The organism is Pseudomonas sp. RW409 (assembly GCF_003184125.1).
In the GTDB taxonomy this organism is placed as follows: Bacteria; Pseudomonadota; Gammaproteobacteria; order Pseudomonadales; family Pseudomonadaceae; genus Aquipseudomonas; species Aquipseudomonas chlororaphis_I.
Window position 1 is genome coordinate 257048 of sequence record NZ_QHHP01000033.1, and the last position, 174009, is coordinate 431056.

At 63.5% G+C, this 174009-nt stretch carries 164 protein-coding genes (1 of these 164 running past the window's edge); 93 read left to right on the forward strand and 71 right to left on the reverse strand.

Annotated elements, in window-relative coordinates; all coding sequences use genetic code 11:
- The 5 genes from DK261_RS14375 to DK261_RS14395 form a co-directional block, all read left to right on the forward strand.
- On the forward strand, positions 1 to 231 hold the 3' portion of the coding sequence (locus DK261_RS14375; protein WP_023969326.1) for a phosphatidylglycerophosphatase A. Its footprint begins 273 nt before the window's first position; 231 of the gene's 504 nt are visible here — the last part of the coding sequence; its start codon lies beyond the left edge, outside the window; it ends in the stop codon at positions 229 to 231.
- Positions 232 to 241: 10 nt separating this feature from the next.
- Positions 242 to 1000 carry an ABC transporter substrate-binding protein gene (locus DK261_RS14380; protein WP_110175879.1) on the forward strand — a complete coding sequence of 253 codons (759 nt, stop codon included), beginning with the start codon at positions 242 to 244 and terminating at the stop codon, positions 998 to 1000.
- 112 nt (positions 1001 to 1112) lie between these two features.
- Complete coding sequence (ribA, locus tag DK261_RS14385) at positions 1113 to 1730, forward strand: GTP cyclohydrolase II (RefSeq protein WP_007924108.1); 618 nt, start codon at positions 1113 to 1115, stop codon at positions 1728 to 1730.
- Positions 1727 to 2146, forward strand: a complete 420-nt coding sequence (locus DK261_RS14390) for a hypothetical protein (RefSeq protein ID WP_038575442.1) — start codon at positions 1727 to 1729, stop codon at positions 2144 to 2146. The genes ribA and DK261_RS14390 overlap by 4 nt, the downstream gene beginning before the upstream one ends.
- Complete coding sequence (locus tag DK261_RS14395; RefSeq protein ID WP_028683464.1) at positions 2146 to 2940, forward strand: cobalamin-binding protein; 795 nt, start codon at positions 2146 to 2148, stop codon at positions 2938 to 2940. The genes DK261_RS14390 and DK261_RS14395 overlap by 1 nt, the downstream gene beginning before the upstream one ends.
- An 84-nt stretch (positions 2941 to 3024) precedes the next feature.
- Here the strand turns inward: DK261_RS14395 and DK261_RS14400 are convergent, their stop codons facing one another.
- The 4 genes from DK261_RS14400 to DK261_RS14415 form a co-directional block, all read right to left on the reverse strand.
- Positions 3025 to 4908, reverse strand: a complete 1884-nt coding sequence (locus tag DK261_RS14400; RefSeq protein ID WP_110175880.1) for a TonB-dependent receptor domain-containing protein — start codon at positions 4906 to 4908, stop codon at positions 3025 to 3027.
- 103 nt (positions 4909 to 5011) lie between these two features.
- Positions 5012 to 6910 (reverse strand): 1-deoxy-D-xylulose-5-phosphate synthase, encoded by a 1899-nt coding sequence (dxs, locus tag DK261_RS14405; protein WP_110175881.1) that lies wholly within the window; start codon positions 6908 to 6910, stop codon positions 5012 to 5014.
- 111 nt (positions 6911 to 7021) lie between these two features.
- Positions 7022 to 7909, reverse strand: a complete 888-nt coding sequence (gene ispA, locus DK261_RS14410) for a (2E,6E)-farnesyl diphosphate synthase (RefSeq protein ID WP_038575447.1) — start codon at positions 7907 to 7909, stop codon at positions 7022 to 7024.
- Positions 7906 to 8148 (reverse strand): exodeoxyribonuclease VII small subunit, encoded by a 243-nt coding sequence (locus tag DK261_RS14415; RefSeq protein WP_007924102.1) that lies wholly within the window; start codon positions 8146 to 8148, stop codon positions 7906 to 7908. The genes ispA and DK261_RS14415 overlap by 4 nt, the downstream gene beginning before the upstream one ends.
- Before the next feature lie 225 nt (positions 8149 to 8373).
- On the opposite strand from DK261_RS14415, the gene nirK reads away from it, so the two are divergent.
- From nirK to DK261_RS14430, 3 genes are all read left to right on the forward strand, one after another.
- Entirely contained in the window at positions 8374 to 9465 is a 1092-nt protein-coding gene (gene nirK, locus DK261_RS14420; RefSeq protein WP_009051081.1) for a copper-containing nitrite reductase, read from the forward strand.
- A gap of 63 nt (positions 9466 to 9528) precedes the next feature.
- A complete protein-coding gene (locus tag DK261_RS14425) occupies positions 9529 to 9828 on the forward strand; it encodes a helix-turn-helix transcriptional regulator (RefSeq protein WP_009051080.1) in 300 nt (99 codons plus the stop codon).
- 63 nt (positions 9829 to 9891) lie between these two features.
- A complete protein-coding gene (locus DK261_RS14430) occupies positions 9892 to 10896 on the forward strand; it encodes an NAD(P)-dependent alcohol dehydrogenase (protein WP_028683467.1) in 1005 nt (334 codons plus the stop codon).
- A gap of 24 nt (positions 10897 to 10920) precedes the next feature.
- On the opposite strand, the gene DK261_RS14435 is transcribed toward DK261_RS14430, so the two are convergent.
- Complete coding sequence (locus tag DK261_RS14435; protein ID WP_009051078.1) at positions 10921 to 11370, reverse strand: DUF3828 domain-containing protein; 450 nt, start codon at positions 11368 to 11370, stop codon at positions 10921 to 10923.
- A gap of 170 nt (positions 11371 to 11540) precedes the next feature.
- On the opposite strand from DK261_RS14435, the gene DK261_RS14440 reads away from it, so the two are divergent.
- The gene (locus tag DK261_RS14440; protein ID WP_028683468.1) at positions 11541 to 11840 is read left to right on the forward strand and encodes a type II toxin-antitoxin system RelE/ParE family toxin; all 300 of its coding nucleotides are present in this window, start codon (positions 11541 to 11543) and stop codon (positions 11838 to 11840) included.
- On the forward strand, positions 11837 to 12130 hold the full coding sequence (locus DK261_RS14445) for an addiction module antidote protein (RefSeq protein WP_007924096.1): 294 nt from the start codon (positions 11837 to 11839) through the stop codon (positions 12128 to 12130). Before DK261_RS14440 ends, DK261_RS14445 begins: the two co-directional genes overlap by 4 nt.
- 132 nt (positions 12131 to 12262) lie before the next feature.
- On the opposite strand, the gene DK261_RS14450 is transcribed toward DK261_RS14445, so the two are convergent.
- Positions 12263 to 12655 carry a DUF6124 family protein gene (locus tag DK261_RS14450; protein ID WP_028683470.1) on the reverse strand — a complete coding sequence of 131 codons (393 nt, stop codon included), beginning with the start codon at positions 12653 to 12655 and terminating at the stop codon, positions 12263 to 12265.
- A 371-nt stretch (positions 12656 to 13026) separates the two neighbouring features.
- Positions 13027 to 13914 carry a LysR family transcriptional regulator gene (locus DK261_RS14455; protein ID WP_028683471.1) on the reverse strand — a complete coding sequence of 296 codons (888 nt, stop codon included), beginning with the start codon at positions 13912 to 13914 and terminating at the stop codon, positions 13027 to 13029.
- 126 nt (positions 13915 to 14040) lie between these two features.
- On the opposite strand from DK261_RS14455, the gene DK261_RS14460 reads away from it, so the two are divergent.
- The 16 genes from DK261_RS14460 (at position 14041) to DK261_RS14535 (ending at position 32669) form a co-directional block, all read left to right on the forward strand.
- Positions 14041 to 15231 carry a serine hydrolase gene (locus DK261_RS14460; RefSeq protein ID WP_028683472.1) on the forward strand — a complete coding sequence of 397 codons (1191 nt, stop codon included), beginning with the start codon at positions 14041 to 14043 and terminating at the stop codon, positions 15229 to 15231.
- Between the two features lie 194 nt (positions 15232 to 15425).
- Entirely contained in the window at positions 15426 to 16589 is a 1164-nt protein-coding gene (locus tag DK261_RS14465) for an acyltransferase (RefSeq protein ID WP_110175882.1), read from the forward strand.
- Positions 16590 to 16630: 41 nt separating this feature from the next.
- A complete protein-coding gene (locus DK261_RS14470) occupies positions 16631 to 17809 on the forward strand; it encodes an efflux RND transporter periplasmic adaptor subunit (RefSeq protein ID WP_028683474.1) in 1179 nt (392 codons plus the stop codon).
- A complete protein-coding gene (locus DK261_RS14475) occupies positions 17806 to 20991 on the forward strand; it encodes an efflux RND transporter permease subunit (protein WP_110175883.1) in 3186 nt (1061 codons plus the stop codon). Before DK261_RS14470 ends, DK261_RS14475 begins: the two co-directional genes overlap by 4 nt.
- Before the next feature lie 79 nt (positions 20992 to 21070).
- Positions 21071 to 22072, forward strand: a complete 1002-nt coding sequence (locus DK261_RS14480; protein WP_028683476.1) for a zinc-dependent alcohol dehydrogenase family protein — start codon at positions 21071 to 21073, stop codon at positions 22070 to 22072.
- Positions 22069 to 23253 carry an MFS transporter gene (locus DK261_RS14485; protein WP_009051068.1) on the forward strand — a complete coding sequence of 395 codons (1185 nt, stop codon included), beginning with the start codon at positions 22069 to 22071 and terminating at the stop codon, positions 23251 to 23253. The genes DK261_RS14480 and DK261_RS14485 overlap by 4 nt, the downstream gene beginning before the upstream one ends.
- A 153-nt stretch (positions 23254 to 23406) precedes the next feature.
- The gene (locus DK261_RS14490; protein WP_016702681.1) at positions 23407 to 24336 is read left to right on the forward strand and encodes a LysR family transcriptional regulator; all 930 of its coding nucleotides are present in this window, start codon (positions 23407 to 23409) and stop codon (positions 24334 to 24336) included.
- 470 nt (positions 24337 to 24806) lie between these two features.
- Positions 24807 to 25835, forward strand: a complete 1029-nt coding sequence (locus DK261_RS14495) for a nucleoid-structuring protein H-NS (protein ID WP_110175884.1) — start codon at positions 24807 to 24809, stop codon at positions 25833 to 25835.
- Positions 25835 to 27040: an isocitrate/isopropylmalate dehydrogenase family protein gene (locus tag DK261_RS14500; RefSeq protein WP_110175885.1), complete on the forward strand. Its 1206-nt coding sequence runs from the start codon at positions 25835 to 25837 to the stop codon at positions 27038 to 27040. The genes DK261_RS14495 and DK261_RS14500 overlap by 1 nt, the downstream gene beginning before the upstream one ends.
- On the forward strand, positions 27037 to 27744 hold the full coding sequence (locus tag DK261_RS14505; protein WP_009051064.1) for an RraA family protein: 708 nt from the start codon (positions 27037 to 27039) through the stop codon (positions 27742 to 27744). Before DK261_RS14500 ends, DK261_RS14505 begins: the two co-directional genes overlap by 4 nt.
- 73 nt (positions 27745 to 27817) lie before the next feature.
- Positions 27818 to 28993 (forward strand): LLM class flavin-dependent oxidoreductase, encoded by a 1176-nt coding sequence (locus DK261_RS14510; RefSeq protein ID WP_009051063.1) that lies wholly within the window; start codon positions 27818 to 27820, stop codon positions 28991 to 28993.
- Positions 28990 to 29520, forward strand: a complete 531-nt coding sequence (locus tag DK261_RS14515) for a flavin reductase family protein (protein WP_110175886.1) — start codon at positions 28990 to 28992, stop codon at positions 29518 to 29520. The genes DK261_RS14510 and DK261_RS14515 overlap by 4 nt, the downstream gene beginning before the upstream one ends.
- 37 nt (positions 29521 to 29557) lie before the next feature.
- On the forward strand, positions 29558 to 29929 hold the full coding sequence (locus tag DK261_RS14520) for an antibiotic biosynthesis monooxygenase (RefSeq protein WP_028683478.1): 372 nt from the start codon (positions 29558 to 29560) through the stop codon (positions 29927 to 29929).
- An 80-nt stretch (positions 29930 to 30009) separates the two neighbouring features.
- Positions 30010 to 30984 (forward strand): nitronate monooxygenase family protein, encoded by a 975-nt coding sequence (locus DK261_RS14525; RefSeq protein ID WP_009051060.1) that lies wholly within the window; start codon positions 30010 to 30012, stop codon positions 30982 to 30984.
- Positions 30985 to 31020: 36 nt separating this feature from the next.
- Positions 31021 to 31797, forward strand: coding sequence for an alpha/beta hydrolase (locus DK261_RS14530; protein ID WP_016702685.1), 777 nt, complete (start codon positions 31021 to 31023; stop codon positions 31795 to 31797).
- Positions 31794 to 32669: a DUF6282 family protein gene (locus DK261_RS14535; protein WP_110175887.1), complete on the forward strand. Its 876-nt coding sequence runs from the start codon at positions 31794 to 31796 to the stop codon at positions 32667 to 32669. The genes DK261_RS14530 and DK261_RS14535 overlap by 4 nt, the downstream gene beginning before the upstream one ends.
- Before the next feature lie 423 nt (positions 32670 to 33092).
- Here DK261_RS14535 and ppa read toward each other — a convergent pair whose 3' ends face one another.
- The 8 genes from ppa to DK261_RS14575 all read right to left on the reverse strand — a co-directional run bounded on the left by ppa (position 33093) and on the right by DK261_RS14575 (position 41592).
- On the reverse strand, positions 33093 to 33620 hold the full coding sequence (gene ppa / locus DK261_RS14540; RefSeq protein WP_007933577.1) for an inorganic diphosphatase: 528 nt from the start codon (positions 33618 to 33620) through the stop codon (positions 33093 to 33095).
- Between the two features lie 262 nt (positions 33621 to 33882).
- Positions 33883 to 34692 (reverse strand): zinc-dependent peptidase, encoded by an 810-nt coding sequence (locus DK261_RS14545; RefSeq protein WP_110175888.1) that lies wholly within the window; start codon positions 34690 to 34692, stop codon positions 33883 to 33885.
- Between the two features lie 5 nt (positions 34693 to 34697).
- Positions 34698 to 35354 (reverse strand): DedA family protein, encoded by a 657-nt coding sequence (locus tag DK261_RS14550; protein WP_007924093.1) that lies wholly within the window; start codon positions 35352 to 35354, stop codon positions 34698 to 34700.
- Between the two features lie 252 nt (positions 35355 to 35606).
- Positions 35607 to 36065 carry an N-acetyltransferase gene (locus tag DK261_RS14555; protein ID WP_009051056.1) on the reverse strand — a complete coding sequence of 153 codons (459 nt, stop codon included), beginning with the start codon at positions 36063 to 36065 and terminating at the stop codon, positions 35607 to 35609.
- Positions 36066 to 36172: 107 nt separating this feature from the next.
- Entirely contained in the window at positions 36173 to 36997 is an 825-nt protein-coding gene (gene eutC / locus DK261_RS14560; RefSeq protein WP_038635520.1) for an ethanolamine ammonia-lyase subunit EutC, read from the reverse strand.
- Positions 36998 to 37007: 10 nt separating this feature from the next.
- Positions 37008 to 38402, reverse strand: a complete 1395-nt coding sequence (locus tag DK261_RS14565) for an ethanolamine ammonia-lyase subunit EutB (RefSeq protein WP_009051054.1) — start codon at positions 38400 to 38402, stop codon at positions 37008 to 37010.
- A gap of 54 nt (positions 38403 to 38456) precedes the next feature.
- Positions 38457 to 39905: an ethanolamine permease gene (gene eat / locus DK261_RS14570; RefSeq protein WP_009051053.1), complete on the reverse strand. Its 1449-nt coding sequence runs from the start codon at positions 39903 to 39905 to the stop codon at positions 38457 to 38459.
- 166 nt (positions 39906 to 40071) lie between these two features.
- Complete coding sequence (locus tag DK261_RS14575) at positions 40072 to 41592, reverse strand: aldehyde dehydrogenase family protein (RefSeq protein WP_007924088.1); 1521 nt, start codon at positions 41590 to 41592, stop codon at positions 40072 to 40074.
- Positions 41593 to 42026: 434 nt separating this feature from the next.
- Here DK261_RS14575 and DK261_RS14580 point away from each other — a divergent pair, with 434 nt between their 5' ends.
- The 4 genes from DK261_RS14580 to DK261_RS14595 all read left to right on the forward strand — a co-directional run bounded on the left by DK261_RS14580 (position 42027) and on the right by DK261_RS14595 (position 46495).
- Positions 42027 to 43943, forward strand: coding sequence for a sigma-54-dependent Fis family transcriptional regulator (locus DK261_RS14580; RefSeq protein WP_110175889.1), 1917 nt, complete (start codon positions 42027 to 42029; stop codon positions 43941 to 43943).
- Between the two features lie 293 nt (positions 43944 to 44236).
- Positions 44237 to 45586 carry a UDP-N-acetylmuramate:L-alanyl-gamma-D-glutamyl-meso-diaminopimelate ligase gene (gene mpl, locus DK261_RS14585; RefSeq protein ID WP_101283683.1) on the forward strand — a complete coding sequence of 450 codons (1350 nt, stop codon included), beginning with the start codon at positions 44237 to 44239 and terminating at the stop codon, positions 45584 to 45586.
- Positions 45583 to 46215: a flavin prenyltransferase UbiX gene (ubiX, locus tag DK261_RS14590; protein WP_007927126.1), complete on the forward strand. Its 633-nt coding sequence runs from the start codon at positions 45583 to 45585 to the stop codon at positions 46213 to 46215. Before mpl ends, ubiX begins: the two co-directional genes overlap by 4 nt.
- The gene (locus DK261_RS14595) at positions 46208 to 46495 is read left to right on the forward strand and encodes a YceK/YidQ family lipoprotein (RefSeq protein WP_009051050.1); all 288 of its coding nucleotides are present in this window, start codon (positions 46208 to 46210) and stop codon (positions 46493 to 46495) included. Before ubiX ends, DK261_RS14595 begins: the two co-directional genes overlap by 8 nt.
- A 99-nt stretch (positions 46496 to 46594) precedes the next feature.
- On the opposite strand, the gene DK261_RS14600 is transcribed toward DK261_RS14595, so the two are convergent.
- The 3 genes from DK261_RS14600 to DK261_RS14610 all read right to left on the reverse strand — a co-directional run bounded on the left by DK261_RS14600 (position 46595) and on the right by DK261_RS14610 (position 49542).
- A complete protein-coding gene (locus DK261_RS14600) occupies positions 46595 to 47236 on the reverse strand; it encodes an oxidoreductase (RefSeq protein WP_101283681.1) in 642 nt (213 codons plus the stop codon).
- A 28-nt stretch (positions 47237 to 47264) separates the two neighbouring features.
- Positions 47265 to 48983, reverse strand: coding sequence for a C13 family peptidase (locus tag DK261_RS14605; RefSeq protein WP_038635515.1), 1719 nt, complete (start codon positions 48981 to 48983; stop codon positions 47265 to 47267).
- A gap of 103 nt (positions 48984 to 49086) precedes the next feature.
- Positions 49087 to 49542 (reverse strand): MaoC family dehydratase, encoded by a 456-nt coding sequence (locus tag DK261_RS14610; protein ID WP_009051047.1) that lies wholly within the window; start codon positions 49540 to 49542, stop codon positions 49087 to 49089.
- 183 nt (positions 49543 to 49725) lie between these two features.
- Between DK261_RS14610 and DK261_RS14615 the strand changes: the two genes are divergently transcribed.
- Genes DK261_RS14615 through DK261_RS14625 form a run of 3 tightly spaced genes read left to right on the forward strand, consistent with a single transcriptional unit; the run spans position 49726 to position 51402 of the window.
- A complete protein-coding gene (locus tag DK261_RS14615) occupies positions 49726 to 50088 on the forward strand; it encodes a CidA/LrgA family protein (RefSeq protein ID WP_053269999.1) in 363 nt (120 codons plus the stop codon).
- Complete coding sequence (locus DK261_RS14620; protein ID WP_009051045.1) at positions 50085 to 50801, forward strand: LrgB family protein; 717 nt, start codon at positions 50085 to 50087, stop codon at positions 50799 to 50801. The genes DK261_RS14615 and DK261_RS14620 overlap by 4 nt, the downstream gene beginning before the upstream one ends.
- 10 nt (positions 50802 to 50811) lie before the next feature.
- Positions 50812 to 51402, forward strand: coding sequence for an LON peptidase substrate-binding domain-containing protein (locus DK261_RS14625; protein ID WP_009051044.1), 591 nt, complete (start codon positions 50812 to 50814; stop codon positions 51400 to 51402).
- 19 nt (positions 51403 to 51421) lie between these two features.
- On the opposite strand, the gene DK261_RS14630 is transcribed toward DK261_RS14625, so the two are convergent.
- Both DK261_RS14630 and DK261_RS14635 read right to left on the reverse strand, forming a co-directional pair.
- A complete protein-coding gene (locus tag DK261_RS14630) occupies positions 51422 to 52738 on the reverse strand; it encodes a bifunctional DedA family/phosphatase PAP2 family protein (RefSeq protein ID WP_009051043.1) in 1317 nt (438 codons plus the stop codon).
- A gap of 95 nt (positions 52739 to 52833) precedes the next feature.
- On the reverse strand, positions 52834 to 53520 hold the full coding sequence (locus DK261_RS14635; protein WP_009051042.1) for a DNA-3-methyladenine glycosylase: 687 nt from the start codon (positions 53518 to 53520) through the stop codon (positions 52834 to 52836).
- Positions 53521 to 53696: 176 nt separating this feature from the next.
- Here DK261_RS14635 and DK261_RS14640 point away from each other — a divergent pair, with 176 nt between their 5' ends.
- The 13 genes from DK261_RS14640 to DK261_RS14700 all read left to right on the forward strand — a co-directional run bounded on the left by DK261_RS14640 (position 53697) and on the right by DK261_RS14700 (position 66125).
- The gene (locus DK261_RS14640; protein WP_009051041.1) at positions 53697 to 54962 is read left to right on the forward strand and encodes a glutamate-5-semialdehyde dehydrogenase; all 1266 of its coding nucleotides are present in this window, start codon (positions 53697 to 53699) and stop codon (positions 54960 to 54962) included.
- Positions 54962 to 55606, forward strand: a complete 645-nt coding sequence (gene nadD / locus DK261_RS14645) for a nicotinate-nucleotide adenylyltransferase (RefSeq protein ID WP_009051040.1) — start codon at positions 54962 to 54964, stop codon at positions 55604 to 55606. Before DK261_RS14640 ends, nadD begins: the two co-directional genes overlap by 1 nt.
- Before the next feature lie 60 nt (positions 55607 to 55666).
- Positions 55667 to 56089 (forward strand): ribosome silencing factor, encoded by a 423-nt coding sequence (gene rsfS, locus DK261_RS14650; RefSeq protein ID WP_009051039.1) that lies wholly within the window; start codon positions 55667 to 55669, stop codon positions 56087 to 56089.
- Between the two features lie 9 nt (positions 56090 to 56098).
- Positions 56099 to 56566, forward strand: a complete 468-nt coding sequence (gene rlmH / locus DK261_RS14655) for a 23S rRNA (pseudouridine(1915)-N(3))-methyltransferase RlmH (protein ID WP_023969283.1) — start codon at positions 56099 to 56101, stop codon at positions 56564 to 56566.
- 12 nt (positions 56567 to 56578) lie between these two features.
- Positions 56579 to 58474 carry a penicillin-binding protein 2 gene (gene mrdA / locus DK261_RS14660; RefSeq protein ID WP_023969282.1) on the forward strand — a complete coding sequence of 632 codons (1896 nt, stop codon included), beginning with the start codon at positions 56579 to 56581 and terminating at the stop codon, positions 58472 to 58474.
- Between the two features lie 31 nt (positions 58475 to 58505).
- The gene (rodA, locus tag DK261_RS14665; RefSeq protein WP_041987538.1) at positions 58506 to 59609 is read left to right on the forward strand and encodes a rod shape-determining protein RodA; all 1104 of its coding nucleotides are present in this window, start codon (positions 58506 to 58508) and stop codon (positions 59607 to 59609) included.
- A gap of 17 nt (positions 59610 to 59626) precedes the next feature.
- Complete coding sequence (gene mltB, locus DK261_RS14670; RefSeq protein WP_025807698.1) at positions 59627 to 60640, forward strand: lytic murein transglycosylase B; 1014 nt, start codon at positions 59627 to 59629, stop codon at positions 60638 to 60640.
- The gene (locus DK261_RS14675) at positions 60640 to 61641 is read left to right on the forward strand and encodes a septal ring lytic transglycosylase RlpA family protein (RefSeq protein WP_110175890.1); all 1002 of its coding nucleotides are present in this window, start codon (positions 60640 to 60642) and stop codon (positions 61639 to 61641) included. The genes mltB and DK261_RS14675 overlap by 1 nt, the downstream gene beginning before the upstream one ends.
- Before the next feature lie 184 nt (positions 61642 to 61825).
- Positions 61826 to 62983, forward strand: coding sequence for a D-alanyl-D-alanine carboxypeptidase family protein (locus DK261_RS14680; RefSeq protein WP_009051033.1), 1158 nt, complete (start codon positions 61826 to 61828; stop codon positions 62981 to 62983).
- Between the two features lie 80 nt (positions 62984 to 63063).
- On the forward strand, positions 63064 to 63339 hold the full coding sequence (locus DK261_RS14685) for a DUF493 domain-containing protein (protein ID WP_008152827.1): 276 nt from the start codon (positions 63064 to 63066) through the stop codon (positions 63337 to 63339).
- Positions 63339 to 63986, forward strand: a complete 648-nt coding sequence (gene lipB, locus DK261_RS14690; protein ID WP_096375544.1) for a lipoyl(octanoyl) transferase LipB — start codon at positions 63339 to 63341, stop codon at positions 63984 to 63986. The genes DK261_RS14685 and lipB overlap by 1 nt, the downstream gene beginning before the upstream one ends.
- A gap of 1 nt (position 63987) precedes the next feature.
- Positions 63988 to 65010: a lipoyl synthase gene (gene lipA, locus DK261_RS14695; RefSeq protein WP_007927101.1), complete on the forward strand. Its 1023-nt coding sequence runs from the start codon at positions 63988 to 63990 to the stop codon at positions 65008 to 65010.
- A gap of 167 nt (positions 65011 to 65177) precedes the next feature.
- Positions 65178 to 66125: an LD-carboxypeptidase gene (locus DK261_RS14700; protein WP_101283679.1), complete on the forward strand. Its 948-nt coding sequence runs from the start codon at positions 65178 to 65180 to the stop codon at positions 66123 to 66125.
- Positions 66126 to 66201: 76 nt separating this feature from the next.
- Here DK261_RS14700 and DK261_RS14705 read toward each other — a convergent pair whose 3' ends face one another.
- From DK261_RS14705 to leuS, 5 genes are all read right to left on the reverse strand, one after another.
- The gene (locus DK261_RS14705; protein ID WP_009051030.1) at positions 66202 to 67524 is read right to left on the reverse strand and encodes a lytic murein transglycosylase; all 1323 of its coding nucleotides are present in this window, start codon (positions 67522 to 67524) and stop codon (positions 66202 to 66204) included.
- A 61-nt stretch (positions 67525 to 67585) separates the two neighbouring features.
- Positions 67586 to 67747 carry an alternative ribosome rescue factor ArfA gene (gene arfA, locus DK261_RS14710; protein ID WP_007927093.1) on the reverse strand — a complete coding sequence of 54 codons (162 nt, stop codon included), beginning with the start codon at positions 67745 to 67747 and terminating at the stop codon, positions 67586 to 67588.
- Between the two features lie 211 nt (positions 67748 to 67958).
- A complete protein-coding gene (holA, locus tag DK261_RS14715) occupies positions 67959 to 68996 on the reverse strand; it encodes a DNA polymerase III subunit delta (RefSeq protein ID WP_028683493.1) in 1038 nt (345 codons plus the stop codon).
- Positions 68997 to 69035: 39 nt separating this feature from the next.
- Complete coding sequence (gene lptE, locus DK261_RS14720; protein WP_009051028.1) at positions 69036 to 69641, reverse strand: LPS assembly lipoprotein LptE; 606 nt, start codon at positions 69639 to 69641, stop codon at positions 69036 to 69038.
- 88 nt (positions 69642 to 69729) lie between these two features.
- Positions 69730 to 72336: a leucine--tRNA ligase gene (gene leuS / locus DK261_RS14725; RefSeq protein ID WP_110175891.1), complete on the reverse strand. Its 2607-nt coding sequence runs from the start codon at positions 72334 to 72336 to the stop codon at positions 69730 to 69732.
- A gap of 259 nt (positions 72337 to 72595) precedes the next feature.
- On the opposite strand from leuS, the gene DK261_RS14730 reads away from it, so the two are divergent.
- Positions 72596 to 72916, forward strand: a complete 321-nt coding sequence (locus tag DK261_RS14730) for a hypothetical protein (RefSeq protein WP_023969272.1) — start codon at positions 72596 to 72598, stop codon at positions 72914 to 72916.
- 127 nt (positions 72917 to 73043) lie between these two features.
- Positions 73044 to 73814 (forward strand): YdcF family protein, encoded by a 771-nt coding sequence (locus tag DK261_RS14735; RefSeq protein WP_110175892.1) that lies wholly within the window; start codon positions 73044 to 73046, stop codon positions 73812 to 73814.
- 72 nt (positions 73815 to 73886) lie between these two features.
- Here DK261_RS14735 and lnt read toward each other — a convergent pair whose 3' ends face one another.
- From lnt to miaB, 5 genes are all read right to left on the reverse strand, one after another.
- Positions 73887 to 75410 (reverse strand): apolipoprotein N-acyltransferase, encoded by a 1524-nt coding sequence (gene lnt / locus DK261_RS14740; RefSeq protein ID WP_009051024.1) that lies wholly within the window; start codon positions 75408 to 75410, stop codon positions 73887 to 73889.
- 8 nt (positions 75411 to 75418) lie between these two features.
- Entirely contained in the window at positions 75419 to 76258 is an 840-nt protein-coding gene (locus tag DK261_RS14745; protein WP_007927086.1) for an HlyC/CorC family transporter, read from the reverse strand.
- A gap of 5 nt (positions 76259 to 76263) precedes the next feature.
- Entirely contained in the window at positions 76264 to 76758 is a 495-nt protein-coding gene (ybeY, locus tag DK261_RS14750) for an rRNA maturation RNase YbeY (RefSeq protein ID WP_007927084.1), read from the reverse strand.
- Positions 76751 to 77770, reverse strand: a complete 1020-nt coding sequence (locus tag DK261_RS14755; protein ID WP_023969268.1) for a PhoH family protein — start codon at positions 77768 to 77770, stop codon at positions 76751 to 76753. The genes ybeY and DK261_RS14755 overlap by 8 nt, the downstream gene beginning before the upstream one ends.
- 178 nt (positions 77771 to 77948) lie before the next feature.
- Positions 77949 to 79277, reverse strand: coding sequence for a tRNA (N6-isopentenyl adenosine(37)-C2)-methylthiotransferase MiaB (gene miaB, locus DK261_RS14760; RefSeq protein ID WP_023969267.1), 1329 nt, complete (start codon positions 79275 to 79277; stop codon positions 77949 to 77951).
- Between the two features lie 134 nt (positions 79278 to 79411).
- Between miaB and DK261_RS14765 the strand changes: the two genes are divergently transcribed.
- Positions 79412 to 79738: a DUF1820 family protein gene (locus DK261_RS14765; RefSeq protein ID WP_007927079.1), complete on the forward strand. Its 327-nt coding sequence runs from the start codon at positions 79412 to 79414 to the stop codon at positions 79736 to 79738.
- 47 nt (positions 79739 to 79785) lie between these two features.
- Here the strand turns inward: DK261_RS14765 and DK261_RS14770 are convergent, their stop codons facing one another.
- The 4 genes from DK261_RS14770 to DK261_RS14785 form a co-directional block, all read right to left on the reverse strand.
- On the reverse strand, positions 79786 to 80340 hold the full coding sequence (locus DK261_RS14770) for a tetratricopeptide repeat protein (RefSeq protein ID WP_007927077.1): 555 nt from the start codon (positions 80338 to 80340) through the stop codon (positions 79786 to 79788).
- A 216-nt stretch (positions 80341 to 80556) separates the two neighbouring features.
- Positions 80557 to 81840 carry a glutamate-1-semialdehyde 2,1-aminomutase gene (hemL, locus tag DK261_RS14775; protein WP_009045779.1) on the reverse strand — a complete coding sequence of 428 codons (1284 nt, stop codon included), beginning with the start codon at positions 81838 to 81840 and terminating at the stop codon, positions 80557 to 80559.
- 24 nt (positions 81841 to 81864) lie between these two features.
- Positions 81865 to 82482, reverse strand: coding sequence for a thiamine phosphate synthase (gene thiE, locus DK261_RS14780; RefSeq protein ID WP_028683497.1), 618 nt, complete (start codon positions 82480 to 82482; stop codon positions 81865 to 81867).
- A gap of 17 nt (positions 82483 to 82499) precedes the next feature.
- Positions 82500 to 83297 carry a hydroxymethylpyrimidine/phosphomethylpyrimidine kinase gene (locus DK261_RS14785; protein ID WP_029526837.1) on the reverse strand — a complete coding sequence of 266 codons (798 nt, stop codon included), beginning with the start codon at positions 83295 to 83297 and terminating at the stop codon, positions 82500 to 82502.
- 292 nt (positions 83298 to 83589) lie between these two features.
- Here DK261_RS14785 and DK261_RS14790 point away from each other — a divergent pair, with 292 nt between their 5' ends.
- The 4 genes from DK261_RS14790 to DK261_RS14805 all read left to right on the forward strand — a co-directional run bounded on the left by DK261_RS14790 (position 83590) and on the right by DK261_RS14805 (position 90023).
- The gene (locus DK261_RS14790) at positions 83590 to 85971 is read left to right on the forward strand and encodes a hybrid sensor histidine kinase/response regulator (protein WP_110175893.1); all 2382 of its coding nucleotides are present in this window, start codon (positions 83590 to 83592) and stop codon (positions 85969 to 85971) included.
- A 76-nt stretch (positions 85972 to 86047) separates the two neighbouring features.
- The gene (locus DK261_RS14795) at positions 86048 to 87697 is read left to right on the forward strand and encodes an acyl-CoA dehydrogenase family protein (protein ID WP_110175894.1); all 1650 of its coding nucleotides are present in this window, start codon (positions 86048 to 86050) and stop codon (positions 87695 to 87697) included.
- A gap of 141 nt (positions 87698 to 87838) precedes the next feature.
- Positions 87839 to 89311, forward strand: coding sequence for an AMP nucleosidase (gene amn, locus DK261_RS14800; RefSeq protein ID WP_162098616.1), 1473 nt, complete (start codon positions 87839 to 87841; stop codon positions 89309 to 89311).
- 70 nt (positions 89312 to 89381) lie between these two features.
- On the forward strand, positions 89382 to 90023 hold the full coding sequence (locus tag DK261_RS14805; protein WP_009051015.1) for a pseudouridine synthase: 642 nt from the start codon (positions 89382 to 89384) through the stop codon (positions 90021 to 90023).
- On the opposite strand, the gene DK261_RS14810 is transcribed toward DK261_RS14805, so the two are convergent.
- Both DK261_RS14810 and DK261_RS14815 read right to left on the reverse strand, forming a co-directional pair.
- A complete protein-coding gene (locus DK261_RS14810; RefSeq protein WP_007927060.1) occupies positions 90018 to 90227 on the reverse strand; it encodes a DUF2788 domain-containing protein in 210 nt (69 codons plus the stop codon). The two genes, DK261_RS14805 and DK261_RS14810, sit on opposite strands and share 6 nt — an antisense overlap.
- Before the next feature lie 221 nt (positions 90228 to 90448).
- Positions 90449 to 90928: an Lrp/AsnC family transcriptional regulator gene (locus DK261_RS14815; RefSeq protein WP_009045772.1), complete on the reverse strand. Its 480-nt coding sequence runs from the start codon at positions 90926 to 90928 to the stop codon at positions 90449 to 90451.
- Positions 90929 to 91372: 444 nt separating this feature from the next.
- Between DK261_RS14815 and DK261_RS14820 the strand changes: the two genes are divergently transcribed.
- The gene (locus DK261_RS14820) at positions 91373 to 92371 is read left to right on the forward strand and encodes a DUF6515 family protein (protein ID WP_041987387.1); all 999 of its coding nucleotides are present in this window, start codon (positions 91373 to 91375) and stop codon (positions 92369 to 92371) included.
- On the opposite strand, the gene DK261_RS14825 is transcribed toward DK261_RS14820, so the two are convergent.
- Both DK261_RS14825 and DK261_RS14830 read right to left on the reverse strand, forming a co-directional pair.
- Positions 92365 to 93261, reverse strand: coding sequence for a cation diffusion facilitator family transporter (locus tag DK261_RS14825; RefSeq protein WP_110175895.1), 897 nt, complete (start codon positions 93259 to 93261; stop codon positions 92365 to 92367). The genes DK261_RS14820 and DK261_RS14825 overlap by 7 nt on opposite strands.
- A 31-nt stretch (positions 93262 to 93292) precedes the next feature.
- Positions 93293 to 93712 (reverse strand): hypothetical protein, encoded by a 420-nt coding sequence (locus DK261_RS14830; RefSeq protein WP_038635502.1) that lies wholly within the window; start codon positions 93710 to 93712, stop codon positions 93293 to 93295.
- Positions 93713 to 93829: 117 nt separating this feature from the next.
- Here DK261_RS14830 and hrpB point away from each other — a divergent pair, with 117 nt between their 5' ends.
- On the forward strand, positions 93830 to 96361 hold the full coding sequence (hrpB, locus tag DK261_RS14835) for an ATP-dependent helicase HrpB (RefSeq protein ID WP_110175896.1): 2532 nt from the start codon (positions 93830 to 93832) through the stop codon (positions 96359 to 96361).
- Between the two features lie 124 nt (positions 96362 to 96485).
- On the opposite strand, the gene DK261_RS14840 is transcribed toward hrpB, so the two are convergent.
- Together DK261_RS14840 and DK261_RS14845 are read right to left on the reverse strand one after the other, a co-directional pair.
- On the reverse strand, positions 96486 to 97565 hold the full coding sequence (locus DK261_RS14840; protein WP_110175897.1) for an endonuclease/exonuclease/phosphatase family protein: 1080 nt from the start codon (positions 97563 to 97565) through the stop codon (positions 96486 to 96488).
- Between the two features lie 89 nt (positions 97566 to 97654).
- Positions 97655 to 98314 carry a membrane protein gene (locus DK261_RS14845; RefSeq protein ID WP_009051010.1) on the reverse strand — a complete coding sequence of 220 codons (660 nt, stop codon included), beginning with the start codon at positions 98312 to 98314 and terminating at the stop codon, positions 97655 to 97657.
- A gap of 180 nt (positions 98315 to 98494) precedes the next feature.
- Here DK261_RS14845 and DK261_RS14850 point away from each other — a divergent pair, with 180 nt between their 5' ends.
- The 3 genes from DK261_RS14850 to DK261_RS14860 all read left to right on the forward strand — a co-directional run bounded on the left by DK261_RS14850 (position 98495) and on the right by DK261_RS14860 (position 100559).
- A complete protein-coding gene (locus DK261_RS14850; protein ID WP_009051009.1) occupies positions 98495 to 99298 on the forward strand; it encodes a DUF2076 domain-containing protein in 804 nt (267 codons plus the stop codon).
- Positions 99299 to 99435: 137 nt separating this feature from the next.
- A complete protein-coding gene (locus tag DK261_RS14855; protein WP_009051008.1) occupies positions 99436 to 99915 on the forward strand; it encodes an NYN domain-containing protein in 480 nt (159 codons plus the stop codon).
- A gap of 32 nt (positions 99916 to 99947) precedes the next feature.
- Positions 99948 to 100559, forward strand: coding sequence for a PolC-type DNA polymerase III (locus tag DK261_RS14860; protein ID WP_009051007.1), 612 nt, complete (start codon positions 99948 to 99950; stop codon positions 100557 to 100559).
- Positions 100560 to 100725: 166 nt separating this feature from the next.
- Here the strand turns inward: DK261_RS14860 and DK261_RS14865 are convergent, their stop codons facing one another.
- Complete coding sequence (locus DK261_RS14865) at positions 100726 to 101178, reverse strand: Lrp/AsnC family transcriptional regulator (RefSeq protein ID WP_009051006.1); 453 nt, start codon at positions 101176 to 101178, stop codon at positions 100726 to 100728.
- A 161-nt stretch (positions 101179 to 101339) separates the two neighbouring features.
- Here DK261_RS14865 and yedA point away from each other — a divergent pair, with 161 nt between their 5' ends.
- Entirely contained in the window at positions 101340 to 102254 is a 915-nt protein-coding gene (yedA, locus tag DK261_RS14870; protein ID WP_041987370.1) for a drug/metabolite exporter YedA, read from the forward strand.
- Between the two features lie 68 nt (positions 102255 to 102322).
- Here the strand turns inward: yedA and DK261_RS14875 are convergent, their stop codons facing one another.
- Positions 102323 to 102781: a hypothetical protein gene (locus DK261_RS14875; protein ID WP_110175898.1), complete on the reverse strand. Its 459-nt coding sequence runs from the start codon at positions 102779 to 102781 to the stop codon at positions 102323 to 102325.
- A gap of 222 nt (positions 102782 to 103003) precedes the next feature.
- On the opposite strand from DK261_RS14875, the gene DK261_RS14880 reads away from it, so the two are divergent.
- Positions 103004 to 104338, forward strand: a complete 1335-nt coding sequence (locus DK261_RS14880) for a DEAD/DEAH box helicase (protein WP_016703731.1) — start codon at positions 103004 to 103006, stop codon at positions 104336 to 104338.
- Positions 104339 to 104523: 185 nt separating this feature from the next.
- On the opposite strand, the gene DK261_RS14885 is transcribed toward DK261_RS14880, so the two are convergent.
- The gene (locus DK261_RS14885) at positions 104524 to 105765 is read right to left on the reverse strand and encodes a TIGR03862 family flavoprotein (RefSeq protein WP_029526833.1); all 1242 of its coding nucleotides are present in this window, start codon (positions 105763 to 105765) and stop codon (positions 104524 to 104526) included.
- A gap of 1148 nt (positions 105766 to 106913) precedes the next feature.
- Positions 106914 to 107834 (reverse strand): histone deacetylase, encoded by a 921-nt coding sequence (locus DK261_RS14890; RefSeq protein ID WP_016703729.1) that lies wholly within the window; start codon positions 107832 to 107834, stop codon positions 106914 to 106916.
- Positions 107835 to 107908: 74 nt separating this feature from the next.
- On the opposite strand from DK261_RS14890, the gene DK261_RS14895 reads away from it, so the two are divergent.
- From DK261_RS14895 to DK261_RS14905, 3 genes are all read left to right on the forward strand, one after another.
- The gene (locus DK261_RS14895) at positions 107909 to 108478 is read left to right on the forward strand and encodes a GNAT family N-acetyltransferase (protein WP_007928906.1); all 570 of its coding nucleotides are present in this window, start codon (positions 107909 to 107911) and stop codon (positions 108476 to 108478) included.
- Positions 108479 to 108579: 101 nt separating this feature from the next.
- Positions 108580 to 109449: an acyl-CoA thioesterase II gene (gene tesB / locus DK261_RS14900; protein ID WP_110175899.1), complete on the forward strand. Its 870-nt coding sequence runs from the start codon at positions 108580 to 108582 to the stop codon at positions 109447 to 109449.
- The gene (locus DK261_RS14905; protein WP_110175900.1) at positions 109446 to 110039 is read left to right on the forward strand and encodes an HAD family hydrolase; all 594 of its coding nucleotides are present in this window, start codon (positions 109446 to 109448) and stop codon (positions 110037 to 110039) included. The genes tesB and DK261_RS14905 overlap by 4 nt, the downstream gene beginning before the upstream one ends.
- A gap of 120 nt (positions 110040 to 110159) precedes the next feature.
- Here the strand turns inward: DK261_RS14905 and DK261_RS14910 are convergent, their stop codons facing one another.
- Together DK261_RS14910 and DK261_RS14915 are read right to left on the reverse strand one after the other, a co-directional pair.
- The gene (locus tag DK261_RS14910; RefSeq protein ID WP_110175901.1) at positions 110160 to 111137 is read right to left on the reverse strand and encodes an alpha/beta hydrolase; all 978 of its coding nucleotides are present in this window, start codon (positions 111135 to 111137) and stop codon (positions 110160 to 110162) included.
- Positions 111137 to 112033 (reverse strand): neutral zinc metallopeptidase, encoded by an 897-nt coding sequence (locus DK261_RS14915; RefSeq protein WP_016703726.1) that lies wholly within the window; start codon positions 112031 to 112033, stop codon positions 111137 to 111139. The genes DK261_RS14910 and DK261_RS14915 overlap by 1 nt, the downstream gene beginning before the upstream one ends.
- A gap of 139 nt (positions 112034 to 112172) precedes the next feature.
- Here DK261_RS14915 and pcaQ point away from each other — a divergent pair, with 139 nt between their 5' ends.
- The 3 genes from pcaQ to pcaG all read left to right on the forward strand — a co-directional run bounded on the left by pcaQ (position 112173) and on the right by pcaG (position 114541).
- Positions 112173 to 113102, forward strand: coding sequence for a pca operon transcription factor PcaQ (gene pcaQ, locus DK261_RS14920; protein ID WP_009045756.1), 930 nt, complete (start codon positions 112173 to 112175; stop codon positions 113100 to 113102).
- Between the two features lie 103 nt (positions 113103 to 113205).
- A complete protein-coding gene (gene pcaH / locus DK261_RS14925) occupies positions 113206 to 113925 on the forward strand; it encodes a protocatechuate 3,4-dioxygenase subunit beta (RefSeq protein ID WP_009050995.1) in 720 nt (239 codons plus the stop codon).
- Between the two features lie 10 nt (positions 113926 to 113935).
- A complete protein-coding gene (gene pcaG, locus DK261_RS14930; protein WP_041987357.1) occupies positions 113936 to 114541 on the forward strand; it encodes a protocatechuate 3,4-dioxygenase subunit alpha in 606 nt (201 codons plus the stop codon).
- 210 nt (positions 114542 to 114751) lie between these two features.
- On the opposite strand, the gene DK261_RS14935 is transcribed toward pcaG, so the two are convergent.
- Positions 114752 to 116479, reverse strand: a complete 1728-nt coding sequence (locus DK261_RS14935) for an FAD-dependent oxidoreductase (protein ID WP_110175902.1) — start codon at positions 116477 to 116479, stop codon at positions 114752 to 114754.
- A gap of 209 nt (positions 116480 to 116688) precedes the next feature.
- On the opposite strand from DK261_RS14935, the gene DK261_RS14940 reads away from it, so the two are divergent.
- The 4 genes from DK261_RS14940 (at position 116689) to DK261_RS14955 (ending at position 120692) form a co-directional block, all read left to right on the forward strand.
- Positions 116689 to 117465 carry an IclR family transcriptional regulator gene (locus tag DK261_RS14940; RefSeq protein ID WP_110175903.1) on the forward strand — a complete coding sequence of 259 codons (777 nt, stop codon included), beginning with the start codon at positions 116689 to 116691 and terminating at the stop codon, positions 117463 to 117465.
- Positions 117466 to 117803: 338 nt separating this feature from the next.
- Entirely contained in the window at positions 117804 to 118859 is a 1056-nt protein-coding gene (locus DK261_RS14945; RefSeq protein ID WP_103330748.1) for a Gfo/Idh/MocA family protein, read from the forward strand.
- A gap of 2 nt (positions 118860 to 118861) precedes the next feature.
- Complete coding sequence (locus DK261_RS14950; protein ID WP_029526816.1) at positions 118862 to 119677, forward strand: sugar phosphate isomerase/epimerase; 816 nt, start codon at positions 118862 to 118864, stop codon at positions 119675 to 119677.
- A 136-nt stretch (positions 119678 to 119813) separates the two neighbouring features.
- Positions 119814 to 120692 carry a DMT family transporter gene (locus DK261_RS14955; protein ID WP_016703719.1) on the forward strand — a complete coding sequence of 293 codons (879 nt, stop codon included), beginning with the start codon at positions 119814 to 119816 and terminating at the stop codon, positions 120690 to 120692.
- A gap of 110 nt (positions 120693 to 120802) precedes the next feature.
- Here DK261_RS14955 and DK261_RS14960 read toward each other — a convergent pair whose 3' ends face one another.
- Positions 120803 to 122140, reverse strand: coding sequence for an MFS transporter (locus DK261_RS14960; RefSeq protein ID WP_009050988.1), 1338 nt, complete (start codon positions 122138 to 122140; stop codon positions 120803 to 120805).
- A gap of 649 nt (positions 122141 to 122789) precedes the next feature.
- On the opposite strand from DK261_RS14960, the gene quiC reads away from it, so the two are divergent.
- Positions 122790 to 124697, forward strand: coding sequence for a 3-dehydroshikimate dehydratase QuiC (gene quiC, locus DK261_RS14965; protein WP_009050987.1), 1908 nt, complete (start codon positions 122790 to 122792; stop codon positions 124695 to 124697).
- A 104-nt stretch (positions 124698 to 124801) separates the two neighbouring features.
- On the forward strand, positions 124802 to 125479 hold the full coding sequence (locus tag DK261_RS14970; protein ID WP_009050986.1) for a TetR/AcrR family transcriptional regulator: 678 nt from the start codon (positions 124802 to 124804) through the stop codon (positions 125477 to 125479).
- Positions 125480 to 125483: 4 nt separating this feature from the next.
- Here the strand turns inward: DK261_RS14970 and DK261_RS14975 are convergent, their stop codons facing one another.
- The gene (locus DK261_RS14975; RefSeq protein WP_110175904.1) at positions 125484 to 126971 is read right to left on the reverse strand and encodes a PLP-dependent aminotransferase family protein; all 1488 of its coding nucleotides are present in this window, start codon (positions 126969 to 126971) and stop codon (positions 125484 to 125486) included.
- Positions 126972 to 127108: 137 nt separating this feature from the next.
- On the opposite strand from DK261_RS14975, the gene DK261_RS14980 reads away from it, so the two are divergent.
- Positions 127109 to 128308 (forward strand): benzoate/H(+) symporter BenE family transporter, encoded by a 1200-nt coding sequence (locus tag DK261_RS14980; protein ID WP_081359685.1) that lies wholly within the window; start codon positions 127109 to 127111, stop codon positions 128306 to 128308.
- Positions 128309 to 128406: 98 nt separating this feature from the next.
- Here DK261_RS14980 and DK261_RS14985 read toward each other — a convergent pair whose 3' ends face one another.
- The 4 genes from DK261_RS14985 to DK261_RS15000 all read right to left on the reverse strand — a co-directional run bounded on the left by DK261_RS14985 (position 128407) and on the right by DK261_RS15000 (position 132422).
- Positions 128407 to 129261 carry a shikimate dehydrogenase gene (locus DK261_RS14985; RefSeq protein WP_053269979.1) on the reverse strand — a complete coding sequence of 285 codons (855 nt, stop codon included), beginning with the start codon at positions 129259 to 129261 and terminating at the stop codon, positions 128407 to 128409.
- On the reverse strand, positions 129258 to 129707 hold the full coding sequence (aroQ, locus tag DK261_RS14990; RefSeq protein WP_007928871.1) for a type II 3-dehydroquinate dehydratase: 450 nt from the start codon (positions 129705 to 129707) through the stop codon (positions 129258 to 129260). The genes DK261_RS14985 and aroQ overlap by 4 nt, the downstream gene beginning before the upstream one ends.
- A gap of 343 nt (positions 129708 to 130050) precedes the next feature.
- Positions 130051 to 131130, reverse strand: a complete 1080-nt coding sequence (trmA, locus tag DK261_RS14995; protein WP_103330743.1) for a tRNA (uridine(54)-C5)-methyltransferase TrmA — start codon at positions 131128 to 131130, stop codon at positions 130051 to 130053.
- The gene (locus DK261_RS15000; RefSeq protein WP_009050980.1) at positions 131127 to 132422 is read right to left on the reverse strand and encodes an NCS2 family permease; all 1296 of its coding nucleotides are present in this window, start codon (positions 132420 to 132422) and stop codon (positions 131127 to 131129) included. The genes trmA and DK261_RS15000 overlap by 4 nt, the downstream gene beginning before the upstream one ends.
- Positions 132423 to 132627: 205 nt before the next feature.
- Here DK261_RS15000 and DK261_RS15005 point away from each other — a divergent pair, with 205 nt between their 5' ends.
- Positions 132628 to 133077 carry a DUF4879 domain-containing protein gene (locus DK261_RS15005; RefSeq protein WP_009050979.1) on the forward strand — a complete coding sequence of 150 codons (450 nt, stop codon included), beginning with the start codon at positions 132628 to 132630 and terminating at the stop codon, positions 133075 to 133077.
- A gap of 69 nt (positions 133078 to 133146) precedes the next feature.
- The gene (locus tag DK261_RS15010; RefSeq protein WP_009050978.1) at positions 133147 to 133698 is read left to right on the forward strand and encodes a DJ-1 family glyoxalase III; all 552 of its coding nucleotides are present in this window, start codon (positions 133147 to 133149) and stop codon (positions 133696 to 133698) included.
- A 3-nt stretch (positions 133699 to 133701) separates the two neighbouring features.
- Here the strand turns inward: DK261_RS15010 and DK261_RS15015 are convergent, their stop codons facing one another.
- The 3 genes from DK261_RS15015 to DK261_RS15025 form a co-directional block, all read right to left on the reverse strand.
- On the reverse strand, positions 133702 to 133992 hold the full coding sequence (locus tag DK261_RS15015; RefSeq protein ID WP_009050977.1) for a HigA family addiction module antitoxin: 291 nt from the start codon (positions 133990 to 133992) through the stop codon (positions 133702 to 133704).
- A gap of 15 nt (positions 133993 to 134007) precedes the next feature.
- A complete protein-coding gene (locus DK261_RS15020) occupies positions 134008 to 134286 on the reverse strand; it encodes a type II toxin-antitoxin system RelE/ParE family toxin (protein ID WP_009050976.1) in 279 nt (92 codons plus the stop codon).
- Positions 134287 to 134394: 108 nt separating this feature from the next.
- Positions 134395 to 135636: an MFS transporter gene (locus DK261_RS15025; RefSeq protein ID WP_053269977.1), complete on the reverse strand. Its 1242-nt coding sequence runs from the start codon at positions 135634 to 135636 to the stop codon at positions 134395 to 134397.
- 501 nt (positions 135637 to 136137) lie between these two features.
- Between DK261_RS15025 and DK261_RS15030 the strand changes: the two genes are divergently transcribed.
- The 3 genes from DK261_RS15030 to DK261_RS15040 all read left to right on the forward strand — a co-directional run bounded on the left by DK261_RS15030 (position 136138) and on the right by DK261_RS15040 (position 138843).
- On the forward strand, positions 136138 to 137574 hold the full coding sequence (locus DK261_RS15030) for a cytochrome ubiquinol oxidase subunit I (protein ID WP_009050974.1): 1437 nt from the start codon (positions 136138 to 136140) through the stop codon (positions 137572 to 137574).
- A 3-nt stretch (positions 137575 to 137577) separates the two neighbouring features.
- The gene (gene cydB / locus DK261_RS15035; protein WP_009050973.1) at positions 137578 to 138585 is read left to right on the forward strand and encodes a cytochrome d ubiquinol oxidase subunit II; all 1008 of its coding nucleotides are present in this window, start codon (positions 137578 to 137580) and stop codon (positions 138583 to 138585) included.
- A gap of 90 nt (positions 138586 to 138675) precedes the next feature.
- Positions 138676 to 138843, forward strand: coding sequence for a DUF2474 domain-containing protein (locus DK261_RS15040; RefSeq protein WP_023969448.1), 168 nt, complete (start codon positions 138676 to 138678; stop codon positions 138841 to 138843).
- Between the two features lie 149 nt (positions 138844 to 138992).
- Here the strand turns inward: DK261_RS15040 and DK261_RS15045 are convergent, their stop codons facing one another.
- Entirely contained in the window at positions 138993 to 140117 is a 1125-nt protein-coding gene (locus DK261_RS15045) for a methyltransferase (protein ID WP_110175905.1), read from the reverse strand.
- A gap of 228 nt (positions 140118 to 140345) precedes the next feature.
- Between DK261_RS15045 and DK261_RS15050 the strand changes: the two genes are divergently transcribed.
- The gene (locus DK261_RS15050; RefSeq protein ID WP_110175906.1) at positions 140346 to 141122 is read left to right on the forward strand and encodes a ferredoxin--NADP reductase; all 777 of its coding nucleotides are present in this window, start codon (positions 140346 to 140348) and stop codon (positions 141120 to 141122) included.
- 52 nt (positions 141123 to 141174) lie between these two features.
- Here DK261_RS15050 and mscL read toward each other — a convergent pair whose 3' ends face one another.
- Positions 141175 to 141579, reverse strand: a complete 405-nt coding sequence (gene mscL / locus DK261_RS15055) for a large-conductance mechanosensitive channel protein MscL (protein ID WP_016703708.1) — start codon at positions 141577 to 141579, stop codon at positions 141175 to 141177.
- Positions 141580 to 141865: 286 nt separating this feature from the next.
- Between mscL and katB the strand changes: the two genes are divergently transcribed.
- The 4 genes from katB to DK261_RS15075 all read left to right on the forward strand — a co-directional run bounded on the left by katB (position 141866) and on the right by DK261_RS15075 (position 146314).
- Positions 141866 to 143407, forward strand: coding sequence for a catalase KatB (gene katB, locus DK261_RS15060; protein ID WP_016703707.1), 1542 nt, complete (start codon positions 141866 to 141868; stop codon positions 143405 to 143407).
- Positions 143408 to 143594: 187 nt separating this feature from the next.
- A complete protein-coding gene (locus DK261_RS15065; RefSeq protein ID WP_101283637.1) occupies positions 143595 to 144143 on the forward strand; it encodes an ankyrin repeat domain-containing protein in 549 nt (182 codons plus the stop codon).
- A gap of 45 nt (positions 144144 to 144188) precedes the next feature.
- Positions 144189 to 145556, forward strand: coding sequence for a DNA repair protein RadA (gene radA, locus DK261_RS15070; protein WP_009050968.1), 1368 nt, complete (start codon positions 144189 to 144191; stop codon positions 145554 to 145556).
- Between the two features lie 29 nt (positions 145557 to 145585).
- Positions 145586 to 146314, forward strand: coding sequence for a hypothetical protein (locus tag DK261_RS15075; RefSeq protein ID WP_110175907.1), 729 nt, complete (start codon positions 145586 to 145588; stop codon positions 146312 to 146314).
- 25 nt (positions 146315 to 146339) lie between these two features.
- On the opposite strand, the gene DK261_RS15080 is transcribed toward DK261_RS15075, so the two are convergent.
- A complete protein-coding gene (locus DK261_RS15080; protein ID WP_028683432.1) occupies positions 146340 to 146708 on the reverse strand; it encodes a PilZ domain-containing protein in 369 nt (122 codons plus the stop codon).
- A gap of 58 nt (positions 146709 to 146766) precedes the next feature.
- Positions 146767 to 147228, reverse strand: coding sequence for an isoprenylcysteine carboxylmethyltransferase family protein (locus tag DK261_RS15085; RefSeq protein WP_009050965.1), 462 nt, complete (start codon positions 147226 to 147228; stop codon positions 146767 to 146769).
- Between the two features lie 210 nt (positions 147229 to 147438).
- On the opposite strand from DK261_RS15085, the gene DK261_RS15090 reads away from it, so the two are divergent.
- The 3 genes from DK261_RS15090 (at position 147439) to yjiA (ending at position 150842) form a co-directional block, all read left to right on the forward strand.
- A complete protein-coding gene (locus tag DK261_RS15090) occupies positions 147439 to 149505 on the forward strand; it encodes a carbon starvation CstA family protein (protein WP_009045728.1) in 2067 nt (688 codons plus the stop codon).
- A gap of 15 nt (positions 149506 to 149520) precedes the next feature.
- The gene (locus DK261_RS15095) at positions 149521 to 149718 is read left to right on the forward strand and encodes a YbdD/YjiX family protein (protein WP_007930039.1); all 198 of its coding nucleotides are present in this window, start codon (positions 149521 to 149523) and stop codon (positions 149716 to 149718) included.
- A 152-nt stretch (positions 149719 to 149870) separates the two neighbouring features.
- Positions 149871 to 150842, forward strand: a complete 972-nt coding sequence (gene yjiA / locus DK261_RS15100) for a GTPase (protein WP_009050964.1) — start codon at positions 149871 to 149873, stop codon at positions 150840 to 150842.
- Positions 150843 to 150930: 88 nt separating this feature from the next.
- On the opposite strand, the gene DK261_RS15105 is transcribed toward yjiA, so the two are convergent.
- The 5 genes from DK261_RS15105 to DK261_RS15130 all read right to left on the reverse strand — a co-directional run bounded on the left by DK261_RS15105 (position 150931) and on the right by DK261_RS15130 (position 159423).
- A complete protein-coding gene (locus DK261_RS15105) occupies positions 150931 to 151641 on the reverse strand; it encodes a GntR family transcriptional regulator (protein WP_110175908.1) in 711 nt (236 codons plus the stop codon).
- Between the two features lie 45 nt (positions 151642 to 151686).
- The gene (locus tag DK261_RS15110; RefSeq protein WP_038635250.1) at positions 151687 to 152391 is read right to left on the reverse strand and encodes a FadR/GntR family transcriptional regulator; all 705 of its coding nucleotides are present in this window, start codon (positions 152389 to 152391) and stop codon (positions 151687 to 151689) included.
- 83 nt (positions 152392 to 152474) lie between these two features.
- Positions 152475 to 153788 (reverse strand): C4-dicarboxylate transporter DctA, encoded by a 1314-nt coding sequence (locus DK261_RS15115; protein ID WP_096375509.1) that lies wholly within the window; start codon positions 153786 to 153788, stop codon positions 152475 to 152477.
- A 354-nt stretch (positions 153789 to 154142) separates the two neighbouring features.
- On the reverse strand, positions 154143 to 155396 hold the full coding sequence (gene glyA / locus DK261_RS15125) for a serine hydroxymethyltransferase (protein ID WP_009050960.1): 1254 nt from the start codon (positions 155394 to 155396) through the stop codon (positions 154143 to 154145).
- Positions 155397 to 155583: 187 nt separating this feature from the next.
- Positions 155584 to 159423: a bifunctional diguanylate cyclase/phosphodiesterase gene (locus DK261_RS15130; RefSeq protein WP_110175909.1), complete on the reverse strand. Its 3840-nt coding sequence runs from the start codon at positions 159421 to 159423 to the stop codon at positions 155584 to 155586.
- 285 nt (positions 159424 to 159708) lie between these two features.
- Here DK261_RS15130 and ettA point away from each other — a divergent pair, with 285 nt between their 5' ends.
- Together ettA and gdhA are read left to right on the forward strand one after the other, a co-directional pair.
- Positions 159709 to 161373 (forward strand): energy-dependent translational throttle protein EttA, encoded by a 1665-nt coding sequence (ettA, locus tag DK261_RS15135; RefSeq protein WP_009050958.1) that lies wholly within the window; start codon positions 159709 to 159711, stop codon positions 161371 to 161373.
- 372 nt (positions 161374 to 161745) lie between these two features.
- Positions 161746 to 163083, forward strand: coding sequence for an NADP-specific glutamate dehydrogenase (gdhA, locus tag DK261_RS15140; RefSeq protein ID WP_053269973.1), 1338 nt, complete (start codon positions 161746 to 161748; stop codon positions 163081 to 163083).
- Here gdhA and DK261_RS15145 read toward each other — a convergent pair.
- From DK261_RS15145 to DK261_RS15160, 4 genes are all read right to left on the reverse strand, one after another.
- A complete protein-coding gene (locus tag DK261_RS15145) occupies positions 163080 to 163574 on the reverse strand; it encodes a GreA/GreB family elongation factor (RefSeq protein WP_009050956.1) in 495 nt (164 codons plus the stop codon). The genes gdhA and DK261_RS15145 overlap by 4 nt on opposite strands.
- A gap of 72 nt (positions 163575 to 163646) precedes the next feature.
- Positions 163647 to 164000, reverse strand: a complete 354-nt coding sequence (locus DK261_RS15150; RefSeq protein WP_009050955.1) for a hypothetical protein — start codon at positions 163998 to 164000, stop codon at positions 163647 to 163649.
- A 94-nt stretch (positions 164001 to 164094) separates the two neighbouring features.
- The gene (locus DK261_RS15155) at positions 164095 to 165948 is read right to left on the reverse strand and encodes a DUF4105 domain-containing protein (RefSeq protein ID WP_110175910.1); all 1854 of its coding nucleotides are present in this window, start codon (positions 165946 to 165948) and stop codon (positions 164095 to 164097) included.
- 93 nt (positions 165949 to 166041) lie between these two features.
- Positions 166042 to 166530, reverse strand: a complete 489-nt coding sequence (locus tag DK261_RS15160) for a DUF3015 domain-containing protein (RefSeq protein WP_007924760.1) — start codon at positions 166528 to 166530, stop codon at positions 166042 to 166044.
- A gap of 273 nt (positions 166531 to 166803) precedes the next feature.
- Between DK261_RS15160 and DK261_RS15165 the strand changes: the two genes are divergently transcribed.
- Positions 166804 to 169242 (forward strand): Lon protease family protein, encoded by a 2439-nt coding sequence (locus DK261_RS15165; RefSeq protein WP_009050953.1) that lies wholly within the window; start codon positions 166804 to 166806, stop codon positions 169240 to 169242.
- A 210-nt stretch (positions 169243 to 169452) separates the two neighbouring features.
- Positions 169453 to 169764: a hypothetical protein gene (locus DK261_RS15170; protein WP_007924756.1), complete on the forward strand. Its 312-nt coding sequence runs from the start codon at positions 169453 to 169455 to the stop codon at positions 169762 to 169764.
- Between the two features lie 32 nt (positions 169765 to 169796).
- On the opposite strand, the gene DK261_RS15175 is transcribed toward DK261_RS15170, so the two are convergent.
- The gene (locus DK261_RS15175; protein ID WP_110175911.1) at positions 169797 to 171629 is read right to left on the reverse strand and encodes a hypothetical protein; all 1833 of its coding nucleotides are present in this window, start codon (positions 171627 to 171629) and stop codon (positions 169797 to 169799) included.
- Between the two features lie 160 nt (positions 171630 to 171789).
- Here DK261_RS15175 and DK261_RS15180 point away from each other — a divergent pair, with 160 nt between their 5' ends.
- From DK261_RS15180 to DK261_RS15190, 3 genes are all read left to right on the forward strand, one after another.
- Positions 171790 to 172278: a TIGR00645 family protein gene (locus DK261_RS15180; RefSeq protein ID WP_007924753.1), complete on the forward strand. Its 489-nt coding sequence runs from the start codon at positions 171790 to 171792 to the stop codon at positions 172276 to 172278.
- Positions 172279 to 172413: 135 nt separating this feature from the next.
- Complete coding sequence (locus DK261_RS15185) at positions 172414 to 172716, forward strand: DUF6482 family protein (protein ID WP_009050951.1); 303 nt, start codon at positions 172414 to 172416, stop codon at positions 172714 to 172716.
- A 129-nt stretch (positions 172717 to 172845) separates the two neighbouring features.
- Positions 172846 to 173463, forward strand: coding sequence for an FKBP-type peptidyl-prolyl cis-trans isomerase (locus DK261_RS15190; RefSeq protein WP_007924751.1), 618 nt, complete (start codon positions 172846 to 172848; stop codon positions 173461 to 173463).
- A gap of 98 nt (positions 173464 to 173561) precedes the next feature.
- Here the strand turns inward: DK261_RS15190 and DK261_RS15195 are convergent, their stop codons facing one another.
- A complete protein-coding gene (locus DK261_RS15195) occupies positions 173562 to 173834 on the reverse strand; it encodes a hypothetical protein (protein WP_009045712.1) in 273 nt (90 codons plus the stop codon).
- Positions 173835 to 174009: the final 175 nt, after the last annotated feature.

Consider the following 174009-nt stretch of genomic DNA (forward strand, 5'->3'; position numbering starts at 1 on the left):
GTCTGGGACGAAATGGTCGGCATGTGGATCACCCTGTGGCTGGTGCCGGAAGGCTGGCAGTGGTTGCTGGCGGGCTTCCTGATGTTCCGCTTCTTCGACATTCTCAAGCCCTGGCCGATTCGCTGGATCGACCGGCATGTGCACGGCGGTATCGGAATCATGCTCGACGACGTGCTGGCCGGGGTCTTCGCCTGGTTGGCGATGCAGGGACTGGTGTGGTGCTTTACCTGAGGAGTCAGCCATGCCGGTCGCTCGCGCTCTGCTGGTAACGCTCTGTGTCTTGACCGCCAGTCTGGTCCGGGCCGCCGAGCCGGCGGCGCTGCCCGGGGAAATCCGGGTGGCCAGCGAGGAGTGGGACAGTTACACCCAGGCCGATGGCCAGGGCATGGCCTGGGATATCCTGCGCGAGGTCTTCGAGACCCAGGGCGTGAAGCTCGACATGCGCAGCGTGCCCTACACCCGCTCGGTCGGGCTGGTGCAGCGGCGTGAAGTCGACGCCCTGGTCGGCTCCTATCGGGACGAAACCGATGGCGCCCTGTATCCGCGCTGGAATTACGACACCGACCATATCTACAGCCTGGGCCTGGCGACGAATCCGCCGCCGACCCTGGCCACGCTCGGCAACTACCGCCTGGTCTGGGTGCGCGGCTACCGCTACCAGGACTACTTGCCCAATATTCAGCGTTTCAATGAAATCCGCCGGCGGGTCGGTATCTTGCCGATGCTCCAGCAAGGTCGCGCCGACTTCTATATCGATGCCCTGACCGAGGTCGATTTTGTCCTGTCCCAGGCCGAGGACCGCTCACAGTTCCGACGCACCCATCTGGCCGAACTGCCGCTGTTCCTGGGCTTTGCCGACAATGAACGGGGCCGGGTGCTGCGCGCGCTGTTCGATCGGCGGATGGAGGAGTTGGTGAAAAACGGCCGTTTGCGTCCGATTTTCCAGCGCTGGCAGCAGCCCTATCCGTTCGATACCGGGCGTCCGCCTGAAGACCGTTGATCTAACTTCTCGATCTTTATGTCCGATAATTCAGCCTAAGCGTCTGTCGGAAGCTGCTGTTACAATGCCGCCTCTGCGAATCTCCAGTCCCATACAGATCAGGAGCACAACGGTGCCCGTCGTTTTTGTTGCCGCTTCCAAGCTGCCCACCCCTTTTGCGCAATTCACCATGCATGGTTTTCTCGATGAAGCCACCGGCCGCGAGCACGTCGTGCTCAGCCTGGGTGATATTGCCGATGGCGCTCCGGTGCTCGGCCGGTTGCACTCCGAATGCCTGACCGGCGATGCCCTGTTCAGCCAGCGCTGCGACTGCGGTTCGCAACTGGAAGCCGCCCTGCAGGCAATCGCCCGCGAAGGCCGTGGCGTGCTCCTGTACCTGCGTCAGGAAGGCCGCGGCATCGGCTTGCTGAACAAGATCCGCGCCTATGAGTTGCAGGACGGCGGCGCCGACACCGTGGAAGCCAACGAGCGCCTCGGTTTTGCCGCCGACCAGCGTGACTACGCCATGTGCCTGCCGATGCTCGAGCACCTGGGGGTGAAATCCCTGCGCCTGATGACCAACAACCCACGCAAGGTCAAAGCCCTGACCGAGATGGGCATAGTCGTCGCCGAGCGCGTGCCGCTGCATACCGGCCACAACCCGCACAACAAACTCTACCTGGCCACCAAGGCCAGCAAGCTCGACCACATGATGGGCAACGAGCACCAGGGCGAGGTAGACCGGGCGTGACCCGCGGTCAGGTCCGGCGGCGCCTGGCCGTCAGCTGGTGGCAATACCTGGCGCTGGCGCTGCTGCCGCTGTTCGTGCTCAACCTGGTGTTTGGCCAGGGCGAGCCGCTGCTGCCGATCCTGGCGATGCCGTTTTTCATCGCTGGCGTGGCCTCGATGTTTGTCAGCCTGCGTTTTTTTGGCGGCTACAAGCGCGCGTTGATCGCCACCCATAAAGCCCTCGATACCCCTGAAGAGCCGGCCGCCTGGATCGAGCTGGCGGCCCGCCGTCGTGCGGCGTTCCTGGCCGCGGCGCTGCCGGCCTGGATCGGCGCCCTGGCGGTGTTCGTCGGCCTGGAAGCGGTGCCGCTGATCCTGCTGGCGCTGTCCACCGCCGTGCTGTTCTACCTCTACCGCATTCCGCGTCAGCTCGGTTGATGTCTCGCTGGCTGGCAGTCCTGCTGCTGGCCCTCGGCGGCCCGGCGCTGGCCGTGGAGCGCGTGGTCAGCCTGGCGCCTTCACTGTCGGAAATCGTCGTCGAACTGGATTCCGCCGATCTGCTGGTCGGCGTGCTGGATGCTGGCGAGCGTCCCCCTCAATTGCACAACCTGCCGTCGGTGGGCCGCTACGGCCAGCTGGACATGGAGCGGCTGCTCAGCCTCAAGCCGGATCTGCTCCTGCTCTGGCCCGGCAGCGTCGGCCCGGCCCAGCGGGAACAGCTCAGCCGCCTGGGTATCCCGACCCTGGTGGCCGAACCCCACAGCCTCGACCAGCTCATTACCCAGATCGAAACCATCGCCGCCCGGCTAGGGCGCCCACAACGCGGCCTGGAACGTGCCCATACGTTACGGCAGCAGTTGGCCAACCTGCGTCAGCGCTATGCCCGCAGCGCGCCTCTGGCGGTGTTTTATCAGGTCTGGGACCAGCCGCTGTACACCGTGGGCGGCGGGCAAATCATCAGTGATGCCTTGAGTGTGTGCGGCGCGCGCAACGTGTTTGCCGACCTGCCGCTGCCGGCGCCCCAGGTCAGCGTCGAGGCGGTGTTGCAGCGCAACCCTGAAGTGATCCTGGCCAGCACCCAGGCCCAGCTGGACGCCTGGAAGGTCTGGCCGCAACTGAAGGCCGTGGCCCAAGGCCGGTTGTTGCTGATCAGCGATAAAGGCCTGGAGCGGCCGAGCGGGCAGATGATCGCCGCGACGGCCAAGCTCTGCCAATTGCTTGATCCTGAGTAGCCGCGGCTAGCGCATCGCGGGCAAGCCTCGTTGAGTCTGTAGGAGCGAGGCTTGCCCGCGAGCGCCCTCACTGGCGCCGCATGACTAAAGCTCCGGCGTCCAGGTCACCCCGAACATCCAGGCCCGGCCTGGCTCCCGATACCCGTATTGCGCGCCGTCATGGCTGTACAGCACCCGGCTGTAGGACTTATCCAGCAGATTGTCGACCTTCAATTCCAGCCGGACCTCGCGATTCAGCGCCCAGCTGCCGCGCAAGCCCAGCAGGGCATAACCGCCGAGGCGTTGCTGGTTGGCCAGGTCGTCATAGCTGCTGCTCACCGCCTGCCAGCTGGCTCCGAGGCCCAGGCGGTCGAACTGCCGGTCCAGGTCCAGGCTCAGGGTGCGCCGGGCGCGGCGGGCCAGGGTGTGGCCGGTGTCGCGGTCGCGGGGATCGATGATTGCCAGCCCCAGATTGCTCTGCCAGCCAAACAGCTCCTGGCGCAGCGCCGCCTCGAAGCCGTTGATGCGTGCCGAGGCGACGTTCTGCGGGCGCGAGTTGCTGCCGAAGATAATCGCGTCTTCCAGGTCGGTGCGGTACAGCGAGGTTTCCAGGCGCGTGCTTTCGCTCAACTGGCTGCGCCATTGCAGCTCGTAGCTTTTCGAGGTCTCGGGCTTGAGGTCGGGGTTGCTGAAGTCGGGGTAATACAGGTCGTTGAAGGTCGGGGCGCGGAAGCCTTCGCTGTAGGTCAGCAGGACATCATTGTCGGCATTCAGCGGCAAGGTGAGGGTGCCGCTCCAGCTGTTCTGGCCGCCGAACTGCTGGTTCTGGTCGCGACGCAGGCCCAGCTCGGTAGAGAAACTGTCGGCCTTGAAGCGATGCTGGACAAAGGCCGCGCGGTTCCAGCGGCTGTCCTCGGCGAAGGCGGTGCTGCTGTTGACCCGGTCTTGATACCAGTCGCCGCCGACGATCAGGCTGTTGCGTTCGTCGAGGCTCAGGTCGTTCTGCCAGTTGACCGAGTCGCGATAGGTGTTGAACACCGTGCGTTCGTCGCTGAGCTTGTCGAAGGTCTTCTCGCGGTTCTCGCTGTGGCCCAGTTCCAGGCGCGACTTCCAGGCTTCGTTGATACGGCCGTCGATATAGCTGCTGAAGCTGCTGACCGCGAATTCGCTGTAAGGCTTCTGGGGGAGACTCTCGAAGGTGCGGCTGTCGAAGCGCCCGAAAGGGTTGTCGAACTCGCTTTTGCCGCGGTTATCCAGCAGGTTCAGGCCGGCTTCCCAGTCGTCGTTGAAGGCGTGGCTCAGGCTCAGGCTGAGGGCCTGGTTGCGGTAGGCGTCATCATCGCGATCGCTGGCATAGGACTCATGGGTGCGATTGCTCCCGGCAGTGTCGTCGAGGCTGGCGCCCAGGTTTAAGCGGGTCTGCTGGTCGCCGCCGGACAGGCCGATGCTGCGTTCCCAGCTCTGGTGGCTGCCCACCCCCAGGTGCAGGCGCGGTTGCAGGCCCTGCTCGGCGCTGCGCCGGGTGAAGATCTGGATCACCCCGCCAATGGCATCGCTGCCGTAAATCACCGAACGCGAACCGCGCAGCACTTCTACCCGTTCGATCTGCTGGATATTCAGGTGCTGCAGGTTGCTGTCGCCGGAGCTCGAACTGCCGATGCGCTGGCCGTCCACCAGCACCAGGGTCTGGGCCGACGAAGTGCCGCGGATATAGATCCCCGGCACGCTGCCCCGGCCGCCGCTCTGCGCCACCTGCACGCCAGGCACCCGTTGCAGCAGGTCGGTGACGCTGGAGGGTTGCAGGCGGTCGATATCGTCGCGGGTGAACACGGTGTTGGCGGCGCTGCTGTCGTTGCGCGCCTCTACCTGGCGGTTGGCGCTGATCAGGGTGTCGGGCAGCTTGAGGGCCTGTTCGCGATCGAGGTTGTCGGCCAGCAGTTGGCCGGTGGGCAGCAAGGCAAGGGGCAGGGCGAGGAGGGCGGGTTTCATCGACAATCCGTGGCGCTTGGCGAGCGAGGCAGGGGCCGGGGATAACTCCTGTAGCCGCTGCCGAAGGCTGCGATCGGCCCCGAAGGGCCGTCGCTTTTGAGGCTTACAGGCCGAGCAGGCGCAGGCGTTCCCGCACGGCGGCTTCGATGCCGGCTTCGTCCAGGCCGCATTCGGCCAGCATCTGCGCCGGCTTGGCGTGCTCGACATAGAGGTCCGGCAAGCCCAGGTGCAGGATCGGCTTGAGGATCGCCTCGCGCGCCAGGAACTCGCTGACCGCGCCGCCGGCGCCGCCCATGATGGCGTTCTCTTCGACGGTCACCAGCAGTTCGTGGCTGGCAGCGATCTCGCGCACCAGGGCTTCATCCAGCGGCTTGACGAAACGCATGTCGACCACGGTGGCGTCCAGCTTGTCGGCGACTTTCAGCGCCTCGGCCAGTTGCACGCCGAACACCAGCAGGGCGACTTTGCTGCCCTGGCGGCGCACCACGCCCTTGCCGATCTCGATCGGCTGCAGGTCTTTCTCGATGGTGGCGTTCGGGCCGGTACCGCGCGGGTAACGCACGGCGGCCGGGCCGTTGTACAGGTGGCCGGTGTTGAGCATCTTGCGCAGTTCGTTCTCGTCGCTCGGGGTCATCACCACCATGCCGGGGATGCAGCGCAGGAACGACAGGTCGAAGCTGCCGGCGTGGGTCGGGCCGTCTTCGCCCACCAGGCCGGCGCGGTCGATGGCGAACAGCACGTCGAGGTTCTGCACCGCTACGTCATGCACAAGCTGGTCGTAACCGCGCTGCAGGAAGGTCGAATAGATCGCCACCACCGGCTTGGCGCCTTCGCAGGCCATGCCGGCCGCCAGGGTCACGGCGTGCTGCTCGGCAATCGCCACGTCGAAGTAGCGCAGCGGGAAACGCTCGCTGAAGGCCACCAGGTCCGAGCCTTCCTTCATTGCCGGGGTAATGCCCACCAGGCGCGGGTCGGCGGCGGCCATGTCGCACAGCCATTCGCCGAACACGCCGGAGTACTTCGGCCCACCGGCCTTTTTCGGCGCGGCGGCGGGGCTGTCCAGGGGATCGAGCTTGGTGATGGCGTGGTAGCCGATCGGGTCGACTTCCGCCGGGGCGAAACCCTTGCCCTTTTTGGTCACCACGTGCAGGAACTGCGGGCCCTTGAGGTCGCGCATGTTACGCAGGGTGGCGATCAGGGTTGGCAGGTCGTGGCCATCGATCGGGCCGATGTAGTTCCAGCCCAGTTCTTCGAACAGGGTGCCGGGAACCAGCATGCCCTTTGCGTATTCTTCGGTGCGACGGGCGATTTCCCAGGCGCCGGGCAGGCGCGACAGCACCTTCTTGCTGCCTTCGCGCATGCTGGCGTAGGTGCGGCTGGAGAGGATCTTGGCCAGGTAGTTGGACAGGCCGCCGACGTTACGCGAGATCGACATGTCGTTGTCGTTGAGGATCACCAGCATGTTGGCGTCCACTTCCGGCGCGTGGTTCAGCGCCTCGAAGGCCATGCCCGCGGTCAGGGCGCCGTCGCCGATCACCGCGATCGCCTTGCGCTCGCTGTTCTGCAGGCGGGCGGCAATGGCCATGCCCAGCGCCGCACTGATCGAGGTGCTGGAATGGCCGACGCCAAAGGTGTCGTACTCGCTCTCGGAACGCCGTGGGAAGGCGGCCAGGCCGTCCTTCTGGCGCAGGCTGGCCATGCGCTCGCGGCGACCGGTGAGGATCTTGTGCGGATAAGCCTGATGACCCACGTCCCACACCAGACGGTCGTCCGGCGTGTCGAAGACGTAATGCAGCGCGATGGTCAGCTCGATGACGCCCAGGCCGGCACCGAAATGCCCACCGGTCTGGCCGACCGTATAGAGCAACTCCAGGCGCAACTCATCGGCCAGGGTTTCCAGCTCGGCTTCGCCTAACCGGCGCAGGCCGTCCGGCGTGTTGGCACGGTCGAGCAGGGGCGTGGTCGGGCGCTTGCGGGGAATCTCATGAAACGTCGTGGGCATCAGGCGAATCGTTATAGGTATAAAAGAGGCGGCAGTTTACCTTATGCATCGCAAGCTGCCCACGCAGAGCGCGGAACTTGGCCGATATGCGGTCTGCCGCGCCGGGGTCGATCAACTGCGTCGTTCGACGATATAACGCGCCAGCTCCCGCAGGGGCTCGGCGCCCGCGTCAAAGGGTCGCAGTGCGTGCAGGGCCTGATCGCGCAGCTCCAGGGCATAGGCCTTGGCCGCTTCCAGGCCGAGCAGGGCCGGGTAGGTCGGTTTGTCCCGCGCGATGTCGGCACCCTGGCGTTTGCCGAGGGTCGCGGTATCGCTTTCCACGTCGAGAATGTCGTCCTGCACCTGGAACGCCAGGCCGATGGCCTGGGCATAGGTCTGCAGGGACTTGAGTTCGTCTTTCTCTGCCCGGCCGCTGGCCAGGGCGCCGAGCTTGACGCTGGCCTCGATCAGCGCACCGGTCTTGTGCCGGTGCATGTATTCCAGGGCTTTCTGGTCGAGCTTGAGGCCCACCGAACCGAGGTCGATGGCCTGGCCGCCGACCATGCCCGCCGGGCCCGCCGCCAGCGCCAGGGCGCTGACCATCTGCAGGCGGATCTCGGCGCTCGAATCGCTCAGGCGCGGGTCGAGCAGGGCGCTGAAGGCCAGGCTCTGCAAACCGTCGCCGGCGAGAATCGCGCAGGCTTCATCGAAGGCTTTGTGGGTGGTCGGCTGGCCGCGACGCAGATCGTCGTCGTCCATCGCCGGCAAATCATCGTGCACCAGGGAATAGGCGTGGATCAGCTCCACCGCGCAGGCGGCGCCGTTGGCTTGCTCCGGCCGGGCGCCGAGGGCTTCGCAGGCGGCGTAGGCCAGCAGCGGGCGTACGCGCTTGCCGCCGTTCATCACGCTGTAGCGCATGGCCTCGTAAAGACGGGCCAGCTCCGGGCTTGGCGCGTGGAACAGGGTTTCCAGTGCAGCATTGACCCGGGCCTGACTGCTGGCCTGATAGGCCGCGATCATTCTGGCTGTTCCGCGTCGAAGGGTTCTTCGGCCAGCTCGCCATCGCGTTCCAGCAGGATCTGCACCTTCTGCTCGGCCTGGGCCAGCGCCGCCTGGCAATCGCGGGTCAGGCCGATGCCTTGCTCGAAGGCGGTCAACGAGTCTTCCAGCGACAGCTCGCCGTTCTCCAGACGCTCGACCAGCGTTTGCAGGTCGGCGAGGGATTGTTCGAAATCTAAGGCAGCTTTTTTGCGGGCCATGGCGGCTATCCCGGTTGACGTTAAACCGGCGCGACACTAGCAGACATGGGGGTTTGGGGCAAATGAGCGGCGCCTGCCGAACGGGTCGAGAGGGCGATTTTCTGCCCTGGGTCAGGGGACGGTGCGCGGGTTGACCTTCTGTCGCCATTTCTTGCTTTACGACAAGGAAAGTTGCGCGCACTTGCCTTGCAATGCCCCATCGTTGATTGGCAAGGAGAAGCTGCAATGAGTGTTTTTCGAAGTGTATTGGGGGCCTGTGTGCTGCTTGGCAGCTGTGCCAGCAGCCTGGCGCTGGCCGGTGGGGCCGAGGGTTTGCAGCGGGTGAAGGTCGACCTGGTCGCGCCGCCGCTGGTGCATCCCCATGAGCAGGTGGTCAGCGGGCCGCCCAAGGTGGTGCAGTTCCGCATGAGTATCGAAGAGAAAAAAATGGTCATCGACGACCAGGGCACCACGCTCCAGGCCATGACCTTCAATGGCTCCATGCCCGGCCCGACCCTGGTGGTGCACGAGGGTGACTATATAGAGCTGACGCTGGTCAATCCGGCGACCAACAGCATGCCCCACAATGTCGACTTTCACGCGGCCACCGGCGCCCTGGGCGGGGCGGGCCTGACCCAGGTGGTGCCAGGGCAGGAAGTGGTCCTGCGCTTCAAGGCCGACCGCAGCGGCACCTTTGTCTATCACTGCGCGCCGCAAGGCATGGTGCCGTGGCACGTGGTGTCGGGCATGAACGGCGCGCTGATGGTGCTGCCCCGTGACGGCCTGCGCGACCCGCAGGGCAAACCCCTGCATTACGACCGCGTCTACACCATCGGCGAGTCCGACCTGTATATCCCCAAGGACAAGGACGGCCACTACAAGGACTACCCGGACCTGGCGTCCAGTTACCAGGACACCCGCGCGGTCATGCGCACCCTGACCCCGAGCCACGTGGTGTTCAACGGCCGTGTCGGCGCCCTGACCGGGGCCAACGCGCTGACCTCCAAGGTCGGGGAGAGCGTGCTGTTCATCCACTCCCAGGCCAACCGCGACAGCCGTCCGCACCTGATTGGCGGCCACGGCGACTGGGTCTGGACCACCGGCAAGTTCGCCAACCCGCCGCAACGCAACATGGAAACCTGGTTTATCCCCGGCGGCTCCGCGGTCGCAGCGCTCTATACCTTCAAGCAGCCGGGGACCTACGTGTACCTCAGCCACAACCTGATCGAGGCCATGGAGCTGGGGGCCCTGGCCCAGATCAAGGTGGAGGGGCAGTGGGACGACGACCTGATGACCCAGGTGAAAGCGCCGGGGCCGATCGTCGAGCCCAAGCAGTAGTAAGAGGGGCGGGGATATTGCTCAGGTCTTGATCATTTCGTAAAAGTCCGTAATATCCCCGCCATGCTCATCGATCAAATCAAAGCGCTGGCCAGCGACATCCGTATGCAGATGCTTGAATGGCTGAAGGACCCGGAAGGCAACTTTCCGCCCCAGGGGCATGACGCACCGAAAGAAATCGGCATCTGCATGACTCACCTGCAGCACAAGGCCGCGCTTTCGGCGTCCAGCACCTCCAGCCATTTGGCGATCCTGCAGCAGGCGGGTCTGGTCGAGGCCACGCGCATTGGCAAGTGGACTTACTTTCGCCGTAACGAAGCCGCCATTGCGGCCTTTACCGAGCAACTGAAGCGCGAGCTCTGAGTTTTTTTACTTGAACATTTCGTTATTTTTCGAAATGAAAAGGCAACCCAGGAGGATCTGTTCATGAAAGCAATCTACGTACAACCCGGTGGTGGCTACGACAACGTGGTGGTCGGCGAGGCTCCGGCCGCGGCGCCACAAGCGGGCGAAATTACCGTGCGCCTGCGCGCCAGTTCCCTCAACTACCACGATTTCGCGGTGGTCAGCGGCATGTGGGGGCCGACCGAGTCGCGCATCCCGATGGCCGATGGCGCCGGTGAAGTGATCGCCGTGGGCGAGGGGGTCAGTGAATTCGCCGTTGGCGACTCGGTGGTCAGCACCTTTTTCCCCGAATGGCTGGATGGCAGGCCTAATGTCGTCGGCTTTGCCACGGTGCCGGGCGACGGCCTGGATGGTTACGCCCGTGAAGTCGTTACCGCTCGCGCCACCGCCTTCACCCGTGCGCCCAAGGGCTGGAGCCACGCCGAAGCCGCGACCCTGACCACTGCCGGTCTCACTGCCTGGCGTGCGCTGGTGGACGACGGCCGGGTGACTGCTGGCGACACCGTGCTGGTGCAAGGCACCGGCGGCGTGTCGATCTTCGCCCTGCAATTCGCCAAGATGCTCGGCGCCACCGTGATCGCCACCTCGTCCAGCGATGCCAAGCTGGAACGGCTGAAAGCCCTCGGTGCCGATCACCTGATCAACTACCGCGAGGACCCTACCTGGGGCGAAACCGTGCAGAAACTCACTGCCGGCCGTGGCGTCGACCACGTGATCGAAGTGGGCGGCCCGGCCACCCTGGAACAGTCGATGATCGCCGCCCGGGCCGGTGGCCATATCTCGGTGATCGGCATCCTGACCGGCGTGGCGGGTGAGTTCCCGATCGTCACCGCGCTGGTCAAGCAACTGCGCCTGCAAGGCGTGCTGGTCGGTAACCGCCGGCAGCAGCAGGACATGGTCCGCGCCATCGATGCCAACGGCATGCATCCGATCCTCGACAAGCATTTCGCCCTGGAGGCGATAGTCGATGCCTTCCGCTACCAGGAAAGCAACCAGCACTTCGGCAAGATCATTCTCGATATCTGACCCTGCCTGGCCGGCCGCCGCGGATCACTCGCTCTGATCCGTGGTGGCCAGCACCTCGTTGATCTTCCAGCAGCCTTTGTCCTTGACCAGCAGCAGGTCGACGATCTGCGTGGTGTCCGGCGTATTGCCCAGGGTCACCGACTCGCGCGCCGAGGCGCCTTGCACCTGCGGTTCGCTGACCTTGATCTGGGTCAGCCACTCATCCATGTAGTCCTGGGTCTTGAGGAAGTAGTCCTCTTCCAGCCCTTCGGGGCTGCTCATCTGCTTCTTGATCCGTTCGATCAGCGTTTGGGTGACGTACTGCTGCAGGTGCGGCAGGTCATCGGTGATCGGGTCTTTTTCGTTGCTGAAACTTTCCAGGTACCAGTTGTAGAAGGCCTCGGCCACCGGCTTGGGCGAGCTGGCGCAGTCGGCGAGGGCGAGGGGTTGATGGAAAGCCGCGGCGAGGAGCAGCAGGGGGAACAGCTTTCTCATGGGGACGTCCTTACAGGAGTTAAGACATTGAGCCGTTGAGACATCAGGTTGTGGCCGAGTGCTCGATTTCAACACGCTGTGGCCCGGATCGCTATCGGCCTGTGCGCTGGCAGTGCTTTGCAATACAAATACGCTTTCAAATGCTGTAGTCTTGAAACTACAGTCGCGGCATGATCGAGATCAAACAGACCGCGACCTTTATGGAGTGGGAAAACAGGCTCAAGGATTCCAGAGCCAGGGCGTTGATCGCTGCGCGGATTTTTCGCCTGGCCAACGGCCTTGCCGGGGACGTGTCCCCGGTGGGCGAAGGCGTCAGCGAGTTGCGCATCCATTACGGGCCGGGCTACCGAGTTTATTTCCAGCAGCTTGGTTCGCAACTTGTCATTTTGTTATGCGGCGGCGACAAGAGTCGCCAGAGCCGCGATATCGAACTGGCCAAATACCTGGCCCGTCGTTGGAGCCGATCATGAACGAACCGCTATTCGACTATGACCCCGCCACGGCCTTGCGCGACCCGCAGGCCATCGCCCTGTTCATGGCGGACGCCTTCGAGACCGGCGATGCCGGCTACATCGCCAAAGCCCTGGGCGTGGTGGCGCGGGCCAAGGGCATGACCGAACTGGCCCATGAAACCGGGCTGTCCCGCGAGCAGCTGTACCGCTCGTTCAGTGACAAGGGCAACCCGACCCTGAAGACCCTGCTGGCGGTGATGCGCGCCCTGGGGCTGGATATGACGGCGCGGGTGCATGGGGCGTCTTGATGAGGGTGGCGGTCGCATCCAGCCCCATAAAGGTTTTACTTCAGGCTTGCAGAGGGCCGATCAATAAGAGCGCCTCTATAAAGAGGGGCGAATGAATATTCGCCCCGTTCCTGCCTTCGGCTACTTGAGCCTTTAACGCAAGGCCGTGGCCTCGGTCGGCCGATTGGCATCGAGCAGTGCGTTCACTACGGCATTGGCCATTTCCACCGAGTGGATCATCGACCAGATCAGCCCGCGTTCCACACCGCTGGCGCGTTCGCTGATTTCATCGCTGACCTGTACCGCGCAATCGAGCAGCAGCGACACATGGACCAAGGCTTCTTCGGCGCTGATGCCGGGGCGGACATTGAACAGAGAGTCACGGCCCACGGCGGTGGAGGCGGTGTCTCTCAGGCTATTGAGAATCGAAGGCTCATGATTGTTCGAGACCAGGGCCAGGCGGATGCGCTGGGTGGCGAGGTCGTGTTCGGGGGTTCTGAATTGCCCGGGCAGGGGCATGGGTGGATCGGGGACCAGCTTTTTCATGGTGCATCTCCAGTGTAAGTGGAGCTGCCAGTTGTCGCTGCTAAACGAGTGGGTGGCAGCTGTACGCAGGTTAGCAGACCGGACACTAGAAACCGGCGCACCCTAGGGTGCCCTGCGCACAGCCACCATGACGTGCTGACTCGGTCAGACGGTAGGTGATGCTATGCGCCTAGTGTGAAGCTCCGAGCTGCTAAACCCGGTCACTGAATGGGCAGTGACAGGTCGAGCCTAGAGAGCAGGTTTTATAGGCGCAAGCAGGTGGGAGTTTCTAGGAAAAGTCGCTCAATAGAAAGCGAAGAACCTTACGTCGAGCGGGCTGAATGGCGCAGGTAGGGCTGCCTCATTGTTCTGAACCGCACGCTGGCCAACCCTCACCCCCGCCCCCCGCCGTCACAGATAAAGTCAATGAACGCCCGCAGTTTCGGTGTGAGGTGGCGGCTCGATGGCCATACCACCTGGATGTTCAGGGTGCGCTGCACCCGATCGGGCAGGATCGATTCCAGTTCGCCGGCATCCAGTGCCTCGCACACCGCGAATTCGGGGACGCAGGCGATGCCCAGGCCTTGCCTGGCCATGTGGATCAGCATGTCCAGGTTATTGCAGACCATGGTCGCCGGCACTTTCAGCTCGGCGCCTTCGGCGAGGCCCGTCAGCGGCCATTTTTCCAGCTTGCCTGTCGACGGCAGTTTGTAATGCAGGCAGTGGTGTTCCTGCAGCTGCTCGACCGTGGCCGGGTAGCCGTGGCTGGCAAAGTAGCTGGGGGCGCCCACCAGGTAGAAGCCGAAGCTGTCGAGTTTCCTGGCCATCAAGCGGGAGTCGTGCAACTGGCCGGTGCGCAGCACGGCGTCGAAGCCTTCCTCGACCACGTCCACCAGCCGGTCGGTGAAGTCCAGCTCCAGCTGGATGTCCGGATAACGCTGCATGAAGCGCGACAGGTGCATGAACAAAACGTTGCCCAGCAGCGGCAGGCTGATGCGCAGCTTGCCGCGTGGCGTCTCGCTGGAGCTGGAGAGTTCCTGCTCTGCGGCTTCCAGCTCGTTGAGCACCCGGCGGCAGCGTTCCAGGAACAGCGAGCCCTCGCTGGTCAGGTTGATGCTGCGGGTATTGCGGTGGAATAGCCGGGTGCCGAGTTTCTCTTCCATGCGGGCGATGCTCTTGCCCACGGCCGAGGCGGAGATCCCGAGCAAGCGGCCCGCCGCAACGAAACTGCGGCTTTCGGCGACCTGGACGAACACGGTGATGCCATTGAGCTTATCCAACACTCACTCCTTTGATTGCGGACAAAAATGTCCGTGGACCCCGGAATTGTAACCTCTGTTTCCCTACCGTGGCCGGTTCTACCATCGCTGCATCCAGTTCAACCATTCAGCAATTTGGGGTCAGCTATGTCAGTCAACGAACCGCTTCGCCCGCTACAGTCTCTTCGCTCGTTCGAGTCCACCCAGGTGGCCTCACGGATCGATGCCGTGCTCGAGCAGACCCTGCACGACCAGCGCCTGGTGGGCGCCGTGGTGCTGGTGGCTCATCGCGGCGAGCTCATCTATCGCCGCGCGGCGGGCCTGGCCGACCGGGAAGCGCAAGTGCCGATGCGTGAAGATGCCTTGTTCCGGCTGTCTTCGGTCTCCAAGCCGATCGCTTCGGTGGCGGCGCTGGTGCTGGTCGCCCAGGGCAAGATCCAGCTGGACGATGACATCAGCCGCTGGTTGCCGTATTTCAAGCCAACCCTGAACGACGGCCAGCCCGCGACCATTACCCTGCGCCAGCTGCTGAGCCATACCGCCGGTCTTTCCTATGGCTTCCTGGAAAGCGCCGAGGGCGGCCCTTATCACGCCGCCGGGGTGTCCGACGGGCTGGAGCGCAGCGAGCTTTCGCTGGAAGAGAACCTGCGCCGCCTGGGCCAGATTCCATTGCAGTACAAACCCGGCAGCAACTGGGGCTACTCGATCGCCACCGACGTCCTGGGCGGGCTGATCGCCGCTGTGCATGGCACGACCCTCGCCGTGGCGATCGATCAATTGGTGGTCCAGCCACTGCAGTTGCACGACACCAGTTTCAAGGTTTCAGACGTCAGCCGCCTGACCGCGGCGTACCTGAACGATCAGCCACGGCCGCATCGTATCGAGGCGCTGGAAGTGGTCCCGGTCTTCGAGGGCACCGCGGGCATCAAGCTGGACCCGGCCCGGGCCCTGGACCCGCATGCCTATGACTCCGGTGGCTCGGGCCTGATCGGTAGCGCCGGTGAGTTCCTGACGCTGCTCGAAACCCTGCGCAAGGGTGGCGCGCCGCTGCTGCCTCAAGCCCTGGTCGATGAAATGACCAGCAACCAGACCGCCGATCTGGAGCTGGAAAACTGGCCCGGACGCGGCTTTGGCCTGGGCTTCACGGTGCTCAAGGACCCGGCGGCGGCGCAGACCGCCGAGTCGGCCGGCAGCTGGCGGCTGGGCGGCGCCTATGGGCATTCGTGGTTCGTCGACCCGGCCGAGCAATTGACGGTGGTCGCCTTCACCAACACCGCCTTCGAAGGCATGTTCGGGCAGTTCACTGTCGACCTGTGCAACGCCGTCTACGGCCAGTGAACAGGTGCCGGCCCCTGCCAGCTGGGGGCCGGCACGCAAACATCGAATAAAGACGGTTCGCTCAGCGATCTGCATTGCCGTACCCCTCGCAACATTGCCTGCAAGTTCGCAACGCCATTGATGGTTTTTATCGGGAGCACGCTCGGCACGCGCACGCGTCGTCGGGCGCGCCGTGACTCTATGGGGATCGGATAATGAAAAAAGCAGAGTTCTACCATTCGCATGTGCACAGCAAACTCGATTCGCTCACGGGAATACGCTTTTTCGCCGCGGCTATGGTGTTCATGTTCCACGCGTCGCTGACCCGGATCATCGGTTTCAACCCCTACGCCGACAGCGATGTGATCGATGCCTTCCAGCGCATCTTCAGCGGTGGCGGCTGGCTCGGCGTGTCGTTCTTTTTCGTGCTCAGTGGCTTTGTCATCACCTGGTCGGCGCGCAAGGGCGACAGCCTGACCGGCTTCTGGAAGCGCCGCTTACTGAAGATCTACCCCAACCACATTGCCACCTGGCTGCTGGCGATGCTGCTGTTCAGCGTGCCGGCGGCCAGCGTGGCGATCTGGCTGCCCAATCTGTTGCTGGTGCATTCCTGGATTCCACGGATGGACACCTTCCTCAGCGTCAACGGCCCGTCCTGGTCGCTGTGCTGCGAGATGTTCTTCTATCTGCTGTTTCCCCTGGCGCTCAAGCTGGTCTGGAACATTGCCGAGCAGCGGCTGTGGCGCTGGGCCTGGGCGATGGTCGCGGGCCTGGCCCTGACGCAAGTCGCCATACGCCTGCTGGCCCCGGCCACGCCACTGATCAATGAGTACCCGATTTCCCTGAGCCAGTGGTGGTGGGCCTACTACTTCCCGCCCGCGCGGCTGTTCGAGTTCGTGCTGGGCATGCTCATGGCGCGGATCCTCATGGCCGGCCGCTGGATCGACCTGAGCGTGCCCTGGGCCTTCGCGCTGCTGGTCGGCAGCTACGTGGCGGCCATGTATGTGCCTTTCCAGTACAGCCTCAACCTGGTGACGCTGGTGCCGGTCGCGGCGCTGATCACCGCGATCGCCGCCAGCGACCTGAAGGATCGCAGAGGGCTGCTCAACACGCGCTGGATGGTCTGGCTGGGGGAGATCTCGTTCGGCTTCTACATGATCCACCTGCTGATCATGACCCTGGCGACCCAGCTGCTCGGCGGCCGCCTGTTCGATAACGGCAGCGCCACGCTGATCGTCGCGCTCACCTTCGCGCTCTCCATCTTCGGCGGCTGGCTGCTGTTCAACTTTGTCGAGCGCCCCGTCATGCAGCGTTGGGGCCGGACCGGCAAGGCCAGGGTGCTGGGCGGCAGCCTGGCCCAGCCCGAAGCCACGTCCTGACCCTCTCTCAACCGATGGCCTCATAACAGGGAAGTTGTTTTATGGACTCGATACGATCCGGGCGCTCGGGCAGCGCTCTCATGATTCGCGCCACGCTGGCCTGCGCCGTGGTGGTCGCGCTGGTAGTCGTGCTGCGCGGCGAACCGTCCACCACGGCGAAGGCCAGCGTGGCGCCGCCGGCCGCCGAAGTCGACGTGGCCATGGTGCTGTCCAGGCCCGTGACGGACTGGCAGAACTACTCCGGGCGGCTGGAGGCGGTCGAAAAGGTCGTCATCCGCCCCCTGGTATCGGGGACGATCGTCGCCGTGCATTTCAAGGACGGGGCGATCGTCAAGGAGGGCGACCTGTTGTTTGAAATCGACGCCAGGCCCTATGCCGCCCGGGTCGAGGAAGCCCAGGCGAGCCTGGCCGCGGCCAAGTCGCGAAGCCAGTACACCGCCACCGACCTGGGCCGGGCCCAGCGGCTGATCAACTCCAATGCCATCGCCATGCGCGACCTGGACGAAAAGCAGAACGCCGCCAGCGAAGCCCAGGCCAATGTCAGGCAGGCCCAGGCGATACTCGACAGCGCTCGGCTGGACCTGGCCCACACCCGGATTACCGCCCCGGTCAGCGGGCGCATGTCCAATGCCCTGGTGACGACAGGCAATATCGTCAGCGCCGGGGAAAATGCCGCGCCGCTGAGCACCCTGGTATCGCTGTCGCCGATCTACGCCGCGTTCGATGTCGACGAGCAGACGTTCCTGCGTTACCTCAACCAAAGCAGTGCCCGGCCGGATGCGGTGCCGGTCATGCTCGGGCTGTCCAACGAAACGGATTTCCCACGGGAGGGCAAGCTGGCCTCGCTGGACAATCAGCTCGACCTGCAGTCGGCCACGTTGCGCGTGCGCGCCAGTTTCGACAACGCCGACGGCTTGCTCAGGCCCGGCATGCTGGCCCGGATCAAGCTCGGCGGCGGTCCTGAGCGCCAGGCAGTGTTGATCGATGACAGTGCGATAGGCACCGATCAAGACAAGAAGTTCGTGCTGGTGGTGACCGCCAATGATCAGGTGGAGTACCGCCGCATCAGCCCCGGCAACCTGGTCGGCAATCTGCGCATCATCGATTCCGGCCTGCAGCCCGGCGAGCGGGTGGTGATCAACGGCCTGCACCGGGCACGGCCTGGGGATACCGTCAGGCCGCTGCTGGCCCAGCGCGCGGACGCGAGCACCCAGCCATGAACTTCTCCCGTTTCTTCATCGACCGGCCGATCTTCGCCGGCGCCCTGTCGACCCTGATCCTGCTGGCCGGGATCATCTCGCTGTTCCGCCTGCCGGTCTCGGAGTATCCCGATGTGGTGCCGCCGCTGATCGTGGTCAACGCCCAGTACCCGGGCGCCAACCCGGCGGTGGTGGCGCAGACGGTCGCGGCGCCGCTCGAGGAGCAGATCAACGGTGTCGAGGACATGCTGTACATGCAGTCGCAGGCCAACAGCGACGGCAACCTCACACTCAGCGTCACGTTCAAGGTCGGTACCGATCCGGACAAGGCCCAGCAACTGGTGCAGAACCGGGTCTCGCAAGCGCTGCCGCGGCTGCCCGAGGACGTGCGCCGGCTGGGGGTGGTGACGATGAAGTCGTCGTCGACCCAGACGCTGGCCATCCACCTGGTTTCCCCCGATGACCAGTACAACGCTACCTACCTGCGCAACTACGGCATTCTCAACATCAAGAACCAGCTGGAGCGTATCCCGGGCGTCGGCGAGGTGCGCATCTGGGGCGGTGGCGACTACGCGATGCGCATCTGGCTGGACCCGCAGAAAGTCGCCCAGCGCGGCTTGAGCGCCAACGATGTGGTCGCGGCGATCCGCGAACAGAACGTCCAGGTGGCCGCCGGGGTCATCGGCGGCCAGCCGATGCGCACGGACGTCGCGCAACAACTGTCGGTCAATACCCAGGGGCGCCTGAAATCGGAAAAGGAATTCGGCGACATCATCCTCAAGAGCTCTGCCGGCGGCGCGGTGACGTTCCTGCGCGATGTGGCCCGGGTCGAACTGGCGGCTTCGGACTACGGCTTGCGCTCACTGGTCGACGGCAAGCCGGCGGTGGGTTTCGGGGTGTTCCAGATGGCCGGCGGCAATGCCCTGGCGATCTCCGCGCAGGCGCGCGAAATCATGCGCCAGGCCAAGGAAGACATGCCCGCCGGGGTCGACTACAAGATCGTGTTCGACCCCACCCAGTTCGTTCGCTCCAGCATTCTGGCGGTGATCCAGACCCTGCTCGAATCGACGCTGCTGGTGGTGCTGGTGGTCATCCTGTTCCTGCAGACCTGGCGCGCCTCGATCATCCCGCTGCTGGCCATGCCCGTGTCGATTATCGGCACGCTCTCGCTGATGCTGGCCTGCGGTTTTTCGATCAACGCGCTGTCGCTGTTCGGGATGGTGCTGGTCATCGGCATCGTGGTCGACGATGCGATCGTGGTGGTCGAGAACGTCGAGCGCAACATTGCCCTGGGCCTTACGCCCAAGGCCGCCTCCTATAAGGCGATGGACGAAGTCAGCAAGCCGATCATCGCGATCACCCTGACCCTGGTGAGTGTGTTCGTGCCGCTGGCGTTCATGCCTGGGTTGACCGGGCAGTTCTATCAGCAGTTTGCGTTGACCATCGCCATCTCGACCCTGATCTCGGCGTTCAACTCCCTGACCTTGTCGCCCGCCCTGTGTGCGCTGCTGCTCAAGGGCCATGACCAGCCGCGGGATCGGCTCAGCCGCGGGATCGACCGGCTGCTGGGCCCCTTGTTCAGCCGCTTCAACCGACTGTCGGCGCGAGGCGAGCAGTCCTACGGCAATAGCCTGGGCCGGGTCATCCAGCGCAAAAGCAGGACCCTGGGCCTGTACGCCGTGTTGCTCGGCCTGACGGCCTGGCTCGGCCATTCGTTGCCCGGCGGTTTCGTCCCGGCCCAGGACAAGGAGTTCCTGGTCGGCCTGGCCCAGCTGCCCAACGGCTCCTCGCTCGAACGCACCGAGCAGGTGATCCAGCGGATGAACGAAATCGCCCTGAAACAACCGGGCGTGGCCCACACCCTGGAATTTCCCGGCATGTCGGTCAATGGCCTGATGAACTCGTCAAGCGCGGGCATCATCTTCGTCATCCTCGAACCGTTCGCCGACCGGCATGGTTCGCAAACCAGCGCCACGGCCATCGCGGCGGCGTTGAACCAGCAATTCTCCGCCATCAAGGAGGCGTTCACCGGGGTCTTTCCGCCGCCTCCGGTGTTGGGGCTGGGGACCCTGGGCGGGTTCAAGCTGCAACTGGAAGACCGTGGCGCGCTGGGCTTCGAAAAACTCGATGCAGCGGTACGCGCCTTCCTCAAGCAAGCCGCGCAGGCACCCGAGCTGGGGCCGAGCTTTTCCAGCTACCAGATCGACGTTCCGCAATTGAAGGTCGATCTGGACCGGATCAAGGCCAAGCAATCGAATGTCGCGATGACCGATGTGTTCGACACCTTGCAGGTCTATCTGGGCTCGCTGTACGTCAACGATTTCAACCTGCTGGGACGGGTCTACCAGGTGCGGGTGCAGGCCGATGCGCCGTTCCGGGCCCATGCCGACGACATCGGCCAGCTGAAGGCGCGCAACGCCGACGGCAACATGGTGCCGCTGGGCAGCCTGGTGGAGGTCCATCCCACGTACGGGCCGGAAATGGTGGTGCGCTACAACGGCTACACCGCCGCCGACCTGAACGGTGGCCCGGCCCCCGGTTATTCGTCCGGCCAGGCCCAGGCCGCGGTGGAACGGATTGCCGCCGAGACGCTGCCCAAGGGCATCAAGTTCGAATGGACCGAGCTGACCTACCAACAGATCATTTCCGGCGACTCCACCGTGTGGATCCTGCTGATCTGCATGCTGCTGGTGTACCTGGTGCTGGCGGCGCTGTACGAAAGCCTGCTGCTGCCGGTGGCCATCCTGCTGATCGTGCCCATGGGCATCATGTCGGCGCTGCTGGGTGTCTGGCTGACCCAGGGCGACAACAACATCTTTACCCAGATCGGCCTGATGGTCCTGGTGGGGCTGGCCAGCAAGAACGCCATCCTGATCGTCGAGTTCGCCCGGGAACTCGAACTACAGGGGCAGGGCATCGTCCGCGCCGCCGTCCAGGCCAGCCAGCTGCGCCTGCGCCCGATCCTGATGACCTCCATCGCTTTCATCATGGGCGTCGTGCCCCTGGTGCTCTCCACCGGCGCCGGCGCCGAGATGCGCCACGCCATGGGCGTCGCGGTGTTCTTCGGCATGCTCGGGGTAACCCTGTTCGGGCTGTTGTTCACCCCGGTGTTCTATGTCGCGCTGCGGCTGCTCGCCACCCGCCGGACCCCTGCGGTCCAGGCCGCGCCCGAGCCGCCCATTGCGGAGCTGACGGTCCGTTGAGAACGGAACGGGAGGCGGTTTTTCAGGATTCGCAAGCACTCTACAGTCATCTGCAATCAATGAAACAAGGGGACAGTCAATGACACGCGTCGTGCGTTTTAGCCAATACGGTGGTCCTGAAGTACTCAGGATCGATGACATCGAGGTTCCCGCTCCGGGGCCCGATGAGGTACGGATCAGCGTCAAGGCGATCGGCCTGAACCGGGCGGAGTCGATGTTCCGTTCCGGCCAGTACCTGGAACAGGCCGAGTTTCCTTCCCGACTGGGGTATGAGGCGGCGGGCATCGTCGAGGCCGTCGGGGCCCGGGCCGGCGAGTTCGCGGTGGGCGATATCGTCAGCCTTGTGCCGCCGATCTCGATCGCGCAGTGGGGCACCTATGCCGAACTCGCGGTGCTGCCGGCCGCCATGCTGGTCAAGCATCCCGCCAGCCTGTCGTTCGCCGAGGCTTCGGCGGTCTGGATGCAGTACGTCACGGCCTGGGGCGCGTTGATCCAGGTTGCCGCCCTGCAGCCGGGGGAATTCGTGCTGATCACGGCCGCTTCGAGCAGTGTCGGCCTGGCGGCGATCCAGATTGCCAACCAGGTCGGGGCGATCCCGATCGCCGTCAGCCGCACCGCGGCCAAGCACGAACAGTTGCTGGCGGCCGGCGCGGCGCATGTGCTGACCAGCGAGCAGGCGGACTTCAATCGACAGGTCGAGCGGATTACCTCGGGCCAGGGCGCCCGAGTGATCTTCGATCCGGTGGGCGGGCCGTTCCTGGAGCAACTGGTCGATGCCGCGGCCCGCGGCGGGATCATCCTGGTGTATGGCGCCTTGAGCAGCGAGCCGTCGCCTTTCCCGCTGTTCAAGGTCCTGAGCAAGAGCCTGACGCTGCGCGGCTACCTGCTGCACGAGATCACCTCCCGGCCTGAGTTGCTCGAGGCCGGCAAGGCCTATGTGATCGCCGGCCTGGAGGCGGGGACGCTGCGCCCGGTGATTGCCCGGACCTTCGCCTTCGAGCAGATCGTCGATGCCCACCGCTACCTGGAGGCCGGCGATCAGTTCGGCAAGGTGGTGGTCACGCTGGAGTCCGTGTCATGAAAATGCTCCATCCGATCTACTTCCTGGCCCTGGGCCTGTTCGGCGTCTACACCATCGAGTTCGGCGTGGTCGGGATCCTGCCGGTGATCATCGAGCGCTTCGCCATCAGTGCCTCGCAGGCGGGGCTGCTGGTGGGGCTGTTCGCGCTGATCATCGCGGCCTGCGGCCCGATCATGGTGTTGCTGCTGTCGCGCTTCAACCGCAAGAAGGTCCTGACCCTCGCGCTGTTCGTCTTTGCCGGCACCAGCGTGTTGTCGGCCTATGCACCGAACTTCGAATCGCTGATGGTGCTGCGCATCATCCCGGCGCTGTTTCACCCGGTGTATTTTTCCCTGGCCTTTGTCGCGGCCACCTCGCTCTATCCGCCTGGAGAGTCGACCCGTGCCGCGGCCAAGGCGTTCGTCGGCACCAGCATGGGCATGGTGCTGGGGGTGCCGCTGACGACGCTGGTCGCCGCGCAATTCTCCTACGAGGCGTCGTTCCTGTTCTGCGCCCTGGTCAACTGCATCGCCGGCCTGGGGATCATCGCCAGGCTGCCGGACGCGCCCGGCAATCGGGCCGTGTCCTATGGCGACCAACTGGCCATCCTGCGCAAGTTCCCGCTGTGGCTGAACATTACCGCCTCGACGCTGATCTTTGCCGCGATGTTCTCCGTGTACAGCTATTCGGCCGAGTACCTGGCCCGGGAAGCCGGGATGAGCGCCCAATTGATCAGCATCCTGCTGGTGGTCTTCGGTATCGGCGGCGTTGCCGGCAACCTGTATGCCGGCAAGCTGATCGGCCAGAACATGGTCCGCACGACGATCCTGCACCCGATCCTGCTGGCGGGCGCCTACGGCTTGCTGTACCTGTTTGCCGGCCCGTCGCTGCTGACCATGCTGGTGATCGTGGTGATCTGGGGCGCGACCCATACCAGCGGGCTGATCGTCACGCAGATCTGGCTGACCTCCGAAGCGCCGGAGGCCCCGGAGTTCGCCACCGGCATCTACATCTCGTTCATCAATCTGGGTGTGACCATAGGGTCGACAACTGGCGGCTGGTTCCTGGCGCGCCTGGGCTTGCAGGGCACTCTCTACAGTGGTTTGCTGTTCGCCGCGCTGGCCTTGATGGTCATCGTGGTCAAAGTCCTGTTTTTCAGTGCCGCACCGCGCAAGGGAGGTGCGCCCGTCGCGGCAGACTGAGTTCTACGATGCAGGGTGGCCCGCACGGATGAGGGTTTTTTCATCCGTGCGCGGCTGGCATCGGCTTTACGTTCCCAACCAAGGATCTCCAGGATGGAAGCCTTTGGGTCGACCGCCTGGGTTGTTTTTCCATTGAGAATCGATCGAGGCCTCATGAATCCCTTGACTGTGTCCAACCCCTCCTGCAACTGGCCCACGGGGCTGGAGTCGCGCGACAGCAGCATGTTCGACTGGGAAAACCTTCGCCATTACGTCACCTTCGCCCGCACCCAGTCGCTCAGCAGCGCGGCACGCGAGCTGGGCGTCGAGCATGCCACGGTGGCGCGACGGATAGCGGCGCTGGAATCGTCGCTGAACCTCAAGCTGGTCGACCGGCGCAAACGCAACTACGAGATCACGCCGTTCGGCCACCGCATCGCGGAAATCGCCGGGCGGATGCAGAAGGACGCCAAGGCGATTTCCAAGGTGGCGCTCTCCGTGCAGACCGAGATGGTCGCCGATCTCGCGGTCAGCGCGCCGCCGTTGCTGACCTCGGAATTCATCGCCCCGCACCTGGGGCGCCTGCGCCGTGAACACCCGTCGATCAACGTCAGCCTGTTGATGCAGGACGATATCGGCACGCTGTGCAATCCCGAGCCGGACCTGATGATCCGCCTGTGCCGGCCGACCCAGATGGACCTGGTGGCGCGCAAGATAGGGACAGTGTCTTTCGGCCTGTACGGCAGCCAGGGCTACCTGGCGGAGCACACCAGCGAGCAGTACGAATACATCGTCTATGACGACAGCATGGAGCATTCCCGGCAACAGATGTGGTTGCGCGAGGTCGCCGGGGAGCGTCCGGTGGTGCTGCGCGCCAGAAGTCTCGAAGTCCAGGCTTCGGCGGCCCGCGCCGGCATCGGCATTGCCTTGCTGCCCAACTTCTATGGCCTGAAAGACCCCGAATTGGCAAAGGCGCAGTTTCATTATGCGGACTTGATGATCGATATCTGGCTAGTGGTTCATGAGGATTTGCGCAAAGAGGCACCCATTCGTTCGTTAATGGACTTCCTGGTCAGCTGCTTTCCAACTGAGCAATTCTTTTAAGAGCGTTTTTACAGGGGGGGCGTAGTTCAGTCTGGTGTTAACACAAGGTGAATTTTTTAACCCCCCAGGGTAAATACGGGGAGTTTACAAACAAGCGGGCAGATTTCAGTATCAGCCCTATAACAAGAAACATGCTTGCTCCCCCGACGGTTGAAAACCCATGCCAGGGTTTTCAATAGTCCCCCACCCGGATACGGCACACGCTTCTCCGGTTGCGGTCTGAAACCATAATAAAAAAAACAGCGAAGAATTCGATTGTCCAACGATATTGATTCGCTGGCCGTCGAAGCTCTGATGTTGAAAAACATTTATCAAGTTCTGCTCTTGGCCTCTCTGGCCCTCGACTCATGCCTGTAAAAAGTGTTTGGGAATAATCCTGCATTACGGTCACGTTACTACTAACGAAACCCGGGACGTACTTGCGTGCGCTTCCAGAGTTTTATAGCGAGCTCACAGAAGGAATTGGGATCATGAATAACGTAAAGATTATTGATGTAACGCTCCGTGATGGTGGTTATCGTAACAACTTCGAGTTCACTACCGATTATGCCGCCAATGCCGTCGGGCACCTTGTCGACGTGGGGGTTGGGCATGCCGAGATCGGTTATTGCAATGGTTCTTTCATACGCAAGAAAGAACACGGACTGAGCAGTTCGGTCAGCCCTGAATATATTGAATCGCTGCGTCGTGCCGCACGCGGTCAACTAGGGCTGTGTGTCATGGTGCATCCGCGTAATGTGACGGGCGAAGACTTTGAAATGCTCGCCGAACATGGCGTCGGAATGATCCGGGTGTGTTTGCGTGCCGAGCAACTTGAACAAGGCGTGGCAACTATCGAGTTGGCCAAGTCGTTCAACTTTCAGGCCAGCGCCAATATCACCCATATCACCACGCAAACACCGGGAACCGTGACGGATATGGCATTGCGCGCGGAAGGCGCCGGGGCCGATGTCATTTATTTTGCCGACTCTAATGGCAATATGATTCCGGATGATGTCGAACGGCTAGTCAGTCGGATATCCAGAAGAGTCCATGTGCCCCTGGGGTTCCACGCACACAATAATCTTTCCCTGGCGCTTTCCAACTCCATCGCGGCCGTCGAGGCCGGTGCCGAATATATCGACACTTCGATTTGCGGCATGGGCAAGGGCGCGGGCAACTTGCACCTGGGCATGTTTATCGCCTATCTGGAGCGGGTCGGAAGTGCCAATGGCTACGACCTGGTCAAGGCCCTGCAGTTGTCCGAATACACCGCGCAGAGCGTTCCACTGAGCAGCCTGCCGACCCCGCTCATGGATGTGATGCTGGGTGCCTACAACTTGCCTTTCGATGTTCAGCAGCGGCTGGAGGACACCATGTCCCGGCTGCAGATCAGCTCGACATTCCAGGCGCTCCGGGCGATGCACGAGCAGGACCTGATCCAGCGGCACGCGGTACGACCGCTGGTGATTTCCCGGCCCAGCTTCCCGGCTCATCTGTCCGCCGAAGGAAAAATGTGATGAGCGCACTCCAGCAATCGGCGCAGTCGGGCAAACCGACGCGTCATCGAGTCTGCGTGCTGCCCGGGGACGGCATCGGCAGTGAAGTCGTCGAGGCCATACTGCCGATCTTCGATGCCTTGGAGCTGCCCATCGACCTGGACTTCGGCCAGATCGGCTGGGAGTGCTGGCGCACCGGCGGCGATCCGGTCCCGGCCGAGACCTGGGCGAAGATCGCCGCGGCCGACGCCACGCTGCTCGGCGCCATCACCAGCAAGGCCCTGCAGGAAGCCGAGAAGGAATTGCCCGAGGCCCTGCGCAACACCTCGCGGGTGTACGTCTCGCCGGTGATCCAGCTACGCCAGCGCCTGAGCCTGTATGCCAACGTGCGGCCGGTCACCGATGTACTCGGTGAGGGGCGGTTCCGTTTCACGGTGATCCGCGAGAACACCGAGGGGCTTTATGCCGGTCTCGACTTTGCCTCGATCCCCGCCGAGTTCGAGCCGTTGCTCAAGGCACGGGAGCTGGCCGGGGCGCCGTGGAGCCGCGATAGCGCCGAGGACGCGACCATGACGGTGCGGCTGCAGACTCGGGCCGGCCTGACCCGGCTGTTCCACTTCGCCTTCGAATACGCCCGCCAGCATGACTACAAGCGCGTGACCCTGGCGGACAAGCCCAATGTGCTGCGCTACAGCGGTGCGTTCGCCAGGGGGATCCTCGAGGAGGTGGCCGCGCACTACCCGGATATCGCCTACAACATCGACAACGTCGACGCCGTGGCGCTGTGGATGATCCGTCGTCCGGAGCGCTTTGGAGTGATCGTCGCGGAGAACATGTTCGGCGACATCCTTTCCGACCTCGGGGCCGGGGTCATGGGCGGGCTGGGGTTCGCGCCCAGCGCGAACATCGGCGACGCCGGGGCCTACTTCGAGCCGGTGCATGGCAGCGCCCCGGCCCATGTCGGCCAGGACAAGGCCAACCCCAGCGCGATGTTCCTGTCCCTGGCCCTGCTGCTCGAACACCTGGGTTACCACGCCCAGGCCCAGGCCATCGAGCAGGCGGTGACGCAGGTGGTCAGGCACGACTGCCAGACCTACGACAGCGGCGGCCAAGCGACCACCGGGCAATGCGCCGCGGCCATCATCCGGCGGAGCGTGACCAACCTTCGCCAACTCATCCCGAATACCGAAAACGCTCGGGCTTTGCCCGCAAGGAGTCATGCATGAGCACCTCTTCACTCTCGGAGCAACAACGCGCCTCCCTGCTGGAACAATGCGCCGCGCTGGATACCGCCTCGCTGAGCGATGCCCTCGACAGCCTCGGCATCGACGCCGGGTTGCTGGGCATCATCCAGCAAGTGCCCGGCACCCGGTGCAGCGGCTTCGCCTTTACCGTGCTCTACGAGCCGGTCAACCAGAACGACGGCTTCAAGAACGCCGCCAACTACATCGATGAGGTGCCGCCTGGCTCGGTGGTGGTTTCCAGCAACGCCGGGCGGCTGGACGCCACGGTCTGGGGCGACATCCTGACCCACGTGGCAGTGCAGCGGAACGTGCGCGGCACCTTGATCGACGGGGTCGCGCGGGATATCGACACCGTGACCCGCCTCAATTACCCGCTGTTCAGCCGCGGGCGGTTCATGCAGTCGGGCAAGAACCGCGTGCAGCTCAAGGCGACCCAGGTGGCGGTCGAGGTCAGCGGCGTGACCATCCATCCCGGCGATCTGATCGTCGGCGATGCCAGCGGTTGCCTGGTGATCCCCATCGACAAGGCCGAAGAGGTCATCAAGCGCGCCATTGCCGTGGAAAAGACCGAGCGCGACATCATCGCGTCGGTCAGCCAGGGCCTGTCGCTGGCGGAGGCGCGCCGCCTGCACCGCTATGACCAGCCATGGCTCGCGGCCGAGGCGAAAACCCCGAGTGCCGCCTGAGCGGCAACCTGCGTGCGATGCACAGGCGTGATGCGAAACGACGCGTCACGTTCCTCGATCAAGGAGAGCAGTAATGACTTCGAATCATCCGGCAAAGATCAAGACCAACCCGATGCGCAGCAGCACCAACAAAATCAAGCTGGGGGTCTTCGCCCTCAATATCGAGGGTGGCTGCACCCTGACCACGGTCCCGGAGCGCCTGGACGCCTCTGACTGGAGCGGCAACCTGGAAGTCGCCAGGAAAGCCGACAAGGCCGGCCTGGAACTGCTGCTGCCGGTGGGCCGCTGGCGCGGCTGGGGCGGTGCCAGCGATCCGATGGGGGTGTCGTTCGAAACCTATACCTGGGCGGCGGGGCTGGCGTCGGTGACCGAACAGATCGCGCTGTTCACCACCTCGCACCTGTCGACCGTGCATCCGCTGTTCGCTGCCAAGCAGGCCGCGACCATCGACCATATCAGCGGCGGTCGCTTCGGCCTGAACATGATCTGCGGCTGGTACGGCAAGGAGATGGGCATGTTCAACGGCGGGGTGCAGCTGGAGCATGACCGGCGCTACGACCACGCCGACGAGTGGCTGAAAATCGCCCGGCTGGCCTGGAACGAACCGGGCAACTTCGACCACAAGGGCGACTTCTTCAATATCGCCCAGGGCTTTGCCCAGCCCAAGCCGCTGAACCAGCCGTTCCTGATGAATGCCGGGGGTTCCGAGCGCGGCCGCAGGTTCTGCGCCGAGCATTGCGACGCGGCGTTCCTGATCCTCAAGCACGAGGATGACGACGACACCATTCGCGCGCAGATCAAGGCCTACCGCGACCTGGCTCGCCTGGAATTCGGCCGCGAGATCCAGATCTGGGTCTACTCCTACGTGGTGCAGAAGGACACCCTGGAAGAAGCCGAGAAGTACCTCGACTACTACGTCAATCAGCACGGCGATGAAGTCGCCCTGGATAACGTCACCTCGGAGATCGGCATCCAGAGTGGCATGTTCGCCAACACCGAGGACGCCGAGCGCTTCCGCTTCCACTTCAAGGCCGGGTTCGCCGGGGTGCCCCTGGTCGGGACCGCGGAAATGATCACCGAGCAGTTCCAGCGCTACAGCGACCTGGGCATCGATGGCATCTGCCTGACCTGGCTCGACTACAAGAGCGGCCTCGACGAGTTTCTCCAGGACGTCCTGCCGCGCATGGAAGAGGCCGGCCTGCGCCAGCCCCATAACAGCTCCAGGGTCATCATCGGAGCGGTCGCATGAGTGCCCGCAGCGCTTTGGCGCTGGCTGTCGAACCTTCCGAGCAGGCGCTGGCCGAGGACTTCAAGCGCGCCATGCGGCGCCTGACCAGCACGGTTTCCATCATCGCCACCGGCGTCGATGGCACGCGCAGCGGCATGGTCGCCACGGCGGTCAGCTCGCTGTGCACCGAACCGCCGTCGCTGCTGATCTGCATCAACCGCACGGCCAGCCTGTACCAGCCGCTGCTGGCCAACCAGCGTTTCAGCGTGAACCTGCTCGATGCCACGCAAAGCCGGCTGGTCGGCATCTTCGCCGGCCAACTCAAGGGCAGTGCGCGCTTCGAACATGGCCAATGGGATTCTGCCGACGACTTGCCGTATCTGTCGGATGCCCAGGCGACGCTGTTCTGCAGCGTCGATGCGCGGCTGTCCTACGCCACCCACGAGGTGATTGTCGGACGGGTCGAGAAGTCGCGCGTCAACGAGCGCATTTCGCCCCTGCTCTGGCAGGACGGCAAGCCGGCCCAGTCCTGCGAGCTGATTCACTGATCTGGCCCCGACCATTCTGTTTTTTCCTGGAGGCAACATGAGCAACCTGACTGCATTCGATGCACCTAGCGCCGATGAGAGCGATGCGATTTTCCTGGTCAACGTCGTACATGTATTCGAGGGGCAGCAGGACGCCGCCCTCGATGTACTGCGCTCGGCCGTGGGTTATGTGGCGCAGAACTATCCGTCGTTCCAGTGGAGCCGCCTGTTCAAGAGTATCGACGGCAAGACCGTGATCAATCAGGCGCAATGGAGCAGCAAGGAGGAGTTTGACTCTCTGTTCTCCGATGAGCAGTTCATGTCGCGTTATTCCCGGCTGAAGGAAACCGGCACCTGGGAGTTCCACCTCTACAAGGTCAACGACTACATTCCGGCCGCCACTGCCCCGGTGGCCGCGGCGCTCGCCTGAGGGGAAGGCGGGCCCGCCCATGCTGGGTGTCGCGGGCCCGTCGTTCAGCGACTTTTATCGGTACATCAAGGAGATACACCGTGAGCAATTTTGATTCCGCGCTGACCCGACTGTTGAACATCAGCCATCCGGTGGTGCTGGCGCCCATGGGCGGTGCTGCTGGCGGGCGACTCGCCGCCGCGGTTTCCCGGGCCGGCGGGCTTGGCCTGGTCGGGGCCAGCTATGGCGATCCGGACTGGATGAAAACCGAGCTGGCGCTGATGAGCGACGTCGAGGAACCCTGGGGCGTCGGCCTGGTGATGTTCACCGTGGCCAAGCGCTTCGAACTGCTGGACCTGGCCCTGTCCTATGGGCCCGACGTGGTCGCCTTGTCGTTTGGCGATGCCCGGCCCTTTATTGCCCCGATCAAGGACAGCGGTGCGCTGGCCATCGTTCAGGTGCATGACGTCGATCAGGCGCTGGCCGCGCTGGATGCCGGGGCCGATGCCTTGATCGTGCAGGGTGCCGAAGCCGGCGGGCATAGCTTGCGGCGAGCCTCCTTGCCTTTGCTGCCGGCCGTGCGCGATGCGGTGGGCGAGGATGCGGTACTGATCGCCGCCGGCGGCATCGCCGATGGCCGGGGGCTGGCGGCGGCACTTTTGCTGGGGGCCGACGGGGCCATGCTGGGCACGCGTTTCCTGGCCAGCGACGAAGCGCTGCCGTCCGCCAAGGTCAAGCAGCGCCTGCTCCAGGCCACCGCTGGCGACCTGGTGCGCACCCGTGCGTTCGATCTGGTGCGCGGTATCGAATGGCCCGAGCAGTACAGCGGTCGGGCCCTGGCCAACGACTTCACCGCACGCTGGGTGGGGTTCGAACAGGAACTGGTGCGGGCGCCGGCCAGCGTGGCCGAGGACTACGCGCAAGCGCTGCGCGAAGACAACACCGACGTGCGCGCCATCTGGACCGGTGAAGTCGCCGACCTGATCAACGATGTCCTGCCCGCCGCCACCATCGTCGAGCAGACCGTGCGGGGCGCGGAGCAGGCGCTGCGTGTTGCCGGCCGACGGTTCGCCTGAGTCGCACGTCCTGTGTTCTTGCCCAAAGGAATCGATATGAACAGCAATGCTCCCGTACATGTGCAGTTTGGCCTGGGCCCGGAACTGGTGGTGGTGATGTCGCCGGTCATGCCCACCTGGGACGAAGGCCAGTTTTTTGCCCCCCTGACCCAGTCGCTGGTCGATAAAGGCTATCGGGTGGTCATCTTCGACACGCTCTCGCTGCTGACCGACGACGATGAGCCGTTCACCGACTTCACCCAGCGCTGGGCCGGGGTGCTCGAACCGCTGGGGCCGATCGCCCTGATCGCCGGGTCCGCCCTGGGCGGTGCGGTGGTCCAGGGGCTGCTGGCGACCGCTGTGGGCCGACAGGCGGCGCAGGCGCTACTGATTTCCTCGCCGACCCGGGCCGACAAGATCCTCGACCGGCGCCTGGGGGCGATGGCCGACCTGGCCAGCGCCGGGGATGTCGATACCGCCCTGATGCTGCTCGATCAATGGGTGTTGCCGGCCCGGGCGAAACCGGCGGCGCGCCAGCCGGCGTCAGCGGCGACGGCCGACGAGCAGGCCGGGCGGCGCCTGAACCAGGGGTTCCGCCTGTTGAACGAACTCAATGTGGAGCCGCAGGTCTCGGCCTGGCCGGGGCGCTTGTTGAGCATCTTCGGCGAGAGTTCGCAGCTGGTCAGGGCGACCAATGTCAGTTTCCAGGCGTCCGCGCAGCATCTGGCGGTGGGCGTTCCCGGTGCGGGCATGCGTCCGCTGCTGGATGACCTGGCGCGGGTGCGCGCCAGCGTGCGCAGCCATCTGGGGATCGACCTGGAGGCCCATGCATGAGCGCGTCGACAGCGGTAACCGAGCCCGCCCGGGCACGCTTCATCGATGTCCATTACCATGCCGGCCCTGATGCTTATCTGCGGCGTCACAGCGCGCTGCGGGCCGGTAGCGAGTATCAGGCGCAGGACGGCTGGGTGGTGCTCAAGAACCACCTGGGCTGTACCGCGGCCCAGGCCTGGGAGGCCCGCCAGCAAGGGCTGCCGGTGTCCGGTTCGATCGTGCTCAACGAGATTGCCGGCGGTATCGACTGGCGGGTGGTCGAACGCTCGCTGTGCCAGCATGGCGCCGCCGACCTGCGTTTTATCGTGCATTTGCCCACCGTGACGGGGCGCTCGCATACCAGCCGGCTGGCTAGGGAGTTGAGCCACCCGATCCTTGGCCAGCGCCCCGTGAAGCCGCTGACCGTCAGCGATGACCGCCAGCGATTGAACCGCGCCACCCTGGAGGTGTTGCGGATGAGCCGGGATTACCCGGTGGTGATCTCCACCGGCCATGCCAATCGCGAGGAGGTGCTTTTGCTGGTAGCGGCGGCGGATCGGCTGCAGGTGCCGCGGTTGATGCTCAACCAGCCGGCCAATCCGCTGACCGGGCTGAGTGCGGCCGACCTTCTTGAGCTCAAGAGCCTGCCTTCGCTCTACATCGAGCAGACCGCGCTGACCTACTTGCTGGGCTACCAGAGCAAGGAGGATTTCGGCGAGGTATTGCGCGAGTTGCCACGGGTGGTCTACAGCTCGGACCTGGGCCAGACCAGCCAGCCGGACATTCGCCCATGGCTGGACCTGAGCCGCCAATGGTTCAAGGAGTTCGGGCTTGGCGCGCAGCGCATAGAGTCGATTACCCGCAGCGCCCCGTTGCAGATGCTCAGCCATTGACGGCCTAACGGCGCGCAGCGGCTGCCGCTCCGGGCGCTGAGGGCCGTTCGCGCAGGGGAGGGCAAATTCCAGGCATTAAAAAGCCGGCTTGTGGCCGGCTTCTCGGGGACTGGCTTGGTTCATTTTTGGTAAACCGCACCAGCCTGCAAAACGTACACCCAGCTCTTGCGGCTGGCTGTGGGACTTGGCGAGAAAATCATCTGCCGCGTCGGGCGGATCTGACCGGTTGAACAGGTCGATGCGCAAAGGTGGGGCGCAGCATACTGATATTCGAGGAGAATTCCCAGCGCGAAGAGCTGTTGGCGGGTAGAAAACCCAGGTGTTTGGCGTCTGGGGGAGGGGCAATATTCGGCAGGCATAAAAAAGCCCCGGATGACCGGGGCTTTTTCTTGAGGCTTGTCGCTGGATGCGTGCAGCTGCTTTTTAGCCTTTGTAGGCGGCAACCGACTTCGTGATCGCGGCGCGGGCGGCGTCTGCGCCGTCCCAGCCTTCGATCTTCACCCACTTGCCTTTTTCGAGATCCTTGTAGTTCGCGAAGAAGTGCTCGATCTGCTGAATCAGCAGTGCTGGCAGGTCGGTGTATTCCTTCACGTCGACATACAGCTGGGACAGCTTGTCGTGAGGAACAGCGATGACTTTGGCATCGCCGCCGCCGTCGTCGGTCATGTTCAGGATGCCGACCGGACGGGCGCGGATCACCGAGCCTGGAGCCACTGGGTAAGGGGTCACGACCAGCACGTCGAGGGGGTCACCGTCGTCGGCCAGGGTGTTCGGGATGTAGCCGTAGTTGGCCGGGTAGAACATCGGGGTGGCCATGAAACGGTCAACGAACAGGCAATCGCTGTCTTTGTCGATTTCGTATTTGATCGGCGCGTGGTTGGCCGGAATCTCGATTGCGACGTAGATGTCGTTCGGCAGGTCTTTGCCAGCCGGAATCTTGCTGTAGCTCATTGGGCGATGCCCCCGTTAGTTGACCAAAATGTCTTGGCCGGATTGACCAAAAAGTGGCGGCGATTATAGGCATATTCCAAGGGCTATGCCACGTACCGAAGGACGTATGGACGCCTTGGGCCAAACGCCGAAAACCCTGCGCAGGAGCGGCTCGCGACGCTCGATTGCTTGCGAAAAGAAGAGTCGCTGCGACGCGTTTAGTTCAGAGGCACTCGTCAGGGCCGGCGATTATTTCGCCAGCAGACTGGCTCTGGTGGACACCTCAGTGTTGTTGGTAGTGCGGGTCGCTGGCCTGCAGTTGCTGGAGCCGGGCCAGGGGATTCTGCCGGTAAAACAGCTGCAGTTGCTCGTAGACCTTCGGATAGGCCTCGTGGAGCAGGTCCGGGGCACTGAAGAAGTATTCGCTGGTGACGGCGAAGAACTCCGCGGGGTTTTCCGCGGCGTAAGGATCGATGTCGGTTTCGGCGTCCGGGTTGTGGTCGAGCTGGCGATTGAGGTCGTCGTAGGCCGCCTGCATTACCTGGGCCCAGTCGCTGATGCGCATGTCGCTGTGCAGCGGCGGCAGGCCGTTGGCATCGCCGTTGAGCATGTCCAGCTTGTGCGCCAGCTCGTGGATCACCAGGTTGTAGGCTTCCCAGCCGCCGCTGGCGAGCACGCCGGGCCAGGCCAGGATGATCGGCCCCTGTTGCCAGGCTTCGCCGCTGTGTTCGCCGTCCCATTCATGTTCGACACCGCTGGCATCGCGATGGCGCTGGGGGCTGAGGAAGTCGTCGGGGTAGAGGACGATTTCGTGAAAGCCCTGGTACCAGTTCAAATCCCCCAGGTGCAGCAGCGGCAACTGGGCCTGGGCGGCCAGCAGCAGGCGCTCGAACTGGTGCAGCTCGACCCCGGGCAGGGCGCTCAGGTGCTTGTCGGCGAGAAACAGGACACTGGTTTCCCGCAGCCATTGGTCCTCGGCAGCGCTCAGGCCATCGAGAAAGGGCAGGTGCTGGCGCACCCGTTGCCACATTTCATCGGCAATCGGGTGCTTGGCCAGCCGACGCCGGCGGCGCCAGGTGCTGAGGGGCCACATACCGATCAGTGGCTTTCGGCCTTTGCTGCCGAGCGGCCCAGGCGGCTGCGCACCACGCCGATGATCATCGGCACCAGCGACAGCAGGATGATGCCCACCACCAGCAGCGACAGGTTTTTCTTGATGAACGGTACGTTGCCGAAGAAGTAGCCGAGGGTCACCAGGCCGCCGACCCAGAGGATGGTGCCGGCCACGCTGAAGGCGAAGAAGCGCGGGTAAGGCATCTTGGCCACGCCGGCGACGAACGGGGCGAAGGTGCGGATGATCGGCAGGAAACGCGCCAGGGTCACGGTTTTGCCGCCGTGGCGGTCGTAGAAATCGTGGGTCTTTTGCAGGTAGTCGCGGCGGAAGATCTTCGAGTTCGGGTTGCTGAACAAACGCTCGCCGACCGTTCGGCCGATGATGTAGTTGGTGCTGTCGCCGAGGATCGCCGCCAGCATCAGCAGGCCGCCGAGCAGCACCGGGTCCATGGCGCCACCGGCGGCGACCGCGCCGGCGATGAACAGCAGGGAGTCGCCAGGCAGGAACGGCGTCACCACCAGGCCGGTTTCACAGAAAATCACCAGGAACAGGATGGCGTAGATCCATGGCCCGTAGTTGGTCACCAACATGTCGAGGTAAACGTCGAGATGGAGGATGAGGTCGATCGGGTTGAAATCCATTGAGGCACCTGTGGTGACGGCCCGACTCGGCGGGTCTGTGCAATGACTGGGGCAAAAACTTACAGCTGGCGCAGATTCATCTTACGCCCCGAAAAGGTCGGCATTATAAGACCTGATAGGTGAAATGGGCGTTGAGTTTGTAGCGGGGAGTGTCTTGGCGGCGCTGACTGGCCAGAGGCGAAAGAGCATGGCCTTCGACAGCGTCTTGGCAGGCGCTGTCGAAGGGGGGATGGGGGTGTTCCAGATGGGGGCTTAGTCGTCGCTGATCGGCAATATGTAGTTCTTGAACTCGGTATCTTCGCGAAAACCGATGGATTCATAGGTTTTCTGCGCCACTTCGTTATCACTGCTGGTGGAAACACGCATGCGCACGGCATGGGTGTCCTTGGCCATTTTCTTCGCGGTGCGGATCAGGTTGTCGGCCACCAGCTGGCGGCGAGCGTCTTCGGCGACATAGATGTCGTTGAGGATCCATACGCGCTTGAGGGACAGGGAGGAGAAGCTGGGGTAGAGCTGGCAGAAACCGAGGAGTTTCTTGTCGTCATCGTCGGGCAGGGCCAGGTAGATCACCGACTCCTTGCGGCGCAGACGCTTTTCCAGGAAGGCCCGGGACGAGTCCGGAAAAGGCAGGGCGCCATAGAACTCGCGGTATTTGACGAACAGGGGGGTCAACAGATCCAGGTGTTCGAGGGTCGCTTGAGTAATCCGCATGAGTTGTCCTCAACTTCGAATGGATACGACGGCAAACGGTTCATTACTCGGGCAGCCGTGTTTCGATGCTGCCTAAAGCGTGGAAAAAGCGCAATCGTCTCGAAAAGTCACGGCTTTGCAGGCCCCAGCAGGAAATTGCCCTTGAGGGTGTCGGGCGCGTCGCTGTCCAGGGTGTTCACCTGGGCCTCGTCTTTCAGGTTGACCCCCGAGAGCTGCCGCCTGCAGGCCTCGCGCATCAGGTACAGCAAACGGTGGGCCGCCATGCCGTAGCCCAGGCCTTCCAGGCGCACGTTGGAGATGCAGTTGCGATAGGCATCGGTGAGCCCGACCTTCGGGTTGTAGGTGAAATACAGCCCCAGGCTGTCCGGTGAGCTGAGCCCCGGGCGTTCGCCGATCAGGATCACGGTCATTTTCGCGCCGAGCAGCTCGCCGATTTCGTCGGCCACCGCCACCCGGCCCTGTTCCACCAGAATGACCGGCGACAGCGACCAGCCTTCGGCCTCGGTCTGCTCTTCAAAACGGGCGAGAAACGGCAGGGTATGGCGATGCACTGCCAGTGCCGACAGACCGTCTGCTACCACCACCGCCAGATCCACCCCGCCCGGGTTGGCGCAGGCGTGCTCGCGCAGGGCCTGGGCCGACGCGTCGCTGAGCTTGCGCCCCAGGTCCGGGCGTTGCAGGTAGCTGTGGCGATCGCTGGCGGCGCTGTGCAGCAGCAGGCTGTCGCGACCGCGTTCGGCCAGTTGGCTGCTCAACCCGGCATGGTCGAAGGGCAGGTGCACCGCATCGCGGGCCTGGGCGTGGGCGAACTGGAAGTCCAGCTGGGCGCCGGTGGGCAGGCTGGTGCCGGTGCGGCCCAGGGCGATGCGCGCCGGGGTCAGGCGGCGCAGCTCCAGCCAGGGGTTCTGGCTGTCGGTCGGGTGTTTGTCCATAAGCCTGTCCTTACTGAAGCTGCGCCAGTGCCTGGCGGAAGGCCGGCGGCAGGTTGTGGCCGAACTGCACCTTGCCGTCGGGCTGGGTGAAGATGCCGGTTTTCGCCAGCCACTGCTCGAACTCCGGCGCCGGTTTCAGGCCCAGGGTCTGGCGGGCGTAGAGCGCGTCGTGAAAGGAGGTGGTCTGGTAGTTGAGCATGATGTCGTCGGAGCCGGGGATGCCCATGATGAAGTTGATCCCGGCCACGCCCAGCAGGGTCAGCAGGGTGTCCATGTCGTCCTGGTCGGCTTCGGCGTGGTTGGTGTAGCAGATGTCGCAACCCATGGGCACGCCCAGCAGCTTGCCGCAGAAGTGGTCTTCCAGGCCGGCGCGGATGATCTGCTTGCCGTTGTACAGGTACTCCGGGCCGATGAAGCCGACCACGGTGTTCACCAGGAACGGCTTGAAGTGCCGGGCCACCGCATAGGCGCGGGTTTCGCAGGTCTGCTGGTCGACGCCGAAGTGCGCGTTGGCCGACAGTGCGCTGCCCTGGCCGGTTTCGAAATACATCAGGTTCTGCCCCAGGGTGCCGCGCTTGAGGCTCAGGCCTGCCTCGTAGCCTTCCTGCAAGACATTGAGGTTGATGCCGAAACTGGCGTTGGCCGCCTCGGTGCCGGCGATCGACTGGAACACCAGGTCCAGCGGCACGCCACGGTTGATCGCCTCGATGGAGGTGGTGACGTGGGTCAGCACGCAGGCCTGGGTGGGGATTTCATAACGCTGGATGATCGCGTCGAGCATTTCCAGCAGGGCGCAGATCGAGGCGATGCTGTCGGTGGCCGGGTTGATGCCGATCATGGCGTCGCCGTTGCCGTAGAGCAGGCCGTCGAGAATGCTCGCGGCGATGCCGGCCGGTTCGTCGGTCGGGTGGTTGGGTTGCAGGCGCGTCGATAGGCGTCCGCGCAGGCCCAGGGTGCCGCGGAACCGGGTGACCACGCGGATCTTCTGCGCCACCAGCACCAGGTCCTGGACACGCATGATCTTCGACACGGCGGCGGCCATTTCCGGGGTCAGCCCGGGGGCCAGGGCACGCAGGCTCTGTTCGTCGGCGGCGTCGCTGAGCAGCCAGTCGCGGAAACCGCCGACCGTGAGGTGGCTGACGGTGGCGAAGGCGGCCTTGTCGTGGGTGTCGATGATCAACCGGGTGACTTCATCGGTTTCGTAGGGAATCAGTGCTTCTTCGAGGAAATGCTTGAGCGGAATGTCCGCCAGGGTCATTTGCGCGGCGACCCGCTCGCCGTCGTTGAGGGCGGCGACGCCGGCCAGGAAGTCCCCGGAGCGTGCCGGGCTGGCCTTGGCCATGACGTCCTTGAGGCTGTCGAAGCGGTAGGTCTGGGCGCCGACGGTGTGGGCGAAACTTGCCATACAGGTTCTCCGTGACGACGCAGGGAACCAACCCTGCGTCGAGGTTTTCGGCGGTTAGTGCAAGGCTTCTTCAGCTTTCTGAATGGCCGCGAATTCTTCTTCGGGCGTGCCTGCTACCAAGTGATGCCGACTGTAGAAAGCAAAGTAAGCAATTAATACTCCATAGATGATCGCGGCGCCAATGACCACCCGCGGATCCACCAGGAAGCCCGCCACCACGGCGATGCAGGCCAGTACCAGGGCCACGCCGGAGGTGAAGATACCGCCCGGGGTGCGGTACGGACGATCCATTTTGGGGCGACGGATGCGCAGGGTGATGTGCGCGGCCATCATCAGCACGTAGGAGATGGTCGCGCCGAACACCGCCACCAGGATCAGCAGGTCGCCCTGGCCGGTCAGCGACAGGCCGAAACCGATGATCCCGGGGATCACCAGCGCCAGGACCGGCGCCTTGCTCTTGTTGGTTTCCGACAGCTTGCGCGGCAGGTAGCCGGCGCGGGACAGGGCGAAAATCTGCCGGGAGTAGGCGTAGATGATCGAGAAGAAGCTGGCGATCAAGCCGGCCAGGCCCACCAGGTTGACGAAGCTGCCCATCCAGGTCGAACCGCCGTAGGCCTTGGCCAGGGCTTCCACCAGCGGGTTACCCGAGGTCAGCAAGGCGTTGGCCCCCGCGCCGCCCGGGCCGATCACCAGGATCAGCAGGGCGAAGCTCAGCAGCACCAGCATGGCGCCGATCAGGCCGCGGGGCAGGTCGCGTTTGGGGTTCTTGGTTTCTTCCGCGGCCAGCGGCACGCCTTCGACCGCCAGGAAGAACCAGATGGCGTAGGGAATCGCCGCCCACACGCCGACATAACCGAACGGCAGGAAGCTGCTGGCGCCCACGGCCTCGGTGACCGGGATATCCAGCAGGTTGGCGACGGAGAAGTGCGGCACCATCGCCACCAGGAACACGCCCAGGGCCAGGGCGGCGACGGCGGTGATGATGAACATCAGCTTCAGCGCCTCGCCGACCCCGAAGATGTGGATGGCGATGAACACGATGTAGAACGCCAGGTAGATCATCCAGCCGCCGATGCCGAACAGCGACTGGCAATAGGCGCCGATAAACACCGCGATCGCCGCCGGGGCAATGGCGTATTCGATGAGGATCGCGGTCCCGGTGAGGAAGCCACCCCAGGGACCGAAGGCGCTGCGGGCAAAACCGTAGCCGCCGCCGGCGGTAGGGATCATCGAGGACAGTTCGGCCAGGGAAAAGCACATGCACAGGTACATGGTGGCCATCAGCAAGGTGGCGAGGAACATGCCGCCCCAGCCACCCTGGGCCAGGCCGAAGTTCCAGCCGGCATAGTCGCCGGAGATGACGTAGGCCACACCCAGGCCCACCAGCAGGACCCAGCCTGCCGCGCCTTTTTTCAGTTCGCGTTGTTGGAAATAGTCGGAACCGACTTTTTCAAAGTCGACGGAAGAGCCAGCCGGCTGCACGCCGGTATGTTCGCTAGGCATAAGGGTTCACCTGTTCTTATTGTTGTGCCCGGTCGGCAGACCGGATCGGTGTTGCAAGGCGATGGTGTGTTTTGCCTTGAGGCCGTCATCGCAAGCGTGTTCGCGACCGGCCCCCAAGGGTGAAGCCGCACTGGCGGCTCCACCCTTGTCCCTGGCTTGATTGGCTTTAGAAGAAGCCCAGCGGATTGATGTCGTAGCTCACCAGCAGGTTTTTGGTCTGCTGGTAGTGGTCGAGCATCATCTTGTGGGTTTCACGGCCGACGCCGGACTTCTTGTAACCGCCGAACGCCGCGTGGGCGGGGTACAGGTGGTAGCAGTTGGTCCACACACGGCCGGCCTTGATCGCCCGGCCCATGCGGTAGGCGCGGTTGATGTCGCGGGTCCAGAGGCCGGCGCCGAGGCCGAACTCGGTGTCGTTGGCGATGGCCAGGGCTTCGGCTTCGTCCTTGAAGGTGGTGATGCTCACCACCGGGCCGAAGATTTCTTCCTGGAACACGCGCATCTTGTTGTTGCCCTTGAGCAGGGTCGGCTGGATGTAATAACCACTGGCCAGGTTGCCCTCGAGTTTTTCCACCTTGCCGCCGGTCAGCAGCTGCGCGCCTTCGCCCTTGGCGATTTCCAGGTACGAGAGGATCTTGTCGAACTGCTGCTCGGATGCCTGGGCACCGACCATGGTGTCGGTATCCAGCGGGTCGCCGCGCTTGATCTGTTCGACCTTTTTCATCACCACTTGCATGAACTCGTCGTAGATCGACTCTTCCACCAGGGCGCGGGACGGGCAGGTGCAGACTTCGCCCTGGTTGAAGAACGCCAGCACCAGGCCTTCGGCGGCCTTTTCGATGAAGCTCGGCTCGGCCTGCATGATGTCGGCGAAGAAGATGTTCGGCGACTTGCCGCCCAGTTCCACGGTGGACGGGATGATGTTCTCGGCGGCGCATTTCATGATGTGCGAGCCCACCGGGGTTGAGCCGGTGAAGGCGATCTTGGCGATGCGTTTGCTGGTCGCCAGGGCTTCGCCCGCTTCCTTGCCGAAACCTTGCACTACGTTGAGCACGCCCGGCGGCAGCAGGTCGCCGATCAGCTCCATCAGCACGCAGATGCCCAGCGGGGTCTGCTCGGCCGGCTTGAGTACCACGCAGTTACCGGCGGCCAGGGCGGGCGCGAGTTTCCAGGCGGCCATCAGCAGCGGGAAGTTCCACGGGATGATCTGCCCGACCACGCCCAGCGGTTCGTGAATGTGATAGGCCACGGTGTTGCCGTCGATTTCCGCGGCGCTGCCTTCCTGGGCCCGCAGGCAGCCAGCGAAGTAACGGAAGTGGTCGGCGGCCAGGGGGATGTCGGCGTTGAGGGTTTCGCGCACGGCCTTGCCGTTGTCCCAGGTTTCGGTGATGGCCAGCAGTTCGAGGTTCTGCTCGATGCGGTCGGCGATTTTCAGCAGGATCAGCGAGCGGGCCTGTGCCGAGGTGGCACCCCAGGCATCGGCGGCGGCATGGGCGGCGTCCAGGGCTTTCTCGATGTCTTCGGCGGTGGAGCGCGGGAATTCGGCGATCGGTTGGCCGTTTACTGGCGAGGTATTGGTGAAGTACTGACCTTTGACAGGCGCGACGAATTCGCCGCCGATGTAGTTACCGTATTTGCTCTTGAACGAAACGATAGCGCCTTCAGTACCGGGGTGTGCATAACGCATGGTGGGTATCTCCTGGCTTTTGTGCTTATAGGGGAGGACGCGCTGTTGCGCTTGTAAAAGCGTAGAGCAAAGCCCGGGCCACTGCGTTGCAGGCCAGGTAAATCAAGGGTTTGCGAATGTTTCAGCGGCCCTGCGCCGAGTGTCTGTGGCAGTTGTGGCACAGGGCGGGTGACACTTTGTACCCTTTATGGCACAGCCCGTGACTCATTGGTCGAAGCGGCATTGCAATGCGTCCATGGCTGGAGGATGCTGGGCTTCGCCTTGATCTGAAGGGGTCGATGTAGCCGCTGCCGAAGGCTGCGATCGACCGCAAAGCGGGCGTCGTTCTGGCAACCGCTAAAGGCCCTGCGGACCTTATCGCAGCCTTCGGCAGCGGCTACAGGGTTCGCTTGACGAGCGATCCGGGTCTTACCTCTCGGGGAGAACAATAAGAAATGCACAGCAATCACCTCACCCGGCACGCCCAGCAAGTGCTGACCGTGACCCAAGGCAAGGCCCATCTGCAGGGGCCTGGCAGCGATCCTTCCATCGCCCGTTCCTGGCTGCGTTGCCTGGAGGACTATCACCTCGACCCGGCGCTGAGCATGGCGCCTACCGTGCTCGAACATGGCCGCCTGCTGGAAAGCCGCGAACGCCTGCAGCAGGTGCTGCAGATCGCTGGCAACGAGATGACCAGCCTGCACCAGCAATTATCCGGCGCTGGCCATGCGGTGCTGCTGACCGACGCCCGCGGGGTGATCCTCAACTGCGTCACCGCGCCCACCGAGCGCAAGATTTTCGAACGCGCCGGGCTCTGGCTCGGCGCCGACTGGAGCGAGGCTTGCGAGGGCACCAATGGCATCGGCACCTGCCTGGTGGAGCGCCAGTCCCTGACCATCCATCAGGACGAGCATTTCCGTGGCCGTCACACCGGCCTGACCTGCTCGGCCAGCCCGGTGTTCGACCCCCACGGCGAACTGCTGGCGGTGCTCGACGTTTCCTCGGCGCGCCCGGATGTGTCGCGGCAGAGCCAGTTCCACACCATGGCCCTGGTCAATCTCTCGGCGAAGATGATCGAGAGCTGCTATTTCCTGCGCTATTTCGACAATCAATGGTTGCTGCGTTTTCACCTGCAGGCCGAGTCCGTCGGCTTGTTCAGCGAAGGCCTGCTGGCGTTCGACGGGGAAGGGCGGATCAGCGCGGTGAACCAGAGCGCCTTGAACCTGCTGGGGCATATTCGCGGTGGCTTGCTGGGCAAACCGGTGGAAGCCTTTTTCGACTGCTCGCTGGACGAGTTGCTGGGCCGCGCCAGTATCAATGCCAGCGCCAGCTGGCCGCTGCGTACCCGCGATGGCCGGCATCTGTTCGCGGTGTTGCGCGGCCAGCCGCGCAGCGTGCCGAAACCGTTGCCGCCGAGGGCGCTGGTGGAAGAGCGGCCGCGCCTGTCCGGGATCTGCCTGGGCGATGCGGCCCTGCAAGAAGACTTCCGCAAATCCTTGCGCGTGTTCGAGCGCGATGTGCCGCTGCTGATCAACGGCGAGACCGGCTCCGGCAAGGAGGCGTTCGCCAAGGCGGTGCACCAGGCCAGCCAGCGGGCGGAGAAAGCCTTCGTTGCCTTGAACTGCGCGGCGATTCCCGAAAGCCTGATCGAAAGCGAGCTGTTCGGTTATCGCGGCGGCAGCTTCACCGGGGCGCGCAAGGAAGGCATGCGCGGCAAGTTGCAGCAGGCCGATGGCGGCACGCTGTTCCTCGATGAAATCGGCGATATGCCGCTGGCCTTGCAGACCCGTCTGCTGCGGGTGCTGGAAGATCGCATGGTGGTGCCTATCGGCGGCGAGCCGCAGGCGGTCAACGTGCGCATCATCAGCGCCACCCACCGAGACCTGCTGGAGCGGGTACGGGATGGCAGCTTCCGCGAGGATCTGTACTACCGGCTCAATGGCCTGGAAATCGCCTTGCCGGCACTGCGCGAGCGCAGCGACAAATCCCAGCTGCTGGACTTTCTCCTGGCGGAGGAAGCCGGCGATCAGCAGGTGTCGCTCGACGGCCCGGCGCGCCAGGCCCTGCTGGACTTCCATTGGCCAGGCAATGTGCGGCAACTGCGCAACGTGTTGCGCACCCTGGCGGCGCTCTGCGACCACGGGCGAATCGGCCTGGAGGATATACCGGCGATGATTCGCCAGGGCCGCCCGGCGCCGGTGCCGGCAGCTGTCGAGGAGGCGGGCGAATACCCGCTGGACGATGCCGAACGCCTGGCCTTGCTCAACGCCCTGGAACAACAGCGCTGGCATATGACCCACACCGCCGAGCAGTTGGGGGTGAGCCGCAACACCCTCTATAGAAAGCTGCGCAAGCATGGGATCGCTCGCTAGGCCTGGCACCGTGTCATCGTTCATCGCGGGCAAGCCTCGCTCCTACAGAGCAATACGCATCTTCTGTAGGAGCAGCCGGTCGACGCTCGATTGCTCGCGACAGGCGGCGCAGCCGCCGATACACCGGTAACCGCGGTCCAAGCCCCCAACCGCGTTCGGGCGATTCCCCGGTAAAAGCCCCACAGAACTCGTCATAGCCTCCGGCAGTGACAACCGCGTGTTCCCCCATCAGCTAAAGAGTGCGATTTGCAGCCCTCTACGCTAACCTGCCTCGATGTTTTACGAGGCCTTCTATGCACATTCATATTCTCGGTATTTGCGGCACCTTCATGGGCTCGATGGCGGTTCTGGCCAAAGAGCTGGGCCATCATGTCACCGGCTCCGATGCCAACGTCTACCCGCCGATGAGCACCCAGCTCGAAGCCCAGGGCATCGAGTTGACCCAGGGCTACGACCCGGCCCAGCTTGACCCGGCGCCGGACCTGGTGGTGATCGGCAACGCCATGTCCCGCGGCAACCCGGCGGTGGAGTATGTGCTGAACAAGGGCCTGCCCTATGTTTCCGGCCCGCAATGGCTGGCCGACCATGTGCTGCAAGGCCGCTGGGTCCTGGCGGTCGCCGGCACCCACGGCAAGACCACCACCAGCAGCATGCTGGCCTGGGTGCTGGAGCATGCGGGCATGAGCCCTGGCTTCCTGATCGGCGGCGTGCCGCAGAACTTCTCGGTGTCGGCCCGCCTGGGTGGCACACCGTTCTTCGTGATCGAGGCCGATGAATACGACAGCGCCTTCTTCGACAAGCGCTCGAAGTTCGTGCACTACCGTCCGCGCACGGCGATCCTGAACAACCTCGAGTTCGATCACGCAGACATCTTCCCCGATCTGCCGGCTATCGAACGGCAGTTCCACCACCTGGTGCGGACCATCCCGAGCGAAGGCCTGGTCATCCACCCGACCACCGAACCGGCCTTGTTGCGGGTGATCGACATGGGCTGCTGGACCCCGGTGCAAACCACCGGCGCGGGCGGCCAATGGCAGGTCAAGCTGCTCAGCGAAGACGGCTCGAAGTTCGAAGTGATGTTCGAGGGCGAGGCCCAAGGCGTGGTCGAGTGGGACCTGACCGGCCAGCACAACGTTGCCAACGCCCTGGCCACCCTGGCCGCGGCGCGCCATGTCGGTGTGGTGCCGGCCATGGGCATCGCTGCGCTGAGCGCATTCAAGAGCGTCAAGCGGCGGATGGAGAAGGTCGCTGAAGTCCATGGCATCACCATCTATGACGACTTCGCTCACCACCCGACCGCCATCGCCACTACTCTGGACGGCCTGCGCAAGCGCATCGGCGATGCGCCGTTGATTGCGATCATCGAGCCGCGCTCCAACTCCATGAAGCTCGGCGCTCACCGTGACGGGCTGCCGGAAAGCGTCAACCAGGCCGATCAAGTGGTCTGGTATTCGCCGGCCAACCTTGGCTGGGACCTGGGTGCCACCGCCGCGCAGTGCACCGTGCCATCGATTGTCAGCGATTCCCTGGAAGGCATCATCGAGCGGGTGAAGAGCCAGGCCAAGCCGGGCACTCACGTGGTGATCATGAGCAATGGCGGCTTCGGTGGCCTGCACGGCAAACTGGCCGAGGCACTGCGATGAACAACGGCCCGGAACGCATCACCCTGGCGATGACCGGCGCCTCGGGCGCCCAGTATGGCCTGCGCCTGCTGGATTGCCTGGTGCGCGAAGACCGTGAAGTGCACTTCCTGATCTCCAAGGCCGCGCAGTTGGTGATGGCGACCGAGACCGACGTGACCCTGCCGTCCAAGCCGCAGACCATGCAGGCCTTCCTCACCGAGTACACCGGTGCCGCTGCCGGGCAGATCCGCGTGTATGGCAAGGAAGACTGGATGTCGCCGGTGGCCTCGGGCTCCGGCTCGCCGGCGGCGATGGTGGTGGTGCCTTGCTCCACCGGCACCTTGTCGGCCATCGCCACGGGCGCCTGCAACAACCTGATCGAGCGGGCGGCGGACGTCACCCTGAAGGAGCGCCGCCAGTTGATCCTGGTGCCGCGCGAAGCGCCTTACTCGAGTATCCATCTGGAGAACATGCTCAAGCTGTCGAACATGGGCGTGACCATTCTGCCGGCCTCTCCGGGTTTCTATCACCAGCCGCAGACCATTGACGACCTGGTGGATTTTGTCGTGGCGCGGATTCTCAATCTGCTGAACATCCCGCAGGACATGTTGCCGCGGTGGGGCGAGCATCATCTGAGCAGCGATGAGTAAGTCGCTGCTGATCCTGCTGGTCGCCCTGCAGCTGGGCGGTTGCGCCACGGCGCGTACGCTGAACGCGGCCAAACCGGGGGCGCCGGTGGTGTATTCCGGGACGCGCCTGGATCTGTATGTGATGCAGGGCGGCTGTTGCCCGATGGATCGTTTCGGGGCTGAAGCGCCGAGCTATCCGGGTGTCGACCTGCCGGCCAGCGCCTTGCTCGACACGCTGCTGTTGCCGCTGTCGGTGCTGACGGTATTGGGGGTTGGGTTTCAGGCTACGGGCGGGTTGTAGTTCCTTCGCGGGCAAGTCGGATCGCCGCCCGCTCGCTCCTGCAGAAAAGCACATGCTTGTGTAGGAGCGGAGCTTGCCCGCGATGCTTTCTGATGCCCGTTATTTACCCAGCTTGCGCAACTCGTCGGACTCGACGATCCGCACGCCATCCTGTTCTTCCAGTGCTAGGCGCCACATGGCCCGGGCCAGATGGCAGGCTTCGATGCCGTGGTATTTGCCGGGAATCAGTTTGGACAGCGGCCCGGCCAGCTGTTCGGCGAGACGCGGCTCGAGGCGTTCGCCCAGCAGCAGCGATGGCCGGCAAATGGTCAGTTGCGGCCAGTCCTGGGCCTTCAGCGCCTGTTCCATTTCACCTTTGACCCGGTTGTAGAAGATCGAGGATTTCGCGTCCGCGCCCAGGGCGCTGATTACGACCAGGTGCCGCGCACCCATCTCCCGCGCGCGCTTGCCGAAGGCCGCCACCAGCTCCAGGTCGACGGCGCGGAACGCCTGTTCGGAGCCGGCTTTCTTGAGGGTGGTGCCCAGGCAGCAGAACGCCAGGTCCACCCGGCCGCTGAGTTGCGGCAGGAGTACCGCCGGGTCGCCGACCGGGTTTTGCAGGCGTGGGTGTTCGCTCAAGGGACGCCGGCTGGGCGCCAGTACGCGGGTTACCGTGGGTTCGTTGAGCAGGCGGTCGAGCAAGTGCTCGCCAGTCAGGCCGGTCGCGCCGGCGAGCAAGATATGCTGAGGCGTCAAGTACATAGTGTTTCCCCCTTGATACTGTTTCAGCTTAGTTGCTCTTTGCTTCCTTGCTGTCGTTGGCGGCGCTTTGCAGCGCCTTTCGTGCTTGCTGCTTGCGCAGATGCTGCCAGTGCGCCAAGACCCCCTTGGGCGCCCAGATCTGCGGTTCGGAGGCTTCGAAGTTATCCGCCAGTTCGCGTTCGGCCACGGTCGCCCGGGCCAGCTTGAAGGCCTGTTCCAGGTCGTCGGTCTGGTTCAGCGCCTGGGCGAACAGGGCATCGCCGAAGTAGGTGAAGTCGGCCTCTTCCGAGCAGCCGAACGATACGCGGTCGGCCTGCGAAGCGGTCATGATCAGGGTCCGCTCATCCTTGAGCGCGGGAATGAACCCGCCGGAATAACAGGCCGAGATCACGATGATCTTGTCGCGGTTTTTCAGGGGCGCCAGCACCGCGGCCAATTCGTCGGCCGGCAGGTCGGCCAGCTCCAGGCGTGGCTGGTCGAGCACCAGTTCGTGTTCGCTGGTGCCATGGCTGGTCAGGTAGATGAACAGCAGGTCTTCCGGGCCGCTGCGTTCGGCCAGGACCTGTACCGCGCGCCGCAGGTTTTCCCGGGTGGCCATAGGGCGGCTGTCGAGACGGTCGCGGTGGTTGACCAGGCGGATCTGCCCATAGGCGCCGAAGCGGGTGGCGAGCATGTTGCTGACATAGTCGGCCTCGCGCAGAAATACGCTTTGCTTGCCATCGCCGGCCAGCGTCAGGCTGTAGAGCTCGATGGCGGGCGTCGACGCCGGCACCGCGCCGAGGGCGTCGTCGAGCAGGCGGCCCTGGGCTAAGAGGCCGGTCTCCAACGGGTCGGGCAACAGTCGGCCGTCGGCATCGCGAACCCGCAGGCCGTTGATCCAGTCGCCGCTTTGCACGGTGCCATCGCGCAGTACCAGCACGCCGTGGCCCTGGTAGTTGTCGCCTTCGAAGCCACCGATATAGAAGCTGCCGTCGCTGAGGTTCAGGCGGCCCTGGCCGCTGAAGCGCCAGTCGCTGAAACGGCCAATGTAATGGCTGCCGTCGACGCCGATCAGTTCACCCTTGCCACTGAGGGCGCCTTCCTTGAACTGGCCGATCCAGACATCGCCGTCGGCGTTTTCGTAGCGACCCTTACCGCTGAGCTGGTTCTGTTTGAAGCCGCCAACGTAGAGATCGCCCTCGGCGCTGCTGAAAGTGCCGTTGCCTTCCAGCTGGCCGTCGACGAACTGGCCGCTGAACTGGTTGCCGCTGGCATCGCTGCGCTGGCCCTGGCCGTTGGGCTTGCCGCGGGAGAACTGGCCCTGGTACTGGCTGCCGTCTTCCAGCTCGAGGCGGCCGAGCCCGGAATACAGGTCGGACTTGAATTCGCCGCGGTAGGTCATGCCGCGTTCCTTGAGGGTGCCTTCACCGTCGCGCCGGCCCAGTTTGAAACCACCGGTGTAGCTGCTGTCCTTGGTGGTCAGGCTGCCCTGGCCGTGGAACAGGCCCTGCTGGAATTGTCCGCGGTAGACCTCGCCGTCACTGCCGTGCCATTCGCCCTGGCCATGCCACTGGCCGCTGTCGAACTGGCCGGCATACCAACTGCCGTTGGGGTAGTCGATGCGGCCTTGTCCCTGCAACAACCCGTTGACCACATCGCCGCGGTAGCGACCACCGTCCGGCAGACGGGCATCGGGAGGCAGCAGCGATTCGCCGTCTCCACATGCGGTGAGCAACAGGGTCAGAGCCAGGGGTACAAGTGGGCGCATAGCGGGATCCGGATAATTAGGGGACCGAGTATGCCGCAGCAACGAGGCTTATATATAGAGAGGCTGCGCGAAACAGCATGAGCTGTTTCGCATCAGGAAGGTTTCAGACAAAGCAGAGGGACAATGGCTCGGCGATGTAGGCTGGTTTTTCCTGGCCTTCGATTTCCAGTGTGGCGGTGGCCTTGAGCAGCCATTGGCCGGGTTTCTTCTCGGTGACGTCCACCAGGTCGACCTTGAGGCGGACCCTGGAATCGACCTTGACCGGCTGGATGAAGCGCACGCTGTCCAGGCCGTAGTTGACCACCATCTTCAGACCCTCGGGCAGGATCAGGATGTCTTCCATCAGTTTCGGGATCAGCGACAGCGACAGGAAACCGTGGGCAATGGTGCCGCCGAACGGTGTCTGGGCGGCTTTTACCGGGTCTACGTGGATGAACTGGAAGTCACCCGTGGCTTCAGCGAACAGGTTGATACGCTGCTGATCGATGGTGAGCCATTCGGAACGTCCTAGTTCCTTTCCGACATAATCTTTGAGCTCTGCAACAGGAACATACGGCATTGAGACTCTCCTTGGGTTCATCGGTTTTATCGTTCTAAAGGGGCGGGGGCGTACCCCCTGACAACCCACTGTAGATCATCATGGGGGTTTGCTCCGGTCAACCTTCCATGCTTTTGGCGAATGCCGGTGCATAGCGTTCGCGTGCTTATAATGCCCGGCGTTTTTTCGGGGGGGGGATGAGAGATGTTGTTACGCGGTCTGACATGGCTGGTGCTGTTTCAATTGCTCGGCACGGCGATCAATCATCTGTTGTTGCCGATCCTGCCGGGGCCGATTGTTGGTCTGCTGTTGCTGCTGATTTTCCTGGTGGCGCGCGGCGAGGTGGGCGAGCCGCTGAACCTGGCCGCCTCCAGCCTCCTGCGTTACCTGCCGCTGTTGCTGGTGCCGCCCGCGGTGGGGGTGATGGTGTACGCGGCGGATATCGCCGCGGATTTCTGGGCGATAGTCGGCGCCCTGGTGTTGTCGCTGGTGATCTCCATGGCTTTCGTCGGCGTGTTGATGCAGCGACTGGTCAAGCGCCACGGACATCGGGAGGGCGGCCAATGATGTTCGACTGGCAGGGCGCCTGGGCGTCGGTGATCCACCATCCCTTGTTCGGCATCGGCATTACCCTGGGCGCCTATCAACTGGTGCTCGCGGCCTTCGAGAAAACCCGCTGGATCTTTCTGCAACCGGTGCTGGTCTCCATGTTGCTGGTGATCGGTGTGCTGCTGGGCTGTGGCTTGAGCTATGCCGAGTACCGCAAGAGCACGGAGATCCTCAGTATTCTCCTGGGCCCGGCCACAGTGGCGCTGGCCGTACCGCTGTACCTCAACCTGCGGCGGATTCGGCAGTTGTTCTGGCCGATATTTACTACGCTGGTGATTGGAGGGGTGGTCGCCACCGGCCTGGGCGTACTGCTGGGGTGGTGGTTCGGTGCCGAGAACATGATCCTGATGACCATGGCGCCGAAATCGGTGACCTCGCCGATCGCCATGCTGGTGGCCGAACAGATTGGCGGTGTCGCAGCGCTGGCCGCGGTGTTCGTGTTGATCACCGGGGTGATCGGGGCGATTTTCGGTCCGGCCATTCTCAACCGCCTGCAGGTGCATAGCCCGGAAGCCCGAGGCATGGCGCTGGGCATGACGGCTCACGCGGTGGGCACTTCGGTGGCCTTGCAGGAAAGTGACGAGTGCGGTGCTTTCGCGGCGCTGGCGATGAGTCTGATGGGTGTGGCCACGGCGGTCTTCCTGCCGTTGGCGGTGTCGTTGGTGGTTTAAGGAAACCTGTATGAGCCTGGCGCTTTTCCCGCTGAACACGGTGCTGTTCCCCGACTGCATTCTCGATTTGCAGATTTTCGAGGCGCGCTACCTGGACATGATCGGTCGCTGCATGAAACAGGGCAGTGGCTTCGGCGTGGTGTGCATCCTTGAGGGCGAAGAGGTGGGCATCGCCCCGGAAGGTTTCGCGCGGGTGGGCTGCGAAGCGCTGATCACCGACTTCCATCAGCAGGACAACGGCCTGCTGGGGATCCGGGTCAAGGGCGGGCGGCGTTTTCGGGTGCTGAGCAGCGAAGTGCAGCGCGATCAGTTGCGGGTGGCTGAAGTCGAGTGGCTGGGCGAGGCGCCGGAGCGGCCGCTGCAGGAGGAAGACGGGGACCTGATCGCCTTGCTCAAGGCGCTGGCCGAGCACCCGATGGTCGAAGCCCTGAACATGGGTACCGAAGCCACTGGCCAGCAGTCGCTGGCCAACCAGTTGGCTTATCTGTTGCCATTCTCCGAACTGGACAAGATCGACCTGTTGCAACTGGACGATCCGCAACAACGCCTGGATGCGATCCAGGCCTTGCTGGACGAATTGCAGGGCGAGCTGTTCGCCTGATCCTCGCGGCTACAACACCTCAATACGCATAACGCAGCATGGCGTGCGGTAGATGCCTGACTGCCTCGAAACCGAACAACGCGATCAGCGCTGGCAATACCAGCCACCAGATCTTGGCCGGCATGGGTTCCAGCGGGGTCTGGCGCTGGGCAACCCACAGGCTGGCGGCGCACACGCAGGCGGCAAGCATGGCGCCGGCGAGGATGTCGGAGGGCCAATGCGCACCCAGGTAAATCCGCGACACGGCAATCGCGGCCGCCGGCAGACAGCCCAGCAGCAGCCAGGTCAGGCGCATGCGTGGCGGTTGGCCGCGACCGGCGAGCACCGCCAGGGTCAGGAACAGGGCGAACGAGCCGGAACTGTGGCCGCTGGGCATGCTGTAGCTGGTCAGTGGGTCGGTCAGGACTTCCGGGCGCACGCGGGCGAAGAACAGCTTGGTGCCGGTGTTGGCCAGCGCAGTGCACAGCAGCGTGGCGCCCGCAAAAATCGCCTGCCGCCATTGCCGGGCAACCAGCAACAGCAGGGTGACCAGGGCGCTGGCGAGCAGCATGGTGCGGAATTCGCCGAACTGGGTGAGCACCACCATCACCTCGTCCATTGCCGGGCTGCGGTGCTCCTGGACCAGCGCCATCAGGCCCTGGTCGAAATGGTTCAGGTAGGGGTAACCGATGAACAGCCCAGCCAGGATCGCCAGGCTGAGGCCGGCCACCAACGGGCTGGCCTTGCGATGGCGGCGCACGGTGCTGTTGATGCTCAGGCCCAGCAGCACGGCGATGCTGGCGGCGACTATTCCCGCTTGCGGCCAGAAACCTTCAGGCAAGGGCAGGCGGATCGCCGCGCCCGTGGCCCAGCCCGGCAGCAGGTAGGCGACTGTCCAGCCGGCCGCGGCCAGCAGGCTGACGGCGAAAAAACGCGGGAACGACATGTCGAACATGCCGGCGACCATCGGCAGCATGGGGCGCAAGGGACCGATAAAGCGTCCGACCAACAGGCTGGCGATACCGTAACGCTGGAAATAGGCTTCGGCACCGTTGATCCATTCCGGATGATGGCGCAGGCCCGGCAGGCGGCGGATGTTCTGGTGAAAACGCCGCCCCAACAGGTAGGACACCACATCCCCGAGCAAGCCGCCGAAGAACCCCAGCGCCAGGGTTTCACCCAGGGACAGCGCGCCGCTGCCGGCCATCACGGCAATGGCGAACAGCAGCACGGTGCCAGGCACGATCAGGCCGGCAATCGCCAGGCATTCGACGCAGGCGACGATGAACACGGCTGCCGCCAGCCATTGGGGATTCATCGTCAGCCAGCCGGTTATTCCGTCGAGCCATTGGCCCATAGGTTTTCAACTCCGATTATTCGGTGGGTTAACTGTAGAAGCGGACTTGCTCGCGATAAAACCATCCGCGGGCACGCCGGTTCCTGCGAAAGGGATCAATCGAGCAGCAAATAGTCGCGACCTTCGACCTGCCCGCGACGTAGCGGGTTCCGGGTGCAGTAGGGGGCGTAGGCAGCGTCGACAAAGCGGTACATCAAGTGCTCATCGCGGCCGTGAGGGATGCCCAGGCGGGTGGTCTGGATGACGCTGGCGACGGGCGTACCGACATCCTCGACGAACAGCACCTCATGGTCGAAGCGCTTGGCATCCCACACCGGAACTTTCAGGCCCAGTGCCTTGCACAGCAGGGTCTGGCCGGCGCAGAGCTTCTGCGAGGGGCGCGGCCGGCCGCTGGCGTCGGGATTGTTCAGGAGCATCTGCGCCAGGCTGGCGGGGCCCGAGATTTCGTCGACCCAGGGGTAGGCCGACTTGATCAGCACCGCGTTGCCCGGCCCCTGGGCGCTGAAGTTCAGCGAGTCGCCGCCGCGGGCGTAGTACATATAGATGTGGCCACCGTCCAGAAACAAAGCCTTACGCTTTTCTGTGTAGCCGAGGGAGGCATGGCTGCCTTTTTCCTCGCAGTAATAGGCTTCTGTTTCGATAATGCGCGCCGACAGCCACAGGTCGCCGACCCGATGGCGGATGATTTTACCGAGCAGTTCACGGGCCAGGACCTGGGCGTCTCGATCGAAAAAGCTGTCGGGCAGGGCCTTGGGCAGCGTCGGAGTGGACAGAATGGACATGGTGGCCAGGAGCGATGACGGGAATTGGGTCGGAATAATATCAATTCCAGGCTTAATTCAGGCTGAACGAGAGGTATTTGCCGTCCATTTCGACCATCCGCCCGTGACCGCTGTCCGTGGACCGGCGCGACAGCTATAATCAGCCGCTTTCCTCTTTGCCAAGACCACAGCAGACCATGACTGAGTCCGTTCTTGACTACATGACCCGTTTGGGTCGCGCTGCCCGCGAAGCCTCGCGGGTAATCGCCCGTGCCACCACTGCGCAGAAAAACCGCGCATTGCTGGCGGCTGCCGATGCATTGGACGCTGCTCGCCCCGAGCTGAGCGCGGCCAATGAGCAGGACCTGGCCAACGGCCGGGCCAATGGTCTGGAACCGGCATTGCTCGATCGTCTGGCGCTGACCCCGGTGCGTATCGACGAAATGATCGAAGGCCTGCGTCAGGTGGCCAAGCTGCCTGACCCCATCGGTGAAATCCGCGATATGCGCTACCTGCCTTCGGGCATCCAGGTCGGCAAGATGCGCGTGCCCCTGGGCGTGATCGGCATCATCTACGAGTCGCGTCCCAACGTGACCATCGATGCTGCCAGCCTGTGCCTGAAGTCCGGCAACGCGACCATCCTGCGTGGCGGCTCCGAGGCGATCAATTCCAACCGCGCCATTGCCACCTGCATCCAGCAAGGGCTGGCGGTGGCCGGCCTGCCGGCGCAAGTGGTGCAGGTGGTGGAAACCACCGATCGCGCGGCCGTTGGCGCGCTGATCACCATGCCCGAGTTCGTCGACGTGATCGTGCCGCGTGGCGGCAAGAGCCTGATCGAGCGGGTCAGCCGCGATGCCAAGGTGCCGGTGATCAAGCACCTGGACGGCGTCTGCCATGTGTTCATCGACGTGGCGGCCGACCTGGACAAGGCGATTCGCATCGCCGATAACGCCAAGACCCAGCGTTACGCGCCCTGCAACACCATGGAGACCCTGCTGGTCCACGCCGGTATTGCCGAGCGCGTATTGCCGCCGCTGGCGGCGATCTATCGCGACAAGAAGGTCGAGCTGCGCGGTTGCCCGCGTACCCGTGCCTTGCTGGGCGACGATGTGATCGAGGCCACCGAAGAAGACTGGCGCACCGAATACACCGCGCCAATCCTGTCGATCCTGGTGGTCGACAGCCTGGACGCGGCCATCGAACACATCAACACCTACGGTTCGCAGCACACCGACGCCATCGTCACCGAGAACTTCACCGACGCCCGGCGTTTCCTCAACGAGGTGGATTCCAGCTCGGTGATGGTCAATGCCTCGACCCGGTTTGCCGACGGTTTCGAATATGGCCTGGGCGCGGAGATCGGTATTTCCACCGATAAGCTGCACGCCCGTGGTCCGGTCGGCCTGGAAGGGCTGACCAGCGAGAAATATGTCGTCTTCGGCGACGGCCATGTGCGCACTTGATGAGCAAACGTATCGGTCTGCTGGGCGGTACCTTCGACCCCGTGCACATCGGTCACCTGCGCAGCGCGCTGGAGGTGGCCGATTCGCTGGGGCTCGATGAGCTGCGGCTGACGCCCAGCGCGCGGCCACCGCATCGCGATACGCCGCAGGTGTCGGCCCTGGACCGTCTGGCGATGGTCGAGTGCGCGGTGGCGGGCGTTTCACCCCTGGTGGTGGACGACCGTGAGCTGAAACGGGACAAGCCGTCCTACACCATAGACACCCTGGAACAGATGCGGGCCGAGATGGCCGCGGATGACCAGTTGTTCCTGTTGCTGGGCTGGGACGCTTTTTGCGGCCTGCCTACCTGGCATCGCTGGGAAGAGTTGCTCCAGCATTGCCACATCCTGGTGCTGCAACGCCCGGATGCCGACAGCGAGCCGCCGGATGCGTTGCGCAACCTGCTGGCGGCGCGCTCGGTGAGCGATCCCCTGGCCCTGCAAGGGCCTGGAGGACACATTGCATTCGTCTGGCAGACACCGCTCGCGGTGTCCGCCACCCAGATCCGTCAACTGCTGGCCAGCGGTAAGTCGGTACGTTTCCTGGTGCCTGATGCGGTCCTGGCCTATATCGATGCACACGGTCTTTACCGTGGGCCGAACTGAAGGCGCGCTGCCGGCCGATGCCGTGCAACGCGCCAAACATACGAGCTGAACGAGTTTTATATGACTAACCAAGTAATGAAAGGCGAAGATCTGGTCAAGGTGGCAGTCGCCGCGCTGGAAGACGTCAAGGCCCAGGACGTCCTGGTGATCGATGTTCGCGACAAGCAGAGCATCACCGACTACATGATCATCGCCACCGGTACTTCCAACCGCCAGATCGGCGCGATGCTGGAAAAGGTCCGCGAGATGGTCAAGGCCCAGGGCGTCAAGCCGCTGGGTGAAGAAGGCAAGGGCGACAGCGACTGGGTGCTGCTGGACCTGGACGACGTGATCGTGCACATGATGACCGCCTCCGCACGCCAGTTCTACGACCTGGAACGCCTGTGGCAGGGCGCCGAGCAGAGCCGTGCGGCTGATGGCAAGCACCACAGCCCGGAACACACCCATGAGCACTTCACCAAGCTCAACAAAGACCAGCAATAAGGGACGGCTGTGCGCCTGCGTCTGATCGCTGTCGGTTCACGCATGCCCAAGTGGGTGGAAGAGGGTTGGCACGAGTATGCCAAGCGTCTGCCATCCGAACTGGCGCTGGAACTGGTGGAAATACCGCTCAATACCCGTGGCAAGAACGCCGATGTGGCCCGTTTCATCCGTCAGGAAGGCGAAGCCATGCTGGCCAAGGTCGGCCAGAGCGAGCGGATCGTCACCCTCGAGGTCCACGGCAAGCCCTGGAGCACCGAGCAGCTGGCGGTGGAACTGGATCGCTGGCGCCTCGACTCGCGCACCGTGAACTTCATGGTCGGCGGCCCCGAGGGGCTGGCGCCGGAAGTCTGCGCGCGGGCGGACCAGCGCTGGTCGCTGTCGCCTTTGACCTTGCCGCACCCGCTGGTACGGATCCTGATCGGTGAACAGCTGTATCGCGCCTGGACGGTCCTGTCCGGGCACCCTTATCACAAATAGCCCGCGCCCCTAATGTCCCAGCCGATCCGTATCAAGGACCACGAAAAAGACGCCCGTCTGGTGCGTGGCCGGGTCGTGTTCGGGGCTATTGCCGTGGTCTGCCTGATCGGGGTGCTGATCGCGCGCCTGTATTACCTGCAGGTGATCCAGTACGACTATCACTCGACCCTGTCGGAAAACAACCGGGTCCACGTCCAGCCGATTCCGCCGACCCGCGGCCTGATCTTCGACCGTAATGGTGTAGTGGTGGCCGATAACCGGCCGAGCTTCAGCCTGAGCATGACCCGCGAGCGTTCCGGCGATTGGCGCCAGGTGCTCGACGTCATTGTCGAAGTGCTGGAGCTGACGCCGGAAGACCGGGTGCTGTTCGAGAAACGCATGAAGCAGGGACGCCGGCCGTTCGAGCCAGTGCCGATCCTATTCGAGCTCAACGAAGAGCAGATCGCCCGGATCGCGGTCAACCAGTTCCGCCTGCCCGGGGTGGAAGTGGTGGCGCAGTTGGTTCGCCATTACCCCCAGGGCGCGCACTTCGCGCACTCGGTGGGCTACATGGGGCGGATCAACGAGAAAGAGCTGAAGACCCTGGACCCGGTGAACTACAGCGGCACCCACCACATCGGCAAGACCGGCATCGAGCGCTTCTACGAGCCCGAACTGCACGGCCAGGTGGGGTACGAAGAGGTCGAAACCAACGCTCGCGGCCGCGTGTTGCGGGTGCTCAAGCGGACCGACCCGATTCCCGGCAAGGACATTGTCCTGAGCCTGGACATCAAGCTGCAGGAAGCCGCCGAGGCTGCCTTGGGCGGGCGGCGTGGCGCGGTGGTAGCGCTGGACCCGAACACCGGGGAAGTGCTGGCCATGGTCAGCCAGCCGAGCTTCGACCCGAACCTGTTCGTGACCGGCATCAGCTTCAAGGCCTATGCCGAGCTGCGCGACTCCATCGACCGTCCGCTGTTCAACCGGGTGCTGCGCGGCCTGTACCCGCCGGGTTCGACCATCAAGCCGGCGGTGGCGATCGCCGGCCTCGATTCCGGAGTGGTGACGGCCTCCACGCGGGTCTATGACCCGGGCTACTACCAACTGCCCAACTACGACCACAAGTACCGTAACTGGAACCGCAGCGGTGACGGTTACGTCGACCTCGACACCGCGATCATGCGATCCAACGACACCTACTTCTATGACCTGGCCCACAAGCTGGGGATCGATCGGTTGTCGGCCTACATGAACAAGTTCGGGATCGGCCAGAAGGTCTCGCTGGACATGTTCGAGGAATCGCCGGGCCTGATGCCGTCGCGGGAATGGAAGCGCGCCACCCGCCGCCAGGCCTGGTTCCCGGGTGAGACGCTGATTCTCGGGATCGGCCAGGGTTACATGCAGTCCACCCCGTTGCAGTTGGCCCAGGCCACGGCGCTGGTGGCGAACAAGGGCAAATGGAACCGTCCGCACCTGGCCAAGACCATCGAGGGCGAAAAGCCGGTGGATGAAAACCCGATGCCGGACATTGTCCTGCGCGATCCGTCGGACTGGACGAAGGTCAACCACGGCATGCAGCAGGTGATGCACGGTGCCCGTGGTACGGCGCGCAAGGCGGCCATCGGCTCGCAATACCGGATCGCCGGCAAGAGTGGTACGGCCCAGGTGGTCGCGATCAAGCAGGGCGAGAAGTACGACCGCTCCAAGGTCCAGGAGCGCCATCGCGACCACGCCCTGTTCGTCGGCTTCGCGCCGGCGGAAAACCCGAAAATCGTGGTCTCGGTCATGGTCGAGAACGGCGAGTCCGGCTCCGGCGTGGCGGCCCCGGTGGTGCGCCAGGTGATGGACGCCTGGCTCCTCGGCCCGGATGGCCTGCTCAAGCCTGAGTTTGCCGGCCCTATCAGTGCGGAGGCTACGGCCCGTGAAGAGTAATTTCGATCGCATCCTGTCCAGCGAGGATGTGATGCGTCGCCGTGCGACGCTGTTGCAGCGCATGCACATCGACGGCCCATTGCTGATCCTGCTGCTGACCCTGGCGGCCGGCAGCCTGTTCGTCCTGTATTCAGCGAGCGGCAAGAGCTGGGACCTGCTGGGCAAGCAGGCGACGTCATTCGGCATCGGCCTGGTGTCGATGATCATCATCGCCCAGCTCGAGCCCCGGTTCATGGCGCGTTGGGTGCCACTGGCCTATGTATTCGGCGTGGTGCTGCTGGTGGTGGTGGATGTCATGGGACACAACGCCATGGGCGCCACCCGCTGGATCAATATCCCCGGGGTGATCCGCTTCCAGCCCTCGGAGTTCATGAAGATCATCATGCCGGCGACCATCGCCTGGTACCTGGCCAAGCGCAGCTTGCCGCCGCAGCTCAAGCATGTGGGCATCAGCCTGATCCTGATCGGAATCCCGTTCATTCTGATCGTGCGCCAGCCGGACCTCGGCACCTCGCTGCTGATCCTTGCCGGTGGCGCCTTCGTGCTGTTCATGGGCGGCCTGCGCTGGCGCTGGATCCTCAGCGTGCTGGCTGCCGCGGTGCCGGTGGCGATCGCCATGTGGTTCTTCATCATGCACGACTACCAGAAGCAGCGGATCCTGACCTTCCTCGATCCGGAAAGCGATCCGCTGGGCACCGGCTGGAACATCATTCAGTCCAAGGCGGCCATCGGTTCCGGTGGCGTCTTCGGCAAGGGCTGGTTGCTGGGCACTCAGTCCCACCTGGACTTTTTGCCCGAGAGCCACACCGACTTTATTATCGCGGTCATGGGCGAAGAGTTCGGCCTGGTGGGCATTTGCGCCCTGCTGCTGATCTATCTGCTGCTGATCGGTCGTGGGCTGGTGATCACCGCCCAGGCGCAGACGCTGTTCGGCAAATTGCTTGCTGGCGCCCTGACCATGACGTTTTTTGTTTACGTTTTCGTCAACATCGGTATGGTCAGTGGCCTGTTGCCGGTCGTGGGGGTGCCGTTGCCGTTCATTAGCTACGGAGGAACTTCGCTGGTGACGCTGCTGTCAGCGTTTGGGGTTTTGATGTCGATCCATACCCATCGCAAGTGGATCGCGCAGGTTTGAATAAGGTGAAGAATTCAATGCAAGCAATGCGTGGCTGGACCGCTCGGTATGCGCCGTGGGTCGGTCTGGTAGGCATCCTTGGTGCAGCGCAGGAAGCGCTGGCCGGCGGCGAATACGAAGGTTCGCCCCAAGTGGCCGAGTTCGTGGGCGAAATGACTCGCGACTATGGCTTCGCGGGCGAACAGCTGATGGGGGTGTTTCGCGAGGCCGAGCGCAAGCAGTCGATCCTCGACGCCATTTCCCGGCCCGCCGAGCGGGTCAAACAGTGGAAAGAATACCGGCCGATGTTCATTACCGACGCGCGTATCGCCCGCGGTGTGGACTTCTGGCGCCAGCACGAGGCGGTATTGGCCCGTGCCGAGCAGGAATACGGGGTGCCGGCCCAGGTGATCGTGTCGATCATCGGTGTCGAAACCTTCTTCGGGCGCAACACCGGTAACTATCGGGTGATCGATGCGCTGTCGACCCTGGGCTTCGATTACCCGCCACGTGCCGAGTTCTTCCGCAAGGAATTGCGCGAATTCCTGCTGCTGGCGCGCGAGGAACAGGTCGATCCACTGACCCTCAAAGGCTCTTACGCCGGCGCCATGGGCTTGCCGCAGTTCATGCCGAGCAGTTTTCGCGCCTATGCTGTGGACTTCGACGGCGACGGCCACATCAATATCTGGACCAATCCGGACGATGCCATCGGCAGTGTTGCCAGCTATTTCAAGCGTCACGGCTGGGAGGCCGGGCAGCCGGTGGTCAGTCGGGCCGAAGTGCGTGGCGATCAGGTCGACGAGGGCCTGACCACCGGTATCGAACCGACGAAAACCGTTGGGGAGTTGCGGGCGCTGGGCTGGTCGAGTCATGATGCGCTGCGCGATGATATGCCGGTCACGGCTTTTCGCCTGGAAGGTGACAATGGCCCCGAATACTGGATGGGCCTGAAGAATTTCTACGCGATCACGCGTTATAACCGCAGCGTGATGTACGCCATGGCCGTACATCAGCTCTCTGAACAGCTGGTCCAAGCACGGGGCGTCAAGTAATGCTGGCATCGCCAATCCGCAAACCCCTGAAGCTGGTGGCTCTTGCCGCGTTGTCCTTGCTGGTGGTCAGTTGTTCGTCAACCCAGGCGCCGAAACAGAAAGGCCCGGCGACGGCCGCACGTTCGAAACCGGTCCTGGACATCAACCGCGCCCACAAAGACGGCGCGCCCTGGTGGGACGTCGATGTATCGCGTATCCCTGACGCCACGCCGACCCTGCACACCGGCCCGTACAAGGCCAACCCTTATACGGTGCTGGGCAAGACCTATTTCCCGATGGCCGAATCCAAGCGTTATGTCGCTTCGGGCACGGCTTCCTGGTACGGCACCAAGTTCCACGGGCAGAACACCGCCAATGGCGAGGTGTATGACCTGTACGGCATGAGTGCCGCGCACAAGACCCTGCCCTTGCCGAGTTATGTCCGAGTGACCAACCTGGACAACCACAAGAGCGTGATCCTGCGGGTCAACGACCGTGGGCCGTTCTATTCGGACCGGATCATCGATTTGTCCTATGCCGCGGCCAAGAAGCTCGGTTATGCCGAGATCGGCACTGCCCGGGTCAAGGTCGAGGGCATCGACCCGCAGGAATGGTGGGCCCAGCGCGGCCGGCCGGCGCCCTTGATGCTCAACGAGCCGAAAGCCGCGCCAGTGATGACGGCGTCCACGGGGACCGTCGAGCAATGGACTCCACCTGCGCAGCAGCACGCCGCGGCCGTCGTGCCGGTGCAGCTGGATGCAAAAAAAAACGCTTCTGTGCAAGCCTCTGGCCAGTATCTGCAGGTGGGCGCCTTCGCCAACCCGGACGCTGCCGAGCTCCTGCGCTCGAAGCTGAGCGGGATGGTGAGCGCTCCGGTGTTCATCAGCTCGATCGTGCGCAATCAACAGACCCTGCACCGGGTACGCCTGGGGCCGATCGGCTCGCAGGGTGAGATCCAGCAAGTGCAGAACAGTGTCCGGCTGGCCAATCTGGGGCAGCCGAGCCTGGTAACCGCCGAGTAATCGGATTCTGATTCATGGTTCACCCGCGGTATTTGGGGGGTGAACCCAGGTTGTTGGCTCGTCGTACAACAAAAGCCCGGCAAGGGTCGTGAGTGAACAACTGAACACGCGACAGCCCTTTAGAAGGCTGTCTGAATAGTTTTGTCCGCGAGGACAAGTTTCCATTAGCAATTTCGAGAGACGGATGAACATCACCACCTTTGCCAAACGCCTGTGTCTGCTTGTCCCGCTGATCATCACGCCTGCCGCCTGGGCGGTAGAAGTGATGCCGTCGCCACCGCAGCTGGCCGCCAAGTCCTATGTGCTCATGGAGGCCAGCAGCGGTAACGTGCTGGTGGAGAACAACGGTGACCAGCGTCTGCCGCCAGCCAGCCTGACCAAGCTGATGACGGCCTACATCGCGACCCTGGAAATCCGTCGCGGCCAGATCGGTGAGAACGACCCGGTGACCGTCAGCGAGAACGCCTGGCGTACCGGCGGTTCGCGGATGTTCATCAAGGTCGGTTCGCAGGTCACTGTCAGCGACCTGCTGCACGGTATCATCATTCAGTCGGGTAACGACGCCAGCGTCGCGGTTGCCGAGCACATCGCCGGCAGCGAAGACGCCTTTGCCGACATGATGAACAAGACCGCCGGCGACCTGGGCATGACCAATAGCCACTTCATGAACCCGACCGGCCTGCCGAACCCCGAGCACTACTCCTCGGCGCACGACATGGCGGTCCTGGCTCGCGCCATCATTCACGAAGACCCGGCTCACTACGCGATCTACTCGCAGAAAGAGTTCTTCTGGAACGGCATCAAGCAACCTAACCGCAACCTGCTGCTGTGGCGTGACAAGACCGTCGATGGCCTGAAAACCGGCCACACCGACGAAGCCGGCTACTGCATGGTGTCCTCGGCCGTGCGTGACGGCATGCGCCTGATCGCCGTGGTGTTCGGTACCAACAGCGAGCAGGCTCGTGCAGCCGAAACCCAGAAGCTGCTGACCTATGGTTTCCGCTTCTTCGAAACCCAGACCTTCTACCAGAAGGGCACCGAGCTGGCTCAGGCGCCTGTCTGGAAAGGCACTGCCTCCCAGGTCAAGGCCGGTCTGGCCCAGGACCTGAGCATGACCATGCCAAAAGGCCAGCTGAAGAAGCTCGCGGCCAGCATGACCATGAATCCACAATTGATCGCGCCTATCGCCAAGGGCGACGTGATTGGTAAAGTCGAAGTGAAACTGGACGACAAGGTGGTGCACAGTGCCGACCTGATCGCTCTGGACGCGGTCGACGAAGGTGGTATCTTCCGCCGCATGTGGGATAGCATCCGCCTATTCTTCTACGGCTTGTTCAACTGATATTGTCGACCCGCGTGGCCCTCGCTCTGAAGTAGAGCGGGGGCCGCGTCCGTCGCCACGGCTTACGAGGCCGTTACGCCATGACAGACACCGAAGTAAAGGCGCCAAAGATCGAATTCCCCTGCGCGGATTACCCGATTAAGGTGATCGGCGACACCGGCGTGGGTTTCAAGGACAAGATCATCGCGATCCTTGAAAAACACGCGACCGTTGACCACAAGACCCTGGCCGAGCGTCAGAGCACCAACGGCAAGTACACGACCATCCAGCTGCACATCATCGCCACCGGTCAAGAACAGCTGTACGACATCAACAGCGAGTTGCGGGCCACCGGTTTCGTGCACATGGTGCTGTGATGCCACAAACGCTGGGCTTTCGCGAGCTCGGCCAGATGGCCTACGAGCCGGTCTGGCAGGCCATGCAACGCTTTACCAACGAACGCGGCACCGACGCTCCCGATGAAATCTGGCTGGTGCAGCATCCGCCGGTCTTTACCCAGGGCCAGGCGGGCAAGGCCGAACACCTGTTGCTCCCCGGGGATATCCCGGTGGTGCAGGTCGACCGGGGTGGCCAGGTGACCTATCACGGTCCTGGCCAACTGGTGGCTTATCTGCTGCTGGACGTGCGCCGTTTGGGTTTTGGCGTGCGCGACCTGGTCAGCCGTATGGAGCAGTGCCTGATCGAGCTGCTGGCCAGCTACGGCGTGACCGCGGCGGCCAAGCCGGATGCCCCCGGCGTTTACGTCGATGGCGCGAAAATCGCCTCCCTGGGCCTGCGGATCCGCCATGGTTGTTCCTTTCATGGCCTGGCCTTGAACGTGGACATGGATCTGCAGCCGTTTCGACGGATTAACCCCTGTGGCTATGCCGGGCTGGCAATGACCCAGCTGAGCGACCACACAGGACCGATTGAATTTGCCGAGGTAAGTGCCCGGCTGCGTGCGCAGCTCGTCAAACACCTCGACTATGCTGAGCAGACGACCCTAACGGGCGGAATCGACTGATATGACTACTGCGCAAGACGCTGTGCAAACCCTGATCCCGACGCTGGATGTTTCCGAGCGCCCGGCCCGTGCGAAAGTTGAAACCGGCGTTAAATTGCGCGGTGCCGAGAAAGTCGCACGTATCCCGGTGAAGATCATCCCGACCACCGAACTGCCGAAGAAACCGGACTGGATTCGCGTGCGAATTCCGGTGTCCCCGGAAGTCGATCGGATCAAGCAATTGCTGCGCAAGCACAAATTGCACAGCGTCTGCGAAGAAGCATCCTGCCCGAACCTGGGCGAATGCTTCTCCGGCGGTACCGCCACCTTCATGATCATGGGCGACATCTGCACCCGTCGCTGCCCATTCTGCGACGTCGGTCACGGCCGTCCGAAGCCTCTGGACGTCGATGAGCCGATGAACCTGGCGGTGGCTATCGCCGACCTGCGCCTGAAGTACGTGGTGATTACTTCGGTCGACCGCGACGACCTGCGCGACGGCGGTGCCCAGCACTTTGCCGACTGCATCCGCGAAATCCGCAAGCTGTCGCCGAACGTGCAGCTGGAAACCCTGGTCCCGGACTACCGTGGCCGCATGGACGTCGCGTTGGAAATCACCGCCGCCGAGCCGCCGGATGTGTTCAACCACAACCTGGAAACCGTGCCGCGCCTGTACAAGGCCGCGCGTCCGGGTTCGGACTATCAGTGGTCGCTGACCCTGCTGCAGAAGTTCAAGCAGCTGGTGCCGCACGTACCGACCAAATCCGGCCTGATGCTGGGCCTGGGCGAGACCGACGACGAAGTCATCGAAGTCATGAAGCGCATGCGCGAGCACGACATCGACATGCTGACCCTCGGCCAGTACCTGCAACCGTCCCGCAGCCACTTGCCGGTGCAGCGTTTCGTGCACCCGGACACTTTCGCCTGGTTCGCCGAGGAAGGTTACAAGATGGGCTTCAAGAACGTCGCCTCGGGCCCGCTGGTACGCTCCTCCTACCACGCCGACGAGCAGGCGAAGCTGGCCAAAGAAGGCCTGGTCTCCTGATGTAATGCGCCCGCAAGGTCTTTCCTTGCGGGCGTCATCTTCCGTTACGCCCGCGTCTCCCTCCCTTCATAGACTTTTCCTGCAAGCGCCGTGGCGTTTCGGCACTTCTGTTTGCCCGCTTTCATGGCTACTGTGCACTAGAGAATCCACACAGGGAGAACCATTGGATGACCCTCCAACCGACTGACGTCCTTTGTGCGCAACGGCCGGTGCCGACGCTGCCTTCGCAAGGGCTGATCGGCTTGATTGCACCTGCCGGGCCCGCGGCCCTGGATACCGAGCAAGCCGCCCGCTGGATGCGCGCTCGAGGTTATTCGCTGCGGATCTACCCCGGAGTCCAGCAGAAGGACGGCTATCTGGCCGGTAGCGACGAGGTCCGCCTGAACGACCTGCACGCCGCTTTCGCCGATGACGATGTCGATGCGATCCTGTGCCTGCGGGGGGGCTACGGCAGCCCACGCTTGCTCGACCGGATTGATTACGACCTGTTGCGCCGCCACGCCAAGCCGTTTGTCGGCTACAGCGACATCACTGCGCTGCACCTGGCCATCAATCGTCATGCCGGTTTCGTGACCTTTCACGGGCCGATGCTCAATGCCGACCTGCTGGGCGACAAGCAGCCACCGACCGAGTCCTCGCTGTTCAGCCTGCTCAGGGGGCAACTGAAGGCTGGCAGCCTGCTGGCGCATCCGGCGGCTTATCCCTTGACCACCATCGAACCTGGCATCGCCTGCGGCCAGTTGCTGGGGGGCAATCTGTCGTTGATCGCCGCGACCATGGGCACGCCGTATGAGATCAATGCTGACGGCATCATTCTGTTTATCGAAGACATCAACGAGCCGCTGTACCGGATCGACCGTCTGCTGACGCACCTGCGCCTGGCCGGCACGCTCGACAGGCTTCGTGGTGTGCTGGTGGGAGATGTGGCGGGCGTGGAGCCCCAGGCGCTTGCCGGGCTGCTCAAGCAGACCTTCGAACCCCTACGCATTCCTGTGCTGGCTGGATGGCGCAGTGGCCACTGCGATCCGAACCTGACCCTGCCGTTGGGAGCGATGGTCAGGCTGGATGCGGGGGAGAAGCAGTTGATCCTGGAACAGGACGTGGTGTTCGGCTGATCAGCCCGTGCCCGCTCCCCTTGTGGGAGCGAGCGTGTCCAAGACGATGACCCTGGTGATTGGCGCGCAGGCCGGCTCAACGCGAGCGCAGGCTCTCCAGCAGCTTGTGGGTCGGATAGCCATCGGCAGGCCAGCCCAGCGATTGCTGCGCGCTGCGAATCGCCTTGCGGGTATTGGCGCCGATAATGCCGTCCGGGTTGCCAGCATCGTAATTGTTGGCGCTGAGCAGGCTCTGCAACTCGATGCGCTCGGAGCGGCTGAGGGGCATGTCGTCTTTCGGCCAGACGCCGTTGATCAAGCCCGAACCGTTGAAGCGTTGCGACAGCAGGTTCACCGCCAGGGCATAGGACGAAGAGTTGTTGTACTTCAGAACGGCGCGGAAGTTGTCGAGGATCAGGAACGCCGGTCCGCGATAACCCGCCGGCAGCAGCAAGGCCGCCGAAAGCTGCTCGGAGCCTGGCGGAACGCTGGCGCCGTTGGGCAGCTTCATGCCCAGGCGCAGCCACTCGGATACCGGTTTACGGATCGCACCGTCCGCCAGCGCATAGTCGAAGCCGCTCGCCAACTCCACTTCGAAACCCCATGGCTGGCCTTTCTGCCAGCCGGAGCTTTGCAGATAGTGCGCAGTCGAGGCCAGGGCGTCGGCCGGGCTGTTCCAGATGTCGCGGCGGCCATCGCCGTCGAAGTCCACGGCGTGGGTGTTGTAGGTGGTTGGGATGAACTGGGTCTGCCCCATTGCGCCGGCCCAGGAGCCGAGCATCTTCTCGGGTTGAATATCGCCGTGCTGGAGAATCTGCAGGGCGGCCAGCAGTTGGCTGTTGGCAAAGGCCGGGCGACGGCCTTCGTAGGCCAGGGTCGCGAGGGAGCGGATGACTGATTTGTTGCCCTGGAACTCACCGAAATTGCTTTCCATGCCCCAGACCGCTACCAGCGCCTGGCGATCGACGCCATAACGCTGTTCGATCTGCTGCAGGATGTCGGCGTACTGATTGATCAGCGCCTGGCCTTTACGCACACGCAGCGGCGACAGGGCGCCGTCGAGGTACTCCCACACCGGCCGGGTGAATTCCGGCTGGCTGCGGTCGGCCTTGATCACGCCCATGTCCGGGGTGATACCGGCGAACGCCCGGTCGAAAAGATCGGCGCGGATCCCCGCGTTCAGGGCTTCGACACGGAAACCTGCCTGCCATTGGGCAAAGGTCTGGGTTGGCTGGATGTCCAGGTTGTCGACGGCCAGCGGAGCGACGGTTGCAGGCGCGGCGAGAGGGGCGGCTTGAATGCTTTGGAGTGGCTGGGCATCGGCGGCGGTGGGTTTTTCCGCGCAGGCGACGAGCAGGGCAAGGCTGGAGGCAGCGATCAGTTGGCGCAGGTGCCAACGACGGGAAAGACAGAAGGGCATGCACAGGTCCAGAGAATACGAATCAGATACAGACCTTATCACGCCGGCGGGGTTCTCTGCTTTATGCAGCCAGAAAGTAAGAAGCCTCCCAGCTTTTAGACTGGAAGGCTTCGCGGCGGTAGCTGCCTTTGCCCTTGGCGGGTCGTTCCTGACGACTGCGGAACAGGGGCTGGGCGATGATGGATTTGGCCTTGTTGGGGCCATGCTTGGATGGCTTGCTCATTTTGGGTTCTCGCTTGAGGTGGGTTTGCGCGGCAGATGATCGGCCAGCTTTACCCCGCTGTCCAGCCCTGTGATGTGTAGGACTTTTCAGTGTCTTTCGTTGGATCTCCCGAACCTGTAGGAGCGAGCCTGCTCGTGATAGCGATCGGCCAGGAAACCGCGGTACCGGCTGGCGCTGATCGCGAGCAAGCTCGCTCCTACAAAGTGTCAGGTTATTCGGCGGGGAGAGGCAAGCGTTGTCCGGCCATCAGCAGCGACAGGCGGCTCAGGCTGCTCCAGGGCGAGCCAGCAGCCTGCCCCTTGATCTGCGCATCGATGCGCTGGGCATCGAGCAGCAATTGCGCCCAGCGTGGCGCGGAATAGCGCTGCAGGGCCTTGCTCATCAGCGGCTTGCGTTTGTCCCAGACGGGCGGGCGGGCCTGGCTGAACACTTTATCCAGCGGAGTGCCCTGGCTGTACTGCAGCGACATATTGGCCAGCGACCGCAGTTCCCGGGACAGTGCCCAGAGAATCACCGGAGGCTCGACACCTTCGCCGCGCAGGCCTTCGAGCATGCGCAGGGCATGCGCGGCCTCACCGTTGAGGATCGCGTCCACCAGCCCGAAAACGTCGAAGCGCGCACTGTCGGCGACTGCCGCTTGCACGGTTTCCACCGTGATCTGGCCACCCTCGGCCATCAGCTTGAGCTTTTCGATTTCCTGGGCCGCGGCCAGCAGGTTGCCTTCTACCCTGGCCGCGATGAGTTCCACGGCGTCCTGGCTGGCGGAAAGCCCGGCCTGGGACAGGCGTTGGCGAATCCACTGCGGCAACTGGCTGGCATCCACCGGCCAGATCTGGATGAACTGGGTCTGCTCGCCATCGATCAGGGCCTTGCCCCACTTGGTCTTTTGCGCGCTGCCATCGAGCTTGGGCAGGCTGATCAGCAGCAGGGTGTCTTCGGCCGGCCGTGAACAGTATTCGATGAAGGCCGCTGCGCCTTTGTCGCCGGGCTTGCCCGAAGGCAGGCGCAGTTCCAGCAGGCGTTTTTCGGCGAACAGCGACATGCTCGCACCGGCTTGCAGCAGGGTGCCCCAATCGAAATTGGCGTCGGCGCTGAATACCTGGCGTTCATCGAAGCCCTGCTGGCGGGCGGCGCTGCGAATGGCATCGGCGGCTTCCTGGCACAGCAACGGATCATCGCCACTGATGACGTAGACCGGTGCGAGCGTGCCTTGCAGGTGTTTGCCGAGTTGAGCGGGGGCGAGTTTCATAAGGAAGGGCAAGCGGGGCGCTTGCGCGCCCCACGAGACTTACTGGTTCGGCAACTGCATGGGCGACTGTTGCGGGGTTTCCGCCTCAGCCTTCTGCGCGGCTTCCAGCGCCTCGGCCTCGGCCTTGGCACGAGCATCCGCGGTCTGCTGCAGTTGATCCAGCTGGGTCGGGGTCAGCAGTTGCAGGCGCAGCATCATGTTCTGCACCAGGTCGCGACGCATTTCCTTGCGCACTTCCAGCGACTCCTGGTCGGAACCCACCAGGTTGTTGCCGTCGTGGATGTAGACCTTCTGCACTTGCAGTTTGTCGCTGAGCAGGGACAGGTTGTTCTGGCCCTGGATTTCGTAGTTCAGCACGGTGGTCATTTCATACTCGGCCGAACGACCGGCACCGGCGTAGCTGAGGCTGCGCTGGGATTCCTGTTCGCGGGTCAGCACCAGCTTGTAAGGCGCGCCGGCATAGACCTTGACGCCACTGCTCTGCAGGACCTGGCGCAGTTGGGTCACGGTTTCGCCGTAAGCGTTGCGGGCGCTCAGGTCGAGTTCCTTGATCGCCAGTTCGGTGGTGCCGGTACCGCGCAGCTGAAAGCCGCAGGCGCTCAGCAGTACGGCCAGGCCGATCACCAGGAGGTTGCGTTTGATCATCTTGTTGCTCCCCTTGAAACCATGTGGGCCGACAGGGCGGCCCTGGAGGTTTTATTCGGCGTCAGCCTTGGGCTGACGCCTGATCCAATTAGCTAGCGACGATATTGACCAGCTTGCCAGGCACGACGATCACTTTACGAATCGTCAGGCCTTCGGTGAAGCGCAGCACGTTCTCGTTGCTCCGAGCGGCGGCTTCGATCTCTTCACGGCTGGCGCTGGCTGGCATTTCGATCTGGCCACGCAGTTTGCCATTCACTTGAATGACCAGTTGCAGGCTGTCCTGAACCAGCGCGTTCTCATCCAGCACCGGCCAGCCGGCGTCGATGATGGCGCCGCTGCGACCCAGCTGGCTCCACAGCTCGTGGCTGATGTGCGGGGTGATCGGCGCCAGCAGCAGGGCCACGGTTTCCAGGCCTTCCTGCAACAGGGCACGGTCCTGCGGGGTGGCTTGCGGTGCTTTTTCCAGCACGTTCATCAGCGTCATGACCTGAGCGATGGCGGTGTTGAATTTGTGGTTCTGGCCGACGTCCTGGCTGGCTTGCTTGATCGCCAGGTGGATGGCGCGACGAATGACTTTCTGTTCGTCGTTCAGCGCACCCAGTTCCAGTGCGCCCGGCAGGCCCTGGGCTACGTGAGACTGGGCCAGGCGCCAGACGCGCTTGAGGAAGCGATGGGCACCCTCGACGCCGGAGTCGGACCATTCCAGGCTCATGTCAGGTGGCGAAGCGAACATCATGAACAGGCGGCAGGTGTCCGCGCCGTACTGCTCGATCATCGACTGAGGGTCGACGCCGTTGTTCTTCGACTTGGCCATTTTCTCGGTACCGCCGATTTCCACCGGCAGGCCGTCGCTGATCAGTTTGGCGCCGACGATCTTGGCCTTGCTGTCACGCTCCAGCTCGACATCGGCCGGGTTGTACCAGGTGTAGGCACCGTTGGCTTCGCGGCGATAGTAGGTCTCGGCGACCACCATGCCTTGGGTCAGCAGGTTCTTGAACGGCTCGTTGGAGCTGACCAGGCCCTCGTCGCGCATCAGCTTGTGGAAGAAGCGGGCGTAGAGCAGGTGCAGGATCGCGTGTTCGATACCTCCGATGTACTGGTCCACCGGCAGCCAGTGGTTGGCCGCGGCCGGGTCGACCAGGCCACCCTCGTATTTTGGCGAGGCGTAGCGGGCGTAGTACCACGAGGACTCGACGAAGGTGTCCATGGTGTCGGTTTCACGCTTGGCAGGCTTGCCGCATTTCGGGCAGCTGCACTCGTAGAACTCGGGCATGCGCGCCAGTGGCGAACCGGCGCCGTCCGGCACCACGTCTTCCGGCAGTACTACCGGCAGCTGGTCTTCCGGTACCGGTACATCGCCACAGCTGGCGCAGTGGATGATCGGGATCGGGCAGCCCCAGTAGCGCTGACGGCTGATGCCCCAGTCGCGCAGGCGGAACTGGGTACGGGATTGGCCAAGGTTTTTCTTCAGCAGGGCCACTTCGATGGCGTCGAAGGCACCGGCAAAATCCAGGCCGTTGAACTCGCCGGAATTGATCAGTTCGCCGTGCTCGCCGTAGGCGTCCTGCCAAGGCGCAGGCGTTTCGTCGCCAGCGCTGGTGCGCACCACGTTCTTGATCGGCAGGTTGTACTTGGTGGCGAATTCGTAGTCGCGCTCATCGTGCGCCGGAACAGCCATCACCGCGCCATCGCCGTAATGCATCAGTACGTAGTTGGCGACCCATACCGGGAGTTTTTCACCGGTCAGCGGGTGTTCGACGAACAGCGAAGTCGGCAGGCCTTTCTTCTCTTGAGTGGCGATATCGGCTTCGGCGACGCTGCCGCCCTTGCACTCGGCGATAAAGGCTTGCAGCGCCGGATCGTTCTGCGCCGCCAGGGTGGCCAGCGGGTGCTCGGCGGCCACGGCAACGTAGGTCGCGCCCATCAGGGTGTCAGGGCGGGTGGTGAAGACTTTCAGTGCGCCCGCTTCGCCGATGGAGGCCTGGTCGTAGGGGAATTGCACTTCCATGCCACGGGATTTGCCGATCCAGTTGCGTTGCATGGTCTTGACCTGCTCGGGCCAGCCCGGCAGCTCGTCGAGACTCTCCAGCAGCTCATCCGCGTAGGCGGTGATCTTGAAGTAGTACATCGGGATTTCGCGTTTTTCGATCAGCGCGCCGGAGCGCCAGCCGCGACCGTCGATCACCTGTTCGTTGGCCAGGACGGTCTGGTCGATCGGGTCCCAGTTCACAGTGCCGTTCTTGCGGTAGATCACGCCTTTTTCGAACAGGCGGGTGAACAACCACTGTTCCCAGCGGTAGTAGTCCGGCTTGCAGGTAGTGACTTCGCGGGACCAGTCCACCGCCAGGCCCAGGCTGCGCAGCTGGGACTTCATGTAGGCGATGTTTTCGTAGGTCCACTTGGCCGGTGCGACGTTGTTCTTCATCGCGGCGTTTTCCGCCGGCATGCCGAAGGCGTCCCAACCCATGGGTTGCAGCACGTTCTTGCCTTGCATGCGCTGGTAGCGGGAGATCACGTCGCCGATGGTGTAGTTACGCACATGCCCCATGTGTAGCTTGCCGCTGGGGTAAGGGAACATCGACAGGCAGTAGTAAGTCTCCTTGCCTGGCTGTTCACTGACTTCAAAGGACTTTTGCTCATCCCAGAACGACTGGGCGGCGGCTTCGATTTCACGGGGCTGATAGTGTTCGTGCATGGCTACTTTTGAACTGAATAGGGGTGGCCTAATCCTCTTCAATGCAACGTTGGGCGGTGATGACGCCAAATGTGGCGTTTTCGCTACCCAGTCGAGCTGGAAGTGGAGTTACAGGAAGCGCCGTAGCATACATGACCGCGCTCTACCGAGGGAAACCCTGATTACGCGCCGTGGGCCGTTGGTCGCGGCACCCGGCCGGTTTCGGCAGTGCGGCTAAGCTCAAAAAGGGGAGTGAGTCTTACTTTCATGAGGTGAGTGGATGGTTGAGTCGCAGCGGAAAGTTACAAAACCCGAGTTGTACGAACGATTGATAGATCGTCTGGCTTTGGCCCTGGATACAGCGAGAACAGCAGGAAGCTTGCGTAATGAGCGTCCTGTGGAGTTGGAGTTGCGTGGCCTGAGTCATGCCGAGCTCGAGGTGATCAAAGCCTATCTGGATCGTAGCGAGCGTGAGACGCAATTGAGCGTGCTCGAATGCCTGAGGCACGAAGTGACTCCACATTCGGCCAAGGTCATCTGGTTGAAAGACAAGATGCCCGCCCGGGATGCGGTAAAGGTCCGATCCCTGCACTTCAAGTGAGTCTGCGCAGCCCATTCGGGCATCTGCGCAGCGTCAACGCCGCGTACCTTGTGCGCAAAATCTGTTTCGTATCTGTTGTTGCTTTGCTTTTACCCACTTAGGCTTCGAGCATCTTTGGAGATGCTCGATGCCTTTTCGTTATTTCGTCAAACAACTACTCCTGCCGCCCGGCCTTCTGTTGCTGTTGCTTCTGTTCGCCTGGTGGTTTCGCCGCTCGAGGCCGCGATTGGCCGGTGCGTGTTTTGCCCTCGGCCTGGGCGGGTTCTGGTTGATGAGTCTGCCTGTGATGGTGGAGTGGGGCGCGGGTGTCCTGGAGAGTGAGCCAGCACTGACGCAAAGCCAGTGGTCGACCCTGGCCGAACAGGCCGATGCGATCGTGGTGCTGGGCTCGGGGCGGGAGCGTGGCGATCCGGCCTGGGGATCCGACCAGCCGACCGGGGTCGGGCTCGAGCGTCAGCGTTACGCGGCGCGCCTGGCCAAGGCTTCCGGGTTGCCGATCCTGACCAGCGGAGGCCTGCACTACGGCACGCCGCCTACGGAAGCGGCGCTGATGGCCGAGTCGTTGCTGAACGATTTCGACGTGAAGGTGCGCTGGCAGGAAGGGCGTAGCCGCACGACCTGGGAAAACGCCCAATTCACCGCACAAGTGCTGGAGCCGCAAGGTGTCAAACGCATAGTGCTGGTCACCCAGGCCTGGCATATGCAGCGGGCTGTCTGGAGTTTCGAGCAGGCAGGATTCACCGTGGTGCCGGCCCCCGTGGGATTCCTTGGGGTGGATAACGCCAGGCCGCTGGGCGGCTGGATGCCGGAGTTCAAGTCGATCTGGCAGAGCGGCCAGTTACTGAACGAGGCGGTGGGGCTGGTGGGCTACAAGCTGTTTTATCGTGGAGAGGACTAGGTTCATCTCGAGCCAGTCCGCCCCCACGGGAATCGCAAATCCCCGGCAGGAGCGAGCAGGCTCGCGATGAGGTCAGACGGTCTTGGCGATCCGGCTGGCCAGCAGGGCCCAGCCGAATAGCAGGACGCTCAGGATGATCAGTGGCCAGGAGCGCCACTGCAGGTAAGGCGTCAGGTTGTGCATCGGCACCACTTCGCCGTACAGGATCCCGCGTTCGAACTGCGGAATCTGCACGGTGATCTTGCCGAACGGATCGATCAGGCCGGTCACCCCGTTGTTGGTAGCACGGATCATCCAGCGGCCGGCTTCCAGGGCGCGCATCTGGGCCATCTGCAAGTGTTGCAGTGGGCCGATCGAAGTGCCGAACCAGGTGTCGTTGCTGATGGTCAGCAGCAGGTCGCTGCGGGCTGACAGGCCGGCGGCGAATTCCGGATACACCACCTCATAGCAGATGAACGGCGCGATCTGGTAGCCCTTGGCTTGCAGCAAAGGCTGGTCGGCAGGGCCGCGGGCGAAGTCCGACATGGGCAGGTCGAAGAACGCGATCAGGCCGCGCAGCAGGTCTTGCAGGGGCACATACTCACCGAAGGGCACGAGCTTCTGCTTGAGGTATTCGCCATCGCCTTCGCCGACCACGGTAATGCCGTTGAAGTAGCGTTTCTGGTGGTGCACTTCCTGGCGGATCGGTACGCCGGTGATCAGCGCCGAATGCCGGTCGGCGGCGAAGTTGCCCATCATGTTCAGATAACCTTCGGCCGACTCCTTGAGCACCGGCACCGCGGTTTCCGGCCACACCAGCAGATCCACGCGCTTGGAGCCGAAGCTCATGTCGCGGTACAGCGCCAGTTGGGAGTTGAGCTGTGCGGGGTCCCACTTCAGGCTCTGTTCGATATTGCCCTGGATCGCCGCCACGGTCAGCGGCTCGCCCGACGGGCTGGTCCAGGCGTGTCCCTTGAGCGCGATGCCGATCACCCAGGGGGCGACCAGCAGCACTAGGCCGGCGGCGATAAACCCCTTGCGTCCGGCGCGGATCAGGCCCGGCAGGTTGTAGAGCAGGGCGGCGGTCAGCGCCAGGGTAAAGGAGATCAGCCACATGCCACCCAGCGGGGCCAGGCCGGCCAGAGGGCCGTCGAGCTGGCTGTAGCCGGAGTAGAGCCAGGGGAAGCCCGTCAGGAACCAGCCGCGGAAGGCTTCCTGGCCCACCCAGAGGGCGGCGAAGGCCAGGGCGTCGGCGAGGGGGGCCTCATTGCGCCGCAGCCAGCGCGCCCAGATCCAGGCCGGCAGGGCGAAAAAGAAGGCGATGGCGGCAATGAAGGCCAGCATCAGCAAACTGGCCAGCAGCACCGAGGCACCACCGTAGGTATGGATGCTGACGTAGATCCAGCTCGTGCCGGCGGCAAACAGGCCGAAGCCGAAACACCAGCCGCGCCACAGCGCCTGACGCGGGCTCAGCTCGCGCAGGCCGGCATAAAAGAAGCCGACCGCCAGCAGTGCCAGCGGCCAGATGTCGTATGGCGCCAGGGCCAGGGTGGTGATTGCGCCAGCCGCCATGGCCAGCAGGTTACCGGGCCAGCCGGGGCGGGTTAAGCGCAGCATGTCGATCCTTAACGGGGGATAGGCGTTAGTCGCAGCAGATGAATCCGACGGCTGTCGGCATTCAGGATACGGAAGCGATAGGCACCGATTTCGGTGATTTCGTTGCGTTTAGGCAGGTGCCCGAACGCGCTCATCACCAAGCCGCCGACGGTGTCGAACTCGTCGTCGGAGAACTCGCTGTCGAAGAACTCGTTGAAGTTCTCGATCGGCGTCAGCGCCTTGATCAGGAAATCGCCGCTCGGCAGGGGCTTGATGTAGCTGTCTTCCTCGACGTCGTGCTCGTCTTCGATGTCGCCGACGATCTGTTCCAGCACGTCCTCGATGGTCACCAGCCCCGCCACGCCGCCGTATTCGTCGATGACGATGGCCATGTGGTTGTGGTTGGCGCGGAACTCGCGCAGCAGCACGTTCAGGCGCTTGGACTCGGGCACGAAGGTCGCTGGACGCAGCAGGTCCTTGATGTTGAAGCTGTCGCCGTTCTCCTTGAGGATCAGCGGCAGCAGGTCCTTGGCCAGCAGAACGCCCATGACGTCGTCATGGCTTTCGCCGATCACCGGATACCGCGAGTGCGCGGAATCGAGGACGGACGGCAGGAATTCGCGGGGAGTCTGGGTTGCCTTGATGCTGATCATCTGCGAGCGCGGAACCATGATGTCCCGTACCTGCAGGTCAGCGACCTGGATGGCGCCTTCGACGATGGCCAGCGCTTCGCTGTCCAGCAACTTGTTCTGATGGGCTTCGCGCAGCAGCTCCAGCAGCTCCTGGCGGTTTTTCGGCTCATGGGCAAAAGCCTGGGTCAGTTTTCCCAGCCACGACTTTTGCCCGCTGCTCGATCGGTCTTCGCTCATAGCGATTACTCTAAATCCTTGGTTGTTACAGATGGATGTTCTTCGGTTTCGTCGTCCGCATAAGGGTCGGGATGACCCAGTTCTGCAAGCAACGTTCGTTCCAGTGCTTCCATTTCTTCGGCTTCGTCGTCATCTATGTGGTCGTAACCCAATAGATGCAAGCAGCCGTGAATCACCAGATGGGCCCAGTGGGCCTGGAGGTCCTTGCCTTGTTCGGCGGCTTCGCGCTCGACCACTTCGACGCAGATCACCAGGTCGCCGAGCAATGGAATGTCCAGCAGCTCGTCCGGCACATCGGCGGGGAACGACAGGACGTTGGTGGCATAGTCCTTCTGCCGCCAGGTGCGGTTCAGTTCGCGGCCTTCAGGCTCGTCCACCAGACGGATGGTCAGTTCCGAGTCGGCGGTGCGCTGGCGCAGGGCCAGCTCACACCATTGGCGGAACAGGGCTTCGCTGGGAGCAGGCTTGTCGCTTGCCAGTTGCAGATCAAGCTCAAGCATCGTGGCGATTGCCTTTTTCCGCGGCGGGCTGGGCGGACTCGTCGGCCACGCGCTGCTCGAAGCGCTCGTAGGCTTCGACGATGCGTTGCACCAGCGGATGGCGCACCACGTCCTTGGGCATGAAGTGAGTGAAGCTGATGCCCGGCACATCCTTGAGGACGTTGATCACATGGGCCAGGCCGGACTTGGTGCCCTTGGGCAGGTCGACCTGGGTGATGTCGCCCGTGATCACCGCGGTGGAACCGAAGCCGATCCGGGTCAGGAACATCTTCATCTGCTCGACGGTGGTGTTCTGGCTTTCGTCGAGGATGATGAAGCTGTTGTTCAGCGTACGGCCGCGCATGTAGGCCAGCGGCGCAATCTCGATGACCTGGCGCTCGATCAGCTTGGCGACATGTTCGAAGCCGAGCATTTCATACAGGGCGTCATACAACGGGCGCAGGTACGGGTCGATCTTCTGGGCCAGGTCGCCAGGCAGGAAGCCGAGTTTCTCGCCGGCCTCGACCGCCGGGCGCACCAGCAGGATGCGCCGTACCTGCTCGCGCTCCAGTGCGTCTACCGCACAGGCCACGGCCAGGTAGGTCTTGCCGGTACCGGCCGGGCCGATGCCGAAGTTGATGTCGTTGCCGAGGATTTCCTTGACGTAGCGCTGCTGATTCAAGCCGCGTGGGCGAATCATGCCTTTTTTGGTGCGCAGGGCCACGGCCGCTTCGGCGACAGGGTGATTGTTCAGCTCTTCGACGGCGGATTCCTGGAGGAACAGGTGCACCATGTCCGGCGACAGCTCGGTACCCTTGGTTTCCCGGTACAGACGGCGCAGGAGGTTTTCCGCGGAGGTGGTGTGCTTGGGTTCGCCGATCAATTCGAACTGATTGCCGCGGTTGCGGATCTCGATGGTCAGGCGCTGCTCGATCAAGCGCAAATGCTCGTCGAATTGCCCGCACAGATTGGCGAAGCGGCGAGCCTCAAAGGGCTCGAGGATAAAACGATGTGGTTCTATGGGTGCGTTCAAGGTCGTTTTTTAGCCGCCCAACGGCAATAAAGGATGAAATCAAGGATAACGCCAGAGGCCTGGGTGCGAAAGCTCTTATACGAAGCAATGTCTTTCGCCACATTTTCCTTGGAGGCCGGCTTCCCGGCGATGACGTGCCCGAGGCCGCTACCGCTGGTCAGCCAGCATCGGCAGGAGGTTATTGCAGCAGCGATCCGCGCAGCGAGTGAGGCTGGGCGGAGTCGATATGCACGTCGGCAAACTGGCCGATCAGGGTTGGATTGTCGCAGCGGAAGTTGACGATACGGTTGTTCTCGGTCCGCCCCTGCAGTTCGCCCGGATCTTTCTTCGAGTAATCGGTAACCAGGATGCGCTGGATCGAGCCGACCATCTGTCGGCTGATTTCGAATCCTTGCTGGTTCAGCCGGTGTTGCAGCGCGTTCAGGCGTTCCTTTTTCAACTCTTCCGGGGTGTCGTCCGCCAGATCTGCCGCCGGGGTGCCCGGGCGCTGGCTGTAGACGAACGAGTAGGAGAAGTCGAAGCCGACGTCTTCGATCAGCTTCATGGTTTGTTCGAAGTCTTTTTCGGTCTCACCGGGGAAACCGACGATGAAGTCCGAGCTGATGCAGATACCCGGCACGGCGGCGCGCAGTTTGCGCAGCTTGGACTTGTATTCCAGCGCCGTATGGTTGCGCTTCATGGCTGCGAGAATCCGGTCGGAGCCCGACTGCACCGGCAAGTGCAGGTGTTTCACCAGTTCCGGAACCTCGGCGTGGGCCTGGATCAGGCTGTCGGAGAACTCCAGCGGATGGGAGGTGGTGTAGCGGATGCGCTCGATGCCATCGACCGCCGCGACCACGCGGATCAGTTCGGCGAGGTCGGCCAGGCGGCCGTCATGGGTCTGGCCCCTGTAGCCGTTGACGTTCTGCCCCAGCAGGGTGACTTCGCGCACGCCGTTTTCCGCCAGGTGGATGATTTCGGAGATCACGTCGTCGAACGGCCGGCTGACTTCCTCGCCACGGGTGTAGGGCACCACGCAGAAGGTGCAGTACTTGCTGCAGCCTTCCATCACCGAGACATAGGCACTCGGGCCGTCGATGCGCGGCTCTGGCAGGTGGTCGAATTTTTCGATTTCCGGGAACGAGACGTCGACCTGCGGCAGCTTGCTGCTGCGGGCTGCATCGATCATTTCCGGCAAGCGGTGCAGGGTCTGCGGGCCGAAGACCACGTCGACGTACGGTGCCCGGTCACGGATCGCCGCGCCTTCCTGGCTGGCCACGCAACCGCCGACGGCGATGACCATGTCCGGGTTGGCCAGCTTCAGCTCGCGCCAGCGACCCAGTTGGGAATACACCCGGTCCTGGGCCCGCTCGCGGATCGAGCAGGTGTTGAGCAGGATGACGTCCGCGTCTTCGGCGCGGGCGGTGACTTCCAGGGCCTGGTGTTCACCCAGCAGATCGACCATGCGCGAGCTGTCGTACTCGTTCATCTGGCAACCGTGGGTTTCTATGTAAAGCTTCTTGGCCATGGAAGGGGTCATCACGTGATTCAAAGAACCGCGCATTATAGGGAACATGGCCTTAGGTTCCTACCGCTGCGCGTCCGGTGGCTATGCTATAGTTCGCGCCCTCTTTTATATCCCCGATGTGTTACCCGCCCACCATGACCAAACGTGAAGCTCCAATCTACAAGGTGATTTTCCTCAACCAGGGACAGGTGTTCGAAATGTACGCCAAGCAGATCTATCAAAGTGATCTGTGGGGTTTCCTGGAGGTGGAAGAGTTCGTCTTTGGCGAGCGCACGCAAGTGGTCGTCGATCCGAGCGAAGAGAAGCTCAAGGCCCAGTTCGAAGGTGTGGTGCGCAGCTTTGTGCCGATGCATTCGATCGTGCGTATCGACGAGGTCGAGCGCCTGGGCACGCCGAAGATCAGCGAGGCGCGTGGCGTGAGCAACGTCATGCCGTTTCCGATGCCGATGCCTGAGAAGTAAGGGCTGTATCGAGTGTGTTATCGCGAGCAAGCTTGCTCGCGATGTCATCAAGGCAGGGGGGAGAAGGGCGAACGCCCGTCGGCGCTCTGCAGTTCCATCAGGTATTTGCGGAAAATCTGCCCCAGCACCTGGGTGGCGACTTCCAGCTCATCGCGCTGCATGTGCTCGGCCACTTCGTCGGCCGTGTCCAGTGCCTCTTCGGCGCCATTGACCGCCGCCATCTTCAGCACGATATAAGCCTGAACGTTGTTGGCCGGTACGCCTTCGCCACGGAAGAACATGGTGCCGAGCTTGAATTGCGCCTGGGCGTGGCCTTGCAGCGAGGCCTTTTCAAAGTAGCTCAGGGCCTGATTGAGATCGCGCGGGGTATTTTTACCTTCGTAGTAGAACTCGCCCAACTCGTATTGCGCTTGCGCATCCCCTTCGTCAGCCGCCTTCTGGCAGACCGCCAGGGCCTCGGACAGATCCTGTGACTGAGTATTGAGGGTGCAGCGACCCATCGCTGGGATCAACAACGAGTTGCCGCCTGCTTGTGCGTGCGCGAGCAGGGGCTGAAGGAGCAACAGGCAGCCCAGTGCAAGGGCGCGGCCGGTGCGGTTCATGGGAATCGACTTACCTCTGAAGGGCGCGCGGACCCATCGAGGGATCCAATAAGCGCGCATTATGAAATAAGCAGGGCCAACCTTACAAAGTCTTTACTCGTTTTTCTGCTGCGCGGGCGCGATATCCGCCGCTTTCGGGGCTGTTTCGGGAGTTGGGGCGCGAATGCCGCGTAAAACCGGCGCCAGGAAGTGCTGGAGCCGGTTTTACGGGGAGGGTTACTTCAGGGCGGCGAAAGCGCGTTCGGCCGCATCCAGGGTCAGTTTCAGCTCGGCGTCGCCGTGGGCGATCGAGGTGAAGCCGGCTTCGAAGGCACTCGGGGCCAGGTAGACACCGCCTTCGAGCATCAGGTGGAAAAAGCGTTTGAACAGGTTGGCATCGCTGGCCATCACGTCGTCGAAAGTGACGATGTCGTCGGCGCCGCTGAAGTACAGGCCGAACATGCCGCCCGCCTGGGTGGTCACGAACGGGATACCGGCGGCGTCAGCGCGTTGCTGCAGGCCGTCGAGCAGGCGGCTGGTGTAGTCGCTCAGCTCGGCATGGAAGCCCGGGCGGCTGATCAGACGCAGGGTGGTCAGGCCGGCGGCCATGGCCAGCGGGTTGCCCGACAGGGTGCCGGCCTGGTAGACCGGGCCCAGCGGCGCAATGTGTTCCATGATCTTGCGCTTGCCGCCGAAGCAGCCCACTGGCATGCCGCCGCCGATGATCTTGCCGAAGGTCGACAGGTCCGGGGTAACGCCGTAGTGCGCCTGGGCGCCGCCGAGGGCGACGCGGAAACCGGTCATCACTTCGTCGAAGATCAGCACCACGCCGTGCTTGTCGCACAGGCTGCGCAGGCCTTCGAGGAAACCCGGCGCCGGTGGCACGCAGTTCATGTTGCCGGCCACGGGCTCGACGATGATGCAGGCTACTTCCTGGCCGACTTCGGCGAGCATCTTCTCGACCGCGTCGATGTCGTTGAACGGCAAGGTCAAGGTGTGTTTGGCGAAGGCCGCCGGTACGCCGGCCGAGCTAGGCACGCCCTGGGTCAGCGCGCCGGAGCCGGCCTTGACCAGCAGGCTGTCGGAGTGGCCGTGGTAGCAGCCTTCGAACTTGATGATGCTGTCGCGGCCGGTGAAACCACGGGCCAGGCGGATCGCGCTCATGGTCGCTTCGGTGCCGGAGCTGACCATGCGCACCATTTCCATGGACGGCACGATGGAGCAGACTAGATCGGCCATTTCGGTTTCCATGGCGGTCGGGGCGCCGTAGGACAGACCGTGTTCCAGCTGTTTGCGCACCGCGTCCAGCACGTCCGGATGGCTGTGGCCGAGGATCATCGGGCCCCAGGAACCGACGTAGTCCACATAGCGCTTGTCGTCTTCGTCGGTGACGTAGGCGCCTTCGGCGTGCTTGAAGAACAACGGCGTGCCACCCACGCTCTTGAACGCACGCACGGGCGAGTTCACGCCACCGGGGATGTGTTTCTGGGCATTGGCAAACAGGGTTTCGGAACGAGACATGATCGGGCTCTCGGAAATCAGCGGTTAGAAGAGGGCGTTGAAGGCGCGGGCACGGCGGGTCACTTCCTGGGCGCTATCGGCGCCGAACAGGCCATGGACCACGGCCAGCAGGTCGACACCATGGGCGACCAGCGGCGCGGCGTTCTCCAGGGTGACGCCGCCGATCGCGCAGATCGGCAGGTGCAGCCGGGGGCGGGCCTGGTCCAGCAGCTCCAGGTTGGCCGCCGGTGCGCCGGGCTTGGTGTTGGAATTGAAGAAGCGACCGAAAGCGACATAGCTGGCGCCTTCTTTGGCGGCTTGCTCGGCCAGTTCCAGTTGGGCGTGGCAGGTCGAGCCGATGATCGCCTGGCGGCCGAGCAGGGCGCGGGCCGGAGTCAGCGGGCCATCGGTCTGGCCCAGGTGCACGCCGACGCCGATGCGCGCAGCCAGTTCGGCATCGTCGTTGATGATCAGTTGGGTCTTGTAGCGCTCGCACAAGCTGTGCAGGGCTTCGGCTTCGCGCAGGCGGCGGGCTTCGTCGCTGCTCTTGTCGCGGTATTGCAGGAGGGTCACGCCACCGTCGAGCGCCGCCTCCACGTACTGCAGGAATTTGCCGGCCAACAATTGGCTGTCGGTAATGGCATACAGACCACGTAGTTTCATCGAGCGGGCCTCATGGCTTACGAACAGAAGTCCAGCGGCAGGCGGCGCGGTACGAACTGGCCTTGGCCCAGTTGCTCGGCGTCGCGCAGGGTGCGCCAGGTGTAATCGAGGGCCGACTTCACGGCGCTGGCCAGGCTTTCGCCCTGGGCCAAGCGTCCGGCCAGGGCGCTGGCCAGGGTGCAACCGGAACCGTGATAGCTGCCCGGCAGCCGCTGGCAGGTGTAGGTGTGACGACTGCCATCGCGGCTGTACAGGCGATTATGCACTTCATGCTCGTCACCATGACCGCCGGTGATCAGCAGGTGCTTGACGAACGGCAGGAGCTTTTCCGCGCACTGATCCGCGCTGCCTTCGGGCAACTCGGCGAGGATTCGCGCTTCCGGAAGATTCGGGGTGGCGATGGTCGCCAGTGGCAGCAGGCGTTCACGCATGGCGTAGCCGACCTCGTCCTTGCCCAGGCGACCACCGCCGCCAGCGCGCAACACCGGGTCGCAGACCATCGGCAGATGCGGGTGCGCCTGCAACAGCTCGACCACGGTGTCGACCATTTCCAGTGAGCCAAGCATGCCCAACTTGACCGCGGCGACCACGGAGTCGTTGAGCACGGCGTTGGCCTGGGCTAACACCCACTCGCGATCCAGTACACGGAAGTCGCTGACGTTGACCGTATCCTGCACGGTCAGCGCGGTCACAGCGGGAGCTGCATGGCAACCCTGGGCGAGCAGGGCTTCGATATCTGCCTGCAGGCCGGCGCCACCACTGGGGTCGTGGCCGGAGAGACAGAGGACAACGGGACGAGAGCTGTAGATATTCATGGTGCGCGAGCTTACCACCAAACGTCTTTTTTGCACGGCTCCTCGCGTGTCGGCCGGGGCTGGATTTTCCACCTTGCCGACAAGTTGACCGAGGCAACAGCTCTAGATCAACGGATAGCGCTGAAACGCCCGTTCTAGAGCCTTTAAACTAAAATTTTTCATGGTGTTCTTTGGCCACCAACGGCTATGCTAGAGTGGATCCAAACCAATAACAGGTCATGCCGGTTTCACGTCTACTCAAAGGGAAATGGGGGGCTTCCTGACACCACCGGACAGGCCACGCTGGGGCTTTATGCGCTATTTGCTGATGTTGCTGTTGAGCTTGCCGATGCTGGCTGGCGCGGTCGAGTTCGACGAGTTCACCCAGAGCCTGCCCTTGGGTCGGGTGATGCAAGTGTTTGAAGACGCGAGTGGTCAGGCAACGATCGCGGATGTCAGTTCACCGGCCATGGCCGGCAGTTTCAAAGCCCATGACAAGCCCACCCTCAACGCCGGTTACTCCCGCTCGGCATTCTGGCTGAAAATCGACCTCGGCTACCGTCCCGCCAACCCCTCCATACGACACACCTGGCTGCTGGAACTGGCCTATCCGCCGCTCGATCATCTGGAGCTGTATCTGCCCGATGAGGCCGGTGGCTACCGCCTGGCCCAGCGTACCGGCGATGCCTTGCCGTTCGACAGCCGGCAGATCCGCCAGAACAATTACCTGTTCGACCTGAGTTTTGCGCCCTACGAGCAAAAGATCCTGTTCCTGCGCCTGCAGAGCCAGGGCTCGGTCCAGGCGCCGGTGACGCTCTGGTCCAGCACGGCGTACCTGGAAGCGCAGCCGGTGCGCCTGTATGTGCTCGGCCTGATCTACGGCGTGCTGCTGGGGATGCTGGTCTACAACCTGTTCATTTACCTGAGCGTGCGCGACACCAGTTACCTCTATTACATCCTCTACATCGCCTCGTTCGGGCTGTACCAGGTGTCGGTGAACGGCGCCGCGGTGGAGTACTTCTGGCCGGACAACCCGTGGTGGGCCAACGCGGCGACGCCATTCTTCATTGGCGCGGCGGCCCTGTTCGGTAGCCTGTTCGCCCGCAGCTTCCTGCAGACCGCCCGCCACAGCCGCTGGGTCGATCGCCTGCTGCTGGTGCTGATCCTGTGCAGCGCCGTGGTGGTTGCCCTGTCGCTGATGACCAGCTACGCCCTGGCGTTGCGCCTGGCCACGGCCCTGGCGCTGATCTTTACCGTGGTGATCTTCGTCTCCGGCATCGTCGCCTGGTGCCGCGGCATGCGCGTGGCGCGCTACTTCATCATCGCCTGGTCGGCGTTCCTGGTGGGCGGGATCATCAATACTCTGATGGTGCTGGGCTATCTGCCGAATATGTTCCTGACCATGTATTCCAGCCAGATCGGTTCGGCCATCGAAGTGGCGCTGTTGTCACTGGCCCTGGCCGACCGCATCAATTCGATGCGCGAACAGCAGGCCCAGACCCTGTTCGATGCCGGGCAGAAGCTCGAAGTGCTCAACCAGCAGCTGGCCCACAGCAACCGGCTCAAGGATGAATTCCTCGCCACCCTGACCCACGAACTGCGCACGCCGATGAATGGCGTGATCGGTTCCCTGGAGCTGATGCAGACCGTCGATCTCGACCCGGAGCTGGAGCAGTACCAGCAGACCGCCGCCGGTTCGGCCCGGGACATGATGCGCATGGTCAACGGCATCCTGACCCTGACCGAGCTGCAGGCCGGCAAGCTCAGCGCCCAGCGTGAGACCTTCAGCCTGCGTTCGCTGCTCGATGCCTTGCGGGGCCAGTTTTGCGCCAATGCCTCGGCCAAGGGATTGGGCTTCGATGTCGACCTGGCCGCCGGGCTGCCTGACCGGCTTTTAGGCGATCGCGGCAAGTTGAGCCAGTGCCTGGAGTGCCTGTTGGACAATGCCATCAAGTTCACCCGGGTGGGCGGCCTGGTCCTGCGAGTGACCGGCAAGCCGACGGCGCCGGGACGGCTGGCGATGACCTTCGCGGTGATCGACACCGGCATCGGTTTCGTCAATCTCGATGAGGCTTCGCTGTATCAGCGTTTCTTCCAGCTCGATGGTTCGATGACCCGCGAATATGGCGGGCTGGGCGTGGGGCTGGCGATCTGTCGGCAACTGGTGGATCTGTTGGGTGGCCATCTGACCCATGAATCGGAGCCGGGGCGCGGCAGCTGTTTCCGCCTGGAGGTGACCTTTGATCTGGACGGCGAACAGCCGATGGCGTCCCAGCCGGCCTTGCGGGTCCGCTCCGTCCGGCGCCTGCCGCAGGATTGCAGCGTGCTGCTGGTGGACGACAACAGCATCAATCAGCTGGTGATCCGCGGCATGCTGCTCAAGCTGGGGTATCAGGTGCGCACGGCGGAGAATGCTCGCGGGGCGTTGGCGTTGCTGCGCCGAGAGTCGGTGGATGCGGTGCTGCTCGATTGCCAGATCGAGCAGGCCGAGGCGCTCAAACTGTGCGACCAGGTGCATGGCATGCCGGGTTGCGCCGGGTTGCCGGTGCTGCTGGTGTCGGCCTCGGCACATGGCCTGGAGGCTGAGCGCTGCCTGCTCGATTACCTCTCCTGGCCGGTGAAATTCGAAGAGTTGCAAAGCGTTCTGGCGCGTCGTGTGCTGGCTCCGGAACAGGGCGAAAGCGCCGGTATTTAGGCGGGTATGCCACTTTGTTCGTCGGGGAGGGGGTGCTTAACTGAGGTTCTGGCACACCCCTCAAGGAGCCCCCGAGATGAACCTGCACCAGTTCGCCGAGACCCACGAAGTCACCAACCAGCCACCTTCCCTGGACGGTACCAACCTCTATCGAATCGATCTGCCGTTGCAGGAGTGGGCACGGCGTTTTGGCGCCGGCTGGGCCGAATCGCGGATTGACGCCTATGGTGCCCTGGCCGGTGGGCCGCTGATGGAAGCGGGGTTCCTGGCCAACCAGAACAAACCGGTGTTCACCAGCCATGACCGGTATGGGCATCGCCTCGACCTGGTGGAGTTTCACCCGGCGTATCACGAGCTGATGCGTACCGCCATCGAGCACGGCCTGACGTCCTTGCCCTGGACTCATCCGCAGTCTGGGGCGCATGTCGCCCGCGCCGCCATGTCCTATCTGCACAGTCAGGCCGAAGCCGGCAGCGGTTGTCCGCTGACCATGACCTTCGCCTGTGTGCCGGCGCTGAAGCTGCAGCCGGACCTCGCCGAGCAATGGCTGCCGAAAGTGCTCGCCACCGAATATGACCCGCGCAATATCGGCATGGCCCACAAGGCCGGCGTCACCATCGGCATGGCGATGACCGAGAAACAGGGCGGCACCGATGTGCGCGCCAACACCACCAAGGCATATCCGGTGGGCGCTACGGGGCCGGGGCAGGCCTATGAACTGGTGGGCCACAAGTGGTTCTGCTCGGCGCCGATGTGCGACGCCTTCCTGACCCTGGCCCAGACCGAAAAAGGCCTGACCTGCTTCCTGTTGCCTCGCCACCGTCCGGACGACAGCCGCAACCAGTTCTATATCCAGCGCCTGAAAAACAAGCTCGGCAACTGCTCCAATGCCTCCAGCGAAGTGGAGTTCCGCGGGGCTCTGGCGTGGATGGTCGGGGAAGAGGGGCGCGGTGTGCCGACCATCATCGAGATGGTGGCCATGACTCGCTTCGATTGCATGGTCGGTTCCAGCTCGCTGATGCGCCAGGCCCTGACCCAGGCCAGCCATCACTGCGCCCATCGGCTGGTGGGCGGGCGGGTGCTCAGCGAGCAGCCCTTGATGCAGAACGTGCTGGCCGACCTGGCGCTGGAAAGCGAGGCGGCGTTGGCCTTGAGCCTGCGTATGGGTCGCGCGCTGGACAATCTGGATGACCCGCAAGAAGCAATGTTCTCGCGACTGGTGACCGCGGTGGGCAAATACTGGATCTGCAAGCGGGCCCCGGCAATGATCAACGAGGCCGCCGAGTGCATGGGCGGCGCCGGTTATGTCGAGGAGAGCATCCTGCCGCGGCTGTACCGCGAAGCGCCGGTCAACTCGACCTGGGAAGGCTCCGGCAACGTGCAGTGCCTGGACGTGCTGCGCGCCTTGTCCAAGGAGCCGGGTGTGCTCGATGCCTTGTTCGCCGAGCTGGGCGACGGCCATGGCGACAGGCGCCTGGCCGCGCATATCGCCAACCTGAAAGGCGCCTTCCAGGACACCGACGACATTCAGTACCGCGCCCGCCAACTGACCGAGGACATCGCCCTGGGCCTGCAGGCCAAGCTGTTGCTGGAAGCCGGCAACGCGGTGGTCAGCGATGCCTTTATTGCCAGTCGCCTGGGTTCGGGAGGAAGGGTCTACGGCACCTTGCCGCGGGGGCTGGATGTCGAGGCGATAGTCGCGCGCTCGACCCCGACAGGCCTCTAATCGATCTGTAGGCGAGAGGGCGCCCCCGGTTCTTGTTCGCGCCGAGGGTCGCGAGCAAGAACCTGACGGCCCGGGCGATTCCACTGTTCCCGTGAGACGGCGTTGCAGGCAAGATGAAGGCCTGCAAGATCAGAACACAGGATGCTTACCGTGACCGAAGCTTTTATTGTCGTTCAAACCGCCGAGCAAGCCGTGGACCGGCTTGCCGCTTTGCATGAGCGGGCCACCACGTCGCTGAGCCAGGCGCTCAAGCGTTACCTCAAGGACCGCGTCGAACCCGACGCCGAACAGCGCGCCCTGTTTCGTTACCCGCAATTGCGCCTGACCTATCACTGCCAGGGCGAAGTCCCGCAGACCACCCGGGCCTACGCCAAGGTCCAGTTGCCGGGCACCTACAGCGTCACGGTCACCCATCCCGCCGCCTTCCGTAAGTACCTGCTGGAGCAGTTGGTGCCACTGATGCACGACTTCACCGTGACCGTGGAAGTGGGCGTCAGCGAGCAGAACATCCCGTATCCGTACGTGGTCGAGCAGGGCGATGAACTGGCTGGTTCCGGCGTTACTGCCGCGGTGCTGGCGCGGGTGTTCCCCAGCACCGACCTGTCCGCCGCCACCGATGGCATCGCCGACGGGCTGTACGATTGGGAAAACACCAATCCGCTGCCCCTGGCGCTGTTCGATGCCGCACGGGTGGATTTCTCCCTGCGCCGCCTGGTGCACTACACCGGCAGCGACTGGCGCCATGTGCAGCCATGGATCCTGCTGACCAACTACCACCGTTATGTCGACCAGTTCATCACCCACGGTCTTGAACAGCTGCGCAGCGATCCGCGGTTCGTGCGCATGGTCCTGCCGGGCAATGTGATCATCGAGAAGGGCATGGACCACGGCGAGGCCTCATCGATCGCCGCCGGGGTGGTCTGGCACCGCTACCAGATGCCGGCTTATCACCTGCTGGCCAGCGACGGCCACGGCGTGACCCTGGTGAACATCGGCGTCGGCCCGTCCAATGCCAAGAACATCACCGACCACCTGGCGGTATTGCGTCCGCATTGCTGGCTGATGATCGGCCACTGCGGCGGCCTGCGGCAGTCGCAGACCATCGGCGACTACGTGCTGGCCCACGCCTACATGCGTCGCGACGGCATTCTCGATCGCGTGGTGCCGCCGAATATCCCGATTCCGGCCCTGGCCGAAGTGCAGCTGGCCTTGCAGCAGGCCGCCGCCAACGTCACCGGCGAGAAGGGCGACGACCTGAAAAAACGCCTGCGTACCGGTACCGTGCTGACCTACGACGACCGCAACTGGGAGTTGCGCTGGGCCCAGGAGCGTCCGCTGATCAACCTGTCCCGCGCCGTGGCGGTGGACATGGAAAGCGGCACCATCGCCGCCCAGGGTTATCGCCTGCGGGTGCCGTACGGCACGTTGCTCTGCGTCTCGGACAAGCCGCTGCACAGCGAAATCAAGCTGCCGGGTTCGGCCAACGCCTTTTATGAGCGCGCGGTCAGCCAGCACCTGAAGATCGGTATCGCCGCGGTGGACCTGCTGCGTACCGAGCTCAATTCGCTGCACTCGCGCAAGCTGCGCAGCTTCGACGAGCCGCCGTTCCGCTGATCGCGGGATGGTCATTTAACGGTCGGGCCACTAGCATGGTCGGCCCTGACCGTTAGATGTTCTGTCCGCCATGTCTCGTCCTCCGCGTCCCGCTTCCCGCCGCCCTGGCGTGAAGAGTCCTTCGTCTTCCTCCGCGCCACGCCGTGTTGCCAAAGCGCCACCGGCCGAGCCGAAGCTGATCCTGTTCAACAAACCCTTCGATGTGCTGACCCAGTTCAGCGACGGCGAAGGGCGGGCGACCCTCAAGGACTTCATCGCGATACCCGGCATCTACCCGGCCGGCCGCCTGGACCGCGACAGCGAAGGCTTGCTGCTGCTGACCAACGACGGCCAGTTGCAGGCGCGCATCGCCGATCCCAAGCACAAGCTGGCCAAGACCTATTGGGTGCAGGTGGAAGGCGAGCCCACGGCCGAGCAATTGCAGCGTCTGCGCGATGGCGTGGAATTGAATGACGGCATGACCCTGCCGGCCGAAGCCCGGCAGCTGGAGGAACCGCAGCTGTGGCCGCGCAACCCGCCGGTACGCTTTCGCAAGAGCGTGCCCACCAGCTGGCTGGAGTTGATCATTCGTGAAGGGCGCAATCGCCAAGTGCGGCGCATGACGGCTGCCGTGGGTTTGCCGACATTGCGCCTGGTGCGGGTCAGGATCGGCGACTGGACGATCGAGGGGCTCGATCAGGGCCAGTGGAAGGAGGTTCCGGCGCGTTTATAAGGCGCCGGATTCGATCAGGCCGATCACCACGCTCTTGATGATGAACGCGGCCACGCCCAGGCCCAGGACGAAGAACAGGATGAACGAGCCGAAGCGTCCGGCCTTGGACTTCTTCGCCAGATCCCAGACGATGAAGGCCATGAAAATGATCAGGATGGTTACCAGGCCGGTCATCATCCATTCTTCGAATACTGCAGGATCCATCGAATATCTCCAGCACAGGCAAGGCTAAAAGGCGCGGGCGAGTATACGCCAAGGGGCCGCGGCCGGGCATTGATCCAGGTGCGCTTCGTCGTCACACCGTGGGGGCTTTTGTAGGAGCGAAGCTTGCTCGCGATAGCGATCTCTGGGTTCAGGTGATGTGTAGCCAGGAACATTTATCGCGAGCAAGAACTGGGCATCCCCCTTGCTCCTACAGATACAGATCAGTTGCGCAGGTGGGTCAGCGGCAATTCGGTGCTGTTGAGCACCTGGTTGAGCACGAAGCTGGAGCGCACGCTGGTCACGCCTTCGATGCGGGTCAGATGGCCCAGCAGCAGTTTCTGGTAGTGGTCCATGTCCGGCACCACCACCTTGAGCTGGTAGTCAGCGTCCATCCCGGTCACCAGGCTGCACTCGAGGACCTGCGGCAGGCTGCGGATCGCCGCCTCGAAGTTCTCGAAACGCTCGGGGGTGTGGCGGTCCATGCCGATCAGCACGTAGGCGGTCAGGCTCAGGCCGAGCATCTTGCGGTCCAGCAGGGCGACCTGGCGGGAAATGTAGCCGTCGTCTTCCAGTTGCTTGACCCGACGCGAACACGGCGAAGGCGACAGGCCGATACGTTCGGCCAGTTCCTGATTGGAGATGCGGGCGTCGCGCTGCAATTCCGCCAAAATGCTGAGGTCGTATCGGTCGAGTTTGCTCATGGATCAGGCCTTTGTCATAACTATTGCGCAATATTATCTATCCTGAGTTAAAAATTGCGCAAGTCATGTTTATTAGAGCAATCTTCGCAATCCTCTGCCGGCGCGCCAGGCCTATTCTTATCACCAGAATCACTGCCCGGACATAGAGTCCACTGCGGCCCGCCGAATCAGGCCTGCCGCGGCCGCCAATCCCACAGGGTTGAGCCGGCCCCCGGGCTACACACTGTCCAGAAGACGGCGTGAGGTGAGCCGGCGTCATAAGCGCCGAGCACGGACGAAATTCTCAAAGGGGGGCCGACGGGTCCCTCTTTTTTATTGCCTGCGCGCCAGGAAATATCCCGTGGCGCCCTCAATAAATAAGTGTTGCGACTGATAACCTGTGGCAGAACCGGCCTGGGCTTTTCCAGTCTTATCTACAGGCCCCTATCCGTAGTGAGGAATAGCATGAAATCGCGCATCTGGCGTTTGGCAGGTGTTGGTTTGCTCTGTGTGGGCGTCAGTGCGCAGGGGCTTGCCGATGACCGCAATGACGGCCGTGGCTGGTCCAATGGCGGCCAGCGCAGCAACGACGGCTATCCGGGCAACGGCCAGGGGCGAGGCGAAAGCCATCAGTCGCGCCAGCAGACTGAAATCATTCGCGGCGACAACAGCCAGCAGTTCGAGCGCAACGTCGAGAACGGGCGCTGGCAGAACCACGGGCCGAATGATCAAGGGCGGGGACGACTGGCACAGCCATCCGCCAACCTGCCGATCCAGGGCCGCCCCGATACCGTCCGCCAGACCCAGGAACCGCGCCAGGGTTATTACCAGGACATCCCGCGCCGTAACGACTACAACCCGCATTGGCAGACCGGCGGACCGGGCTCGCGTCCTTACGACTATCGCTGGCCGGGCCGTCCGGAGGGGCGTGGCAATGGCTGGGGGCCAGGTCCGCAATATCGGCCGGGTTATGTGATCGATCGCTTCCCGGACCGGCATTACCGCGTTCCTTATCGCGGCCGGGACTATTACTTCTCCGGTGGCTATTGGTACCGCCCGCAAGGCCCACGGTATGTGGTGGTGCACCCACCCTACGGGATCCGTGTGGCCTACCTGCCGGACTACGCGCGGGAAGTGTGGATCGGCAGCGCGCTGTTCTTCCTGGCCGCGGGTGCCTACTACAGCTACGAGGCCAGTACCCAGCAGTACGTGGTGGTCGAGCCGCCTGCGGCCAGCCCGCCACCGCAGGCCGGCAATGATTACAACGTGCTGGCCTACCCGGTCAGGGGGCAGAGCCCGCAGCAGATCAATCAGGATCGCTACGACTGTTATCGCTGGGCGGTGCAGCAGAGTGGCTTCGATCCGGCGGCGATGACCTATCCTCCGGCGCCGGAAGTGGTCCAGACCTACCGCCAGGCCCAGGGTGGTTGCCTGAGCTCGCGCGGCTATCAGGTGACTTACTGAGCCCGGGCGGCCTGCACCACTTCCTGCGGGTCGGCGTGCACCAGCACCTCGGCCCGCGGATAGGCCGCATGGATCGCCTCGGCGGCCTGATCGCTGATGCCGTGGGCCACCGACAGGGTCAGCTCCCCGGGTAATTCCAGGTGTAGTTGCACGAACCAGTGGTTGCCGGAAATCCGCGTGCGCAGATCATGGACGCCGAGTACCCCGGGCACCGCGCACACCAGTTCCAGCATGTGCTGGCTGACCTCGGGCGGCAGCTCCTCGTCCATCAGCACCGCTACGCTTTCGCGGGCGATCTGGATCGCGCTCCACAGGATGTAGACGGCAATCGCCAGGCCGAACCAGGCGTCCAGTTGCTGCCAGCCGAAACTGGCCAGCACCAGCGCCAGCAGGATGCTGCCGTTGAGCAGCAGGTCGGAGCGATAGTGCAGCGAATCGGCACGCACCGCCGTGGAGCCGGTTTCGCGGATCACCCGGTGTTGCACCATCAGCAATGCAACGGTCAGCGCCAGGGACAGCAGCATCACGCCGATACCGACCCACGGAGCGCCCAGCGGTTCCGGGTTCTGCAGGCGCTCGACGGCCTGTACCCCGATCAGCACCGCGCTCACCGCGATGAACAGCGCCTGGGCCATGCCCGACAAGGACTCGGCCTTGCCATGGCCGTAGCGGTGATCGGCGTCGGCCGGGCGCAGGGCGTAATGCACGGCCAGCAGGTTGAGGAACGACGCGGCGCCATCGAGCAGCGAGTCGGTGAGGCCTGCCAGCAGGCTGACCGAGCCGCTCAGCCACCAGGCGATGGCCTTGGCCACGATCAGGATACTGGCCACCGCCAGCGAGGCGCGGGTCGCCAGGCGCAACAGGCGCGCGTGTTCCGGGTTACTGCTCATACAAGGCTTGTTCCTTCAAGAAACGCGAGGGTCAGGCTGCCGGTTGCAGACCGTACAGGGCCAGCTGCTGCGCGCTGCCCTTGTGCTGGATCAGGCGTGGATCGTCCAGCGGGAAGCTGCGGCCCAGCTCGCTTTCGAGGATAGCCTGCAACTTGTGGTTATCGACCTGGCCGTCGGCGCCTATGGCTTGCTGCAGCTTGTGCGGGTCGATCTGCGCGGTCTTGCCCGGTTCCAGGTAGATGGCGCCGGTGGCGAAGTCGACGCCAAAGGCGATCAGCCCCGGGATCACATAAAACAGTAGGCCCACGGCGTCGAGCACGGCTACCAGCGGGTCGATCTTGCCGTCGATCTGGCCGCGCCGGTCGGGGAAGAAGATCGAGCCGCAGGCGGTGAGCTGAGTCAGCAGGGTGGCAACCAGGACGCCGCCGATGATGCGGAAAGGAATACGCATGTAAATCTCCTGAACAGACACGAAAGAGCAAGGCTGAAGCGTTGCCGGTATGAATTCAGACCGTGATTAACGCCAGGCAGTTCGCCGTTATACTCGCGCCTCTGTTTGGGAGCCAGTATGAATTCTTTGCCAATTGATGAAGTTTTACCTGCCCTGCGTGAAGCCCTGGCGACACGCCACGAGGCCGTGCTCGAAGCACCGCCCGGCGCCGGTAAGACCACCCGCGTGCCTTTGGCCCTGTTGAACGAACCCTGGCTGGCCGGACAACGCATTCTCATGCTCGAACCACGGCGCCTGGCGGCGCGGGCGGCGGCCGAACGGCTGGCCAGCGAACTGGGGGAAAAGGTCGGTGAAACCGTGGGCTACCGCATTCGCCTCGACAGCAAGGTCGGTCCGAACACCCGCATCGAGGTGGTCACCGAGGGGATCCTGACTCGCCGCCTGCAGGACGATCCGGCGCTGGAAGGCGTCGGCCTGCTGATCTTCGACGAATTCCACGAGCGCAGCCTCGACGCCGACCTGGCCCTGGCCTTGAGCCTCAATGGCCGTGATCTGTTCCGTGACGAGCAGCCGCTGAAAATCCTCCTGATGTCGGCGACCCTGGAAGGCGAGCGCCTGGCCGGGCTGCTGGACGACGCGCCGATCCTGCGCAGCGAAGGCCGCATGTTCCCGGTCGATGTGCGCTGGGGGCGGCCTTTCCAGCCGGGCGAGTTCATCGAGCCGCGGCTGGTGCAGACCATCCTTGAAGCGTTGAACGATGAAAGCGGCAGCGTCCTGGTGTTCCTGCCGGGGCAGGCCGAGATCCGCCGGGTGCATCAGCAGTTGGCCGATGCCGTGGGCGAGCGCCCGGAGATCCTGCTCTGTCCGCTGCACGGCGAGCTGGACCTGGCGGCGCAGCGCGCGGCCATCGAACCGGCTCCGCCCGGCAAGCGCAAAGTGGTGCTGGCGACCAATATCGCCGAGACCAGCCTGACCATCGACGGCGTGCGCGTGGTGGTCGATGCCGGGCTGGCGCGGGTGCCGCGTTTCGACCCGGGCAGTGGCATGACCCGTCTCGACACCCAGCGTATTTCCCGGGCCAGCGCCACCCAGCGCGCCGGTCGGGCCGGGCGTCTGGAACCGGGCGTGTGTTATCGCCTGTGGTCCCAGGACCAGCACGAACAGCTGGCGGCCTATGGCAGTGCGGAAATCCTCCAGGCGGACCTGGCGGGCCTGGCCCTGCAATTGGCGCGCTGGGGGGTGACGCCAGCGCAACTGGTGTGGCTGGATGTGCCGCCCGGCGCGGCTTATGCCCAGGCCCAGGATCTGCTCGAGCGCCTCGGCGCCCTGACCGCCAAAGCCGGCGAGGACTGGAAGCTGACAGCCCATGGCCAGGCGATGGCCGAGTTGCCGGCCCATCCGCGTATTGCCCATCTGCTGTTGCGCGGCCAGGCCCTGGGGCTGGCGAACATGGCCTGCGACGTCGCCGCCTTGCTCGGCGAGCGCGACATCCTGCGCGGCGGCGGTGCCGACCTGCATAGCCGTCTGGTGCTGCTGTCCGGCGAAGAGCGCGCGGCCCGCGGCGCCCAGGGCGGCGTACAGCGGGCTCGGCAACTGGCCCGGCAGTACCGCGGTTATCTGCGTGGGCAGCCGAGCCAGGCGGTGGCGGACCCGGACCATCCGCGCTGGCTGGGCGCCTTGCTGGCGCTGGCCTATCCGGATCGGGTCGCCCAGCAACGCCGTCCTGGCGGTGCCGAGTACCGGCTGGCCAACGGCCGCGCGGCATTGTTCAGCGAAACCGACAGCCTGATGAAGCAACCCTGGCTGGTGATCGCCGACCTGGGCAGTCGCCAGGGGCAGCGGGAAGAGCGCATCTACCTGGCGGCGGATTTCGATCCGACGCTGTTCGACTCGGTCCTGGCCGAGCAGGTGCGCAGCGTCGACCAGCTTGATTGGGACGAGCGCGAAGGCGTGTTGCGTGCCGAGCGCCAGCGCAAGGTCGGCGAACTGGTGCTCAGCCGTGAGCCGCTGACCGGGCTGGACGAGGCGGCGCGGTGCCAGGCCCTGGTCAATCTGGTGCGGCGCAAGGGCCTGGAACTGTTGCCCTGGACCCCGGAGCTGCGCCAGTGGCAGGCGCGGGTGGCCTTGTTGCGCCAGCTCGATCTAGAGGCCAAGGGCGAAAGCCAGTGGCCGGACGTCAGCGACGCGGCCTTGCTCAAGAGCCTGGAGAGCTGGCTGTTGCCGTACCTGGGCAAGGTTTCGCGCCTCAGCCACTTCGCCAACCTGGAGCTGGCCAGCATTGTCCACAACCTGCTGCCATGGCCATTGCCACAGCGCCTGGACGAGCTGGCGCCGCACCACCTGACGGTGCCGTCCGGCTCGTCGATCCGCCTCGACTACAGCGAGCAGCCACCGATTCTCGCGGTGCGTTTGCAGGAGCTGTTCGGCCTGGCGGAAACACCACGGATCGCCGGTGGCCGGCAGGTGGTCAAGCTGCACCTGCTGTCCCCGGCGCGGCGGCCGGTGCAGGTCACCCAGGACCTGGCGAACTTCTGGCGCAGCACCTACGCCGAGGTGAAGAAGGACCTCAAGGGCCGCTACCCGAAACACTACTGGCCGGATGACCCGCTGGTGGCCGAGGCCACGGCCCGCGCCAAACCGCGTAAGTAACCTACCGTGTAGCCGCTGCCGCAGGCTGCGATAAGGCCGAAGGCCTTCAGCGGTCTCAAGATCCTGCACCCGCGTTGTCGGAATGCCGCCCAGGTCGATCGCAGCCTACGGCAGCGGCTACAGGTTACTGCGCGGCGGGCAGCAGGAAGCGGGCGATCAGCGGCAGGTGGTCGGAGATGCGCAGGGTGTCGTCCTGCCGTACCTGGGCCTCGACCCGTTTGATCCGTGGGCTGTGGAACAGGTAGTCGACGGTGCGATCCGGGCCGCTCAGGGCTGGGTCGTTGGGGTAGTGGGTCAGCCACAGGGCGCGGTCGATGCCGCTGGCTTCGTTGTTGGTGGGGATCATCGGGTACTTGTCCCAGAGGCTGTGCAACGCGCTGTCGGCGGAGTAGGGCGTGCGTTGCTCGGGGGCGAGCCGCTGGTACTGGCCCAGGGGCAGCAGATTGAAGTCGCCGCCGATCAGCCAGGGCGTGCCGCGGGCTTCGAAGCGGTCGAGGATCCTGGTTACCGCGTTCACCTGGGCTTGCAGGGTGTCGTCGGGCTTCGTCGCGCGGTCCAGGTGGGTGTTGAGCACCGCCATCTGTCCGCCGTCGCTTAACGGCAGGTAGCTGACCAGCACGGCATTTTTTGGCTGGAACTGGCGGCTGATGAAATTGGCCTCGGGCACCGGCAATTGCAGGCGTTCGGCGTGTTCGATGTTGTAGCGGCTCAAGGTCGCCAGTTGCCGGCCGACGCTGCCGAAGATGTGCGGGGAGGGTACGAAATCGGCCTTCCAGTCGAAGGCCCGGGTACTGCAGGGATACAGGTCGGTCAGGCGTTCCTGCAGCAGCTTGAGCTGGTCCTGGTAGTCGCTGGCCTTGGCGCCGTCGTCCAGTTCCTGCACCAGCACGATGTCCGGCTGCTCGTCGCGAATCACCCGGGCCACCTCGTCCAGGCTGAAGGCCATGTCCTCCGGGGTCGGGCGCTCGTCCGGCCCCCGGGCCTGGTCGTTCCAGAACACATAGCGCTTGCCCGCCAGGTACTGCACGTTCCAGGTCATCACCTTCAGCGCCTGGCCCGGCACCAGGCTGGGCACCTTGCCCGTGCAGGCGACTGGCAGCGGCTCCTTGGCGTCGGGGCGCCAGGTCAGGCTGTAGACCAGGGCTGACAACAGGCCTGCGCTGATCAGCAGGCCCAGGAGGATGAGGCGAAGTGGACGGGGCATCGGCTCGGCTTATGGCGTTGCAAGATTGAGCCCGAGCATAACCGAGAGCGGGGCCGCGGCCCAAGGGGTAGAGCGGCCGGACCTTGGCGTCACGCCTGTTCGGGCGAGTCACCGATCAGCATGAACAGCCGGAACACCACCACGCTGGTGAACAATTGCAGGAAGCTGTGGGCGCTTTCGATCAGCAGCGACAGCATCGGACCCGGCTCGGGATACGCCGCCAGGCTGGCCCCCTTGAGCACCCACAGCGGGGCCATCACGGCCAGGATGCAGACCAGGATCCGCAGGAAGTGCCCGCGGGTCAGGCGGAAGCTTTCCTTGATCGCGGCCAGTGGTTGCAGGCCCTTGAGCACCAGCAGGTATTCGGCGAAGGCCAGGGTCACCATCAGCCACAGCCCGGGCAGGAAATACAGTGACAGGCCCAGCAGGATCAGCAGGGTGTTGATGGCGGTCAGCAGGGCAAAACGCGGCCACAGGCTGACAGTCGCGGCGAGCAGGTCGCGGGCCAGTGGCGATTCGCCACGGCTGCGGGCATCGAGGAACAGGATCAGCACCCCGGTGTACAGCGGGTAGATCAGCAGGCCGACGACCACGCTATAGCCGGGAAAGGCCTCGGGGCCCAGCGAGCTGTCCACCGCCTGTTGCAGCAGCGCTTCGAGGACCACCAGCGGCAGGCACAGCTGGACGATGCGCCCCAGGTTGCGCTGGCAGAAGTACAGGGAGTCGCGCAGAACGGTTAACGGATTCATCAGTGGTTATCGCAGATCACAAAAAGCGGTTGGACACTTTAACCGATGCAACCCCCAGGCGAGCAAACGTAAACCTTAGGTAAAGGCTATTGAAAGCCCGCTGGGCAGCCCCATTACTGGTTGCACCTTGTGCATGACAGGCAAGGCCCAGTTTTTTACCGGCAATCTAAAGAGGTCGCCATGAACAGCGAAGAGCAAACCCTGATCGATGGACTGTTTTCCCGGTTGCAGCAAGCCGAGAAGGATTCAGCCCCGCGCGACGCCCAGGCCGAGACGCGGATCAAGGAGCATCTGGCCCGGCAGCCTGCCGCCGGGTATTTCATGACCCAGGCGATTCTGGTGCAAGAGGCGGCAATCAAGAGCCTCGACGAGCAGAACAAGCAACTCACCCAGCAGGTCCAGCAACTGCAGGCCGAGCTGCAACAGGCCAGGTCCCAGGCCGCGGCACCGGCGCCCAGCAGCGGTGGCGGGTTCCTTTCGAGCATCTTCGGTGGTGGTTCCCGCGATCCGCAGCCGGCGCCGACGCCAAGCGCTCCGGCCTCGTCCGGCGGTGGCTGGCGCGAGCCGGCGCGGCCGGCGTTCAACCCGCAGCCGCAACAGAACTTCGGCGCGCCGCAGCAGAACTACCCGCAACAGAGCTATCCCCAGCAAAACTATGCAGCGCCCCCCCAGCAGGCTCCGGCCGCGGCTGGCAGCAGCTTCCTCGGTGGCGCGCTGAAGACCGCCGCCGGCGTGGCGGGTGGTGTGATGCTGGCGCAAGGTCTCAGCAGTCTGTTCCATGGCAACCAGCAGCCACAGGAAATCGTCGAAGTGATCAAGGAAGAACCGGCACCCGCCAGCGACAACGCGGGTGGCTGGGGCAATGACGAGCAGCGCATGGCCAACAACGACTCCTGGGGCAACAACGACCAGGGCGGCTTCAGCGATGCCGACTACGGCAACGACGACAGCTCGTTCTTTTCCGACGACGATTCCTTCGTCTGATCCGCCATCGGTCCGGAACGCCACTGCGTCCCGGACCGATTATTCGCGGAACCTTCCTTCTGGCTGGCATACTGGGCGACTTTTCAGGGTTTGAGTCCCGGCCCAGTTCGCGCGCGTGAGCGCCATGAGGATAAGCGGTGAAAAAAATCGCTGTGTTCGCCGATGTCCAGAATCTCTATTACACCGTGCGCCAAGCCTATGGCTGCCACTTCAACTATGCCGCCCTGTGGGCCGACATCAGCCAACGCGGGCAGATAGTCGAGGCCTATGCCTATGCGATCGACCGGGGCGACAGCAAGCAGCAGCAATTCCAGCAGATCCTGCGCAACCTGGGCTTCACGGTAAAACTCAAACCCTATATCCAGCGCAGCGACGGCTCGGCCAAGGGCGACTGGGACGTGGGCATCACCATCGACATCATGGACGCCGCCGCCCATGTCGACGAAGTGGTGCTGGCCTCCGGTGATGGCGATTTCGACCTGTTGCTGGAGCGCATCATCAGCAAGCACGGCGTCGAAGCGGTTGCCTATGGCGTACCGGGACTCACCGCCAATTCGCTGATTCGCGCGGCCACGCGCTACGTGCCGATCGAAGGCGCGCTACTGCTCAAAAGCTGAGCTGACTATTTTTTGGATGGAGCTGGACAGGTTTGGAACGCATCGCAGTCATCGACTTTGAAACCACCGGGATCTCCCCGAGCAGCAGTTGCCGGGCCACGGAAATCGCCGTGGTGATCCTTGAGCAGGGGCGCATCGTCGAGCGTTACCAGAGCCTGATGAATGCCGGCGTGCGGGTGCCGGCCTTCATCGAACAGCTGACCGGCATCAGCAACGCCATGCTGCGCAGCGCGCCGCCGGCCGAGCAGGTGATGAACGAGGTCAACGAGTTCGTCGGCACCACGCCGCTGCTGGCGCACAACGCCGCGTTCGACCAGAAGTTCTGGGACTACGAGCTGGGCCGGATCAAGCGCACCCGCTTGCAGAACTTTGCCTGTTCCCTGTTGCTGGCCCGGCGCCTGATGCCAGCGGCGCCCAACCACAAGCTCGGCACCCTCACCACGTTCGCCTGCCTGCCCCATACCGGCCAGGCTCACCGGGCCATGGCCGACGCGGAAATGGCCGCCAACCTCACCGCCCACCTGGCGCTGGAGCTGCGGCAGAAACACGGGCTGCGCGAGCTGTCCCACGACTTCCTGTGCAAATTGCAGAAAGTGCCGGCCGCCAAGATCGGCGAACACCTCAAGCGTCATCGCGGCGCCTGATCCGCAACCCCTGTAGCGCCTGTAGCCGCTGCCGAGCCTTGGCGAGGCTGCGATAAGGCTCGAAGAGCCTTCCAAGGCCCTCAAGAGCGCGTCTCCTGCGGAGCCGATCGCAGCCTCGCTGGGGCTCGGCAGCGGCTACAGGCGGCTACAGGCGGCGTGGATTGGCTTATTTGCCGTTGCTTTCCAGATGCCCCAGCGGCACGCGCTGTTCGATGGCGCTGGAGAGCACGATCGAGGTCTTGCTGAAACCGAACTGGGCAACGCGGTTGATCAGCTCTTCCAGCTCCGGCATCGAGCCGACGGCGGCGCGCATGATCACGCACGGATCGCCCGTGACCCGCTGGCATTCGGTGAGTTGCGGGATCCGGCTCAGTTCGTCGTAGGCCTTCTGATTGCCGTGCTGGGCCATGCGCAGTTCGATCACGCACTGGATCGGCAGCCCGAGCTTGGCCAGGTCGACCTTGGCCTGGTAGCCGGTGATCACTCCGCTGGCTTCGAGTTTGGCCACCCGCTCGGCCACGGCCGGAGCGGAGAGGTTCACCTTGCGCGCCAGCTCGGCGTAGCTCGCCCGGCCATTTTCCAGCAGGGCGGCGAGGAGCATGCGGTCATATTTGTCCATGATAAGGCTTCCAAATACAGCGACTTTCGAAAGCATGGGTTATAGCCACAATCTCCGTGTTTTGAAAAGTGTACTGGCGCTTTAAACAGGTTTTGTAACTTAAGTTCCGCCGGCCGGCTTTCTAGAATAAGCCCTCTCCCTTGCCTGTCTTCGAGCTTCCCATGCCTGGTCTACGCCGTTTTCCCTTGCCTTTGATTGCCGCTTTTTTTGCGCTGTACGTGATCTGGGGGTCGACCTACCTGGTGATCCGTATCGGTGTCGAATACTGGCCGCCGCTGATGCTCGCGGGCATCCGTTTCGTCATCGCCGGCAGCCTGATGTACGGCTTCCTGCGCTGGCGCGGGGCACCGGCGCCGACCTGGGCGCAATGGCGGGCGGCAGGGGTGATCGGCATCCTGCTGCTGAGCTGCGGCAATGGCGCGGTCACCGTCGCCGAACACATGGGCGTGGCGTCCGGAGTGGCAGCCCTGGCGGTGGCCACGGTGCCGCTGTTCACCCTGCTGTGCGGTTACTTCTGGGGCGCGCGCAACACCCGCCTGGAATGGGCCGGGATCGTCCTCGGGCTGATCGGCATCGCCATGCTCAACCTCGGTTCCAACCTGCAGTCGAGCCCGACCGGCGCGGCCTTGCTGGTGTTCGCGGCGGCGGCCTGGGCCTTCGGTTCGGTGTGGAGCAAGCACCTGCCGTTGCCGCAAGGGGCGATGGCCAGTGCCGTCGAGATGCTGGTGGGTGGCGCGGTGCTGTTGATCGGCAGCTGGTTGAGCGGCGAACAACTGGCCGCCGTTCCGCCAATCGAAGGCTGGGCGGCCCTGGCGTACCTGACCGGCTTCGGCTCGATCATCGCCTTCAACGCCTACATGTACCTGCTCAAGCACGTGCGCCCGGCGGCGGCCACCAGCTATGCCTACGTCAACCCGGCGGTGGCGGTGCTGCTGGGGATCGTGTTTGTCGGCGAGACCATCGGCCTGGAGGAGGCGCTGGCGATGGTGGTGATCATCAGTGCCGTGGTGTTGATCGGCCTGCCGCAGTGGCGCAAGCCAAAAGCCGCCGCGATACAGGAAGAAGCCACCGCTTGAAGTGGCCGGTTGGCGCACGATCGAAAACGCCGGGCATTGCCCGGCGTTTTTGTTCCAGCCTGTCGTACTCAGGCCGGGTTGAACAGCATCACCAGCGGTATCAGCGCCACGACGAAGGCCAGCATGAACAGCAGGCTGATCCCGGCGACGCGCCACAAGGAGAAGAAAGGCCCCTTGCTGAGTTTGTGTTCGATGACGACCGGACCGAAGAGCTGGCGCGCGTAGGTGTTCATCGCAAAAAGCGGTGGCAGTACGAAGGCCACGGCTGGAACGCTTTCCGGCAACACCGCGCTCAACACCATCATCAGGACGAGCAGGCCGATACCGACATACCAGGCCTTCTTCACTTCGCTTTCGCGGCCGAGCGCCTTGAGGTTGGCGGCGATGATGTAGGACCCCGCCAGGGAAGTGCCGAGGAAGGTGGCAAGGCCGACGGCGTTGATGCTGTACAGGCGCAATGGCGCGGTCGATGCAGCCGGGGTCTGCAACTCGGCGGCCGGTGTCTGGAAGGGGTTGGGGGTGTCCATACGGGTCAGGCTCCTGGATCTTCGACGGGGCGATGGGGATAAAAGAACTGAATCCTCTCCCGGCAGCTCCAGGCGCGTCTACAAAGATTATTGCTGCTCACCGCCCGGGGCCCCGTAACGGCGGGAGGCAGGGCAACTCGTCAGCCCGAAAGAAACCCGCCTGAATTAGGGTAAACTGCCGCCCATTGCACACCTGCGCTGACTTTTCCCTACGGTATCCCCATGACATTCGCCACTCTTGGCCTGATCGAACCCTTGCTGCGCGCCCTCGAAACGCTTGGCTACCAGACCCCGACACCGGTGCAGGCGCAAGCCATTCCGGCGGTGCTGGGCGGTCGCGACCTGATGGCCGCGGCCCAGACCGGCACCGGCAAGACCGCCGGCTTCGCCTTGCCGCTCCTGCAATCGCTGACCCTTGAAGGGCCGAAAGTGGCCAGCAACTCGGTGCGCGCGCTGATCCTGGTGCCGACCCGCGAGCTGGCCGAACAGGTGCACGAGAGCGTGCGCCAGTACGCCGAGCACCTGCCGCTGAGCACCTACGCGGTGTACGGCGGCGTCAGCATCAACCCGCAGATGATGAAGCTGCGCAAAGGCATCGACCTGCTGGTGGCGACCCCGGGGCGCCTGCTCGACCTGTACCGGCAGAACGCGGTGAAGTTCAGCCAGTTGCAGACCCTGGTGCTGGACGAAGCCGACCGCATGCTCGACCTGGGTTTCTCCGAAGAGCTGAAGGACATCTACGCGGCATTGCCGAAAAAGCGCCAGACCCTGCTGTTCTCCGCGACCTTCTCCGACGCCATCCGCCTGTTGGCCGGGCAGATGCTCAACGATCCGCTGAGCATTGAAGTCAGCCCGCGCAACGTTGCCGCCAACACCGTCAAGCAATGGGTGGTGACGGTGGACAAGAAGCGCAAGCCGGAGCTGTTCAGCCACCTGCTGCGCAAGAACCGCTGGAAGCAGGTGCTGGTATTCGCCAAGACCCGCAACGGCGTGGACGCGCTGGTGGAAAGGCTGCAGGGCCAGGGCGTGAATGCCGACGGCATCCATGGCGACAAACCCCAGGCCACCCGCCAGCGTGCGCTGGACCGCTTCAAGGCCAGCGAGATCCAGATCCTGGTGGCCACCGATGTGGCGGCCCGTGGCCTGGACATCGAGGACCTGCCGCTGGTGGTCAACTTCGACCTGCCGATCGTCGCCGAGGATTACATCCACCGCATCGGCCGTACCGGCCGCGCCGGCTCCACCGGTGAGGCGATCTCGCTGGTGTGCGCCGATGAAGTGAACCTGCTGTCGGCCATCGAGATGCTGACCCGCCAGACCCTCAAGCGCCATGACGAGCCGGACTTCATTCCGGATCACCGGGTGCCGGAAACCGACGCCAGCGGCCAGGTGATCAAGAAGCCGAAAAAGCCGAAGAAGCCCAAGGCTTCCGGCGGTGGCGGCAAGCGCAACCTGGGCAAGTGGGTGGACAGCGGCGAAGTGGCCGAAGCCCCGGCGGTGAAACCGGTGCGCAAGGTGCCGGCGTTCAACACCGGGCCGCGCAAGCGCAAGCCGTAAGCCTGGCGAGCGTTCAACACCGCTCGCTTCTGTAGCCGCTGGCGTAGCCTGCGATCGAGGACGAAGTCCTCGCAAAAACGAACGCCCCGGTTTTCCTGGAAAACCGGGGCGTTTGGTTTTACGCCGTTACGTCGCAATGCCACCCAGACCGATCGCAGGCTGCGCCAACGGCTACACGAAAGGCCTCAGGCCTTTTCCCGCAACCACTCGATCATCCCCAATCCCGCTGCCCGCCCGCTGGCGAAACACGCGGTGAGCAGGTAGCCGCCGGTGGGCGCCTCCCAGTCGAGCATCTCCCCGGCGCAGAACACGCCGGGCAATTGCTTGAGCATCAAGCGCTGGTCCATGGCCTCGAACGTCACGCCGCCGGCGCTGCTGATGGCTTCGTCCAGCGGCCGGGTCCTCACCAGGGTCAACGGCAGGGCCTTGATCGCCTTGGCCAGCAGCGCCGGGTCGGCGAAGCAATCGGCAGTGGTCAGTTCGCGCAAGAGTGCGGCCTTTACCCCGTCGATGCCCAGCTGGCTGTGCAGGTGCTTGGCCATGGAGCGCGAGCCCCGTGGCTTGCTCAGCGCGGCCTGGATCCGGTCATGGGGTTTGCCCGGCAGCAGGTCGATATGCACGGTGGCCGAGCCGTGGCGGTTGATCGCGTCCCGAATCGGCGCCGACAGCGCATAGATCAGGCTGCCCTCGACCCCGGTGGTGGTGATCACGCATTCGCCGAGGCGGGGGATATCGTCGTTCAGGCCAATGGCCACATTCTTCAGCGGGGCGCCGGCGAACTTGCTGCGCAGCAGATCGCTCCAGTCCTGCACTTCGAACCCGCAGTTGCTCGGTTGCAGGGGCGCCAGTTGCACGCCGTGCTGTTCCAGCGGCAGCATCCAGGCCCCATCCGAACCCAGGCGTGCCCAGCTACCGCCGCCCAGCGCCAGCAGCAGGGCGTCGGCCTGGACCGACTTTTCACCTTCCGGACTGTGGATGCGCAGGCTGCCATCGACATTCCAGCCGAGCCAGCGATGGCGGGTGTGGATAACCACGCCGGCATCGCGCAGGCGCTTGAGCCAGGCGCGCAGCAGCGGCGCGGCTTTCATATCGGTGGGGAACACCCGACCCGAGCTGCCGACAAAAGTCTCGATGCCCAGGCCGTGAATCCATTGGCACAGCGCCTCGTTGCCGAACTCGCGCAACAGCGGGGCCATCTGCGGAGCCCGTTCGGCATAACGCGAGAGAAAGACCGGGTAGGCCTCGGAATGCGTGATGTTCATGCCGCCGACCCCGGCCAGCAAAAACTTGCGGCCCACTGACGGCATGCCGTCATAGAGATCGACGCGGATGCCTGCCAGGCTCAGCACCTCGGCCGCCATCAAGCCGGCGGGGCCGCCACCGATAATGGCGACGTGATGGGGCAGGGTGGTGCTGGATAAAGTCATGGCGGGCGGCGGCGTGGCGGAATAAGCCAGGCATTCTACCCGAGGCAGGCCCGCCGCCAATGCTCCATGCGCCCCGCAGTGGCTTATACAAGGGGTGATCAAAAAATGTTCAGTGCTCTGCAGGGCTTGTACGGCATGGCCTGCAGCCCCTTGCACTCAGGTTATCCACAAGCGGCTCCACAGAGATTGGGGGTAAGGCATCCACACTTTCATGACCACCTGATGAAGCTTTTGTAGCCGCTGCCGCAGGCTGCGAAAGGTCCGCAGGACCTCCAGCGGCATCACTATTTATGCTCCCGCTTCGCAGTATTCAGCGGTGCTTACCAGACCTGATCAAAAAATGATCGCCTGTCTGTAGGGCACGGCCAGCCTGACCTGCAGCCCCTTGCACTCAGGTTATCCACAAGCGGCTCCACAGAGATTGGGGGTAAGGCACCCACACTTTCATGACCACCTGATGAAGCTTTTGTAGCCGCTGCCGCAGGCTGCGAAAGGTCCGCAGGACCTCCAGCGGCATTACTATTTATGCTCCCGTTTTGCCGCGCTCAGTGGTGCTTATCGAGTCTGATCAAAAAATGATCGCCTGTCTGTAGAGCACAGCCAACATGGACTGCAGCCGCTTGCACTCAGGTTATCCACAAGCAGCTCCACAGAGATTGGGGGTAAGGCGCCCACACTTTCATGACCGCCTGATGAAGCTTTTGTAGCCGCTGCCGCAGGCTGCGAAAGGTCCGCAGGACCTCCAGTGGCATCACTATTGGTGCTCCCGTTTCGCCGCGCTCAGCCGTGCTTATCGAGTCTGATCAAAAAACGATCACCTGTCTGTAGAGCACAGCCAACATGGTCTGCAGCCGCTTGCACTCAGGTTATCCACAAGCGGTTCCACAGAGATTGGGGGTAAGGCATCCACACTTTCATGACCACCTGATGAAGCTTTTGTAGCCGCTGCCGCAGGCTGCGAAAGGTCCGCAGGACCTCCAGCGGCATCACTATCAACGCTCCCGCTTCGCAGTAGTCAGCGGTGCTTATCGGGCCTGATCAGAAAATGATCACCTGTCTGTAAGGCACAGCCAGCATGGTCTGTAGACGCTTGCACTCAGGTTATCCACAAGCGGCTCCACAGTCATTGTGGGTAAGGCGCCCAGCGTTCAGTGACAACCTGATGACGTCCACACCCGTTGCGCACTGTGGTGGAGGATGCCGTGGCGGCGGGCCAGGGCCTGGCGGTCCTTGCTGTAGCCACCGCCGATCACCCCGAGTACCGGGATGTCGCGGCCCAGGCAATGGCGCATCACCTGTTCGTCGCGGGCGGCGACGCCCTGGTCGGTCAGCTTCAGGTAACCCAGGGCATCGTCCTTGTGCACATCCACCCCGGCGTCGTACAGCACCAGGTCCGGCTGGTACAGCGGCAGCAGGTAATTGAGGGCATCGTCGACCACTTTCAGGTAATCGGCGTCGCCCATGCCCATCGGCAGGGGGATGTCCCAGTCGCTGGTGGCCTTGCGCGCCGGAAAGTTTTTTTCGCAGTGCAGCGAGACGGTCACGGCGTCCGGGGTATGTTCGAGAATCCGCGCGGTGCCGTCGCCCTGATGCACGTCACAGTCGAAGATCAGCACCCGGCCGACCCGACCGGCTTCGAGCAGGTAATGGCTGATCACCGCCAGGTCGTTGAAGATGCAGAAGCCCGCCGGGTGGTCGTAGTGGGCGTGATGGGTGCCGCCGGCCAGGTGACAGGCCAGGCCATGCTCCAGGGCCTGTTCGGCGGCCAGCAGCGAGCCGCCGACAGCACGCACGGTGCGCCGGGCCAGGGCTTCGTTCCAGGGCAGGCCAAGGCGCCGCTGGTCTTCCCGCGACAACTCGCCGGCCATATAACGTTCGATATACCCAGGGTCGTGGGCCAGGGCGAGAATCTCCTTCGGGCACAGTTCCGGGCGCAGCAGGTCGGCATCGCGGGTCAGGCCGCTGTCCACCAGGTGGTCGCGCAGCAGGCGAAACTTGTCCATGGGGAAGCGGTGCTCCGCCGGGAACTCGGGGCTGTAGTCGTCGTGATAGATCAGCGGCAGTGGCATGGCAATTTCATGTAGGAATCCGAAAAGGATCCTACCAGCGATGTAGACTGGCACGCATGGAAATGGAGGGGACGATGGAGCCGATACTGCAACTCGAAAGTGCTCGACTGCTGTTGCGCCAGTGGCGCGACGAGGATTTGCCGGCGTTTGCGGCGATGTGTGCCGACCCGCAAGTGATGCGTTACTTTCCGGCCCCCTTGAGCCGCCTTGAAAGCGCCGCGTTGATCGGGCGGATCCGTGGGCATTTCGCCGAGCACGGTTTTGGCACCTGGGCGCTGGAGCGCAAGGATACCGGGGCCTTTATCGGGTTTACCGGGCTGGGCGTGGTGGGCTTCGAAGCGCCATTCACCCCGGCGGTGGAAATCGGCTGGCGCCTGGCGCGCGAGCACTGGGGCCTGGGCTATGCCAGCGAAGCGGCCTGGACCGCGCTGCGCTGTGGCTTCGATCGCCTGGCCCTGAAGGAGATCGTTGCCTTCACCACCACCAGCAACCTGCCGTCGCAGAAAGTCATGCAGGCCATCGGCATGCAACACGCTGCGCACGACGATTTCGATCACCCAAAGCTCGGCAGCGAGCATCCGCTGCGTCATCATGTGCTGTATCGCATCAACCGCGAACAATGGTTGGAAACCTTGCATGGATAGCAGGTCGGGGGCATCTGGAGTGTGCCCATGTGTGTGAACCCGATTGAATCGACCGCGACAGCCAAGACTGCGCGGCATTGCTCTGTGTGAGGAGAGTCTGAATGAGCCACGTGTTGGATGATCTGGTCGAACTGTTGACCCTGGAACCGATCGAGGAAAACCTGTTTCGCGGTCGTAGCCAGGACCTGGGCTTCCGCCAGTTGTTCGGCGGCCAGGTGTTGGGTCAGTCCCTGTCCGCGGCCAGCCAGACTGTCGAAGAGGCCCGCCATGTGCATTCGCTGCACGGTTATTTCCTGCGTCCTGGCGATGCGGCGTTGCCGGTGGTGTACCAGGTCGATCGGGTGCGCGATGGTGGCAGCTTCAGCACCCGCCGGGTGACGGCGATCCAGAAGGGCAACCCGATCTTCACCTGCAGCGCCTCGTTCCAGTACGACGAGGAAGGCTTCGAGCACCAGGACACGATGCCCCAGGTGGTCGGCCCGGAAAACCTGCCGTCGGAGCTGGAGATCACCCAGCAGCGCGCACACCTGATCCCTGAGCACATGCGCGAAAAACTGCTGTGCCCCAAACCCATCGAAGTGCGCCCGGTGACCGAAAAAGACCCCTACAACCCGCAGCCGGCGGATCCGATCAAATACGTCTGGTTCCGTGCCGACGGCGAGCTGCCGGACATTCCCGCGCTGCATAAATACCTGCTGGCCTACGCCTCGGACTTCGGCCTGCTGACCACCTCAATGCTGCCCCACGGCAAGTCGGTGTGGCAGAAGGATATGCAGGTCGCCAGCCTCGACCACGCGCTGTGGTTCCATGCCGACCTGCGTGCCGACGACTGGCTGCTGTATGCCATGGACAGCCCATGGGCCGGCAATTCCCGTGGTTTTTCCCGCGGCAGCGTGTTCAACCGCGCCGGCCAGCTGGTGGCGTCGGTGACCCAGGAAGGCCTGATCCGCCACCGCAAGGACTGGGCATGAGCCTGGCCGGGGTGCGTCATTGGGTGTTCGACATGGATGGCACCCTGACGGTGGCCGTGCATGATTTCGCGGCCATCCGCGAAGCGCTGGGGATCCCGCCGGAGCACGACATCCTGACCCATCTCGCGGCCTTGCCCGCCGCCGAAGCCGCGGCGAAACACGCCTGGCTGCTGGAACACGAGCGCGACCTGGCCCTGGGTTCGCGCCCGGCGCCGGGGGCGGTGGAGCTGGTGCGGGAACTGGCGGCGCGGGGCTATCGCCTGGGCATCCTGACCCGCAATGCGCGGGAGCTGGCCCATGTCACCCTGGAGGCTATCGGCCTGGCCGACTGCTTTGCCGTCGAGGATGTGCTGGGGCGCGACGAAGCACCGCCCAAACCTCACCCCGGCGGCTTGCTGAAACTGGCCGCGGCCTGGGAGGTGGCGCCGGCCGAGATGGTGATGGTCGGCGACTACCGCTTCGATCTCGACTGCGGTCGCGCGGCGGGCACCCACACGGTGCTGGTGAACCTGTCGGATAACCCGTGGCCGGAGCTGGCCGACTGGCATGCCGAGGATTGCAGCGTTCTACGGCGGATGGTGTTGGCTTAAAAAGCATCGCGGGCAAGCCTCGCTCCTACGGATCTGCGGTGTAGCCCTCTGCCGGGTACGACAACGAACCTGTAGGAGCGAGGCTTGCCCGCGATAGCGTCCTTCCTGACACCACTACATCTACTGGCCGAACAAAGCCTTCTGCCCCTCGGGCGAGGTGAACATCTTGTCGCCGTCATGCCCGACCCCGGGCACTTCGAGCAACTGCTGTTGCAATCCCTGCGGATGGCGCTGTTTCAGGTAGTCGAAATAGTTGTGCCCGCGAATCAAGCGGTAGGCGCCCTGGGCCTCGGCGGCGCAACTGGTGTCCAGCGCGGGGTGGTGCGGGTCGGTGTCCTGTTTGCCCAGCAGGTAGGTGATATCGCGTTTGACGTAGCGCTGTTCCAGTTGCTGTGCGGTCTGGCCGGCGGCGTAGGCCGGCAGCTTGAGCAGGCCGTACTTCCAGTGGTTGAAACCGGGGCACGCATTGGCGTCGACCTTCACCGGGCGCTGCTCGTCGAAGTAGGCATAGGACGACGGGTTGGCGATGACGTAACGCAGCTTGATGCCGTCATCCACCAGGCCCGGATGATACTGGCCGAGCAGGGCAAAACGCTGCACCACTTGGGCGCCACCGGAGTGGCCGGCGATGACGATCTCGGTCAGGGACGGAAACCGCTGGCGATCGCTCAGCCGCGTGATGATCGCGTCCAGCACCGCATAAGAGCTTTGTGGCTTGGGCCCGCTGGATGGCTCGCCGGCCATCCAGTCATTGCCCTGCCAGCGCAGCAGCGAACCGGGCAGCTGGTGACGCTCGATATCGCTCTGATTGAGAAACTGCGGCGCGATCACCAGGGTGGTCGCGCTTTGCCCGGCCTGGCTGGTGGCCTGTTCGGCGCTGTGCAGGTAGGTCTGGGCGTTGCGCAGGCGCCCATGGACGATGATCAGTGCCCGCTGGATCTCAGGCAGCGGCTGTTGCCAGTCCTGGCTCAGGCCGACGGCCAGTTCGCCGCCTTCCAGGTTCAACCGCGCGGGGCTGATCGTCTTGACGCCACTTTCCGCTGCCTGCGCGCCGGCGCAGATCATCCATAACGTGAGCAGCACCAGTCCCCGGCGCATTACAGACTCTTCGCCGCGAAGGTGTCGCATTGGCCGATCTGGCCCTGAGTGAAACCGGCCTTGAACCAGCGTACCCGTTGCGCCGAGCTGCCGTGGGTGAAGGAGTCCGGTACCACGCGGCCCTGGCCTTGCTGTTGCAGGCGGTCGTCGCCGATGGCGTTGGCGGCGTTCAGGGCTTCTTCGATATCCCCCGGCTCCAGCCAGTTCAGGCGCTTCTGCGCATGGTTGGCCCAGACGCCCGCCAGGCAGTCGGCTTGCAATTCCTGGCGCACCAGCAGGCCGCCGTCGCCTTCCATCTGCCGGCCCTGTTGGCGGGCCGCCTGGATCTTCGCCGAGACGCCGAGCAGGGTCTGTACGTGGTGGCCGATTTCGTGGGCGATCACGTAGGCCTGGGCGAAGTCGCCGGCGGCCGAGAAGCGCTGGTCCATCTCGCGGAAGAAGTCCATGTCCAGGTACACCTGCTGGTCGGCCGGGCAATAGAACGGGCCGGTGGCGGAAGTCGCCGAGCCGCAGGCGGAATTCACCCGGCCGCGAAACAGGATGAGCTTGGGTTGCTGGTAGGCGCGTCCGGCCTGCTGGAAGATCTGGCCCCAGGTGTCTTCGGTGTCGCCGAGGATGGAACGGACGAATTCCGCCTGCTCGTCATTGGCTGGCGGCGCCTGGCGGGTCTGCTGGGTGGTGGCGGGCGCCGAGGACTGATCCATCTGCCCGACGAGTTGTCCGAGGATCTGCAACGGGTCCTGGCCGGTGACCCAGCCGATGCCGACGATCAGGATGATGGCGGTCAGGCTCAGGCCCTTGCCGCCGCCAAAGCGCAGACCGCCGCCGCCACCGCCGCCACTGTCATCGCGAGCATCCACCACGTTGTCGCTGCGCCGTCCTTTCTTCCAAAGCATGGGTGAATCCTCGTTTTAATGTGCTGATCAGTGTTGCTGGTGAGCAGGGCCGACGCCAGTCCGATCGTCAGCCTTTTGCATGCACGCTACCATTGCCCGCAGCCGCATCGATTCTGTCGCGACACAGCCGGGGCCTCCTTTGAACATCGATACCCGCATCAAATTCCGTCACCTCGTATGTTTTCTTGAAATGTCTCGCCAGGGCAGCCTGGCGCGGGCGGCGGATGTGCTCGCGGTGAGCCAGCCGGCGATGTCGAAAACCCTCAAGGAACTGGAGGAACTGCTCGACACCCGGCTGTTCGCCCGAAGCAAGGCGGGGCTCAGCCTGACGGAGGCCGGCATGGCTTTTCTGCGTTACGCCGGGCCCTCGGTGCAGGCCCTGCGCGAGGGGGTCAACACTTTGCGCGGCGGTGAATATGCCGCCGGGGTGGTGCGCCTGGGTGTGCTCTCGACCGCCGAAAGCCTGCTGCTGCCGGAAGTGGTGCGGCGCCTGCACGAACGGCATTCGGCGCTGGTGGTGAGCGTGGTCACCGGCCCCAGCGCCTACCTGCTGTCGCAGTTGCGGGTCGGCGATGTCGACCTGGTGGTCGGGCGCATGACGGACAGCCCGCAGATCCAGGGCCTGAGCTTCGAGCATCTGTACAGCGAGTCCATGACCCTGGTGGCGCGCCCCGATCATCCGTTGCTGCACGGACCGCTGGATCGGCATGCGCTGGAGCAGTACCCGCTGGTGTTGCCGCTGGCCGGCACCACCATCCGCAAGTTCGCCGACAGCCTGTTCGTGCAGTGCGGCATCAGCCAGTCGCGGCAGCGCCTGGAAACCCTCTCGGTGGCCTTGAGCCGGCGCTATGCGCTGTCCAGCGATGCGCTGTGGATCGCCCCGCTGGACGCGGTGCGCCTGGACCTGGCCAACGGCGAGCTGCGCGAGATCGACCTGGGGCAGCGCGAGCCGGGCGGCTCGGTGGGCATCTCCAGCAATGCCAGCCTGCCGCTGTCGCTGGCGGCGCAGTGGTGCGTCGAGGTGCTGCGGGAAGTCGGGCAGGCCTATCGCGAGGGGCGTTATCCATAACCTTTTGGTTATGTTCTTGAAGGGCCTTTTCAATAGTCGTCGGGTTGCCGTTGTTTGAAACTGCGCGGGCTGCGCTCCATAAATCAAACAACAGGAGACCGACATGTCTGATGCAGACAGCAGTCGTTTCGTTATCCGTGACCGTAATTGGCATCCCAAGGCCCTGACTCCCGACTACAAGACCTCCGTGGCCCGTTCGCCGCGCCAGGCGCTGGTGAGCATCCCGCAATCGCTGAGCGAAACCAGCGGCCCCGATTTCTCCCATCTGAAGACCGGACGTTTCGATAACGACCTGCTGCTCAACTTCAATAACGGCGGCTTGCCGGTGGGCGAGCGAATCATCGTCGCCGGCCGGGTTTGCGATCAGTACGGCCAGCCGATTCCCCACACCCTGGTGGAGATGTGGCAGGCCAACGCCGGTGGCCGCTACCGGCACAAGAACGACCGCTACCTGGCGCCCCTGGACCCGAACTTCGGCGGCGTCGGCCGGGCCTTGACCGACCGTGACGGCTACTACAGTTTCCGCACCATCAAGCCCGGCCCTTACCCGTGGCGCAACGGCCCGAACGACTGGCGCCCGGCGCATATCCACTTCTCCATCAGCGGGCCGTCGATCGCCACGCGGTTGATCACCCAGCTGTATTTCGAGGGCGATCCGCTGATCCCGCTGTGCCCGATCGTCAAGTCGATCGCCAACCCGGAAGCGGTGCAGAGCCTGATCGCGCGCCTGGACATGAGCAGCGCCAACCCGATGGACTGCCTGGCCTATCGCTTCGACATTGTGTTGCGCGGCCAGCGCAAGACCCACTTCGAAAATTGCTGAGGAGCCTGCCATGCCTATCCAATTGCTGCCTGAAACCCCCTCGCAAACGGCCGGCCCTTATGTGCACATCGGCCTGGCGCTGGCCGCCGCGGGCAACCCGACCCGCAGCGACGAGATCTGGAACCGGATGGCCGGGCCCGACGCCCAGGGGGAAAAGATCCTGCTGATCGGCCATGTGTATGACGGCAACGGCCACCTGGTGCGCGACTCGTTCCTCGAGTTCTGGCAAGCCAACCATGAGGGTGTCTACGACCCGCTGTTCGATTCGGAGAAAGCCTTCAACAGCTTCGGGCGCACGGCCACCACCTTCGATGCCGGTGAGTGGACGCTGCACACCATCAAGCCGGGCGTGGTGAAGAATGCCGCCGGGGTGCCGATGGCGCCGCACATCAACGTGGCGCTGTTCGCCCGGGGGGTCAACATCCACCTGCACACCCGCCTGTATTTCGCCGACGAGCCGGAAGCCAACGCCGCCTGCCCGGTGCTGAACCTGATCGAGCAGCCGCAACGGCGCGACACCCTGCTGGCGCACCCCTGCGAAGTGGACGGGCAGCGGGCGTATCGCTTCGATATCCGCATCCAGGGGGAAGGGGAGACGGTGTTTTTCGATTTCTGATCGGCCATCCTCGACCGCTCTCCCGGGGCGGTCTGGTCTGCCGCATCGGCCGGTTTGCGTCTCCTGCGCAGCCGATCGCAGCCTCGCGGGGCTCGGCAGCGGCTACAGGGATTCCACGCTTCCTGTAGCCGCTGGCGCAGCCTGCGATAAGGTCCGCAGGACCTTCCTGCGATCTCAGGAACCACGCCCTTTTCAAGCTTGATTGCAGCCTTATTCGTAAGCGCTGGCCCCGGCGATTTGCCGACCGGCGATGTAGCCGAAGGTCAGCGCCGGGCCGAGATTGATACCGCCGGCGGGGTAGTGGCCGCCCATGATGCTGGCCATGTCGCTGCCGGCGGCGTACAGACCGGCGATGGCCTGGCCCTGGGCGTTGAGCACCTGGGCGTGGGGGTTGACCTTGAGCCCGGCGAAGGTGCCGAAGCATCCCGGTTGGACCTTCACCGCGTAGAACGGCCCCTGTTCGATGGGCGCCACGCACGGGTTGGGTTGCTGGCGCGGGTCGCCCTGCTTGCGGTTGTAGGGCGTCGAACCCCGACCGAACTGCGGGTCCTGGCCTTGTCGGGCATGCCGGTTGTATTCCGCCAGGGTGGCGCGCAGGCCGTCCGCATCGATGCCGCAGGCCTGGGCCAGCTCCTTGATGCTCTTGCCGCGTTTCAGGTAGCCGCTGCGGATAAAGGGCGCCAGCGGCACCGGGAAGGGCCGGGAGATGCCCAGGCCATAGCGGCGCTGGAAGCCGTGGCTGCAGATCAGCCACGACGCCACTTCTTCACCCTCGGGCGCCGCCGCGACCATCGCCCGCACATAGTCGTAGTAACCGTCGGCTTCGTTGACGAAGCGCTGGCCGTTGCGCAGGACGCCGATGATCCCCGGTTTGCCGCGCTCGATGATGTGCGGGAAGTGCCCGCGGCTGCCGTCCTTGTAGGGCACCGCGGAGACCGGGGCCCAGGCCACGGGGGATGCCATGTCGGTATCGACCCGGGCACCGACGCTTTCCCCCAGGCGCAAGCCGTCGCCCGAGACTGCCAATGGCGGCAGGGCCAGATGCTCGTGGCCGGTGGGCGTGCGCGGGAACAGCGCCTTGCGCCGTTCGATGTCGTTGGGGAAACCGCCGGCCGCCAGCACCACCGCCTTGCGGGCGCGGATACGAATGGCCCCCCGGGTGGCGCTGCTGACAATCGCCCCGGTTACCGCGTCGCCGTCGCGCAGCAGCTCGGTGACCGGTGCCGATTCCCAGAGCAGCACGCCCAGGTCCTGCGCCGACTTGGCCAGGCGCGCCACCAGCGCCACGCCATTGACCAGTTGCAGGGCGCGGCGGTGAGTGACGAGGTCGCGCAGGTGGCGGCCGAAGCGCTTGCTCACGTGCCAGGCCGCCGGCAGCGAACGGCTCAGGTTGAGGAAGGCCGCAAGGTCGGCGCCGGCCATGATCGGCATGCCCATGAACGAGGTTTCGCGCAGGGTCTTGCGCAGGCGCTTGAGCAGCGTGCCGACCTCGCGCCCATCGTAGGGCGCGGCGATCACCGAGCGTCCGCCGGTGCCAGCGCCTGGCGTATCGCCGTGGATATCGGCGATGGCGTTGCCGTCGGCGAATTGCAGGGCGGTATGGCGCTCGAAGAACGACACCATGCGCGGGCCGGCTTCGAGGAAGGCGTCGATCATTGCTGGCTGGTAGCGTTCGCCCAGTTCGTGTTTCAGGTAGGTGCGTGGCAGTTCCACGTCCTCGACTATGCCGGCCCGTCGCGCCAGCGGGTTGCACGGCACCCAGGCCCAGCCGCCGGACCAGGCGGTGGCGCCGCCAAACACCGGGTCTTTCTCCACCACTATGACCTTCAGGCCATGCCAGGCCGCGGTCACGGCCGCCGAAAGGCCGGCGGCGCCGGAGCCGACGACCAGCACGTCGCAATCGATATCGGGGTGGTGCAGGGAGGCGGTGGCAGGCATGGAAGAAGCAACTCCGTTAAACGAACAGTTATTATTTTTGGAACTTGATTCCAAAAAATATACGGAGTCGAATAGTCGGCAGCAAGGCGAGGGCAGGATCATCTGCGCCGTGCCGAGGTTTTTATGGGCGGTTATCGAACGATGCCGCGGTGTGTTTCCCATTGCGCCGGTTGTCACTAGAATCGGCCAAATTTCGTCTGGACCCGACCATGGCCGGCAGTCAAATCGAGCGCGTCTTCAGCGTTCTGGAAAGTCTTACCAGCGACCCCCGCGGCCTGCCGATGCAGACCCTGGCCGAGCAACTGGACATCCCCAAAAGCGCCACCCACCGGCTGCTGGCGGAGCTGATCCGCCTGGGCTACGTGCGCCAGAACCCGGACAGCCTGCGTTATCACCTGTCGACCAAGCTGGTGGCGATGGGCTTTCGCTACCTGTCCAGCAGCGGCGCGGATATCGTCCAGCCGGTGCTCGACCGTCTGGCCCAGGAAACCGGCGAACTGGTGCGCCTCGGGGTGATCGAGGACGAGCGCCAGACCTGGATCGCCAAGTCCCAGGGCGCCCGTTCCGGGTTGCGCTACGACCCCGACATGGGGCGCGAGGCGCCGCTGTTCTACACCGCTTCCGGGCACGCCTGGCTGGCCTGCCTGAGCGATGCCGAGGCCTTGTCGCTGGTGGAGCGCCAGGCCGCCGAGATTCCCGCGGGCCTGGGCCCGAACGCGCCGCGCTCGAACATCGAACTGCTCGAACGCCTGCGCCTGGCCCGGGAACAGGGTTATGCCTGGGTCGAGGAAAGTTCGGCGGTGGGCACCTCGGCGGTGGCCGCGGTGGTGCGTCATCCGGTCGATGGCCGGGTGGTCGGGGTGCTGAGCATCGCCGGCCCGAGCGCGCGCATGCCGCTGGCGCGCCTGCATGAACTGGCGCCGCTGCTGTTGAAGTTTGCCGATGAGCTTTCGGCTGCCAGCCAGGCTTCCGAGCTTTTCAGCTGAATCTGCAGAATTTCCTGTAGCCGCTGCCGAAGGCTGCGATCGGCCGCGCAGCGGCCGTGAAACTACCTGCCGAGTCTAGCCAGGCACACTGCGATGGCAGGCTTTGCGTCTCCTGCGGAGCCGTTCGCAGCCTCGCGCTGCTCGGCAGCGGCTACAGGGGCTGTGCGTTTTCCTGTAGCCGCTGGCGTAGGCAGCGATACGCAGGGCCTTCACGATCTCAAGTCTTAAAGCTGTTCGCTGATCGGACACTATTTTGTTTTGCTCTTGTGTGAAAGTGGAACCGAGTTCTAAATATTTGAAATCTCGCGTTCCGATAACAATCACAAGAGGATCCCGCCTTGGACTCGCCTTTGCGCATTGCCCTGATCGGCGCCGGCAACATGGGCCAGCAGCATTACCAGCACCTCAAGACCCTGACCGAAGCCACACTCTGCGCCGTGGCCGATCCCGGCCCGCAAGCCGCCGGGATCGCCGCGCAGTGGCAGGTGGCGCATTACCCCGACTATCGACAGATGCTCGACCAGGCCTGCCCCGACGCGGTGATAGTCGCCAACCCGAACAACCTGCATGTCAGCACCGCCCTGGATTGCCTGGCGGCCGGGGTGCCGGTGTTGCTGGAGAAACCGGTCGGCGTGCACCTGGATGAAGCGCGTGAACTGGTGGCCGCCGTGAAAAACAGCGGCGTGTCGGTGCTGGTGGGCCATCACCGGCGCCACAACCCGCTGATCGTCCGCGCCCATGCGCTGGTGCAGGGCGGGGCATTGGGCCGGCTGACCACGGTCACCGCGCTCTGGCAATTGCAGAAGCCCGACAGCTATTTCGAGATTCCCTGGCGCCGTGAGCCCGGTGCCGGGATGCTACTGACCAATCTGATTCACGACCTCGACCTGCTGCGCCACCTGTGCGGTGAGGTGCATCAGGTGCAGGCCGTCACCAGCAATGCGGTGCGTGGTTTCGCCAACGAGGATTGCGCCGCCGTCCTGCTGCAATTCGCCAACGGCGCCCTGGGCAGCCTGATCGGTTCCGACGCAGTGGCGGCGCCCTGGAGCTGGGAGCTGGATTCCGGCGAGAACCCGGTGTACCCGCGCCAGGCCGACCAGCCGTGCTACCTGCTGGCCGGCACCGCTGGCGCCCTGAGCATTCCGCAACTCAAGCGCTGGCATTACGCCGAGGCCGGTGCCGGCTGGCATCAGCCGTTGCTGGCGGTCGAGGAACCTTTCACCGCCGCCGAAGCCCTGCGCCTGCAGTTGCAGCATTTCGTCAAAGTGGCGCGGCGCGAGGTCGAGCCGCTGGTCAGCGTGGCCGATGCGGCGCGGACCCTGGCGCTGATCGAGGCGATCCGCGAAGCGGCGGCGACCGGTCGCGCCTGCGCCCCGGCGCTGATCGAGGGATGAACATGAGCGAACGCATTCTTTCCCTGGCCAGCCTCACGGTGCTGGAGATCTCGCCGCCGCAGATGGTCGAGGTGGCGGCCCGCGCCGGTTACAGCCACGTCGGTTTGCGCCTGGTGCCGGCGACGCCGCAGGAGCATCACTTTGCCCTGGTGGCCGATGCCGAGCTGCGCCGGCAGACCCTCAGCCGCCTGCGCGACACCGGCATTTGCGTGCTGGATGTGGAGATCCTGCGGCTCAAACCGCAAACCCGGGTCGCGGATTTCGAAGCGGTACTGGCGGTCGGCGCCGAGTTCGGTGCCAGCGAGCTGCTGGTGGCCGGCAACGACCCCGACGAGGCGCGCATGACCGAGCGCTTCGCCGAACTTTGCGACCTGGCGTCGATCTACGGCTTGCACCCGCACCTGGAGTTCATGCCCTGGACCGATGCGCGCGATCTGCAACAGGCGGTGCGGGTGGTGGAGAACGCCGGTCGCGACAACGCCGCGGTGCTGGTGGACGCATTCCACTTCGATCGCTCGGCCTCGCGCCTGGAGGATCTGGCAAAGGTCGCACCGTCACGGCTGCGTTATGCCCAGCTGTGCGACGTGGCCGGCCCGCGCCCGGACGATATGCAGGAGATCCTGCGTCAGGCCCGCAACGAGCGGCGTTTCCCCGGGGATGGCGATTGCGACCTGGCGGGGCTCTTGCATTGCCTGCCGGCCAACCTGCCGTTGAGCCTGGAGATTCCCACGGTGAAATTGCTCGAGCAGGGCGTCGGCGCCCTGGAGCGGGCGCAGATGGCGTTGGACAAGACCCGGGCGTTGTTGGCCCGGCTTTAGTTGATCGCCCTGATGGCCCTATCGCGGGCAAGAACTGGGCGTCCCCCCTGCTCCTACAGACGGTGTTGACCGTAGGAGCGAGGCTTGCCCGCGAAGCTGTTTCTACAAACAAACCCTATCTTGAGAGAGCCCGCGGATGACCCTCAGCACACCCCTTTCCGGTGTCAACCAGCCCTTCAAGGGCATCCTGCTGGTCGTCGTGGCGACCTTCCTGTTCGCCAGTCACGACGCCCTGTCGAAATACCTTTCGGGGTTCTATCCGATCGTGATGGTGGTCTGGGCCCGCTACCTGGTTCATACCCTGCTGATGGCCGGGATCTTCCTGCCGCAATCGGGCCTGCGGGTGTTACGCACCAAGCGGCCGTTGCTGCAGCTGGCGCGGGCCTTGTGCCTGCTCAGCACCAGCCTGCTGTTCACCTCGGCGCTGCTGTTTATCCCGCTGGCCGAAGCCACCGCGGTCAACTTCCTGGCGCCGGTGCTGGTCACCGCATTGTCGGTGCCGCTGCTGGGCGAGCGGGTCACGAAGGGCCAGTGGCTGGCGGTGATCTGCGGTTTTATCGGGGTGCTGATCATCGTTCACCCGGGTGGCGACCTGTTCACCCCGGCGGTGCTGCTGCCTTTCTGCTCGGCGCTGTTTTTCTGCTTTTACCAACTGCTGACCCGCAAGCTCGCCGAGCACGACAGCCCGACCACCAGCAACTTCTTCGCCGGCCTGTGCAACACCCTGGTGATGAGTGCGCTGGTGCCGTTCTTCTGGCAGGTGCCGAGCGTTATCCATGGCGTGCTGATGCTGGCGCTGGGGGCCTGCGGCATGACCGCCCACCTGTTCCTGACCCAGGCATTCCGCCACGCGGCACCGGCGCTGCTGGCGCCCTTCGGCTATTGCCAGATCGTCTTCGCCGGGCTGCTGGGTTGGTTGTTGTTCAGCCATACGCCGCAGCCGATCACCCAGCTGGGCATCGCGGTGATCTGCCTCAGCGGCCTGGCGGCTGCCTGGCAACAACGCCAGCGCTGAGCGGCATTCGTAACGGGGCGTCAGTTGCCGGCGTTGGGCGGCATCGACCGAGAGAAGAGGGCGGCGGAGAAAAAAAGCAGGCCCGGAACCGGGCCTGCGAGAGGAAAGTGTCAGTCTTCCACTTTCGGAATCTTGCGGGGGGCCATGAAGTACATCCAGGTCAGGGCGATGAAGTACATCGCCGGGATCAGGGTGAACAACACGGTGTAGTTGTTGTTGGTGACGGTCAGGATATGGCCCACCAGCTGGGTCATGAACATGCCGCCGATGGCCGCGCACATGCCGCCGAACCCGAACACCGTGCTCATCATGTGCTTGGGCGTGTAGTCCATCACCAGGCTCCAGATGTTGGCGGTCCAGGCCTGGTGCGCGCCGATGGCCAGGGAGATGGCGAACACCGCCAGCCACAGATTGCTGGCGCCCGCGGCCATGATCACACCGACGATGCAGCAGGCGAACAGCAGCATGGACATCAGGCGCGCCTTGATCGGGTTGACGCCGCGGCCGATCAGGAACGACGAGAGGATGCCACCGCCGACGCTGCCGAAGTCGGCGGTCAGGTAGATGATGATCAGCGGGATACCCATCTGGGTCACGTTGATACCCAGGTTGTACTGCTGGTTGAGGAACGGCGGCAGCCAGTACAGGTAGAACCAGAACACCGGCGCGGTGATCGAGTAGGCCAGGGCGAAGGCCCAGGTGCCGCGCATGCGCAGGATGCGCGAGAAAGGCACGCGGGTCTGTTCCGGTTCGACTTCTTTCTGGATGTACTCAAGCTCGGACTGTTTGACGCTCGGGTGATCTTCCGGGTTGAAGTACTTCAGGCCCCAGAACAGCAGCCAGATACCGCCCAGCGCGGCCATGCACAGGAACGCCGCCTGCCAGCCCCAGGCGTGCAGGATCAACGGCAGCAGCATCGGGGTGAACATGGCGCCGACGTTGGTCCCGGCGTTGAAGATGCCGGTGGCCACCGCGCGTTCGCCGGCCGGGAACCACAGGCGCGTGGTCTTCACGCAGGCCGGGTAGTTGGCGGCCTCGGTCAATCCGAGGATGAAGCGGCAGACCATGAAGCCTGCGGCCGAGGTGGCCAGGCCGTGGGCGCCGGTGGCCAGGCTCCAGAGCAGCACGGCGAAGAAGAACACGCGCTTGACGCCGACCCGGTCGATCAACCGTCCTTGCAGGACGAAACCGACGGCGTAGCCGACCTGGAACCAGAAGTTGATGTTGGCGTAGTCCATCGCCGTCCAGCTCATTTCCTTGGCCAGGATCGGCTGCATCACACCCAGGGCGGCGCGGTCGATGTAGTTCAGGGTGGTGGCGAAGAACACCAGGGCGAGCATGCCCCAGCGGGTCTTGCCGACCGCCATGGCGCCGCGGATCTTGTCGCCGATGCCGCCGGAGGCGGTGCCGAGGCTCGGGGCCATGCGGGAGCTTTGAGAAGGAATCATGTATGCCATCCGTTCAATGACTGACGAGGGACAACTCGTCGGGACTCAAGGGCGCGTGATCGATCGTCGGCTGGGCGGCCGGGCCGCGGGTGAACTCGATGATCGATCGGCTGAGTGCTTTGCTCGACGCGCACCGGGCGCGACGATTGAAAGCGGTCGGGTCAGCGTGCAAGCACGGTTCAGCCCAGGGGCCGTAGTGTGTCCGTCTGAAGGCGGCTGTTGGAAGTCTGGCCAGGTGAAAGCCGGAGGACCGGGCAGAGAGGTGTGGCGTTGAGTGCAAGCATGAGGGTGTACCCGATTTTTGAAATTTTTATGGTGTGTTCTGGGTCTTTGGCGATTGAAGCCGGCGGTTCGGTGCCGGCTCAATGTGCTGTCGATGGTGCGCAGTGGACGAAAAGTCGTCAATTCGCCAACGGCCATTTTGTTCGATAATCGCACGAAAAACTAACTGGTTCGTACACTTTGAATTGCTGTCTGTAATGCCCGGCTCAATAATCCGCCCCATCCAATAACAAACGTGCACCTGTAGCCGCTGCCGCAGGCTGCGATCGTCCGCGAAGCGGGCACGGGATCTTCAGTGCGCTGGAGGACCTGCGGCAGCGGCTACAGGCACGGCGCCCGATCTGTGGTCATTACCGGGAGTTGAAACATGCAGCGTTCCATTGCCACCGTCTCCTTGAGCGGTACCCTGCCGGAAAAGCTCGAAGCCATTGCCGCCGCCGGTTTCGACGGCGTGGAGATTTTCGAGAACGACCTGCTCTACTACGACGGCAGCCCCCGGGAAATCCGCCAGATGTGCGCGGACCTGGGCATCGCCATCACCCTGTTCCAACCCTTTCGCGACTTCGAAGGCTGCCGCCGCGACCGCCTGCAACGCAACCTGGAACGTGCCGAGCGCAAGTTCGACCTGATGCAGGAACTGGGCACCGACCTGGTGCTGGTGTGCAGCAATGCCGCCGCCGACAGTGTCGGCGACCGGCAGATCCTGGTGGACGACCTGCGCCTGCTGGCCGAGCGCGCCGGCAGCCGTGGCCTGCGGATCGGCTACGAAGCCCTGGCCTGGGGCCGGCACGTCAATACTTATCAACAGGTCTGGGACATCGTTCGCGAGGCCGACCATCCAAGCCTCGGTGTGCTGCTCGACAGCTTCCACACCCTGTCGCTCAAGGGCGACCCGGCGGCGATCGCCGAGATCCCGGGGGACAAGATCTTCTTCGTGCAGATGGCCGACGCGCCGATCCTGGCCATGGACGTGCTGGAGTGGAGCCGGCATTTTCGCTGCTTCCCGGGGCAGGGCGATTTCGACCTGCCGGGGTTCCTCGCGCCGATCATCAAGAGCGGCTACACCGGGCCTTTGTCCCTGGAGATCTTCAACGACGGTTTCCGCGCCGCGCCACCTCGGGCCAACGCCGCGGACGGCCTGCGTTCGCTGCTGTACCTCGAGGAGAAGACCCGCCAGCGCCTGGCGCAGGAAGCCACGCCGGTGGCCAATATTGATACGCTGTTCGCGCCGCCGCCGGCCAGTGAATACGGCGGCACCGAGTTTCTCGAGTTCGCCGTGGACGAAGCGCTGGGCGCCAAGCTCGGCGGCTGGCTGGAACGCCTGGGGTTTGCCAAGGCCGGCCAGCATCGCTCGAAGAACGTCAGCCTGATGCGCCAGGGCGATATCAATCTGATCCTCAACTCCGAACCTTATTCCTTTGCCCACAGCTTCTTCGAAGCCCACGGCCCCTCGGTGTGCGCCACGGCGATCCGGGTCAAGGACAGCGCCAAGGCGCTGGAGCGCGCGGTGGCCTACAAGGGCCAGCCGTACCGCGGGCTGGTGGGCCCCAACGAACTGGAACTGGCCGCGGTGCGCGAGCTGGATGGCAGCCTGATCTACCTGGTGGATCAGGAGCAGGGCGGGAACCTGTACGACACCGATTTCAATATGCTCCCCGGGGTCGTGGCCAAGGGCGGCCTCAAGCGCATCGACCACATGGCCATGGCGCTGCCGGCCGACAACCTCGACAGCTGGGTGCTGTTCTACAAGAGCCTGCTGGATTTCACCGCCGACGACGAAGTGGTGCTGCCCGATCCCTACGGGCTGGTGAAGAGCCGGGCGCTGCGCAGCCGTTGCAGCACCATCCGTCTGCCGCTGAACATTTCCGAGAACCGCAAGACCGCGATCTCCCATGCGCTGTCCAGTTATGGCGGCTCGGGCGTGCATCACATCGCCTTCGATTGCGACGACATCTTTGCCGAAGTCAGCCGGGCCAAGGAGGCGGGCGTGCCGCTGCTGGACATCCCGCTGAACTACTACGACGACCTGGCGGCGCGCTTCGATTTCGACGACGAGTTCCTCAGCGAGCTGGCCTACTACAACGTGCTCTATGACCGCGATGCCCAGGGCGGCGAGCTGTTCCACGTCTACACCGAACCGTTCGAGGGGCGCTTCTTCTTCGAGATCATCCAGCGCAAGAATGGCTACGTCGGTTATGGCGCGGCGAACGTCGCGGTGCGCCTGGCGGCCATGGCCAAGTCGCGCAGTGGCGGGGTGCGACAGGCCAAGTTGTAGGAGTTTCGTAACGGCGGCGGCAAAGGGCCGCCGTCCTGCTTTCCTTCGCTGCGCGACGCGGCCCATAATCGCCCGCGTGTGCAGCGATGGCCGTGAGCCCCAGAATGACAATGACCACAGAACTCTCCGTAGCGCCCGAGCAGTCCGTGAACGAGCCGCGCAAGAGTCGCAAGAACAACCCGGAAAAGACCCGCGAGAACATTCTGCAAGAAGCCATTGTGGAGTTTGTGCAGCAGGGCCTGTCCGGCGCTCGGGTGGATGCCATCGCCGAGCGCATCCACACCTCCAAGCGCATGATCTATTACTACTTCGGCAGCAAGGAGCAGCTGTACGTCGAGGTGCTGGAGAAGCTCTACGGCGATATCCGCAGCACCGAGAGCCGCCTGCACCTGGCGGAGCTGGCGCCGCGCGATGCGATTCGCCGGCTGGTGGAGTTCACCTTCGATCACCATGATCGCAACGTCGATTTCGTGCGCATCGTCAGCATCGAGAACATCCACAACGCCGAGTACGTGAAGCGTTCCGAGGCGATCAAGGCGATGAACAACACCATCCTCCATGCCCTGGGCGAGATCCTGCAGCGCGGGGTCGACGAGGGCGTGTTCCGCGCCGGCCTGGACGCTCTGGATGTGCACTTGCTGATCAGTTCGTTCTGCTTCTACCGCGTCTCCAACCGCCACACCTTCGGCGAGATCTTCCAGATCGACCTGCCCGACGAGGCGATCAAGCAGCGTCACCGCGAGATGATCTGCGAGTCGGTGCTGCGTTACTTGCAGGCCTGATCGCCTAGAGGGTTGAACCCCGTTGCCGGTCGATCAGACGGCACAGGGTTGCAACCGCATCCTGCATCGACTCCGCCCGGGTATTGCCAAAGCCCATCAACAAGCCAGGACGTGGCTGACCCTGGGCGCCAACGAAAAAACCTGACAGCGGCGCGACGCCGATTTTTCGGGCATGGGCGGCGGCAGCGATAGCCTGGTCGTCGAGCCCATCGGGCAGTTCGGCGAGCAGATGCAACCCGGTAGCGCTGCTGGCTACCGTCATACGCTCGCTGCCGGCGTCGTGAATGGCCGCCAGCAAGGCTGCGCGACGTTGTGCATAAACCGCCTGGCTACGCCGGATATGGCTACCGAGGTGGCCATTGCCGATGAACTCCGCCGCCGTCGCCTGGAGCGACAAAGGCACGCGGTGGCCGCTGCCATTGCGCACGTCGCGCAACAGGTCCACCACTGCCTCGGGGGCGACCAGGAACCCCAGGCGCAGACCCGGCGCCAGCAACTTGCTCAAGGTCCCCACATAGATCACCCGCCCCTGATTGCCGTCCAGGGCCTTGAGCGCCGGTGTTGGCGCGCTGCCGTAGCGAAACTCGCTGTCGTAATCGTCTTCGAGGATGAAGGCATTGGCGTCGTGGGCCCATTGCAGTAAGGCCAGGCGTCGCGCCAGGCTCATGCCGACCCCCAGGGGATACTGGTGCGAAGGCGATACCAGCGCCAGCCTGGCGTCTGGCGCGAGCCGGCGGCCGGCCTGCACATCCAGCCCTTCTTTATCCACGGGAACGCCCACCGCCTGCACGCCAGCCAGCAACACGCTGCGGTAGGCTGCATCGTAGCCGGGGTTCTCGACCCAGACGCGATCCCCCTGGTCGGTGAGCGCCAGTGTCGCAATCGACACCGCCGCTTGGGCGCCGGGGGTAATCACGATGTGAGGGGCCTGGCAGACCACCCCGCGTGCCGCGCCCAGGTAAGCCGCCAGGGCTTCGCGTAATGGCAGGAAACCCTGTGGGTCGCCGTAGGACAGGTCGGGAAGTGGCCGGCGTCGCCAGAACCGACCTTCCAGGCGCCCCCACAGGGCATAGGGAAAGGCGTCCAGCGCCGGCAGGCCCGGAGTCAGCGGCCAGGCGGCGGGGACCATGGACATCGAGTCGTTCCCCGTCAACGCCCGGGCCCGGGTGGAGCCGATGACGGCCTCTGTCCGGGCGGGCGGCGAGGCCGTTGGTTCGGCGATGCGGGCCATGACAAAGGTGCCCGAACCTGTCCGGGCCTCGAGGAACCCCTCGGCGATCAACTGCCCATAGGCCTCGGTCACGGTCATGCGGGACAGCCCCAGCTGGGCCGCCAACACACGTGAGGCTGGCAGGCGGATGCCGGCCTTGACGCTGCCATCGGCGATGCCTTTGCGCAGGAACAGCAGCAATTGCTCGCGCAAGGACAAGTGGCCGTCCTTGGCCAGTTGCAGACGGTTCCAGATGGGATAGGCGGTTTTACGGGTTTTCATCGGGGGCCTGTGGGTCGTCGGACTGCGCGACAAGCTGGAAAAGTGGTCTGGGATATTGATGGAAAGTGGATATTTTATATAGACCATTACCTGCCGATACTCCCTCGCCTCGCCAACACATCCAGAGGGTTCCTCCGATGAAAACCGCCAGCATCAGAATCGCTGACCTGCTGCATCCGAGCGTTGCCGCGTTGATTTCGGTCATCGTCAATTACGGGGGCACCTTCATTCTGGTTTTCCAGGGAGCCAAGGCAGCGGGGCTGAGCCCCGAGCAGACCGCTTCGTGGATCTGGTCGATTTCGATCGGCGTCGGCCTGACCGGCGCCTGGCTGAGCTATCGCTACCGCGAGCCGATCATTACCGCCTGGTCGACACCGGGCGCGGCCTTCCTGATCGCGGTACTGCCGAGCACGCCTTACCCGGAAATGATCGGCGCCTTCATGTTGTCGGCTGTCGGCTTCGTCGTGCTGGGGATATCGGGCTATTTCGAGCGGGTGGTGAAGCTGATCCCGCCGGGAATCGCAGCGGGTCTGCTGGCGGGCATTTTGCTGCGCTTCGGGATCGGCGCTTTCGACGGGGCCGGGGTCGATCCGCTGCTGGTGGGCGCGCTGCTGCTCAGCTATGTGCTGCTACGCCGCTTTACCGCGCGTTATGCGATTGTCGGGGTATTGCTGATCGGCATCGTGCTGTTGCTCGGGTTGGGGCAGGTCAGTTTCGCCAGCCTTGAACTCAAGCCGGCCCTGCCGGTGCTGACCTTGCCGGTGTTCTCGCTGAATGCGCTGCTGAGCGTGGCCCTGCCGTTGTTCCTGATCACCCTGACCGGCCAGTACATGCCCGGCATGCTGGTGCTGCGCAACGATGGGTTCAAGACCAGCGCCAATCCGATTCTCACGACGACGGGGCTGGGCTCCTTGTTGATGGCGCCGTTCGGTTCCCATGCATTCAATGTCGCTGCGATTACCGCCGCCATCTGTACGGGCAAGGAGGCGCATGAGGAGCCCGCCAAGCGTTATCTGGCCGGGCTCGCTTGTGGGGTGTTCTATCTGCTGGTGGGGATTTTCGGCAGCACCCTGGCGGCGCTGTTCGTGGTCCTGCCGGCGACCTTTATCACCACCCTGGCGGGCCTGGCCCTGTTGGGTGCGATCGGCGGCAGCCTCGCCACCGCGCTGGTCGAGCCGAGTGGCCGGGAAACCGCCTTGATCACCTTCCTGGCGACCGCTGCCAATATCACCTTGTTCGGTTTGGGCGGCGCGTTCTGGGGCTTGCTGGCGGGGTTGCTGGCGCACGGCGTGATGCACGGCCGGCTGCGGCCAGCCGGTCGTCAGGAACGTGCGTAGTCGCAAGGGGAGGAGTGCAACGAGGTGCCTGACCGTGCGGCAGGCATCGGTCGAGAGCGGAGCCGACCACAGCCCCGCCCTGAGCCGCTCATGCATTGTCAGCCATTCATGCTCTGGAAATGCGCGAGCATGCGCTGGGCATTTGGCGTTATGCCGCTGAACAGCTCGAACGCCTTCACCGCCTGAAACACCGCCATGTTGCCGCCGTCCAGGGTGCGGCAACCGAGGGCGCGGGCGTTGCGCAGCAGTTCGGTTTCCAGGGGAAAGTAGACGATCTCCGCGACCCACAACCCAGGGCGCAGCAACTCGACCGGCACCGGCATGCCCGGCAGCTTGGCCATGCCCATCGGCGTGGTGTTCACCAGGCCGTCGGCGGCGGCCAGGGTGGTGGGCAGGTCGACGCCGGCCTTGGCCCGGCCGGGGCCGAAATGCTGGTTGAGGTTGTCCGCCAGGCTCTGGGCGCGGGCGCTTTCCACATCGAAGATGCTCAGTTGCTGCACGCCTTCGCTGAGCAGCGCATGGGCCACCGCCGCACCGGCGCCGCCGGCGCCCATCTGCACCACACGCTCCAGGGCCACGCCCTGCAAGCCGCGGCGGAAACCTTCGGCAAAACCCAGGCAATCGGTGTTGTGGCCGACGCGCTTGCCGTCCTTGAGCACCACGGTGTTCACCGCGCCGATGCCGCGGGCTTCCGGCGACAGCTCATCGAGCAGCGGGATGATGCTCTGCTTGCAGGGAAAGGTGATGTTCAACCCGGTGAAGTTCATGCGCTCGGCGGCCAGCAGCAGGTCGGGCAGGGCGTTGCTGTCGAGTTGCAGCTGGTCCAGGTCGATCAGTCGGTACAGGTAGCGCACGCCCTGGGCGTCGCCTTCGTGTTCATGCAGTGCCGGGGTGCGCGAGGCCTGGATGCCGGCGCCGATCAGTCCGGCCAGTACTGTGTTCTGTTGGGTCATGCCTGGGCTCCTTGAAAACGCTGGCTGAAATGCGCCAGTGCCAGGCGATAGCCATGGCTGCCGAAGCCGCACATTACCGCCAGGGCGATGCCCGAGACAAAGGAGTGATGGCGAAACGGTTCGCGGGCGTGGACGTTCGACAGGTGCACTTCGATCACCGGCAGCTCACTGGCCACCAGGGCGTCGCGGATCGCCACCGAGGTGTGGGTCCAGGCCGCCGGGTTGATCACGATCCCGGCGCAACGGCCACGGGCGCCGTGAATCCAGTCCAGCAGTTCGCCTTCGTGGTTGGTCTGGCGAAACTCCACGGTCAGGCCGAACTCCTCGGCGGCACGCCCGCACAGGGCGGAAATGTCGGCCAGGGTCTCGTGACCGTAAGTAGCGGGTTCGCGGGTGCCAAGCAGGTTCAGGTTCGGGCCGTTGAGCACCAGAACGATAGGGCGCATGAGGGGAATTCTCCGTTGTTATTGTGGGCGCGGCTTGAGCGGCCAGCGGCTGTCGCTAAATTGTACTAACTAGTTAATTTGGTCAATTGCGGCTGGATGGGGGACGGCGGGTCCTGTCATTAAGTGTTCGCTGATCGAACATTTTCATGCCACTGCCAGCAATAAAAGCCGGTACTGCAAGAAGGGCTTGCCACCTGGCCAGGGGTGCCGGAGCTTGCGGAACCGATCTCAATCACCCCAGGCGACGGTTCATCAATAAGAAAGGCGCAGGCGTTGGCATGCTAGGCAGTGGCCACAAAAAAGCCGTCGCAGGGACGGCTTTTTTGTGGTCCGCGACAGGCTATCAACGCCGGGTCAGCAAGACCCCGGATTCCATGTGGTGGGTCCACGGGAACTGGTCGAACATCGCGCAGCGGGTGATGCGGTGGGTGTCGTGCAACTGGGCGATGTTGGCCGCCAGCGTCTCCGGGTTGCACGAGATGTACAGGATGTTGTCGAAGCGCCGGGTCAGCTCGCAGGTGTCCGGGTCCATGCCGGCGCGCGGCGGGTCGACGAACACGCTGCCGAATTCGTAGCTCTTCAGGTCCACGCCTTGCAGGCGGCGGAACGGACGCACTTCGTTCAGCGCCTCGGTCAGCTCTTCGGCGGACAGGCGCACCAGGGTGACGTTCTCCACCGCGTTTTCGCCGAGGTTGCTCAGGGCCGCGTTGACCGAGGTCTTGCTGATCTCGGTGGCCAGCACCTTGCGCACCCGGGTGGCCAGGGGCAGGGTGAAGTTGCCGTTGCCGCAGTACAGCTCCAGCAGGTCGTCCGGGCGATCGCCCAGGGCGTCGTAGGCCCAGTTGAGCATCTTCTGGTTGACCGTGCCGTTGGGCTGGGTGAAGGCGCCTTCCGGTTGGCGGTAACTGAAGGTGCGCCCGCCGACTTCGAGTTTTTCCACCACGTAATCGTGGCCGATCACTTCGCGCTTGCCCTTGGAGCGGCCGATGACGCTGACGTTCAGCTCGGTCGCCAGCTTGTTCGCCGCGGCGTGCCAGTGTTCGTCCAGCGGGCGGTGATAACACAGGGTGATCATCGCGTCGCCGGCCAGGGTGGTGAGGAACTCGACCTGGAACAGCTTGTGGCTCAAGGCGCTGCTGGCTTGCCAGGCGGCCTTGAGTTGCGGCATCAGCTGATTGATGCGCTGGCTGGCGATCGGGAATTCCTCGATCAGGATCGGCGTGCGTTTGTCTTCCTGGGAAAACATCGCGTAATGACGCTCGCCGGCTTCGCGCCACAGGCGAAACTCCGCGCGCAGGCGAAAGTTCTGCAGCGGCGAGTCGAAGACCTGGGGCTCGGGGGCATCGAACGGCGCCAGCAGTTCACGCAGGCGCGCGACCTTGTCGGCGAGCTGGGTGGCGTAAGCCTGGGAATCGAAAGTCATGCGTTGAACCAACCCAACTTGATCACAAACAGTACCGACAGGATCACCAGCGGCGCGTTCAGCTCACGGGCGCGGCCCGACAGCAGTTTGATCGCGGTCCAGGCAATGAAGCCGAAGGCGATGCCGTTGGCGATGGAGTAGGTGAATGGCATGGCCAAGGCGGTGACCACCACCGGCGCGGCGACGGTGATGTCGTCCCAGTCTATTTCCGCCAGGCCCGAAGTCATCAGCACCGCGACGAACAGCAGCGCAGGCGCGGTGGCGAAGGCCGGGACGCTGGCCGCCAGTGGCGAGAAGAACAGTGCCAGGAGGAACAGGATCGCTACGACGATGGCGGTCAGGCCGGTGCGGCCACCGGCGCTGACGCCGGCTGCGGACTCGATGTAGCTGGTGGTGGTCGAGGTGCCCAGCAGGGAACCGGCCATGGCCGCGGTGCTGTCGGCGATCAGGGCCCGGCCCATTTTCGGCATGTGGCCGTCCTTGCCCATCAGGCCGGCGCGCTTGGCGACGCCGATCAGGGTGCCGGAGTTGTCGAACAGGTCGACGAACAGGAAGGCGAAGATCACGCTGACCAGGCCGATGTCCAGCGCGCCCTTGATGTCCAGTTGCAGGAAGGTCGGGGCCAGCGAAGGCGGCATCGAGGTCACGCCGCCAAACGGGGTGAAGCCCAGGGCGATGGAGACGATGGTCACCGACAGGATGCCGATCAGTACCGCGCCGCGGACCTTCAGGGCTTCCAGGGCGACGATCAGGGCGAAGCCCAGGGTCGCGAGGATCGGTGCCGGTTGCTTCAGATCACCGAGGCCGACCATGGTCGCCGGGTTGCCGACCACGATGCCGGCGTTGTGCAGGGCGATCAGCGCCAGGAACAGGCCGATACCGGCGGCGATCGCCGAGCGCAGCGGCAACGGGATGCTGTTGATGATCCATTCGCGGATCTTGAAGATCGACAGCAGGAAGAACAGCACCGCCGAAATGAACACCGCGCCCAGCGCCACTTGCCAGGTATGGCCCATGTGCAGGACCACGGTGTAGGTGAAGAAGGCGTTCAGGCCCATGCCCGGAGCCAGGGCGATCGGGTAGTTGGCGATCAGGCCCATCACGGTCGAGCCGATGGCGGCGGCCAGGCAGGTGGCGACGAACACCGCACCCTTGTCCATGCCGGTCTCGCCGAGGATGCTCGGGTTGACGAAGAGAATGTAGGCCATGGCCAGGAAGGTCGTAACGCCCGCAAGAATCTCGGTCCGCACGTTGGTGTTGTGTGCCTTGAGTTGAAACAGCCTTTCCAGCATGTCTGCTCCCCGTGGCGCGCTGGGCGCCGTGAATGTATCGACCCAGACAGCAAAGCACAGACCATAAAAAAGCGTCCGGGGATTTTGTGCGGGTCGGAAAAAGCCGCGCATCATACCAGCAGCGTAAGGCTATGGCTGCGATCGTCGGCGATGTTTTGCCCGAGTGGCGACTGGGGCATACTGCGCCGACGTTTTGGGGGGACTTATGCACAGCACGATAAAAGCGATGACCTTGGCGGTAGTGGCCAGCAGCCTGTGGTTGGGGACGGCGCCGGCCATGGCCCGTTCCGCACCGCCCTTGAGCCAGGTGGAAATCCTCAAGGTCGAGTCGTCGTCCTGCGGCCTGGAGGATGTGTCGGACGGGCGCGACAAGACCGCCTGCGATCACCAGGGGCCGAACATCAAGGTGTACGTGCTGGAAATCGGCTACGGCCGCCAGCCCCGCGTGGCGCTGGATGGCTTCGAGGTCAACGGCACGCGCGCGGCGGTCTGCGAAGAAGGCTCGAGCCTGGTGCCGTGTGGCAACTCCGGGATCACCGTCGGCTACATCTATACCTTCGACCTGGCCGGCAAGCAGGAAGGCACCTTCACCTTCAGCAACACCTCGCTGAATGCGCCGGGCAACAGCATGAGCGCGCAGATCTACATCAAGTAACGGCAGCGTCCGAACGCGGAGGGCTTTAAAGCTGACTAAGCTTTAAAGACCCTACCGCGGACACAGCCCATGACCTTTAGAGCCCTGATTCCCCTCGCCGAGGGTGTCGACGACCTGCAAAGCGTGACCCTGATCGATGTGCTGCGCCGCGCTCAAGTCGAAGTGCTGGTGGCCAGTATCGAAGGGCGGCGCATGCTCACCTGCGCCCGCGGCACCCGGATGACCGCCGACGGCATGCTGGTGGATGTGCTGGCCCAGAACTTCGACCTGATCGTGCTGCCCGGTGGCGCGGTTGGCGCGCAGCACCTGGCGGCCCATCAACCGCTGATGCAATTGGTCAAGGACCAGGCCGCCGCCGGGCGCTTGTTCGCCGGCATCGCCGAAGCACCGGCCCTGGCCTTGCAGAGTTACGGGGTGCTGCGCCAGCGGCGCATGACCTGCCTGCCCAGCGCCAGCCATCAGCTGTCGGGCTGCAACTTCGTCGACCAGCCGGTGGTGGTGGATGGCAACTGCATCACCGCGCAAGGCTCGGGGGCGGCCCTGAGTTTCGCCCTGACCCTGGTGGAGCAACTGTGCGGCAGGGGCCGGCGGACGGTGGTGGAGGGGGAGTTGCTGGTTTAGCGATCAGCAGACATGAGCGGCAATGGGCTCGATGCGCGGTAACAAGGCTTGTTCGGTCTGCCAGATATCGTAGTCCGCCTGTACCGCCAGCCAGACCTTGGCTTTACCTATTCCGGCGCGTTCCAGCCTTACCGCCAGTTCCGGCCGGATCGGCGCGTGGCCGTTCAGCACCTTGGAGAGATGGGGGCGGGCATAGCCAAGATGCCTGGCCAGTTCCGTCACGCTGATTCCCAACTCGGGCAATACGTCCACACGCAGTGTTTCACCGGGATGTGGCGGGTTGTGCATGGGCATGATCCTGCCTCCTGTTCAGTGGTAATCCAGATAGTCGACCAGCTCGATATCCGAACCCGTAAAACGAAAAATCACTCGCCAATTGCCCGATACGGTCAGTGACCAGTATTCGCGACGCTCGCCCTTGAGCGGATGCAACCGCCATCCCGGGAGGTCGAGGTCGTCAGGCTCTGTCGCGTGATCCATGAAAGGCAGCATGCGCGCCAGGCGCCTCGCATGATCGGCTCGGATCCCTCGAGTCGATCCCGTTTCATAGAAGGCCTTGAGGCCTTTGTGCTGAAAGGACTTGATCATGCGGCGAGTGTAAGGCGATACCTTACACTCTTCCCATCGGATATGTATTGCAGCGCGTGAATCGGACGATCAACGGCGACGTCCTGTGAGCTTCCTGCCTGTCTCGAATCAGGCCTTGGCTTCTTCTTCCACCGGCGCATGCATGCGATCGCGATGGGCCAGGGTCGGGAACAGTTTTATCCACACCCCGGTCACCAGCAGGGTGCCGACTCCGCCGAGGACCACCGCCGGCACGGTGCCGAACCAGTGGGCGGTGAGCCCGGACTCGAACTCGCCGAGCTGGTTGGAGGCGCCGATGAACAGGCCGTTCACGGCGCTGACCCGGCCACGCATTTCGTCCGGGGTTTCCAGCTGTACGAAGGAGGCGCGGATCACCATGCTGATCATGTCCGCCGCGCCCAGCACCACCAGCACCGCAAGCGAGAACCAGAACGAGGTCGACAGGCCGAAGGCGATGGTGGCAACGCCGAACACACCGACCGCGGTGAACATCACTCGCCCGACATGGCGGTCGACGGCAAAGCGCGCCAGCCACAGCGACATCAGCAAGGCCCCCACCGCCGGCGCCGAGCGCAGCAGGCCCAGGCCCCAGGCGCCGGTGAGCAGGATGTCCTTGGCGAACACCGGCAGCAGCGCGGTGGCGCCGCCCAGCAACACGGCGAACAGGTCCAGGGAAATCGCCCCGAGGATATCCGGGCGGCTGCGAATGAAGCGCACCCCGGCGAGCAGCGAGTCCAGGGTGGCCTTGCCCTTGTTCAGCGGCGTCTGCCGCGCGGGCAGGTTGAGCATCAGGCAGCAGGCGATCACATACAGCAGCACGGTCGGGCCATAGACCCACACGCTGCCAAAGGCGTAGAGCAGCCCGCCGAGGGCCGGCGCGACGATGGTCGCCGATTGCTGGGCGGACTGGGCGGCGGCCACGGCGCGGGGGAACAGCGCGCTGGGCACGATGCTCGGCAGCAGCGCCTGGGTGGTCGGCATCTCGAAGGAACGGGCGGCGCCCAGCAGGAAGGCGAGGATGAAGATCATCTCGCGGGTGACATGGTGGGTGGCGCTGCCGATGGCCAGGGACAGGGCGATCAGCGCCTGTAGCGACTGGCAGATGGCCGCCACCTTGCGCCGGTCATAGCGGTCGGCCACATGTCCGGTGTGCAGCATGAACAGCACCCGCGGCGCGAACTCCACCAGCCCGACCAGGCCCAGGTCGAGCACGTTGCCGGTCAGTTGGTAGAGGTTCCAGCCAATGGCCACGGTGAGCATCTGGAAGCCGCTGGCGGTGAAGATCCGCGCCAGCCAGAAGGCAATGAACGGACGGTGATGGCGAAGCAGCAGAGGGTCTTGGCTGGGCATCTGAAAGGCAGGTCTGAGCGTGGAGTAGGGCGAGGTTATCACCAAGATGTAACCAATAGTTGCAGAATCGTTAGCCCCGCATCTATCCCGTTTATTCGAAATAGCCCAATCCCTGTAGCCGCTGCCGCAGGCTGCGATAAGGGCCGAAGGACCTTCTACGGCGCAGAAATCGCCATGACCGTCTCGACCGATCGCAGTCTTCGGCAGCGGCTACAGGGAGAGCAAAACTTCGGAGAAAGCCCGTTCTTGACGTGGTGAGGCAACCTGTCACGCGACAAAAGACCACACAAACCGATGGCGAAAATAGGACTACTCTTTCAGCGTTGATTGATCCAGATCAAAACCTTTTCCAAGGTTAGGTCTGGCGGCCAGATGGCCAGACTCCCTGCGTTGCGATGGGTTTAAAAAGAACGAATTCGAATTCGCCACACTCCAGATCCGTGGGGGCAGTGGGTGCAGGCCTCCAGCCGGCAGCCGGTATTACCTGACAGAGGAAAGCTTATGTTCGGTTTGGAGGCACTAGATCTCGCCCGAATTCAGTTCGCGTTCACCATCTCGTTCCACATCCTGTTCCCCGCCATCACCATTGGTCTGGCGAGCTACCTGGCGGTGCTCGAAGGTTTGTGGCTCAAGACCCGCGACGATACCTACCGTGACCTGTACCACTTCTGGTCGAAGATCTTCGCCGTCAACTTCGGCATGGGGGTGGTCTCGGGCCTGGTCATGGCCTACCAGTTCGGCACCAACTGGAGCCGCTTCTCCGACTTTGCCGGTTCCGTTACCGGGCCGCTGCTGACCTATGAAGTGCTCACGGCCTTCTTCCTCGAAGCCGGCTTCCTCGGCGTGATGCTGTTCGGCTGGAACCGGGTCGGGCGCAAGCTGCACTTCTTCGCCACCGTGATGGTGGCCATCGGTACGCTGATCTCGACCTTCTGGATTCTCTCGTCCAACAGCTGGATGCAGACCCCGCAAGGCTACGAAATCATCGACGGCCGAGTGATTCCGGTGGACTGGCTGGCGGTGGTGTTCAACCCGTCGTTCCCGTACCGCCTGGCGCACATGGCCACGGCCGCTTTTGTCGCCACTGCGTTTTTCGTCGGTTCGTCCGCCGCCTGGCACCTGCTGCGTGGCCGCGATAACCCGGCAATCCGCCGCATGCTGTCGATGGCGATGTGGATGGCCCTGATCGTCGCGCCGATCCAGGCCGTGATCGGCGACTTCCACGGCCTCAACACCCTCAAGCACCAGCCGGCGAAAATCGCTGCGATCGAAGGGCACTGGGAAAACGTCGGTAACGAGCCGACCCCGCTGATCCTGTTCGGCTGGCCGGACATGAAGGAAGAAAAGACCAAGTTCGCCGTCGAGATCCCGTATCTGGGCAGCATCATCCTCACTCACTCGCTGGACAAGCAGGTGCCGGCGCTCAAGGAATTCCCGCCGGAAGACCGGCCGAATTCGACCATTGTGTTCTGGTCGTTCCGGATCATGGTCGGCCTGGGCATGCTGATGATCCTCACCGGCCTGTGGAGCCTGTGGCTGCGCAAGCGTGACCGCATCTACCAGAACCGCGCGTTCCTGTACCTGGCGTTGTGGATGGGCCCGTCCGGGCTGATCGCGATCCTCGCCGGCTGGTTCACCACCGAGATCGGCCGTCAGCCGTGGGTGGTCTACGGGCTGATGCGCACCGCGGACGCTTCGTCCGGGCATAGCCTGATGCAGATGAGCATCACCCTGGCGCTGTTTGTCGTGGTGTATTTCTCGCTGTTCGGTGTCGGTATCGGCTACATGATGCGCCTGGTGCGCAAAGGGCCGAAGACCAACGAAGGCGCGGAAGTCAGCCACGGTGGTCCTGGCCAGAAACGCACGCCGGCCCGTCCGCTGTCGGCTGCCGACGACGATGCCGAAGACAACGGCACCAGCCTGAACAAGGGGAATTGAGTCATGGGTATTGATCTTCCGCTGATCTGGGCCGTGATCATCATCTTCGGCATCATGATGTACGTGGTCATGGACGGGTTCGACCTGGGCATCGGGATTCTCTTCCCGTTCGTCAAGGACTCCCGCGACCGTGACGTGATGATGAACACCGTCGCCCCGGTCTGGGACGGTAACGAAACCTGGCTGGTCCTGGGCGGTGCCGCGTTGTTCGGCGCCTTCCCGCTGGCCTATTCGGTGGTGCTCTCGGCGCTGTACATGCCGCTGATCCTGATGCTCATCGGCCTGATCTTCCGCGGCGTGGCCTTCGAGTTCCGCTTCAAGGCCAAGGAAGCCAAGCGCCACATCTGGGACAAGGCATTCATCGGCGGTTCGCTGGCGGCGACTTTCTTCCAGGGCCTGGCGCTGGGTGCCTTCATCGATGGCCTGCCGGTGGTCGACCGCCAGTACGCCGGCGGTTCGCTGGACTGGTTCACGCCGTTCACCCTGTTCTGCGGCGTCGCGCTGGTGGTGGCCTATGCCTTGCTCGGCTGCACCTGGCTGATCATGAAGACCGAAGGCAAGCTGCAGGAGCAGATGCATGACCTGGCGCGGCCGCTGGCCTTCGTGCTGCTGGCGGTGATCGGTGTCGTCAGTATCTGGACGCCGCTGGCCCACCCGGAAATCGCTTCGCGCTGGTTCACCCTGCCGAACCTGTTCTGGTTCCTGCCGGTGCCGATCCTGGTGCTGGTGACCATGTACGGCCTGCTGCGCGCCGTGGCCCGCAATGCTCACTACACGCCGTTCCTGCTGACCCTGGTGCTGATCTTCCTCGGCTACAGTGGCCTGGGCATCAGCCTGTGGCCGAACATCGTGCCGCCGTCGATCTCGATCTGGGACGCCGCCGCGCCGCCGCAAAGCCAGGGCTTCATGCTGGTGGGCACGCTGTTCATCATCCCGTTCATCCTGGGTTACACCTTCTGGAGCTACTACGTGTTCCGCGGCAAGGTCACCCACGAAGACGGCTACCACTAGTCAATGCGCCGCTCCCTGTGCGGGAGCGGACGTGCTCGCGATGGCGCCCGAGCGACGCCATAGTCCCCATTCCGAGAGGAGTATTCGATGATGGCTGGCAAACCCACGTTGCAGGAAATCGAAGAAGCCGAGAAGAAACCGCTCTGGCAGCGCCTGGGCTGGCTCGCCGGGATCTGGGTCGGCAGCGTGCTGGCGCTGTTTATCGTCGCCAGCCTGATGCGCATGTTCATGAACGCCGCGGGCCTGACCACGCACTGATTTTCACCACCGCTCATCCCATCCCGTTGCCTTGCGGCACGGTTTTATAACCCTCCTCTGGAGGGTTTTTTTTGGCCTGGGGTTTTATGAGAAAGGGGGGCTGGCGATGGCCGTGCAGTCGACCGCGAATGGGTCGGCTGCCGGGGGGATTATTTGCGCGCCTTGAGGATCACGAACTTGGGCGTGGCGGCCACTTGCTCGACGCCGCGGAACAGCCGCGCCAGCTTGCTGTGATAGCCCAGGTGACGGTTGCCGACGATGTACAGCGCGCCGCCCACCACCAAGGCTTCGCGGGCCTGCTGGAACATGCGCCAGGCGAGGAAGTCGCCGACCACCTGCTGCTGGTGGAAGGGCGGGTTGCACAGCACCACGTCCAGCGACTGCGGCTCCTGTCCGGCCAGGCCGTCGCCGGCGCGCACGGTCACTTCGCGCTCGCCCAGGGTTGCGCGCCAGTTCTCCAGGGCCGATTGCACGGCCATGAAGGACTCGTCCACCAGGGTGTAGTGGGCATCGGGGTTGTGCAGGGCGCTGGCGATGGCCAGCACACCGTTGCCGCAACCCAGGTCCGCGACCCGGGCCTTGCCGAGGTTTTTCGGCAGGTGCGGGAGGAAGGCGCGGGTGCCGATATCCAGGCCTTCGCGGCAGAACACATTGGCGTGGTTGAGCAGCTCGATGGCGGGCTCGTCGAGCTTGTAGCGGGTCGGGTAGGGCGAAACCGCCGGGGTTTTCGCCTCCGGCGTGGCGATCAGCAAGCGGGCTTTTTTCACCGCCAGCGAGGCCTGTACCGGGCCGATATAGCGCTCCAGCAGATCGCCGGCGGCCCGTGGCAGATGCTTGACCATCGCTGCCGCCACCACCTGGGCGCCCGGCGCCAGTTGGCCTTGCAGGCGAATCAGCTGTTCTTCCAGCAGGGCCAGGGTCTTGGGCACGCGGATCAGAACGCGGTCGAATGGCCCGGTCAACGGCTCGCTGGCTGGCACCACCGTGACGGCGTCGAATGGCAGGCCATTGCGCACCAGGTTTTTCTCCAGCGCCAGCGCGCCGAGAAACGAGTCGCCGCTGCTGCGCACCTGAACGCGCCCGACCAGGCTGGCCGCCAGCGCGCCGAAGCTGTCGTTGAGGACCAGCACCCGGGTGTCCGCCGTCGGTTGCTGTTCGGCCAGGTGATTGAGCAGGTACTCGTCCGCTGCGTCGAAAGCTTGCAGGGGCTCGTTCTGTTGTTCGGGCTGGCGGATCAGGTCGAGCTGGGCGAAGGGGCTTTCGAGCAGGGGCATGGGGCGGACTCTTGGTAATCGGTGAATGTCCTGCCGGCGGGAGGAGCGCGATGCGGGCTGGACCGTTCGGGCAGGTGGCGTGCAGGCCACGTGGCAGGTGCCCGAAGAGGGGGCCAATGGTACGTTTTTTTGCGCTCGATTGCCCGCGCTCTATGCCATTACAAACCGCCGGTGTTTCTGTCGCGCGCTTTGCGGGACACTAAGGGCATTCGCTTATTGGAGCCTGCCATGACTGCCAGTGCAGAAAAATACACGCGCCAGACCTTGCTCGACGTCCAGCCCCTGACTCCCAGCCTGTTTACCCTGCGCACCACGCGGGACGCAGGCTTTCGCTTTCGCGCCGGGCAGTTCGCCCGCCTGGGGGTGACCAAGGCCGACGGCAGCACGGTGTGGCGGGCGTACTCCATGGTGTCTTCGCCTTTTGATGAGTTTCTCGAGTTCTTCTCCATCGTCGTGCCCGACGGCGAGTTCACCAGTGAGCTGAGCCGGCTGGGGGAGGGCGATACCCTGATGGTGGACCGGCAGGCGTTCGGTTATCTGACCCTCGACCGTTTCGTCGATGGCCGCGACCTCTGGCTGCTGTCCACCGGCACCGGAATCGCGCCTTTTGTTTCGATCCTCCAGGACTTCGAAGTCTGGGAGAAATTCGAGCGGATCATCCTGGTCTACAGCGTGCGCGAGGCCAAGGAGCTGGCTTATCAGCAATTGCTGGCCGAGCTGAAGCAGCGCGATTATCTGGCGGAAGTTGCCCATAAGCTGCAAGTCATCACCACGGTGACCCGTGAGTTGCATCCTGGCAGCCTCAATGGGCGGATCACCCATTTGATCGAAAACGGTGAGCTGGAGCGCGTCGCCGGTGTGCCGCTGAGCGCCGAGCACTCGCGAGTGATGCTCTGCGGCAACCCGCAGATGATCGACGACACCCGCGCCCTGCTCAAACAGCGCGACATGCACCTGAGCCTGACCCGGCGGCCCGGGCAGGTGGCGGTGGAAAACTACTGGTAAAAAAATGGCGCCGCCTGACTTGCAGGGGCGCCGTTTTGTTGCGGCACAAGCCTCAGGGCTTGTTGTTCTGCGCCTTGAGCAGGTCGCGGATCTCGCCCAGCAGCGTTTCTTCCTTGGTAGGAGCGGCCGGTGCCACGGCTTCTTCACGCTTCAGGCGGTTGATCACTTTCACGCCCATGAAGATGGCGAAGGCAACGATGATGAAGTCGATCAGGCTCTGGATGAACTTGCCGTAGGCCAGCACCACGGCCGGTGTCTCGCCGACGGCGTCCTTGAGCGTGATCGCCAGATCACTGAAGTCCACCCCACCGATCAGCAAGCCGATTGGCGGCATCACCACATCGCCAACAAACGACGAGACGATCTTGCCGAATGCGGCGCCGATGATAATACCGACGGCCATGTCGACCACATTACCTTTGACCGCGAAGGCCTTGAACTCACTTAGCACGCCCATAGGTTATTCCTTGTTACAGATGAGGTTGGTGAACGCAGTGTAATTCAGCAAAAGGCATCTTGCTTGCAACAACTGCTTACAGCGTTCGGAGTTATCGACCGGGTTAACGGCAAATAGTTTACAAAGTGCCATCAATCGCGCGCGAAATACCCGCGCTTGCTCTTTCATACCAGAATATTTTTTCAATCAGACTGTTGCGACCTTTCTATTTAGATTTCGACTCTTTGGTCACTAGCCTCTGACAGGCGCACCTGGATGCGTTTGATTAAAACCAGAGGAATAAAACATGACCATGATCATTGGCCTTGGGAGTTTTTCCCAACGACGCATAGTGGGCGTACTCGCCGCCAGTATGCTTTCTCTTTCCGTACAGGCCGCTACTTTGACCCGGGATAACGGGGCCGCGGTGGGCGATAACCAGAACTCGCAGACTGCGGGCGCTACCGGGCCGGTATTGCTGCAGGATGTGCAGTTGATCCAGAAGCTCCAGCGCTTCGATCGCGAGCGCATTCCAGAGCGGGTGGTGCATGCCCGTGGCACCGGTGCCCATGGTTCCTTCACCGTGACCGACAGCCTGAGCGACCTGACCAAGGCCAAGGTATTCGCTGCCGGACAGGTCACGCCGGTATTCGTGCGTTTTTCCGCGGTAGTGCACGGCAATCATTCGCCGGAAACCCTGCGTGACCCGCGCGGTTTTGCCACCAAGTTCTATACCGCCGACGGTAACTGGGATCTGGTCGGCAACAACTTCCCGACTTTCTTTATTCGCGATGCGATCAAATTCCCGGACATGGTTCATGCGTTCAAACCTGATCCACGGACCAACCTGGATGACGATTCCCGGCGCTTCGATTTCTTCTCCCATGTTCCGGAAGCCACCCGGACCCTGACCGAGCTGTATTCCAATTCCGGTACTCCGGCCAGTTACCGGGAAATGGACGGTAATGGCGTGCACGCCTACAAGTTGATCAATGCCAAGGGCGAAGTGCATTACGTGAAGTTTCACTGGAAGAGTTTGCAGGGCATCAACAACCTCGATCCCAAACAAGTGGTCGAGGTGCAGGGGCGTGATTACAGCCATATGACCAATGACCTGGTCACGCATATCAACAAGGGCGATTTCCCGAAATGGGACCTGTATGTCCAGGTCCTGAAGCCGGAAGACCTGGCCAAGTTCGATTTCGACCCGCTGGATGCCACCAAGATCTGGCCGGGCGTGCCTGAGCGCAAGGTCGGGCAGATGGTGCTCAACCGCAACCCGGCCAACGTGTTCCAGGAAACCGAACAGGTGGCCATGGCCCCGGCCAACCTGGTGCCGGGCATCGAGCCGTCGGAAGACCGCCTGCTGCAAGGCCGGGTGTTCTCCTATGCCGATACCCAGCTGTACCGCCTGGGCGCCAACGCCCTGCAATTGCCGATCAACGCGCCGAAAGTCGCGGTGAACAACGGCAACCAGGATGGCGCGATGAACAGTGGCAGCACCAGCACCGGTGTGAATTACCAGCCGAGCCGCCTGATGCCGCGCGAAGAGCCGCAAAGCGCGCGTTACAGCCAGTTGGCGCTGAGTGGCAGCACCCAGCAGGCGAAGATCCAGCGCGAGCAGAACTTCAAGCAGGCCGGCGATCTGTATCGCTCGTTGAGCCAGAAAGAGCGCCAGGACCTGATCGAGAACTTCGGCGGTTCCCTGGCGACCACCGATGACGAGAGCAAGCACATCATGCTGTCGTTCCTCTACAAGGCCGATCCCGAGTACGGCACCGGCGTGACCAAGGTGGCCAAGGGCGACCTGGCCCGGGTCAAGGCCCTGGCCGCCAAGCTGTCGGATTAACCTCAACCAGCGTCACGCCCCGGCGTGACGCTTCCTTTTTGTAGGAGCGAGGCTTGCCCGCGATGGGCCGCGCAGCGGCCCCAATACCGGTGACTGCGTTCTCCCTGACGAACGTATTTACCCGGGCCGAAGTCATCGCGGGCAAGCCTCGCTCCTACAGGTTTTTGCAAGGCAAGGGAGTCGCACCATGCGCTTGTTCATTTCGCTGCTGCTGGCCGCCTGCTCGCTGGGCGCTTATGCGCAGCAACCGGTGCCCACGGACCCGGCGGCGGTCAAGGCCCAGTTACAGAATTACTACTTCGATGCGGCCCGTCGTGGCGACGTCGAGATGCTCAATACCTTTATCGAGGCCGGTTATTCCCTCGATACCCAGGACGAGAAGGGCTACACCGCCCTGATCCTTGCGGCGTATCACGGCCAGGGACCGGCGGTGGAGCGTTTGCTGGCCGCCGGTGCCGATGCCTGCGCCCAGGATAAAAGAGGCAGCACGGCGCTGATGGGCGCCATTTTCAAGGGCGAAGTGAAGATCGCCCGGCGCCTGCTGGCCACCGACTGCAACCCTGACCAGCGCAACGGCGCTGGCCAGACCGCAGCCATGTACGCCGGGCTGTTCAAGCGGGTGGAGCTGCTCGATGCCCTGGCGACCAAGGGCGCCGACCTGAATGCCGAAGATCCGCTGGGCAACAGCGCCGCGCGTCTGGCCGACGGTGAAATCCACACGGCCGCGCCGCGCTGATCCGCTCCAGCTGAGCTATCATCGCGGTTTTTGCCGGGGGATCAGATGGCCAAGGCCAAGCGCATGTACGGCTGCACCGAGTGCGGCGCAACCTTTCCCAAATGGGCCGGCCAGTGCGGCGAATGCGGAGCCTGGAACACCCTGACCGAAACCATGGTGGAAAGCGGTGGCGCCGCGGCCCCCAGCGGTCGCACCGGCTGGGCCGGGCAGCAGGCGCAGATCAAGACCCTGGCCGAGGTCAGCGTCGAAGAGATTCCACGCTTTTCCACGGCTTCCGGCGAACTGGACCGGGTGCTCGGCGGCGGTCTGGTCGACGGTTCGGTGGTGCTGATTGGCGGCGACCCGGGGATCGGCAAGTCGACCATTCTGTTACAGACCTTGTGCAACATCGCCACCCGCATGCCGGCGCTCTACGTCACAGGCGAAGAATCGCAGCAACAGGTGGCGATGCGTGCCCGGCGCCTGGGCCTGCCCCAGGACCAGCTACGGGTGATGACCGAAACCTGTATCGAAACCATCATCGCCACGGCCCGGCAGGAGAAGCCCAAGGTCATGGTGATCGACTCGATCCAGACCATCTTCACCGAGCAACTGCAATCGGCCCCCGGCGGGGTTTCCCAGGTGCGCGAAAGCGCGGCGCTGCTGGTGCGCTATGCCAAGCAGAGCGGCACGGCGATCTTCCTGGTGGGCCACGTGACCAAGGAGGGCGCGCTGGCCGGGCCGCGGGTCCTCGAGCACATGGTCGACACCGTGCTGTATTTCGAAGGTGAGTCCGACGGCCGCCTGCGCTTGCTGCGGGCGGTGAAGAACCGCTTCGGCGCGGTCAACGAGCTGGGCGTGTTCGGCATGACCGATCGCGGCTTGAAAGAGGTTTCCAACCCTTCGGCGATCTTTCTCACCCGTGCCCAGGAAGAAGTCCCGGGCAGCGTGGTCATGGCCACCTGGGAAGGCACCCGGCCGATGCTGGTGGAAGTCCAGGCGCTGGTGGATGACAGCCACCTGGCCAATCCGCGGCGGGTCACCCTGGGCCTGGACCAGAACCGCCTGGCGATGCTGCTGGCGGTGCTGCACCGTCACGGCGGCATTCCGACCCACGATCAGGACGTGTTCCTCAACGTGGTCGGCGGGGTCAAGGTGCTGGAAACCGCGTCCGACCTGGCGTTGATGGCGGCGGTGATGTCCAGCCTGCGCAACCGGCCCTTGCCCCACGATCTGCTGGTGTTCGGCGAAGTCGGCCTGTCCGGCGAAGTACGCCCGGTGCCGAGCGGCCAGGAGCGCCTCAAGGAGGCGGCCAAGCACGGTTTCAAACGGGCCATCGTGCCCAAGGGCAATGCCCCGAAAGAGCCGCCACAGGGCTTGCGGATCATTGCGGTAACCCGTCTGGAGCAGGCGCTGGATGCGCTGTTCGAATGACCCCTTGTGCCACTGAAAGGAAGCAGTTCATGCGGATGACAGCAGCGGGCCTGGGTGCCCTCGGTTTTGCGTTGTTGTGGGGTAGCGGCCTGGCTGTAGCCAGCCAGGAGGATGCGCCGCGCGGCTATCGGATCGCCCAGGAATTGCTGGTCGGCGACGGCACGGTGCTCGAGGTGCTGGAAGACCGGCGTATCACCGCGCAACTGCACGCGCAGAGCTGGGGCAGCGGCCTGGACGAGGAAACCTTCGACGAGTCGACGGACAGCGAGCACCAGCCACAGCTGGAGGCCCGGGTGCGCCTGGTGTCGGAGGTCGGCGAGGTGCTTGCCGAGCAGTCCCTGGGCTACCCGCTGGCGAAGGTGGAAAAGGCGCCGCTCAGCGGCCTGCCATACCCGGCGTTTTTCCTCACCGTCGATCAGACGGCGCCGATGGGCAGCTACAGCGGTCCGGCCACGCAGCTCCTGGCGCCGACACAAAGCCGGCTGGAGCCGGTTCAGTATCGGGACGAAAGCGGGGAGCAGCGCCCGCTGGGGTTGGCCCAGACCGGCAAGGCGGCCTGGCAGATCCTTCCAGCGGCAGCGGGCGCTACCGAGGCGATTGCCCAGGTGTCTTCGGCGCCTGCCAGCGAGGGTGACGATTTTGTGACCACGTACCGGACTTATCGCTGGGTGGACGGGCAGTGGACCGCCGCCAGTCGGCAACAGCCCGGTTATTGGGATATGGAAAGCGAATTCCCCGCGCCCTCGGCATTTCCTTGAGCGTCTGACGGGAAGAGGCGGGCGCTCAAACCTCCAGCAGCGCCCCCAGTTCACGCTCCAGCTCCTGCGGATCGGCGAGGTTCAGTTCGATCAGCCGGCGCAGGTGCTCGATCGATTCCAGGTCTATATGCAGGCAAACAAAGCCCAGCTGGCCGTGATCGTCGTGCGCCAGTTGCACGTCCATGCGCACTTCGGCGTCATCGCTCAAATGGATATCGGCTTCGAACGGCTGGCTTTCGTCCCCCAGCCAGGGATCGGGACGCTGGATCAGCATGCCCCTGAGCGAGAGATCGACCAACTGCACGGACCAGCGATAAGGGCCCTGGCTCAGTTCGGTGCGGGCATCGAAGGCGATGCGTTTGAAACGGCGACGATCGGCATGGTGTTCGCTCATGAGCAGCCCCTCTGCGTGGTGAAATGACTATAGACCAGACCCGGGGGCGCTCCCACCGCTACAGCCAGCGGCGCACCTTGCGGCAATAGTCACGGTAGCGGTCGCCGAACAACTCCAGCAGATGGTTCTCGTCCGGCCGGATCACCGTCAGGTTCATCAGGTAAATCAGCAGCGGCAACAGCAGCCACGGCCACAGGCTGCCGAGCAGCAGGGCAATGGCGCAGTAACCCAGGGTGTCGCCGAGATTGATGGGGTTGCGCGAGATCGCGAACGGGCCGTCGCACAGCAGGCGCCGGGGTTCGCCGCGATTGCTGGTGGTGGTGTGCCGTTGCCTGAGACGCCACATCGCCCAGAACGACAGGCCCTGGCCGCCGATGATCAGCAGCAGGGCCAGGGTGCGCAGCCAGCCGTTGACCGGGACCGGCAAGGGCACAGCGTCGGCAAGCAACAGCGCTGCTATCAGGAACAGCAGATACAGCAGCGGCGGTGACAGCGGCGGTCCATCGGGCGGAGCGGGCATGGGCACTCCAGACAGCGAGTCGTTAAAGGTGCGACCGCTTTTTCGCCCGGGTGGTTCAGTGCTTCCAGAAGCGGTTGCACCGAGGCGGTGCAAAACCTAAGAAAAAACTCAAAAGGGCGCTCTAGACCAACGTGGGGGGTGGCCTTTGGGGCCAGTAGCGCTAAACTCCGGATGGCTGTCTTTCTTGTCCACCCTGGCTGGAATAATAAAATGAAAAATAATAATAGCCCGCTACGCCACTTACCCTGGCTGGTGCTGGCAATCGTAGGAGCGTGCGCCCTCGGCGTAGTGGCATTGCGCCGCGGCGAGGCGATCAACGCCTTGTGGATCGTGGTCGCTGCCGTGGCCATCTATCTGGTCGCATACCGTTACTACAGCCTGTTCATCGCTAACAACGTGATGCAGCTCGATGCGCGCCGGGCCACCCCCGCCGTGCTCAACAACGACGGTCTGGACTATGTTCCGACCAACAAGCACATTCTCTTCGGTCACCACTTCGCGGCCATCGCCGGCGCGGGCCCGCTGGTGGGGCCGGTACTGGCGGCGCAGATGGGCTATCTGCCCGGCACGCTCTGGCTGATTGCCGGGGTGGTGCTGGCGGGGGCGGTACAGGACTTCATGGTCCTGTTCATGTCCACCCGGCGCAACGGCCGTTCCCTGGGCGACATGGTCCGTGAGGAAATGGGCCGGATCCCGGGAACCATCGCGCTGTTCGGCTGCTTCCTGATCATGATCATCATCCTCGCGGTGCTGGCGCTGATCGTGGTCAAGGCCCTGGCCGAAAGCCCGTGGGGCATCTTCACGGTGATGGCGACCATCCCGATCGCGATGTTCATGGGCGTCTACATGCGCTACATCCGCCCGGGCCGCATCGGTGAAATCTCCGTCATCGGCGTGCTCCTGCTGCTGGGCTCGATCTGGCTGGGGGGCCAGATCGCCGCGGATCCTGTGTGGTCCAAGGCCTTCACCTTCACCGGCGTACAGATCACCTGGATGCTCATCGGCTACGGTTTCGTCGCCGCGGTGCTGCCGGTATGGCTGATCCTGGCGCCGCGCGACTACCTGTCGACCTTCCTCAAGATCGGTACCATCATCGCCCTGGCGATCGGCATCCTGATCACCATGCCCGAGCTGAAAATGCCGGCGCTGACCCAGTTCACCGACGGCACCGGCCCGGTCTGGAAAGGCGGCCTGTTCCCGTTCCTGTTCATCACCATCGCCTGTGGCGCGGTGTCCGGCTTCCACGCGCTGATCTCTTCCGGGACCACGCCGAAGCTGCTGGATAACGAAACCAACGCCCGTTACATCGGTTACGGCGGCATGCTGATGGAGTCCTTCGTGGCCATCATGGCGATGGTCGCCGCTTCGGTGATCGAGCCAGGCGTGTACTTCGCCATGAACAGCCCGGCGGCCATCGTCGGCGGTGACGTGGTAACCGTGGCGCAGACGGTCAGCAGCTGGGGCTTCGCCATTACTCCGGACGCCCTGCAAGCAGTGGCCAAGGACATCGGTGAAACCACCATCCTGGCCCGTGCCGGTGGTGCGCCGACCCTGGCGGTCGGTATCGCGCAGATCCTGCACACGGTGCTGCCGGGCGAGAACACCATGGCGTTCTGGTACCACTTCGCGATCTTGTTCGAAGCGCTGTTCATCCTGACCGCGGTGGACGCCGGTACCCGTGCCGGGCGTTTCATGCTGCAGGACCTGCTGGGTTCCTTCGTGCCAGCCCTGAAACGCACCGAGTCCTGGACCGCCAACCTGATCGCCACCGCCGGCTGCGTGGCCCTTTGGGGTTACTTGCTGTACCAGGGTGTGATCGATCCGCTGGGTGGCATCAACACCCTGTGGCCGCTGTTCGGCATCTCCAACCAGATGCTGGCGGGTATCGCGCTGATGCTCGGCACCGTGGTGCTGATCAAGATGAAGCGTCAACGCTACATCTGGGTGACCTTGCTGCCAGCTGCCTGGCTGCTGATCTGCACCACCACCGCGGGCCTCATCAAGCTGTTCGACGCCAACCCGGCAGTCGGTTTCCTGGCCCTGGCCAAGAAGTACAGCGATGCCCTGGCCAATGGTCAGATCCTCGCTCCGGCCAAGGACATCACGCAGATGCAGCACGTGATCTTCAACGCCTACACCAACGCCACGCTGACGGTGCTGTTCCTGCTGGTGGTATTCAGCATCCTGTTCTACGCCCTCAAGGTGGGTATCTCCGCCTGGGGTAAAAAAGAACGCACGGATAAAGAATCGCCATTCCATGCACTGCCGGATGCGTAATCGAGGATTGCAATCGTGTTCAATGACCTGAGTCGCCTCGGTAAATACCTCGGTCAGGCCGCGCGCCTGATGGTCGGCATGCCCGACTACGACAACTACGTCGAGCATATGCAGACCAAGCACCCGGACAAACCGGTGATGTCGTACGAGGCGTTCTTCCGGGAACGCCAGGAAGCGCGGTACGGCGGCAAAGCCGGGCCGAAATGCTGTTGATTCGTTAGTGTCTCTGTAGGAGCGAGCTTGCTCGCGAAAAACCTAAAGACGCCGAGTTCATTCTGAACGCATGTGGTGTCCTTGAGTTCTTCGCGAGCAAGCTCGCTCCTACAGTTGTTTTTGCGTTCCCATTTTTTTCAGGAGAACCGCTTTTGTCCTCTCCAATCCCCGTCACCGTTCTCAGCGGTTTCCTCGGCGCCGGCAAGACCACCTTGCTGCGCCATCTGCTCAAGGCCGAGCACGGCCTGAAAATCGCCGTGATCGAAAACGAATTCAGCGATGCCGGCATCGACACCCAGTTGCTGGGCGACGAGCCGGTGCAAGTGATGACGCTGTCCAACGGCTGCGTCTGCTGCACCATCCATACCGACCTGACCAAGGCGCTGTTCTTGCTGCTCGAGCGGGTGGACAGCGGCGAGATCGCCTTCGACCGGCTGGTGATCGAATGCACCGGGCTGGCTGACCCGGCGCCCGTGGCCCAGACCTTCTTCATCGACGAAGAACTGCGCGAGCGTTACATCCTCGACGGCATCATCACCCTGGTGGACGCCAAGCACGCCGAGCACCACCTGACCCAGACCATCGCCCAGGCCCAGATCGGCTTCGCCGACCGCCTGCTGGTGAGCAAGCGCGACCTGGTAGACGAGCAGACCTTCAATGCGCTGAGCGAGCGCCTGACCCGGATCAACCGTCGTGCGCCGATCCGTGTGGTCGAGCATGGCCGCATCGACCTGGCCGAGCTGTTGGATGTGCGTGGCTTCAACCTGAATGCCGACCTGGGTGGCGGTGTCAGCTTGCGTCCGGTGAGCAAGGCGCCCTCCATCGACCGTATTTCCAGCCTGGTGCTGCGCACCGATGCGCCGCTGGATATCGACCGGCTCAGCGAGTTCATGAACGAGCTGCTGGAAGAACACGGCAAGCAACTGCTGCGCTACAAGGGCGTGCTGAACATTGCCGGTGAGCCACGGCGCCTGGTGTTCCAGGGCGTGCTCAAGCTGTACGGTTTCGACTGGGATACCGAATGGGCCGAAGGCGAGACGCGGGAGAGCGTGATTGTGTTCATTGCCGACGATCTGCCGGAAGAGAAGATCCGTGCCGGGTTCGCCCGGATGGCGGCGCAATAGTTACAGATTTCAACGACATCATCGCGAGCAAGCTCGCTCCTACCTGTAGGAGCGAGCTTGCTCGCGAAACGATCTCAGACTCAGCGTGTTATTTCGAACCCGCGCTGGCCTTGAGCAACCTGTCCTCCAGGTGATCCAGGTGCCCGGTCATCAAGGCGACTGCGGCCTTGACGTCACCGTCTTCGATGGCGTCGACAATCGCCGCATGTTCCTGCCAGGCGCAATGGCTGCAGGCGCGGGTTTCATGGTGGGCAATCGCCAGTGACGTCAGCGGCACCAGGCTGCCGAGGAAATGCGCCAGCGGCGCGTTGCCGGCCACCTCGGCCAATTGCAGGTGGAACTCGCCGGACAGGCGGATCGCCGGGCCACGCAAGCCGCGGTCGATGCAGTCGCGCTCAGCGGCGATCAATTCCCGCAGGCGTTTGAGGTTGCGCGGCGCCGGTTGCTGGCAGGTGAGCCTGACCAGGGTGATTTCCGTCAGGCGGCGGGCGTGCAGGATCTGCCGCGTCTGTTCATGGTCCGGTGCCGCCACCTGGGGACGGTGGTTGGGCCGCAGGATAATCACCTGCTGGTGGGACAAACGCGCCAGGACCTGGCGAATGATGCTGCGACTGACCCCGAACACTTCGCCGAGGCTGTCCTCGGTGAAACGGCTGGCGGGGGCGATGCGTTGTTCGAGAATGGCATCGAAAATCTGCGGATAGACATCGTCGACCAGCAGTTTTTTCTCGCCGGTGCGGCGCCGTGGCAGGGCACCGGGGAGGGGGAATGCAAGTTTGTTCAAGGCGTAGCTGGCCATGGCCTGTCTCCAGTCCGGTTACCGATACGAAAGTGTGAGTGCGGCTTAGTTGCCCAGATGGTCGTCCGGGATGTTCAGCTCGATGCCCATGCGCTGGCCTTCCCTGAGGATGTGCCGGCGCATTTCGGCACTGGCCAATGCGCTGTTCTTGTTGCGGATCGCCCGGACCACCGCTTCGTTTTCTTCCAGGCGTTCGGCCAGGTGCTCCGGCGAGTTGCGCAGGATTTCCGCGCTCTGCTTCAGGGCATTGCTGGTTTGCTGCACCACGTTCTGGAAGATCGGGTTGGAGGTCAGGGTGAACAGTTCTTCATGGAAGGCGATGTAGGCGTTCATCCCGGCTTCGCTGTCGTTGGCCTCCAGGGCTTCGCGCATGTCCATCAGGGTCAGGCGCAGCTGGCCCACTTCCTTGCTGCTGATGGATTGCGCCACCAGGCCGACGATGAAGGGTTCGAGGGTGTAGCGCAGTTGCAGCACGTCCTCGAGGCTGGCACCCGCCACGCCGCTGTCGCTGGCCGGTTGTTCGTTGAGGCTGGCCTCCAGGACCACCACGCCTTTGCCGGGCATGGAACGCACCAGGCCCAGGGTTTCCAGAACAGTCACCGCCTCGCGCAGGCTCGGGCGGCTGATGCCCAGCTGCTCGGCCAATTCACGTTGCCCCGGCAGCATGTCGCCGGAGCGCCATTGGCCACGGGCCAAGGCCGCGCGCAGCTTTTCTACCACTGAATTTACAACCGTTGACGAGGTGATCACTGTTCACTCCCTGGTATATGGCGGATGAGGCCCATGGCAGGCGCTGATTGTTGTGCCTGCCGGCGACAGGCACAAGGCATGCCTCAGAACTCCTGCTGCTGCGCGCCGGGCAGCGGTTTTCGCGGTTGGAAACCATAGCCCTGCTGGCCGCTCAGGACTTTGTTGGCGCGTTGGATATCGATGTCTCTTTCCCAGCGGGCAATGGCCACGGTGGCGACGCAGTTGCCGATCAGGTTGGTCAGCGCCCGGCCGATGCCCATGAACCAGTCCACTGCCAGCACCAGCACCAGGCCCACCACTGGGATGGCCGGAATCGCCGTCAGGGTGGCGGCCAGGATCACCAGCGCCGAACCGGGAATCCCGTGGGCGCCTTTGGAGGTGATCAGCGACACCAGCAGGATGGTCAGCAAATCGGACATCGACAACGGCGTGCCGGTGGCATTGGCGATGAAGACGATGGCCAGGGTCAGGTAGATCGAGAAACCGTCGAGGTTGAACGAATAACCCGTCGGGATGACCAGGCCGACCGTGGAGCTGCCGATGCCCAGGTGCTCCAGTTTGCGCATGATCTGTGGCAGTACGGCGTCGGAGGAGGCGGTGCCGAGGACAATCAGCAGCTCTTCGCGCAGGTATTTGAGGAAGGGCAGCATGCGCAGGCCGGAACAGCGCATGACCACGCCTAGAATGACGGCCACGAACGCGAAGCAGGTCAGGTAGAACAGGCCCACCAGGCTGCCCAGGTGCTGTAGCGAGTCCAGGCCGTACTTGCTGGTGGTGAAGGCGATGGCGCCGAACACGCCGATCGGCGCCAGGCGCACGATCATGCCCATGATGCGGAAGATGATGTGGCTGAGTTCGTTGATCAGCCGCGAGATGCCGGAAGCGGCTTCGCCCACCAGGTTCAGCGCGCTGCCGAACAGCACCGAGAACAGCAGCACTTGCAGGATATTGTTTTCGGCGAAGGCGCCCAGCACCGAGTTGGGGATCAGGCCCATCAGGAACTCAGAGGTGCCGTGCATGTGCTGGCTGCGTTGGGCGATGTCGCCCATGTCGGCGGCGGACAGCTGCTCCAGGTGGATATTGGCGCCGCTGCCGATGCCGGTGGTGAAGGCGAAGACCAGACCGATCACCAGGGCGATGGTGGTCAGGACTTCGAAGTAGATGACGGATTTGAGCCCGATGCGTCCGACCTTTTTCAGGTCGCCGGCGCCGGAGATGCCGCTGACCACCACACAGAAGACGATCAGGCCGATCAGCATCTTGATCAGCTTGATAAAGGCATCGCCCAGTGGCTTGAGTTGCGAGGAGTATTCGGGAAGTGTCAGTCCGCACACGATGCCGAGCATCAGTCCGAGGACTACCTGGAGGAAAATCGAACGCGAGCACCATCTGAGCATGAGGGGAATCCTGGTCGGTGTCCCGGCTGCCGTGCGCGGAGCGCATCAGATTCGGGACTTAATTATTGTGGTCTTACCGGTATGTCCAGTGCAGGCGCAGTCTATGCCCGATTTTCCCGCGAATACAAGGGCAGATCCGAAAATTGGCATGACCGGTCTGACCAGTGGTGCTGGTCCTGTAGCCGCTGCCGCAGGCTGCGATCTGCCGGTACGGCCGCGACACTCTGAAGATCGCAGGAAGGCCTTCGGCCTTATCGCAGCCTGCGGCAGCGGCTACAGGTCCCGGGCCAGACAAATCGCGGACGAAAAAAAGCCCGGCGCGAAGGCCGGGCTTTTCATGCAACGCTCTGCGAATCAGGCGCCGTATACCGGCAGCTTCTTGCAGATGGCTTTGACTTTCTCACGAACGGCGTCGATCACCGCTTCGTTGTTCAGGTCGGCCAGGATGTCGCAGATCCAGCCAGCCAGTTCCTTGCACTCGGCTTCCTTGAAGCCGCGAGTGGTCACGGCCGGAGTACCGAAGCGCAGGCCGGAGGTGACGAACGGGGAGCGTGGGTCGTTTGGTACGGAGTTCTTGTTCACGGTGATGAAGGCCTTGCCCAGAGCGGCATCGGCGTCTTTACCGGAGATTTCCTGCTTGATCAGCGACAGCAGGAACAGGTGGTTCTGAGTACCGCCGGAAACCACGTCGAAACCGCGCTCGATAAACACGCCGGCCATGGCCTGGGCGTTCTTCACCACTTGTTGCTGGTAGGCCTTGAACTCAGGCTGCAGCGCTTCCTTGAAGCAGATCGCCTTGGCCGCGATCACGTGCTCCAGCGGGCCGCCCTGGGCGCCCGGGAATACCGCGGAGTTCAGCTTCTTCTCGATGTCGGCGTTGGCGCGAGCCAGGATCAGGCCGCCACGTGGACCGCGCAGGGTCTTGTGGGTGGTGGTGGTGACCACGTCGGCGAAAGGCACCGGGTTCGGGTAGACGCCAGCGGCGACCAGACCGGCTACGTGAGCCATGTCGACGAACAGGTAAGCACCGACCTTGTCGGCGATTTCGCGGAAGCGTGGGAAGTCCAGGACCTGCGAGTAGGCAGAGAAACCGGCCACGATCATTTTCGGCTTGTGCTCGACCGCCAGGCGCTCGACTTCGTCGTAGTCGATCAGGCCGTTGGCATCGATGCCGTACTGGATGGCGTTGTACAGCTTGCCGGAGGAGGAAACGCTGGCGCCGTGGGTCAGGTGACCGCCGTGGGCCAGGCTCATGCCCAGGATGGTGTCGCCAGCCGACAGCAGCGCCAGGTAAACGGCGGCGTTGGCTTGCGAGCCAGCGTGCGGCTGGACGTTGGCGTAGTCGGCGCCGAACAGTTCCTTGGCGCGGTCGATGGCCAGTTGCTCAACCACGTCGACGTATTCGCAGCCGCCGTAGTAACGCTTGCCTGGGTAACCTTCGGCGTACTTGTTGGTCAGTACCGAGCCTTGAGCTTCCATCACCGCAGGGCTGGTGTAGTTTTCCGAAGCGATCAGCTCAATGTGCTCTTCCTGGCGCTGGGCTTCTTGCTCCATGGCGGCAAAGAGATCGGCGTCGTACTTGGCAATAGTCAAATCACGGCTGAACATGGCGGTCCTCAAGGATCGGGGCAGAAAAGGGGGGCATTCTAACCCAACGGGTTTTAGATGGCATATGAAAGGACATCATGTCGCACGCAAATCAGCTTCAAGTGGAAAGCTGCAAGCCGCAAGCTAGAAGCCTGCAGGCGAACGGCTTCTATCTTGCCGCTCGTCGCTTGAAGCTTGCCGCTGCTTTTTAGTCGAACATGAACAGCGCGTCGTTGCTGAACTGCCCTTCGAAGCTGTTGGCCGGCATCGGCCGGCCGAACAGGTAGCCCTGGACTTCGTCACAGCCGTGCTCACGCAGGAAGTCCAGCTGCTCATGGGTTTCCACGCCCTCGGCGATCACCGCCAGGTTCAGGCTGTGGGCCATGGCGATGATGGCGCGGGCGATCTGCGCATCCTGTTCGCCGGACGGCAGGCCGTCGACGAAGGTGCGGTCGATCTTCAACACGTCGATGGGGAACTGCTTGAGGTAGTTCAGCGATGAATAGCCGGTGCCGAAGTCGTCGACCGCGATGCTCAGGCCAAGGTTTTTCAGGCCGTCGAGGATCTGCATCGCCTCGCTGACTTCGCGCATCAGGATACTTTCGGTCAGTTCCAGCTCCAGGCAGGCCGGCGGCAGACCGGTGTCCTTGAGGATGGTGGCGATCCGCATGCCCAGCTGGCCGTCGGAGAACTGGCGGGCCGAGATGTTCACCGAGACCTTCGGCACCCGGACCTTGGCCTGGTGCCAGGCCTTGAGCTGGCGACAGGCTTCGCTGATCACCCAGTCGCCGACATCCACCACCAGCCCCAGTTCTTCGAGCACCGGAATGAAGTCCCCCGGCGGTACCAGCCCGCGCCGCGGATGGCGCCAGCGCAGCAGGGCCTCGGCACCGGTCAGGCGCTTGCCGTCGCCGCTGAACTGCGGCTGGTAGTACAGGATGAATTCCTGCTGTTCCAGGGCGTGGCGCAGGTCGCTTTCCAGCTCCAGGCGCTCCAGGGCGCTGGCGTTCATGTCGGCCTGGTAGAACTGGAAGTTGTTCTTGCCGCGTTCCTTGGCGTGGTACATCGCGGTGTCGGCGTTTTTCATCAGCTGGCTCAGCTCGTTGCCGTCCTGCGGGCTGAGGGCGATGCCGATACTGGCGGTGACGAAGAACTCACGGCCTTCGAGCACGAACGGCTTCACCAGGCTGGCGAGAATCTGTTCGGCGACGTGGATCGCCCGGTTCAGGGCGATCTCGCGGCTGGTCCGCGGTTGCAGGAGCAAGGTGAACTCATCGCCGCCCATGCGCGCCACGGTGTCGTCATCGTCGACGCAATCGAGCAGGCGGGTGGCCATTTCCTTGAGCATGCGGTCGCCCGCGGCGTGGCCCAGGGAGTCGTTGATCGGCTTGAAGCGGTCCAGGTCGAGGAACATCAGCACCACCCAGGACTTTTGCCGCTCCGCCGACTGCAGGGCGGTGTGCAGGCGGTCCTGGAACAGCGTGCGGTTGGGCAGGTGGGTCAGGGCGTCGTAGTAGGCCAGGCGGTGAATGCGCTGCTCGCTGGCCTTGCGTTCGCTGATGTCGGTGAAGAAGCACACATAGCTGGCCAGATCGCCTTCGTCATCGAGCACCGCGGTGATGCCGACCCAGGCCGGATAGTGCTCACCGTTGCGGCGCTTGAGCCAGACCTCGCCTTCCCAGGTGCTGTGCTGGTGCAGCTGCTTGAGCACATAGCGCAGGTGGGCTTCCTGCTGTTCGTCGACGGTGAGCATGTTCGGCAACTGGTCGAGCACCTGGGACACCGCGTAGCCGCTGACCCGGCTGAACGCCTCGTTGGCCTGGACGATGTAGCCCGCCGGATCGGTGATCAGGATCGCCGAGGTCGAGTGCTCGAATACCGTGGCTGCCATGCGCAGGTCTTTTTCCGCGCGGCGCTGCTGGCTGATATCGCGGCCGACCCCGAGCACGCCTTCGAAGGCACCGTGTTCGTCCCACACCAGCACCAGGCGCAGCTCGATCGGAATCTTGCGCCCGTCGGCCCGCAGGCAGTCGAACAGGAACAACTGGGTCTGCACCTGGTTGCGCAATCGCGCCAGTTGCTCGGGTTTGTCCAGGGCCTTGCTGACCCGCTCCATCAGGGCATAGATGCCGGTCAGCTGTTGCGGGTTGGCGATGGTCGATTGCCAGCCGTTCTGGAAGATCCACTCGGCGTCATAGCCCAGTACCGACTGCACCGAGGGGCTGACATAGTTGAGGGCCATCTGGCTGTCGGTGGAGAAAATCACGTCGCTGATGCTTTCGGCGAGCATGCGATAGCGCCGTTCGCTGTCGCGCAGGGATTCGCTGGCCTCGATCTGGTCGGTGATGTCCTTGGCCACGCCGATGATGCGCGTGACCTGGTCGTACTTGTCCCGCGCCAGGGCCTGTTCGCGGATGTCGAAACAGCGCCATTGGCCGCTGCGGTGGCGAAAGCGCAAATGGCACTGCAGCAATTGCAGGTAGCCGGCATGCCGCTGTTCCTGGCGCAGGCGGTGATAGAGGTCGGCGTCTTCCGGGTGCAGGAGGATTTCCCAGAAGTACTCACCCATCTGGTGCAGTTCGGTCTTGTTGTAGCCGAGGGTCTGGCCCAGGTGGTGGTTGCTGAAGATCATCCGCTGGCTGATGACGTCCTGCACATAAAGATGGTCCGGCACGGTGCGCACCACGTCCGACCAGAAGCCCTCGCGCTCCAGCAGCGACAGCTCGATGAGCTTGCGGCTGGTGATGTCGCTGATGCTGAGGATCACCGCCCGGTAGTCGGCCGGGTCTTCCGGCAGGCGCAGCACCAGCCACAAGTGCTGGTCATGGCCCTGGGCGTCGCTGAGGCGGATTTCCAGCTCCAGCTGTTTGTGCTGGTTGATCACGGTTTCCAGCAGCTGGTTGCCGATGGCGCTGCTGTGGAGCGGGCTGCCTTCGATCAGCAGTTTCCAGGCCTGCTCGCAGGAGTCGACGTTGAGCAGCCGCAAGGCCACCTGATTGACCTCGGTGACGCGCAGTTCTTCCAGCAGCAGCTGGCGCTGCTGTGGGTTGTGCTCCAGCCAGGCCTTGAGTTGTTCGCTGTCGTGCAGTTGCGCCTTGTCGAGAAATGCCGGCAGCTCGGAGATATCCAGGACGCAGAGGGCGACCCCGGTGCCTTCGAAAATGTCCTGGTAGCGCCGGCGCCCTTCGTGCAGCTGACGCTGGCGGCGGCGCATGTTCAGCAGCGCAATCACCGGCAGCAGGGAGAACGCCAGCCCCAGCAGGCACTTGGCGATAAACGCCGGCAACAGTTGCTCGATCACCGCGCGATCGTCGAACAGGCCGCGCAATTGCCAGTCGCTGTTGCCCAGCGGCGCGACCAGCACGCTGTTGGCTATGTCGTCGGTGGTCACCGGGGTGCTGCTGCCGTCGTCGCGACTGAGGGCTTTCTGGTTCAGGCGGTTTTCAATGACCCAGGTCGGTTGGAAACCCTGGTCGGGGCTGGGGCTCAGGGACTGGGCGAAGGAGGGAGCCAGGCGCAGCACCCAGTAACTCTTGAGTGCACCGCTGGGCTGGTGCAGCAGCAGTTGGACCAGCGCGCCGTGGCTGGCATTGCTGTAGTAGTAGCGCTGGCCCCGGCTGCGGCTGGTCAGCTCGGCGAGCCAGGCGGCGTCCTGGCCGTCGGCGTCGCTGTCACTGATGAGCTGGCCCTTGGCATCCAGCAGCGCGATGCTTTGCAGGTCGGGCAGGGACAGTTGCAGCTTCTTCAGCAGCAGTTGCTGCTGTTCGGCATTCTGGGGTGGCTCGACGATCGGCAGCAGGTTAAGGGCGATCTGCGCATTGAGCGCCAGGTTGAGGCTGATGTGTTCGGCCAGGTCGGCGTTGTAGTCGATTGCGTGTTGACGCTGGTCTTTGCGGGTCTGTTGCAGTTGGTCGAGCAGTTGCCAGAACAGCAGGGCGAGCAGCAACAGGACCAGGGTCGCCAGCACGCCTTTCAGGGTACCGCGCAGGGGCGAGCCGGACGCAGGCGCAGTTGCGCGCAGGGAAGAGGGCGGAGTGGCATTGGACAAACTGTGATCCTGCGGTTTGGCTGGACTGGCGCGACGTGCACTATAAGCCGGACGCCCGAAGGGCGGCTAGCATGCCTTGAGTTGTGGCAAAGTGCCAGCCCTGGCTGGCTGGACCTTGCCCGGCCATTGAGGTAGCTTTGCCGGTTACGCGGGAGCGCTCCAGCTCCAGACAATCAGGCTTTTTCCGTACGCAGGCATTGATCGCGATCAAATGCCGGCGCCGCGCATGGCCTGGCCCGGGCTTCGCCCGCTCTTCATTCATCAGTCACTGACGCTAGGTTCATCATGGCTCAATACGTCTTCACCATGCATCGGCTGGGAAAAGTTGTTCCGCCGAAGCGGGAAATCCTGAAAAACATTTCTCTGTCGTTCTTCCCGGGCGCCAAGATCGGCGTGCTGGGCCTCAACGGTTCGGGTAAGTCCACCCTGCTGAAAATCATGGCGGGCGTCGACACCGAGTTCGAGGGCGAAGCCCGTCCAATGCCCGAGCTGAACATCGGCTACCTGCCCCAGGAGCCTCAGCTGGACCCGGCCAAGACCGTGCGTGAAGTGGTCGAGGAAGCGGTCAGCGTGATCAAGGACGCCCAGGCACGCCTGGACGAGGTCTACGCGGCCTACGCCGATCCGGATGCCGACTTCGACAAGCTGGCCGCCGAGCAGGCCAAGCTCGAAGCGATCCTGCAGGCCAGTGATGGCCACAACCTGGAGCGCCAGCTGGAAGTCGCCGCCGATGCGCTGCGCCTGCCGGCCTGGGACGCCAAGGTCGAACACCTGTCCGGTGGTGAAAAACGTCGCGTGGCCCTGTGCCGCCTGCTGCTGTCCGCCCCGGACATGCTGCTGCTCGACGAACCGACCAACCACCTGGACGCCGATTCCGTGGCCTGGCTGGAGCACTTCCTCCACGACTTCCCGGGCACCGTGGTTGCGATCACGCACGACCGTTACTTCCTGGACAACGTCGCCGGCTGGATCCTCGAGCTCGACCGCGGCGCCGGCATTCCTTACGAGGGCAACTATTCGGGCTGGCTGGAAGCCAAGTCCGATCGTCTGGCCCAGGAGTCCAAGCAGCAGTCGGCCCATGAAAAGGCTATGAAGGAAGAACTGGAGTGGGTGCGCAAAGGCGCCAAGGCTCGCCAGTCGAAATCCAAGGCCCGTCTGGCCCGCTTCGAAGAAATGCAATCGCAGGAATTCCAGAAGCGCAGCGAAACCAACGAGATCTACATCCCGGCCGGTCCGCGCCTGGGCGACAAGGTCATTGAGTTCAAGAACGTCACCAAGGGCTACGGCGATCGCGTGCTGATCGACAACCTGTCGTTCTCCATGCCCAAAGGCGCCATCGTCGGCGTGATCGGCGGTAACGGTGCGGGTAAATCCACCCTGTTCCGCATGCTGATGGGCAAGGAAACGCCGGACTCGGGCAGCATCGAAGTCGGCGAAACCGTGCAACTGGCTTGCGTCGACCAGAGCCGCGAGGACCTGGACGGCAGCAAGACCGTGTTCCAGCAGATCTCCGACGGCTCCGACCAGATCCGCATCGGCAGCTACGAGATCCCGTCGCGTACCTACGTCGGTCGTTTCAACTTCAAGGGCGGCGACCAGCAGAAGTTCGTCAAGGACCTGTCCGGTGGTGAGCGTGGTCGTCTGCACCTGGCCCTGACCCTGAAGGAGGGCGGCAACGTCCTGCTGCTCGACGAACCGTCCAACGACCTCGACGTCGAAACCCTGCGTTCCCTGGAAGAAGCCCTGCTGGACTTCCCGGGCGCCGCCATTGTGATCTCCCACGACCGGTGGTTCCTTGACCGTGTCGCGACCCACATCCTGGCGTACGAAGACGACTCGCAAGCGGTGTTCTTCGAAGGTAACTACACCGAGTACGAAGCCGATCGCAAGAAGCGCCTCGGCGACGCTGCAGCCCAACCGCACCGCGTGCGTTACAAGAAACTGGCCTGACCCGGGTCGGTTGCTTGAAAGAAACGGAGCCTTCGGGCTCCGTTTTTTTTGCGCGTGTTTCCAGGTGGAGCCTGCGGCTCTTATCGCGAGCAAGCTCGCTCCTACAGGGGCTGTGTCGTTCTTGTAGGAGCGAGCTTGCTCGCGATGCGCCCTGACTGGCACCGCCAATTTTCGAGCTGCCCATCGTGGGGCGAGGCCTGTGGTTTCGATCCCTTGAATGGTGCGTAAAAGGCCGAAAACAGCCAAATATTTATATCTATTGCACCATTTAAATTCATAACTGCGACATTTTGCTCTGTCATGGTGCTGTTCGAGTTGCTAAAGTCCCGGGCAAATCTCCGTTAACGACAATAAATTTGCCGAGACTTTCCCATGATCGAATCCGTCGAAGACTTCCTCGCCCGCCTGAAAAAGCGCGACCCGGACCAGCCTGAATTCCACCAGGCGGTGGAAGAGGTGCTGCGCAGCCTGTGGCCATTCCTGGAGGCCAATCCGCATTACCTGACCTCGGGCATTCTCGAGCGTATCTGCGAGCCGGAGCGGGCGGTGGTGTTCCGTGTGTCGTGGGTCGACGATCAGGGCAAGGTCCAGGTCAATCGCGGGTTCCGCATCCAGATGAACAGCGCCATCGGCCCGTACAAGGGCGGTTTGCGTTTCCACCCTTCGGTCAATCTGGGGGTGCTGAAATTCCTCGCCTTCGAGCAGACCTTCAAGAACTCCCTGACCTCGCTGCCCATGGGCGGCGGCAAGGGTGGCTCGGACTTCGATCCGAAGGGCAAGAGCGACGCCGAGGTGATGCGCTTCTGCCAGGCCTTCATGAGCGAGCTGTATCGCCATATCGGTTCGGATGTGGACGTACCGGCGGGGGATATTGGCGTGGGCGCCCGGGAAATCGGCTTCCTGTTTGGCCAGTACAAGCGCCTGAGCAACCAGTTCACCTCGGTGCTGACCGGCAAGGGCATGAGTTACGGCGGCAGCCTGATCCGCCCGGAGGCTACCGGCTTCGGTTGCGTGTACTTCGCCGAAGAAATGCTCAAGCGCCGTGACGATCGGGTGGAAGGCAAGCGCGTAGCGATTTCCGGTTCCGGTAACGTGGCGCAATACGCGGCGCGCAAGGTCATGGACCTGGGCGGCAAGGTGATCTCCCTGTCGGACTCCGAAGGCACGCTGTACTGCGAGGCCGGGCTGACCGAGGAGCAATGGCAGGCTGTGCTGGAGCTGAAGAACGTCAAGCGCGGGCGCATCAGCGAGCTGGCGACGCAGTTCAATCTCGAATTCCTCGTCGGCCAGCACCCTTGGGCGCTGCCTTGCGATATCGCGCTGCCGTGCGCCACCCAGAACGAACTGGACGCCGAGTCGGCGCGCGCGCTGCTGCGCAATGGCTGCATGTGCGTGGCTGAAGGGGCGAACATGCCGACCACCCTGGAGGCTGTGGATATCTTTATCGAGGCCGGCATTCTGTTCGCTCCGGGCAAGGCCTCGAACGCCGGGGGCGTGGCGGTCAGCGGGCTGGAGATGTCGCAGAACGCTATGCGCCTGCTGTGGAGCGCCGGCGAGGTGGACAGCAAGCTGCACGGCATCATGCAGTCGATCCACCACGCCTGCGTGCATTACGGAGAAGAAAACGGCCGGATCAACTACGTCAAGGGGGCGAACATCGCCGGCTTCGTCAAGGTCGCCGATGCCATGCTGGCCCAAGGCGTGGTTTAAGCCGGGTCGATGCGGATCACCTCGATCAACTGATCGCCCGCCGGGCGCTGCCACAGTACTTCATCGCCAAGCTGGGTGCCCAGCAGCGCGCGGCCCAGCGGCGAGCCCCAATTGATCAGGCCCTTGGCGACATCGGCCTGATCCTCTCCCACCAGTTGCACACACTGCTCGGTACCGTGCTCGTCGGCGAAGATGACCCGGCTGCCGATCTGCACTTTCGACCGCGATGTCGCCTGGGGAACCACCTGGGCGCTTTGCAGGCGCTGGTTGAAGTAGCGCAGGTCGCGTTCGATATCGGCCAGTTGCTGTGGGTCCGCCTGGTCGCCCAGTGCCGACTGTTGGTTGTGCCGGGTTTGCAGGAACGCGACCTTGGCTTGCAGTTCGCTCAGGCCCTGTGGGGTGACGTAGTTGGGCTGCGCGCTGATCTGCCGCTCCACGGGCTGGTCGGCCTGGGCGGCAGTCAGTTCCTCATTGACGAAGGCTCGGCTCATGGGAGTTTTCCCGTAATGAAGGTTTGGGCCATGGTCGCAGCCTTTTGGTTTCGGGCCATGTCTGAAAGCGACTTACTGCGAGCGATAGGCTCGCGCGGCGTCGCGGTCTTTTTCCTCTCGCCAGGCGCGTTCGCGTTCGTCCCAGTGACGCTGCCGATAGTCATTGCGATCCTGGTTTTCCAGCATGGCCTGGCACTGGCGAAAACCGTCGCTCCAGCCCTCGGCGTATTGCGGGTCCTTGAGGTAGCGCGGCACGTTCTTGCGAAATTCGCCGTTGATCGCCCCGGCGGCCTGGCGACCGCTGGCGCAGCCGTCATCGAAGCCGTCGGCGAAGGCCGGTGGATAACCCTGCTTGAGCAACTGTTCGTGGGTCGTCTCACAACCGCTCAGCAACGCCAGCCATGCCACCACCGCATACCGCCACATCTCTGACTCCCACGCCGCTCAACGGCTCATAGAGAAAGTCTAGAAGGGGATTCGTCAGTGGTTTGTGAAAGCGCGGTGAGAATGCGACCGGGGGTCAGTAGTGGTACCACTTCAGCTCCAGCATCACCTCGTTTTCCGCCGTGGCCAGGTGGCTGAACTCGCGCTGGGCGCTCAGGCGCAGGCCCAGGTTGCGTGATAGCTCCCATTGCTGGTTGAGGCTCAAGCTGCGGCGTACCTCACCGTTGGTGAAGTAGTCGCCCTTGGCTTCGATGCTGAAATTGCCCAGCGGGTTTTTCCACAGCAGGCCGGTGTTGAAGCCGGCCGCCGGAGTGATGAAACCGGCGAAATCGGCGTTGTGCTCGACGCGCACGGTGCCCAGGGCGAAGCCGAGCATGTTCTCGCTGAGCTGCCAGGTGCCGCCACCGCCACCGTTGACATGGCTGACCAGGGTTTCATCGTCGTGTTTGCCCGGCACTCGCTCCAGGCCGCCGGTGACCTGCCAGGACCAGGGTTGCAGCAGTTCGTTGCGCGGCGTCAGTGAGCGAATGGTCGCCAGGTCCAGTTGCTGCAACTGCCAATTGTTGCCTTCGTACTGGCGCAGCTTCATCTGCAGGATTTCGATCTGTGCGCCCAGGGGGAAACCTTCGGCGTTGTCGTTGAGGTCGTGATAGGCCATGCGCAGCCCGTATTCGCCAAAAGCCTGGTCGCCGCGGGTGCCCACGCCGACCTGCCAGGTGCGCGATTCATGGCCGTCTTCCGGCAGGCCTGGGCGTTCGATGGACAGTTCGGGCGGCGGGTTGCGGTTGATCGCCCGCAACAGTTCGAAACTGCGCTGCGCCCGTTGCGGATCGCGCTCCTGACCGTTGGCCCGGTAGCGCTCGAGGCGATAGGCCGCATCGATGATCAGTGCCTGGCGGTCCCGTGGCAGGGCCTTGAAGGCCGGCTCCTGCAGCTGTTGCTGGTCGGCGCTGACCTTCAGCACCCATTGTTGCTCGTCGTTGCTCAGCGGCTTGGCGCGCTCCAGCAGCTCACGTTCGCGGGACGGGCGGTACTCGATTTTCTCCACCAGGCCGGCTTCCTTCACCGCCTTGACGGTGTCGGTGGGAATCGCCGTCAACGGGAATTGTCCGGTCAGGCGCAGGCTGGGGCGCGCCACTTGCAGCAGCTCGAGCAAACGGTAAGAGCAGTTCTCGTCGAAGAAGAAGTAGTCGAACTTGATCTGCTTCAGTTCCCAGACGTGCTCGACCATGCGTTCGGTTTCGGCCTGGGTCAGGTTCAGCCGGTATTCCCACAGGTCGCGGTTTTCCAGGCTGCGGTATTCCGAGAGCTTCTCCTGGTAGGGCACGAGGGCGAACAGCCCGGGGTAGCCGCCCATCAGGCCTTTCCAGGCGTAGAGAATGCTGTTGTCCGAGCCTTCGATATAGGCGCCGAAGTTGATCGCGTAGCTGAGCAGGGCGGTGTGGTTGCTTTGCACATCGGCCTGGTCGATGCGCAGCAGGGTATGGCCGAACATCGACGACGGGCTGTTCAGGTAGGCCGCCGGGAAAATCATCACCGTGCTGTGGGGCGCGACGTCCTTGAACCACTGGTTGAACTCATTGCAGTCCACTGTCGGCAGATCGCTCAGGTTCAGCTGGGCCTTGAGCCAGCGGGTGCGAGCGGGGTACACGCATTGAGCATGCTGGTTGCCGCTGCTGGCGGGGGCGTAGAGCGCGTTCAGCGTGGCCTTGAGTTCGGCGTCGGGGTGTTCGGCGCCGTCGCTGGCGAGGAAAAACTTCGGGTCGCTGACATAACTGCGCCAGCCTCCGAGCTTGGCGGTTTCATAGTGGCCAAGGGAAATCCAGAACGGATCGTTGGCCAGTTGCTGCAAACGTGAGTGGTCGATTTGTGGCGCGGCGGACAGCGGGGCGCAGACACAGAGCGCCAGGGAGGCAAGGCGTTTGAGCATGGTGGGCAACTTGAGTCGGAAAAACAAAGACCCGGGAGGGGTCATGTCCGAAAAACAAAAGCCCGCTCCCCGAAAAGAGCGGGCGGGTCGAGATTAAGCCGGGGTGGCGTATTTGGCCAGGCGTGCATCGCTTTTCAGCACGGCCAGGGTGTTGGTGTGCACATCTTCCGCGGTCACGTCGGCTTTGCTGAAGATCTGCTGGAAGTGCTCGTGGGTGACGGCGGCGAAGTGCGCGCGGTCTTCGGGAGCGACGCCCAGAACCACGGCGTAGGTGGTCAGCGCTTCGCCTTCACCTTTGGCCATGTCTTCGGAGAGCTCATTCATCATGCCATTCATGGCAAACCAGGATTTGCCGCCGTAAGTCAGCGCGCTGTTGGTCGAGCAGCCGTTGGTGCCGGAAGTCATACCGAAGGTCGCGTTACCGGAGGTGCCGTTGGTGGTGGAGGCCAGGAAGTGAGCCGGAGTGCCGCGCTGTCCTTCGAACAGCAGGTTGCCCCACCCACAATCCGGACCGCCTGGCGCTTGGGCCATTGCATTGATGGAAACAGCGGTGAAGAGAGTACCGAGAAGAATCCGTTTCATAGCTTTGTTCTCTTTGTGTGCAAACCAATGGACAAGGGTTCTGGCCCATGTCGGCGCCAGTGGGCCGGTTATTAGTCCAGCCGCGCAGCTTGGAGTTTAGGCAGATTCCAAGGGTTCCGTGTTTTTTTGCATGACATTCCTTGAAATAGACGGTTTTTATGCTGTCCGCGTGGCGCCTGGGATCTGTCTGCGCTTTCGCTGCCTCGCGCCTTGCCAGCCGCTGTACCCGGCGCCAGAATGCCCCATCTGCCCCGCCTGATGTAAGGAAGCCCGATGCCTGATCCTGTTGCTGCCAGCTTGCGTCTAGCGCCCGAAGCGCTGACCCGTCCGTTTTCCGCTGAACAGTTCAGCTTCTCGACCACCAATGATTTGGAGCCCTTTCGCGGTGTGCTTGGCCAGGAACGTGCGGTCGAAGCCTTGCAGTTCGGCGTGGCCATGCCACGCCCCGGTTACAACGTCTTTGTCATGGGCGAGCCCGGCACTGGTCGCTTCTCTTTCGTCAAACGCTACCTGAAGGCTGAGGGCAAACGCCTGCAGACCCCGTCCGACTGGGTCTACGTCAACAATTTCGATGAGCCGCGCGAGCCGCGCGCGCTGGAGCTGCCTTCGGGGGCCGCGGGGGCGTTCATCAGTGACATCAACGGCCTGATCGACAACCTGCTGGCGACCTTTCCGGCGGTCTTCGAGCATCCCTCCTATCAACAGAAGAAAAGCGCCATCGACCGCGCGTTCAACCAGCGCTACGACCGTGCCCTCGATGTGATCGAGCGCCTGGCGCTGGAGAAGGACGTCGCGCTGTACCGCGACAGCAGCAATATCGCCTTCACCCCGATGCTCGACGGCAAGGCGCTGGACGAGGCTGAGTTCGCGCAATTGCCCGAGGCCGATCGCGAGCGTTTCCACGAGGACATTTCCGCCCTGGAGGAGCGCCTCAACGAAGAACTGGCGAGCCTGCCGCAGTGGAAGCGCGAGTCGAGCAACCAGCTGCGTCACCTCAACGAAGAAACCATCACCCTGGCCTTGCAGCCGTTGCTGGCGCCGCTGTCCGAGAAGTACGCGGAAAATGCCGGCGTGTGTGGCTACCTGCAAGCCATGCAGGTGTACCTGCTCAAGACCGTGGTCGAGCAACTGGTGGACGACAGCAAGACCGACGCCGTGGCCCGCAAGCTGCTGGAAGAACAGTATGGTCCTAGCCTGGTGGTCGGCCATCCGGCCAGTGGCGGCGCGCCAGTGGTGTTCGAGCCGCACCCGACCTACGACAACCTGTTTGGCCGCATCGAATACAGCACCGACCAGGGCGCGCTCTACACCACTTACCGGCAGTTGCGTCCGGGTGCCCTGCATCGGGCCAACGGCGGTTTCCTGATTCTCGAAGCCGAGAAGATGCTCAGCGAACCCTTTGTCTGGGATGCCCTCAAGCGGGCCCTGCAATCGCGCAAGCTGAAGATGGAATCGCCGCTGGGCGAACTGGGGCGCCTGGCCACCGTGACCCTGACCCCGCAACACATCCCGCTGCAGGTCAAGGTCGTGATCATCGGTGCTCGCCAGCTGTACTACACGCTGCAGGACCTGGATCCGGACTTCCAGGAAATGTTCCGCGTGCTGGTGGACTTCGACGAAGACATCCCGATGGTGGACGAAAGTCTCGAACAGTTCGCCCAGCTGCTGAAAACCCGCACCTCCGAAGAAGGCATGGCGCCGCTGACCGCGGACGCGGTGGCACGCCTGGCGACCTATAGCGCCCGGCTGGCGGAACACCAGGGGCGCTTGTCGGCGCGTATTGGCGATCTGTTCCAGCTGGTCAGCGAGGCGGACTTCATCCGTCACCTGGCCTCGGACGAGATGACCGATGCCGGGCATATCGAACGGGCGCTCAAGGCCAAGGCCACCCGTACCGGGCGGGTCTCGGCGCGGATTCTCGACGACATGCTGGCGGGGATCATTCTGATCGACACCGATGGCGCGGCCGTGGGCAAGTGCAACGGCCTGACCGTACTGGAAGTGGGCGACTCGGCCTTTGGTATTCCGGCGCGGATTTCCGCCACGGTGTATCCGGGGGGCAGCGGTATCGTCGACATCGAGCGCGAGGTCAATCTCGGCCAGCCGATTCACTCCAAGGGCGTGATGATTCTCACCGGCTACCTGGGCAGCCGTTACGCGCAGGAATTCCCCCTGGCGATCTCGGCGAGCATCGCCCTGGAGCAATCCTACGGTTACGTCGATGGCGACAGTGCGTCGCTGGGCGAGGCGTGCACGCTGATCTCGGCCTTGTCGAAAACCCCGCTCAAGCAATGTTTTGCCATTACCGGGTCGATCAACCAGTTCGGCGAAGTGCAGGCGGTTGGCGGGGTCAACGAGAAGATCGAAGGCTTCTTCCGCCTCTGCGAAGCGCGGGGCCTGACGGGCGAGCAGGGCGCGATCATTCCTCACGCCAATGTCGCCACCCTGATGCTCGACGAGAAGGTACTGGCAGCGGTCCGCGCCGGGAAATTCCACGTGTATGCCGTGCGCCAGGCTGACGAGGCGCTGAGCCTGCTGGTCGGCGAGCCCGCGGGCGAGCCGGATGCGGATGGCCAGTTCCCGGAAGGCAGTGTCAACGCGCGGGTGGTGGAGCGTCTGCGGGTTATCGCGGAAATGATCAGCGAGGACGATCTCAAGGAAGCGGAAAAAGAGCAGGCACAAGAAGCATTGGCGCAAACCAAGCCGGCATGAGCTATGCCGCGGCGAGGGCTCGGCCTTCGTCGCGGCGCCGGTCCGCTGGCGTCAATTTTCTCGAATAGACCATTCGGCGCCTGTTCAGCCGGTCAACTTTGCTTCTCAGTCTTTTCTTCCTATTCTCAGGGCAGGAGAACGACAGTCGTCACTGGATCGAAACAGTCTTCACATGAGGGCTGAATACCGGATCTACCGAGGGTCGCCGCCATGTCGCGCAACCTCTGCCTTACCCGCCAGTGTCTTGGCCTGGTCACCCGTATCGAGTGCAGTATCCGCCCGCTGGCGGGAGATAACGGAATGTGGACCCTACTGTTCGCGGCCGGAATGGCCGGTGAACAACCTTCGGCCATCAAGGCCCAGGGACCTTTCTGCGGTCCCAGCGTGGCCGAATCCATCCTTGATTCCATCGTCGAAAGCCTGACCACCCACGGCTATGAGCTGGCCGACGATCCGCAGATCTGGTGCCTGCACCTTCAGGCGCAACTACGGCAGATCAATGGCGAACGCTGCCGCCATTGACGCGATCTCCCTTTAATCCCTACCGCTGAGTCCTACTCGGCGGGTGGTGGATTCTCCAGCTTGTCGAGCTTGACCTCAAAGCCATATTCGACGGTATTGAGTTCGCTGCGCTGGTAGGTTTCCAGCTCGGTGGGCTGCCCATAGAAGTAATGCACGTCGAACGAGGCCGAACCTTTTGCTGGCGCCTCATGGCTGACCGCAAGAATCTCCTTCAGGTACTGACCGCTGCTGTCCTTGGCGTAGAAGCGCCAGGCCTCGGTCGGGAACAGGCGCTGGTCGACGATCAGCGCATTGCCTCGCAGTTCAAGCCCTTTGGGCAACTGGCTGACGGGCAGGGCCTTCTTCTCGATGCTGGCCAGAAACAGTGGGATCGCACCGACGGCGTAAGCCGGGGTTTCCGGGAACAGGGTCAGGTCGTAAGTGATCGAGCTACGCAGTGGATCGACCTCGACCGCCTCCGAGGGCAGTTCGATGGGCTCGCCGCGTTTGCCGTTTTCGTTCTGGGTGAAGAAGGTCACCGGGCTGTCGCTGGTAGAGAAGGAGGTGCCCAGCAATTCGTCATTGAAGGTTTTCGGGTGGTCGAACTCGATCCGCGCCGCGCTGGCGTCCTCGGTGGATTGATGCACGACCACGCTTTTTTTCAGGGTGTCTTCGTCGAGGTTGGCGCCCTTGAGGTAGTTCGGTGCCTGGTCGTCATACACCACTACCGGCATGGGCAGGGGCTGGATCTTGCTGTCGGTGGTCAGAGGGTCGAAGCGCCGCACCGGCAGGTTGAACTCTTTACGGGTGACGGTGGCTCCAGAGAAATCCAGCACGTTGACTTCGAGCTTGTCGATCAGACCGTTGAAATACACCTTGGTGTAATGGCTGTGCTGCTCACGCTCGAAGGTTTTGCGCTCTTCTTCAAGCTGCTGTTCGAACGCCTGGCTCCAGGCCTTCTGTTTCTGCATTTCGGCGAGCTGCTTGGCGTAGAAGGCGATCTGTTGGCTGTTCTCGTTGATCGAACCGGAGCGCGAAAGGATCTGGCCGGTATTATCGCGTGCCTGCACCAGCAACGGGTTGAGCGGCGTCTCGCTGAGCCCGGGCGGCAGTGGGGCGCTGTTGGTCAACTCGATTTCGGCGCTGTTCTTGTCCAGGGACAGCAGTTTCACGCTGACATTCTTGTCGCTGCGTTGCTTGCCGACATCGGCCTTGTCCAGTTCGAAGGTGAGCACCTGGTGTGGCGCGATCACTTCGGCCTTGCCTTGCAACGTCACGGGTTGGGGCTGGTTCTTGTTTTCGACTTCCACGCCTTCGATGAACGGGTAGGTCACCGTCAGGTCATCCGGATTGGTCAGGTTGGAACTGGAGGGGCTCAACTGGATGCCGGGATCGGTTTCCGACCATTCGGGCTGGAAGGCGATGACCTTGCCGTTGCTCAGGGTTACGGATTGCCATTCCAGGCCGTGGGGGAAGGGGAATTGCGCCGGCATGTTGAAGCTGAAGGGGAACACCGGCTGCAGATCGGTCAGGTAGTCGGAGTTGGAGGTCTTGCGCAGTACGAACAGGCCATTGAGGTAGGTGTCGACCAGGGCCTGCGGGCTGGGGTAGTGCTTGAGCAGGGCCAGGGCGTCATCGCCGTATTCGGTCTCGATGGGCTTGCTCTTGAGCCGCAGTTGCGCTCGCTCGAGCAGTAACAGCGAACCGCCCAGGTCAGCGATGGCGTCCTTGAGCTTGGGATCCTGGATGGCGTCCAGGGATTGTTCGAACTGTGCGGTTTTCTGTTCCAGGCTGACTTGCTGCTTCTCGTCGCTGGGCGAGCAGCCGCTGCTGAGCAGTACCGCGATACACAGGCCGGTACCCGCCAAAGGCAATCGCAAATCCATTCTCCAGGCTTCCTGTCCGATGTCATTGAGCTGTTCAAGTGCTTGCGACACTAGCAGAAAAACGCTTTGGCAGACGCGCAGGCAATGGATTTCGTTGCGGTTTATGGGCTTTTGGCTGGCTGATATACTCGCCGCCGTTTTCAGACCTGTGTGAGATTCAATGGAACGTTTTATCGAGAATGCAATGTACGCCTCGCGCTGGCTGCTGGCGCCGATCTACTTTGGCCTGTCATTGGGGCTGCTCGCCCTGGCTTTGAAGTTCTTCCAGGAAGTCTTTCACGTCATCCCCAACGTGTTCTCCATGGCCGAGTCGGATCTGATCCTGGTGCTGCTGTCGTTGATCGACATGGCACTGGTCGGCGGCCTGCTGGTGATGGTGATGATCTCCGGCTACGAGAACTTCGTGTCTCAGCTGGACATCGACGAGGACAAGGAAAAGCTCAACTGGCTGGGCAAGATGGACTCCTCCTCGCTGAAGATGAAGGTGGCCGCGTCCATCGTGGCGATCTCCTCGATCCATCTGCTGCGGGTATTCATGGACGCGAAGAACATCGAGCCGCAGTACCTGATGTGGTACGTGATCATCCACATGACCTTCGTGATTTCGGCTTTCGCCATGGGCTATCTGGACAAGCTGACCAAGCACTGATCGCCTGACCACCGCTGTAGCCGCGCCGCCCGGCCGTTGTGAAACGGACGGGCGGCGTCGTTTGTGGCTTGTGCTTTTACCGGCCGAGGCATATCCCTGTAGGGGTCACGGGCTTGAACTGCGCGAGGTGCACCCATGAACCTGCACGAGTTGAATGCTTATGCCGTCGCCGGAAAAATCGACGAGCTGAACCTGATCTCCCTCGAAGGCGGTATCTATCTGCTCGAGGCGCGGATGCACGGGACGGCCTATCCATTGAGCGACGCCCACGGGCAGATGTTGCATCTGCGTTCGGTGGAACATGCCCGGGAAGTGCTGCATGCCTTTCCCAAGCTGCCCTTCAACCTGATCCACGCTTCAGTGCATGACGAGATGTGCGGCCTCTCGGCCAATACCGATGACAGCCTGCGGGTGCCCCTCGCCGTCCGCTCGGCCTGACAGGCGGGGACGCACGTTCATCACCGTGGCATCTGTGCTAGTCTGCTCGCCCTTTTGGTTCCGGGCGTCCCGGGATGCGCTGTGTACGCACGGCGGATTTCCGAGCCGTCCGCACAGCGGAGCAGTGTCATGTCCGAAGTAAATCTGTCCACCGACGAAACCCGCGTCAGCTACGGTATCGGCCGTCAGCTGGGCGACCAGCTGCGTGACAACCCGCCACCGGGCGTGAGCCTGGACGCCATCCTGGCGGGCCTGACCGACGCGTTCGCCGGCAAGCCTAGCCGTGTAGGCCAGGAAGAAATGTCCGCCAGCTTCAAGGTGATCCGCGAAATCATGCAGGCCGAAGCCGCTGCCAAGGCTGAAGCCGCTGCTGGCGCGGGCCTGGCTTTCCTGGCTGAAAACGCCAAGCGCGAAGGCATCACCACTCTGGCCTCCGGCCTGCAGTTCGAAGTGCTGACCCAGGGCGAAGGCGCCAAGCCATCCCGTGAAGACAGCGTGCGTACCCACTACCACGGCACCCTGATCGACGGCACTGTGTTCGACAGCTCCTACGAGCGCGGCCAGCCTGCGGAATTCCCGGTCGGCGGCGTGATCGCTGGCTGGACCGAGGCGCTGCAACTGATGAATGCCGGTAGCAAATGGCGTCTGTACGTGCCGAGCGAGCTGGCTTACGGCGCGCAAGGCGTTGGCAGCATCCCGCCGCACAGCGTTCTGGTGTTTGACGTCGAGCTGCTCGACGTTCTGTAAGCCTCAGCTGCCGGGCTGAGCGTGCTCGCGATCCATACGCCGTGTGTGCGGTGTACGGATCGCGCGCAGGTTCGCCTTGGCAGAGGGTTTAGGTGGGGTCATAGACGTATTTTTGCGCTCAGGCCTTGCCCTTCGGCTGTTCCGGCAGGGCGCAAGGCCCGTGCATAGCAGAACAGAAACAGGTTGCGCACCAGCTCCTTGAGCACCACCGGCTCGCTGGAACTCAGGCCATTGAGATCCAGGTCGCCCTGGTCCTGCAGCTCGTTCAAGGCTTCTTCTTCCAGTACCGCACAGACTTCCCCGGTTTCCCGATGCAGGATTCGCAGGTAAGGGTGTGGGCGGTCCAGCCATGCGTCGATCAAATAAGTCATGAGTCTCATCTCCTTGATGGGTTTCAATGAGAATAATTCTTATTCAATGAATAGCAAGTACCTATTGGCGGTTTCTGCTTTTTTCTGTATGGAAATTGTTGTGAGTCAAAAGGGCTGGCCTTTTGATAGGTGGCGGGAGAGGCGGGGAATCAGGCGGGAGCGGGGAGGGCTTCAC

What these genes read in the sequence shown, in the direction of transcription:
- DK261_RS14380 (WP_110175879.1), top strand. Translation starts at nt 242, where the DNA reads ATGCCGGTCGCTCGCGCTCTGCTGGTAACGCTCTGTGTCTTGACCGCC.
- DK261_RS14395 (WP_028683464.1), top strand. Translation starts at nt 2,146, where the DNA reads ATGTCTCGCTGGCTGGCAGTCCTGCTGCTGGCCCTCGGCGGCCCGGCG.
- DK261_RS14400 (WP_110175880.1), bottom strand. Translation starts at nt 4,908, where the DNA reads ATGAAACCCGCCCTCCTCGCCCTGCCCCTTGCCTTGCTGCCCACCGGC.
- dxs (WP_110175881.1), bottom strand. Translation starts at nt 6,910, where the DNA reads ATGCCCACGACGTTTCATGAGATTCCCCGCAAGCGCCCGACCACGCCC.
- ispA (WP_038575447.1), bottom strand. Translation starts at nt 7,909, where the DNA reads ATGATCGCGGCCTATCAGGCCAGCAGTCAGGCCCGGGTCAATGCTGCA.
- DK261_RS14415 (WP_007924102.1), bottom strand. Translation starts at nt 8,148, where the DNA reads ATGGCCCGCAAAAAAGCTGCCTTAGATTTCGAACAATCCCTCGCCGAC.
- nirK (WP_009051081.1), top strand. Translation starts at nt 8,374, where the DNA reads ATGAGTGTTTTTCGAAGTGTATTGGGGGCCTGTGTGCTGCTTGGCAGC.
- DK261_RS14425 (WP_009051080.1), top strand. Translation starts at nt 9,529, where the DNA reads ATGCTCATCGATCAAATCAAAGCGCTGGCCAGCGACATCCGTATGCAG.
- DK261_RS14430 (WP_028683467.1), top strand. Translation starts at nt 9,892, where the DNA reads ATGAAAGCAATCTACGTACAACCCGGTGGTGGCTACGACAACGTGGTG.
- DK261_RS14435 (WP_009051078.1), bottom strand. Translation starts at nt 11,370, where the DNA reads ATGAGAAAGCTGTTCCCCCTGCTGCTCCTCGCCGCGGCTTTCCATCAA.
- DK261_RS14440 (WP_028683468.1), top strand. Translation starts at nt 11,541, where the DNA reads ATGATCGAGATCAAACAGACCGCGACCTTTATGGAGTGGGAAAACAGG.
- DK261_RS14445 (WP_007924096.1), top strand. Translation starts at nt 11,837, where the DNA reads ATGAACGAACCGCTATTCGACTATGACCCCGCCACGGCCTTGCGCGAC.
- DK261_RS14450 (WP_028683470.1), bottom strand. Translation starts at nt 12,655, where the DNA reads ATGAAAAAGCTGGTCCCCGATCCACCCATGCCCCTGCCCGGGCAATTC.
- DK261_RS14460 (WP_028683472.1), top strand. Translation starts at nt 14,041, where the DNA reads ATGTCAGTCAACGAACCGCTTCGCCCGCTACAGTCTCTTCGCTCGTTC.
- DK261_RS14465 (WP_110175882.1), top strand. Translation starts at nt 15,426, where the DNA reads ATGAAAAAAGCAGAGTTCTACCATTCGCATGTGCACAGCAAACTCGAT.
- DK261_RS14470 (WP_028683474.1), top strand. Translation starts at nt 16,631, where the DNA reads ATGGACTCGATACGATCCGGGCGCTCGGGCAGCGCTCTCATGATTCGC.
- DK261_RS14475 (WP_110175883.1), top strand. Translation starts at nt 17,806, where the DNA reads ATGAACTTCTCCCGTTTCTTCATCGACCGGCCGATCTTCGCCGGCGCC.
- DK261_RS14480 (WP_028683476.1), top strand. Translation starts at nt 21,071, where the DNA reads ATGACACGCGTCGTGCGTTTTAGCCAATACGGTGGTCCTGAAGTACTC.
- DK261_RS14485 (WP_009051068.1), top strand. Translation starts at nt 22,069, where the DNA reads ATGAAAATGCTCCATCCGATCTACTTCCTGGCCCTGGGCCTGTTCGGC.
- DK261_RS14490 (WP_016702681.1), top strand. Translation starts at nt 23,407, where the DNA reads ATGAATCCCTTGACTGTGTCCAACCCCTCCTGCAACTGGCCCACGGGG.
- DK261_RS14495 (WP_110175884.1), top strand. Translation starts at nt 24,807, where the DNA reads ATGAATAACGTAAAGATTATTGATGTAACGCTCCGTGATGGTGGTTAT.
- DK261_RS14500 (WP_110175885.1), top strand. Translation starts at nt 25,835, where the DNA reads ATGAGCGCACTCCAGCAATCGGCGCAGTCGGGCAAACCGACGCGTCAT.
- DK261_RS14505 (WP_009051064.1), top strand. Translation starts at nt 27,037, where the DNA reads ATGAGCACCTCTTCACTCTCGGAGCAACAACGCGCCTCCCTGCTGGAA.
- DK261_RS14510 (WP_009051063.1), top strand. Translation starts at nt 27,818, where the DNA reads ATGACTTCGAATCATCCGGCAAAGATCAAGACCAACCCGATGCGCAGC.
- DK261_RS14515 (WP_110175886.1), top strand. Translation starts at nt 28,990, where the DNA reads ATGAGTGCCCGCAGCGCTTTGGCGCTGGCTGTCGAACCTTCCGAGCAG.
- DK261_RS14520 (WP_028683478.1), top strand. Translation starts at nt 29,558, where the DNA reads ATGAGCAACCTGACTGCATTCGATGCACCTAGCGCCGATGAGAGCGAT.
- DK261_RS14530 (WP_016702685.1), top strand. Translation starts at nt 31,021, where the DNA reads ATGAACAGCAATGCTCCCGTACATGTGCAGTTTGGCCTGGGCCCGGAA.
- DK261_RS14535 (WP_110175887.1), top strand. Translation starts at nt 31,794, where the DNA reads ATGAGCGCGTCGACAGCGGTAACCGAGCCCGCCCGGGCACGCTTCATC.
- ppa (WP_007933577.1), bottom strand. Translation starts at nt 33,620, where the DNA reads ATGAGCTACAGCAAGATTCCGGCTGGCAAAGACCTGCCGAACGACATC.
- DK261_RS14545 (WP_110175888.1), bottom strand. Translation starts at nt 34,692, where the DNA reads ATGTGGCCCCTCAGCACCTGGCGCCGCCGGCGTCGGCTGGCCAAGCAC.
- DK261_RS14550 (WP_007924093.1), bottom strand. Translation starts at nt 35,354, where the DNA reads ATGGATTTCAACCCGATCGACCTCATCCTCCATCTCGACGTTTACCTC.
- DK261_RS14555 (WP_009051056.1), bottom strand. Translation starts at nt 36,065, where the DNA reads ATGCGGATTACTCAAGCGACCCTCGAACACCTGGATCTGTTGACCCCC.
- eutC (WP_038635520.1), bottom strand. Translation starts at nt 36,997, where the DNA reads ATGGACAAACACCCGACCGACAGCCAGAACCCCTGGCTGGAGCTGCGC.
- DK261_RS14565 (WP_009051054.1), bottom strand. Translation starts at nt 38,402, where the DNA reads ATGGCAAGTTTCGCCCACACCGTCGGCGCCCAGACCTACCGCTTCGAC.
- eat (WP_009051053.1), bottom strand. Translation starts at nt 39,905, where the DNA reads ATGCCTAGCGAACATACCGGCGTGCAGCCGGCTGGCTCTTCCGTCGAC.
- DK261_RS14575 (WP_007924088.1), bottom strand. Translation starts at nt 41,592, where the DNA reads ATGCGTTATGCACACCCCGGTACTGAAGGCGCTATCGTTTCGTTCAAG.
- DK261_RS14580 (WP_110175889.1), top strand. Translation starts at nt 42,027, where the DNA reads ATGCACAGCAATCACCTCACCCGGCACGCCCAGCAAGTGCTGACCGTG.
- mpl (WP_101283683.1), top strand. Translation starts at nt 44,237, where the DNA reads ATGCACATTCATATTCTCGGTATTTGCGGCACCTTCATGGGCTCGATG.
- ubiX (WP_007927126.1), top strand. Translation starts at nt 45,583, where the DNA reads ATGAACAACGGCCCGGAACGCATCACCCTGGCGATGACCGGCGCCTCG.
- DK261_RS14595 (WP_009051050.1), top strand. Translation starts at nt 46,208, where the DNA reads ATGAGTAAGTCGCTGCTGATCCTGCTGGTCGCCCTGCAGCTGGGCGGT.
- DK261_RS14600 (WP_101283681.1), bottom strand. Translation starts at nt 47,236, where the DNA reads ATGTACTTGACGCCTCAGCATATCTTGCTCGCCGGCGCGACCGGCCTG.
- DK261_RS14605 (WP_038635515.1), bottom strand. Translation starts at nt 48,983, where the DNA reads ATGCGCCCACTTGTACCCCTGGCTCTGACCCTGTTGCTCACCGCATGT.
- DK261_RS14610 (WP_009051047.1), bottom strand. Translation starts at nt 49,542, where the DNA reads ATGCCGTATGTTCCTGTTGCAGAGCTCAAAGATTATGTCGGAAAGGAA.
- DK261_RS14615 (WP_053269999.1), top strand. Translation starts at nt 49,726, where the DNA reads ATGTTGTTACGCGGTCTGACATGGCTGGTGCTGTTTCAATTGCTCGGC.
- DK261_RS14620 (WP_009051045.1), top strand. Translation starts at nt 50,085, where the DNA reads ATGATGTTCGACTGGCAGGGCGCCTGGGCGTCGGTGATCCACCATCCC.
- DK261_RS14625 (WP_009051044.1), top strand. Translation starts at nt 50,812, where the DNA reads ATGAGCCTGGCGCTTTTCCCGCTGAACACGGTGCTGTTCCCCGACTGC.
- DK261_RS14630 (WP_009051043.1), bottom strand. Translation starts at nt 52,738, where the DNA reads ATGGGCCAATGGCTCGACGGAATAACCGGCTGGCTGACGATGAATCCC.
- DK261_RS14635 (WP_009051042.1), bottom strand. Translation starts at nt 53,520, where the DNA reads ATGTCCATTCTGTCCACTCCGACGCTGCCCAAGGCCCTGCCCGACAGC.
- DK261_RS14640 (WP_009051041.1), top strand. Translation starts at nt 53,697, where the DNA reads ATGACTGAGTCCGTTCTTGACTACATGACCCGTTTGGGTCGCGCTGCC.
- nadD (WP_009051040.1), top strand. Translation starts at nt 54,962, where the DNA reads ATGAGCAAACGTATCGGTCTGCTGGGCGGTACCTTCGACCCCGTGCAC.
- rsfS (WP_009051039.1), top strand. Translation starts at nt 55,667, where the DNA reads ATGACTAACCAAGTAATGAAAGGCGAAGATCTGGTCAAGGTGGCAGTC.
- mrdA (WP_023969282.1), top strand. Translation starts at nt 56,579, where the DNA reads ATGTCCCAGCCGATCCGTATCAAGGACCACGAAAAAGACGCCCGTCTG.
- rodA (WP_041987538.1), top strand. Translation starts at nt 58,506, where the DNA reads ATGCGTCGCCGTGCGACGCTGTTGCAGCGCATGCACATCGACGGCCCA.
- mltB (WP_025807698.1), top strand. Translation starts at nt 59,627, where the DNA reads ATGCAAGCAATGCGTGGCTGGACCGCTCGGTATGCGCCGTGGGTCGGT.
- DK261_RS14675 (WP_110175890.1), top strand. Translation starts at nt 60,640, where the DNA reads ATGCTGGCATCGCCAATCCGCAAACCCCTGAAGCTGGTGGCTCTTGCC.
- DK261_RS14680 (WP_009051033.1), top strand. Translation starts at nt 61,826, where the DNA reads ATGAACATCACCACCTTTGCCAAACGCCTGTGTCTGCTTGTCCCGCTG.
- DK261_RS14685 (WP_008152827.1), top strand. Translation starts at nt 63,064, where the DNA reads ATGACAGACACCGAAGTAAAGGCGCCAAAGATCGAATTCCCCTGCGCG.
- lipB (WP_096375544.1), top strand. Translation starts at nt 63,339, where the DNA reads ATGCCACAAACGCTGGGCTTTCGCGAGCTCGGCCAGATGGCCTACGAG.
- lipA (WP_007927101.1), top strand. Translation starts at nt 63,988, where the DNA reads ATGACTACTGCGCAAGACGCTGTGCAAACCCTGATCCCGACGCTGGAT.
- DK261_RS14700 (WP_101283679.1), top strand. Translation starts at nt 65,178, where the DNA reads ATGACCCTCCAACCGACTGACGTCCTTTGTGCGCAACGGCCGGTGCCG.
- DK261_RS14705 (WP_009051030.1), bottom strand. Translation starts at nt 67,524, where the DNA reads ATGCCCTTCTGTCTTTCCCGTCGTTGGCACCTGCGCCAACTGATCGCT.
- arfA (WP_007927093.1), bottom strand. Translation starts at nt 67,747, where the DNA reads ATGAGCAAGCCATCCAAGCATGGCCCCAACAAGGCCAAATCCATCATC.
- holA (WP_028683493.1), bottom strand. Translation starts at nt 68,996, where the DNA reads ATGAAACTCGCCCCCGCTCAACTCGGCAAACACCTGCAAGGCACGCTC.
- lptE (WP_009051028.1), bottom strand. Translation starts at nt 69,641, where the DNA reads ATGATCAAACGCAACCTCCTGGTGATCGGCCTGGCCGTACTGCTGAGC.
- leuS (WP_110175891.1), bottom strand. Translation starts at nt 72,336, where the DNA reads ATGCACGAACACTATCAGCCCCGTGAAATCGAAGCCGCCGCCCAGTCG.
- DK261_RS14730 (WP_023969272.1), top strand. Translation starts at nt 72,596, where the DNA reads ATGGTTGAGTCGCAGCGGAAAGTTACAAAACCCGAGTTGTACGAACGA.
- DK261_RS14735 (WP_110175892.1), top strand. Translation starts at nt 73,044, where the DNA reads ATGCCTTTTCGTTATTTCGTCAAACAACTACTCCTGCCGCCCGGCCTT.
- lnt (WP_009051024.1), bottom strand. Translation starts at nt 75,410, where the DNA reads ATGCTGCGCTTAACCCGCCCCGGCTGGCCCGGTAACCTGCTGGCCATG.
- DK261_RS14745 (WP_007927086.1), bottom strand. Translation starts at nt 76,258, where the DNA reads ATGAGCGAAGACCGATCGAGCAGCGGGCAAAAGTCGTGGCTGGGAAAA.
- ybeY (WP_007927084.1), bottom strand. Translation starts at nt 76,758, where the DNA reads ATGCTTGAGCTTGATCTGCAACTGGCAAGCGACAAGCCTGCTCCCAGC.
- miaB (WP_023969267.1), bottom strand. Translation starts at nt 79,277, where the DNA reads ATGGCCAAGAAGCTTTACATAGAAACCCACGGTTGCCAGATGAACGAG.
- DK261_RS14765 (WP_007927079.1), top strand. Translation starts at nt 79,412, where the DNA reads ATGACCAAACGTGAAGCTCCAATCTACAAGGTGATTTTCCTCAACCAG.
- DK261_RS14770 (WP_007927077.1), bottom strand. Translation starts at nt 80,340, where the DNA reads ATGAACCGCACCGGCCGCGCCCTTGCACTGGGCTGCCTGTTGCTCCTT.
- hemL (WP_009045779.1), bottom strand. Translation starts at nt 81,840, where the DNA reads ATGTCTCGTTCCGAAACCCTGTTTGCCAATGCCCAGAAACACATCCCC.
- thiE (WP_028683497.1), bottom strand. Translation starts at nt 82,482, where the DNA reads ATGAAACTACGTGGTCTGTATGCCATTACCGACAGCCAATTGTTGGCC.
- DK261_RS14785 (WP_029526837.1), bottom strand. Translation starts at nt 83,297, where the DNA reads ATGAATATCTACAGCTCTCGTCCCGTTGTCCTCTGTCTCTCCGGCCAC.
- DK261_RS14790 (WP_110175893.1), top strand. Translation starts at nt 83,590, where the DNA reads ATGCGCTATTTGCTGATGTTGCTGTTGAGCTTGCCGATGCTGGCTGGC.
- DK261_RS14795 (WP_110175894.1), top strand. Translation starts at nt 86,048, where the DNA reads ATGAACCTGCACCAGTTCGCCGAGACCCACGAAGTCACCAACCAGCCA.
- amn (WP_162098616.1), top strand. Translation starts at nt 87,839, where the DNA reads ATGCTTACCGTGACCGAAGCTTTTATTGTCGTTCAAACCGCCGAGCAA.
- DK261_RS14805 (WP_009051015.1), top strand. Translation starts at nt 89,382, where the DNA reads ATGTCTCGTCCTCCGCGTCCCGCTTCCCGCCGCCCTGGCGTGAAGAGT.
- DK261_RS14810 (WP_007927060.1), bottom strand. Translation starts at nt 90,227, where the DNA reads ATGGATCCTGCAGTATTCGAAGAATGGATGATGACCGGCCTGGTAACC.
- DK261_RS14815 (WP_009045772.1), bottom strand. Translation starts at nt 90,928, where the DNA reads ATGAGCAAACTCGACCGATACGACCTCAGCATTTTGGCGGAATTGCAG.
- DK261_RS14820 (WP_041987387.1), top strand. Translation starts at nt 91,373, where the DNA reads ATGAAATCGCGCATCTGGCGTTTGGCAGGTGTTGGTTTGCTCTGTGTG.
- DK261_RS14825 (WP_110175895.1), bottom strand. Translation starts at nt 93,261, where the DNA reads ATGAGCAGTAACCCGGAACACGCGCGCCTGTTGCGCCTGGCGACCCGC.
- DK261_RS14830 (WP_038635502.1), bottom strand. Translation starts at nt 93,712, where the DNA reads ATGCGTATTCCTTTCCGCATCATCGGCGGCGTCCTGGTTGCCACCCTG.
- hrpB (WP_110175896.1), top strand. Translation starts at nt 93,830, where the DNA reads ATGAATTCTTTGCCAATTGATGAAGTTTTACCTGCCCTGCGTGAAGCC.
- DK261_RS14840 (WP_110175897.1), bottom strand. Translation starts at nt 97,565, where the DNA reads ATGCCCCGTCCACTTCGCCTCATCCTCCTGGGCCTGCTGATCAGCGCA.
- DK261_RS14845 (WP_009051010.1), bottom strand. Translation starts at nt 98,314, where the DNA reads ATGAATCCGTTAACCGTTCTGCGCGACTCCCTGTACTTCTGCCAGCGC.
- DK261_RS14850 (WP_009051009.1), top strand. Translation starts at nt 98,495, where the DNA reads ATGAACAGCGAAGAGCAAACCCTGATCGATGGACTGTTTTCCCGGTTG.
- DK261_RS14865 (WP_009051006.1), bottom strand. Translation starts at nt 101,178, where the DNA reads ATGGACAAATATGACCGCATGCTCCTCGCCGCCCTGCTGGAAAATGGC.
- yedA (WP_041987370.1), top strand. Translation starts at nt 101,340, where the DNA reads ATGCCTGGTCTACGCCGTTTTCCCTTGCCTTTGATTGCCGCTTTTTTT.
- DK261_RS14875 (WP_110175898.1), bottom strand. Translation starts at nt 102,781, where the DNA reads ATGGACACCCCCAACCCCTTCCAGACACCGGCCGCCGAGTTGCAGACC.
- DK261_RS14880 (WP_016703731.1), top strand. Translation starts at nt 103,004, where the DNA reads ATGACATTCGCCACTCTTGGCCTGATCGAACCCTTGCTGCGCGCCCTC.
- DK261_RS14885 (WP_029526833.1), bottom strand. Translation starts at nt 105,765, where the DNA reads ATGACTTTATCCAGCACCACCCTGCCCCATCACGTCGCCATTATCGGT.
- DK261_RS14890 (WP_016703729.1), bottom strand. Translation starts at nt 107,834, where the DNA reads ATGCCACTGCCGCTGATCTATCACGACGACTACAGCCCCGAGTTCCCG.
- DK261_RS14895 (WP_007928906.1), top strand. Translation starts at nt 107,909, where the DNA reads ATGGAGCCGATACTGCAACTCGAAAGTGCTCGACTGCTGTTGCGCCAG.
- tesB (WP_110175899.1), top strand. Translation starts at nt 108,580, where the DNA reads ATGAGCCACGTGTTGGATGATCTGGTCGAACTGTTGACCCTGGAACCG.
- DK261_RS14905 (WP_110175900.1), top strand. Translation starts at nt 109,446, where the DNA reads ATGAGCCTGGCCGGGGTGCGTCATTGGGTGTTCGACATGGATGGCACC.
- DK261_RS14910 (WP_110175901.1), bottom strand. Translation starts at nt 111,137, where the DNA reads ATGCGCCGGGGACTGGTGCTGCTCACGTTATGGATGATCTGCGCCGGC.
- DK261_RS14915 (WP_016703726.1), bottom strand. Translation starts at nt 112,033, where the DNA reads ATGCTTTGGAAGAAAGGACGGCGCAGCGACAACGTGGTGGATGCTCGC.
- pcaH (WP_009050995.1), top strand. Translation starts at nt 113,206, where the DNA reads ATGTCTGATGCAGACAGCAGTCGTTTCGTTATCCGTGACCGTAATTGG.
- pcaG (WP_041987357.1), top strand. Translation starts at nt 113,936, where the DNA reads ATGCCTATCCAATTGCTGCCTGAAACCCCCTCGCAAACGGCCGGCCCT.
- DK261_RS14935 (WP_110175902.1), bottom strand. Translation starts at nt 116,479, where the DNA reads ATGCCTGCCACCGCCTCCCTGCACCACCCCGATATCGATTGCGACGTG.
- DK261_RS14940 (WP_110175903.1), top strand. Translation starts at nt 116,689, where the DNA reads ATGGCCGGCAGTCAAATCGAGCGCGTCTTCAGCGTTCTGGAAAGTCTT.
- DK261_RS14950 (WP_029526816.1), top strand. Translation starts at nt 118,862, where the DNA reads ATGAGCGAACGCATTCTTTCCCTGGCCAGCCTCACGGTGCTGGAGATC.
- DK261_RS14955 (WP_016703719.1), top strand. Translation starts at nt 119,814, where the DNA reads ATGACCCTCAGCACACCCCTTTCCGGTGTCAACCAGCCCTTCAAGGGC.
- DK261_RS14960 (WP_009050988.1), bottom strand. Translation starts at nt 122,140, where the DNA reads ATGATTCCTTCTCAAAGCTCCCGCATGGCCCCGAGCCTCGGCACCGCC.
- quiC (WP_009050987.1), top strand. Translation starts at nt 122,790, where the DNA reads ATGCAGCGTTCCATTGCCACCGTCTCCTTGAGCGGTACCCTGCCGGAA.
- DK261_RS14970 (WP_009050986.1), top strand. Translation starts at nt 124,802, where the DNA reads ATGACAATGACCACAGAACTCTCCGTAGCGCCCGAGCAGTCCGTGAAC.
- DK261_RS14975 (WP_110175904.1), bottom strand. Translation starts at nt 126,971, where the DNA reads ATGAAAACCCGTAAAACCGCCTATCCCATCTGGAACCGTCTGCAACTG.
- DK261_RS14980 (WP_081359685.1), top strand. Translation starts at nt 127,109, where the DNA reads ATGAAAACCGCCAGCATCAGAATCGCTGACCTGCTGCATCCGAGCGTT.
- DK261_RS14985 (WP_053269979.1), bottom strand. Translation starts at nt 129,261, where the DNA reads ATGACCCAACAGAACACAGTACTGGCCGGACTGATCGGCGCCGGCATC.
- aroQ (WP_007928871.1), bottom strand. Translation starts at nt 129,707, where the DNA reads ATGCGCCCTATCGTTCTGGTGCTCAACGGCCCGAACCTGAACCTGCTT.
- trmA (WP_103330743.1), bottom strand. Translation starts at nt 131,130, where the DNA reads ATGACTTTCGATTCCCAGGCTTACGCCACCCAGCTCGCCGACAAGGTC.
- DK261_RS15000 (WP_009050980.1), bottom strand. Translation starts at nt 132,422, where the DNA reads ATGCTGGAAAGGCTGTTTCAACTCAAGGCACACAACACCAACGTGCGG.
- DK261_RS15005 (WP_009050979.1), top strand. Translation starts at nt 132,628, where the DNA reads ATGCACAGCACGATAAAAGCGATGACCTTGGCGGTAGTGGCCAGCAGC.
- DK261_RS15010 (WP_009050978.1), top strand. Translation starts at nt 133,147, where the DNA reads ATGACCTTTAGAGCCCTGATTCCCCTCGCCGAGGGTGTCGACGACCTG.
- DK261_RS15015 (WP_009050977.1), bottom strand. Translation starts at nt 133,992, where the DNA reads ATGCCCATGCACAACCCGCCACATCCCGGTGAAACACTGCGTGTGGAC.
- DK261_RS15020 (WP_009050976.1), bottom strand. Translation starts at nt 134,286, where the DNA reads ATGATCAAGTCCTTTCAGCACAAAGGCCTCAAGGCCTTCTATGAAACG.
- DK261_RS15025 (WP_053269977.1), bottom strand. Translation starts at nt 135,636, where the DNA reads ATGCCCAGCCAAGACCCTCTGCTGCTTCGCCATCACCGTCCGTTCATT.
- DK261_RS15030 (WP_009050974.1), top strand. Translation starts at nt 136,138, where the DNA reads ATGTTCGGTTTGGAGGCACTAGATCTCGCCCGAATTCAGTTCGCGTTC.
- cydB (WP_009050973.1), top strand. Translation starts at nt 137,578, where the DNA reads ATGGGTATTGATCTTCCGCTGATCTGGGCCGTGATCATCATCTTCGGC.
- DK261_RS15040 (WP_023969448.1), top strand. Translation starts at nt 138,676, where the DNA reads ATGGCTGGCAAACCCACGTTGCAGGAAATCGAAGAAGCCGAGAAGAAA.
- DK261_RS15045 (WP_110175905.1), bottom strand. Translation starts at nt 140,117, where the DNA reads ATGCCCCTGCTCGAAAGCCCCTTCGCCCAGCTCGACCTGATCCGCCAG.
- DK261_RS15050 (WP_110175906.1), top strand. Translation starts at nt 140,346, where the DNA reads ATGACTGCCAGTGCAGAAAAATACACGCGCCAGACCTTGCTCGACGTC.
- mscL (WP_016703708.1), bottom strand. Translation starts at nt 141,579, where the DNA reads ATGGGCGTGCTAAGTGAGTTCAAGGCCTTCGCGGTCAAAGGTAATGTG.
- katB (WP_016703707.1), top strand. Translation starts at nt 141,866, where the DNA reads ATGACCATGATCATTGGCCTTGGGAGTTTTTCCCAACGACGCATAGTG.
- DK261_RS15065 (WP_101283637.1), top strand. Translation starts at nt 143,595, where the DNA reads ATGCGCTTGTTCATTTCGCTGCTGCTGGCCGCCTGCTCGCTGGGCGCT.
- radA (WP_009050968.1), top strand. Translation starts at nt 144,189, where the DNA reads ATGGCCAAGGCCAAGCGCATGTACGGCTGCACCGAGTGCGGCGCAACC.
- DK261_RS15075 (WP_110175907.1), top strand. Translation starts at nt 145,586, where the DNA reads ATGCGGATGACAGCAGCGGGCCTGGGTGCCCTCGGTTTTGCGTTGTTG.
- DK261_RS15080 (WP_028683432.1), bottom strand. Translation starts at nt 146,708, where the DNA reads ATGAGCGAACACCATGCCGATCGTCGCCGTTTCAAACGCATCGCCTTC.
- DK261_RS15085 (WP_009050965.1), bottom strand. Translation starts at nt 147,228, where the DNA reads ATGCCCGCTCCGCCCGATGGACCGCCGCTGTCACCGCCGCTGCTGTAT.
- DK261_RS15090 (WP_009045728.1), top strand. Translation starts at nt 147,439, where the DNA reads ATGAAAAATAATAATAGCCCGCTACGCCACTTACCCTGGCTGGTGCTG.
- DK261_RS15105 (WP_110175908.1), bottom strand. Translation starts at nt 151,641, where the DNA reads ATGGCCAGCTACGCCTTGAACAAACTTGCATTCCCCCTCCCCGGTGCC.
- DK261_RS15115 (WP_096375509.1), bottom strand. Translation starts at nt 153,788, where the DNA reads ATGCTCAGATGGTGCTCGCGTTCGATTTTCCTCCAGGTAGTCCTCGGA.
- glyA (WP_009050960.1), bottom strand. Translation starts at nt 155,396, where the DNA reads ATGTTCAGCCGTGATTTGACTATTGCCAAGTACGACGCCGATCTCTTT.
- ettA (WP_009050958.1), top strand. Translation starts at nt 159,709, where the DNA reads ATGGCTCAATACGTCTTCACCATGCATCGGCTGGGAAAAGTTGTTCCG.
- gdhA (WP_053269973.1), top strand. Translation starts at nt 161,746, where the DNA reads ATGATCGAATCCGTCGAAGACTTCCTCGCCCGCCTGAAAAAGCGCGAC.
- DK261_RS15145 (WP_009050956.1), bottom strand. Translation starts at nt 163,574, where the DNA reads ATGAGCCGAGCCTTCGTCAATGAGGAACTGACTGCCGCCCAGGCCGAC.
- DK261_RS15150 (WP_009050955.1), bottom strand. Translation starts at nt 164,000, where the DNA reads ATGTGGCGGTATGCGGTGGTGGCATGGCTGGCGTTGCTGAGCGGTTGT.
- DK261_RS15155 (WP_110175910.1), bottom strand. Translation starts at nt 165,948, where the DNA reads ATGCTCAAACGCCTTGCCTCCCTGGCGCTCTGTGTCTGCGCCCCGCTG.
- DK261_RS15160 (WP_007924760.1), bottom strand. Translation starts at nt 166,530, where the DNA reads ATGAAACGGATTCTTCTCGGTACTCTCTTCACCGCTGTTTCCATCAAT.
- DK261_RS15165 (WP_009050953.1), top strand. Translation starts at nt 166,804, where the DNA reads ATGCCTGATCCTGTTGCTGCCAGCTTGCGTCTAGCGCCCGAAGCGCTG.
- DK261_RS15170 (WP_007924756.1), top strand. Translation starts at nt 169,453, where the DNA reads ATGTCGCGCAACCTCTGCCTTACCCGCCAGTGTCTTGGCCTGGTCACC.
- DK261_RS15175 (WP_110175911.1), bottom strand. Translation starts at nt 171,629, where the DNA reads ATGGATTTGCGATTGCCTTTGGCGGGTACCGGCCTGTGTATCGCGGTA.
- DK261_RS15180 (WP_007924753.1), top strand. Translation starts at nt 171,790, where the DNA reads ATGGAACGTTTTATCGAGAATGCAATGTACGCCTCGCGCTGGCTGCTG.
- DK261_RS15185 (WP_009050951.1), top strand. Translation starts at nt 172,414, where the DNA reads ATGAACCTGCACGAGTTGAATGCTTATGCCGTCGCCGGAAAAATCGAC.
- DK261_RS15190 (WP_007924751.1), top strand. Translation starts at nt 172,846, where the DNA reads ATGTCCGAAGTAAATCTGTCCACCGACGAAACCCGCGTCAGCTACGGT.
- DK261_RS15195 (WP_009045712.1), bottom strand. Translation starts at nt 173,834, where the DNA reads ATGACTTATTTGATCGACGCATGGCTGGACCGCCCACACCCTTACCTG.